Source organism: Cellulomonas sp. P2_B4, assembly GCF_056404795.1.
Genome location: NZ_JBFUDI010000008.1, coordinates 1 through 191,548 on the forward strand (window position 1 = coordinate 1; position 191,548 = coordinate 191,548).

At 71.9% G+C, this 191,548-nt stretch carries 160 protein-coding genes, 4 tRNA genes and 1 pseudogene; 60 read left to right on the top strand and 105 right to left on the bottom strand.

What is annotated here, in order from left to right; genetic code table 11:
* Positions 1-17 precede the first annotated feature (17 nt).
* On the top strand, positions 18-296 hold the full coding sequence (locus AC1DZC_RS14185; protein WP_477043712.1) for a GlsB/YeaQ/YmgE family stress response membrane protein: 279 nt from the start codon (positions 18-20) through the stop codon (positions 294-296).
* A 53-nt stretch (positions 297-349) separates the two neighbouring features.
* Here AC1DZC_RS14185 and ychF read toward each other — a convergent pair whose 3' ends face one another.
* From ychF to AC1DZC_RS14200, 3 genes are read right to left on the bottom strand one after another with little or no spacing between them, the layout of a single operon-like run.
* Complete coding sequence (ychF, locus tag AC1DZC_RS14190; RefSeq protein ID WP_477039930.1) at positions 350-1,423, bottom strand: redox-regulated ATPase YchF; 1,074 nt, start codon at positions 1,421-1,423, stop codon at positions 350-352.
* A 31-nt stretch (positions 1,424-1,454) separates the two neighbouring features.
* Positions 1,455-3,017 carry a hypothetical protein gene (locus tag AC1DZC_RS14195; protein ID WP_477043713.1) on the bottom strand — a complete coding sequence of 521 codons (1,563 nt, stop codon included), beginning with the start codon at positions 3,015-3,017 and terminating at the stop codon, positions 1,455-1,457.
* The gene (locus AC1DZC_RS14200; RefSeq protein ID WP_477043714.1) at positions 2,993-3,766 is read right to left on the bottom strand and encodes an ABC transporter ATP-binding protein; all 774 of its coding nucleotides are present in this window, start codon (positions 3,764-3,766) and stop codon (positions 2,993-2,995) included. Before AC1DZC_RS14200 ends, AC1DZC_RS14195 begins: the two co-directional genes overlap by 25 nt.
* Before the next feature lie 79 nt (positions 3,767-3,845).
* Between AC1DZC_RS14200 and AC1DZC_RS14205 the strand changes: the two genes are divergently transcribed.
* Complete coding sequence (locus AC1DZC_RS14205) at positions 3,846-5,183, top strand: DNA recombination protein RmuC (RefSeq protein ID WP_477039927.1); 1,338 nt, start codon at positions 3,846-3,848, stop codon at positions 5,181-5,183.
* A gap of 81 nt (positions 5,184-5,264) precedes the next feature.
* Here AC1DZC_RS14205 and AC1DZC_RS14210 read toward each other — a convergent pair whose 3' ends face one another.
* Positions 5,265-6,293, bottom strand: a complete 1,029-nt coding sequence (locus tag AC1DZC_RS14210) for a 4-hydroxy-3-methylbut-2-enyl diphosphate reductase (RefSeq protein ID WP_477043715.1) — start codon at positions 6,291-6,293, stop codon at positions 5,265-5,267.
* Positions 6,294-6,416: 123 nt separating this feature from the next.
* Here AC1DZC_RS14210 and xseA point away from each other — a divergent pair, with 123 nt between their 5' ends.
* Entirely contained in the window at positions 6,417-7,694 is a 1,278-nt protein-coding gene (gene xseA, locus AC1DZC_RS14215; protein WP_477043716.1) for an exodeoxyribonuclease VII large subunit, read from the top strand.
* A gap of 53 nt (positions 7,695-7,747) precedes the next feature.
* Here the strand turns inward: xseA and AC1DZC_RS14220 are convergent, their stop codons facing one another.
* Positions 7,748-8,800 (bottom strand): ABC-2 transporter permease, encoded by a 1,053-nt coding sequence (locus AC1DZC_RS14220; protein ID WP_477043717.1) that lies wholly within the window; start codon positions 8,798-8,800, stop codon positions 7,748-7,750.
* Positions 8,801-8,898: 98 nt separating this feature from the next.
* On the opposite strand from AC1DZC_RS14220, the gene AC1DZC_RS14225 reads away from it, so the two are divergent.
* From AC1DZC_RS14225 to AC1DZC_RS14235, 3 genes are all read left to right on the top strand, one after another.
* Positions 8,899-9,492: a TetR/AcrR family transcriptional regulator gene (locus tag AC1DZC_RS14225; RefSeq protein ID WP_477039923.1), complete on the top strand. Its 594-nt coding sequence runs from the start codon at positions 8,899-8,901 to the stop codon at positions 9,490-9,492.
* Positions 9,493-9,692: 200 nt separating this feature from the next.
* Positions 9,693-9,980 carry an exodeoxyribonuclease VII small subunit gene (locus AC1DZC_RS14230; RefSeq protein ID WP_477043718.1) on the top strand — a complete coding sequence of 96 codons (288 nt, stop codon included), beginning with the start codon at positions 9,693-9,695 and terminating at the stop codon, positions 9,978-9,980.
* Positions 9,977-10,909: a carbohydrate kinase family protein gene (locus AC1DZC_RS14235; protein ID WP_477039921.1), complete on the top strand. Its 933-nt coding sequence runs from the start codon at positions 9,977-9,979 to the stop codon at positions 10,907-10,909. The genes AC1DZC_RS14230 and AC1DZC_RS14235 overlap by 4 nt, the downstream gene beginning before the upstream one ends.
* Positions 10,910-10,951: 42 nt before the next feature.
* On the opposite strand, the gene AC1DZC_RS14240 is transcribed toward AC1DZC_RS14235, so the two are convergent.
* Genes AC1DZC_RS14240 through AC1DZC_RS14255 form a run of 4 tightly spaced genes read right to left on the bottom strand, consistent with a single transcriptional unit; the run spans position 10,952 to position 15,342 of the window.
* Positions 10,952-12,211, bottom strand: a complete 1,260-nt coding sequence (locus AC1DZC_RS14240; protein WP_477039920.1) for an ABC transporter ATP-binding protein — start codon at positions 12,209-12,211, stop codon at positions 10,952-10,954.
* A 34-nt stretch (positions 12,212-12,245) separates the two neighbouring features.
* The gene (locus AC1DZC_RS14245) at positions 12,246-13,094 is read right to left on the bottom strand and encodes a carbohydrate ABC transporter permease (RefSeq protein WP_477039919.1); all 849 of its coding nucleotides are present in this window, start codon (positions 13,092-13,094) and stop codon (positions 12,246-12,248) included.
* Positions 13,094-14,050 (bottom strand): carbohydrate ABC transporter permease, encoded by a 957-nt coding sequence (locus AC1DZC_RS14250; protein WP_477039918.1) that lies wholly within the window; start codon positions 14,048-14,050, stop codon positions 13,094-13,096. The genes AC1DZC_RS14245 and AC1DZC_RS14250 overlap by 1 nt, the downstream gene beginning before the upstream one ends.
* Positions 14,047-15,342: a sugar ABC transporter substrate-binding protein gene (locus AC1DZC_RS14255; RefSeq protein ID WP_477039917.1), complete on the bottom strand. Its 1,296-nt coding sequence runs from the start codon at positions 15,340-15,342 to the stop codon at positions 14,047-14,049. Before AC1DZC_RS14255 ends, AC1DZC_RS14250 begins: the two co-directional genes overlap by 4 nt.
* A gap of 124 nt (positions 15,343-15,466) precedes the next feature.
* Here AC1DZC_RS14255 and AC1DZC_RS14260 point away from each other — a divergent pair, with 124 nt between their 5' ends.
* Positions 15,467-16,099, top strand: coding sequence for a carbonic anhydrase (locus AC1DZC_RS14260; protein WP_477039916.1), 633 nt, complete (start codon positions 15,467-15,469; stop codon positions 16,097-16,099).
* Between the two features lie 7 nt (positions 16,100-16,106).
* On the opposite strand, the gene AC1DZC_RS14265 is transcribed toward AC1DZC_RS14260, so the two are convergent.
* On the bottom strand, positions 16,107-16,427 hold the full coding sequence (locus AC1DZC_RS14265) for a DUF2087 domain-containing protein (RefSeq protein WP_477039915.1): 321 nt from the start codon (positions 16,425-16,427) through the stop codon (positions 16,107-16,109).
* A gap of 73 nt (positions 16,428-16,500) precedes the next feature.
* On the opposite strand from AC1DZC_RS14265, the gene AC1DZC_RS14270 reads away from it, so the two are divergent.
* Positions 16,501-17,895, top strand: coding sequence for a class II fumarate hydratase (locus AC1DZC_RS14270; RefSeq protein WP_477043719.1), 1,395 nt, complete (start codon positions 16,501-16,503; stop codon positions 17,893-17,895).
* 60 nt (positions 17,896-17,955) lie between these two features.
* Here AC1DZC_RS14270 and AC1DZC_RS14275 read toward each other — a convergent pair whose 3' ends face one another.
* The 3 genes from AC1DZC_RS14275 to AC1DZC_RS14285 are packed head-to-tail and all read right to left on the bottom strand — an operon-like array spanning position 17,956 to position 20,916.
* Positions 17,956-19,596 (bottom strand): DHA2 family efflux MFS transporter permease subunit, encoded by a 1,641-nt coding sequence (locus tag AC1DZC_RS14275; protein WP_477039913.1) that lies wholly within the window; start codon positions 19,594-19,596, stop codon positions 17,956-17,958.
* Between the two features lie 59 nt (positions 19,597-19,655).
* The gene (locus AC1DZC_RS14280; protein ID WP_477043720.1) at positions 19,656-20,285 is read right to left on the bottom strand and encodes a PadR family transcriptional regulator; all 630 of its coding nucleotides are present in this window, start codon (positions 20,283-20,285) and stop codon (positions 19,656-19,658) included.
* A 58-nt stretch (positions 20,286-20,343) separates the two neighbouring features.
* Positions 20,344-20,916, bottom strand: coding sequence for a class I SAM-dependent methyltransferase (locus AC1DZC_RS14285; protein WP_477043721.1), 573 nt, complete (start codon positions 20,914-20,916; stop codon positions 20,344-20,346).
* A gap of 56 nt (positions 20,917-20,972) precedes the next feature.
* On the opposite strand from AC1DZC_RS14285, the gene AC1DZC_RS14290 reads away from it, so the two are divergent.
* Positions 20,973-21,458 (top strand): MarR family winged helix-turn-helix transcriptional regulator, encoded by a 486-nt coding sequence (locus tag AC1DZC_RS14290; RefSeq protein ID WP_477043722.1) that lies wholly within the window; start codon positions 20,973-20,975, stop codon positions 21,456-21,458.
* A 9-nt stretch (positions 21,459-21,467) separates the two neighbouring features.
* Here the strand turns inward: AC1DZC_RS14290 and AC1DZC_RS14295 are convergent, their stop codons facing one another.
* Together AC1DZC_RS14295 and AC1DZC_RS14300 are read right to left on the bottom strand one after the other, a co-directional pair.
* Positions 21,468-22,790, bottom strand: a complete 1,323-nt coding sequence (locus AC1DZC_RS14295; protein ID WP_477039937.1) for a PhoH family protein — start codon at positions 22,788-22,790, stop codon at positions 21,468-21,470.
* Positions 22,791-23,141: 351 nt separating this feature from the next.
* Positions 23,142-23,903, bottom strand: coding sequence for an isoprenyl transferase (locus tag AC1DZC_RS14300; RefSeq protein WP_477039909.1), 762 nt, complete (start codon positions 23,901-23,903; stop codon positions 23,142-23,144).
* A 164-nt stretch (positions 23,904-24,067) separates the two neighbouring features.
* On the opposite strand from AC1DZC_RS14300, the gene trhA reads away from it, so the two are divergent.
* Positions 24,068-24,775 carry a PAQR family membrane homeostasis protein TrhA gene (gene trhA / locus AC1DZC_RS14305; protein WP_477043723.1) on the top strand — a complete coding sequence of 236 codons (708 nt, stop codon included), beginning with the start codon at positions 24,068-24,070 and terminating at the stop codon, positions 24,773-24,775.
* Here trhA and AC1DZC_RS14310 read toward each other — a convergent pair.
* From AC1DZC_RS14310 to mca, 3 genes are read right to left on the bottom strand one after another with little or no spacing between them, the layout of a single operon-like run.
* Positions 24,768-25,589, bottom strand: a complete 822-nt coding sequence (locus tag AC1DZC_RS14310) for a carbon-nitrogen hydrolase family protein (RefSeq protein WP_477043724.1) — start codon at positions 25,587-25,589, stop codon at positions 24,768-24,770. The genes trhA and AC1DZC_RS14310 overlap by 8 nt on opposite strands.
* Positions 25,586-25,939, bottom strand: a complete 354-nt coding sequence (locus AC1DZC_RS14315; protein WP_477043725.1) for a hypothetical protein — start codon at positions 25,937-25,939, stop codon at positions 25,586-25,588. The genes AC1DZC_RS14310 and AC1DZC_RS14315 overlap by 4 nt, the downstream gene beginning before the upstream one ends.
* The gene (mca, locus tag AC1DZC_RS14320; RefSeq protein WP_477039936.1) at positions 25,936-26,793 is read right to left on the bottom strand and encodes a mycothiol conjugate amidase Mca; all 858 of its coding nucleotides are present in this window, start codon (positions 26,791-26,793) and stop codon (positions 25,936-25,938) included. The genes AC1DZC_RS14315 and mca overlap by 4 nt, the downstream gene beginning before the upstream one ends.
* A gap of 141 nt (positions 26,794-26,934) precedes the next feature.
* Here mca and AC1DZC_RS14325 point away from each other — a divergent pair, with 141 nt between their 5' ends.
* Together AC1DZC_RS14325 and greA are read left to right on the top strand one after the other, a co-directional pair.
* Positions 26,935-27,327 (top strand): DUF4307 domain-containing protein, encoded by a 393-nt coding sequence (locus AC1DZC_RS14325; RefSeq protein ID WP_477039905.1) that lies wholly within the window; start codon positions 26,935-26,937, stop codon positions 27,325-27,327.
* 155 nt (positions 27,328-27,482) lie between these two features.
* A complete protein-coding gene (greA, locus tag AC1DZC_RS14330; protein WP_477039904.1) occupies positions 27,483-27,968 on the top strand; it encodes a transcription elongation factor GreA in 486 nt (161 codons plus the stop codon).
* A gap of 178 nt (positions 27,969-28,146) precedes the next feature.
* On the opposite strand, the gene ilvA is transcribed toward greA, so the two are convergent.
* The 3 genes from ilvA to AC1DZC_RS14345 are packed head-to-tail and all read right to left on the bottom strand — an operon-like array spanning position 28,147 to position 31,825.
* The gene (ilvA, locus tag AC1DZC_RS14335) at positions 28,147-29,349 is read right to left on the bottom strand and encodes a threonine ammonia-lyase (RefSeq protein WP_477043726.1); all 1,203 of its coding nucleotides are present in this window, start codon (positions 29,347-29,349) and stop codon (positions 28,147-28,149) included.
* Positions 29,346-30,611 carry an AI-2E family transporter gene (locus AC1DZC_RS14340; protein WP_477043727.1) on the bottom strand — a complete coding sequence of 422 codons (1,266 nt, stop codon included), beginning with the start codon at positions 30,609-30,611 and terminating at the stop codon, positions 29,346-29,348. Before AC1DZC_RS14340 ends, ilvA begins: the two co-directional genes overlap by 4 nt.
* On the bottom strand, positions 30,608-31,825 hold the full coding sequence (locus AC1DZC_RS14345) for a cystathionine gamma-synthase (protein WP_477043728.1): 1,218 nt from the start codon (positions 31,823-31,825) through the stop codon (positions 30,608-30,610). Before AC1DZC_RS14345 ends, AC1DZC_RS14340 begins: the two co-directional genes overlap by 4 nt.
* 124 nt (positions 31,826-31,949) lie before the next feature.
* Between AC1DZC_RS14345 and msrA the strand changes: the two genes are divergently transcribed.
* On the top strand, positions 31,950-32,618 hold the full coding sequence (gene msrA / locus AC1DZC_RS14350; RefSeq protein WP_477039935.1) for a peptide-methionine (S)-S-oxide reductase MsrA: 669 nt from the start codon (positions 31,950-31,952) through the stop codon (positions 32,616-32,618).
* 222 nt (positions 32,619-32,840) lie between these two features.
* On the opposite strand, the gene AC1DZC_RS14355 is transcribed toward msrA, so the two are convergent.
* Complete coding sequence (locus tag AC1DZC_RS14355; RefSeq protein WP_477039900.1) at positions 32,841-33,140, bottom strand: Rdx family protein; 300 nt, start codon at positions 33,138-33,140, stop codon at positions 32,841-32,843.
* Positions 33,141-33,170: 30 nt separating this feature from the next.
* Here AC1DZC_RS14355 and AC1DZC_RS14360 point away from each other — a divergent pair, with 30 nt between their 5' ends.
* Both AC1DZC_RS14360 and AC1DZC_RS14365 read left to right on the top strand, forming a co-directional pair.
* Complete coding sequence (locus AC1DZC_RS14360; RefSeq protein WP_477039899.1) at positions 33,171-34,022, top strand: CPBP family glutamic-type intramembrane protease; 852 nt, start codon at positions 33,171-33,173, stop codon at positions 34,020-34,022.
* Complete coding sequence (locus AC1DZC_RS14365) at positions 34,019-35,266, top strand: D-arabinono-1,4-lactone oxidase (RefSeq protein WP_477039898.1); 1,248 nt, start codon at positions 34,019-34,021, stop codon at positions 35,264-35,266. The genes AC1DZC_RS14360 and AC1DZC_RS14365 overlap by 4 nt, the downstream gene beginning before the upstream one ends.
* Positions 35,267-35,274: 8 nt before the next feature.
* Here the strand turns inward: AC1DZC_RS14365 and AC1DZC_RS14370 are convergent, their stop codons facing one another.
* From AC1DZC_RS14370 to AC1DZC_RS14380, 3 genes are read right to left on the bottom strand one after another with little or no spacing between them, the layout of a single operon-like run.
* Positions 35,275-36,201, bottom strand: a complete 927-nt coding sequence (locus AC1DZC_RS14370) for a transglutaminase-like domain-containing protein (protein WP_477043729.1) — start codon at positions 36,199-36,201, stop codon at positions 35,275-35,277.
* A gap of 34 nt (positions 36,202-36,235) precedes the next feature.
* On the bottom strand, positions 36,236-37,051 hold the full coding sequence (locus tag AC1DZC_RS14375) for a MerR family transcriptional regulator (RefSeq protein ID WP_477043730.1): 816 nt from the start codon (positions 37,049-37,051) through the stop codon (positions 36,236-36,238).
* Between the two features lie 48 nt (positions 37,052-37,099).
* The gene (locus tag AC1DZC_RS14380; protein ID WP_477039895.1) at positions 37,100-37,507 is read right to left on the bottom strand and encodes an FKBP-type peptidyl-prolyl cis-trans isomerase; all 408 of its coding nucleotides are present in this window, start codon (positions 37,505-37,507) and stop codon (positions 37,100-37,102) included.
* Positions 37,508-37,614: 107 nt separating this feature from the next.
* Here AC1DZC_RS14380 and AC1DZC_RS14385 point away from each other — a divergent pair, with 107 nt between their 5' ends.
* Together AC1DZC_RS14385 and AC1DZC_RS14390 are read left to right on the top strand one after the other, a co-directional pair.
* On the top strand, positions 37,615-38,463 hold the full coding sequence (locus AC1DZC_RS14385) for an alpha/beta fold hydrolase (RefSeq protein WP_477043731.1): 849 nt from the start codon (positions 37,615-37,617) through the stop codon (positions 38,461-38,463).
* Positions 38,456-39,019, top strand: coding sequence for a TetR-like C-terminal domain-containing protein (locus AC1DZC_RS14390; RefSeq protein ID WP_477043732.1), 564 nt, complete (start codon positions 38,456-38,458; stop codon positions 39,017-39,019). The genes AC1DZC_RS14385 and AC1DZC_RS14390 overlap by 8 nt, the downstream gene beginning before the upstream one ends.
* A 12-nt stretch (positions 39,020-39,031) precedes the next feature.
* Here AC1DZC_RS14390 and AC1DZC_RS14395 read toward each other — a convergent pair whose 3' ends face one another.
* Both AC1DZC_RS14395 and AC1DZC_RS14400 read right to left on the bottom strand, forming a co-directional pair.
* Entirely contained in the window at positions 39,032-40,396 is a 1,365-nt protein-coding gene (locus AC1DZC_RS14395) for a cystathionine beta-synthase (RefSeq protein WP_477039893.1), read from the bottom strand.
* A 94-nt stretch (positions 40,397-40,490) separates the two neighbouring features.
* Positions 40,491-41,318, bottom strand: a complete 828-nt coding sequence (locus AC1DZC_RS14400; protein ID WP_477043733.1) for a Bax inhibitor-1/YccA family protein — start codon at positions 41,316-41,318, stop codon at positions 40,491-40,493.
* Positions 41,319-41,516: 198 nt separating this feature from the next.
* Between AC1DZC_RS14400 and AC1DZC_RS14405 the strand changes: the two genes are divergently transcribed.
* The 4 genes from AC1DZC_RS14405 (at position 41,517) to AC1DZC_RS14420 (ending at position 44,860) form a co-directional block, all read left to right on the top strand.
* On the top strand, positions 41,517-42,455 hold the full coding sequence (locus AC1DZC_RS14405) for an ABC transporter ATP-binding protein (protein ID WP_477039891.1): 939 nt from the start codon (positions 41,517-41,519) through the stop codon (positions 42,453-42,455).
* On the top strand, positions 42,452-43,321 hold the full coding sequence (locus AC1DZC_RS14410; protein ID WP_477039890.1) for an ABC-2 transporter permease: 870 nt from the start codon (positions 42,452-42,454) through the stop codon (positions 43,319-43,321). The genes AC1DZC_RS14405 and AC1DZC_RS14410 overlap by 4 nt, the downstream gene beginning before the upstream one ends.
* Positions 43,322-43,565: 244 nt before the next feature.
* Positions 43,566-44,429, top strand: a complete 864-nt coding sequence (locus AC1DZC_RS14415) for a siderophore-interacting protein (protein ID WP_477043734.1) — start codon at positions 43,566-43,568, stop codon at positions 44,427-44,429.
* Positions 44,429-44,860, top strand: coding sequence for a VOC family protein (locus tag AC1DZC_RS14420; protein WP_477043735.1), 432 nt, complete (start codon positions 44,429-44,431; stop codon positions 44,858-44,860). Before AC1DZC_RS14415 ends, AC1DZC_RS14420 begins: the two co-directional genes overlap by 1 nt.
* Before the next feature lie 3 nt (positions 44,861-44,863).
* On the opposite strand, the gene AC1DZC_RS14425 is transcribed toward AC1DZC_RS14420, so the two are convergent.
* The 7 genes from AC1DZC_RS14425 to AC1DZC_RS14455 form a co-directional block, all read right to left on the bottom strand.
* A tRNA-Leu gene (locus AC1DZC_RS14425) sits at positions 44,864-44,937 on the bottom strand.
* 71 nt (positions 44,938-45,008) lie between these two features.
* Positions 45,009-46,481: an NAD(P)/FAD-dependent oxidoreductase gene (locus tag AC1DZC_RS14430; protein WP_477043736.1), complete on the bottom strand. Its 1,473-nt coding sequence runs from the start codon at positions 46,479-46,481 to the stop codon at positions 45,009-45,011.
* A gap of 122 nt (positions 46,482-46,603) precedes the next feature.
* Positions 46,604-47,728 (bottom strand): HAAS signaling domain-containing protein, encoded by a 1,125-nt coding sequence (locus tag AC1DZC_RS14435; RefSeq protein ID WP_477043737.1) that lies wholly within the window; start codon positions 47,726-47,728, stop codon positions 46,604-46,606.
* A complete protein-coding gene (locus AC1DZC_RS14440) occupies positions 47,725-48,054 on the bottom strand; it encodes a PadR family transcriptional regulator (RefSeq protein ID WP_477039884.1) in 330 nt (109 codons plus the stop codon). The genes AC1DZC_RS14435 and AC1DZC_RS14440 overlap by 4 nt, the downstream gene beginning before the upstream one ends.
* A gap of 189 nt (positions 48,055-48,243) precedes the next feature.
* Complete coding sequence (locus tag AC1DZC_RS14445; protein ID WP_477043738.1) at positions 48,244-49,197, bottom strand: Ppx/GppA phosphatase family protein; 954 nt, start codon at positions 49,195-49,197, stop codon at positions 48,244-48,246.
* 103 nt (positions 49,198-49,300) lie between these two features.
* A complete protein-coding gene (locus AC1DZC_RS14450; protein ID WP_477043739.1) occupies positions 49,301-49,795 on the bottom strand; it encodes a DUF501 domain-containing protein in 495 nt (164 codons plus the stop codon).
* 29 nt (positions 49,796-49,824) lie between these two features.
* The gene (locus AC1DZC_RS14455) at positions 49,825-50,595 is read right to left on the bottom strand and encodes an FtsB family cell division protein (protein WP_477043740.1); all 771 of its coding nucleotides are present in this window, start codon (positions 50,593-50,595) and stop codon (positions 49,825-49,827) included.
* A gap of 171 nt (positions 50,596-50,766) precedes the next feature.
* Here AC1DZC_RS14455 and AC1DZC_RS14460 point away from each other — a divergent pair, with 171 nt between their 5' ends.
* A complete protein-coding gene (locus AC1DZC_RS14460; protein ID WP_477043741.1) occupies positions 50,767-51,294 on the top strand; it encodes a hypothetical protein in 528 nt (175 codons plus the stop codon).
* Between the two features lie 66 nt (positions 51,295-51,360).
* Here the strand turns inward: AC1DZC_RS14460 and eno are convergent, their stop codons facing one another.
* From eno to AC1DZC_RS14510, 10 genes are all read right to left on the bottom strand, one after another.
* On the bottom strand, positions 51,361-52,641 hold the full coding sequence (gene eno / locus AC1DZC_RS14465) for a phosphopyruvate hydratase (RefSeq protein WP_477039879.1): 1,281 nt from the start codon (positions 52,639-52,641) through the stop codon (positions 51,361-51,363).
* A 102-nt stretch (positions 52,642-52,743) separates the two neighbouring features.
* A complete protein-coding gene (gene pntB, locus AC1DZC_RS14470) occupies positions 52,744-54,123 on the bottom strand; it encodes a Re/Si-specific NAD(P)(+) transhydrogenase subunit beta (protein WP_477043742.1) in 1,380 nt (459 codons plus the stop codon).
* A gap of 1 nt (position 54,124) precedes the next feature.
* Complete coding sequence (locus tag AC1DZC_RS14475) at positions 54,125-55,642, bottom strand: Re/Si-specific NAD(P)(+) transhydrogenase subunit alpha (protein WP_477043743.1); 1,518 nt, start codon at positions 55,640-55,642, stop codon at positions 54,125-54,127.
* A 31-nt stretch (positions 55,643-55,673) separates the two neighbouring features.
* Positions 55,674-56,291 (bottom strand): nucleoside triphosphate pyrophosphohydrolase, encoded by a 618-nt coding sequence (locus AC1DZC_RS14480; RefSeq protein WP_477043744.1) that lies wholly within the window; start codon positions 56,289-56,291, stop codon positions 55,674-55,676.
* A 4-nt stretch (positions 56,292-56,295) separates the two neighbouring features.
* Entirely contained in the window at positions 56,296-56,949 is a 654-nt protein-coding gene (locus AC1DZC_RS14485) for a SurA N-terminal domain-containing protein (RefSeq protein ID WP_477039875.1), read from the bottom strand.
* 22 nt (positions 56,950-56,971) lie between these two features.
* Positions 56,972-60,655 (bottom strand): transcription-repair coupling factor, encoded by a 3,684-nt coding sequence (gene mfd / locus AC1DZC_RS14490; RefSeq protein ID WP_477043745.1) that lies wholly within the window; start codon positions 60,653-60,655, stop codon positions 56,972-56,974.
* Positions 60,656-60,779: 124 nt separating this feature from the next.
* On the bottom strand, positions 60,780-61,238 hold the full coding sequence (locus AC1DZC_RS14495; RefSeq protein ID WP_477043746.1) for an FAD synthase family protein: 459 nt from the start codon (positions 61,236-61,238) through the stop codon (positions 60,780-60,782).
* 137 nt (positions 61,239-61,375) lie between these two features.
* Positions 61,376-62,527: a glycosyltransferase gene (locus AC1DZC_RS14500; protein WP_477043747.1), complete on the bottom strand. Its 1,152-nt coding sequence runs from the start codon at positions 62,525-62,527 to the stop codon at positions 61,376-61,378.
* A gap of 126 nt (positions 62,528-62,653) precedes the next feature.
* Entirely contained in the window at positions 62,654-63,859 is a 1,206-nt protein-coding gene (locus AC1DZC_RS14505) for an acyltransferase family protein (RefSeq protein ID WP_477043827.1), read from the bottom strand.
* Positions 63,799-64,887: an acyltransferase family protein gene (locus tag AC1DZC_RS14510; protein WP_477043748.1), complete on the bottom strand. Its 1,089-nt coding sequence runs from the start codon at positions 64,885-64,887 to the stop codon at positions 63,799-63,801. Before AC1DZC_RS14510 ends, AC1DZC_RS14505 begins: the two co-directional genes overlap by 61 nt.
* A 156-nt stretch (positions 64,888-65,043) precedes the next feature.
* Here AC1DZC_RS14510 and AC1DZC_RS14515 point away from each other — a divergent pair, with 156 nt between their 5' ends.
* Positions 65,044-66,309 carry a hypothetical protein gene (locus tag AC1DZC_RS14515; RefSeq protein ID WP_477043749.1) on the top strand — a complete coding sequence of 422 codons (1,266 nt, stop codon included), beginning with the start codon at positions 65,044-65,046 and terminating at the stop codon, positions 66,307-66,309.
* 195 nt (positions 66,310-66,504) lie between these two features.
* Here the strand turns inward: AC1DZC_RS14515 and AC1DZC_RS14520 are convergent, their stop codons facing one another.
* Both AC1DZC_RS14520 and AC1DZC_RS14525 read right to left on the bottom strand, forming a co-directional pair.
* Complete coding sequence (locus tag AC1DZC_RS14520; RefSeq protein WP_477043750.1) at positions 66,505-71,706, bottom strand: PKD domain-containing protein; 5,202 nt, start codon at positions 71,704-71,706, stop codon at positions 66,505-66,507.
* Positions 71,707-71,945: 239 nt separating this feature from the next.
* Positions 71,946-72,641 carry a hypothetical protein gene (locus AC1DZC_RS14525; protein ID WP_477043751.1) on the bottom strand — a complete coding sequence of 232 codons (696 nt, stop codon included), beginning with the start codon at positions 72,639-72,641 and terminating at the stop codon, positions 71,946-71,948.
* Positions 72,642-72,869: 228 nt separating this feature from the next.
* Between AC1DZC_RS14525 and AC1DZC_RS14530 the strand changes: the two genes are divergently transcribed.
* The gene (locus AC1DZC_RS14530; RefSeq protein WP_477043752.1) at positions 72,870-74,603 is read left to right on the top strand and encodes a tyrosine-protein kinase domain-containing protein; all 1,734 of its coding nucleotides are present in this window, start codon (positions 72,870-72,872) and stop codon (positions 74,601-74,603) included.
* 27 nt (positions 74,604-74,630) lie between these two features.
* On the opposite strand, the gene AC1DZC_RS14535 is transcribed toward AC1DZC_RS14530, so the two are convergent.
* The 3 genes from AC1DZC_RS14535 to AC1DZC_RS14545 all read right to left on the bottom strand — a co-directional run bounded on the left by AC1DZC_RS14535 (position 74,631) and on the right by AC1DZC_RS14545 (position 78,296).
* Positions 74,631-76,205 (bottom strand): glycosyltransferase family 39 protein, encoded by a 1,575-nt coding sequence (locus tag AC1DZC_RS14535; protein WP_477043753.1) that lies wholly within the window; start codon positions 76,203-76,205, stop codon positions 74,631-74,633.
* Positions 76,205-77,170 carry a glycosyltransferase family 2 protein gene (locus AC1DZC_RS14540; protein WP_477043754.1) on the bottom strand — a complete coding sequence of 322 codons (966 nt, stop codon included), beginning with the start codon at positions 77,168-77,170 and terminating at the stop codon, positions 76,205-76,207. Before AC1DZC_RS14540 ends, AC1DZC_RS14535 begins: the two co-directional genes overlap by 1 nt.
* Before the next feature lie 97 nt (positions 77,171-77,267).
* On the bottom strand, positions 77,268-78,296 hold the full coding sequence (locus AC1DZC_RS14545) for a glycosyltransferase (RefSeq protein ID WP_477043755.1): 1,029 nt from the start codon (positions 78,294-78,296) through the stop codon (positions 77,268-77,270).
* A gap of 140 nt (positions 78,297-78,436) precedes the next feature.
* Here AC1DZC_RS14545 and AC1DZC_RS14550 point away from each other — a divergent pair, with 140 nt between their 5' ends.
* From AC1DZC_RS14550 to AC1DZC_RS14565, 4 genes are all read left to right on the top strand, one after another.
* A complete protein-coding gene (locus AC1DZC_RS14550; RefSeq protein ID WP_477039864.1) occupies positions 78,437-79,321 on the top strand; it encodes a glycosyltransferase family 2 protein in 885 nt (294 codons plus the stop codon).
* A complete protein-coding gene (locus AC1DZC_RS14555) occupies positions 79,318-80,451 on the top strand; it encodes a glycosyltransferase family 4 protein (protein WP_477043756.1) in 1,134 nt (377 codons plus the stop codon). The genes AC1DZC_RS14550 and AC1DZC_RS14555 overlap by 4 nt, the downstream gene beginning before the upstream one ends.
* A 117-nt stretch (positions 80,452-80,568) precedes the next feature.
* Positions 80,569-81,645 (top strand): polysaccharide pyruvyl transferase family protein, encoded by a 1,077-nt coding sequence (locus AC1DZC_RS14560; protein ID WP_477043757.1) that lies wholly within the window; start codon positions 80,569-80,571, stop codon positions 81,643-81,645.
* Positions 81,642-83,159 carry a lipopolysaccharide biosynthesis protein gene (locus AC1DZC_RS14565; protein WP_477043758.1) on the top strand — a complete coding sequence of 506 codons (1,518 nt, stop codon included), beginning with the start codon at positions 81,642-81,644 and terminating at the stop codon, positions 83,157-83,159. The genes AC1DZC_RS14560 and AC1DZC_RS14565 overlap by 4 nt, the downstream gene beginning before the upstream one ends.
* A 182-nt stretch (positions 83,160-83,341) precedes the next feature.
* On the opposite strand, the gene AC1DZC_RS14570 is transcribed toward AC1DZC_RS14565, so the two are convergent.
* The 12 genes from AC1DZC_RS14570 to AC1DZC_RS14625 form a co-directional block, all read right to left on the bottom strand.
* Positions 83,342-85,222: a right-handed parallel beta-helix repeat-containing protein gene (locus tag AC1DZC_RS14570; RefSeq protein ID WP_477043759.1), complete on the bottom strand. Its 1,881-nt coding sequence runs from the start codon at positions 85,220-85,222 to the stop codon at positions 83,342-83,344.
* A gap of 747 nt (positions 85,223-85,969) precedes the next feature.
* On the bottom strand, positions 85,970-87,799 hold the full coding sequence (locus AC1DZC_RS14575; protein WP_477043760.1) for a right-handed parallel beta-helix repeat-containing protein: 1,830 nt from the start codon (positions 87,797-87,799) through the stop codon (positions 85,970-85,972).
* Between the two features lie 493 nt (positions 87,800-88,292).
* Complete coding sequence (locus tag AC1DZC_RS14580; RefSeq protein WP_477043761.1) at positions 88,293-89,036, bottom strand: CDP-alcohol phosphatidyltransferase family protein; 744 nt, start codon at positions 89,034-89,036, stop codon at positions 88,293-88,295.
* Positions 89,036-90,226, bottom strand: coding sequence for a DUF1972 domain-containing protein (locus AC1DZC_RS14585; RefSeq protein WP_477043762.1), 1,191 nt, complete (start codon positions 90,224-90,226; stop codon positions 89,036-89,038). The genes AC1DZC_RS14580 and AC1DZC_RS14585 overlap by 1 nt, the downstream gene beginning before the upstream one ends.
* Positions 90,227-90,335: 109 nt before the next feature.
* A complete protein-coding gene (locus AC1DZC_RS14590) occupies positions 90,336-91,859 on the bottom strand; it encodes a sugar transferase (protein ID WP_477043763.1) in 1,524 nt (507 codons plus the stop codon).
* Positions 91,860-91,996: 137 nt separating this feature from the next.
* The gene (gene pth / locus AC1DZC_RS14595) at positions 91,997-92,614 is read right to left on the bottom strand and encodes an aminoacyl-tRNA hydrolase (RefSeq protein WP_477043764.1); all 618 of its coding nucleotides are present in this window, start codon (positions 92,612-92,614) and stop codon (positions 91,997-91,999) included.
* Between the two features lie 82 nt (positions 92,615-92,696).
* Positions 92,697-93,320: a 50S ribosomal protein L25/general stress protein Ctc gene (locus AC1DZC_RS14600; RefSeq protein WP_477043765.1), complete on the bottom strand. Its 624-nt coding sequence runs from the start codon at positions 93,318-93,320 to the stop codon at positions 92,697-92,699.
* A 150-nt stretch (positions 93,321-93,470) separates the two neighbouring features.
* The gene (locus tag AC1DZC_RS14605; protein WP_477043766.1) at positions 93,471-94,205 is read right to left on the bottom strand and encodes an SIMPL domain-containing protein; all 735 of its coding nucleotides are present in this window, start codon (positions 94,203-94,205) and stop codon (positions 93,471-93,473) included.
* Between the two features lie 8 nt (positions 94,206-94,213).
* A complete protein-coding gene (locus tag AC1DZC_RS14610; RefSeq protein ID WP_477039850.1) occupies positions 94,214-95,197 on the bottom strand; it encodes a ribose-phosphate diphosphokinase in 984 nt (327 codons plus the stop codon).
* Positions 95,194-96,789, bottom strand: a complete 1,596-nt coding sequence (glmU, locus tag AC1DZC_RS14615; RefSeq protein ID WP_477043767.1) for a bifunctional UDP-N-acetylglucosamine diphosphorylase/glucosamine-1-phosphate N-acetyltransferase GlmU — start codon at positions 96,787-96,789, stop codon at positions 95,194-95,196. The genes AC1DZC_RS14610 and glmU overlap by 4 nt, the downstream gene beginning before the upstream one ends.
* A 230-nt stretch (positions 96,790-97,019) precedes the next feature.
* Positions 97,020-103,679, bottom strand: a complete 6,660-nt coding sequence (locus tag AC1DZC_RS14620) for a ThuA domain-containing protein (RefSeq protein ID WP_477043768.1) — start codon at positions 103,677-103,679, stop codon at positions 97,020-97,022.
* 724 nt (positions 103,680-104,403) lie between these two features.
* Positions 104,404-104,475 (bottom strand) — tRNA-Gln (locus AC1DZC_RS14625).
* Positions 104,476-104,592: 117 nt separating this feature from the next.
* Here AC1DZC_RS14625 and AC1DZC_RS14630 point away from each other — a divergent pair.
* Genes AC1DZC_RS14630 through AC1DZC_RS14640 form a run of 3 tightly spaced genes read left to right on the top strand, consistent with a single transcriptional unit; the run spans position 104,593 to position 106,896 of the window.
* A complete protein-coding gene (locus AC1DZC_RS14630) occupies positions 104,593-105,204 on the top strand; it encodes a TetR/AcrR family transcriptional regulator (RefSeq protein ID WP_477039932.1) in 612 nt (203 codons plus the stop codon).
* A 10-nt stretch (positions 105,205-105,214) separates the two neighbouring features.
* On the top strand, positions 105,215-105,730 hold the full coding sequence (locus tag AC1DZC_RS14635) for a MarR family winged helix-turn-helix transcriptional regulator (protein WP_477043769.1): 516 nt from the start codon (positions 105,215-105,217) through the stop codon (positions 105,728-105,730).
* Entirely contained in the window at positions 105,727-106,896 is a 1,170-nt protein-coding gene (locus AC1DZC_RS14640) for an MFS transporter (protein ID WP_477043770.1), read from the top strand. Before AC1DZC_RS14635 ends, AC1DZC_RS14640 begins: the two co-directional genes overlap by 4 nt.
* A gap of 12 nt (positions 106,897-106,908) precedes the next feature.
* Here the strand turns inward: AC1DZC_RS14640 and AC1DZC_RS14645 are convergent, their stop codons facing one another.
* Positions 106,909-108,702, bottom strand: a complete 1,794-nt coding sequence (locus AC1DZC_RS14645; protein ID WP_477039845.1) for an ABC-F family ATP-binding cassette domain-containing protein — start codon at positions 108,700-108,702, stop codon at positions 106,909-106,911.
* Positions 108,703-108,798: 96 nt separating this feature from the next.
* Between AC1DZC_RS14645 and AC1DZC_RS14650 the strand changes: the two genes are divergently transcribed.
* Positions 108,799-110,004: an LCP family protein gene (locus AC1DZC_RS14650; protein WP_477043771.1), complete on the top strand. Its 1,206-nt coding sequence runs from the start codon at positions 108,799-108,801 to the stop codon at positions 110,002-110,004.
* 74 nt (positions 110,005-110,078) lie between these two features.
* On the opposite strand, the gene AC1DZC_RS14655 is transcribed toward AC1DZC_RS14650, so the two are convergent.
* From AC1DZC_RS14655 to AC1DZC_RS14695, 9 genes are all read right to left on the bottom strand, one after another.
* Positions 110,079-110,552: an SRPBCC domain-containing protein gene (locus AC1DZC_RS14655; protein ID WP_477043772.1), complete on the bottom strand. Its 474-nt coding sequence runs from the start codon at positions 110,550-110,552 to the stop codon at positions 110,079-110,081.
* A gap of 52 nt (positions 110,553-110,604) precedes the next feature.
* Positions 110,605-110,931 (bottom strand): ArsR/SmtB family transcription factor, encoded by a 327-nt coding sequence (locus AC1DZC_RS14660; RefSeq protein WP_477043773.1) that lies wholly within the window; start codon positions 110,929-110,931, stop codon positions 110,605-110,607.
* Between the two features lie 50 nt (positions 110,932-110,981).
* Complete coding sequence (locus AC1DZC_RS14665; RefSeq protein ID WP_477039841.1) at positions 110,982-111,920, bottom strand: 4-(cytidine 5'-diphospho)-2-C-methyl-D-erythritol kinase; 939 nt, start codon at positions 111,918-111,920, stop codon at positions 110,982-110,984.
* Complete coding sequence (gene rsmA / locus AC1DZC_RS14670; RefSeq protein ID WP_477043774.1) at positions 111,917-112,855, bottom strand: 16S rRNA (adenine(1518)-N(6)/adenine(1519)-N(6))-dimethyltransferase RsmA; 939 nt, start codon at positions 112,853-112,855, stop codon at positions 111,917-111,919. The genes AC1DZC_RS14665 and rsmA overlap by 4 nt, the downstream gene beginning before the upstream one ends.
* Before the next feature lie 100 nt (positions 112,856-112,955).
* Positions 112,956-114,215, bottom strand: coding sequence for a ubiquitin-like domain-containing protein (locus AC1DZC_RS14675; RefSeq protein WP_477043775.1), 1,260 nt, complete (start codon positions 114,213-114,215; stop codon positions 112,956-112,958).
* A gap of 341 nt (positions 114,216-114,556) precedes the next feature.
* Complete coding sequence (locus AC1DZC_RS14680; protein ID WP_477039838.1) at positions 114,557-115,756, bottom strand: aggregation-promoting factor C-terminal-like domain-containing protein; 1,200 nt, start codon at positions 115,754-115,756, stop codon at positions 114,557-114,559.
* Positions 115,757-115,889: 133 nt separating this feature from the next.
* Positions 115,890-116,810: a TatD family hydrolase gene (locus tag AC1DZC_RS14685; RefSeq protein WP_477043776.1), complete on the bottom strand. Its 921-nt coding sequence runs from the start codon at positions 116,808-116,810 to the stop codon at positions 115,890-115,892.
* The gene (gene metG, locus AC1DZC_RS14690; RefSeq protein ID WP_477043777.1) at positions 116,810-118,603 is read right to left on the bottom strand and encodes a methionine--tRNA ligase; all 1,794 of its coding nucleotides are present in this window, start codon (positions 118,601-118,603) and stop codon (positions 116,810-116,812) included. The genes AC1DZC_RS14685 and metG overlap by 1 nt, the downstream gene beginning before the upstream one ends.
* A 26-nt stretch (positions 118,604-118,629) precedes the next feature.
* Positions 118,630-119,700 carry a PQQ-dependent sugar dehydrogenase gene (locus AC1DZC_RS14695; RefSeq protein WP_477043778.1) on the bottom strand — a complete coding sequence of 357 codons (1,071 nt, stop codon included), beginning with the start codon at positions 119,698-119,700 and terminating at the stop codon, positions 118,630-118,632.
* A 138-nt stretch (positions 119,701-119,838) separates the two neighbouring features.
* On the opposite strand from AC1DZC_RS14695, the gene AC1DZC_RS14700 reads away from it, so the two are divergent.
* Both AC1DZC_RS14700 and AC1DZC_RS14705 read left to right on the top strand, forming a co-directional pair.
* Positions 119,839-121,029, top strand: coding sequence for a cytochrome ubiquinol oxidase subunit I (locus AC1DZC_RS14700; protein WP_477043779.1), 1,191 nt, complete (start codon positions 119,839-119,841; stop codon positions 121,027-121,029).
* A complete protein-coding gene (locus tag AC1DZC_RS14705; RefSeq protein ID WP_477043780.1) occupies positions 121,026-121,964 on the top strand; it encodes a cytochrome d ubiquinol oxidase subunit II in 939 nt (312 codons plus the stop codon). The genes AC1DZC_RS14700 and AC1DZC_RS14705 overlap by 4 nt, the downstream gene beginning before the upstream one ends.
* Before the next feature lie 52 nt (positions 121,965-122,016).
* Here the strand turns inward: AC1DZC_RS14705 and AC1DZC_RS14710 are convergent, their stop codons facing one another.
* Positions 122,017-122,265 (bottom strand): hypothetical protein, encoded by a 249-nt coding sequence (locus AC1DZC_RS14710; protein ID WP_477043830.1) that lies wholly within the window; start codon positions 122,263-122,265, stop codon positions 122,017-122,019.
* Here AC1DZC_RS14710 and AC1DZC_RS14715 point away from each other — a divergent pair.
* Positions 122,174-122,461, top strand: coding sequence for a four-helix bundle copper-binding protein (locus AC1DZC_RS14715; protein ID WP_477043828.1), 288 nt, complete (start codon positions 122,174-122,176; stop codon positions 122,459-122,461). The two genes, AC1DZC_RS14710 and AC1DZC_RS14715, sit on opposite strands and share 92 nt — an antisense overlap.
* 27 nt (positions 122,462-122,488) lie before the next feature.
* Here the strand turns inward: AC1DZC_RS14715 and AC1DZC_RS14720 are convergent, their stop codons facing one another.
* From AC1DZC_RS14720 to rsmI, 3 genes are all read right to left on the bottom strand, one after another.
* Positions 122,489-122,764, bottom strand: a complete 276-nt coding sequence (locus AC1DZC_RS14720) for a nuclease (protein ID WP_477043781.1) — start codon at positions 122,762-122,764, stop codon at positions 122,489-122,491.
* 342 nt (positions 122,765-123,106) lie between these two features.
* Positions 123,107-124,873: an ABC transporter ATP-binding protein gene (locus tag AC1DZC_RS14725; protein WP_477043782.1), complete on the bottom strand. Its 1,767-nt coding sequence runs from the start codon at positions 124,871-124,873 to the stop codon at positions 123,107-123,109.
* A 45-nt stretch (positions 124,874-124,918) separates the two neighbouring features.
* The gene (gene rsmI, locus AC1DZC_RS14730; protein WP_477043783.1) at positions 124,919-125,770 is read right to left on the bottom strand and encodes a 16S rRNA (cytidine(1402)-2'-O)-methyltransferase; all 852 of its coding nucleotides are present in this window, start codon (positions 125,768-125,770) and stop codon (positions 124,919-124,921) included.
* A gap of 49 nt (positions 125,771-125,819) precedes the next feature.
* Here rsmI and AC1DZC_RS14735 point away from each other — a divergent pair, with 49 nt between their 5' ends.
* Positions 125,820-127,592 (top strand): dolichyl-phosphate-mannose--protein mannosyltransferase, encoded by a 1,773-nt coding sequence (locus AC1DZC_RS14735; RefSeq protein ID WP_477043784.1) that lies wholly within the window; start codon positions 125,820-125,822, stop codon positions 127,590-127,592.
* Between the two features lie 10 nt (positions 127,593-127,602).
* Here the strand turns inward: AC1DZC_RS14735 and AC1DZC_RS14740 are convergent, their stop codons facing one another.
* Both AC1DZC_RS14740 and AC1DZC_RS14745 read right to left on the bottom strand, forming a co-directional pair.
* The gene (locus tag AC1DZC_RS14740) at positions 127,603-129,063 is read right to left on the bottom strand and encodes a beta-N-acetylhexosaminidase (RefSeq protein WP_477043785.1); all 1,461 of its coding nucleotides are present in this window, start codon (positions 129,061-129,063) and stop codon (positions 127,603-127,605) included.
* Between the two features lie 48 nt (positions 129,064-129,111).
* Positions 129,112-130,053 carry a bile acid:sodium symporter family protein gene (locus AC1DZC_RS14745; protein ID WP_477043786.1) on the bottom strand — a complete coding sequence of 314 codons (942 nt, stop codon included), beginning with the start codon at positions 130,051-130,053 and terminating at the stop codon, positions 129,112-129,114.
* A gap of 106 nt (positions 130,054-130,159) precedes the next feature.
* Here AC1DZC_RS14745 and AC1DZC_RS14750 point away from each other — a divergent pair, with 106 nt between their 5' ends.
* Entirely contained in the window at positions 130,160-130,432 is a 273-nt protein-coding gene (locus tag AC1DZC_RS14750) for a GlsB/YeaQ/YmgE family stress response membrane protein (protein ID WP_477039826.1), read from the top strand.
* Between the two features lie 174 nt (positions 130,433-130,606).
* On the opposite strand, the gene AC1DZC_RS14755 is transcribed toward AC1DZC_RS14750, so the two are convergent.
* From AC1DZC_RS14755 to galU, 7 genes are all read right to left on the bottom strand, one after another.
* Positions 130,607-131,527 (bottom strand): ABC transporter permease, encoded by a 921-nt coding sequence (locus AC1DZC_RS14755; RefSeq protein ID WP_477043787.1) that lies wholly within the window; start codon positions 131,525-131,527, stop codon positions 130,607-130,609.
* Positions 131,524-132,429, bottom strand: a complete 906-nt coding sequence (locus AC1DZC_RS14760) for an ABC transporter ATP-binding protein (RefSeq protein ID WP_477043788.1) — start codon at positions 132,427-132,429, stop codon at positions 131,524-131,526. Before AC1DZC_RS14760 ends, AC1DZC_RS14755 begins: the two co-directional genes overlap by 4 nt.
* Before the next feature lie 255 nt (positions 132,430-132,684).
* Positions 132,685-132,757: transfer RNA gene (locus tag AC1DZC_RS14765), tRNA-Ala, on the bottom strand.
* 80 nt (positions 132,758-132,837) lie between these two features.
* Positions 132,838-134,253 (bottom strand): hypothetical protein, encoded by a 1,416-nt coding sequence (locus tag AC1DZC_RS14770; protein WP_477043789.1) that lies wholly within the window; start codon positions 134,251-134,253, stop codon positions 132,838-132,840.
* Positions 134,254-134,371: 118 nt separating this feature from the next.
* On the bottom strand, positions 134,372-134,980 hold the full coding sequence (locus AC1DZC_RS14775; protein WP_477043790.1) for a GNAT family N-acetyltransferase: 609 nt from the start codon (positions 134,978-134,980) through the stop codon (positions 134,372-134,374).
* Positions 134,977-136,209, bottom strand: coding sequence for a molybdopterin molybdotransferase MoeA (locus AC1DZC_RS14780; protein WP_477043791.1), 1,233 nt, complete (start codon positions 136,207-136,209; stop codon positions 134,977-134,979). The genes AC1DZC_RS14775 and AC1DZC_RS14780 overlap by 4 nt, the downstream gene beginning before the upstream one ends.
* A 39-nt stretch (positions 136,210-136,248) precedes the next feature.
* On the bottom strand, positions 136,249-137,148 hold the full coding sequence (galU, locus tag AC1DZC_RS14785; protein WP_477043792.1) for a UTP--glucose-1-phosphate uridylyltransferase GalU: 900 nt from the start codon (positions 137,146-137,148) through the stop codon (positions 136,249-136,251).
* 102 nt (positions 137,149-137,250) lie between these two features.
* On the opposite strand from galU, the gene AC1DZC_RS14790 reads away from it, so the two are divergent.
* Positions 137,251-137,886 carry a 5-formyltetrahydrofolate cyclo-ligase gene (locus AC1DZC_RS14790; RefSeq protein ID WP_477043793.1) on the top strand — a complete coding sequence of 212 codons (636 nt, stop codon included), beginning with the start codon at positions 137,251-137,253 and terminating at the stop codon, positions 137,884-137,886.
* 11 nt (positions 137,887-137,897) lie between these two features.
* Here AC1DZC_RS14790 and AC1DZC_RS14795 read toward each other — a convergent pair whose 3' ends face one another.
* Positions 137,898-140,498, bottom strand: a complete 2,601-nt coding sequence (locus tag AC1DZC_RS14795; protein WP_477043794.1) for a penicillin acylase family protein — start codon at positions 140,496-140,498, stop codon at positions 137,898-137,900.
* Positions 140,499-140,658: 160 nt separating this feature from the next.
* Between AC1DZC_RS14795 and AC1DZC_RS14800 the strand changes: the two genes are divergently transcribed.
* From AC1DZC_RS14800 to mscL, 3 genes are all read left to right on the top strand, one after another.
* Positions 140,659-140,979, top strand: a complete 321-nt coding sequence (locus AC1DZC_RS14800) for an FmdB family zinc ribbon protein (protein WP_477039817.1) — start codon at positions 140,659-140,661, stop codon at positions 140,977-140,979.
* A 151-nt stretch (positions 140,980-141,130) separates the two neighbouring features.
* Entirely contained in the window at positions 141,131-141,808 is a 678-nt protein-coding gene (locus AC1DZC_RS14805) for an SAF domain-containing protein (protein ID WP_477043795.1), read from the top strand.
* 78 nt (positions 141,809-141,886) lie between these two features.
* Positions 141,887-142,432: a large conductance mechanosensitive channel protein MscL gene (gene mscL / locus AC1DZC_RS14810; RefSeq protein WP_477043796.1), complete on the top strand. Its 546-nt coding sequence runs from the start codon at positions 141,887-141,889 to the stop codon at positions 142,430-142,432.
* 98 nt (positions 142,433-142,530) lie between these two features.
* Here mscL and AC1DZC_RS14815 read toward each other — a convergent pair whose 3' ends face one another.
* Together AC1DZC_RS14815 and AC1DZC_RS14820 are read right to left on the bottom strand one after the other, a co-directional pair.
* Entirely contained in the window at positions 142,531-142,812 is a 282-nt protein-coding gene (locus AC1DZC_RS14815; RefSeq protein ID WP_477043797.1) for a hypothetical protein, read from the bottom strand.
* A 441-nt stretch (positions 142,813-143,253) separates the two neighbouring features.
* Entirely contained in the window at positions 143,254-148,353 is a 5,100-nt protein-coding gene (locus tag AC1DZC_RS14820) for a hypothetical protein (RefSeq protein ID WP_477043798.1), read from the bottom strand.
* Positions 148,354-148,985: 632 nt separating this feature from the next.
* On the opposite strand from AC1DZC_RS14820, the gene AC1DZC_RS14825 reads away from it, so the two are divergent.
* Positions 148,986-150,911 carry an ATP-binding protein gene (locus AC1DZC_RS14825; RefSeq protein ID WP_477043799.1) on the top strand — a complete coding sequence of 642 codons (1,926 nt, stop codon included), beginning with the start codon at positions 148,986-148,988 and terminating at the stop codon, positions 150,909-150,911.
* 13 nt (positions 150,912-150,924) lie between these two features.
* On the opposite strand, the gene AC1DZC_RS14830 is transcribed toward AC1DZC_RS14825, so the two are convergent.
* Positions 150,925-152,235, bottom strand: coding sequence for a helix-turn-helix domain-containing protein (locus AC1DZC_RS14830; RefSeq protein ID WP_477043800.1), 1,311 nt, complete (start codon positions 152,233-152,235; stop codon positions 150,925-150,927).
* Positions 152,236-152,405: 170 nt separating this feature from the next.
* Here AC1DZC_RS14830 and AC1DZC_RS14835 point away from each other — a divergent pair, with 170 nt between their 5' ends.
* Complete coding sequence (locus AC1DZC_RS14835) at positions 152,406-155,618, top strand: eCIS core domain-containing protein (protein ID WP_477043801.1); 3,213 nt, start codon at positions 152,406-152,408, stop codon at positions 155,616-155,618.
* Entirely contained in the window at positions 155,615-156,130 is a 516-nt protein-coding gene (locus AC1DZC_RS14840; RefSeq protein ID WP_477043802.1) for a hypothetical protein, read from the top strand. Before AC1DZC_RS14835 ends, AC1DZC_RS14840 begins: the two co-directional genes overlap by 4 nt.
* A gap of 100 nt (positions 156,131-156,230) precedes the next feature.
* Here the strand turns inward: AC1DZC_RS14840 and AC1DZC_RS14845 are convergent, their stop codons facing one another.
* On the bottom strand, positions 156,231-156,926 hold the full coding sequence (locus AC1DZC_RS14845; protein WP_477043803.1) for a hypothetical protein: 696 nt from the start codon (positions 156,924-156,926) through the stop codon (positions 156,231-156,233).
* 287 nt (positions 156,927-157,213) lie between these two features.
* Here AC1DZC_RS14845 and AC1DZC_RS14850 point away from each other — a divergent pair, with 287 nt between their 5' ends.
* Positions 157,214-157,516 carry a DUF427 domain-containing protein gene (locus AC1DZC_RS14850; RefSeq protein WP_477039807.1) on the top strand — a complete coding sequence of 101 codons (303 nt, stop codon included), beginning with the start codon at positions 157,214-157,216 and terminating at the stop codon, positions 157,514-157,516.
* An 80-nt stretch (positions 157,517-157,596) separates the two neighbouring features.
* On the opposite strand, the gene AC1DZC_RS14855 is transcribed toward AC1DZC_RS14850, so the two are convergent.
* Entirely contained in the window at positions 157,597-159,681 is a 2,085-nt protein-coding gene (locus tag AC1DZC_RS14855) for a RecQ family ATP-dependent DNA helicase (RefSeq protein WP_477043804.1), read from the bottom strand.
* 144 nt (positions 159,682-159,825) lie between these two features.
* Here AC1DZC_RS14855 and AC1DZC_RS14860 point away from each other — a divergent pair, with 144 nt between their 5' ends.
* Complete coding sequence (locus AC1DZC_RS14860; protein ID WP_477043805.1) at positions 159,826-160,590, top strand: hypothetical protein; 765 nt, start codon at positions 159,826-159,828, stop codon at positions 160,588-160,590.
* Entirely contained in the window at positions 160,590-161,255 is a 666-nt protein-coding gene (locus tag AC1DZC_RS14865) for a class F sortase (RefSeq protein WP_477043806.1), read from the top strand. Before AC1DZC_RS14860 ends, AC1DZC_RS14865 begins: the two co-directional genes overlap by 1 nt.
* 60 nt (positions 161,256-161,315) lie before the next feature.
* Here the strand turns inward: AC1DZC_RS14865 and AC1DZC_RS14870 are convergent, their stop codons facing one another.
* Positions 161,316-162,290, bottom strand: a complete 975-nt coding sequence (locus AC1DZC_RS14870) for a sigma-70 family RNA polymerase sigma factor (protein WP_477043807.1) — start codon at positions 162,288-162,290, stop codon at positions 161,316-161,318.
* Positions 162,291-162,434: 144 nt separating this feature from the next.
* Here AC1DZC_RS14870 and AC1DZC_RS14875 point away from each other — a divergent pair, with 144 nt between their 5' ends.
* Positions 162,435-163,211, top strand: coding sequence for an SDR family NAD(P)-dependent oxidoreductase (locus tag AC1DZC_RS14875; RefSeq protein ID WP_477043808.1), 777 nt, complete (start codon positions 162,435-162,437; stop codon positions 163,209-163,211).
* Positions 163,212-163,233: 22 nt separating this feature from the next.
* Positions 163,234-164,001 carry a class I SAM-dependent methyltransferase gene (locus tag AC1DZC_RS14880; RefSeq protein ID WP_477043809.1) on the top strand — a complete coding sequence of 256 codons (768 nt, stop codon included), beginning with the start codon at positions 163,234-163,236 and terminating at the stop codon, positions 163,999-164,001.
* 9 nt (positions 164,002-164,010) lie between these two features.
* Here the strand turns inward: AC1DZC_RS14880 and AC1DZC_RS14885 are convergent, their stop codons facing one another.
* The 5 genes from AC1DZC_RS14885 to AC1DZC_RS14905 form a co-directional block, all read right to left on the bottom strand.
* Entirely contained in the window at positions 164,011-164,784 is a 774-nt protein-coding gene (locus AC1DZC_RS14885) for an SDR family oxidoreductase (protein WP_477043810.1), read from the bottom strand.
* A gap of 53 nt (positions 164,785-164,837) precedes the next feature.
* Positions 164,838-167,369 (bottom strand): glycoside hydrolase family 5 protein, encoded by a 2,532-nt coding sequence (locus tag AC1DZC_RS14890; RefSeq protein ID WP_477043811.1) that lies wholly within the window; start codon positions 167,367-167,369, stop codon positions 164,838-164,840.
* Positions 167,370-167,441: 72 nt separating this feature from the next.
* A complete protein-coding gene (locus AC1DZC_RS14895) occupies positions 167,442-168,863 on the bottom strand; it encodes a M15 family metallopeptidase (protein ID WP_477043812.1) in 1,422 nt (473 codons plus the stop codon).
* Positions 168,864-169,132: 269 nt separating this feature from the next.
* Positions 169,133-169,921: a DinB family protein gene (locus AC1DZC_RS14900; protein WP_477043813.1), complete on the bottom strand. Its 789-nt coding sequence runs from the start codon at positions 169,919-169,921 to the stop codon at positions 169,133-169,135.
* 51 nt (positions 169,922-169,972) lie between these two features.
* Positions 169,973-170,695 (bottom strand): GbsR/MarR family transcriptional regulator, encoded by a 723-nt coding sequence (locus AC1DZC_RS14905; protein ID WP_477043814.1) that lies wholly within the window; start codon positions 170,693-170,695, stop codon positions 169,973-169,975.
* A 219-nt stretch (positions 170,696-170,914) separates the two neighbouring features.
* Between AC1DZC_RS14905 and AC1DZC_RS14910 the strand changes: the two genes are divergently transcribed.
* Positions 170,915-171,577 (top strand): DUF4097 family beta strand repeat-containing protein, encoded by a 663-nt coding sequence (locus tag AC1DZC_RS14910; RefSeq protein ID WP_477043815.1) that lies wholly within the window; start codon positions 170,915-170,917, stop codon positions 171,575-171,577.
* 52 nt (positions 171,578-171,629) lie between these two features.
* Here the strand turns inward: AC1DZC_RS14910 and AC1DZC_RS14915 are convergent, their stop codons facing one another.
* The 5 genes from AC1DZC_RS14915 to AC1DZC_RS14935 form a co-directional block, all read right to left on the bottom strand.
* A complete protein-coding gene (locus AC1DZC_RS14915; RefSeq protein WP_477043816.1) occupies positions 171,630-172,250 on the bottom strand; it encodes a hypothetical protein in 621 nt (206 codons plus the stop codon).
* Between the two features lie 74 nt (positions 172,251-172,324).
* Entirely contained in the window at positions 172,325-172,789 is a 465-nt protein-coding gene (locus AC1DZC_RS14920; RefSeq protein WP_477043817.1) for a hypothetical protein, read from the bottom strand.
* 97 nt (positions 172,790-172,886) lie between these two features.
* Entirely contained in the window at positions 172,887-175,037 is a 2,151-nt protein-coding gene (locus AC1DZC_RS14925) for a DEAD/DEAH box helicase (RefSeq protein ID WP_477043818.1), read from the bottom strand.
* Between the two features lie 333 nt (positions 175,038-175,370).
* Positions 175,371-175,577 (bottom strand): hypothetical protein, encoded by a 207-nt coding sequence (locus AC1DZC_RS14930; RefSeq protein ID WP_477043819.1) that lies wholly within the window; start codon positions 175,575-175,577, stop codon positions 175,371-175,373.
* Positions 175,578-175,787: 210 nt separating this feature from the next.
* The gene (locus AC1DZC_RS14935) at positions 175,788-176,978 is read right to left on the bottom strand and encodes a VOC family protein (RefSeq protein ID WP_477043829.1); all 1,191 of its coding nucleotides are present in this window, start codon (positions 176,976-176,978) and stop codon (positions 175,788-175,790) included.
* 723 nt (positions 176,979-177,701) lie between these two features.
* Here AC1DZC_RS14935 and AC1DZC_RS14940 point away from each other — a divergent pair.
* The gene (locus AC1DZC_RS14940) at positions 177,702-178,325 is read left to right on the top strand and encodes a hypothetical protein (RefSeq protein WP_477043820.1); all 624 of its coding nucleotides are present in this window, start codon (positions 177,702-177,704) and stop codon (positions 178,323-178,325) included.
* 152 nt (positions 178,326-178,477) lie between these two features.
* Positions 178,478-178,723 (top strand): hypothetical protein, encoded by a 246-nt coding sequence (locus AC1DZC_RS14945; RefSeq protein WP_477043821.1) that lies wholly within the window; start codon positions 178,478-178,480, stop codon positions 178,721-178,723.
* Between the two features lie 175 nt (positions 178,724-178,898).
* Here the strand turns inward: AC1DZC_RS14945 and AC1DZC_RS14950 are convergent, their stop codons facing one another.
* Together AC1DZC_RS14950 and AC1DZC_RS14955 are read right to left on the bottom strand one after the other, a co-directional pair.
* Positions 178,899-179,255, bottom strand: a complete 357-nt coding sequence (locus tag AC1DZC_RS14950) for a hypothetical protein (RefSeq protein WP_477043822.1) — start codon at positions 179,253-179,255, stop codon at positions 178,899-178,901.
* Positions 179,256-179,435: 180 nt separating this feature from the next.
* A tRNA-Arg gene (locus AC1DZC_RS14955) sits at positions 179,436-179,508 on the bottom strand.
* Positions 179,509-179,671: 163 nt separating this feature from the next.
* On the opposite strand from AC1DZC_RS14955, the gene AC1DZC_RS14960 reads away from it, so the two are divergent.
* Both AC1DZC_RS14960 and AC1DZC_RS14965 read left to right on the top strand, forming a co-directional pair.
* Positions 179,672-180,994, top strand: coding sequence for an FAD-binding oxidoreductase (locus AC1DZC_RS14960; RefSeq protein WP_477043823.1), 1,323 nt, complete (start codon positions 179,672-179,674; stop codon positions 180,992-180,994).
* Between the two features lie 208 nt (positions 180,995-181,202).
* Complete coding sequence (locus AC1DZC_RS14965; RefSeq protein ID WP_477043824.1) at positions 181,203-182,603, top strand: peptidoglycan-binding protein; 1,401 nt, start codon at positions 181,203-181,205, stop codon at positions 182,601-182,603.
* A gap of 64 nt (positions 182,604-182,667) precedes the next feature.
* Here the strand turns inward: AC1DZC_RS14965 and AC1DZC_RS14970 are convergent, their stop codons facing one another.
* Both AC1DZC_RS14970 and AC1DZC_RS14975 read right to left on the bottom strand, forming a co-directional pair.
* Positions 182,668-183,447 carry an LPXTG cell wall anchor domain-containing protein gene (locus AC1DZC_RS14970; RefSeq protein WP_477043825.1) on the bottom strand — a complete coding sequence of 260 codons (780 nt, stop codon included), beginning with the start codon at positions 183,445-183,447 and terminating at the stop codon, positions 182,668-182,670.
* Positions 183,448-183,910: 463 nt separating this feature from the next.
* The gene (locus tag AC1DZC_RS14975) at positions 183,911-186,553 is read right to left on the bottom strand and encodes a helix-turn-helix transcriptional regulator (RefSeq protein ID WP_477043826.1); all 2,643 of its coding nucleotides are present in this window, start codon (positions 186,551-186,553) and stop codon (positions 183,911-183,913) included.
* Positions 186,554-186,806: 253 nt separating this feature from the next.
* Between AC1DZC_RS14975 and AC1DZC_RS14980 the strand changes: the two genes are divergently transcribed.
* The 6 genes and pseudogenes from AC1DZC_RS14980 to AC1DZC_RS15005 all read left to right on the top strand — a co-directional run.
* Positions 186,807-188,375 carry a phage tail sheath family protein gene (locus AC1DZC_RS14980; RefSeq protein WP_477040296.1) on the top strand — a complete coding sequence of 523 codons (1,569 nt, stop codon included), beginning with the start codon at positions 186,807-186,809 and terminating at the stop codon, positions 188,373-188,375.
* 32 nt (positions 188,376-188,407) lie between these two features.
* Positions 188,408-188,887, top strand: a complete 480-nt coding sequence (locus AC1DZC_RS14985) for a phage tail protein (protein WP_477040297.1) — start codon at positions 188,408-188,410, stop codon at positions 188,885-188,887.
* 77 nt (positions 188,888-188,964) lie between these two features.
* Positions 188,965-189,378: a hypothetical protein gene (locus tag AC1DZC_RS14990; RefSeq protein WP_477040298.1), complete on the top strand. Its 414-nt coding sequence runs from the start codon at positions 188,965-188,967 to the stop codon at positions 189,376-189,378.
* Positions 189,379-189,387: 9 nt separating this feature from the next.
* Positions 189,388-189,561, top strand: coding sequence for a DUF6760 family protein (locus AC1DZC_RS14995; protein ID WP_196804605.1), 174 nt, complete (start codon positions 189,388-189,390; stop codon positions 189,559-189,561).
* The gene (locus AC1DZC_RS15000; RefSeq protein ID WP_477040299.1) at positions 189,554-190,018 is read left to right on the top strand and encodes a phage tail protein; all 465 of its coding nucleotides are present in this window, start codon (positions 189,554-189,556) and stop codon (positions 190,016-190,018) included. The genes AC1DZC_RS14995 and AC1DZC_RS15000 overlap by 8 nt, the downstream gene beginning before the upstream one ends.
* A pseudogene (locus AC1DZC_RS15005) lies at positions 190,015-191,548 on the top strand (hypothetical protein); the annotation flags it as partial. The gene AC1DZC_RS15000 and the pseudogene AC1DZC_RS15005, both read left to right, overlap by 4 nt.

A 191,548-nucleotide genomic window follows, 5' to 3' on the forward strand; every position in this document is an offset into this window, starting at 1 on the left:
ACTAGAGAGGCACCACCATGCTGGGACTCATCGTCACCATCATCATCGTCGGGCTCATCGCCGGGCTGCTCGCGCGCCTCATCGTCCCCGGCAAGCAGAACCTGTCCATCGCCATGACGATCGTCATCGGGATCATCGGGTCGTTCGTCGGCGGGTTCCTGGGCTACCTGCTGTTCCACAAGGACGCCGACGACGGCTTCCTGCAGCCCGCCGGCCTCATCGGGTCGATCATCGGCGCGATCATCGTGCTGCTGATCTGGATCCGCGTCGGCGGCCGCCGCTCGATCACCAACTGACCCCGCGCCGGGTCCCGGTCGTCACGGCCGGGACCCGCGATCGCCGGCCACGCTCACACGTTGAAGCGGAACTCCACCACGTCGCCGTCGGCCATCACGTAGTCCTTGCCCTCGATGCGAGCCTTGCCGGCCGCGCGGGCGGCGGCGACGGAGCCGGCGGCGACGAGGTCGTCGAACGAGATGACCTCGGCCTTGATGAAACCCTTCTGGAAGTCGGTGTGGATCACACCGGCCGCCTGCGGGGCGGTCCAGCCCTGGTGGATGGTCCAGGCGCGGGACTCCTTGGGGCCGGCGGTCAGGTAGGACTGCAGGCCGAGGGTGTGGAAGCCGACGCGGGCCAGCTGGTCGAGGCCGGCCTCCTCCTGCCCGTTGTCGGCGAGCATCTCCTTGGCCTCGTCGGGCTCGAGCTCGACGAGCTCGGACTCGAACTTGGCGTCGAGGAAGATGGCGTCGGCGGGGGCGACCAGCGCGCGCAGCTCGTCCTGGAACGCGGTGTCGGCCAGGCCCGCGTCGTCGGTGTTGAAGACGTAGATGAACGGCTTGCTCGTCATGAGCTGCAGCTCGTCGAGGTGCTCGATCGTCTTGCCGCTGCGCGCCAGGGTCGTGCCGGTCTCGAGGATGGCGAACGCCTCCTGCGCGGCGGCGAGCAGACCGGGGTCGGCCTTCTTGGCGCGAACCTCCTTCTCGAGACGCGGGATCGCCTTCTCGAGCGTCTGCAGGTCGGCGAGGATCAGCTCGGTGTTGATGATCTCGATGTCGTCCTTGGGGTTCACCTCGCCCGAGACGTGCACCACGTCCGGGTCGGCGAAGGCGCGGGTGACCTGGCAGATCGCGTCGGCCTCGCGGATGTTGGCGAGGAACTTGTTGCCCAGGCCCTCGCCCTCGCTCGCGCCCTTCACGATGCCGGCGATGTCCACGAACGACACGGTCGCGGGCAGGATCCGCTCGGAACCGAACAGCTCGGCGAGGGTCTCCAGCCGAGGGTCCGGGAGCGGGACCACGCCGACGTTCGGCTCGATCGTCGCGAAGGGGTAGTTCGCCGCGAGGACCGACGCACGGGTCAGCGCGTTGAACAGGGTGGACTTGCCGACGTTGGGCAGGCCGACGATGCCGATGGTGAGTGCCACGTCGGACGAGTCTACGGGGCCGACGAGACGCTCAGGCGAACGCCATGATCCGGCGCAGCAGGTCGGCGCCGTTGCGCTCCAGCGTCCGGCCGCCCACGCGCAGCCCCACGACGAGCAGGAGGCCACCGAGCAGCACCCCGACGACGAGCGTCGCCCAGCCCAGGGCCGCGTCCGACTGCGACACCGCGAGGAACGCCAGGACCGCCTCGGGCAGGCTCAGGGCGAGGACCGCGGACCAGCCGACGAGCTGCGAGGTCACCGCGACCATCGAGGCACCCTGACGGGTCTGGAACGGGTTGTCCCCCGGCTGCTGGACCGGGTAGACGACGAGCGCGGACACGATGCTCGCGCCGCCGAACGCCGTGCAGAGCACCCCGGTAGAGACGCCGAGCAGGGCGGGGATCGCGCCGGGCCGGTCGGTCAGCAGCGCCGAGCCGACGACGTACACCACGACGACCGGCAACGCGACGGCCGACGCCCCCAGCACGCGGCCCAGCCGGTCCGTGAGGCCCGTGACGGGCGCGGCGAGGTGGGTCCAGAACGCCGAGCCGTCGTAGGCGACGTCGGCCGATATGCCCCACCCCAGCAGGAACGCGGCAGTCGGGCCGAGGAACAGCAGCGCGCTGCCGCCCGGGCTGAAGATCCACATGAGCACGGGCAGCAGCGGCACGATCGCGATGGCCAGCGCGTACCGCGGGTCGCGGACCCAGTAGGTCAGGCTTCGGGCGGTCACCGCGCCCAGCGGCGTCGCGGGCAGCCGGCCGAACCAGCCCAGCCCGCGCGACCTCGTCGACACCGACTCGTGCACCGGGTTGACCAGCGCGTGCGCGAGCGAGCGGTCCCAGACGACCGCGAGGACCACGAGCGTCCCGACGGCGATGCCGAACCGCGCTGCCGCCGTCGCCCACCGGCCGTCCGCGACCGACCACGGCACGGCCCAGACCGCGCCGAGCGGCGTCCAGCCCAGGACGTCGGCGATCTTCGTCAGGCCTTCCCGGGTGATGCTGCCGCTCGACATCGAGACCCGGCTGATGAGGGGCCCGACGAGGAGCAGCGGGATCAGTGCGGCCGCGGCCATGAGCTCGCGCACCCGCCGCTTGCCCATCAGGTGCGAGGACGCCGAGGTCGTCGCGCGGCCCCCGACGATGCACGTCGCGATCGCGAGCGGGACGCACACCATCCCGGCGAGCATGGCGACGGGCGTGCGCCACCAGACGCCGGCCATGGACAGCGCGGCGACCGCGGTGACGACCCCGGGGATGCCGATCACGGCACCGATCCCCAGCCCGACGAGCATGCTGCGGCGCGGGATGGTGAAGGTCACGAACCGCGCCGGGTCGACCGTCGCGTCCACGCCGAACGAGATCAGCGGGACCACCCACCAGCCGAGCACCAGCACCGAGCCCAGCAGGGCGGTGACGAGCCCGCGGATGTCCGGGTCCTGCACGCTGACCGCAGCCATCGAGGCCACCACGACGACGATCGCACCCAGCCCGTACAGCGCGGCCACGGCCAGCCCGATCACCTGCCACGGGCTTCGTCGCAGACCGTTGCGCAGCAGCGAGAGCTTCAGCCGGACGAGGTGCGCAACCACGCGAGCCCCTCACCGCTGCCCCGACCGCCGACGAGCTGCACGAACCGGTCCTCGAGGCTCTGGTCCCCGCGCACCTCGTCCACCGTCCCCGCGGCCAGCACGTGCCCGGCCGCGATCACGGCGACGTGGTCGCACATCCGCTGGACCAGGTCCATGACGTGCGACGAGACGATCACGCTCCCGCCGGACGCGACGTAGGACGCGAGGATGTCGCGGATGTTCGCCGCGGAGACGGGGTCGACGGCCTCGAACGGCTCGTCCAGGACCAGCAGCCTCGGCGCGTGCACCATCGCGCAGGCGAGAGCGACCTTCTTCGTCATGCCCGCGGAGTACTCCACGACGAGCGTCCGGGCGTCCTTGGCCAGGTCGAACGCGACGAGCAGGTCGTGCGCGCGGGCCGCCACGGTGTCGCGGTCCAGGCCGTGCAGCAGACCCGCGTAGGTGATGAGCTGCTCGCCGGTGAGCCGGTCGAACAGGCGCACCCCGTCGGGCAGGACGCCGAGCATCTGCTTGACCTCCAGCGGGTTCGCCCACAGGTCCTGCCCGTGCACCAGCACCGTGCCGAAGTCGGGCTTGAGCAGGCCGGTCGCCATCGACAGGGAGGTCGTCTTGCCGGCGCCGTTCGGTCCGACGAGCCCGTAGAACGACCCTGCGGGGACGACGAGATCGATGCCGGCGACCGCGATCTTCTGGCCGAAACGGCGCCACAGCCCGCGCAGCTCCAGCGCGGGTACGGGGTCGGTCGGCATCGCTCCACCCTACGGTTCGCGTGTCGGCACGTCCCTCCGCCGTCGGGTGGATGTCAGTGGCTGCTGGGAGGGTCCCCGCATGGACACCTCACTGCTGCTCGGGCTGCTGGTCGGAGCCGTTCTCGGTGCCGTGCTGGCCTCGTGGCGCGGCTCGGTCGCCGGCGCGCGGGCCCGCGCGTCGCTGGAGGCGGAGCGCAGGATCGCCGCGGAGCGCCTCGCGGATGTGGACCGGCAGGCGGACCAGTTCCGGGCGCTGGCGGCGGAGGCTCTCGCGACGAGCACCGACCAGTTCCTCGCGCTCGCGCACCAGCAGTTCGCGGCCGACCACCAGACGGCCGCGGGCGAGCTCGCGCAGCGCGAGGCGGCCGTCCGCGCGATGGTCGAGCCGCTGTCGAGCACGCTCGACGCCGTCCGCGTGCAGCTGTCCACGGCCGAACAGGCCCGCGCGGCCGGTCACGCGGCGCTCGGAGAGCAGGTCCGGGCGATGCACGCGGCGTCGGAGCACCTTCGCGACGAGACGTCGCGGCTGGTCACGGCGCTGCGGTCCTCGCAGGTGCGCGGGCGCTGGGGCGAGGTCCAGCTGCGCCGGGTTGTCGAGGCCGCCGGCATGCTGCCGCACGTGGACTTCGTCGAGCAGGCGCAGGTCCGCACCGACGACGGGCTGCTGCGGCCGGACATGGTCGTGCGGCTGGCAGGCGGCAAGAGCATCGTGGTCGACGCCAAGGTGGCGTTCCTCGGGTTCCTCGACGCCGCGCAGGCGACCGACGAGTCCGTGCGCGCCGACCGGCTCGCCGCGCACGCCCGGCACGTGCGGTCGCACGTCGACGACCTGGCGGGCAAGCGCTACTGGGACCAGTTCGCCCCGGCACCGGAGTTCGTCGTCATGTTCGTGCCGGCCGAGTCGTTCCTCGGCGCCGCGGCCGAGCTCGACCCGCTGCTCATGGAGTACGCGTTCGAGCGGAACGTCGTCATCGCCACGCCCATGACCCTGCTCGCCCTGCTGCGCACCATCGCCTACGCCTGGCGCCAGGACGCCCTCGCCGACAACGCGCAGGCCGTGCTCACGCTGGGCAAGGAGCTACACGGCCGGCTCGCGACGATGGGGGCACACCTCGCCCGGCTCGGACGCGCGATCGACTCCGCCGCCGGGGCGTACAACCAGACGGTGTCGTCGCTGGAGACCCGGGTCCTGGTCAGCGCCCGGCGGTTCGCGGACCTGAACGTCGTGGACGGCGACCTGCCGATGCCCGAGCCGTCCAACCCGCGCCTGTCGAGCGTGAGCGCGCCGGAGCTGGTGGCCTCCGCCGACGAGCACGTGGTCCTGTTCGACGGGCGCGCCGAACGCGACGACCGCGCGCTGCGTGCCGAACGGGCCGACGGCGACACTGCCGGATCGGTCGACGCCTCGACCGCGTGAGCCGTCAGCCACGTCCTGTCGGGCGGCGCTTGGTTCTGTCCGGCGGCGCCCGGATGGGTGCGGTGCCGCTGCTGCGCGAGGTCAGGCGGGCTGGACTTTCAGGTCGCGGCGACCGTCGCGGCGCGGGCGGGCCGGCTCGGAGCCGGCGGCCTTGAGGTCGGCGCGCAGCTCGCGCGGCAGCGAGAACATGAGGTCCTCGGTCGCCGTGCGGACCTCCTCGACGTCCCCGAAGCCGTGCTCGGCCAGCAGGGCCAGCACGTCGCGGACCAGGATCTCCGGCACGGACGCGCCGGAGGTGACGCCGACGGTCGTCGCGCCGTCGAGCCAGGCCGTGTCGATCTCGGCGGCGGTGTCGACCCGGTAGGAGGTGCGGGCGCCCGCGTCGAGCGCGACCTCGACCAGGCGCACGGAGTTGGAGGAGTTGGCCGAGCCGACCGTGATCACGACGTCGCACTCGGGAGCCAGCTTCTTGACGGCCACCTGGCGGTTCTGCGTGGCGTAGCAGATGTCGTCGCTGGGCGGGTCCTGCAGGTTGGGGAACTTCTCGCGCAGCCGGCGGACCGTCTCCATGGTCTCGTCGACGGACAACGTCGTCTGGGAGATCCAGATGAGACGGTCGGGGTCGCGCACCTCGAGCGCGGCCACGGCGTCGGGCGAGTCGACGACCTGGATGTGGTCGGGTGCCTCGCCGTACGTCCCCTCGACCTCCTCGTGGCCCTCGTGGCCGATCAGCAGGATGTCGTAGTCCTCGGCGGCGAACCGGACGGCCTCCTTGTGCACCTTGGTGACCAGGGGGCAGGTCGCGTCGATCGTCTGCAGCGACCGCGCCGCCGCGGCCGCGTGCACCGCAGGAGAGACCCCGTGCGCGGAGAACACGACGCGGGCGCCCTCGGGCACCTCGTCGGTGTCGTCCACGAAGATCGCCCCGCGCGCCGCCAGGGTCTCGACCACGTACTTGTTGTGCACGATCTCCTTGCGCACGTACACGGGGGCGCCGTAGTGCTCGAGCGCCTTCTCGACGGCGATGACCGCGCGGTCGACGCCGGCGCAGTACCCACGCGGCGCAGCCAGGAGTACGCGCTTGCCGGGGGCGGATGTCGAGGTGGTCACCGGGCGAGTCTAGTTCGGCGACCGCTGCACACCCCCGGCCAGGACCGGCCAGGGCGCGGATCGGCACGTGACGTCCATCGCACGTCCACGCCGAGCCGTGGGGCGGGCCCCCGTGTGGGTCCGATGAGGCAGGCTGGGGGCGTGAGCAGCGAGCCGATCATCAGCGCACCCGTGAGCTCGGGCCCGCGCCCGCTGAAGGCCGCCGACACCACGCCCGACCGCCCCTGGCCGGTCCGGCACCTCGCGCCCAAGATCGCCGACTACATCGCCAAGATGCCGCCGGTCTGGGTGGAGGGGCAGGTGCTCAACCTCAAGCGCTGGAACACCCTCTACTTCCTCACGCTGCGGGACACCGACCTCGACATGTCGCTGTCGGTCACGGTGCCGGCGGCGTCGATGCGCCCGCTGGCCGACAAGATCTCCGACGGTGCGCACCTCGTGGTCCATGCGCGCCCGCAGTTCCACGCCAAGAAGGGCACGCTGACGTTCGCGGCCGACGACGTGCGGCTGGTCGGCCTCGGCGAGCTGCTGGCCCGCATCGAGCACCTCAAGGGGATCCTCGGCGCCGAGGGCCTGTTCGAGCCGAGCCGCAAGCGACCCCTGCCGTTCCTGCCGCGCACCGTCGGGCTGATCGTCGCGCAGCAGGGGGACGCCGAGCACGACGTCGTGTCGAACGCGCGCGCCCGCTGGGCGGCCGTGGACTTCGAGATCCGGCGCGTCACCGTGCAGGGTCCGCGGGCGGTGCCGGAGGTGAGCGCCGCCATCACCGAGCTCGACGCCGACCCCCGCGTCGACGTGATCGTCGTCGCGCGCGGCGGCGGGTCGTTCGAGGACCTGCTGCCGTTCAGCAACGAGGCGCTCGTGCGCGTGGCTGCGGCCTGCCGGACGCCGCTGGTGAGCGCGATCGGGCACCACCTGGACACGCCCCTGCTCGACCTGGTCGCCGACTTCCGTGCCTCGACTCCCACGGACGCCGCGAAGCGGATCGTGCCCGACGTCGGCGAGGAGCGCGCCCGGATCATGCAGGCCCGCCTGCGGGCGCGCGCGGCCCTGACGCAGCGCGTGCAGCGGGAGCAGTCGGGCCTCGAGCAGCTGCGCAGCCGGCCGGTGCTGAAGTCTCCGACGACCCTCGTCGACCAGCACGAGCACCGCGTCGACGCCCTGCGCCAGAGCGGTCGTCGCGCGCTGCACACCAGCCTGGTGCACGGGTTCGCGGAGGTCGCGGGCCTCGCCGCCCAGGTCCGGGCCCTGTCCCCCGCCGCCACGCTCGACCGCGGGTACGCCGTCGTGCAGACGGCCGACGGCCACGTCGTCCGGGACCCCGCCGAGGTGTCGACGGGCGACGACCTGCGGGTCCGCGTGGCCCGCGGCGAGCTGACGGCGAACGTCACCTCCCCCTGAACCGCAGGCCCGGGCGCCCTCGGGGCACCCGGGCCCGTCGTGCGTGCGGAACGTCAGGCGTTGACCGCGACCTGCTGCGGGTTGTGCTCGGCGTACTCGTGCTCGGCGGCCTCCTCGGCCTTCTCGATGGCGGCATGCGAGGCGGCGCCGGTGTTCTTGAAGTGCCCGACGACCGACAGGACGAGCCCGAGGGCGGCCCACGACGCGAGCGCGAGCCAGAGCTGCGTGGTGTCGGCGCGGGGGAAGTAGGACTCGTCGCGAAGCAGCGCGGCGGCGGCGCCCGGCGGCATCCACTGGCCGATCGCCCCGAACGGCGCGGGGAGCATCTGCCACGGCTGGGCGGCGGCGGCGAGCGGGTTGGCGATCAGGAGGAAGAGCACCGGCCCGATGGCGATGCCGGGCCGGCCGACGACGGAGACGAAGCCGACGATGGTGGCGGCGATCGCGAAGATCGCCAGGCCGATGATCCCGGCGTTGACCCAGTAGCTGCCCTCGATGGCGCCGAACCAGCCCTGGAGCACCCCGGCGACCGCGAGCCCACCGAAGACGGAGTACGCGGCGACCGCGGCGACGCGGCGCCAGACGCCGACCACGAGGATCGAGACGAGGATGCCGCCGATCATCCCGCCGATGACGAGCGGGAGGGTGACCACACCGAGGACCGCGCCGCGCGGGTCACCGGTGCCCAGCGGGACCACGTCGGTGACGGGGACGGGCACCCCGACCTGCTCGGTGAGTACCGGCGAGAACGCGGCGAGCTGCTGCGCGACGACCGCGCTGCCGGCGGTCGAGGTGAGGATCTCAGGCGAGTCGCCCAGGACGATCGCGCCGTAGACCTCGCGGGTCTCGACGAGGTCGACGGCAGCGGCGCGGTCGGGCGCCTGCACGACGTCGAAGACACCGGGTGCCCGCTGGGACAGGCCCTGCTCGACGGGTGCGGTCGCGGCAGCGGGGCCGGCGACGGCGACCGGGAGGTCGTGGGCGTCGGAGGTGACCGAGGGCCACAGGAAGGCGAGGGTGATCACGGTGACGACGACGGCGAGACCCGCGCCGACACCGATCAGGCGGCGCCACGGGGTGTGCGGCCGCAGTGCGGGAGTCGACATGTCAGAGCTTCCTCTCTAAACCGAATGTTCGTTCTTTTAAAGAGTCGACCTCGGCGCGGCGACTTGTCAAGAACGATCGTTCGTTTTTATAGTCGGGTGTGCCCAAGGTCACCGAGGAGTACCGCGTCGCTCGTCGAGACGAGATCGCCGACGCCGCCCTGCGCGCGTTCCGGCGCAAGGGGTTCCAGGCCACGTCGATGGCCGAGATCATCGCCGAGTCGGGGCTGTCGGCCGGCGCGATCTACGGCCACTACCCGAGCAAGAGCGCGATCGTGGTAGACGTCGCGAGCCGCGTGATCGACACCCGCATCCACGACATCGAGCACCTGTCCGACCTGACGCCGATGCCCCCACCGCCGCAGCTCCCCCGGGTGCTCATCGCCGGCATGCTCGGGGCCATGGGCAGCCCCCGGATCATGGTCCAGCTGTGGGGCGAGGGGATGACCGACCCGGAGGTCGGGATGCTCGCGTCGGGCGTCATCGAGCGGCTGCGCGCGACGTTGATCACCTACATCTCGCTGTGGATCCAGCGAGCGCACGGCACCCCGGCCGACGAGGCCGACGTGCTCGCCGCCGAGCAGGTGCCCTTGTTCATCGCGGCCGTCCAGGGCTACGTCGTCCAGGCCTCGATCGTGCCGACGTTCGACGGCGAGGCCTACCTCGCAGCCGTCGAGAAGTACCTGCCGCAGTAAAGACGCCGCGACGTTCGCCCTCGTGTGGCCTACGGCAACCACCAGTGCGGACGTTCCAGAGCTGGAGCCGCGGACGTCCGCCCTCGTGTGGCCTATGGCGCCTACGAGTGCGGACGTTGCTCGGGGGTCGGCGGGGACGGGTGTCTCGCGTGGTGCGACGAGGTGCGGTGGTGTGGGCCACGGCTGGTTGACTGTCTCCCGTGCCGAAGGCGTCCAACCCCACCCCCCATGCCGACGTGAGCGGGCTCGGCTACGAGCAGGCCCGCGACGAGCTCGTCTCCGTCGTCGCCCGGCTCGAGGCCGGCGCCCAGACCCTCGAGGAGTCGCTCGCCCTCTGGGAGCGCGGCGAGGCGCTCGCCGCCCGCTGCCAGGAGTGGCTCGACGGGGCACGGCAGCGGCTCAGCGCCGTCCGCGAGAAGGCCACACCCGAGGCAGAGCCCGACATCGACGACGAGATCACACCCGACGACATCGAGGAGCAGGGATGACCGCCGCAGCACAGGACCGCGCACTTGTCGTCGGGGAGGCCCTCATCGACGAGGTCGCCCGCCCCGACGGGAGCCGTGAGCGGCACCCCGGCGGCAGCCCGGCCAACGTCGCCCTCGGCCTGGGCCGGCTGGGTCGCACGGTGGACCTGCTCACCTGGCTCGGCGAGGACGCGGACGGCGACCTGGTCCGTCGCCACCTCAACAGCTCGCACGTGCACGTGCTGACCGGCGACCGCTGCGCCACGCGGACGCCCGTGGCGACCGCGAACATCGACGCCGCCGGCGTGGCGAGCTACCAGTTCGACCTCGAGTGGGACCTGCCGAGCTCGTGGGACGAGGCCGAGGGCGACCCGCTCGTCGTGCACACGGGCTCGATCGCCACGGTCCTGCAGCCGGGCGGCACGGCGGTCGAGCGGCTGATCGCACGCAGCCAGGCGACGTCGACGATCACCTACGACCCGAACCTGCGCCCCGTGCTCATGGGCTCCCCCGCGCACGCTCTGCCGGTCGTCGACGCGCTCGTGCGCCTGGCCGACGTGGTCAAGGTCAGCGACGAGGACCTCGCCTGGCTGCACCCGGGCGTCGCGCCGGCCGAGATCGCCGAGGAGTGGAGCCGGTCCGGGCCGTCGCTGGTCGTGGTCACCCACGGCGGCGAGGGCGCGTTCGCCAGCACGTCCGCGGGCGCACGCCTGCAGGTCGTGGCCCCGAAGGTGCAGGTCGCGGACACCGTGGGCGCCGGCGACTCCTTCATGGGCGGCCTGATCGACGGCCTGTGGTCCGCCGGTCTGCTCGGCGCCGCGAACCGGCAGGCGCTGGCTGACGCCGACACCGCGGTGCTGCAGGGCGTGCTCGAGCGCTGCGCGCAGATCGCCGCGATCACGGTCTCCCGCGTGGGCGCCAACCCGCCCACCACGGACGAGCTGGCGTAAGCCGCAGGTGCCGCCCGCTGCGTCGGGCGGCACCCCGCCGGGCTACGCGCTGGCTGCCTCGCGGGCGTGGGCGCGCTCCAGTGAGGCCTTGCGGTCGGCCTCGTTCTCCTCGTCGATCCGGCGTGCCTCGTCGGAGTTCCAGGTGAGGTTCTCGCCGGACTCGGGGTCGAAGATCATCGCCCGCGCCGGGTCGAACCACAGGGGCGCCTGGTCGCCGTCGCGGATCTTGCTCTCGGAGTCGAGCGCGACGATGAGCTGCGTGCGCAGGCCTTCACCGTCGAGGTCACGGTCGAGCTCCTCCAGCTTGCCCGCCACGTCGGGGTTCGTGTCGAACGGGATGTAGGCGTAGAGCTCCGACCCCAGCCACTCGGTGACGTCGACGGGCGCGTTGAACTCCACCCCCTGGCTGCGCTTGGCCGTCTCGAGGAGCGCCGCGTCCTCGAAGTGCTCGGGTCGCAGTCCGACGATCACCAGGTTCTTGCCGGCGAGCGTCCTGGACAGCTCGGGTGTCAGCGGGATGTCCGCGAACGGCAGCCGCAGCACGCGTCCGTCGACCACCTCGCCGGGCAGGAAGTTCATGGGCGGCGAGCCGATGAAGCCGGCGACGAACAGGTTCTTCGGCTGCTCGTACAGGCCGCGAGGGCTGGCGACCTGCTGCAGCTCGCCCTTGCGCAGCACGGCGACGCGGTCGCCCAGCGTCATCGCCTCGGTCTGGTCGTGCGTGACGTAGACGGTCGTGGTGCCCAACCGGCGCTGCATGCGGGCGATCTCGGTGCGCATCTGGCCGCGCAGCTTGGCGTCGAGGTTGGACAGCGGCTCGTCGAAGAGGAACGCCTGCGCCTCGCGCACGATCGCGCGGCCCATCGCGACACGCTGCCGCTGACCACCGGAGAGGTTGGCGGGCTTGCGGTCGAGGTGGTCCTGCAGCTCGAGGGTCTTGGCCGCGAACTCGACCTTCTCCTTGATCTGCGCCTCGGTGAACCTGCCCTTCTGCAGCCGCAGCGGGAACGCGATGTTCTCGAAGACGGTCAGGTGCGGGTACAGGGCGTAGTTCTGGAACACCATCGCCAGGTGCCGGTCGCGCGGGGCGCGGTCGTTGACCCGCTTGCCGTCGATCGTCAGGTCGCCGGAGGTGATGTCCTCCAGGCCGACGATCATCCGCAGGAGCGTCGACTTCCCGCATCCCGACGGTCCGACGAGAATGACGAACTCGCCGTCGGCGATGTCCAGGCTGACGCCCTTCACGGCCAGGTAGCCGTCGCCGTACTGCTTGACGATGTTGTTCAGGGTGATGGCGGCCATCGGGACTCCTTCGTAGGACTAGCTGGGCGGGGCATCAGCCCTTGACGGCACCCTGGGTGAGGCCGGACACGATCTGGCGCTGGAACAGCAGGACGAGGATCACGACAGGGATGGTCACCACGACGGCCGCGGCCGAGATGGCGCCCGTGGGCTCCTCGAACTGCGAGGCGCCGGTGAAGAAGGCGAGTGCCGCGGGCACGGGCCGTGCGGCGCTCGTCGACGTGAGCGAGATGCCGTAGACGAAGTCGTTCCAGGCGATGAAGAACGCGATCAGCGCGGTGGTGAAGACGCCGGGGGCGGCCAGCGGGATGATCGCCTTGCGGAAGGCCTGCCACGTCGTCGCCCCGTCGACCTGCGCGGCCTGCTCGAGCTCCCACGGGATCTGCCGGAAGAACGCCGCCAGGGTCCAGATGGAGATCGGCAGGGTCAGCGACAGGTACGGGATGATCAGGCCGAGCCAGGTGTCGTACAGGCCGATCTCGCGCCAGAGGTTGAACAGCGGCGTGACGATCGAGATGACCGGGAAGATCGAGACACCGAGCGCGGTGAGCAGGACCAGCCGCTTGCCGGGGAAGTCGAGCCGGGCGATGGCGTAGGCGGCCAGGGTCGCCAGGACGACGGCGATGCCGGTCGCGATGAGGCAGATGCCGATCGAGTTGCGCAGCGCGGACAGGAACAGCTCCTGCGCAGGTCCGCCGTCGGTCAGGATCTGCTGGTAGTTGGTCCAGGACCACGTCTGGGGGAAGAGCGTCCCCGCGTTCAGCTGGCTCGGCAGCTTGAAGGACGTCGCGAAGATCGAGAGCACCGGGAACAGCGCGTAGACGATGACGACGATCGAGATGACGCCCCAGGCCCACTTGGCCCGTGTCGAGAGCTGCTTCATCACCGACCACCCCTCGAGCCCGCGAGATCGACCTTGAACAGCTTGACGGCGACCCAGCAGATGAGGAGCACGCAGCCGAACAGCAGGACCGAGATGGCCGAGCCGAGGCCTATCTCGAGGCGTCCGATGGATGTTCGATAAGCGAGCAGCGACAGAACCTCGGTGCCGTTCGCGCCGTTGGTCATGATGAAGACGTTGTCGAAGATGCGGAACGCGTCCAGGGCCCGGAACAGGACGGCGACCATGATCGCGGCCTTCATGTTCGGGAGGACCACGCGCGTCAGCCGCTGCCACCAGGTCGCCCCGTCGACCTCGGCGGCCTCCTCCAGCTCGGTCGGCACCTGCGACAGGCCGGCCAGGAGGAGCAGCGAGATGAACGGGGTCGTCTTCCAGATCTCGGAGGCGATGATGACGAACAGCGACGTGCCGCGCTGCGCGAACCAGTTGAGGTCGGGGTTGATGCCCGGCACCCAGTCGAACCAGTTGTTGATGTACCCGGAGCTGATGTCGAACGCGTAGAACCACGCGAACGCCGAGACCACCGTGATGATGCCGTAGGGCACGAGGATCGCCGTGCGCAGCAGACCGCGCAGCGACTTGATGGCGCGGTGCATGACCAGCGCGAGCGCGAAACCGATGATCAGCTCGACGATCACCGTGACGACCGTGATGAAGACCGTCACGCCGAGCGCCTGCCAGAAGATCGGGTCGGTGAGCACGACCACGTAGTTGCTCAGGCCCGCGAAGCTCTTGTCGTTCGGCGCGGTCAGGCGGAAGTGGAACAGCGAGTCGTAGACGGCCTGCAGGATCGGGTACAGCGTGACGGCGAGCATCACGACGAACGCCGGTCCGGCGAGCAACCAACCGAGCCGCGCCTCGGCCTTGGCGCGGTCGCTGCGGCCGGCCTTGGCCGCAGCGTCACGCAGGTCCGGCGGCGTGGTGACCTGAGCGGTCATAGCAGCTGCTCCCCTCGAAGCACGGCAGTGATCAGGTCCGTGGACTCCTTGGGCGTCGTCTTCGGGTTGACGGCGCTCGGCGGGTGCCAGGTCTGCTGCAGACCGGTGGACACCTCGTTGTAGTAGGGCGTCTGCGGTCGCGGTACGGCCTGCTCGAGCGACTGCTCGATGACGTCGGCCATCGGGAAGGCCTCCTTCACCGCGGGGTCGTCGTAGGCCTCGGTGTTGGACGGCGGGTTGCCGTTCGTCGCGAAGTACTGCGCCTGGTGCTCAGGCGTCACGATGCACTGCGCCGCCTCGTACGCCAGGTCGACGTGGTTGCTGAAGGCGCCGATGCCGAGGTTGATGCCGCCGTAGGGAGGGGCGGTCGGCTGGTCGGCGCTGACCTGCGGGTAGAGAGCCCAGCCGATGTCGTCGACGAGCGACTGCGGCAGCGTGCCGTCCGTGACGCCCGCGTTGGTGGCCGACCAGACGAACGGCCAGTTCACCATGAAGGAGCCCTTGTCCCCCTGGAAGATGGTCAGCGAGACGCCTTCGTCCTCCGTGGGGAGCGCGGGACCGCCGAGCCCTTCCTTGCCGATCGTGCCCATGATCGTCGCGGCGGCCTCACCGGCCGGCGACTCGAGGCCCAGCTTGATCTCGTCGGCGGGTGCGTCCGGGTTCTCGATGATCTTCCCACCGGCGGAGGCCACGAGTGCGTTGATCCACACAGTGAGCGACTCGGCCTTCGTGCCCTGCACGGACAGGTACTTGTCCTGGTCCTTGGCCGCCTTCATGATCTGGTCCCACGTCACGGGCGCGGTCGCCGGGTCGAGGCCCGCCGCCTTCGCCACGGACTTGCGGTACCAGAGCAGCTGCGTGTTGGCCCAGAAGGGGACGGTGACCAGCTTGTCCTTCCACTTGGCACCGGCGAGGGCACCGGCCACCACGTTCTGCGTGACCTTCTGCTCGACGTCGTCCGGCACCGGGGCGAGGAAGCCGGGCTCGGCCAGCTCGGGGATGAACGGCGGGTCCAGGCTCATGATGTCGATCGACGAGTCCTTGGCCGCCAGGCGCCGGGCCAGCTGCTCGCGCTGGGCGCTCGCGTCACGGGGCAGGAGCGAGGTCTCGATCGTGTAGGCACCGTTGGCGGACTCGGTGCACTGCTTGGCGATCTCGGTCTGGCCGCCGTTGTCGGGGTTGATGTACCACGTGAGCTTCGGCGGACCCGATCCCTCGCTCGCGCACGCAGCGAGCGGGGTGGCGACCGCCAGACCCACGACGAGGGCGAGTGCCCGTGAACGTCGTCGCACGAGAGTCCTCCGAACTGAGGCGTCGTCGCCTCATAACCTTGGGTACTCCTGTGAGCCCGCGACCGCCACCCCAGATGTCCGATTCGTTTGGCACGACGTCACCGGGACCTGCGACGATGGCGCCGTGACTCGACCCACCACCCCGGCAGAAGCGTGGACCGCACTACGCGAGGGCAACGAGCGCTTCGTGCGCGGCGAGATGCTCCACCCGTCGCAAGGTGTGGACCATCGTGCAGAGCTCAGCGCGGCGCAGCACCCCTTCGCGGTGATCTTCGGGTGCTCGGACTCACGGGTCGCCGCGGAGATCATCTTCGACCAGGGCCTCGGCGACGTGTTCGTCGTCCGGACGGCCGGTCACGTGCTCGACACGACCGTCATCGGCTCGATCGAGTACGGCGTCGACGTGCTGGGTGCCTCGCTCGTCGTGGTGCTCGGGCACGACAGCTGCGGGGCCGTCGCCGCCGCGACGACCGCGCTGACCACCGGCGAGCTGCCGACCGGGTTCGTGCGGGCCATCGTCGACCGCGTGATCCCGAGCATCGTCAACCTCGCCGGCGGGGGCTCCGGCGCCGCCCTGTCCTCGCTCGACCCCGCGGTGCTCGGCCACGAGCACGTCAAGCACACCGTGCGGATGCTGCAGGGCTACTCGCGCTCGCTCGCGGAGTCGGTCGACGAAGGACGCGTCGCGATCGTGGGCCTGGAGTACACGCTCGCGGACGGCACGGTCCACCTCTCCGAGGCCGTCGGGGCGGTCTGAGGTCCGGCTACGGCCACCACACGTCGTCCGGCCGCGGCAGCGCGCCCGCCTCGTCGTCGTGCGGCGTCTGGCGCTCGCGCCAGTAGGTCGAGCCGTCCGCGCGACGACCCAGCAGCCCGGCCTCGACCAGGTCCCGGCGCAGGCGCACCGGGTCGTCCGTCAACGCGGCGATCCGCTCCGTGACCTCGGCCTCCGTCAGCCACTCCCCCGGTGCGAGCACCCGGGCGACGAGGTGCTCGAGCACCAGGTCCCGGTCGGCGTGGCGTCGCGGGGTGCGGACCAACCTGCCGTGGTCGAGGAATCGCTGCGCGCGGCACTCGTCGTCCATGTCTCGATCGTGCCCGTTCGCGCTTCGTCACACCCGGCGGAACGCTCCCCGTGGGTGCGGCAGGATGGTCGTCATGACTGCTGAGTTCCGCATCGAGCACGACACCATGGGTGAGGTCCGGGTCCCGGTCGACGCCCTCTACCGGGCGCAGACGCAGCGCGCCGTCGAGAACTTCCCGATCTCCGGCAACCGCCTCGAGCGTGGCCACATCGAGGCGCTGGCCCGCATCAAGAAGGCCGCCGCCCGCGCCAACGCCGAGCTGGGCGTGCTGTCGCCCGAGATCGCCGAGGCCATCGTGGGAGCCGCCGACGACGTCGCCGCCGGCACCTACGACGGCGACTTCCCGATCGACATCTACCAGACCGGCTCGGGCACGAGCTCGAACATGAACACCAACGAGGTGCTCGCCACGCTGGCGACCCGACGCCTCGGGAGCGACGTCCACCCGAACGACCACGTGAACGCGTCGCAGTCCTCGAACGACGTGTTCCCGACCTCGGTGCACGTCGCCGCGACGGCCGGCGTGGTCCGCGACCTCGTCCCCGCGCTCGCGCACCTGGCCGAGGCGCTGGAGGCCAAGTCCGTCGAGTGGGCGCAGGTGGTCAAGTCCGGCCGCACGCACCTCATGGACGCCACGCCGGTCACGCTCGGCCAGGAGTTCGGCGGGTACGCCGCTGCGGTCCGGTACGGCATCGAGCGGCTCGAGTCGGCCCTCCCCCGCGTCGCTGAGGTCCCCCTCGGTGGGACCGCGGTCGGCACGGGGATCAACACCCCGGCCGGGTTCCCGCAGCGCGTCATCGAGCTGCTGCGCGAGGACACCGGCCTGCCCCTGACCGAGGCGCGCGACCACTTCGAGGCCCAGAGCGGTCGCGACGGCCTCGTCGAGCTGTCGGGCGCGCTGCGGACGATCGCGGTCAGCCTCACCAAGATCTGCAACGACCTGCGCTGGATGGGCTCCGGCCCGAACACCGGCCTGGGCGAGATCGCGATCCCGGACCTGCAGCCGGGCTCGTCGATCATGCCCGGCAAGGTCAACCCGGTGATCCCGGAGGCGGTGCTCATGGTCGCCGCGCGCGTGATCGGCAACGACGCCACCGTCGCGTGGGCCGGTGCGAGCGGCTCGTTCGAGCTCAACGTGCAGATCCCCGTGATCGCGGCCGGCGTGCTCGAGTCGATCCGGCTGCTGACCAACGCGTCCCGGCTGCTGGCCGACAAGACGGTCGCCGGCCTGGTCGCCAACGTCGACCGTGCCCGCGCGCTGGCCGAGTCGTCCCCGTCGATCGTCACCCCGCTCAACCGGGTGATCGGCTACGAGGCGGCCGCGAAGATCGCCAAGCACGCCGTCAAGCAGGGCATCACCGTGCGGCAGGCCGTCATCGACCTCGGGTTCGTCGAGAGGGGCGAGGTCACCGAGGACCAGCTGGACTCCGCGCTCGACGTGCTGAGCATGACGCGCCCGCCGCGCTGACCCGCGCACGCCCAGAAGGCCCGGTCCTCGATGTACGAGGACCGGGCCTTCTGTTGTACGTCAGACCTCGGCGGGGACGGGAACAGCCCCGACGGGCGCCTCGGCATGGTGCGTCCGGCCGCCCTTCATGGCCACGCTCGCGACGAACCCGAGCATGAGCACGACGACCGTGAACAGGATCGTCTGCGTGACGGCGGTCGCGAAGCCGGAGTGCACGGCTGCGGTCGCGGCGGCCTGGATCTGCGCCGCCACGTCGGCCGGCACGCCGTCCGGAACCTGGATGCCGCCCGCGGACCCGTTGGCGAACGCGCCCCCGGCGTTGGCGAACCCGTCGATGAAGCCCTGTCGGGCGTCCGGCGGCAGGTTGGCCGCCTGGTCGCGCGCCGCGGCCGGGATGGTGACGGCGAGGCGCGCCGTGAGCAGCGCGACGATGACGGCCGAGCCGATGACGCCACCGATCTGCCGGGTCGTGTTGAACGCGCCGGCGCCCGCTCCCGCGGTCCGCTGGTCGAGGCCGGAGGTGGCCAGCGACGCCAGCGGCGAGAACAGCGCACCGGTGCCGACGCCGAAGAGCGACATGGGCAGGATCAGCTGCCACAGCGGAGCATCGGGCTCGATGGCGATGGCCAGGAGGAACACCGAGATCGAGACCAGCAGGAAGCCGGTGGCGACGACCCACTTGGCGGCGATCCGGTCGGAGAGCCGGCCCGCGAACGGCGCGACGATGCCGGACAGCAGGGACCCCGGCAAACCGATCAGGGCCGCGTTGAGCGGGCTCAGGCCGAGGACCTCCTGCAGGAACAGCGTGAGCGGGAAGAAGATGCCGGTGAGCCCGAAGGTCACCGCGGCGCCGGCCACGTTGGACAGGGAGAAGTTGCGGCTGTGGAACAGGGACAGCGGCAGGAGCGCGTCGGCCTTGAGGTGGCGCTGCCAGAGCACGAACGCGGTCAGGACCACGACGCCCGCGCCGATGACGCTCCAGACGGTGATCGGTCCGGCGATGGTGCCCCAGTCGTAGGTGGCACCCTCCTGGATGCCGAAGACGAGCAGGAACATGCCGCCGACGGACAGGAGCACGCCGAGTCCGTCGAACGTCCGGTTGGCCGTCGGCAGGGTGGGCAGGCGCGTGATGGCGAACCAGAGGGCCACGACCGCGACCGGGATGTTGATGTAGAAGATCCACTCCCAGCCGGCCGACTCGACCAGGATGCCGCCGAGGACGGGGCCGGCGATCGTCGCGACACCCGCGACGGCGCCCCAGATGCCCAGGGCCGCACCGCGCTTCTGCGGCGGGAAGACGCGCGTGATCATCGACATGGTCTGCGGCGTCATGAGCGCGGCACCGATGCCCTGGACGGCGCGGGCGGCGATGAGCATGCCGATCGAGCCGGACAGGCCGCACCACAGCGAGGCCGTGGTGAAGATCACGAGGCCGAGGATGAAGACGGGGCGCGGTCCGAACCGGTCGCCCAGGCGTCCGGTCACCAGGAGCAGGGTGGCGAAGGTGAGCAGGTAGGCGCTGTTCACCCAGCCGACGGCCGTCAGGTCGGCGTCGAACGCCGTGATGAGCGACGGGATGGCGATGTTCACGATCGTGGTGTCGACCATGATCATGAAGAAGCCCAGGCAGAGCGCGGGCAGGATGCTCCACGGCGAGCGGCCGTGGAGGTCGACGAGTGCCCGAGGCGACTCAGTGGTCATGGGGGTGTCCTTGATCGAGGGTTGTTGCTGGAGAGACGATCCGGAAGCGGCTGGATCGACTATGCCGTGGGGGTCTGACAGGCCTTGAGCTCGTGGCGGGCCTCGGCGTACTCGGTCGGGATCGGTTCGCCCCAGCCGAGGGCGTCGGTGCGGAGCTCCTCGATCGTCCGGTCGAGGAACGCGATGTCCGCTCCCAGCATGGCGATCTCGTGCTCGACGTCCAGCCGATATCTGCGCGGCAGACCGACCGCGCCGAGCCGGTCCTGCGCCGTCCAGAGCAGGGCCATGCGCTCGGACTGGCGGTCGCGACGACGCGTGAGCTGCTCGACGACGACGTCCGCCGGCACCTCGTGCGCCTCCGCCAGGCCGACGGGGAACAGCGGGTAGGCGCGGTGGTCGTCGCCGAGGAACGACGCGAGCCGATCGACGCAGGCGGCTCGGCCCGCGTCGGTGATCCGGTACAGGGTCCGCTCCGGGCGGTTGCCCGAACGCTCGGTCCCGGCGGCCTCGACGAGGCCCTCCTTCTCGAGCCGCTCGACACCGTGGTAGACGGCTCCGGCGTTGACGCGCACGAGCCGGGTGTCGCCGCGCTCCACCAGGGTCTGGTGCACCTGGTACGGGTGCATCGGCTGCTCGTGCAGGAGCGCGAGGATCAGCACGGCCACGGCCGAGAGCTCTCCGATCGCCATGCCACATCCTCCCGTCTGACTATTCCAACCGGAATATAACCACGGGAGGGCTCGAATGTCACGTCGGTTCGACGACCAGCCGCGCGATCGGGTTCAGCAGGGACGGCGGGCGCTCCCGACGCACCCGCGAGGTCGCCCGCAGCCCGTCCGCGGCCTTCTGCGCCCGCCGGACAGCCGGACGCACGTCGTAGATCCAGGCCCGACCGCCCGGTCGCACCACGCGCCGGACCTCGCGCAGGCCGGCCGCCGGGTCGTCCCAGTGGTGCTGGCTGATCGTCGAGATGACGAGGTCGAAGCTCGCGTCCGGGAACGGCAGCGCACAGACGTCGGCGACGGCGAACGTCACCCGGGCCGCCCCGGACCCCTCCTGTGCGCGGGCGATCATCTCGGGCGAGAGGTCGACCGCGTCGAGCTCGAGGTCGGGGCACGCCTCGCCGAGCAGCCGCGGCACCACGCCCGGCCCGGTCCCGACGTCGAGGACGCGTGCGCCGGACGGCAGGCCCAGGGCGACCACGTCGCGGACGACGCGGGCGTACATGGGCGCCGCGACCCGCAGGGCGAACCGCTCGTACTGCTCCGGGTGACGCGCGAGCCCGAACATCGTGGCGTGCGCGCCGTTCGTGGTGGCCATGGGGTTCTCCTCTATAGTTGTACGACACAACTCTTCCGAGAGCGTAGGTCCAACAGTTGTATGGCACAACCTTTCCCGACGACGATCTTCGCCGGTTCCTCCAGCAGCTCGTCCGGCATGGCGGGCTGCTCGAGCCGTCGCACGCGGCGTCGATGCACGGCGGCGTGTCGATCTCGGAGTCGATCGCGCTGGGCGAGCTGTCCGAGGCCGGCGAGATGTCGCAGCAGGAGCTGGCCACCCGTCTCGGCCTCGAGAAGAGCACCGTCAGCCGGTTGGCGGCCGGCATGGAGGGCCGCGGCTGGCTGTCGCGGGTGCGCGACGACGAGAACCGGCGGCTGTACCGGCTGCGCCTGACCGATGAGGGCGCTCAGGTCGCCAGCCGCGTCGGCGCCGAGCTGCGCGCGACCCACCAGCAGCTGCTCGGACGGCTCACGCCCGACGAGCGGCGCGCCCTCACGGTCGGGCTCGGCGCCCTGAGCAGGGTGCTGTCGGACCTGCACGCAGAACGCCCGGGCCCCCACGAGGAGGACCCGGGCGCCTGACGGGAGGCGTCAGACCTCGATGCCCTCCAGCAGCTCGGTGACCAGGGCGGCGACGGGCGACCGCTCGGACCGCGTCAGCGTGACGTGCGCGAAGAGGGGGTGGCCCTTGAGCGCCTCGATCACGGCCGCGACCCCGTCGTGCCGGCCGACCCGCAGGTTGTCGCGCTGCGCGACGTCGTGGGTCATCACGACGCGCGAGCTCTGCCCGATGCGGGACAGGACCGTCAGGAGCACGTTGCGCTCCAGCGACTGCGCCTCGTCGACGATCACGAACGCGTCGTGCAGCGAGCGCCCGCGGATGTGGGTCAGCGGCAGGACCTCGAGGATGTCGCGGTCCATGATCTCCTCGACGACCTCCTTGCTGACCAGCGCGCCGAGAGTGTCGAAGACCGCCTGCGCCCAGGGGTTCATCTTCTCGTCGGCCCCGCCGGGCAGGTAGCCCAGGTCCTGGCCGCCCACCGCGTACAGCGGGCGGAAGACCATGACCTTGCGGTGCTGACGACGCTCGAGGACGGCCTCGAGACCCGCGCACAGGGCCAGCGCGGACTTGCCGGTGCCGGCGCTGCCGCCGAGCGAGACGATGCCGATCTCCTCGTCGAGGAGCAGGTCGATCGCGATCCGCTGCTCGGCGGACCGGCCGTGCAGGCCGAACACGTCCCGGTCGCCGCGGACCAGCTGCACGTGCTTGTCGGCGGTCACGCGACCGAGCGCCGACCCGCGCGGGCTGTGCAGCACGAGACCCGTGTGGCAGGGCAGGTCGTTCGGGTTCGTCGACGCCATCGACGTCGGCGCGAAGCCCGTGGCGACGTCCGCGAGCGCGATCGACTCGTGCTCCCACAGGGCCGACATCTGGTTCTCGGCGAGGTCGAGGGAGTCCATCCCGGTCCAGCCGGAGTCGACCACCTGCTCGCCGCGGTACTCCTCGGCGCGCAGGCCGCACGCGGACGCCTTCACGCGCATCGGCAGGTCCTTGGAGACGACGGTGACGTCGTTGCCCTCGGCGGCCAGGTTGGCCGCGACCGCGAGGATCCGGGTGTCGTTGTCGCCGAGCCGGAACCCGGCCGGCAGGACCGTGAGGTCCGTGTGGTTCAGCTCGACCGTGAGCGTGCCGCCCTCGTCGCCGATCGGGAGCGGGACGTCGAGGCGACCGTGCTGCACGCGCAGGTCGTCCAGCATCCGCAGGGCCGAGCGGGCGAAGTAGCCGAGCTCCGCGTGGTGGCGCTTGGCCTCCAGCTCCGTGATGACGACGACCGGGAGGACCACGTCGTGCTCCGCGAACCGCAGGATCGCCCGCGGGTCCGAGAGGAGGACGGAGGTGTCGAGCACGTGCATCCTGCGGCCGTCCGTCTCCTCGACGGACTTCGGGGTGTTCTGCGCCTTGTTCACCACGGCAGGCTCCCTCTGGCGCTACGTGCGCCGAGACGAGCACCGAAGACCGGCCACCTGCTGCAGGGACACGTCCCAGGGCAGGTTCACGCACCGATGTTCGGCGACGGGACGGGGGCGGTCGGCCCCTCCGGAGAGGGTGGGCCGGATCCGGCCCTCCTCCCGGAGCGAGTGCTCCATGGGCTGGCCTCCCGGGGACAACGGTCGCTGTCCTCTACGGCGGAAACTACCTCGCGAACGCCGCTGTCCAGCCCGACACGCGACAACGTCACACCGTGTTCACCTGAACAGTTCGCCCTAGCGGCCGAGCCGGCGCTCCCGAGCCGCGTACGCGCGGACGGCCCGCAGGAAGTCGACGCGGCGGAAATCCGGCCAGTACGCCTCGCAGAAGTAGAACTCCGAGTGCGCGCTCTGCCACAGCAGGAACCCGCCGAGCCGCTGCTCCCCGGAGGTACGGATGACCAGCTCGGGGTCCGGCTGGCCCTTGGTGTAGAGCCGGTCGGCGATGTGCCCCATGTCGAAGTCCTCGGCCAGCTCGTCCAGGCTCGACCCGGCCTCCGCGTGCTCGCGCAGGAACGCCTTGACGGCGTCGGCGATCTCGCGACGACCCCCGTAGCCCACCGCGACGTTCACGTGCAGGCCGACGATCCCGGTGGTCGCGTCCTGGGCGGCGACGAGCGCCTTGGCCGTGTGGTCGGGGAGCATGTCGAGCGCCCCGACCGCCTGCACCCGCCACCGTCCGCTGGCCGCCAGCTCGCCGACGACGTCCTCGATGATCGCCAGCAGCGGCTCGAGCTCGTCGGGCGAGCGCTCCAGGTTGTCCGTCGAGAGGAGCCACAGCGTGACCACCTCGACGCCGATGTCCTCGCTCCACTCGAGCAGGTCGGCGATCTTGTCACCGCCCGCCCGGTGGCCGTGCGCCGTGGACCCGCCGACGCTGCGGGCCCACCGGCGGTTCCCGTCGAGGATGACGCCGACGTGGCGCGGGATGCCCTCCCGGGGGATCGAGGTCGCCAGCCGTCGCTCGTACAACCCGTAGAGCGGGTGGGGCAGGCGCACGCGCGCTCCTCCTCGTGTGGTGGCCGGACCCGCACACGCTACTCGCTCGGAACGTCGTCGTCCCGGGCGGTTCGGGGCATGATCGAGGTCGGTCGACATCGCTACCTACGGTGTCGTAACCTACGCAATCGTAAGTTAGGTCCCGACGAAACGAGATCCGCTTCATGAGCACGTCCCCCGCATCGGGTTCGTCGGACGCCAGCGGCCTCCCCGAGGTCGTCGACAAGGTCGCCGAAGCGGTCAAGCCCCACCTGCGCGGCTGGATCCACCTCGGTGTCACCCCGTTCGTCGTCGTCGCGTCGATCGTGCTCGTCGTGCTCTCCCCGACGTCCACCGCCAAGTGGTCCTGCGCCGTCTTCGGGGTGACGGCGATCATGCTCTTCGGCACCAGCGCGCTGTACCACCGGGGGCACTGGTCGCCGACGACCTCCGCGGTCCTGCGCCGGCTCGACCACACCAACATCTTCCTGATCATCGCGGGCACCTACACGCCGCTGTCGATCCTGCTGCTGCCCTCGGACACGGCCCGCGTCCTGCTCATCGTCGTCTGGGCCGGCGCGCTCATCGGGCTGCTGGCGCGCGTCTTCTGGCTCGGCGCCCCGCGCTGGGTCTACGTGCCGGTCTACGTCGCGCTCGGCTGGGTCGCCGTCTGGTTCTTCCCGTCGTTCTACCGCGCGGGCGGCCCGTGGATCGTGTTCTGGATCGCGCTCGGCGGGCTCGCCTACACGCTCGGCGCGGTGGTCTACGGCACCAAGCGGCCCAACCCGAGCCCCCGCTGGTTCGGGTTCCACGAGGTGTTCCACGCGCTGACGGTGGTCGGCTTCGGCTGCCACTACATCGCGGTGTCGATGGCGTCGTACTCGTCTAGCTGATCGGCACCACGGTGTAGCGACGGTTCGCCAGCGACGGGTTCTGCAGCCGGACCTCGAGCATCGCGTCACCGTCGATGTCGACCGTGCGGATGCTCGGGTCCGCGTCGAACTCCATGCCCACCACACCGTCGGGCCCGACGACGATCGACCGCCCGACGACCCCGCGCCCGGCCTGCCCGACGCCCACCACGGTCGCGGTGTTCTCGATCGCCCGGGCCACGGCCAGCGCCCGCCAGTGCATCGCCTTGTTCTCCCCGTCGGCCCACGCCGCCGGCACCACGATCACCTGCGCGCCCGCGTCGACCAGGCGGCGCGCCGACTCCGGGAACCGCAGGTCGTAGCAGGTCATCACGCCGAACGACAGGCCACCGACCTCGATCACCAGGGGCGCGGCGTCGGCCGGGCCGGCCGCGAGCCGGTCGGACTCGCGCTGGCCGAAGGCGTCGTAGAGGTGCACCTTGCGGTACAGCCCGACGAGCGTGCCGGTCGCGTCCACCGCGACGATCGCGTTCACGCCGTGCTCGGGGTCCGGGCCGGGCAGCGTGGTGCCGGCGAGCACCGCGACCTTGGTCCGGGCGGCACGCTCGCGCAGCATCGCGACGAACGGCCCGCCGAGCGGTTCCGCGTGCTCCGGCCCGACGCCGCGCGGATTGAACCCCGACGCGTACTCGGGCAGGACCAGGAGGTCCGAGCGGCGCCCCGCGGCGATCTTGAACGCGTCCCTGATGATCTCGCGGTTGGTCCCGTGGTCCGCCGTGACCTCCAGCTGACCGATCGTCACGCGGACGGCGGGCCGCTCCGGGGGCTTGCTCACCGCGCCCGGCCCGGCTCGTCGTCGTCCCGCGCGTCCCACACCACGGGGACGTCCGCGTCGACCTCGGAGTCCGGTCCCCCGGCGCCCGCGTCGATCACGCCGACGTCCAGGTGCGGCCGGTCGTTGTCGTCGTCGTCGGCGAACGGGTCGCCCTTCTCCTCGTCGAGACCCAGCTGCTTGGCGCGGCGGTCGACCCGGCGCATCTGCTTGGTCAGCGAGAGGAACAGGAAGACGGCCGCGATCGCGACGAGGAACGTGAAGACGAACCCGAGGAAGCCCGGCGAGCCGCCCTGGGTGGGGTCGATGGCGACGCTCGGCGACGGGCTCGGCTCGACCAGCAGACGGATCACGAAGCGCCGTCCCGCAGCCCGGCGAACAGGTCGTCCTCCGGGAGGTTCGTCGGCACCCGGGACTGCGCGAGCTCGTACTCCTCGGTCGGCCACTTGGCCAGCTCGATCTCGCGCGGCATCGCGAAGAAGAAGCCGTCCGGGTCGATCTGCGTGGCGTGCGCCCGCAGCGCCGCGTCCCGCTGCTCGAAGTACTCGCTGGCGTCGATCCGGGTGGTGATCTCGCGCTCGGGTGTCTCGCGGGCCTCGCGCGACTCGATCCACTCCCCGAACGGGGACTCGCGGCCCGCCTCCAGCAGCGCCTCGTGGATCGCGCGCATGCGCGCCAACGAGAAGCCGCCGTTGTAGTAGAGCTTCGACGGCGTCCACGGCTCGCCCCGGCCGACGTAGCGCTCGGGGTCGCCGGCGGCCTCGAAGGCCTCGACCGACACCTTGTGGCACATGATGTGGTCGGGGTGCGGGTAGCCGCCGTTCTCGTCGTACGTGGTGATCACGTGCGGCTTGAAGCTGCGGACGAGCTCGACCAGCGGGGCGGCGGCCTCCTCCAGCGGGACCAGCGCGAAGCAGCCCTCCGGCAGCGGCGGGAGCGGATCCCCCTCGGGCAGGCCCGAGTCGACGAAGCCCAGCCAGCGGTGCTGCACGCCGAGCGCCGCGGCGGCCGCGGCCATCTCGTCGCGCCGCAGGGCCTGCATGCCCTCGATCCCGCCCGGGACCTCGCCGTAGCCGGGGTTCAGCACGTCGCCGCGCTCCCCGCCCGTGCAGGACACGACCAGGACGTCGACACCCTCGGCCGCATACTTCGCCGTGGTCGCCGCGCCCTTGCTCGACTCGTCGTCGGGGTGGGCGTGCACCGCCATCAGGCGCAGCCGCTCTCCGGTCACCTCAGGCCTCCTCGGTCCGCCCGCCGGTCCTCGGCGTGAGCGGGTGGTTGGACGAGAGACAATGATCGCTCACGCGGCGGTCCTGTCGCGCCACCCGCCCGCCCCCGGAGGAACGTCGTGACCGTCCTGCAGCCGCCTCCCGGCCGCTACGGTCCTGCGCCCACCTCCCCGTCGCGCCGCCGCCTCTGGATCTGGGGGTTCGCGGTCGTCGGGCTCGCCGTGACGGTCTGGATCGGCCTGAACGTCGCCGGCCAGCCCGTGTCCTGGAAGGACGTCGGGTTCCACGTGCAGGGTCCGCAGGCCACCGACGTGACGTTCGAGGTCACCAAGCCGAAGGACGCGACCGTGACCTGCCAGGTCAAGGCCCTCTCCGAGTCCTACGCGGAGGTCGGGGTGCGCTCCGTGGTGGTAGGCCCGTCGGACGACGCCTCGCAGCGCGTCACGGCCACCGTGCAGACCACCGAGCTGGCCGTCAGCGGCACCGTCGACAGGTGCGACATCACCCCCTGAGATGGGCTGCCGGTGAGGTGACTTGCTATCCTGTTCGTTTCCACGCCGCCCCGGGTCTGGCGTCGTCGTTCGTCGACGCGACCGAGACAGGGCGGTTCTCGTGTCTCTGGCCCCCTCCCGGGGCCTGACCAACGCATTGTGTGAAAGGAGCGATCGTGACCGAAACGAATGCAGCCACCTGGCTGACGCAGGAGGCCTACGACCGGCTCACTGCAGAGCTCGCCCACCTCGAGGGGCCCGGTCGCGACGAGGTCGTCGCGCGCATCTCGGCCGCCCGCGACGAGGGTGACCTCAAGGAGAACGGCGGCTACCACGCGGCGCGTGAGGAGCAGGGCAAGCAGGAGGCCCGCATCCGCGAGCTCAAGGAGAAGCTGCGCAACGTGCACATCGGCACGCCGCCGGACAACGGGATCGTCGAGCCCGGCATGGTCGTGACGGCCGTCGTGGCCGGCGACGAGATGGTGTTCCTGCTCGGCTCGCGCGAGATCGCCGGGTCGTCGGACATCGACGTCTACTCCCCGACCTCCCCGCTGGGCGCCGCGATCAACGGCACCAAGATCGGTGACTCGACCAGCTACCTCGCGCCGAACGGTCGCGAGATCGCGGTCTCGATCACCGACGCCAAGCCCTTCACGGGCTGACCCGCCCTGCGCCGAGGCGCCGCCTCCCTGCGGGGGTGCGGCGCCTCTGTCGTGCCTGCCCACCAGCGTCCGCGCTCGTGGGGGCTATTGCCCACACGAGTGCGGACGTCAGCGTCGACAGAGGCGCAACGTCCGCGTTCGTGGGGGCTATGGGACACACGAGTGCGGACGTTGCGGGTCAGGCGTCCGTGAGGCGGTAGCCGGCGGCGGTGAGGGCCTCGACGACGTGGGTGCAGTGGTCCGGGCCCTTGGTCTCGACCTGGACCTCGATGGCGACCTCGTCGAAGGCGAGCGCGGCGCCCGTGCGGGCGTGCGAGACGTGCATGACGTTCGCTCCGGTCGCGGCCAGGTCGTGCAGCAGCGACGCGAGGGCGCCGGGGGTGTCGTCGAGGCGGACGCGCAGCTGCAGGAACCGTCCCGCCGACGCGAGCCCGTGGCGGACCACGCGCATGAGGACGAGCGGGTCGATGTTGCCGCCGGACAGGATCGCGACGACCGGCCCCTGCAGCCCGCCCGGCGACGCCATCAGCGAGGCGACCGCCGCGGCCCCGGACGGTTCGACGAGCATCTTCGCGCGCTCCGCCACGAGCAGCAGCGCCCGCGACAGGTCCTCCTCCGATACGGTCCGGACCGGGATCCGGTGCTCGGACAGGATGCCGAACGGCACGGTCCCGGGGACGCCGACCGCGATGCCGTCGGCCATGGTGCGCAGCTCGGGCGCAGGGATGGGATACCCGGCGGCGAGGGACGCCGGGTAGGACGCCGCGCGCTCCGCCTGCACGCCGATCACCTGGACCGACGGACGCAGCTCGGACAGCGCCGCGACGACACCCGCCGCGAGTCCGCCTCCCCCGATCGGCACCAGCACGGTCGCCACGTCCGGCACCTGCTCGGCGATCTCGAGGGCGATCGTGCCCTGCCCGGCCACGACGTCCTCGTGGTCGAACGGGTGGATGAGGACGGCGCCCGTGCGGTCGGCGTACTCGCGGGCGTGCTGCAGCGCCTCGTCGACGCTGGTCCCGACGGGCTCGACGCGCGCGCCGTACTCGCGGGTGGCCGCGATCTTGGGCAGCGCGGCGTCGACGGGCATGAAGACGACCGACTCGATGCCGAGCATCCGGGCGGCCAGCGCCACCCCCTGCGCGTGGTTCCCGGCGCTCGCGGCGACGACGCCCCGGGACTGCTCCTGCGCGGAGAGCCGGGCCATGCGCACGTACGCCCCGCGCAGCTTGAACGAGCCCGTGCGCTGCAGGTTCTCGCACTTGAGCCAGACCTCGGTGCCGACGAGGTGCGACAGCGCCCGGCTGCGCTGGACCGGCGTGGTGTCGGTGACGCCCTGCAGCAGCTCGGCGGCCGCGCGGACGTCGGCCAGACCGGTCATCGCGGCGTCCCGTCGGCCTCGTGCCCCGGGGTGTCGTCCGCGTCGGTGACGGGCGGGAGCTCTTCGCTCTCCTCGTCGGCGGCGAGCGTCGCCTCCTGCTCCATCTCGGCCTCGGCCACCTGCGCGATGGCGCGGTCGAGCACGGGGTGCCCGCGGCCGCGCACCGGGACGTGGTCGTCGCGGCCGAGCTGGGGGAACTTGTCGTGCCCGTGCAGGTAGAGGATCACGGTGTTGAGCGTCGCGACGATGGGCACGGCGAACAGGGCGCCGACGATGCCCGCGACGAACGACCCCGCCGCGACCGAGAGCAGCACGGCCACCGGGTGCAGCGACACCGCGTGCCCCATGAGGAACGGCTGCAGGCCGTGGCCCTCGATCTGCTGCACCAGGAGCACGACGGCGAGCATGAGCAGGGCGTTGACCGGTCCGTTGGCGACGAGCGCGACGAGCACGGCGACCGAGCCGGTGACGATGGCGCCGACGATCGGCACGAACGAGCCGAGGAAGACGATGACCGCCAGCGGCGCCGCGAGCGGCACGCCCAGCAGCGCGGCGCCGAGGCCGATGCCCAGCGCGTCGACCGCGGCGACCAGGATCTGGGTGCGCGTGTAGGCGCCGAGGGTCACCAGGCCGCGCCGACCGGCCTGGTGCACGTGCTCGCGGGAGCCGCGCGGCAGCAGACCGACCACCCAGGACCAGATGGTGCGGCCGTCGAGCAGGAAGAAGAACAGGCAGAACAGCGCGATCAGCGCGCCGGCGGCGACGTGGCCCACCGTGGTCGTCGCGTGCAGCGCGCCCGAGACGAGCTCGGAGCTGCCGCCGCTGGCCGACTTCTGGATCTGGTCGACGTACTTCGTGATGTCGTCGGTGCTCAGCTGCAGCGGACCGGTCTCGAGCCACTCGGTGAGCTTGTCGATGCCCTGGGCGGCCTGGTCCCACAGCTCGCCGATGCCCTTGACGATCGAGCGGGTGGCGACGAACACCAGGCCGACGACCACCAGGATCATGCCGACGACGGCGATCCCGACCGCGGCGGCCCGGGGCAGCCTGGTGGTCCGGTCGAGCCAGTTCACGAACGGCGCGAGCAGCACGGTCAGCAGCAGCGCGACCGCGATCGGCACGACGACGACCTTGAGCTCGCTGAGCAGCCACAGCAGGACCGCGAGCGCGGCGCCGATGAGCAGCAGCCGCCACGACCAGCTGGCTGCGGCCTGGACCGACGGCGGGACCGGTTGGCCCTTGGTGGTGGGCGCGTCGGTCATGCGGGGCGCCCGGCGGCGAGCGCGGCGGCCAGGTCCGCCGTGAGGTCGTCGAGATCCTCGATGCCGACCGAGAGGCGTACGAGGTCGTCGGGAACCTCGAGCGCCGTGCCCGCGACCGACCCGTGCGTCATCTTGTGCGGGTGCTCGATCAGCGACTCCACGCCACCGAGCGACTCCGCGAGCGTGAACACCCGGGTCGCGGCGCAGACCGCCAGCGCCGACTCCTGCGATCCCGTGCGGAACGAGATCATCCCGCCGAACCCGCTCATCTGCTTCGTCGCGACGTCGTGCCCGGCGTGGGACGCGAGCCCCGGGTAGATCACCTCGGTCACCGCCTCGTGCCCCTCCAGGAACGCCGCGATCGCCGTCGCGTTGGCCGTGTGCCGGTCCATCCGCACGGCCAACGTCTTGAGCCCGCGCAGCGTGAGCCAGGCGTCGAACGGACCCGCGACCGCACCCGACGCGTTCTGGTGGAACCGCACCGCGTCGACCAGCGGCCCGTCGAGCCCGACCGGCAGCATCGCGCCCTCCGCGACCACGAGGGCCCCGCCGACGACGTCCGAGTGGCCGCCGATGTACTTCGTCGTCGAGTGCACGACGACGTCGGCGCCGAGCGCGAGCGGCTGCTGCAGGTACGGCGTCGCGAACGTGTTGTCGACGACGAGCAGCGCGCCGACCGAGCGCGCGTGCGCGGCGAGCGTGGCGATGTCGGCGATGCCGAGCAGCGGGTTGGTGGGCGTCTCGACCCAGACGACCTTCGTTCGACCGGGCTGGATGGCGTCCAGGACCGCGTCCGGGTCGGAGAGGTCGACCGCGGTGTGGTCGATCCCCCAGGGCCCGAACACGCGCGCGATCAGGCGGTACGTGCCGCCGTAGGCGTCGTTCGGGACGACGACGTGGTCGCCGGGCCGCAGCGTCGCGCGCAGCAGGGTGTCCTCCGCGGCGAGGCCCGACGCGAACGCGAAGCCGGCGGCGCCGCCCTCGGCCGCCGCGAGCGCCGACTCGAGTGCCGTCCGGGTCGGGTTCGCCGACCGCGAGTACTCGTAGCCGCCGCGCAGGCCGCCGACGCCGTCCTGCTTGTACGTCGAGGTGGCGTAGATCGGCGGCACCACCGCACCCGTCGTCGGATCCGGGTCCTGACCTGCATGGATGGCCCTCGTCGAGAAACCTGCCTTGGACCAGTCGTCCTCGTGGAGCTGCGCGTCGTCCGTCACGATCCCCAGGCTAGGCGGTCCCGCTCGACGGGGCTTCCCGCGCGGGAACACGGGCACCACCCGCACCGTTGCACACGCCGGGAGCGACCAGGTGACCACCGGGCTCCCGGAGAGGATCAAGACCATGAACTGGCTGTTCGGATCCGCCCTCAAGACCACGATGGTGACCCCGGAGCGGGCTCTGGCGGGCCGTGACGCGTACGCGTACAAGATCCCCACGACCCACACCGTCCTCGGCACTCCTCTGCAGGGCCCCTGGCCCGAGGGCACCGAGGTCATCTACCTGGCGCTGGGCTGTTTCTGGGGTGCAGAGAAGACCTTCTGGAACCTGCCCGGCGTCGTGACGACCGCCGTCGGCTACCAGGGCGGCTTCACCCCCTTCCCCACCTACGAGGAGACGTGCACCGGCATGACCGGGCACACCGAGATCGTCCTGGTGGCGTACGACCCGGCCGTCGTGTCGGCCGGTGACGTCATCCGCACGTTCTGGGAGAACCACGACCCGACGCAGGGCTACCGGCAGGGCAACGACGCCGGCACCCAGTACCGCTCGGCGATCTACACGACGACGCCCGAGCAGGAGCTGGCCGCGCGCAGCACGCTCGCGGACTTCCAGCCGCGCCTGACCGAGCGGGGCTTCGGCACGATCACGACGGAGATCCGCTCCGCCGACGAGGCCGGCCCGTTCTACTACGCCGAGGGCTACCACCAGCAGTACCTCGACAAGTTCCCCGCCGGCTACTGCCCGGTGCACGCGACGGGCGCCACCTGCCCGCGTCCCACCGGAGCCTGAGCCGTCGGGCGGACGGCCGACTCGCCCCCGCTTGTCGGCCGTCCGTCCGAGGTGGGGCCGGTACGCGTCCCCCGCGGCCGGTGACCGGCCGCCCTCGATCTGGCTCTTCGGGCCGACGGGCGTCGACGCTGACGCCTGCCGGTCCGTGGAGAACGTATCGACAGCCCCGACGGTCGGTCCACGCGTGTCCACGCGGCGTTGGACCCCGGTCCACCTGGGTGTTCACACGTCGGAATGGCCCAGCGGCTTGTCCGGTGCGACGACGTCGCGCACCAGCCGCTTGAGCGCGGTGATCTCCGGGAACCCGCCCTGCTCCTTGCGGTCCCAGAGCAGCACGCCGTCCACCTCGACGCGGAAGACCCCGCCGCCGCCCGTCGACGGACGCAGCGCGACCTCGCCGAGCTCGCGCTGGAAGGTGGTCAGGAGCTCCTGGCCGAACCACGCCGCGCGCAGCAGCCAGCGGCACTGCGTGCAGTAGGTGATGGCGATCCGGGGCAGCTGCTGGGGCGTCTCGTCCGTCATGGAGACAGTGTCCGGCACCAGACTGTCGCCATGACCGCGACCTCCGCCTCGTCGACGTCCACGGACCAGGCACCCTCGGTCGGGTTGCTCCGCGTCCTCGCCGCCGCGCTCGTCTGCGGGTCCGCGATCCTGATCTTCGCCGTGCACGTGCGCCCGCTCGGCTACCTGCCGCTCGTCGTCGGCATCGCCCTGGGGCTGCTGGCCGACCGCCGCCTCGGGCGCGACCTCGGCCTGATCGGGCTCGGCATCGCGATCGTCAGCTCGATCTCGCTGCACGCCGACCTGTCGAACGCGGGGATGCTGCGGTTCACCGTGGCGCTCGGCCTCGCGGTCGTCGTGCCCGTGCTGCTCTCCCGCCGCGTCTTCCACGACGACGCGATCCACTTCCCGGTCCGCACCGGCCGCCGCTGGGACCGCTGGCAGGCCGTGTACCTGGTCGCCGTCGCGGTCTTCGCGTACCTGATCCTGCCCGCGTACTTCCTGCGGTCCGGCGTCTGGCAGAACTGGCCGGCCCTCGACGGCCCCGGCGACGTCGCCCGGCTGTTCGTCGGCGTGAACGCCGTGGGGATCTGGGACGAGCTGTTCTTCATCTGCATCGTGCTCGCGCTCCTGCGCACCCACTTCCCGTTCTGGCTCGCGAACGTCCTGCAGACGCTGGTGTTCGTCTCGTTCCTGTGGGAGCTCGGCTACCGGTCGTGGGGGCCGCTGCTGACGGTCCCGTTCGCGCTGGTCCAGGGCTGGATCTTCCGACGGACGACGTCCCTGACCTACGTGGTCTGCGTGCACCTGCTGTTCGACCTCTTCGTGTTCATGGTGCTGGTGCACGCCCACGACCCGGCCCTGTTCGACATCTTCGTGACGGCGCCTACGGTGAGTCCGTGACCCTCACCAACTGGGCAGGCAACTACGCCTACCGCGCCTCCGTCGTGCAGCACCCGCGCAGCGTCGAGGAGCTGTCGCAGATCGTCGCGTCGGCCCGTCGTGTGCGGGCGCTCGGCACTCGGCACTGCTTCAACGACCTCGCCGACGGACCCGGCACGCTCGTCGCCCTGGACGGCCTGCCCTCGTCGGTGCGCATCGATCCCGACGCCCGGACGGTCACCGTCTCGGCCGGGACCCGGTACGGGACGCTGGCCCAGGAGCTGCACTCGGCCGGGTGGGCGCTGGGCAACCTGGCGTCGCTTCCCCACATCTCCGTGGCCGGTGCGGTCGCCACCGCCACGCACGGCTCGGGCGACCGGTCGCAGAACCTGGCGGCCGCCGTGTCGGGCCTGGTTCTCGTGTCCGCCGACGGCTCCCTGCGGTCCGTCGTGCGGGGGGACGACGACTTCGCGGGGTCGGTCGTGGCGCTCGGCGCTCTCGGGATCGCCGTCGAGGTGACGCTCGACATCGAGCCCACCTACGACGTCGTGCAGGAGGTGCACGAGGACCTGCCGTGGGACGCGGCGCTGGCCAACCTCGACGACGTGACCTCGAGCGCCGGCTCGGTCAGCCTGTTCACGGACTGGCGCGGGTCCGGGATCCAGCAGGTCTGGCGCAAGACCCGGGTGTCCCCCTCCTTCGAGCCGCGGGACTCGTTCTACGGCGCCACCCCAGCCACCACCCAGCGCCACCCTCTGCCCGACATCGACCCCGTCCACACGACCGCCCAGCTCGCGTCGCCCGGTCCGTGGCACGAGCGCCTGCCGCACTTCCGACTCGACTTCACGCCCAGCAACGGTGCCGAGCTGCAGACGGAGTACCTGGTGCCTCGGTCCGGAGCGGTCGAGGCGCTCCAGGCGATCCGTGCCCTCTGCGACCAGATCGCCCCGCTGCTGCAGGTCAGCGAGGTGCGCACGATCGCCGGAGACGACCTCTGGCTCTCCACCGCGCACGGCGGCGACCGCGTCGGCATCCACTTCACCTGGCACCCGCGGGACAACGAGGTGGCCGCCCTCCTGCCCACGCTCGAGGCCGCCCTGGCTCCCTTCGACGCCCGCCCGCACTGGGGCAAGCTCTTCGCCGACGAGGACCGCTCCCTCGCCCGCCTCTACCCCCGCTGGGACGACTTCCGTGCCCTGGTCGCCCGGACCGACCCCGAGGGCGTCTTCCGCAACGCCTTCCTGGAGCGGCACGTCCTGTCGTAGCGCGTCGGTCAGACGACGGCGTCCCGCGCACGCCAGCTCGTGACCCGGGCATCCAGGTCCGCGTCCCCCACCCGTCCGACCGGCGAGAGCGTGACGACGCCGGCCGCCCGCAGCCGCGGGTCGGACGCGTACCGCTGCTCGAGGGTGCGCTCGGCGGCCTCGTCGCCCGCGTCCGCGGCGACCAGCAGCGCGGCGATCTCGTCCGCGAGCGCGTCGAGCTCCTCCGCAGGAGTCGTCGTGTCGGGGTCGATGTCTCCCCACACGTCCCACAGGAGCATCTCGTCACGCTGCCGGTGGGCCAGCTCGGTCACCACGTAGCCGCGGACGAACTCGGGCCCGCACAGGTGCGGCAGCGACGGGTCGACGCCGTAGGTGGAGGCGTCGGTCCGGCCCGCGCGATGGGCGAGCCACACCTCGGCGGCCGTCTCGAAGGGTGCGCCGTGGCCCGTCGGCAGGTCGTGCGAGTCGAAGTCGAACCAGTCCTCCTCGTGGTTCAGCTCCGGGTCGAACCGCACCCAGCGTGTGCCGTCCCACCGCTCGCCGACCACGTGGTCGTGGTGGAACCCGGGCCGGAAGTATCCGGCGAACCCGACGCGGCTGCGCGCGGGGATGCCGTGCTGACGCAGCACCGCGACGGCGACCAGAGTGTGGTCGCGGCAGCAGCCGGCGACCTGGTCGTGCGGCGCGCGCGGCTCGGTGAGCGGGGCGGAGGACCGCTCCTGAGTCACCCGCAGGATGTCGGCGAGCCAGCGCAGGTCGACGTCCGCGTCCTGGCCCGCGTACAGCGACTCGGCGGCACCGCGGTAGTGGATGACCGCGTTGCACGCTGCCTGGTGGAGGGCCCCGGAGTCGGTCGGGAGGGTGTCGAGCAGGCCCGCGTACGGGCCCGGGTCGCTGTAGGCGCTGTGCGTGGCGTAGGCGTCGAGGTTCGGCATGTGCCCCACCCTGGCGTCTGCCCCAGGGGCAGGGTCAAGAGACGGGCTGGGCGACGTGCACGACCACGCCGTCGTCGGACCACGGGACGGGGTAGATCTCCCGCACGGCGCCCACCACGGACCGCCCGACGAGCCACGTCTCCAGCGCCACGTACGCGCCGATGATCTCCGGGTAGCGGCACTCCGCGGCGGTCACCGGCACGTAGGCGACGGTGTGGGCGGGCTCCTCGCGCAGTCCGATCCGGCCCGCGGGTGCGACCAGACCCTCGTAGGGCACGCAGACCTCGATGGGACCGTCGCCGTCGAAGCCGACGGCGCCGTGGAACACCACCCAGTACTCGGCGCCGTAGCGCGCTCCCCCGGCGTCGAGGAAGGCGTGCAGCTCGGTCACGTCGCCCATGATCGTCGGCACGAGGTCCTCCTGGAGCACGTGCTGCTGGATCGTCGCGACGAGGCGTGCCGGCATCTCGGCGACGACGACGTCGTCCACCCCGAACCGGCCGGGCGGGCTGGGGAACGACGGGACGCCGAGCGACGTCAGCACCAGGTCGACCGCCGGACCGTGCTCCGACAGGTCGCGCTGACGCCCGTCCCACCAGCCCCGCAAGGTGACCCCGACCTGGCTGGGCGGCTGCGCCAGCACGTCGGCGATCATCGTCAGCGGCATGTCGAGCCGCCGCAGCAGCGCGATCGTGTGCGCACGCTCGAGCTGCTCGGGCGCGTAGAACCGGTAGCCGGTCTCGGCATCCACCCGGACGGGCGGCAGGAGCCCGCGGGCGTCGTAGAGCCGCAACGCCTTGAGCGAGAGCCCGGAGCGTCGGGCGAACTCCCCGATGCTCAGCTCGGACACGACAGGCCCCCGCCGATCGAGCGCAGCGGGGGCCCGGCGGTCACGAGATCAGTGGCTGGTGCCGACGATGTCGACGACGAACACGAGCGTGTCGCCGCCCTTGATGCCGGCCTGCGGCACGCCACGGTCGCCGTAGCCCAGGTGCGACGGGACCGAGAGCAGCACGCGGGAACCGACCTGCTGCCCGACGAGACCCTCGTCCCAGCCCGCGATGACCTGGCCCACGCCGATGCCGAAGCTGATCGAGGAGCGACGGTCGTACGAGTTGTCGAAGACCCCGCCGTTCCAGGACTGACCGAGGTAGTGCACCTCGATGTCGTCGCCGGCCTCGACGAGCGCGCCGTCGCCGCGGGAGAGGACCGAGACCTCGAGCTCACCGGACGGCGAGTCCGCCGGGAACGTCAAGGTCGGCTTCTCGCCGAAGGAACCCGAGACCTCGGGCAGCGCTGCGGACATGACCACTCCTTTGCTGGATGACTGTGCCCGCCCATCTTGCCGCCCAGCCCTGACAGCCGCCGAATCCGGGGGTTGACGACGAAAGCTAATGCCATTAGCTTTGAGTCATGAGCCAGTACATCAACCGCCCCGAAGGCCGCATCGCGTACACCCTCGACGGTGCCGCCGACGCACCGCTCGTCGTTCTCGTCCCCGGCATGGGAGACCTGCGCAGCACGTGGCGGGACGTCGTCGGCCCCCTGACCGACGCCGGGTACCGCGTGGCCAGCATGGACCTGCGCGGCCACGGGGACTCGGACACCACGTTCGCCACGCACGGTGACGTGGTCACCGGCCAGGACATCATCGCCCTGGTCGAGCACCTCGGCGGCCCCGCGGTCGTCGGCGGCAACTCGATGGGCGCGGCCTCCGCCGCGTGGGCCGCCGCCGAGCGACCCGACCTCGTCGCGGGCCTCGTGCTGACCGGCCCGCTGCTGCGCGACCCGCCGGCGTCCGCCGCGACGACCGCCACCATGCACGGCCTGGTCCGGGTCGCGCTCGAACGCCCGTGGGGTGCCGCCCTGTGGGCCCGCCTCTACCGCACCTACTTCTCGCGCGGCACGCAGAGCCCGTGGCTCGACGAGCACGTCGCGGACATCAAGGCGTCGCTCAAGCGGCCCGGGCACCTGCGCTCGTTCCGGCACCTGACGCTCCAGCTCACGCACGCACCGGTCGAGGCGCGGCTCGGCGAGGTCGTCGCGCCGGTCCTCGCGTTCGTCGGGGCCCTCGACCCCGACTTCAAGGACCCGGCGGCGGAGGCCCTCTGGCTACGCTCCGCGGTGGACGCCGAGGTCACCCTCATCCCGGAGGTGGGCCACTACCCGCAGCACCAGGCCCCGCAGGTCGTCGTCGACGACACGCTCGCGTTCCTCGCGTCCCTGCCGCGACTCGAGAGTGCGTTCGAGGCCGTTGCCTAGGGCCGGACTCGACCACGCGGCCGTCGTCGACCTGGCACTGTCCGTGGTCGACGACGGTGGCCCCTCGGGCTACGCCGACCTCACGCTGGCCGCGGTCGCGGCCAGGGCCGGCGTCGCGGTGCCGAGCCTCTACAAGCACGTCGACGGCCTCCCGGGCCTGCGGCGCGACGTCGCGCTCGTGTGCGTGCAGGAGCTCGCCGGGATCATGCGCGACCTCGACACCCTCTCGGAGATGGGCCACGCGACGCGCGACTACGCGCGTGCCACCCCGGGCCGCTACGACGCCGTCCAGGGCACCGCCTGGATCCACGACCCGGCCGCCCAGGACGTCCGCGACGCGAGCGCTGCGGTGGTCGAGGACCTCACGCGGGGCGTCGAGCAGCTCGGCGTACCGCCCGAGAACCGGATCGACGCCGTCCGCGCCGTCCGGGCCGCGGTGCACGGGTTCGTCGTGCTGGAGCTGGGCGGCGGGTTCGGGATGCCCGAGGACGTCGACGCGAGCTTCTCGTTCCTCGTCGACGGGCTGGTCGGCGGCCTCACACGACTGCGCGTGTGACCCCACCGGGGCTCACCGCGCCAGGAACCCCAACAGGTCGTGTCGTGTGAGGACCCCGACCGGCGACCCGTCGTCGACCACCATCAGGGCATCCGCCTTCTGCAGCGCTTCGCGAGCGGACGCGACGCCTTCACCGGATCCGATCAACGGCATCGCGGGCGACATGTGCCGGTCGACGCGGTCGGCGAGCTGCGCCTCGCCCGAGAACACCGCGTCCAGCAGCACCCGCTCGCTGACCGACCCGGCGACCTCACCGATCTTCACGGGCGGCTCCGCGCCGACGACGGGCATCTGCGAGACGCCGTACTCGTGCAGGATCGAGATCGCGTCGCGCACGGTCTCGTTGGGGTGCGTGTGCACGAGGTCGGGCAACGCGCCGGTCTTGGTCCGCAGCACGTCGGCCACGGTCGCCCCCTCGGCGGCCGCGAGGAACCCGTACGACCGCATCCACGAGTCGTTGAAGATCTTGGACAGGTAGCCGCGGCCGCCGTCGGGCAGGATCACGACGACGACCGCGTCGGCCGGCAGGTCCTTCGCGTACTCCAGCGCCGCCACCACGGCCATCCCGCACGAGCCGCCGACGAGGAGGCCCTCCTCGCGCGCCAGGCGCCGGGTCATGGCGAACGAGTCGGCGTCGGAGACGGCGATGATCTCGTCGGGGACGCTGGGGTCGTAGGCCGTCGGCCAGAAGTCCTCCCCGACGCCCTCGACGAGGTACGGCCGCCCGTCGCCGCCCGAGTACACCGAGCCGGCGGGGTCCGCGCCGATCACCACGACGCGACCGTCGGACACCTCCTTGAGGTACCGCCCGGTCCCGGTGATGGTGCCGCCCGTCCCCACGCCCGCCACGACGTGCGTGACCAGCCCGTCGGTGTCCGCCCAGATCTCCGGGCCCGTCGACTCGTAGTGGCTCGCGGGCCCGTTCTGGTTGGCGTACTGGTTCGGCTTCCACGCCCCCGGGATCTCGCGAACCAGCCGGTCGGAGACGGAGTAGTAGGAGTCGGGATGGTCCGGCGCGACCGCCGTCGGGGTCACGACGACCTCGGCGCCGTAGGCCCGCAGCACGTCGCGCTTGTCCTGGCTGACCTTGTCGGGGCAGACGAACACGCAGCGGTACCCCTTGCGCTGGGCGACCAGCGCGAGACCCACCCCGGTGTTGCCGCTCGTCGGCTCCACGATCGTGCCGCCGGGCTGGAGCTCCCCCGACGCCTCGGCCGCCTCGATCATCTTCAGCGCGATCCGGTCCTTCACTGACCCACCGGGGTTCAGGTACTCGACCTTGGCCAGGATCGTGGCCGCGATGCCCTCGGTGACCGTGGTGAGCTGGACGAGCGGGGTGCCGCCGACGAGCTCAGAGATGTGCTTGGCGTACTTCACGATGCTCCGTCGCGCTCGGGTACCGGGCAGCGGACGCACGACTGCCCGGGTGCGATCTTCGCACCCGGGCAGCCGTCAGACCATGCGGGCGGAGCTAGTTTCGGAAGATCGCGAGGATGCGCAGCAGCTCGAGGTAGAGCCAGATCAGCGTCACGACGAGGCCGAAGGCGGCCACCCAGGCGAGCTTGGCCGGGACGCCCTTCTCGACGCCGCGCTTGATCGAGTCGAAGTCGATGATCAGGCTCGCGGCCGCCAGGGCGACGGCGATCAGGCCGACCGCGACGCCGAGCCAGCCCGAGCGCAGCGGACCGAACTGGCCGCCGTTCACCCCGAAGAGCATCAGGACGACGTTGATCAGCGAGAACACCAGGTAGCCGACGAGGCCGATGATCACGGTGCGCTGGAACTTCGGCGTCACGCGGATCTTGCCCGAGCGGAACAGTACCAGGGAGACCGCGAACACCGAGATGGTGGCCAGCACGGCCTGCCCGACGATCCCGTCCCACTGCTCCTCGTAGAACTTGCTCAGCCCGCCCAGGAACATGCCCTCGAACGCGGCGTACAGGAGGATCAGGGCCGGGCTGGGCTGCTTCTTGAACGCGTTGACCAGGCCCAGCACGAGGCCGACGATCGCGCCCAGGATCCACAGGCCCGGCGCGAGGACCCAGGTCGCGGCGCCGACGACCACGAGGACGGCGAGCAGTCCGGCCGTCTTCATGATGACGTCGTCGTACGTCATGCGGGCCGTGTCGCGGCTCGTGGCGGACGGTGAGCCGTAGAGCGCCTCGAGCGAGGCCGCGTCGGTCGCGGCGGTGGCCGTGGTCGCGTACGTCACGGCGTCCTGCGGCGCGGGTGCCTTCTGACCCCTGCGCTGGACAGGGTCCTGGAAGACGGGACTGTTGTCGAAGATCGGGTTGGCCATGGCGTCCTCCTGGACGGATCGGGCGCGTTTGTACAAGTCTGTCACCGTAGCGAACGCCTTGGGGCAGGGGATCGTTCCAGGCGACACGTCGCATCCTCCGAACGGAGTGCCGTCCTCCTCCCATGGGTCGATGCACGGTGTCGTCGCCGGCACCTAGGGTCGTTCTCGGCAGTGCTCCCGACAGTTGAGGATCTGGAAATGATCGAGGCACAAGGCCTGACCAAGAGGTACGGGCCGAAGACCGCAGTGGACGGCATCACGTTCACCGTCCAGCCGGGCCGGGTGACCGGGTTCCTGGGCCCGAACGGTGCCGGGAAGTCCACCACGATGCGCATGATCATGGGCCTTGACCGCCCCTCGGGCGGCTCCGTGATCGTCAACGGCAAGCCGTACGCCCAGCACCACTCCCCCCTCACCGAGGTGGGCGCCCTGCTCGAGGCCAAGGCCGTGCACACCGGTCGCAGCGCCCGCAACCACCTGCGCGCCATCGCGGCGACGCACGGCATCGGCGACAAGCGCGTCAACGAGGTCATCGCAATGACCGGCCTGGACGCCGTGGCCAAGCGCCGCGTCGGCGGGTTCTCGCTCGGCATGGGCCAGCGCCTCGGCATCGCGGCCGCCCTCGTCGGCGACCCGCGCACGCTGATTCTGGACGAGCCGGTCAACGGGCTCGACCCCGAGGGCGTCCTGTGGGTCCGCAACCTGGTCCGCTACCTCGCCTCCGAGGGCCGGACCGTGTTCCTGTCCTCGCACCTCATGAGCGAGATGGCCCTCACCGCCGACCACCTGCTCGTCATCGGCCGCGGCAAGATCATCGCCGACGGACCGACGGCGACCGTGATCGCCCAGGCCACCAAGGAGACGGTCCGCGTCGTCTCTCCGCACGCCACCGACATCGCCGCCCTGCTGCAGGGTCCGGAGGTCACCGTGACGTCGGACGAGGCCGGCGTGCTGACCGTCACCGGCGCCACGACCGTCCAGGTGGGCGAGCTCGCCGCCGCCAACCGCTTCGTCCTGCACGAGCTCACGCCGGTCTCCGGCTCGCTCGAGGAGGCGTACATGTCCCTGACGCAGGACTCGGTCGAGTACCACTCGTCCGAGGTTCCCGCCGAGCTCACGCAGGAGGGCTCCCGATGAGCACTGCAGTCGCCACCCCGACGACCACCCCGGCGGTCGCCACGCCCAAGGGCAAGCTCTCGTTCCCGCACCTGCTGCGCAGCGAGTGGATCAAGTTCTGGTCGGTCCGCTCGACCATCTGGACGCTCGGGATCTTCCTGTTCGCGACCGTCAGCCTGGTCGTCCTGATCAGCCTGGCATTCGTCAACGCTCCCTCCGAGGCCGAGGGCGGCCCGCCCGCCTCGCAGGCCGCGGACGCGCTCGGACCGTTCGCGGTGGCCGTCACGCTCGCCCAGCTGGCGCTCGCCGTCCTCGGCGCCCTGACCATCACCAGCGAGTACACCACCGGCATGATCCGCTCGAGCCTGTCGGCCGTGCCCAAGCGCCTCCCGGTGCTGTGGTCCAAGGCCATCGTGCTCATGGTGTCGGTCCTCGTCGCAGCGGTCGTCGCGCTGGCCGTCTCGGCGGTCCTGCAGGCGCTGTTCTTCGACAGCAAGGACTTCTCCATCGACTGGTCGGACGGCCAGACGCTCCGGGCCCTCGGGGGCACCGCGCTGTACCTCGCGACGATCGCGTTGTTCGCGTTCGCGCTCGGTGCGCTCCTGCGGCACTCGGCCGCGGCGGTCGCGACGGTGCTCGGCCTCCTGCTCGTCGCCCCGATCCTGTTCGGTGCGATCCCGTGGAAGCCGCTCACCTACATGTTCCCGTTCCTGCCCGGCGTCGCCGGTCAGCAGGTCACCCAGACCGACGCGCAGCTCGCGGAGGCCGCGGCGAGCTCGCCGATCGGTGCCGACCTGACGGCGTGGCAGGGGTACGGCGTGCTGCTCGTGTGGATCGTCGTGATCCTCACCGCGGCGGCCGTCCTGCTCAAGAAGCGCGACGCCTGACGCACCACGACGACGGGGCGGTCCGGATCTTCGGACCGCCCCGTCGTTCGTCTCGTCAGACCAGCCCGCCGAGCGCCCCCTCGGGCGCACCCTCCAGCGCCTCGGCGTCCTGGTTCCATCGACCGGAGCACCCGCTCGCCCACCGACCGCTCGCCCGCCTGAACGACGACCTCGACGTCCATGCCGGACGCGGCTGACCGCGCGCGGGGGTTAGCGTTGTGCCACCCCCAGACGAAGGACACCGATGACCGACGCCCCGGCTCAGAAGGCCAAGTCCCGCCCCGCCCCTCTCGTCGCGGAGGTGGTCCGCACGGAGCGCCTCTCGGCGACGATGGTCCGGGTGGTCGTCGGCGGACCGGGCCTGGCCGCGTTCGAGCCGTCCCCGCACGCGGACTCCTACGTCAAGGTCGTGTTCCTGCCGGACGGGACGCCCCGGCCGCTGCGCGACGACGGGCGTCTGGACCTCGACGCCGTCCGCGCGACGCTCCCGCCCGACAGCCAGCCTCGGCAGCGCTCGTACACGGTCCGCGGCTACGCGGACGGTGAGCTGACGCTCGACTTCGTCGTGCACGGCGACGAGGGCCTGGCCGGACCCTGGGCCGCGGGTGCCGCGGTCGGCGACGAGGTCCTGCTCGTCGGCCCGGGCGGCGCGTGGTCGCCGGACCCGACGGCTGCCTCCCACCTGTTCGCCGGTGACGCGAGCGCCCTGCCCGCGATCGCCGTCGCGCTCGAGCGCCTCGCGCCCGATGCCGTCGGCCACGCCGTCATCGAGGTCCACGGACCCGAGGACGAGATCCCGCTGACCGCACCCGCCGGCGTGCACGTGCACTGGGTCCACCAGGGCTTCGGCGTCTCCGGCCTGGCCCTCGTCGACGCCGTCGCGGCCCTACCGCCGCTGCCGCAGCCTGTCAGCGCGTTCGTGCACGGGGAGGCCGGCGCGGTCCGCGAGCTGCGCCGTCACGTGCGCGGCGAACGGGAGGTCCCGCGCGAGCAGCTGTCGGTCTCGGGGTACTGGCGCCTGGGGGCCGACGACGAGGGCTGGCGCGCCACCAAGCGCGACTGGCTCGCCACGATCGAACAGGCCGAAGTGGCCGCGGGCCTGCTCTGATGGCCTGGTCGCTCACGTTCGACTGCGCCAGCCCGGCCGTCATGGCCGCGTTCTGGGGCCCGGCGCTCGGCTACGTCACTCCCCCGCCCCCGGACGGCTTCGCGACGTGGGAGGACTGGCTGACCCACCACGAGGTGCCCGAGGACGAGTGGGACGACGGCGCCTACCTGGCCGACCCCGCCGACGTGCTCCCGTCGATCTCGTTCCTCAAGGTGCCGGAGGGCAAGACCGCCAAGAACCGGCTGCACCTGGACGTCAAGGTCTCGGGCGGACGCACGCAGCCGCAGGCGGTGCGCGAGCCGCTGATCCGCGCCGCCGTCGACCGCTTCGTCGCGGCCGGAGCCACCGTCCTGCAGGAGCACGACCTGCGCGGCGAGCTCGACCACGTCGTCATGGCGGACCCCGAAGGCAACGAGTTCTGCGTCGCCTGAACGTGCCCCCGCCGGGATTTGAACCCGGACTGGGCCGGGTTTAAGCCGGCTGCCTCTGCCAGTTGGGCTACGGGGGCGGACGCCGCTAATCCTGCCAGGGAACGACGAAGCCCCCGGTCGCGTGCGGACCGGGGGCTCGTCGGAAGGCTCAGGCGGTCGCAGCCTTCGCAGCCGGAGAGCCGGGCTCGGCCTTCTGCGGCGGCAGGGCCTCCCCGACGTCGACGGCGCGAGGCTTGGCCGGCACAGATGCGGCGCGGAACTCGGCGCGTGGGTCGTGCAGGCTGCCGAGCGCGACGACCTCGCGACGCAGGAGCAGCGCACCGGTCCACCCGGCAGCGATACGGACCTTGCGGTTGAAGGTGGGCATGGCCGCGACGTGGTACGTGCGGTGCAGCACCCAGGCGAAGAAGCCCTTGACCTTGATCCGGCCGAACATCTGCGCGACGCCCTTGTACATGCCGAGCGAGGCGACCGCGCCAACGTTCTTGTGCTTGTACTCGGTGGGCGGTGCAGAGCGCAGGACGCGGGCCAGGTTGTCGCCGAGGTGGTTGCCCTCGCGCAGCGCGTGCTGGGCGTTGGGCGGGCAGAACTGACCGGGGTTGTACAGGTCGGGCACCGCGGCGCAGTCGCCGGCACCGTAGGCGTCCGGGACGACCGTCCCGTCCTCCTGCGTCACCTGCAGGTACGCGTTGCAGATGAGGCGGCCCATCTTGTCCAGCGGCAGGTCCGAGTCCTTGAGGACCGGGTTGGCCTTCACGCCCGCGGTCCACACGATCGTCTCGGCGTCGAACTCCATCTTGTTCGACAGGACGACATGGCCGTCGATGCAGCTGCTCAGGAACGTCGACAGGTGGATCTCGATGGCGCGCTTGCGCAGGACCTCGAGCGTGTACCCGCCCAGCTCCTCGCTGACCTCGGGCAGGATGCGCGGCGAGCCCTCGACCAGGACGAAGCGCAGCTCCTCCTGCTCGATGGCCTTGTAGTACTTCACCGCGGCGCGGGCCATGTCCTCGACCTCGCCGAGCGCCTCGACACCGGCGAACCCGCCGCCGACGAAGACGAACGTGAGCATCCGGCGACGCAGCTCGGGGTCCCAGGTGCTGGCGGCCACGTCGATGCGGTTGAGCACGTGGTTGCGCAGCGCGATGGCCTCTTCGACGTTCTTGAAGCCGATGCCGATCTCCGCGAGCCCGGGGATCGGAAGCGTGCGGGCGACCGACCCGAGGCCGACGACGAGGTGGTCGTAGGTGATCCAGTAGGAGTCGCCCTCCTCGGGCGTGATCTCCACCGTGCGCTCGGCGTGGTTGATCTGGCTGACCTTGCCCTGCAGCACGTCGACGCCCTTGAGGGCGCGGCGGTGCGGGGCGACGACGTTGCGGGGGTCGATGGACCCGGCCGCGGTCTCCGGCAGGAACGGGGCGTACGTCATGTACGGGCGGGGGTCGACGACGACGATCGCGGCCTCGCGCTTGCCGAGGCGCTTGCGCAGCCGGCGGGCCGTGTAGAGGCCGACGGTGCCGCCGCCGAGCACGACGACGCGCGGGACCTTGCGGGGCTTGGGCCTGGCCGCTGGCTCCACGGTGGCCTGGGGGCTGGCGACGTCCGAGGCTGAGGAAGGCATACCTCAACGGTAGCGGCGCCGCTCGTCCGACGCCCTACCTGAGCCGGTGACGATGCGCACAGTGGGCGTCCAGAGACTGTGAGACGGCGCACGTCTGGCGACGTGCGCCGTCCCACGAGGCCTCACGGAGCGGTGACCGGCGGAACGACCGCGTCCGTCGCTGCGGGCGCAGGGGCGGCGCTCGCGCTCGGGGTGGGGACGGTCGTGTCGGCCTCCGTGTCCGCAGCGGTCTCCAGGGCCGGTGCCTTGGCGAACGGTGGCGGCGGGGTCTTCGCCGTAGCTCCGGCACGGAGCTGCCACTCGCCGTTCACGTCGCTCTCGAGGTCCGCCATCGGTGCGCCGCTCAAGGGGAACGCGTTCCACCGCGTGCGACCGTCGGCGTCCGTCCGGCTGAGAAGCTGCCACGTCTCCCGGCCGCCGGGATCCCACACGGGCGCCGAGTCGTAGTAGCTCTCGGTGCGGATCGGGCGACCGAGCTCGTCGAAGAGCTGCACATCCGTCAGTGGGTTGCCCTCGGCGTCGTAGGCGAAGATGTTGCCGACCGGTTCCCCGTCGACGAGGACGCCGTTGGACGGCACCTCCGGGCCGGTCGAGGAAGCGCCTCCGTGGTACGCGTTCTCCCAGCTGTCCGTCTGCATCTGGAGGCCGAACGTGACGGGCAGCACCGTCACGATCGCCAGGAGGTTGGCCACGACCGCCAGCCCGTGCATCGCTCCCGACCGGAACCAGGTGCCGCGACCCCACTGCACGCTCAGGACGACGAGGACCGCGAGGAAGACGAACGCGGGCACCGACTCGGGCAGCCACGACTGGAAGCCCAGGAAGAACATCGCCACCTGGTAGCCCACCCACGCCCGCACGAGCCACCAGAACGGGCGGATCGCGACCAGGAACCCCTCGACCGGCGGCCACCAGCGCTCCTCGCGCAGGTGCCCGAGCAGGCGGAGCAGTGACGCCTTCGGGGCGCCGGCCAGCTCCCGCAGCGGACGGCGCTCCGGGTCCGCCATCGGGAGCAGGCCCGCGGCCGCACGCAGCTCGGCCGCGTACTCCTCGGGCGGCCCGAACTGCTCCAGCACCCCGCGGCCGTGCGCGTTGTGCCGCTCGTCCGCGAGCGCGTCGGCGAGGTCGGCCTCGAGGTCGCCGGTCAGGTCGTCCACCTGGTCCGGCCCGAGGTCGGCCAGGCTGCGGCGCACCGCGGCGGCGTAGCCCGCGACGTCCAGAACCTCGGTGCTGTCCAGGACGCTCATCGCACGACCTCCGTCTCGAGCAGGCGGCCCATCGTGCCTGCGAACTCCTGCCAGTCCTTGCGCTGGGCGTCGAGCATCGCTCGGCCCTGGGCGTTGATGCCGTAGTACTTGCGGTGCGGTCCCTCGTCGCTGGGCACGACGTACGACGTCAGCGCTCCCGACGAGTACAGCCGGCGCAGCGTGCCGTACACCGACGCGTCCCCGACCTCCTCGATGCCCGCCGCCCGCAGGCGTCGCACGACGTCGTACCCGTACCCGTCCTCGTCGCTCACGACGGCGAGCACGGCCAGGTCCAGCACTCCTTTGAGCAGCTGGGTGGTGTCCATGCGACCTCCTCCGGTATCCCCGTGGCCGACGCGCGCGGCGCCGGCGAGATTGGTGCGGGAGCCCCCTCCGAGCTCCCGCAGACGCGACGGTAGTACACACTGCGCACTACCGTCCACGACACGACACCGGCGAGTCGTCCGGAGTCTGTCGGCGTCGGCGAGACCGGCCGTGCGACCTCGTCGGACCGCTCAGCGCGTGGCGACGCTCCAGGCGATGCCGTCGAGGATGTCGTGCTCGGAGGTGACGACGGAGGTCAGCTCTCCCCCGGCCCGCGCGACGTCGTCACGAACCCGGCTGACGACCTCGTGCCAGACCAGCGCGCCGGCACCGATCACGTCGACGCGTCCGGGGTGCATGAACCCGAGCGCCGCCCGCTCCTCGTGGTCGCGGGCCAGGAGGTCGTCGCAGGCCGCGAGCACCTTCTCGACGGGCAGGACCGAGCCGTCGATCGCGTGCGGGTCGTAGGTGGCCAGCCCGAGCGCATGGGCCGTCACGGTCGTGACGGTGCCCGCCAGCCCGACCAGCGTGACCGCCTCGCCGAGCGACACGTGGGTGGACGCCGTGTCGAGGGCCGCGCCGACGTCGCGGCGGGACCGCGCGATCTCGTCGGCGGTCGGTGGGTCGGTGTGCAGGTGCCGCTCGGTCAGCCGCACGCACCCGACGTCCATCGAGTACGCGGCCCGGACCGTGTCGTCGCCCAGGACGAGCTCGGTCGAGCCGCCGCCCAGGTCGACGACGAGGAACGGTCCCGGGTGCTCGCCCGCCAGCACGCCCGTGGCGCCCTTGAAGGACAGCTCGGCCTCCTCGAGGCCCTCGACGACCTCCGGCTCGACACCCAGAGCGTCGTGCACGCCCTTGACGAAGTCCGCGCGGTTCTCGGCGTCCCGGGAGGCCGACGTCGCGACGAACCGGATGGCCTCGACGCCCAGCTCGGTGCAGATGTCGTGGTAGCGCCGGGCCGCGTCGAGCGTCCGCTCGAGGGCCTCCGGGGCGATCCGGCCGGTGCGGTCCACGCCCTGCCCGAGCCGGACCACCTCCATCCGCCGGTCCAGGTCCACCAGCGTGCCGGCGCGCGGATCGACGTCCGCCACCAGCAACCGGATCGAGTTGGTCCCACAGTCGATGGCAGCCACACGCGTCACGCGCACCATCCTCCCACCCACCCCACCCCCGGGGGCGCAGGGAAGCGCAACGTCCGCGCTCGTGGGCGTCATAGGCCACACGAGTGCGGACGTTGCGGACGGGTCAGCAGGTGCAGCGGTCCGGGCGCCACTCGTCGCGGATGAGGGCGAGGACCTCGTCGCCGACGGGGTTCACGCCCGGCCCGGCCGCCAGGGCGTGACCGACGAGCACGTGCAGGCACTTGACGCGGTTGGGCATGCCGCCGGCGGAGATGCCCGCGATCTCCTCGACGTGCCCGAGCTCCTCGCGGTCGGCGAGGTAGGCCTCGTGCGCACGCCGGTAGGCGGCGGCGAGCTCCTCGTCGTCGGCGAGCCGGGCCGTGAGCTCCTTCATGAGCCCCGTGGCCTCGCGGGTGCTCACGGCGGCGACCGCGGGTGGCGACGTCAGGTAGTAGGTCGTGGGGAACGGGGTCCCGTCGTCCAGGCGCGGGGCAGTCCGGACGACGAGCGGGCGACCGCAGACGCACCGGGCCGCGATGCCGACCACGCCGCGGGGCGGTCGGCCGAGCTGCTCGGCGAGCACGGCGATGTCCTGGTCGGTCACGGCATCGAGGAGCACGAGAGAATCCGTTCGGGTCGCGGGGCGCGTCAGCCGCCCGACGGAGGGGCCGACGTCCCATTGTCGCCCGGCGCGGGGGCAGCAGGCGTCGCCGCCGTCTCCGGCGTCGTGGCGGCGGGCGTCTCGCCGGCCACCTGCACCGACTCCCACACGGAGGCGTACCAGGGCAGGGTCGCGCCGGTGTCGAGCGCCGCGGCCGGGCCCTGCTCGGTCGGTGCGGTGTCCGGGACCGTCTCGGGGTCGATCACGCGGAACGCCTTCTCGCCGGGCAGCACGAACGAGAGCCGCCCGCGCGCCTGCGCGGCCACGTAGGCCGGGTCGTTCCAGCGGTCGAGGTCGGCCTGCAGGTCCTCGTTGCGCTTCTGGGCGGCGGCGACCTGCGAGCGCAGCTGGTCCACGTCGGACTTCTGCTTCAGGTAGGAGTGCAGCGTCGGGTAGACGAGCACGAACGCGAGCAGCAGGACGCACGCGAACACCATCGCCCGGACGGTGAACAGGCGCGGGACCTTGAGCTGCACCTTCTCCGCGCGGGCGGTGCCGCGCGGAGGCGTCGGGGTGCCGCGGGAGGCGGGCCGGGTGGCCGCGGGTCGCGACGAGGACGACGGGCCGGTCGACGACGACGGGCGCGAGCTCGTCGACGACGAGGGACGCGGTGCTGCGCTCGACGCGCGGGGCGTCGCCGGACGGGCGGTCGACGACGAACCGGGGGAACCGGTGGACGGGGTCTTCGCCGCAGACGTCCGCGCCGTCGCACGCCGCGGCGGCGCGCTCGGGGACGCCGGGCGTCGAGGGGCAGACATGCGATCGATTCTGCCTCGGCCCGAGCCGCGTCTGCCGGACCCCGCTCCCCACGGGCGCGCCGGGGCTCAGTTGACAGGTGCCGTACCCCGCTGGCTACGGTCAGGGCCGCCGCGCGGGGTGCATCCCGCGCGCAGCCGCCCCGGCGGCCGACCCCCGATGAAGGGCATCTCGTGACCTACGCCGCCGAACCGGTCGTCGCGGCCTACCTGCGCGACCTCGTGCGCTACCTCGGGGACGCCTCGCCGGCCGAGCGCGCCAACGTCCTGGGCGCCGTGGCCGACCAGATCGACGCGTCCGCCGCCACCCTCGGGCGCGCGCCGACGGACGACGACCTGCAGTCCATCGTCGCCAACCTCGGTCCGGCGCCGGAGGTCGCGGCGACCTGGTCGCGCAAGCTGCGGCCGGTGGAGCAGGAGATCGAGCAGCCCGTCCGGAAGCGCTCGATCACCGACCAGCGCGTGGGGGTCGTCCTCGTCGTGCTCGTCGGCATCGGGCTCGGCCTGGTCCTGCCGCTGCTCGGCTGGATCGGCCCGGCGTCGATGCTCTTCCTGTCGGTGCTCGGGTTCATGCGCTCGCGCAACGACGACGAGTCGCACAAGGCCGGCTGGCGGACCACCTACATCGTCGCGCTGCCGGCCCTGATCGTCTCGGCGTTCATCCTGATCGCGGCCCTCATGGCCTCGGCGTCGGACGCCTGAGAGCACCGACGACGAAGGCCGGCCACCGTGAGGTGACCGGCCTTCGTCGTCAAGAAGAACTGAGCGTCAGCCCTTGAAGCGCGGGAAGGCGGAGCGGCCGGCGTAGACGGCGGCGTCGTCCAGCTCCTCCTCGATGCGCAGGAGCTGGTTGTACTTGTTGATGCGCTCGCCGCGGGCGGGGGCCCCGGTCTTGATCTGGCCGGCGTTCGTGGCCACGGACAGGTCCGCGATCGTCGTGTCCTCGGTCTCGCCGGAGCGGTGCGAGGTCATCGTCGTGAAGCCGCTGCGCTGCGCGAGCTCGACGGCGTCCAGCGTCTCGGTGAGCGTGCCGATCTGGTTGAGCTTGACCAGCAGCGAGTTGGCCGACTTGAGCTCGATGCCCTTGCGCAGGCGCTCGGGGTTGGTGACGAACAGGTCGTCGCCGACGATCTGCACCTTGTCGCCGATGGTGGAGACCAGGTGGCTCCAGCCCTCCCACTCGTCCTCGGACAGCGGGTCCTCGATGGAGACCAGCGGGTAGTCCGCCACGAGGGACTCGTAGTAGGCCGACATCTCCTCGTTCGAGAGCGCCTTGCCCTCGAACTGGTAGGCACCGTCCTTGAAGAACTCGGTGGCGGCGACGTCGAGCGCGAGGCCCACGTCGACGCCGGGCGTGAAGCCGGCCTTCTCGATGGCGACCAGGATCAGGTCCAGCGCGTCGCGGTTGCTCGGCAGGTTCGGGGCGAAGCCGCCCTCGTCGCCGAGGCCCGTCGACAGGCCCTTGCTCTTCAGCACGGACTTGAGCGAGTGGTAGATCTCGACGCCGGTGCGCAGGGCCTCGCGGTAGGTCGTCGGGCCGAAGGGCGCGACCATGAACTCCTGGATGTCGACGTTGGAGTCGGCGTGCGACCCACCGTTGAGGATGTTCATCATCGGGACCGGCAGCACGTGCGCGTTGGGGCCGCCGACGTAGCGGAACAGCGGCAGGTTGGCGGAGTCGGCAGCGGCCTTCGCCACGGCGAGCGAGACGCCGAGGATCGCGTTGGCGCCGAGCTTGCCCTTGTTGGCGGTGCCGTCGAGGTCGATCAGCGCGGCGTCGACCAGGCGCTGCTCCGTGGCCTCGAAGCCGATGAGCTCGGGGGCGATCTCGTCGATGACGGCGTTCACGGCCTCCTCGACGCCCTTGCCGAGGTAGCGGGCGGAGTCGCCGTCACGGCGCTCGACGGCCTCGAACGCACCCGTGGAGGCGCCCGACGGGACGGCGGCACGGGCGATGGTGCCGTCGTCGAGGGCAACCTCGACCTCGACAGTGGGGTTGCCGCGCGAGTCCAAGATCTCGCGGGCGCCGACGGCCTCGATGCTGGCCATGGGAGCTCCTTCGACGAGCGGGTGGGTTTACGACCTCACCCTAGTGGGCCGCGGCAGGGGCCCGAGTAGAGACCTTCGACCGTGGACAGTGCCGGTTCACGATCACACCGTGAGCATGATCTGCTCGACCTGGTCCTTGGCGTCCCCGAAGAGCATCGACGTGTTCTCGCGGAAGAACAGCGGGTTCTGGACGCCCGCATACCCGGTGGCCATCGACCTCTTGAAGACGATGACCCGCGCGGCCTTCCACACCTCGAGCACGGGCATGCCGGCGATGGGCGACGAGGGGTCGTCGATAGCCGACGGGTTCACCGTGTCGTTCGCGCCGATGACGAGCACGACGTCCGTCTCGGCCAGGTCGCCGTTGATCTCGTCCATCTCGAGCACGATGTCGTACGGGACGCGCGCCTCCGCGAGCAGCACGTTCATGTGCCCGGGCAGACGGCCCGCCACGGGGTGCACGCCGAACCGCACGTCGATCCCCCGCGCGCGCAGCTTGGCCACCAGCTCGGCGACCGGGTACTGGGCCTTGGCGACGGCCATGCCGTACCCGGGCGTGATCACGACGGTGCGCGCCTCGAGCAGCAGCTCGGCGACGCCCGACGCGGTGATCTCGTGGTGCTCGCCCTGCTCGCCGTCGGAGGCGGCCGCCCCTTCGGACGTGCCGTAGCCGCCCAGGATCACGCTGACGAACGACCGGTTCATCGCCTTGCACATGAACCAGCTCAGGATCGCACCGGAGGACCCGACCAGGGCGCCGGTGACGATCAGCAGGTCGTTGCCGAGCATGAAGCCCGCCGCGGCGGCCGCCCAGCCGGAGTAGGAGTTCAGCATCGAGATGACCACCGGCATGTCGCCGCCGCCGATGGATGCCACCAGGTGCCACCCGAGGAGCAGCGCGACCACCGTCATGAGCAGCAGCGGCAGCACGCCGTGCGTCGCCAGGAACCAGGCGAGCAGGCCGCCGCACGCGAGCACCATGGCGAGGTTGAGCCAGTTGCGCCCAGGCAGGGCCAGCGGCGCCGACCGCAGGCGCGTGGACAGCTTGAGGTACGCGACGATCGAGCCGGTGAACGTCACGGCGCCGATCAGCACCCCGAGGAACACCTCGACCAGGTGGGCGGGGTCGCGCGGCTCGGTGAGGAACGAGTTGTAGCCGACGAGCACGGCGGCGAGGCCGACGAACGAGTGCAGGACCGCGATGAGCTCGGGCATCTGCGTCATCTCGACCCGGCGCGCCTGCCAGGTGCCGATCGTCGCGCCGATCAGGAGCACGACGAGGATCAGGCCTCCGGTGACGGCGACCGACCGCTCGGAGCGCTGCAGGGCGAGCGCGATCGTCGCGACGAGTGCGAACGCCATGCCGACGATCCCGGCGAGGTTGCCGCGTCGCGCGGTCTCCTGCTTCGACAGCCCCGCGAGGCTGAGCACGAACAGGACCGCGGCGAGGAGGTAGACCGCCTGGGCGAGCGAGCCCGGCACCTCAGGCGTCCTTCCGGAACATGCGGATCATGCGGTTGGCGACGAGGAAGCCGCCGAACACGTTGATGCTCGCGACCGACGCGGCGACGACCGCGAGCGCGGTCACCAGCCAGTCGTCGTCGCCGATCTGCAGCAGCGCGCCGACCAGGATGATCCCGGAGATCGCGTTCGTCTGGGCCATCAGCGGCGTGTGCAGCGCGTGGCTCACGTTCGAGATGACGTAGTACCCGACGATCACCGCCAGCACGAAGACGGTGAAGTGGCCGAGGAACGCGGCCGGCGCGAACGAGATGCCGAGCAGCACCAGGACGGCCACGAGCGCGAGGACGACCGAGCGTCGCTGCGCGCGGCGCGGATCCACGGGCGCGGCGACGGGCGGCGGCTCGGGGGGCGGTGCCGCGGAGACCTGGACCGGGGGCGGCGGCCAGAGCACCTCGCCGTCGCGCGTCACGGTCATCCCGCGCTGGACCGGGTCGTCCAGGTCGAGCACCAGCGATCCGTCCTTGGCAGGCGTGAGCAGCTGGAGCAGGTGGACGATGTTGGTGCCGAACAGCTGGGAGGTGTGCTGCGGCATCCGGCTGGTCAGGTCCGTGGCCCCGACGATCGTGACGCCGTTGTCGGTCAGCACCGTCTGCCCCGGGACGGTCAGCTCGCAGTTCCCTCCGCCGGACGCCGCCAGGTCGACGATCACGCTCCCGGCGCGCATCCCGGCGACCATCGCGGCGGTGATCGTCGTCGGCGCGTGCCCGCGGACCAGCGCGGTGGTGATGACGATGTCCGCGTCCGCGCTCTCGGTGGCGTACATCTGCGCCGTGAGCTCCTCCTGCTCGCGGGTCAGGGCGCTCGCGTACCCGTCGGCGCTCACGGCCTGCTGCGCGGCCGCGGCCTGCACGAACGTCGCACCCATCGACTCGATCTGCTCGCCGACCTCGGGCCGGACGTCGAACGCGCGGACCCGGGCGCCCATCGCCCCGGCCGCGCCGATCGCCGCGAGGCCCGCGACGCCCGCGCCGATGACGAACACGCGGGCGGGCGGGGTCTTGCCCGCCGCCGTGACCTGCCCGGTGAACATCCCGCCGTAGACCTGGGCCGCCTCGACGACCGCGCGGTAGCCGGCGACGTTGGACAACGTGCTCAGCACGTCGAGCGCCTGCGCCCGCGACACCCGAGGCACCGCGTCGAGGGCCAGCGCCGTCACGCCCTGCGTCCGCAGCTGCTCGACCAGCTCGGGGCTCGACCCGGGCGAGAGCATCGCGACCAGCGTGGAACCCGGCGTCAGCGCCTGGACCTCGGCGCTCGTCGGTGGGTTGACCTTCGCGACGACGTCGCACCCCCACACGTCGTCGCCGACGACCGCCCCGGCGTCCTCGTAGGCGGCGTCACCGAACGTCGCCCCCTCGCCCGCACCCCGTTGCACGACGACCTCGTAGCCGAGGGCGACCAGCTTCTCCACCGTCCTGGGCGTGGCCGCGACGAGCCGTTCACCGGCCCGACTCTCCGTCGGGATGCCGATCCGCATCTACGCTCCTTCGTCGTCGGGCCGGTCCTGCTCAGGTGGGTCTGGTCTCCTGGTCCCGCAGCGTGCCCTCCCAGGCGGCGGCCGCCTGGCGCAGCGCACCCTCGGCGTCCACGCCGGCCGCGTGCGCCTCGAGCGCGAGCGCGAGCAGCCGGGCACCGAGGTCGTCGCCGGCCGGCGTCGCGACCTCGAGGCCGGCCCGGGCCGCACGGCCCGCGATCTTCTGCGCACGCGCCAGCGCGCCGAGCGCCAGAGGGACTCCGTCGAGCGCGGACTCGCGGGACTTCTCGGCGTTCTTCAGCTTGTCCCACTGCACGTGCAGGTCGGACACGACGGCCGCCTCGTCGAACACGTGCGGGTGCCGGCGCACCAGCTTCGCGACGAGGTCCGCGGCCACGTCGTCGACGTCGAACGGGTCGTCCGGGTCCTCCGCCGCGATGCGCGCGTGGAACACCACCTGCAGCAGCACGTCGCCGAGCTCCTCGCGCAGCCCGGCACGGTCGCCCGTCTCGATCGCCTCGACCAGCTCGTAGGTCTCCTCGAGCGCGTACGGCACCAGCGACTCGTGCGTCTGGTCCGCGTCCCACGGGCAGCCACCGGGCGAGCGCAGGCGGTCCATGACCCGCACGAGCTCGCGCAGCGCGTCGCTCACGCGATCAGGGGGTGGGCGTCGGGGACGGGGACGCCGGCGCGTCGCCGGGCTCGTTCGTCGGGGCGTCCGGGAGCGGCGGCGGGGTCGTCGGCGTGATGATCCACTTCGGCGGCGTCGGGTCGGTGATCTTGTTGTCCTCGCCGAGGGTGCCGAACCGCGGGTTCACCTCGACGTCGAGGTCGGCGACCTTCTTGGTGATGTCCGCGGTCACCTCCTCCTGGCTCGACAGGTTCGAGAGGTTGGTGAAGGCCACGAAGTACCGCGCGATCGCCAGCGACGCGGGGCCGAAGGTCGGGTGCTCGTCCGGCGTCGACTGCTGGACCACCTGGTCGAGGAAGGCCTGCGCGTCCGCGTCGGACGCCGCCACTCCGGCGTCGGCCGCCATCTGCACCACCGTCGGCTCCACGACGAGGACACCGAGCACGGCCGACGGCGAGGCGCCCTGGACGTACGGCTCGAGCTCGTCGAGCGCGGTCTGCAGGTCCGAGGCCGGGATGCTCGTGCCGTCGACGACCGCCGCCGCTCCCGGCTGCCCGGCGCAGGCCGTCAGCAGGGCTGCTGCGCTCGCCACCAGGGCACCCACCATCGCGCGCTTGCGCGCCGTGCCGTGCACCGTCACCAGGACCTCCTGCGTCGTCGCTCGTCGATCGGGGCTCATCGTAGGGCCACCGCCTGGGATTTCAGGCCCGCCGGGACCCGACCGTCGCCGCCGCCGAGACGTCGCCCCGCACGACCGCGTCGATGAACTGCCGGGCCCACATCATGACCTCGCGACCCTGGACCGGCTTGCCGCCGATCCGCGCGGTCATGGGCCACGGCACCAGCACCGTGCGGACGGCCGGCTTGAGCACCGCACCCGGGTAGAGCCGCTTGAGCCGCAGCTGGGACGACTCGGGCAGCTCGACCGGCGCGAACCGCACGAACTTGCCCTGCGCCGTGACGTCGGACAGGCCGGACGCCCGCACGTGCAGACGGAACTCGGCCACCTCGAAGAGGTTGTCGACCGCCGCCGGCACCGGGCCGTACCGGTCGACGAGCTCGGCGCGGACCTCGCCCAGGGCGGTCGCGTCGAGGGCCGCCGCGATCTTGCGGTACGCCTCCAGCCGCAGCCGCTCGTGCGCGATGTAGTCGTGCGGGATGTGCGCGTCCACGGGCAGCTCGATGGTGACGTCGGGGACCTCTTCCTCCGCGTCGCCGCGGAAGCCGGCCACGGCCTCGCCGACCATGCGGATGTAGAGGTCGAAGCCGACGCCCTCGATGTGCCCGGACTGCTCACCGCCCAGCAGGTTGCCGGCGCCGCGGATCTCGAGGTCCTTCATCGCCACCGCCATGCCCGCACCGAGGTCGGTGTTGGCGGCGATCGTCTGCAGCCGGTCGTGCGCCGTCTCGGTGAGCGGCTTCTCGGGCGGGTAGAGGAAGTAGGAGTACGCCCGCTCGCGCCCGCGGCCCACGCGCCCGCGCAGCTGGTGCAGCTGGCTCAGGCCGAGCAGGTCGGCACGCTCGAGGATCAGCGTGTTGGCGTTGGAGATGTCCAGGCCCGTCTCGACGATCGTCGTGCAGACCAGCACGTCGAACCGCTTCTCCCAGAAGTCGACGATCACCTGCTCGAGCTGGTGCTCGTTCATCTTCCCGTGCGCGACGGCCACCCGCGCCTCCGGCACCAGCTCCATGAGCCGCGACGCCGTGCGCTCGATCGAGTCGACCTTGTTGTGCACGTAGAACACCTGGCCCTCGCGCAGCAGCTCGCGCCGGATCGCTGCGGTGATCTGCTTCTCGTCGTACGCGCCGACGAACGTGAGCACCGGGTGCCGCTCCTCGGGCGGCGTGGCCAGGGTCGACATCTCGCGGATGCCCGTGACCGCCATCTCGAGCGTGCGCGGGATCGGGGTCGCGCTCATGCTCAGCACATCCACGTTGGTGCGCAAGGCCTTGAGCGTCTCCTTGTGCTCGACGCCGAACCGCTGCTCCTCGTCGACGACCACGAGGCCGAGGTCCTTGAAGTGCACCTCGCCGGTGATCAGGCGGTGCGTGCCGATGACGACGTCGATCGTCCCGTCGGCCAGCCCCGCGACGACCTCCTTGGACTCCTTGGCGCTCTGGAACCGGCTCAGCGCCTTCACCGTCACCGGGAAGGCGCTGTAGCGCTCCTGGAACGTGTCGAGGTGCTGCTGCACCAGGAGCGTCGTCGGCACCAGCACGGCCACCTGCTTGCCGTCCTGGACGGCCTTGAACGCCGCCCGCACGGCGATCTCGGTCTTGCCGTAGCCGACGTCGCCGCAGACCAGCCGGTCCATCGGGATCGGCTTCTCCATGTCGGCCTTGACCTCGTCGATCGTCGCGGCCTGGTCGGGCGTCTCCACGTAGGCGAACGCGTCCTCGAGCTCGCGCTGCCAGGGCGTGTCCGGGGCGAACGCGTGCCCCTTGGTGGCCATCCGCGCCGAGTACAGCCGGATGAGCTCGGCCGCGATCTCCTTGACGGCCTTCTTGGCGCGGCCCTTCGTCTTGGCCCAGTCGCCGCCGCCCATCTTGGACAGGGTCGGCGACTCGCCGCCGACGTACTTGGTCACCTGGTCGAGCTGGTCGCTGGGCACGAACAGGCGGTCGCCCGGCTGCCCACGCTTGCTGCTCGCGTACTCGATGACGAGGTACTCGCGCGTCGTCGCGGTCTGGCCCGTGCCGATGGTCCGCTGCACGAGCTCGACGAACCGGCCGACGCCGTGCTGCTCGTGCACCACGTGGTCGCCCGGCCGCAGCTGCAGCGGGTCGACGACGTTGCGCCGGCGGCTCGGCATCCGGCGCATGTCGCGCGTGCTCGTGCCGGCGCGGCCGGTCAGGTCCGACTCGGAGAACACCGCCAGGTGCAGCGGCTCGGCCACGAACCCCTGGCCAACCGCCGCAGGCACGACGAGGACCACACCGCCCTCGGGCTCCTCCTCGATCGTCGCGACGAGCCGGGCGGGAACTTCGGCGGCGCGCAGCTGCTCGACCATGCGCTGGGCAGGGCCGTGCCCCTCGGTCGCCAGCACGAGCCGCCAGCCCGCCTGCTGGAGCGTGCGGACGTCCGCGACGGCGCGGTCGACCTCGCCGCGGTACTTCTCCACCTCCCGGGCCTGCAGCACGACCGTCCGCGCGGTGGCGGCGAGGTCGTCGGCCATCCCCGCCAGCTGTGCCGGCGCCTGGTTGCGGGCGGCCGTGTGGCCGGTGCCGGTCGCGCCCTCGTAGAAGGCTGTGTCTTCCTCCGAGGCGGTGCTGACAGCCGCTGCATCCACGTCCAGCGTGAACGGGCTCAGCGTCCACCAGCCCAGCCCGCGCACGGCCGAGAGCGCGCGCACCTCGGCGAACGAGGCGAAGCTCGCGGCAGACAGGTCCAGGGGCGTCGCGGCACCGGCCGCGGCCGACGTCCACGCCGCCTCCAGGAACTCGTGCGTCGTCGCGACGAGGTCGTGCGCCCGCCGACGCACGCGCTCCGGGTCGACCATCACCAGCAGGCTGTCGTCGCGCACGAGGTCGAGCACCGGGACCATCTGGTCCACCAGCACCGGCGCGAGGGACTCCATGCCCTCGACGGCGATCCCCTGCCCGAGCCGGTCGAGCATGTCGGTGGCGCCCGGCAGCTGCGGGATCAGCTCGACCGCCCGCTGCCGGACCGCATCCGTCAGGAGGATCTCCCGGCACGGCGGAGCCCACACCCCGTGCTCGGCCACCTCGAGGCTGCGCTGGTCGGCCACGGAGAACCAGCGGATCTCCTCGACGTCCTCGCCCCACAGCTCGACGCGCAGCGGGTGGTCCTCGGTGGGCGGGAACACGTCGACGATCCCGCCGCGCACCGCGAACTCGCCGCGTCGCTCGACCATGTCCACGCGCGTGTACGCGGCGCCTGCCAGCCGCTCCGCCAGGTCCGCCAGGTCGACGCGGTCGCCGGTGCTGACCGACACCGGCTCGAGGTCGCCCAGGCCGTCGACGACAGGCTGCAGCAGCGCTCGGACGGGGACCACCAGCACCCGGATCGGCCCCGCGTACCCGGCACCCTCGGGGTGCTTCAGGCGGCGGAACACCGCGAGCCGGCGCGCGACCGTGTCGCTGCGCGGCGAGAGCCGCTCGTGCGGCAGCGTCTCCCAGGCCGGCAGGACCGCGACGTCGTCGGAGGGCAGGTAGCAGCGCAGCGCGGACGCGAGCTCGTCGGCGTCCCGGCCGGTCGCGGTGACCACGACCAGCGGACGCTGCCGCGCGAGAGCGGCGAGCAGCGGCGGGCGGACGCCGGCGGGTCCGACGATGTCGAGCTCGCCGCGGGCGCGCACCGAGTCGACCGCCTCGGCGGCGGCGGGATCGGCGAGGAGGGCGGGGAGCAGGCCGCTGAGGTCCATGAGGTCCTTCCGAGGAGCACACGCGAGCGTGTCGCACAGCACGAACGCCCCGGATCCACGAGGACCCGGGGTACGTGCTCAGTCTAGGAGGACGGTCTGACAGGCGCGCCTCGCGGGCTGCTCGTCAGGCTATGACGGCGACCGCGTCGTCCTGGCCGTCCGGCGCGTTCAACAGGTCGAGTGCCGATCGCAGCTTCGTGCTGGAGGTCTGGATCGTGTACGGGAAGTAGACGATCTCGACGCCCACCTCGGAGAAGCGTCGCTCGAGGTCGGCGCCCTTGGCGGTGCCCCGCCAGTCGTCACCCTTGAAGAACACGTCGAAACCGACCGCGCGCCACGTGTCGAGCTTGTCAGGCACGACCTCCGCGTGGACCTGGTCCACGAACGAGATGTGCCGGACGATCTCCATCCGCTCGGCGAGCGGGACGACCGGGCGACGACCGCGCGCCAGCTCCAGCATCTCGTCCGAGACGACGCCCGCGATGAGGAAGTCACACTGCTCGCGCGCGTGCCGCAGGATGTTCAGGTGGCCGACGTGGAACAGGTCGTACGCCCCAGGGGCATAGCCGACGATCCGGGACATCCGACCTCCTGACGCATTGGGCCGGCAACGGTGGCGGCGGCTAACTCTCTCGAGTGCGAGATTAGGGCGAAAAGGGCAAGTTGGGCAGGCGTCCGAAGGGTGAATCCAGCCGGTTTGCCCGATTTACCCCGGTGGGCTCAACGCGTCTCGTCGAGGAGCGAGTCCTCGACCGGCGAGAGCTCGGAACGGCGCGACGACCGACGCGGCCGGTAGATGACGCGGGAGTGGAACGTGAACCGGGCAAGGAAAGCGACCAGCAGCGTCAACGCGGTCGCCGGCACCGCCGCGATGTGCGCCGTGCTGACCAGCAGCGCGAGCAGCGGCAGTCGGATCAGCGTCTCGGCGTTGTTGAACCCGAATGAGCTGCCGAACCGTCGCCAGACACCGCGCCCCTCGTGCCGCAGGTCACGGAACACGAACCGCTCCTGGAGGCCGAAGTTCATCACGATCGTGGCCTCGGCAGCGATGATCGCGGCGAGCAGGTAGCCCGCGCCTACCGACGTCAGCGCCGCGACCAGCGCGATGTTGACGAGTGCGCCGATGCCGCCGATGAGGGCGAACCGCGACATGCGGCCGAACCGCAGCGCCGCGAGCTGGGAGAGGAACGCGACGCCCTGCTTGAGGGATGCCTTGGACTCCCCCGCCAACCGGTCGCCGAAGATGAAGGGGATCTCGGTGATCGCGAGCCGGTGCCGCGCCAGGATCTCGAGGAGGATCTTGAACCCGCGCGGGCGCAGCCGCGCGAGGTCCACCGCGGAGCGCCGCACGATGAAGAAGCCGGTCATCGGGTCGGAGCACTCGGCGAGCCGCACGGGGAACATCGCGCGCGTCAGGGTGGTCGACACCGACGAGACGGCCTGCCTCGTGACGTTGGCGAGCCCACCGCTGCTCCCGTCCGCCAGGTAGCGGGACGCCACGACCACGTCGACGCCTTCGCGCGTCGCCGTGCTCAGCAGGACGGGCACGAGGTCCGGCGGATGCTGCAGGTCGCCGTCCATGACGACGCACCACGTGGAGTCGGTCGCCGCCAGGCCGTCCTGCACCGCTCCGCTGAGGCCGCCGACCGGGTCGTCACGATGGATCAGCCGGACCGGCAGGGTCGCGGTCTGCGCCTCGGCCAGCACCACCTCGGGCGTGTCGTCCGACGAGTCGTCCACGAACAGGATCTCGGCCGCGACACCGTCCAGCGCGACGCCGAGCTGCCGCACGAGCTCCGGCACGTTGAGCGCCTCGTTGAACGTGGGCACGATGACGGTCACGTCGTACGCAGGTGCGCCCGAGCTGCTCACGTGACCTCCAGTAGGGAAACAACCAGGCCCGAGAGCGCCTGGTGCGTCCACGAAGGCTAACCGCGCGGGTCCCTGATCACAGAGGGGATGTGCCCGATTTCACCCTTTTTGCACCCCGTTCGGGGGTCAGCGACCCGATGCCGGCACGGGTTCGGCGGGGACGGCGGGAACACGCCCGAAGCGGACGCGCCACCGTCGAGGCATCTCGAACAGGAACCCGAGCCGCACACGCTCCGCGAGGATCTGGAAGCCCATCGCGGCGAGCACGATCCCGAGGGTCGCGAGCAGTGGGTAGAGCAGGGCGCCGACCTCGGTGGACCAGACTCTCTCGAGCGCCTGCCGGGCAGGTCCGGCCGCGACGATCGTCAGGAGCGCGATCAACAGAGGGTGCAGCGTGTAGACGATCAGCGTGCGCTGGCCGAGCGCAGTACCGAGGCGCCGAACAGGGCTCCAACGCACGGCGATGGCGACCGTCGTGACTGCCAGGACCATGAATGCCGTTCCTCGCAGAACGAAGAGCAAGGCATCGGTGACGGGTGTCGTCGCGAACCGCCCTAGCGCCGTGATGCCCATGGCGGCCAACGTGGCTCCGAGCAAGCGCAGCACGTTCGCCTTCTCGGCTAGGCCGCGGACGCGCTCGGCGCCGTAGACGCCGATGGCGAAGAAGATGAAGAGCTCAGGCACTTTGAGCCACAGTTCAGCCGGGTAGCGCAGGCTGTGCACGACAGTCGAGAGCACCAACAGCACCGACAGCACGATCCACGGCGGCACACGGCGCGCCAGGGCGAGCACCACGATGTACAGCGCCAGGGCGTAGATGTACCAGAGCGTCGTGGCCGGCAGCACAAGCTGCCGCAGAATCCCCCAGCCGTCGACCCGGTGGTGCAGGTAGGGCTGGGCAAAGAACAGATAGAACACCGCGTAGACGAGCAGCCAGACGACATAGAGGTAGTAGTTGTTAGCCGCTCGGAACCCGGTGGTCCTGCGGTGCATGCCCTCGCGGACCTGCCGGGCGAGCACGAGACCGGACACGGCCAGCAGCACGGGCATCCGAACGCTGCCGAGCACCGAGTTGACGAACCGCCACACCCTGTCCGCCGCCGGCGCGACCTCGGCACCCCCGGAGCCGAAGTGCCACAGGACGACGTGGAAGAGCACCACGGCGGCGACGCAGTAACCGCGCGTGGCATCGACCCAGGCGAGCCGGGGACGCGGCGCAGGCGCTACGACCGTTTCCCTCAGGCCGTCCGAGCTGACCGTCACGGGCTCGCTCACCGCTGCTCCGCGGTGACCAGTGCCGGCGTGGTCGACCGTGTCCGCCCGGGGAACCACGACGGCGCCACGTACAGGAAGCCGAGCGAGAACCGCATGGCACCCTTGTGCACCTGCAAGGCGCCCCAGACGACGAACACCATGACCAACGGCGGCAGTACCGGCCACAGCGGGGCGATCGCGGTGACGCCCGTCAGGTAGAGCGCGACGCTGGTAAGCACCGCAAGCGGCGTGTGTGCGAGGTAGATCGGGAGCGTCTGCGAGCCGATCCGTCTCAGCAGCCCAAAACTCAGCGCGCGGCTGAGTGCGATGCCCGCGCCGACCCCGAGAACGCAGTTGACGAAGTACAGGCCAGGGATCTCTCGCAGGTCCAGCCGCCACAGCAGGATCGAGACGACGAGCCAGGCGGCGAACAACCCAGCGAGGAGCCCGCGTCGAGGAGTCTGTCCGAGCCTAATGAGGAAGGCCTTGCCGTAGAGACCCGCAAGGAAGAACGCGTAGTACTTCACGGAGCCGCTCCACCCCGGACTCGCTGTGACCCATCCGCTGAGCGCCACGGCGGACGCTAGCCCGGCGACCGCCAGCTGGATCCGAGGGTCGATGCTCCGGGTGAGCTTGGCCAGCACGAAGAAGAGGACGAGAGCCCAGATGAACCAGAGCTCCAGTCGCGGCTCGCCGGGTGACAGGAGGAACGGGATGATCGTCCCCTTGACGAGCGATCCCTCGCCCTTGGTCACACGCGTCGCGAACGTGAAGAGAACTGACCCGATCAGGGACCAGACGAGGAAGACCCAGACGAACATGCGGAGCTTGCCGCTCCAGAGCGTCCCCCAGGTGGCCTTCAGCCACTTCGCGGCGAAGAGACCCGACAGGGCGAAGAAGAGCGGCATGCGCAGCGACGAGACGATGAGGTTGAACTCGACCCAACCGGCCACGTGGGCCCCGGCGGCCAGGAGCCAGTTGGAACTGTGAAAGAGGGCAACGAGAAGGATGGCGATCCCGCGTCCCGCATCGACCCACTCGAGGCGAGCGCCGGGTGCTACGGGCACAGCCGGGCCCTTGCCCGCATTGCCCGCTTTTGTCCGCACGCCCCAATGCTAGGTGAGCGTTCGGGGCGTGCAATGGGCCGAGCGGGTAATCTTTGCCACCCCACCGACCTCTAGTCTGGGTCCCCTGCCAGCGCCGATGCCCCACGCCTACACTGACCACGGTCTGCCCGTGCGGTGCGTCCGAGGAGGGTGAGCATGCCGACCAGTCTCGGATCACTCGCTCCGGCTCCGGCCACGTCGGCGCACCCCGCGTGGGGTGCCGAAGCGTGGGTTGCGGCGGTGCTCGTCGTGCTGTTCGGCCTCAACCGCGAGCTCAAGGGCGGCATCACGATCGCCCTGGTGGGCGCCGTCGCGTTCACCCCGCTCTGGTGGGGAACCCTCGCGCGGTTCAAGGGCGCCCGCTTGTTCATGGCCGCCGGCGGGTTGGCGATCGTGTCCGGCGTCTGGCTGACCGAGAGCACGGTCGACCACGCGACCTCGGGCAAGCTGCTGAAGGCGACGGTCATCCTCCTGGTGACCCTCCTCGTCGGCGTCGCCACCCTCCTGTGGGCCCGGACGCTGATGCCCGACGCCAACGTGGCGATCCTGTTCGGCGTGGGCCTCGTGCTCGGCATCTCGACCGGTGGCCGGTTTGCCGAGAACCCCTGGCGCTTCGGCTTCGCGCTGCCCGTCTCGATCCTCGCGCTGGCCATCGCGTGGCGGATCGGGAAGCGCTGGCTCGAGGTGGTCACGGCGCTGACCCTGGCGCTCGCGTCGGGGGCGGCCGGCGGGCGGTCCACGTTCGCCATGCTGCTCGTCGCGGCGTTGATCACGGCCTGGCAGGCGTCCTCGAGCCGCACGAAGACCGGCTCCCGGGCCAGGGTCGCGATCCTCATCGCGGCCCTGGTGTTCGCCATCTACCAGGTGGGCCAGGGGCTGATCCTGGACGGCTACCTCGGGCAGGACGCGCAGGCTCGCACCGAGGTCCAGGTGCAGACGAGCGGGAACATCCTGCTCGGTGCCCGACCCGAGCTGGGGGCAACCCTGGCGCTCTTCTCCTCGCACCCCACCGGGTTCGGGGCGGGCACGATCCCGACCGTCTCCGACATCCTCGTGGCCAAGACCGGCATGGCGTCGCTCGGCTACGACCCGGACAACGGCTACGTCGAGAACTACCTGTTCGGCAACGGGTTCGTCCTGCACTCGATCATCGGTGAGATGTGGGCCTGGCTGGGACTTCTGGGCATCGTCTTCGTCCTGGTCATGCTCTGGATCACCATGTCGTCGATCAGCACGCTCATCGCCCGCCGTGCCGCGCCCGCGCTGCTCTCGTTCCTCGCCATCCGCATGCTGTGGAACATCTTCTTCAGCCCCGTGTTCAGCTCGGTCGGGCTGATGATCGTCACCTTGGGCCTGCTGATCCCCCTGGCCACGGCGCGTGCCGACGACGCCCCGCCCGGCGGCCGCGTCACCACCACCTGAGCGAGCCGGGCTGCGGTCCGGGACCGCGCGACCCGCTCGCACGAGGCAGCCCGGCTCGTGTTCGTCGGTGCCCTGCCGGACATCTGGACGCGCGGCACAACAACGTGCCAGACACCTGCGCTGGCGGCGCAGCGACGACCGAGGCCCGCGGCTGGTGCCGCGGGCCTCGGTCGTCGGTCGGTGCTGCCGGTCAGGTCACGGGATCTCGGTCGAGACGAGGTCGTCGTACGAGACGAGCAGCGGGCCGTTCGTGGCGGTACCGAACAGGTAGGACGTGATCCCGATGCTGCCGGCCGACTGGAGCGCCGCCGTCGAGTCCGTGGTGCTCACGGTCCACGCCGTCGGCTCCGTCGTGCCGACCTTCCAGATCTTCGCCCGCACCGTCGTCGGGCTCGTGCCGAAGACCTGGATCCGGATCGTCAGCTTGTCGCCGGCGGCGTAGGTGAGGCCGGGAACCGCCGAGGTGCCGACGATCGCCGTCGAGGTGCGGACGATGTGGAACTGCACCGTGCCGTCCGCCTGCAGTCGGGCTCGGGCGTCGTAGTGCTCGGTGCCCACCGTCCGGCCCTGCACCGCGATCCACGCGCCGCCACCGTTCGGAACCTTGTTCGGGCTGAACGTCACGCTCGTGTCCGTCCGGGCCGACGTCTTGCTGGGCAGGTAGCTGCCCATCGCCGTGGCACCCGCGGTCACGGAGTGCACGCCCGTCGTCCCGTTCACCGAGAACCTGCTCGCGGTGCCGACCTGGGTCCAGGCGCCACCGACGTCGGAGGTTCCCCAGCCGTTCGACAGCGTCCTGGAGAACAGGTCACGCAGGAACACCGCCGGTGCGGGTGTGGACACGGTGACCGAGCTGGAGCTCGTCGCGGTGCCACCCCGGTTGTCGGTGACCTTGAGGGTCGCCGTGTACGTGCCGGCCGCCGCGTAGACGTGCGCCGCGGGCGTCGCGCCGGTGGCCGTGCCCCCGTCGCCGAACGTCCACTCGTACGCGACGATCGAGCCGTCCGGGTCGGAGGAGCCCGATCCGTTGAAGACGACGCTCAGGTTGGTCGGCGTCGCCGTGAAGGACGAGACCGGTGCCTGGTTGGCCGCGGCGACGGTGACGGGCAGCGAGCTCGTCGCGCTCGCCCCACCGTTGTCCGTGACCTTGAGCGTGGCCGTGTACGTGCCGCCCGCCGCGTAGACGTGTGCCGGCGGCGTCGCACCGGTATCGGTCCCGCCGTCACCGAACGTCCACTCGTAGGCGACGATCGAGCCGTCCGGGTCCGAGGAGCCCGAGCCGTCGAACACCACGCTGAGGTTGGTCGGTGTCGTCGTGAACGACGCCACCGGGACCTGATTCTCCGGCTGCGTCACCGCGACCGTGACCGACTGCGAGCTGGTCGCCGTCCCGCCGCGGTTGTCGGTGACCTTGAGCGTCGCCGTGTAGGTCCCGGCAGCCGGGTAGACGTGCGGCGTGGGGTTCTTGCCCGTGGCGGTGCCACCGTCGCCGAACGTCCACTCGTAGGTTGCGACCGTGCCGTCCGGGTCGGACGAGGGTGAACCGTCGAACACGACGCTCAGGTTGGTCGAGGTCGCCGTGAACGACGACACCGGCAGCTGGTTGGCCGCGAGCACCGACACGGACTGCGAGCTGGTCGTCGAGCCGCCCCGGTTGTCGGTGACCTTGAGAGTCGCCGTGTACGTCCCGGCCGCGCCGTAGACGTGCGCGGCGGGCGTCACGCCGGTCGCGGTGCCGCCGTCGCCGAACGTCCAGGCGTAGGAGACGATCGAGCCGTCCGGGTCGGACGAGCCGGAGCCGTCGAACACGACGCTGAGGTCGGTCGGCGTCGCCGTGAAGGACGAGACCGGGACCACGTTGGCGGCCAGGACCGTGACGGGCTGCGAGCTGGTCGTCGAGCCGCCCCGGTTGTCGGTCACCTTGAGGGTGGCCGTGTAGGTCCCCGAAGCCGCGTAGACGTGCGCCGCGGGCGTCGCACCCGTCGCCGTGCCGCCGTCACCGAAGTTCCACTCGTACGAGACGAGCGAGCCGTCGGGGTCGGAGGACGCCGAGCCGTTGAAGACGACACTGAGCTCGGTCGGCGTCGCCGTGAAGGACGAGACCGGCGGCTGGTTCGGTGCCACCACCGCGACGGACTGCGTGCTGGTCGCCGTCCCGCCACGGTTGTCGGTCACCTTGAGCGTCGCCGTGTAGGTCCCGGCAGCCGCGTACAGGTGTGCCGGGGGCGTCGGACCGGTGGCAGTACCGCCGTCACCGAACGTCCACTCGTAGCTGCTGATCGTCCCGTCGGAGTCCGTGGAGGCCGAACCGTCGAACACCACGCTCAGGTCGGTCGGCGTCGCCGTGAAGGACGACGTCGGCAGCACGTTCGGCTGGACACCCTGGCCGAGGTCGTAGTGCGAGGCGATCTGCTCCTGCGTGAGGGCGACGGCGTAGACCGCGACCTCGTCGAGGGACCCGTCGAACCACGGCTGCGGTCCCCAGGTGTTGTCACCGCCGATGCGCCAGTAACCCGAGTAGTCCTGGGCACTGGTCTGCCCGTTCGTACCGCGCAGCACACCGTCGACGTACAGCCGCATCCCGGCGGACGACTGCGTCGCGACCATGTGGTGCCACTGGTTGTCGTTGTAGGCCAGAGGTGTGGTGATCGTGTTGGTGAATCCGGTCCACACGCCGAACGTCAGGCGCCCGTCGTTCTCCATGTACACGTGCCGGTCGTAGTTGCTCGACGTGCCCGACGTGGCGTTGCCGAAGCCGATCAGCTTCCCACCGTTGCTCGTGCCCGTCTTGAACCACAGCTCCTCGCTGTAGGTCGTGGGTCCGACCGCCGACTTGCTCGCGACGACGAGCCCGTGGGTGCCGCCCGTCGAGGGAAGCTCCACCGACTTGTTGGTGCCCGAGATGGCACCAGCGCCCTGGTAGTTCACCGCGCCGAGGTAGTTGCCGGGGTTCTCGAGCGGGCCGGCGTCCGCGGCCGTGGAGCTGCCGTTCGCGTCGTTGAGCCGCCAGTAGAGGTCGGGCGCGAGGTTGAAGACCGCCGCACCGTAGGCGTCGGCCGGGGCGACCGGGAGGGTCGAGGTCCGGCCCGAGGCGACCCAGTGCGCGTCGACCTGGGCGGCCGTGAGGGGGCTCGAGTAGATCGACACGTCGTCGATGTCGCCGTTGAAGTAGTTGTTGCCCTCCCACGCCGAGTCACCGCCGATGCGCCAGTAGCCCGAGTAGTTCTGTGCCGAGGTCACGCTCGCGTCGGTCGCGAGGCGCTTGCCGTCGACGTAGAGCTTCTGGCCGTCCGGGCCGAGGCTGGCCACGACCTGGTGCCAGGCACCGTCGTTGTAGGTGTTCGGCGACGTGAGGATCTTCGTCGTGCCGGGGTAGACACCGAACGCCACCTTGCCGGCGGGGGTGATGTAGATGTGCCGGTCGTAGCTGCCGCTGTTCCCCGTGTTGTTGTTGCCGAAGCTGACGATCTTCCCGCCGACGGTCGAGGTGGTCTTGAACCACGTCTCGATCGAGAACACCTGCGGGCCCTCGATGGGCGAACGGGTAGCCGCGAAGCCGGAGTCCGAGCCGTCGAAGTGCGAGGCCTTGTTCGAGTCGCCGAGGATCGCACCGGTGACGCCGCGCGTCACACCGGCGTTCGCGGTCGAGTCGGAGAAGCCCGACCAGTCGTAGACGTTGCTGCCGGACGGCTCACCGAGCCGCCAGAAGGACGTCGCGTTGTCGTTCCAGACGGCGTCGGTGTACGGGCTCGCCGCGCCGTCGCTGCTCACGGTGACCGTGACGTAGTCCGAGCGCACCAGGTTGCCGAACGGGTCGACGGCCTCGACCCGGTACCGCTGGGAGGATCCCGGTGTCAGGTTCTTGTCGACGAAGCCCATGTTCTTCGGCTGCCAGAACGGGGTCGTCACGGTCGACGTGTAGATCGGCGGCGTGGTGATGTTCGTCCGGTAGAGGTTGTACGTGAGCGTCGCGTTGTCGCGGTCGTAGTTGGTGGTCCAGGACAGGCGCACCTGGCCCGAGGCGAACGAGTTCGCGGACAGGTCCCACTGAGCGCCCGAGAGGCGCGGGCCCTGCAGGTCGGGGGCGATCGCCGAGCGGGCGAATCGCGCGAGACCCTGCTGACCGGAACCGTTGACCTGCGTGAACTCGCCGCCGTACAGCACGTAGTCGGCGTTGCCGTTCACGGTCCACGGGCCCTGGCTCTTGCCGGTGAACGTGCCCGTGTTGATCGTCGGGAACCAGTTCAGGAAGAGGGGCTTGGGCTGGCCCGCGTGGTCCGGGTAGCCGTAGATGTCGGGGGTGTTCACGCCGACCGCGTTCTTGCTGGTCGCGGTCGCGCGGTAGTACGTCCACGGGTTGGTCTGCGGGAACCCTCCCGAGTTGCCGCAGTAGTGCTTGTGGCTGGCCGAGTAGACCTCGTTGCCGGCCGGGAACGCCGAGTAGGTGTCGCCGTGGCAGTCCTCGACCCAGTTCATCTGGCCCGTGGCCCAGCTGATGGAGAACGAGCCCTCGATGTTGCCGCCGCCGCCGAAGTGGTAGCCCGAGCCGTAGAAGCTCGTCGCGTCGGACTCCAGGCTCAGGATCGCCGAGTCCGTGCCGCCGTTGCGGACGAACGCGTTCGCCGGGAGCGGGATGACCGAGCCGTCAGCGGCGGCGAGGCGCGCGATGCCGTAGGGGTCGGCGCCGTTGACGGAGGTGAAGCTGCCACCGATGACGATGGAGGCGCCGTCCGGAGCCGCGGTCATCGACGTGACGCTGCCGGCGACCGACGCCGTGAACGGGCGGATCGTGCCGTCCGGGTTCAGCGACGCGACCTTCGAGCGCGCCGAGCCCTGGACGCTCGTGAACGTGCCGCCGAAGTACACGGCGTTGCTCGTCACCGCGACGCTGGAGATCGGGGCGTTGACGGTCGGCTTGAAGGTCGTGAGCGCCTTGGTCCCCGTGTCCCACGAAGCGATCCGGTAGCGGTTCTGGCTGTCCACCGTGGTGAAGTTGCCGACCGCGTACAGGCGCGTGCCGTCGGGAGAGAGGGCGAGGTCCTTGACCTGGCCGTTGAGCACCGGCGCGAAGTCCGGGACGAGCACACCCGTGGTCAGGTTGTAGGCCAGCAGGTACGTCCGGTTCACCTCGTTGGTGCCGGCCGCGGCCCCCGCGGGGCGGGCCTTCGTGAAGTCGCCCGCGACGTACACGGTGTTGCCGACGATCTGCTGGTTCCACACGACGCCGTTGATCTGCACGGTCGGCAGCGAGTCCGCTGTCACCGTGGTCGGCTCGGTCGTCGGGTCCACGGGGGCGGTGTCGGCCTGCGCCGGTGCGGCGACCGCCAGTCCCGCGAACGCGAGGGCCGCGACGGCGATGGGGCCGGCGACCCTCCTGGCCCACTTCGTCGGCTGCATGTGCGGCTCCTCCCGGTCAACGCTCAGGACGACGTGCCCACGGAGCGACTGGGGGAGAAACTAGCCTCGAAACCGGACATTAGGGGCATCGAGTCTGGGTGAACTTGCCCGTATTTGGGGTGATTCGCGGCGGACCTCGCGCTGGCGTGCGGACATCCGTCCAACATGCAGACGGTCGACCGTCCAGATGGCCCCGGCGGGGTACGCCCAACTGGGTGACACCGGGCGACCCGAACGGCTCAGACGCCCGCGGGCCCCCGGAAGAGGACGACCGTCGAGTCGACGGACAGGTCGAGCTCGATCGTGATGTCGTCGCGCTCGTCGACCGGCACGTTGAACACGTAGGTGCCCGAGGCGGACTCGCCGGCGTCGACCGAGCCCGGGAAGGGCTCGACCCCCGGCTGTCCCAGCGGCAGCGCAGGCTTCATGTCTTCGCCGTAGTACAGGTTCACGACGGCGAAGGAGAGGTCGAGCTCCGAGCCGGTCTGGTTGTCGATCTGGACGGTGACGCGCAGGGACGGACCGCCCACCTCGCCGGGAACCTCCGCGGTCCCCTCGACGGCCTCGATCTTGCTGACCGCTGCCGTGACGCCGGCCTCCGGCGTCCCCTCCTCGTCGACCGGGACGGTCTGCGTGGGCGCGGGCTCGGGCTCGGCGGTCGGCTCCTCGGGGGTCGCCGTGGGCGTCTCGTCGCCGGCCGAAGGGCTCGACGAGGGGTCGGGCGGCGAGCCCTTCGACGGGTCGATGCTCTCGCGGACGGTCGCGGTGGAGGCCGTCCCGGTGGCGGCGGTGTCCGTGTCGTCGGAACGTGTGAGCACGACCGCGAGGACGAGCGCGATGAGGACGACCGCCGCACCGATGGCCCACCACCACCACGCGAGGCGGCGCGGGTCGTCCGCCGGCTCGGTCGGCTGCGGGTTCTCAGGCTCGGACATCGCACACTCCACGCACCGACGGGACGAGACGAGGCGCCAGTGTATGGGGGCAGCCCGTGGGTTCTGCGGGGTCGGGCCGGATTTCAGCCGCGCCACCGGAAGACCCGCTACCGTCCCGTGAGACGATGAGGGACCGGCGCAGGCGCTTCGTCGCCTCCACCTCGTCGCAGGTCACCGGGCAGGGCACAGCGCAGAGGGCGCCTGGAGACGGAGGTTCGGTCCTTGGGGATGAACGAGTACCTCACCGCGTTGCGCAAGCGCTGGCTCGTGATCGTCCTGCTTGCCGTGGTCGGCGCAGGTATCGGCTACTACCAGGCGCAGACCGCGACGCCGCTGTACCGCGCCTCCAGCGAGATGTACGTGTCTCTCGCCCGCGGCGACACGACCGGTGAGCTCGTCCAGGGGTCGACCTACACGCGCAGCCTCGTCGAGTCGTTCGTCCAGCTGGCCACCACCCCGAAGGTCCTCGACCCTGTGGTCGACGACCTGGGTCTGACGATCAGCAGCCACGCGCTGGCCGGCGCGGTCAGCGCCACCTCCCCGCTGAACACCGTCATCATCCAGGTCACGGCCGTGTCCAAGAACCCCGACCGGGCCGCCGCGATCGCGAACTCGGTGGCCGCGCACCTCTCGGAGACCGTCGTCGACCTCTCGCCGACGTCGGAGAGCGGAGCCGCGACCGTCAAGATGAACGTCGTCGCGCCCGCCACCGCGCCGACCGCCCCGTTCTCCCCGAACAAGAAGATGAAGGTCGCGACGGGTCTCGTCGGCGGGCTGGCCATCGGCGTCGTGATCGCGCTGCTCGTCGCCCGCCTCGACACGCGCGTCCGTACGGTCAAGGACCTGCCGACCGAGCCCGAGCGCGCGCTGCTGGGCACCATCCCGCAGGACAAGGCGATCCGGAAGCACGGCGCCCGGGCGATCATGGTGTTCCCGCACGCCCCGCTGGCCGAGTCCTACCGGCGCGTTCGTACCAACCTGCAGTTCCTCAACGTCTCCAAGCCTGTGACGGTCGTCGTCATCTCCTCGGCGGTGCCCAACGAGGGCAAGTCGCTGACGTCGATCAACCTCGCGCTGACCATGGCCGAGCAGGGCAAGCGCGTGCTGCTGGTCGACGCCGACCTGCGACGCTCGAGCATCGCGATGGAGTGCGGGCTCGAGGGCAGCGCGGGCCTGTCGACCGTCCTGGTCGGCGAGGCCACCATGGACGAGGTCGTGCAGCCGTGGGGTGCGCCGAACCTCGACGTCATCACGGCCGGGGCCACGCCCCCGAACCCCGGACACCTGGTGGAGTCCGAGGCGATGACCCGGTTCATCGCGGCCGCCCGCGCGGAGTACGACTTCGTCGTCGTGGACGCGCCCCCCATGCTCGCCGTCACCGACGCGGCGGTCCTCGGCCGACAGACCGACGGCGTCATCGTCGTCGCGGGGTCGTCGAAGGTTCGGCGGCACGAGCTGCGCGACGCCCTGGCCTCCCTCGACGCGATCGAGGTGACGTGCCTCGGGATCGTCCTGAACAAGGTACGAACGGGGCGCGGCGACTCGTACAGCTACAGCTACACGTACAGCACGAGGAACAAGAGGTCGCGTCGCCGTCGTCGCCGCGGCACGACCACCGAGCCCCGGACCCAGGCGGCCGCTCGCCTCGCCGCCATCGCTGCAGGCGAGCTGCCGACACCCGCGACCCCGGTTCCCGAGGTCAAGGCCGTCGACGTGCCGGAGCCGATGCCGCCGGCCGACCGTCCCGTCGAGACCGAGCGCGTCGGTTCGCACGCGGCCGTCGACGTCCCCGAGAAGGCTCAGGAGCCCGACGCGCTGGTCGAGCCGGCCACGACCGAGCCCGTCGACCAGCACGAGAGCACCGAGCTCGACGAACCCCTGGCGGAGCGGGAGCACGTCGACGAGCTCGAGCTCGCAGAGGACGACGAGCTCAGCCGCGACGAGGCCTCCGCACGGACCTGAGGACGGCCCACACGTCGAGGCGGACGTTCAGCGCTGGAAGGTCACGACCTCGTCGAGGGACCCGTTCCACGTCTCGCCCTTGACGAACCCCGCGCCCTGGAGCACCGCGTCGTCGGCGTCCGCAGCGGTCTGCGGGTAGTCGTGCCGACGGATGACGACGAGCCGGTCCACGCCGGCCAGTCGCGCGGTCGCATCCTCGATCGTCGACGAGGTGCCCAACAGGTCGCCCGCCTCGACCGGCGTCGTCAGCTGTGTCAGGTCGACGGTGCCGGCGAACGGCTCGGGGTAGGCCACGGCGATGCCCCGTGTGGTCAGCCGCACCTCGGGACCGGTCGCCTCGACGCGCGGCGAGAAGTAGACCCCGTCCCCGTGCCCGACCTGCGTGCTCACCCGCTCGGCCACCTGCCGCCAGTCCGAGCCGCTCTTCGCGTTCTCGGTGCGCTGCGAGACGAGGACGGGGATGGCGAGCGAGACGAGGACGGTCGCAGCGACGACCTGCACGACGACATGTCGGCGCAGCGACGCCAGCCCGAAGGCGGCCAGCAGCGCGATCCCGGGTGCCGTGAAGGCGAGGTACCGCGGTGAGTAGGTGGTCGAGACGATCGCGTAGGCCGCCAGGGCGACCGTCGGGACGACGACCCACGGCACGGCCCACGCGAGCAGATCCACGGTCGGGCGCTCGACAGGGCGGGAACGCCAGGCTGCCACCAGGGCGAAGCCGACGAGCACCACGAACCCGAGCGCGAGCAGGACGGATGCGACCTGCCAGACGTGCACGGATGGGTCCGTGGCCGCGAGGTCGGCGCCGCGCGAGTAGACCGTCGGTGTCTCGCCCAGGAACCACTGGTTCACGACGACGTTGCGGGCCAGCTCCGCCAGGGATCGGGGCGCGACGCCGATCTGCCCGGTCTGGCCGAGCGCTGCGAGCACCATCGGCAACGTCGCGGCGGTGCCGACGCCTGCCGCGAGCAGCCAGCGCACGAGGATCCGCCGGTCCGAACGGTGCGTGAGCAGCAGCGACACCAGGTGGGCACCGACGAGAAGCACGAGGTAGAGGTTGAACAGGATGGCGAGCGCGACGAGCGCACCGTAGGCGACCCACCACCGCGCACGCCCCCGGCGGAGCGCCACCAGCAGCACGTAGGTGGCCCACACCCCGGCGGCGGTCGCGAACGCGAACGGGCGAGCCTCGATCCCCATCCAGGCGACGCGGGGCATCAGGACGAACGCGGCGGCGGCGGCCGGTGCGTACGACGACCAGCCCAGCCGGACCGCGAGCAGGTAGACGCCGGTCGTGGCGACCCCGACCGCGATCGCGCTCGGCGCGCGCAGGGCGAGCTCGCTCTGACCGGCGACCGCGATCCAGCCGTGCATGAGCAGGTAGTACGTGCTGTGCACGGCGTCGATCGTGTGGGCCATCCGCCAGAGCTCGGGCAGGCTCCGGGTCGACGCCGAGATCGTCGCCGCCTCGTCGGTCCACAGCGCCGGTACCCAGGACCCGATGGCCACGACGACGGCACCGAGGAGACCGGCGAGCGCCGCCCGCCGCCGCTCGGACGCGGCCGCGACGTGCGTCCTGGACACCGTGACGGCGTGGGTCATCAGCGCGCGTAGTCGAAGACGACGCTGCCGAGCGCCCCCGAGATCATGCCGCGGCCCCGCGCAGCCGTGCGCTGCCCCTTGGCGTCGTGCACGTCCGACCGGGCGACGCGCCCGAGCACCGACCGTCCGGTTCCCGTGACCACGCGCAGCGCGCCGAGGGCCACGCATCGCGCGCGGACGGCGAACCGCTTCGGCGCGCTCCCGGCGAGGACGACCTCGCACCGGCTCGCCGAGTTCCCGCTCCGGCGTGCGCGGTGCAGCACCCACTGCCGGGTCGTGCGCTCCGCAGGGACGACGTCGGTGACGATCGCCTCGTCGCACCACACCATCGCGGCGCCGCTGGCTGCGAGCTGCCGCGTGAAGAGGGTGTCGGAACCACCGCTGAGGCCGAACGCCGCGTCGAAGCGCAGGCCGAGGCGCCGCACGACCGTCATGTCGAGGAGCAGGTTGTTGGTCGCGGCCACGTCGATGGGCGTTCCGGTGGGCAGGCGCCGCCGGTCGAAGAACCGACCGGCCTCGACCCAGGGCTCCAGCGGTACCGCCATCTCGGAGACGACGGGTCCCACGACGGCCGCGGCACCGGACGACCGGTACGCGTCGAGCAGGAAGGCCAGCCAGCCGGGCGTCGGGCGCTCGTCGTCGTCGATGAAGATCAGCAGGTCCGCGCCCCCGGACGCGTCCAGCGCTCGGTTGCGGCCCGCCGCGATGCCCGGCGTCGGCTCGTGCACGTAGCGGACCGGGTCGCCGAACGCCGCGACCGTCCCCGCGGCGCCGCCGTCGGGGTCGTTGTCGACGACGAGCAGCTCGACGCGGTCCGAGACCTGCGACGCCTGCTCGAGCAGCAGCGGGACGACCGCGCGCAGATCGTCCGGGCGACGGTAGGTGAGCATCGCGATCGTCACGCCCAGCACCTGGGCACTCACCTGGTCGCCCAGGTCAGCAGCGGCGGGGAGGGGTCGTGACACCGGCGACTCCATTCACGAGGGATGGACTGAGTGTGCAGCAATGTCCGTTTCGCGTCATCGCCCGATCCCCGGCCCACGGCGTGATTCACCCCACTGCTCACCCGCGCCGGACCCGCGCCACGGCGTCCCGGAACACCGCGACGTGCCGCACCGCCAGGGCGTCCCAGCTGCGGGCCGACAGGTCGGGCGGCTCGGGCGGGCCGTCCGTGGTCGCCGCGAGCGCGGCCGTCAGGACATCGGGCGTCAGGTCGCCGTCGAAGCGCTGCACCCACCAGGCACCGACCTCGTCCGCCATCGCGTCCGTGACGGCGTTCGCGGGGACCAGCACCGGCCGGCGCAGGGTGAGGGCGAGCAGGACGGCGCCCGAGTTGTGCATCTCGCGGTACGGCAGGGCGACGAGCTGGGCCGCCGCGACCGACGCCGCGAGGTCGGCGTCGGCGACGTGCCCCAGATGGAGCTCGACGCGTTCGTCGCCCGTCGCCGCAGCCCGGACCTCTCGCTCCACCTCCGGCGACGACGGCTTTCCCGCGACGACGAGGCGCGCATCCTCGTCGGGAACCCGGCCGAACGCGCGCAGCAGGGTGGGAACGTCCTTGTAGGGCCGGATCAGACCGAAGAACAACAGTCGACCGGGCTGCGCGTCGCCGCGCGCGTGGCCGGAGTACCAGTCGCCGTAGTCGCCGAGCGGGATCGTCGTCGCGGGCACGCCCGAGGGCGTCGGCGTCGTGCCGTTCAGGCGGATCCACCAGGTGGTCCACCGGTTGGTCAGCCGCAGGACCGCCCGCGTCACGACGTCCTTGTCCTCGTGCGGCGCCACGTTGTGCGCCGTCCGGACGATCGCCGTCCGGCGGAGCCGGAACCGGACGAGCGCGACGGCCAGCAGCAGGCACGCCGCGAGCCGCCGCGGCCACGTGCTCTTGGTGACGACGACCTCGGGCCAGTGCACGTGGAACACGTCGTACCGCGACGTCAGGGCCCGCTTCCAGGTGAACGTCTCGACGTCCGCGTGGTGCCGCAGCGCGTCGAGCAGGAGCACCGAGTGCGGGTTCGTCGTCTGCCGTGGCGGACCGAACGACTCGAGGACGCGCAGCCGACCGGTCGTCGCCCTCGTGCTGCCGTCCGCCATGGTCGCTCCCGTCTGGTCGTGCCCGGATGCTACCGATTCACCCGACCGCCCCGCTCTGCACGCCCGTGCCCCCGAGATACGCTCCGACCCGCCGGGCTCTCCGGCGCACCCACCGGCGGCGACACAGGGGAGGCGAGCGCGTGGACGGACGCAGCGCCGTGGTCGTCGTGAACCACGGGTCCCACGCGATGCTCGAGCAGTACCTCGCACCGCTCGCCGCGGAGCTCGAGGCCCAGGTCGTCGTGGTCGACAACTCGACCACCGAGGAGTCGCGCGCCGCCGCCTTCGAGGTGGCCAGCTCGCGCAGGTGGCACCTGGTGCAGACGCCCAACGACGGCTTCGGCGCCGGGGTCAACCGGGGCGTGACCGAGGCGGTCGCGCTCGGCTGCGACACCTTCCTCGTGCTCAACCCGGACCTGGGTCTCGACGCGGACGCCGCGCGGGCTCTCCTCGATGCGGCCCGGTCGGACCCGTCCGTGCTGGTCGGTCCCCGGATCGTCCGCTCCGACGGGCGCGTCTGGTCCGTCGGGGGCGAGCTCGACCTCACGCGGGGCCGGACCACCGGTCTGCGCGCCGGACCCGTCGCGTGGATCAGCGGGGCGTGCTTCGCGATGACGGTCTCCACCTGGTCGGACGTGGGAGGTTTCGACGACGCGTTCTTCCTCTACTGGGAGGACGTCGACCTCTCCTTCCGCATGACGACGACCGGTCGCCACCTCGTCGTGCGTGACGACCTCACGGCCGTGCACGAGGTCGGCGGGACGCAGGACCACTCCGGGACACGTCGCAAGTCCGACGTCTACTACCGGCACAACTGCCGCAGCAGGCTCGTCTTCGCCGCCCGCAACCTCGACCGCGCCGCGCAGCGCCGCTGGGTGCTGCGCGCCCCCGCCTTCGCGTGGGAGGTCCTGCTGCGCGGCGGCCGTCGTCAGCTGCTCCGCTCCCCCGGCCCCGTCTGGGCCGCGATCCGCGGGACGAGCGAGGGCGCCTGGTTCGTCGCGCGCCACGGAGGGCGGGCCGCATGAGACGGCTCGTCCTGGCGCACCCGTCGCCCGACCTGTACGGCTCGGACCGCCAGATGCTCCGCTCGATCGAGGCGGCCCGGGCCGACGGCTGGGACGTGCTGCTGGTCCTGCCCGCGACCGGGCCGCTGGTCGAGCTGGCGCAGGCGAGCGGCGCGACAGTCCGCGTCGTCCCGTTCCCCGTCCTGCGCAAGTCGCTGCTGCACCCGCTGCGCATCCTGCGGCTCGCCTGGCAGGCCACCGCGGCGACGGTCGGCGCCGTCCGGCTGCTGCGCTCGACCCGCGCCGACCTGCTCTACGTCAACACGGTGACCATCCCGTGGTGGCTCGTCGCCGGTCGCCTCGCGCGGCGCCCGTCGCTGGCCCACGTGCACGAGGCCGAGCTGGACCAGCACCCGCTCGTCTCCCTCGTGCTCAACGCACCGCTCGCGCTCGCCCGCGAGATCGTCGCCAACAGCGCGGCCGCCGCCTCCGTCGTCACCGAGACGCTCCCGCGGCTGGCGGGCCGGGTGACCGTGGTCCACAACGGCGTCCCCGGGCCTCCGGAACCCCCATCCGCGCGCACCCGCTCCGCCGGCGACCCGTGGCACCTCGCCGTGATCGGCCGGCTCTCCCCGCGCAAGGGGATCGACGTCGCGCTCGACGCCGTGGGCGAGCTGGTCCGCCGCGGCCGGGACGTGACGATCAGCGTCTGCGGGACCGTGTTCCCCGGGTACGAGTGGTACGAGGAGGAGCTGCGCGCCCGGGCGTCCGAGCCGGACCTCGCCGGCCGGGTCTCGCTGCTCGGGTACGTGAACCCGACCTGGCACGAGCTCGCCGGCTGCGACGTCGTCCTGGTCCCGTCACGCACCGAGCCGTTCGGCAACACCGCCGTCGAGGGGCTCCTGGCCCGCCGGCCCGTCGTCGCCTCCCGCGTGCAGGGTCTCACCGAGGTGCTTCGCGACGAGGAGACGGGCCTGCTCGTCGAACCGGGTGACCCGGTCGCGCTCGCGGACGCGGTGGACCGGCTGATCGCCGACGACACGCTGCGGGCCACGCTCGGCGCCCGCGGGGAGGCGGACGCCCACGAGCGGTTCGGCACCGCGCTGTACGACGAGCGGATCGCCCGCCTGCTCAGCTCTGCTGCCGGGTAGTTCATCCGAACGCCCGGACAGTTCACCCCATTTCGGACGCTTCGGGCATCGTCTCGACAACTAGATTTGGCGTCTCAAATACATGGGACGTCCTTCGCCCCGACCAGGAGGTAACGCATGCGGGTGCTCGTCGCCTGGGCCGACGACCGGTCTCGCAACCTCGGGGTCCGTGCGCTCGCGCACGGCTCGGCGGCGTTGGCCCGCAGCACGTTCGGCGACGTGGACGTCGACTTCCAGAACTTCGGCAAGGGCGCTTCGCCGGTCCCCGTCGGCAGCCTGCGCAGCCTCGTGCGCGAGCACGTCGACCGGCACCAGGTGCGCGACTGGCTGGCCACCTACGACCTGGTGATCGACACCCGGTCCGGCGACAGCTTCGCGGACATCTACGGCACCAAGCGCCTCGCGACGATGGCGGCGTTCGCCGACCTGGCCAAGCGCGCCGGCGTCCCGGTGGTGCTGGGTCCGCAGACGATCGGGCCGTTCACCACCCGCACCGGCCGGGCGCTCGCGCGGCACTCGCTCAAGGGCTCCGCCGTGACGATGGCACGCGACCCGGAGAGCGCCGCCGCAGCGCACGCCCTGGGCCGCGACGTCGACATCCTCACCACCGACGTCGTGTTCGCCCTGCCCGTGCCCGAGCTCACCCACACGCGTGACGTGCTGCTGAACGTGTCGGGACTGCTCTGGAACGGTAGCCCGCACGTCGACGGCCCGGCGTACCAGCGCACGATCGACGACCTGACGACGCGCCTGCTCGCAGCGGGCCGGCGGGTCACCCTGCTCGCCCACGTGCTCGACTCCCCGCTCGCCGACAACGACGTCCCCGCCGTGCGCGCCGTCGCCGAGCGCCACCCCGAGGTCGAGGTGGTCGTCCCGACCGACCTCGACGACGTCCGTGCGGTGATCGCGTCGGGCGAGCTCGTGATCGGCTCGCGCATGCATGCGTGCCTGAATGCCCTCTCGATGGGCGTCCCGGCGCTTCCGCTCGCCTACTCCCGCAAGTTCGCGCCCCTGCTCGACGCGCTCGACTGGTCCCACACCGTCGACCTGCGCACGTCGCAGGACCCCTCGGGCGAGGTGCTCGAGCGCGTCGGGGACCCCGGGCTCTGGGCGGAGGCCGAGAAGGTCCGCACCCGCGCCGACGAGCTGCTGGTCCCGGCGCAGGACGCGTTGCGGGCGGCACTGCGCCGATGAGCCCCGCGGACCAGGACGCCGAGTCCGTCACGGCAGGTCCGGCCGAGTACGGCAAGGACGTGCGCGGCATGGGCCGCCGAGCGGCCCGCGGCGCCTTCGTCACGATCGGCGGCCAGGCGATCCGCATCGTGCTGCAGGTGGGCGGCGTCGTCGTCCTGGCCCGACTGCTCTCCCCCACCGACTACGGACTGATCGCGATGGTCACCGCGGTGACCGGGATCGGCGAGCTGTTCCGCGACTTCGGGCTCTCGTCGGCGGCCATCCAGGCCAAGACGCTCAGCGTGGCGCAGCGCAGCAACCTCTTCTGGCTGAACTCCGGCATCGGCGCTCTGCTCTGCGTCCTCACGGCGTCGCTCGCCGTCCCGATCTCGCACCTCTACGGCGAGCCCGACCTCGTGCAGGTGGTGCACGCCCTGGCGTTCACGTTCCTGTTCAACGGCATGGCCACGCAGTTCCGGGCGGACCTGACGCGCCGCATGGCCTTCGCCCGGCTCGCCGTCATCGACGTCGGCAGCGCGGTCGTCGCGCTGGCGGTCGCCATCGTCATGGCACTGCTCGGCGCCGGGTACTGGGCGCTCGTCGGCCAGCAGCTCACCGCGGCGCTCGCGCTGCTGATCGGCGTGCTGATCGTCGCGCCGTGGAAACCCGGGCTCCCCCGACGGGGCGTGCCGATGCGCGGGCTCCTCTCGTTCGGCTGGAACCTGATGGCCACCCAGCTGGTCGCGTACGCGAGCAACAACGTCGACTCGCTCACCATCGGCGTCCGGTTCGGCGCCACCCAGCTCGGCCTCTACAACCGTGCCTACCAGCTGCTCATGTCGACGCTGTCGCAGCTGCGCTCCCCGACGACGACGGTCGCGCTGCCCATCCTGAGCCGGCTGCGCGACGACCCGGTGCGCTTCGCGGAGTTCGTGCGCCGAGGGCAGCTCGCGCTCGCCTACGGGCTCGTCGCCGGCCTGGCCTTCGTCGTGGCCGCGGCGGAGCCCCTGACCGACATCCTGCTCGGCGCCCAATGGCTGGCCGCGACACCCCTGATCCGCCTGCTCGCCGTCGCCGGCGCGTTCGCGACGCTCGCGTACGTCGGGTACTGGGTGTACCTGGCCCGAGGGCTGACCGGGGTCCTCCTGCGGTACACGCTGGTGTCCGCGGCGATCAAGATCGTGTGCGTCGTCGGTGGCAGCCACTGGGGGACGGTCGGCGTGGCCGCCGGCTTCGCGCTCGCCCCCATGCTGTCCTGGCCCCTGTCGCTGTGGTGGCTGTCGCGGCACACCCCGGTCCAGCTCTGGTCCCTGATCGGCGGCGCTCTGCGCACCCTGACCGCGTTCACGGTCAGCGGTCTGGCCGCCTACCTGACCGCGTACGCGATCGACCCGGCGTCGCCCTGGGCCGCCCTCGGGATCGAGGCCGTCGTCTACGTCCTGGTCCTCGGCGTCGGATGCCTCGTGATCCGGCCGCTGCGGCGGGACGTGCTCGACGTGACCTTCGCCGTGAAGCTGGCGCTGCACCGAGCCTGAGCGACGCGGGTCCGGTCGTGCTGCACCGTGCCCTGAGCGGCGCGAGCCTGGTCGCGCTGCACCGGTCCTGGGCTACGAGGTCGGTCGTGCTGCTCCCGGGCGGACGGCCTCGCCTGCTCCCGGCACGACGAAGCCCCCGGACCGACGGGCGGTCCGGGGGCTTCGTGGAGTGCTCGTGCTGGTCAGCCCTTGTGCACGACCACCGGCTTGCCGTCGGTGTACACGTTGTTGCTCAGCGCGAGCAGCGGGGCCGTGGTGCCCGGCGCGATGATCGCGCAGTCGGCGACCCTCGTGTTCCGGCCGAACACGTTGTCCTTGAACGAGAGCCCCCGCAGCGGACCATAGGACTTCTCGGCGAGGTTCACCGAGCAGGCGCCACCATCGGCGTAGTTCCCGTTGAACTGCAGGTCCGTCACCGTCCCGCGGTCCTGCGTCACCATCATGACCGCGTTCTTCGTGCCGGTCAGGGTGTTGTTGACGAACCGCAGGTTCTTCCCGATCGAGATCTGGATGTTGTCGTTGTGCGAGGGGGTGTTGTTGTAGTTCGGGTCCTGCGCCCAGTACGAGTTGTCGTGGAACCACGAGTTCTGGATCGTCACGTTGTCACCGGTGATCAGCGCCTGGTCGATCACGTGGTGGATGTTGACCCGGGTCAGCGTGAAGTTCGCGCCGATGATCCCGCGGATGTGGTAGCTCTCGGTGGTGGGCGCGAGCTCGGAGTCCTGGATCGTGACGCTGCCCGAACCAGCCGCGACCATGACCAGGCCCCGGTCGTAGTCCGTGGCCGCACCGCGGATGATGCTGTTCTTGATGACGACGCCGGGGGCGGCGACCACCACGAACCCGCGGATGTCCATCGAATCGATCACCGTGTTGGGCGTCGTCACGCGGATGTCACCGTTGGCGACGGTCAGCGGCGTCCCGGCGGGGACGCCGGTGTTCGTCGCACCCGGGCGTCCGCCTGACGGCGCGGGAGCCGGAGCGGGCGCGGGAGCAGGTGCCGGTGCCGGAGCCGGTGCGGGCGCCGGAGCCGGTGCCGGTGCCGGAGCCGGTGCCGGAGCCGGTGCCGGTGCCGGAGCGGGAGCCGGTGCGGGGTCCGGAGCCGGAGCGGGTGTCGGCGTCGGGGACGGAGTCGGCGTCGGGGAAGGAGTCGGCGTCGGAGTCGGCGTCGGAGTCGGCGCGGCTACCGGCGGAGGCGCTGTCGCCCCGGCGGGAGTCGTGGTGAAGCCCGTGAGCACGAGCCAGACGCGAGCGCTGGCCGTGGAGTTGTACACCGTGACCTTGCGGTCGGCTCCCGTCATGTTCAGGGTGACCGTCGCCTTGCCGAGCGACTGCGTCGGGCTGACGAGCGCGGGCTTGGCGATGCACTCCGCGGAGGCCGTCGAGCCTGCGCAGACCGAGATCTTGGTGGGCGTCCATGCGTACTTCGCCGAGACCGTGAACGTCGCCGTGGCCACGTTGGACGGGACGCCGCTGAGCGTCACCGTCCTGGACGTCTTGGGGGCCATCACGACGTTGTCGACGTAGCTGGTCGACGTGTCGACCGTCGGCACGGTGTACGAGACGAGCTTGACGCTGACGCGGACGCTCGCCAGCGAGTTGTAGACGACGATCTTGCCGCCCGCGGAGGCCAGCGGGACCGTCACGGTCGCGGTGCCCAGCGACTGCACGGGGGTCACCAGTGCCGGCGATGCCTTGCACGCGTCGGTCACCAGCGTGCCGGGGCACACCGAGATGCTGGTCGACCGCCAGGCCCAGCGACCGGTGACCTCGAAGGTCGCCGAGACGGCGTTGGGGGGTGCGGATGGAAGGGTGGCGACGACGCTCGCACGGGGCGCGAGCACCTGCGACCCGACGACCGTGCCGGAGGCCACCTGCGTGACGGTGGCTGCGCTCGCGCGCTCTCCGGTGGTGATCGAGAACGCGGTGACGGCCAGGACGGCGGCTACTGCACCTGCCCAGATCTGGGTTCGACGGGACGTCGAGGAGAGGTTTCGGACTGCTGCTGGGATGCCGCGGGACGGGGCCGTTCGTTCACGCGTGGCGTGCCGGGGAACTGTCATGGGTGCCTCCTTGGCTCGCTGCTCGCACGGTCGGGTGAGTGCTGATTCGGGAGCCTAGGGGTTAACCGGACAGGGGCAGAACCGTCTGGCTCTGATTCCCTGCACGGTTGCTCGGATGCCCGTGGGGGGCATTTCGGACACGCTGAACAGCCTTCGTCCGCTGATCAGCCAACTCCTTCGGGAGATACCGACAGGACCCGGACAAATCTCCGCCACCTGTGACCTGCATCACTCCGACGGGAAATATGGTCGCCTGTCCAACATGCGGACGTCGGGTGGCAACCGGGATCACCCGTTTGGCCCTCGGAAGTTCCGGTCAACCTACGGGGTCGGGTGAGGAATGACCACCCGCCGAGCCGCGTCGAGCCGACATCCAGTGCCTCCCGCCGCATCCGGTCGCCCTCCACGGATGGCCGCCGCGGCCGCCGGCGGTCCACCCGGGAGGGTGGCCGGAAACGGTCAAGAAGCACGGACTCGCGGTTCACCGACCCGATCGGCCCAGTCGCGCACCGCTCAGGAGCCACCCGCACGTGTCGGTCCGGCAGCTCGCGAGTAGAGAGATTGAGCAGGCGGTGCGCAGGTTGTCTCCGGCGCCGGGCACCTCCTATACACCGGGCGCCTGGGCATCACCCGTTCGAGACACGCGTGTGCGTCCGGAATCACACGACCGGCACCCACGACGATGCCCGCCACCCCGGAAAGGGAGTGACGGGCATCGAACACGGCCGGAGCCGCGTGGCTGTCGCGTCAGCCGCGGTGGACGGTCACCGCCGCACCGTCGGTGTAGGTGTTGTTGCCGAGCGTGAGCAGAGGCGTCGTCGTCGACGGCGAGAGGATCGCGCAGTTGGCGACCTTCGTGTTCCGACCGAAGACGTTGTCCTTGATGGTCAGTCCGCTGAGCGGGCCGTAGGCCTTCTCGGCGAGGTTGATCGAGCAGGCGCCACCGTCGACGTTGTTGCCCGAGAACACCAGGTCGGTCACGGTCCCGCGGTCCTGCGTCACCATCATCGCGGCGTTCTTGGTGCCGTTCATGGTGTTGTTGAGGAACCGGAGGTTCTTCCCGATCGAGATCTGGATGTTGTCGTTGTGCGACGGGGTGTTGTTGTAGTTGGGGTCCTGCTCGTAGTACAGGTTGTCGTGCAGCCAGGAGTTCTGGACCGTGACGTTGTCACCGGTGATCAGGACCTGGTCGATCACCCGGTGGATGTTGACCCGGGTCAGAGTGAAGTTCGCGCCGATGATGCCGCGGACGTGCGCGGACTCGTAGGTCGGGACCAGCTCTGAGTCCTGGATCGTGACGCTCGACGGCGTCGTCTTGGAGAGCATGACCAGGCCCTTGTCGTACTCGGTGTACGCACCACGGATGATGCTGTTCTTGATCACGACGCCGGGCGCGGCGATCGTGACGAACCCGTGGATGTCCAGCCCGTTGATGACGGTGTTCGCCACCGAGACCGTCAGGTTGCCCTCGTGGACGGTCAGGTTGGTGCCGGCGGGGACACCGGTGTTCGTCGCGCCCGCCGGGCCCGGCTTCGGCACGGGGGTCGGCGTCGGGGTCGGCGTGGGCGTCGGCGTCGGGGTCGGCGTCGGGGTCGGCGTCGGCGTCGGGGTCGGCGTCGGCGTGGGCGTCGGGGTCGGCGTCGGCGTGGGCGTCGGCGTCGGCGTCGGCGTCGGGGTCGGGGTCGGCGTCGGAACGGCGACCGGCGACGTCACGGTGCTGCCCGCGGTCGTCGTGTAGGAGTTGAGGACCAGCCAGACACGCGCGCTCGCGACCGAGTTCTGCAGCGTGACCTTGCGGCCGGCACCGGCGAGGTTGACGGTGACCTTCGCGGAGCCGAGGGACTGGACCGGCGTGACGAGCGCGGGCGCTGCGAGGCACTCAGGCGTCGCGGTGGCTCCGGCGCAGACCGAGATGTTCGACGCCTTGTACGCGTACTTCGCGGACACCGTGAACGTCGCGGTCGAGACCGTGCTGGGCAGGTCGGCGAGGTCGATCGTCTGCGCCGTTCCCGACGGCAGCAGCACGTTCGTCGCGTAGTCGCGGGGCACCTCGACGAGCGGGATCTGCACGGAGGTGAGCTTGAGGGTCGCGCGGACGCTGGCGACGGAGTTGTACAGGACGACGTTGCCACCGGCGCCCGCAAGCGGGACCGTCACGGTTGTGGTGCCCTGGGTCTGCACGGGCGTCACGAAGGAGGGTGCCGCCTTGCACGCGTCGGTGACGACGGTGCCGGGGCAGATCGACAGGTTCGTGGCCTTGTACGCGTACTTGGCGGTCAGCTCGAACGTCGCGGAGGTCGCGTCGGCCGGCACACCCTTGAGCGGGACGACGACCGAGGTGTTGGACCCGACCAGCTGGTAGTCGAGGAGCGTCGATCCGACGGCCTGGGTCTCGGTCTGGGCCGCGGAGGCCGCAGGGCCGGTGGCGACGGCGACGACGCCCATCGTCAGCGCGGCGACCAGGGCGCCCGCCCAGACGGACGGCTTGCGGACGAACCGGGGACGCGCTGACACACCGTCGCGGCGCGCGTCGCGGGAGCGCTGATGGCGCTCCGTCTCTTGCCTGCGAATGCTCATTCGAATCTCTCCTAGGGGCTCGCTCTCACTCGGGGGACGAGTGCTAGCCGAGGACCCTAGGTGTCAGAACGCGTGTGACAGAACCTATCCCCAGGTCTCGTGACAACTGAGGAGACGACGCCCGCCAATGGGCAAACCGGACATTCCGAAACGTCACGAATGGCTGATCTGCGGAGTCATTGTCGGCGGCCCGACTATCACACGGACATATCGCTGCGGTTGTGATCTGCGACACTCTCAGAAATACCTGGTCGTTTGTCCAACATGTGGACGGTCGTCGCGCGTCGTTCGCCCGATCGGAGTAGCCCGTGACAGGCCGACCGGGCGAGCAACCGCTTACCCACGCTCACTCACGCTGTAACAGAGCGCGTGACACGAGTCGTGACAACTAGCTCTGACCGGGCCGCACAGAGAAGCTCGGACCGTCGCGGTCCCCCGCGCCCGGGCGCAAGATGTGGATCCGGCGTCAAATCGGACAAAGCGGCAATTCCGCTTATGCGCCGAGGTGACCAATCTCACGGAACCACTTCACTGCTGCCGCACAGGTAAATGCCGCCGTGCACGCGACGATCACCGTGTAGACCCCGAAGAACACGGTCGGCGCCCCGAATAGGAAGAACGACAGGCACAGGACGCCGTAATCGGTCGGGATGACGAGCAGCGAGCGCAGCCACGGCGCCCGGCCCTCGGTCGAGGCAGTGCTCTGCACCCCGTGGGCGCGACGCAGCTGTTCGGTGAGGATCATCGCGAAGAAGAAGACGGCACCGGCGACGGCGTGCACGAGCGGGACGGCCAGCCAGCCGACCGCGACGGTGTCGAAGCGATAGAGGCCTACGGCGAGGGCCAGCGGCATCGCGGAGATCTTGGTCGCGTCGACGACGTGGTCCAGCCACTCCCCGGCGGGTGACCCCCGACCGGTGAGCCGCGCGACCTGACCGTCGGCCGAGTCGAGGGCGTAGCCGAGGACGAGGAGCAGCGCGACCGCAGCGCCGACGATCCACGACGGCGCGAACAGGGCGAGCAGCGCGATACCGGAGAACGTCGCGAGCGCGCTCAGCCCGGTCACCGCGTTCGGCGACAGACCTCGCCGGTACGCCCACGCTGCGAGCAGCCGGCCCAGTCGACGGTTCACGAATCGCGAGTACGCGGGCGCGCTGCGCGCGGCGCCCTTCTGGGCACCGGCGAGGAGCCGGACCGTGTCCCGGTAGCTCGTGGCCGGGCCCGTCGTCTGGCTCATCAGTTCCTCGCGGCGGTCGGAGTGTCGGTGGTGCTGCGGCGACTGCGCTGAGGACCTGGCGCCGTCCGGTTGCGCAGCTCGTAGGCGAGCCGTTCGTACCCGCGAGCGACGTCGTCCCAGTCGTAGTCGCGCGCACGGTCCTGCAGTGCCTTGCCCCGTGCCTCCGCGGCGGCGGGGTCGGACTCGGCCTCCGCGAGCGCCGCCGCCACGTCGTCGGCGGACGTGAAGTACCGGCCCGGCACGCCCAGCACCTCGCGGTTGAACGAGACGTCGTAGGCGATCGTCGAGGTGCCGGCACCGATGGCACGCAGCAGCGACGGGTTGGTGCCGCCCACCGAGTGCCCGTGCACATAGGTCAAGGCGTGCGCGTAGAGCTGGTCCAGCGCGTCCTGGTCCCAGACGCCACCGAGGAGGCGCACGCGGTCGTCGTCCCCCGCCGCGCCGCGCACCTTCGCGGTGTACTCGTCGGCGTACGGGGCGGACCCCACGACGAGAAGGGGCAGCCGGGCAGCGGAACGGACGTACCCCGCGACGGCGACGTCGACGTGGTTCTCGGGCTCGAACCGCGCGACGACGAGGTGGTACCCGCCCGGGACGACACCGAACTGCGAGAGCTTGTCGTCCGGCGGGTCGATCAGCAGCGGCGCGCCGTACGTGATCAGGCTCGTCACGGCGCCGAACTCGGCGTCGTAGTAGTCGCTGATGCCTCGGGCGTCGGCGATCAGACCGTCCGACCAGCGCACGGAGAGGCCCTCGGCCGTCCGGTAGTACCGACGCCCGGTGCCGCCCCACTTGGCGCGCTTCCACTCGAGCCCGTCGACGTGGGTGGCGACCGGGATCCGTCGCGCGCGCAGCACCGGCAGGAGCGGCGAGTTCGCGGCATTGAACACGAAGGCGACGTCGGTGCGGTGCGCCGCCAGGTGGGCGACCGACAGAGCGGTGTGGCTGAGCGTCTCGAGCGAGCGCCTGCGCATCGCGGGGAGCGTCACCAGCTCCATGCCCAGGTACTCGTCACGGGCGGGCTCGTCCTGCGACCGGCAGTACACGCGCACCGAGTGACCCCGGGCGGCGAGCCGGCGCCCGACCTCTTCGACGGCGGTCTCGAAACCTCCGTACCGCGCCGGCACGCCCCGCGTCCCGACCATCGCGATCGAGAGGTTCCGACGGATGGGGGCCTTCGGCTCGCTCATCGGGTCTCCTCGCTCGTCGTGGGCTCTGATTCGCGCGCGGCGAGCCTAGGTCGTGCACTGCCCGACCGGGTCCGGATGGGATCGATTCACCCGGGCGATGTCTGCGTCGTCAGTACGCGCCGTTCCCCGTGACGACCGCGCGAGCGGTCTTCCAGAGGATCAGCATGTCCATCGTGACGGACCAGTTGTCGACGTACCGCAGGTCGAGCTGGACCGACTCCATCCAGCCGAGGTTCGAACGACCGCTGACCTGCCACAGCCCGGTCAGGCCCGGGCGGACATGGAGCCGACGCTGGACCTGGTCCTCGTACGCCTCCACCTCCTCGAGCAGCGGCGGGCGAGGGCCGACGAGGGCCATGTCGCCGTGCAGGATGTTGAACAGCTGGGGAAGCTCGTCCAGCGAGTACCGGCGGAGCACCTTGCCGACGCGCGTCACGCGGGGGTCCTCGGCCATCTTGAACATCACGCCGTCGCCGATGCGCGAGTCGAGCAGCGCCTCGCGGCGCTGGTCGGCGTCGGAGTACATGGTGCGCAGCTTCCACATGGTGAACGGGCGACCGTCGATGCCGACGCGGGTCTGCTTGTAGAAGGCACCACCCTTGCTGGTGGCCCGCACCGCGATCGCGGCGACCGCGATGACGGGGGCGAAGACCAGGAGCGCCATCGCGGCGAGGGTCACGTCGATGAACATCTTGGCGACGAGGCGACGGCGGGGCGAACCGACCTCGACCTCGAGCAGCGAGAGCCCCGCGGTGGGGTGCACGGTCAGGCGCGGCCCGGAGACCTCGATGATGTCCGGCGCGACGACCAGGTGTGCCCCGGCCCGCTCCAGGGCCCAGGACAGGCGGCGCAGCGCAGCACCCGACAGGTAGTTGCCGGTCACGACCACCACGTCGATCTGGCGGTCCGCGACCACCTGCACGACGTCCGCGACGGCGCCGAGCACCGGAGCGCCCGCGACGGCGCGCTCACCGTTCAGCGACGGGATGCAGACACCGTCGATCCGGTAGCCGTGGTGCGGGGCGATGGTGAGGTCACGGATGACCTTGCTCGCCGAGTCGGGGTCACCGACGACGACCGTGGTCATCATCGCGGCGCCGGACTGCCTCCACCGGTGCAACCACCGACGCTGCATGTGGCGGAACAACCAGCACAGGGCCGTCCCCACCGGAAGCCCGACGAGCACGAGCGCCCGCGGCACGGGCACCTGGAAGACGTAGCCGAGGACCATGAGCCCGAGCGCCGCGGAGACGGCGGCACGAAGCAGCGACTGGAACTCCCCCGGGCCGTCGCCGAGGTGCCGGGCGCGGTAGCCACCGAAGGCGGCGACGAGGCCGACGAAGGCCGCGGCACCGAGGATGCCCAGGCCGAGCGAGGTGCGCAGGTCGTACGAGCGGGCCAGCGTGATCCCCGTGACGAACACGGCGATCCCGGCGTCGGAGGCGAGGGCCGCGAGACCGTAGCGGCTGCCGACCGAACGCCAGCCGGTGGCCTTGTCGTCGGCGTCCTGCAGCGTCCTGCGCTGCTCGAAGGGCTGCGAGGAGGCCCACGACCGACGCGGCTCGCTCGCGGTTCCGCGACGGTCCGCGGGGTCGTGGAAGAGCGAGTACTCGTGATCCGCTGCGAGCGTCACTACTCCCCCACCCCTCGTGTGTGCTTTGTGGACACGGAGAGGCTATAGCGACGATCTGTACCGTTCAGTACCTTGTGTCCGATTTCACCCGGCTTGTGCCGACTTCACCCTCAGACGAGTGAACAGACGATGACGGCTCAGGAACGGGTGTGGAACTCCAGCTGAGCGGCCTCGAGACCCTTCACGACGACCGCCTCGACGGCGTCCGCGGCGCGGTCCAGCAGCCACGGGAGCTCCTTGAGCTCGACCTTGGCGAAGTCGCGCAGGACGTACTCGGCCGCGTCCATGCGACCCGGCGGGCGCCCGACGCCGACGCGGACGCGTACGTAGTCCTTGCTGCCCAGGGCCTTGCTGGTGTCGCGCAGGCCGTTGTGGCCGCCCTCGCCCCCACCGCGCTTGAGCCGGACGTCGGCGAACGGGATGTCGAGCTCGTCGTGCACGAGGATCGTCCGCTCGACCGGCACGTCGTAGTACTGCGCGAGCGCCGAGACCGGTCCGCCCGACACGTTCATGTAGGTCGTCGGCTTGGCCAGCACCACCCGCGGCCCCGGGACGCCGCCCGGCAGCACGCCGAGGCGAGCCTCGGCGACCGCCGCCTGCGGTCGTCGCGACAGCAGGCCGCCCTTCGTGCCGAAGCTGGCACCGGTGCGCCTCGCCAGCTCGTCCAGGACCATGTGGCCCACGTTGTGGCGGTTGCCGGCGTACTGCGCGCCGGGGTTGCCCAGGCCCACGACCAGCCAGGGTCCGTCGGTCATGTCGCCTCCTTCGGGCGGGTACAGAGCACGACGCCCGGCACCGTCGGAACGGTACCGGGCGTCGAGGGTGCTACGGAGAGGCTCAGGCCTCGGCGGCTGCGGCCGACGCGGCCGACTGCGACGCGGCGATCTCCGAGGCGGCGGCCTCGGCGGCCAGGTCGTCGGCCGACGCGTGCGGGACGCTGATCGCGATGACGGTGAGGTCGGGGTCGCTGAGCAGCGTGGAACCCGAGGGCAGCGTGATCTCGCCGGCGGTGATGGAGGTGCCACCCGTGAGGCCCTCGATGGAGACCTGGACCTCGGAGGGGATGTGCGTCGCCTMGACCTCGAGCGACAGCGTCTGCGCCTCGAAGACGTGGATCGTGCCGGGGTAGGACTCGCCGGTCACGGTGACCTGGACGTCGACGGTGACCTTCTCGCCGCGCGTGACGATGAGCAGGTCGACGTGCTCGATGGTGTTCTTGACGACGTCGCGCTGGACGTCCTTCGTGATCGCGAGCGTGGACTTGCCGTCGAGCTCGATCGAGAACAGCGCGTTGGCCTGCTTCACGGCGAGCATCGTCTGGTGGCCCGGGAGGGCGACGTGCAGCGGGTCCGAGCCGTGGCCGTAGAGGACCGCGGGGATCTGCTCCGCGCGACGCAGGCGGCGCGCGGCGCCCTTGCCGAACTCGGTGCGGGTGGTGGCGACGAGCTTGATCTCAGCCATGGTGACTCCGGGAGTAGGCGCCCGCGCAGTGTCGCGGGCGGACGGAACAACGTGAGGCGGCACGAGCCGCAGTTGGTGGCAGTGGTGGTGGCCTCGACGCGGGACGCAGGACGGGCACGCGGAGGCGGCTCGCCCAGTCGATCACGGAGCTCAGGGGCCTTGCGGGTCCGACGCCGTGGCGCCGATCCTTCCGACCGTCCTTCGTCCCTCGCCGAGGCAACCTGAAGAGACTACCCGAGGCAGGTGGGTGCTCCCAACCCCGGAGGTCTGCTCCGCCCAGGCGAAGCGGGCCGTCACGTCGGCCCGGACGGTCTGCTCGCCCGCCTCGACCGGGATCGACATGCCCATCGGCGCGGCGGCGACCCGCGCGAACATCGGGGCCGCGTCCGCGCCGCCCTCCTGGACCCAGACCACCTCGCCGAGCGGCCGCCCGGCCAGGGTCGCCCAGTGCGTGGCCTTGGTCACGGCGTCGGCCCACGCGAGCTCGCGCGCGGACGCCTGGGCGGCGCTCGGGTCGCTCACCGCGTAGCGCAGCGTGCCGACGCGGGCCTCGTCGCCCCCCGCCGTGACGGCGGCACCCAGCAGGTCGCCCGCCGCGTCGATGTCGCGCAGCGTCACGGTGAGGTCGGTCCGGGCCACGGCGTGATCGCCGTCGGTCCAGGTCGACGTGCCCCGGCTCTGCAGGGCCCGCGCCTCGACGCCCGCCTCGCGCAGGGCGTCCGTCATGCGCACGACCGCGGCGCTCGCCAGGACCAGCGCACGGTTGGCGTCGAGCGCGCGCGCCTCGGCGCCCAGCTCGGCGATCACGACGTCCGGGACGGTGAGCACCTCGCCGGAACCGCGGACGGTGACGCCGCCGCGGGACCCTCGACGCTCGTCGCCCATCGGGACCGTCAGGCCTGGCCGTCGAAGAGGGAGGTGACCGAGCCGTCGTCGAAGACCTCGCGGATCGCGCGGGCGATCAGCGGGGCGATGGACAGGACTGTCAGCTTGGGGAAGCGGCGGTCGTCGGCGATCGGGAGCGTGTCGGTGATGACGACCTCGCGGGCGCCGCTGCCCTGGAGCCGCTCGACGGCCGGGTCGGACAGCACGCCGTGAGTCGCCGCGACGATGACGTCCTTGGCGCCGGCCTCGAGGATCACGCGGACCGCGCCCGCGATGGTCCCGGCCGTGTCGATGAGGTCGTCGACGAGCACGCAGGAGCGGCCCTCGACGTCACCGACGACGCGGTTGGACACCGTCTTGTTGGCGCTGCGGATGTCCCGGGTCTTGTGCACGAACGCCAGCGGCCCGCCGCCGAGCTTGGCGGCCCACTGCTCGGCCACGCGGATGCGGCCGGCGTCGGGCGAGACGACCGTGACGTTGGAGGTGTCGACGCGGCTGCGCACGTAGTCCGTGAGGATCGGCATGGCCCACAGGTGGTCGACCGGTCCGTCGAAGAAGCCCTGGATCTGCGCGGCGTGCAGGTCGACGCTCATGAGGCGGTCCGCACCGGCCGTCTTGAACAGGTCGGCCATGAGGCGCGCGGAGATCGGCTCGCGGCCGCGGTGCTTCTTGTCCTGGCGGGCGTACCCGTAGAACGGTGCGACGACGGTGATCGTCTTGGCGGACGCGCGCTTGAGGGCGTCGACCATGAGCAGCTGCTCCATGATCCACGTGTTGATCGGCGACGAGTGCGACTGCAGGACGAACGTGTCCGCACCGCGCACCGACTCCCCGAACCGGGTGTAGAGCTCGCCGTTGGCGAACTCGTAGGTGGTGGTCGGCAGCAGCTCGATGCCCAGGTGCGTGGCCACGTTGTTGGCCAGGTCGGGGTGCGCGCGACCGGAGAGGAGCACCAGTCGCTTCTCGCCGTCCGTGGAGACGATCCCGGTCATCGTGCGGAGTCCTTCGTGTCGACGGGTAGTACAGGAGGAGGTGTCGCAGGGGTGGCTCCGGCGGCGGTCGCGGCACGGTCGAGCTCCGCGCGGGCCTGGGGCGAGAGGTCGTCGCGCGGACGGACGACGGCGGCCGCCGCGGGGGTGCCGGCCCGCGAGCGCGAGACCCACCCCTCGATGTTGCGCTGCGCGCCCGCGCTGACGCCGAGGGCGCCCGAGGGGACGTCGCGACGGATCACGCTGCCGGCGCCCGTGTAGGCACCGTCGCCGATCGTCACGGGAGCGACGAACATGTTGTCCGCACCGGTGCGGGCGTACGAGCCGATCGTCGTGCGGTGCTTGTTCACACCGTCGTAGTTGACGGTCACCGACGCCGCACCGATGTTCGTGTGCTCGCCGATCGTCGCGTCACCCACGTAGGAGAGGTGCGGGACCTTCGAGCCCGTGCCGATCTGCGCGTTCTTCGTCTCGACGAACGTGCCGATCTTGCCGTCCTCGCCGAGCTCGGTGCCCGGGCGCAGGTACGCGAACGGGCCGACGCTCGCGCCAGCGCCGATGACCGCGAGGTTCCCGTGCGTCCGCACGACCGTGGCGCGCGCACCCACCTCGACGTCGGTCAGCGTGGTGTCGGGGCCGACGGTCGCGCCCTCGCGGACCACCGTCGCGCCGTGCAGCTGCGTCCCCGGCAGGAGGGTCACGTCGCGCTCGAGCTCGACGTCGACGTCCACCCAGGTGGTGGCCGGGTCGACGACCGTGACGCCCTCGCGCATCCAGTCCTCGAGGATCCGGCGGTTCAGCTCCGCGCGCAGGACCGAGAGCTGCACGCGGTCGTTGATGCCCTCGACGAGCATCGGGTCGTCGGTGCGCAGCGCCCGCACGTGGCCGCCGTCGGTGCGGGCGATCGCGAGCACGTCGGTCAGGTAGACCTCGCCCTGCGCGTTGTCGCGGCCCAGCCGGCCGAGCGCACCGCGCAGCATCTCGGCGTCGAAGACGTAGATGCTCGAGTTGATCTCGGCGATGGCGCGCTGCTCGTCGGTCGCGTCCTTCTCCTCGACGATGCCGAGCACGTCCCCGGTGCCGGGCTCCCGCAGGATGCGGCCGTAGCCCGTGGGGTCGGCCACCTCGGTGGTGAGCACGGTGACCACGTTGCCGTCCGCGTGGTGCGCCTCGAGCAGCTCGTGCAGAGTCGCCGCGTCGAGCAGCGGGACATCGCCCGCGATGACGACGACGGCACCGGCGACCTGCGCGTTCGTCGCCGATCCGACCGTGCCCTCGCCCGCCGCGTCGGCCTGGGCGGCGGCGTCGAGGCCTCGCATGGCGACCTGGACCGCGCGGCCGGTGCCGGGGATCTCGTCCTGGTCGGCCAGCAGGGCCTGCGAGTCGAGCTCACGCACGTGCGCGGCGACGAGCTCGCGCTCGTGCCGGACGACGACGAGCACGCGACCGGGGTCGAGCGCCCGCGCGGTGGCCATCGCGTGGCCGAGCAGGCTGCGGCCGGCCAACGTGTGCAGGACCTTGGGTGTCGCCGAGCGCATCCGGGTTCCTTCGCCTGCGGCGAGGACGACGACGGCGGCTGGGCGGGGGAACGTCACCTGTGGGTGCTCCTCGCGGATCTGCCCGAGAGGTCGGGCGGCGGATCTCGTGCGCACCGTGAACTCTACCGTCGCGCCGGAGCACTCCTGGCCGCCGGACCTGCGGACGCCGCCGGAGCTCCGGTGCACGGCGGTGGCGGGCGGTGTCACGCCCGAGAACGGCGGGCATCACGCAGCGCGGGGCCGCACCGTCTCCGGTGCGGCCCCGCGCCCTTCCTCGTCCTGCTACCTCACTTCACCACGACGGTGACCGCCGCCGAGGTCGATCCGACGACTCCTCCCGGTGTCGCCGGGACGAAGGTCGCGGTGACCTTCTGCGAGCCGACCGGCGTCGTCGGGCTCAGCGTGTACGCCGCCTTGCCGCCGGAGACGACGACCGTGCCGACGGTGCTGCCGTTGCTGGCGAACACCACCGTGCCGGTGGCGGGTCCACCGGTGTCCAGCGACACCGCAGCCGTCAGCGTGACCGGCTTGCTCGTCCCGTACTTCTGGCTCGTCGCGCTCGCCTTCAAGGAGGTCTTGGAGACCGCCTTGACGACCGTCACCGTCACGGCCGTCGAGGTGGACCCCGCGGACGTGGTCGGATCGGCCGGGACGAACGTCGCGGTGAACGACGTCGCCCCGACGGTCGCGTCCGACGGCAGCCGGTAGGTCGCCTTCCCGGACGAGACCGGGGCGGTGTAGACCACCTGACCGCCCGACCGGAACTCCACGCCGCCGGCCGGCACGGCGCCGTTGGTGAGCGTCACCTTTGCCGTGAGCAGCACCGGCTTGTCGGTGCCGTACGTCTGCCCGGCAGCACTGGCAGTCAGCTTGGTGGTGGACGCCGCGGCGTCGACCACCACCTGCCGGACGGGCGACGCGGACTCCGCCACGCCTGCGTTGCCGGCGAACTTCGCCTGCAACGCGTGGGTACCCACCTCGAGGTCCGGCACGGTGACGGTCACCGTGCCCCTCTTGAGGATGCCGGCACCGATCGGGGTGGACCCGTCGTAGAGCGTCACCAGCTCGTTGCCGAGCGTTCCGCTCGTCACGACCGAGATGGTCACCTTGATCGGGCTGCCGACCGTGATCCGGGTGGCCGACAGCGACAGCGTGGTCACGGACGGCTTCCCCTGGACCTGCTTGGCGGGGACGGTGACCGACCGGGGACCGGCGACGTTCCCGGCCTTGTCGGTCGACCGGAACTCGATCACCTGCGGAGCCGACGTCCGGGCCACGACGAACGGTGCGGAGTAGGTTCTCCACGCCCCACCGTCGACCCGGTACTGCGTCGACGCCACACCGGAGGTGTCGTCCGCCCGGACCAGGGTGACCGTGGCGTTCGCGGCGTCGGAGTCCACGTCGGCGGCGGTCTCCGGCGCCACCGTGTCCCGCTTGAGCGTCAGAGTCTTGGGCGACTCGACGTTCCCGGCCTCGTCCACGCCCCGGAACCGGATCGCGGTGATGCCGTCGGTGATCGCGATGGGCGCCGTGTAGGCGGTCCACGCGTCGTCCGTCGTCGCGTACTCGATCCGGTCGACGCCGCTGTCGGCGTCGTCCGAGGTCAGGGTGACGCTGACGTCTCCGGTGTACCAGCCGTTCTGGCCGTCCGGGCTGGACGGGTCGACGGTGGCCTTCGACACCGGAGGTGTGGTGTCGCCCGCGGCCGGCACGGTGACCGACTGCGTCGCCTCCGTGTTGCCGGCCTTGTCCACCGACCGGAGCTCGACGGTCTGCTCGGAGGCCGTGAGCTCCACCTGGACCGGCGCGGTGTACGCCGACCACGGCTGGGTGCCGATCCTGTACTCGGTCCGCTCCACTCCCGAGGTGGCGTCGACCGCCGTCAGGGTCAGCAGACCCGTCTCGGACAGAGCGTGCGCCGTGACCGGTGCGGTCGCATCGATCTTCGCGGTCAGCGTCCGTGATCCTTCGACGTTGCCCGCCTTGTCGGTGGCCGCGAACGCCACCGTGTGGACGCCGTCACCACTGAGGGCGACGGGCGTCGTGTAGGTCCCGGCAGGACCACCGTCGACAGCTGCCGAGATGCCCTGGACACCGGAGCCGCCCGTCTCGTCGACGGCCGTCAGGCTGACCGTCACGGGACCGGTGTACCAGCTGTTCGTACCGGTCGGCTCGGCCGGGTCCTTGATGGCGGTGGTGACCGGTGCGGTGGTGTCCGCCGGAGAACCTCCGATCACGCGGAAGTAGTCGAACGCCGCGGTCGCCGACCCGGTCTGGTCCACCCCGATGGCGAACAGACCCACCTTGCCGCCGGAGGCCGCCGGGATGTTGGCCACCGTGTCGGCGAACTTCGTCCAGGTCGCTCCGTCGGTCGAGTACCAACCGGCGAAGTTGTTGTCCTGACGCTCCACCCGCAGGTACCAGACACCCTGGGTCAGGTTGTTCAGGTTCGGCTGGGGCTGCTGCTGGACGTTGTCGAGCACGCTGCGGAACTCCAGCCGACGGGTCACGGCGCTGCCGGGGTTGTTGTCGGTGATGAAGTCCAGCTTGACGTAGTTGCGGTCGTCGCCCAGGACCACGATGCCGGCCTGCTGGAAGTGCTCGTTCAGCGCGGAGCCGTCGATCTTCGTCTCGACCACCCAGTGGTTGCCCGCCGGCTGGTTCTGCACGATCACGTTGCTGCTGGTGTCGATCTCACCCGGCTTGGTGTCGATCGACAGCTTCCCGTCACCGACCCGCAGGGCCGTGGCGTCGGGACGCAGGGTGGTCCACCGGCAGGCGACGAGTGCATCCCCGGTGAACTCGTCATCAGGGGTGGACACCGACTCGGACGGGTCCGGGCTGAGCCGGAACCAGTCGAAGGCCGCGTCGGTCACCGTTCCGGAGCCGTTGGCGAAGGCGGCCAGCCCGATCTTCGGGCTGCCCAGGCTCGCCTGAGTCTTGCGGATCGCGTCCCAGCCGCTCCACGACTGGTCCGGCGTGATCCACGTCGTCCCGTCGGTGGAGTACGACGGCGACAGGGTGGTGCCGTCACTGGAGATCCGCAGGTACACGGTGTCGGGGAAGGCGGTACCAAGCGCGGCGGAGTTGGCCTCCTGCGCCGAACCACCGACCTCGTGGGCGAACTGGATGATGTGGTCGGCCGGGTTGCTGCTCCGACCCTGGACGACGAGCTTCGCGTAGTTGTCGTCGTTGCTGTACAGGAGCAGACCTGCCTGCTGGTACGACGTGTACGCCTTGATGTTCACCTTGGTCGTGGCCTGCCAGGCGCCGCTCGGCAGATCCTGCAGCACGATGTTGGGGACGTCGCCGCCAGCACCGTAGATGTCGGTCTTGGACGCCGGGATGTGCAGCGCACCGTCCCGGACCTGCAGGTCCTGGTTGGGCCGGACGACGGTGCTCCACCGACCGGTGTTCAAGGTGGTGCCGTCGAACTGGTCGGACAAGTTGCCGAAGCAGCCGTCCGGCGGTGCGTCGACCGTCACCGGGAAGGTGCGGCTGGCGGTGGCCCCGCCCGGATCCGTCACCGTGAGCTTGGCGGTGTACTTGCCCGGCACGGTGTAGGTGTAGGAGGCGGAAGCCGTGTCAGCCGTCGCACCGTCAGCCGTACCGAAGTCCCAGTGGTACGAGACGGCCTTGCCCTCCGGGTCGCTCGCCGCGGCCGTGGCCGTGACGCTCACCGGCGCCGTGCCGCTCGTCGGCGAGAGGTCGGCGGCGCCGATCACCGGCCGCTCGTTGGCCGTGACGCCCTTGCCGACGAAGTCGACCCAGTTGACGTTCGTCACGGAGCCGGTGGTACCCGGCTTCGCGGCGACGACGTAGATCGTGCCGGTGTCGGTCGGAGCGTCGGTGAGGTCCACCCCGAAGTTCTGGTAGCTCTGCCACCCTCCGGTGTTGTCGACGTGCACGGTGCCCAGGAGCGGGCCGTCCACGGGGTCGTTCCAGCGAAGGTTCAGGTCGGCGCCACCGTCAGCCGGGCTGGCGGCCCGGATCTGGATCCGGTCGATCCCGCTCAGGTTGACCCGGGCGAAGGCGAACCAGTCGTCGGGCTCGATGAAGCCGATGTTCTGGGTGCCGCCGAGCGGGTCGGACGTGGTCTCCTTCTGCACGCCCGGGTCTCCGGTGGAGGCCGATCCGGGCAGGCGGCCGGTCGAGTCGAAGTGCTCGGCCTGGTGGTGCTTGTCCTGCAGCACGACCGAGGTGGTGCCCGTCAGCGACGGGACCCCGCCGGGCGCACCCTTGTCGGTGTAGGAGCCCTCGATGACCCAGAACAGGTGGACGTCGCCACCGTGTCCACCGTCCTCGAGCGTCTGGACCACACCCGTGCAGCCGGTCGTCTGGCTCATCGGGTGCGCGTGGGAGTCGCTGCCGGACACGTGACCGAGCTGGTTCTGCACGTGCACGTCGTCGCACGAGATCGTCTGCGACGTGGTCGAACCGTCCTCCGGGTCGGTGACGGTCACGTCGAACTTGATCTGGTCACCGAACTGGAAGAACCCGCCGTCCACGGGAGCCGTCACGGTCACGGTCGGCCGGGTGTTCCCGCTGATCACCGAGACGCTGGAGAGCCCGGAGCGACCGTCGGCGTCGGTCGCCGTCAGCACGACGTTGTACGTGCCCGCCGCGAACGTGTGGCTCGGGGCGGCCTCGGTCGACGTCGTCCCGTCGCCGAAGTCCCAGGAGTACGTCAGCTCGTCGCCGTCCGGGTCGCGGGACCCGGTGGAGGAGAACTGGACCGCGAGCGGTGCCGGCCCGGAGTCGACGTCCGCCGACGCCTTCGCGATGGGCGACCGGTTGCCGTAGACGTAGTCGATCCGGTAGAGGCCGGAGTCGCCGTTGTTCTCCCAGCCGGAGCCCCAGTCGATGATGTAGAGGCTGCCGTCCGGACCGAACTTCGCGTCCATCATCTTGATGGAGCGCTGGCCGGCGCCGAGGCTGGCCTCGTTGATCTTGGTGATCTTCTGGAGCCGGCGGACGTCCGACGTGGTCAGCAACGAGTAGACGACGTTGTTGTTCCACTCACCGAACAGGGCCTTGCCGTCCCAGTACGCGGGCCACTTGGTGTCCGACGTGCTCGTCTCGTCGTACCGGTACATCGGCCCTGCCATGGGCGCGCCACCGCCGCCGATCTCGGGGAAGTCCTCCGCGGCGTTGTAGTGGTAGTAGAGCGTTGCGGGGATCGCCGCAGGCAGCTGCGCCAGACCGGTGTTGTTCGGCGAGTCGTTCACCGGCCCGCCTGCGCAGTCGTACGCGGGTCCGGACTGGTGGGTGGCGAAGTTCCAGTGGTTGTAGGCCTTGTTGGGGCCGGTGCAGTAGGGCCAGCCGTAGTTGCCCGGCTTGGCGATGATGTTCCACTCGACGGTGTTCTGCGGACCGCGGTTCGGGTCTGCGCTCCCCGCGTCGGGTCCGTAGTCGGCGACGAACACGGTGCCGGTCTTCGGGTCGATGTTGATGCGGAACGGGTTGCGGAAGCCCATCCCGTACACCTCGGGCCGGGCCTTGTCGGTCCCGGGCGCGAACAGGTTTCCGGCGGGGACGGAGTAGGTGCCGTCGTCCTCGGGGTGGATGCGCAGGAGCTTGCCGGACAGCGAGTTGGTGTTGCCCGCTGTGCGCTCGGAGTCCCAGGCCGCCCGACCGGCGCCCTGGTCCAGCGGCGCGTAGCCGTCCGACGCGAACGGGTTGGTGTTGTCGCCCGTCGCGAGGTAGAGGTCCCCCGAGGCCCGGTCGAACACCATCGAACCGCCGTGGTGGCAGCACTCGCCACGCTGCACGGGCACCTGGAGGACGACCTTCTCCGAGCCCGCGACCAAGGTGTTCGTCGCCGACACGGTGAACCTCGAGAGCTGATCGACGCTCTCGGTACCCGCAGGCGAGTAGAAGACGTAGACAAAGTTGTTGGTCACGAAGTCCGGATCGAGGGCCAGGCCCAGCACTCCGGACTCGTTGGCGGTGAAGGCGTTGAGCGTCGCGACGGCGGAGGTGTGGCCGGTCGTCGGGTCGATGACCTTGATCGCGCCCTCGCGCTCGATGTAGAACACCCGTCCGTCAGCGGCGACGTCGAGCTGCATCGGGTCGAAGGTGTTGTCGTCGAGCTTGACCAGCTCGTAGTTCTTCGGCACCGAGGCGCCGCAGTCTGCCGAGACGACACCGGCGGTGGTCTCGATGCCCCCGGAGACCATCTGCAGGAAGGCGCCGTTGGTCCAGTTGGTGGCGTCGTGGCCGAGGCCCAGGTAGAAGGACCGACCGCCGTCGTAGTCCTGGCACCAGGCGATCGGGTGGTCGAGGCCCATCGTGCTGCCGGTGTACGAGCGCGCGTCCAGGGACGCGAGCACGTGGACGCTGTCCCGGGGGTTGGTCTGGTAGTCGTAGAGCTCGTCGGTCAGGGTGATCTCGTCACCCAGGCCCTCGGTCGCGGGATGGACCCGGTCCTCGATCAGCACCTTGGTCTGCTGGATCGCCGGGTGCTGCTTGAAGTACGCGCCGACGAGACCCTGGTACCAGGGCCAGTCGTAGTTGGCGTCGGCAGCGGCGTGGATGCCGAACCAGCCGCCGCCGTTCTCGACGTAGGCCTGCAGGGCCTGCTGCTGCGCGGTGTTCAGCAGCGCGTCCGCGGTCGGTGAGGTCGTCGACAGGAAGACGACCGTCGCGTACTGCGCCAGGTTCGCCGTCGTGAACGCCGACGAGTCCTCCGTGGCGTCCACGGTGAAACCGTGCTCAGCGCCGAGCGCCGTGATGCCGGCGATCCCGGCGGTGATGCCGTCGGTGTGCCGGAAGCCCGCCGTCTTGGAGAAGACCAGCACCTTGTAGGGCTCGACGCCCTCCTCGTGCATGGGCAGGACCGACGGCACCGACTGCGCGAGCGCCGGCATCGCCGGCGCCTGCTGGACCGAGCCGGTGGACGCCGCGCTCGCGGCAGGCGCGACCCCGACCAGACCGGTGACGGCCAACGCGACGACGGCAGCGATCGCTGCAGCAAGCCGCCGGCGAGGACGGAAGGGGAGGGCGGCTGCGACACCCTGCCCCTTCCGCCGCTGGGGGGTCATGCGGCACCCCGTCCGCAGTGCGTGCTCGCCTGCGGGTGGAGGGCTTGCTGACCTGCCGGCGAACGGCCGGCACGTCGGTCGGTGAGACCGGGCATGGTGAAGTCCTTTCGTGATCGAACCGGGTGGGCAGGAGATGGGCGCGCGCAGCCGCGCTCTCCCTGCTGGTGATCTCCGCGCCGACCCACGAGCGTCGGTGCGACATGGCCGCGAGTGCGGCAGTGTTCGCTGCCTTCGGCAGCACCCGTGGCGGGCCACAGGGTGGGCGCCCCGGGCGGGGCGCCGCTCTAGCTGACGAATGGCGGCCCTTGGTCGCTCTCGGGGCCGGGCGATCGCCGCTCGGCGACGAGCGGGACCGATCCATCTCCGACGCGAGGACCGTGCGTCTCGGGATGCCTGGCAGACAGCATTCCTTCTCCTTCGAAGGTGCTTCCTGTGCGCCGACCCGCATCGGGCGGCAGGCGCAAACTAACACTTTTGCCGGACTTCTGACAATCCTCCGGCAAAAGTCCGGGTATTGATCGGCACTAGTCCCGTACCTTTTGTACAGGGTCGCGAGGCAGACCGCAGCGCGAGCCGACGAGGACAGGGCGGGGCGCGTTCGGCCTGCGCAGAGGCGCCACAGTCGAGGCTCCGCCCCCAGGATTCGAACCTGGACTGCACGGCTCCAAAGGCCGGCGTGCTGCCGTTACACCAGGGCGGACCGGCGGGCTGTGCCCACTCGTCGCCAAGTCTGCCAGGGAGAACGCACAGGTTGCGCACCCCGCCACGGCATGATGGGCGCGTGGCCACCGACCCCAAGCGCGCAGCTCGTACCCGGATGACGGGGACGCAGCGTCGAGCACAGCTGCTCGACGTGTCGCGCCGCCTGTTCGCCGAGAAGGGGTTCGACGGCACGAGCGTCGAGGAGATCGCCGCGCGCGCCGAGGTGTCCAAGCCCGTCGTCTACGAGCACTTCGGGGGCAAGGAGGGCGTCTACGCGGTCGTCGTCGACCGGGAGATCCAGGCCCTGACCCGCGCGCTCAGCGCGCCGCTCGAGGAGGGCGGCCACCCCAAGGCGCTCGTCGAGCGGACCACCTTGGCCCTGCTCGGCTATATCGAGACCTCCGAGGACGGCTTCCGGATCCTCGTGCGCGACTCCCCCGTCGCCCAGGCGACCGGCACGTTCTCCAGCCTGATCGGCGACGTGGCCACCCAGGTCGAGCACCTGCTCGCCGACCAGTTCAAGAAGCAGGGACAGGACCCCAAGACCGCCCCGATGTACGCGCAGATGCTCGTCGGCATGGTGGCCCTGACCGGGCAGTGGTGGCTCGACGCGCGCAAGCCCAGCAAGGACCAGGTCGCCGCGCACCTGGTCAACCTGGCGTGGAACGGGCTGTCCGGGCTCGAGCGCCGGCCCACCCTGACGCGGTCTTCTGTCGACGTCGAGTAATCTCGGCGCTATGGCACTCCCGGATCGCGACGGCGCGCGGGACGAGGTCGACAAGATCGTCCTCGCCTGGCAGCGCGAGCGACCCGACCTCGACGTCCGCCCCCTGACCGTGCTCTCGCGCGTCAGCCGCCTGGCACGGCACCTCGACCTCGCCCGACGGTCCGCGTTCGCGCGGCACGACCTGGAGACCTGGGAGTTCGACGTCCTGTCCGCGCTGCGCCGGGCCGGGTCCCCGTACCGGCTCTCGCCCGGCGCGCTGCTGACCCAGACGCTGGTCACCAGCGGCACCATGACCAACCGCATCGACCGCCTGGCCGAGCACGGGCTGGTCGAGCGACTGCCCGCCCCCGACGATCGCCGCGGGGTGCTCGTGCAGCTGACCGCGGCCGGCCGTGCCCGGGTCGACGCGGCGTTCGCCGACCTGCTCGACGTCGAGCGCGGACTGCTCGGCGACCTCGACGAGGGCGACCGCGAGCAGCTCGCGGCCCTGCTGCGCGAGGTCGTCGCCCCGTTCGACGCGTCTTGACGACCTTTCGCTCAGCGTCGCGGGGCCTCCTTCTTGCTGCCGTCCTGCTGTATGCCCTGAACCTGCGCGCGCCGATCACCGCGCTGGCACCCGTGGCCGACGAGGTGCGCGCGTCGCTGGGGCTCTCCGCCGCCGGCGTCGGGCTGCTGACCGGCATCCCCGTGCTCTGCTTCGCGGTGCTGACGCCCGTGATGGCCGTGCTGCTCGGGCGGCTCGGGACCTCACGCGTCGTCCTCGCGTCGCTGGTGACCGTGCTCGCCGGGACGCTGCTGCGCTCGTCGGGCGGGTTCGCCCTCGCCCTGGCGGGCACGGTCCTGATCGGCGTCGCGATCACCGCGGGGAACGTCGCCGTGCCGGTGGTGATCGGGCGGGACTTCCCCGGGTCGGTCGCTCGGGTCACGGGCCTCTACACCGCGGCGCTCAACGGCGGGTCCGTCCTGACCACCGTCTTCACCGCACCGCTGGCGGCGCTGGTCGGCTGGCGGTGGGCGCTGGCCTCGTGGGGGCTGCTGGCGGTGATCGCGATCGTCGTGTGGCGACGGGCCTACCCCGCTCGCGAGGACGTGGCTCCGCCGGTGCTCGCGTCCGCCTCCGGCGACTCCGTCTGGCGACGGCCCGTGACGTGGTTCCTGGCCGTCGCGTTCGCCGGGCAGGCGTTCGGGTACTACGCCGTCAGCGCCTGGCTGCCCTCGATCCTCGGCGACACCCTCGGACTGGCCCCGACCGGCGCCGGGGGCGCGGCCGCGCTGTTCCAGCTGTTCGGCATGGTCGGCGGGGTCGCCGTGCCGCTCGTCCTCGCGCGCCGCACTCCCCTGCCGCTCGTGTCGCTCGGCATCGCGGTCTTCTGGTTGGCTCTGCCCCTCGGCCTGCTTCTCGAACCGTCCCTGTGGGCCGTCTGGTGCATCTGCGCCGGGATCGCGCAGGGCGGGAACTTCACCGTCATCTTCACCGTGATCGCGTCCTCCGCCGGGTCGCAGGCCGCCGCGCGCCGGATGTCCGCGACGGTGCAATCGATCGGGTACACGGCCGGCGCGCTCGGGCCGTCCGTGCTCGGGGCCGTGCACACCGCGTCGGGCGGGTGGTCGGGACCCTTGGCCGTGGTGCTCGTCGCGGTCGTCGCCATGGCGTCGGCGTCCGGGCTGGCGCTGCGGTCGATGAAGTCCTGACCGACCGTGACGTCAGCCGACGATCTCGGCGGCTTCCATCCAGGCGGTCTCGAGGTCGTCCTTCTCGGCCGCGAGCGCGCGCAGCTCGGCGTCCAGCGCGAGGACGGCCTGGTGGTCGGTCGCCTGCTCGGACATCCTCTGGTGGAGCGCGGACTCCTGGTCGGCGATCCGCGACAGCCGCCGCTCGATCCGCGCGATCTCCTTGCGGGCCGTGCGCAGGTCGGCCTCGGAGACCGCAGGACGGTCGACGGGGGCCGGGCCGGCATCGAGGACCGAGGTCACCGAGCCGCCCGCGGCGATCGCGGTCCGGCGCAGCGTCAGGTACTGCTCGACGCCGCCCGGCAGCTGGCGCAGCATGCCGTCGCCGAGCAGGGCCATCTGCGTGTCGCAGACGCGTTCGAGCAGGTAGCGGTCGTGCGAGACGACGATCAGCGTGCCCGGCCAGCCGTCCAGCAGGTCCTCGAGGGCCGCGAGCGTGTCGGTGTCGAGGTCGTTGGTGGGCTCGTCGAGGAGCAGGACGTTGGGCTCGCCGACGAGGAGCCGGAGCAGCTGCAGCCGTCGGCGCTCGCCGCCGGACAGGTCGCGCACCGGCGTGCTCGACCGCTCCCGGGTGAAGCCGAGCCGCTCGACCAGCTGCGCGGCCGTCAGCTCCTTGCCGCCGACGACGACCGACCGCTTCTCGCGCTCGATCACCTCGATCACGCGCAGGTCGGCGAGCTCGTCGAGGTCCTCGACGTCCTGGCGAAGCTCTGCGACCTGCACGGTCTTGCCGCGCTTGACCCGGCCGGTGGTGGGTTGGAGCCGACCGGACAGGAGCCGCAGCAGCGTCGTCTTGCCGGCACCGTTGACGCCGACCAGGCCGACGCGGTCGCCCGGGCCGAGCCGCCACGTGACGTCGTGCAGGAGGGTGCGGTCGCCGTAGACCACGGACGCGTCCTCGATGTCGAGCACGTCCTTGCCGAGCCGGGCGGTCGCCATCCTCGTGAGGGACAGCTGGTCGCGGGGCGGGGGCTCGTCGGCGATGAGCTCGGCGGCGGCGTCGAGGCGGAACTTCGGCTTGGACGTGCGCGCGGGTGCCCCGCGGCGTAGCCAGGCGAGCTCCTTGCGCAGCAGGTTCTGCCGCTTCTCCTCGGCGGTCGAGGCGTTGCGGGCCCGCTCGGCCCGCGCGAGGACGTACGCCGCGTACCCGCCCTCGTACTGGTCGACGCCGCCGTCGTGCACCTCCCACGTGCGCGTGCAGACGGCGTCGAGGAACCACCGGTCGTGGGTGACGACGACGAGCGCTCCCTGGCCGCGGCCGAACCGTTCGACCAGGTGCTCGGCCAGCCACGCGACGCCCTCGACGTCGAGGTGGTTGGTCGGCTCGTCCAGGACGAGGACCTCCTCGTCGCGCACGAGCAGGGCCGCGAGCGCGACCCGGCGGCGCTGCCCGCCGGAGAGGCTGTCGACCGGGGTGTCCAGCGCGACGTCCGCGAGCAGCCCCGCGTGCACGGAACGGATCCGGGAGTCGGCGGCCCACTCGTGCTCGTCGGCGGACCCGTGGACCACGTCCAGCACCGTACGGCCCGGAGCGAGCTGGTCGCGCTGGTCCAGGACGACGACCCGGACACCGCCGGCCCAGGTGACGCGGCCGGCGTCGGGCTCCTGCTGGCCCGACAGGACGCGCAGCAGGGTGGACTTGCCGGCGCCGTTGGGGCCGACGACGCCGATCCGGGCGCCGTCGTCCAGCCCGAGGGAGACCTCGTCCAGGAGCGTCCGGGTGCCCAGCGTGAGCGTGACGCGGTCCGCGCCGAGTAGGTGAGCCATCGGCGTGAAGGTTACCCGCACACGTGCACAGCTCCTCGACCGGATCTCCACCCAAGCCCGCACACAGCCCCTGACCTGCGGCCTAACGTCCAGAGCATGCGCACAGCCGCCGCACAGCACGGACGGCGCCGGCCCGGCCGGCGCATCGGTCGAGGGATCGCCCTCGGGGTCGTCGCGACCCTGGCCTTCGGGGCGGGCGCCGCCGCGGCCGCCTACCTGTCGCTGGACGACAACATCGACGACGCGGGCGACGTCACGGCGATGCTCGGCGACCGCCCGTCGCCGAGCGCGACCCCGTCCGCTCCCGGCGACGTGCACGTGGGCTCCGCGGTCAACGTGCTGATCCTCGGTTCCGACGACCGTAGCGGCGCGAACGCGGCAATCGGCGGCGCCAACGACGGGATGCACTCCGACACGACGATCGTCGCGCACATCTCGGCGGACCGGAGCCGCGTCGAGCTGGTCTCGATCCCCCGGGACCTCGTGATCGACCGCCCGACGTGCGTCACCCGGGACGGCACCGAGATCCCCGGGAAGTCCCAGGACATGTTCAACGACGCCTTCTCGGTCGGCTGGAACCACAGCCAGGACCTGGCCACCGCGGCCGCGTGCACGTGGCGGACGGTCGAGACGATCACCGGGCTTCGGCTCGACGGCTTCGTCCTGCTCGACTTCGTCGGGCTGACGGCCATGGTCGACGCGATCGGCGGCATCCCGATCTGCCTGCCCGAGGCGTACGACGACGCCAGCACCGGCCTGCACGTGCCGGCCGGCCCGCAGGTGTTCGACGGGACGACGGCCGTGCAGTTCGCGCGGGCCCGCGAGGACCTCGGCGACGGCTCCGACACGCAGCGGATCCTGCGCCAGCACGACCTCATGGGTGCGATGTCGGCGTCCCTGCTGAGCGCGCAGACGCTCGCCGATCCCGTGGCCCTCTTCTCGTTCGCCCGTGCCGCGACGAGCTCGCTGACCGCGAGCGAGGGGTTCTCGTCGCTGGCGGACCTGACCGGGCTCGGGCTGTCGCTGCGGCACGTGGGCGCCGACCACGTCGTGTTCCTGTCCATGCCGACCGCGGTGTCGCCCAAGGACCGCAACCGCCTGGTGTGGGCGCCCGAGGCGGACACGCTGTGGGCCCGGCTCGCGGCGGACCAGCCGGTGGGCGAGGTCGCGCCGTCGCCACCGGTCGAATCCGGTGGCCCCGCCTCGTCGCCGGCCGCTACCGTCCCACCCGTCGTCGACCCGCCCTGGACGCCCTCGAACGGCGTGACCACGTCGGCCGACGCCGCCACGACCTGCACCTGAGACGACCGCACCTCGCGCCGGTGGACCGCAGGGGGATCCACCGCCGCGAGGTGCGGTCGTGAGGTGTCGTCGGCTCAGCGCGCCAGGTACGCCGCGAGCACGTCGAAGATGCCGCCGAAGCCGGCCTCGCGCTGCGAGCCGTCCTCCTGGCCGTCGAGGAAGACGCCGTGCTCCGTGTACGTGAGGCGCGTGCCGCCCTCGACCGCCTCGAACACCGTCGAGTTCACCGACGTCGAGAGGTGCTTGCCGTCCACCCACATGTCGTAGGTGGCCACGATCCGCTGCTTGTCGACGATGTCGGTGTAGGTGCCGACGTACCGGCTGGTCGGTCCTTCGTGCCACTGACCGTCCTGGACGGAGCCACCGCCGACGCGGAAGTCCTCCGACTCCTCGGTGGCCGTGAAGTTGTCCTCGGCGCCGAACCACTGCGCGTGCTGCTCCGGGACGGCGAACGCATCCCAGACGCGGTCCAATGGCGCGTCGAACGTACGCTCGACGACGAAGGTCGCGTGGGTGACGGTGTTCTCGATACTGGTGTCCGTGGACATGGGGTGCTCCTTCGGGATGGCCGTCGAGGCGGCCGGGTGGGTGTTCTTCGGGTCAGGCGTGCGGGTCGGCCAGGAGGGCGCCGAGGCGGTCGAGCCGCCGCTCGGCGGGCAGCCGCTGGCGGCCGATCCACTCCCCCGCGGGCGTGAGCGCGTCCGTGGCGAGCTGGACCGTGCGGACGCGACCGATCTTGTGGGAGGTCACGATCCCCGCGTCCTCGAGCACCGCGAGGTGCTGGTGGACCGCCGGGAGCGACATCGCGAACGGCTCGGCGAGCTGGCTCACCGACACCGGACCGCGGACGAGGCGCTCGACCATCGCCCTGCGGGTCCCGTCGGACAAGGCCTTGAAGACCTGGTCCAGCTCGTCATTGTTAAGCATGTGCTTAAGTATTGCCCATGCGCGACGGATGTCAAGGGGTGCGCGGGAGATCAGTCCGTCGAGCTGACGACGCGGGCGCCCGCGACGGGGCCGGCGGCGGTCAGGACCCGGTCGGCCACGCCGGAGGCGGTGAACGCGGCGGCGAGGACCAGGGCGTGCTGGCGGCTGCGGCCGAGCGCGGCGATGGTCGGTCCGGAGCCGGAGACGACGACGCCGAGCGCCCCGGCGTCCTGGGCGACCGCGAGCGGCTCGGCCAGGCCGGGGTCGAGCGACAGGGCGGCGAGCTGGAGGTCGTTGTGCAGGGCTGCGCCGAGCGCACGCGGGTCGCCCGCGCGCAGGGCCTGCATGAGCGGGACGTCGTCCTCGGCTTCGGGGTCGCGCGGTGCGTCGGCGAGCTCGTCGTACGCGGCGTACACGGCGGCGGTCGACAGGCCGCGGTCCTGCACGGCGAAGGCCCAGTGGAACTCGCCGCGGCTGAGGGCGGGCGTCAGCAGGTGCCCACGGCCGGAGCCGACCGCGGTGTGGCCCGAGAGCGCGAACGGCACGTCGGAGCCGAGCTCGGCGGCCAGCTCGAGCAGGTCGTCGCGGCTCATGCCCGTGCGCCACAGGGCGTCGCAGGCGATCAGGGCGGCCGCGGCGTCGGCGGAGCCCCCGGCCATGCCCCCGGCGACGGGCACGCCCTTGTGCAGGTGCAGGTGGACGCCGTCGTCGATCCCCGCGCGCGCGGCGAGCAGCTGCGCGGCGCGCAGGGCGAGGTTCGTGGCGTCGGTCGGGACGAGCTCGGACTGCGGCCCGCTGACGGTCAGCGTGCGACGGTCGGCGGGGGTCGCGACGACCTCCTCGAACACCGACACCGCCTGGAACACGGTCGAGACCGGGTGGTAGCCGTCCGCCTCGAGCGGGCCGACGCGCAGCGAGAGGTTGATCTTGCCCGGCGCGCGGACCCGGACCTCGTGCTCGGGCAGCGGCGCTACGGGAGTCAGGGTCACGGCTCCACCCTGCCAGGTCCGGGAGCCTGCGCAGCCAGAGCCGCGGCGATCCGCGCGAACGCCGCGATGTCGATGACCTCGCCGCGTGCCTGCGGGTCGACGCCCGCGGCCTCGATCGCCGCGACGGCGGCGTCGGGCGACCCCGCCAGGGTCGCCAGCGCGGAGCGGAGCATCTTGCGGCGCTGCGCGAAAGCGGTGTCGACGACCTCGAACACCTCCTCGCGCGATGCGCTGGTCTCGGGCGGCTCGCGACGGTCGAACCGGACGAGCGCGGAGTCGACGTTCGGGGCGGGCCAGAAGACGGTGCGGCCGACCGTCGCGGTGCGTCGCGCCGAGGCGTACCAGGCTGCCTTCGCGGACGGCACCCCGTACGTGCGGCTGCCGGGCGGGGCCGCGAGGCGGTCGGCCACCTCGGCCTGCACCATCACGAGCACACGCTGCAAGGAGTCGAACCGCTCGAGGAACGTGAGCAGGACGGGCACGGAGACGTTGTACGGCAGGTTCGCGACGAGGGCGACGGGCGGGGGTCCGGGCAGCGCGCGCACCTCGAGGGCGTCCGACAGGACGATCGTCAGCCGGTCGCGGCCGTCCGCGTCGCGCAGCACCACGGGGTCCTCGTCGGAACCTTGCTCCACGACCGTGAGCCCGGGCAGGTGCGCGAGGACCGTGGACGGGAGCAGCCGGGCGAGCACGGGGTCGATCTCGACCGCGATCACGTCGGCCCCGGCCTCGAGCAGCCCGAGCGTCAGCGAGCCGAGCCCGGGCCCGACCTCGACGACGCGGTCGCCCGCGACGACGTCGGCCTGCCGGACGATCTTGCGCACGGTCCCGCCGTCGAGCACGAAGTTCTGCCCGAGCTGCTTGGTGGGGCGGATGCCGGCACGGGCCGCGAGCTCACGGATCTCCGTGGCGCTCAGCAGCTCGATGCTCGACATGGGCCCGAGCCTAGGCGAGACGTCTCGCTCCGACGCACACACGCCGGATGCGGGCGAGGCCCCCGTCCCACCAGGGGACGAGGGCCTCGCGGCACGTCGATCAGCTGAACAGCCGCTTCCCGCACACGGGCCAGGGGCTCGCGCCGGAACGGTTGTAGAGCATCTTCGCGCGGGCCGTCTGCTCGTCGGACGAGGCCTGCGACGGCAGGCCGGAGCCGCCGACGCCTGCCCAGGTGCCCACGGAGAACTGGTAGAGCCCGTGGTACAGCCCGTTCTTGGAGACGACGGTGGGGTTGCCACCGGACTCGCAGGCGGCGAGCGCAGCCCAGTTCAGGGAGTCGGCGGACCCACCGGCGGTGACCGGGGTGCCGGACGCGGCGGCCGGAGCCTTCGCGACGACCGGGCGCGCCTTGCTGCCGACGCCGACGACCTCGTTGACCGGCGCCGTCGTGACGGTGTCGGAGAGGTTCACGCGCGCCGTCTCGACGCCGTCGACGGTGGTCACGTGGTCGACCACGGTGCGCACACCGGCGACGCCGGCCGTGAGGACCCGCTTCTGGCCGACGTAGCGCGTGGGCTCGTCCTGCTGGACGGAGGCGAACGGCACCTCGACCGTCGCGGTCACGTCCTGCTCGACCACGCGGTTCACGACGACCTGCAGGCGACCGGTGTCGGCGTGCTTGACCGAGACCAGGTCTAGCGGCTGCAGCGTGACGTCGAGCTCGCTGAGCACCTGCGCGACCGTGGCGTCGGCGTCCGGGACGGCCAGCGTGGTGCCGTCCACCAGCACCTCGGCCGGGCCGCTGACGGTCAGGTCGAGCGGGAGCTCCGCGCGGCCGGAGGACCGGGACGCGACGAGCGCGACCTGGTCGCCGCGGGCGGAGAGAGCGTCGAGCGCGTCGTCGGCGGACAAGGCGGTCGTCCAGAGCTTCGTCACCTGGCCGTCCACGTTCACGGTGACCTGGTGCGCGTGCCGCACGACCACGTCCGCGCCCTCGGTCAGCGCGCCGCTCGCGCTCACGTCGTCGCGGGCGCCGACCGTCACGTCGTGCGCGTCGAGGAGGCCCTCGACGGACCCGGCGAACGTGGTGATCTTGGTGACCTTGCCGTCGACGTCGAGCGTGACGGTCTTCTGGGCGTGGGCGTAGGCCGCCGTGCCGCCCGCGAGGACGAGGACGAGGGCTGCCGCCGTGATGGGCAGGACGCGAGTGCGCATCGACCGATGGCCCTTCGCGGCGGTGTCGTCGGGCGTCGTGCCGGCCAGGTCGTCAGGGGTGACGTCGGAGGCGGCGGCGGCGCGCGCGAAGGGGTTCAGGGTCGAGAACTGCACGAGGCTCCAGCCGTCGAGGTGCCCGGGCACGGGGTGCAGGTCGTGCCGCGGTGCGACACCCGGCGGTGAGCCCGGAGTGCGGCTCGTGCAGACGCCTGGAGGGAGGCGTCAACCGTCGGTCCCGGATCCCCGATCCGGCCGTCACGGCGGCCCGCCTGCAGCGGGCCCCGTCGGCTCCCGGAGACTGGTCGTCTGCCCAGATGGGCCGGCGTCCAGGTTCGAGGAGCGCGTCGACCGTAACCGTTCCGTTACGCAATTGGCAAAGCCAGTGGGCCTCGCCGACCCCTCGCAAGCCCGTGATCATGCGGAACCGGCACCCATCGGTGCACGTCAGGACGTTGCTGCCGCCGGTCGAGGAGATCGGGTGAAGATCAGTACCAGCCGCTCGACTCGTGGTGCGAGTAGGCGCCGCAGGGGTTCCCGTACCGGCCGCCGATGTAGTTGAGGCCCCACGTGATCTGGGTGGCCGGGTTGGTCTGCCAGTCGGCCCCGACGGATGCCATCTTGGAGCCCGGGAGTGCCTGCGGGATGCCGTAGGCGCCGGACGACTTGTTGGCCGCGTTGACGCGCCAGCCGCTCTCCTGGTTCCACAGGGACAGCAGGCAGGCGAACTGGTCGTCGCCCCAGCCCCGGGCCGCGGCGAGCTCCTTGCCGATCGCCTGCGCGCTGCCCGGCTCGACCACGACGACCGCCGGGTCGGGGAGCTCCTGGGTGCCCACCTTGGTCACCTGCGTGACCGGCGGGACCGTGACCACCGACGAGACGGCCGTGCGACCGGTGACGACCCCGCCGACCATCTGCAGCTCGTACGTGGTGGTCCGGACGCCCGCCTTGCCCTTGGTCTCGATGACCTTGGTGCCCTTGACGGACTTGGGGTCCTCGACCTCCTGGGAGTCGAAGGGCACGGCCTCCTGGACCGTCTCGCCGCCTGTGCTCGCGCGGGTCACCAGGACCACGAGGCCGTCCACCGACGTCGCGTCGAGCGGGACCGAGACCTGGTCGCCCTCCCCGAGCACGAGGCCGACGTCCTTGAGCGAGTCGCGGACGGTGGCGGCGCTGCTCACGCCGTCGATCACCTGCCCGTCGACGACGAGGTGGATCGTCTTGAGCGTCGAGACCCGCAGCGTGTCGCGGCCGAGCTCGGCGGAGCGCGACGCGGACAGGCGGACCTCGTCGTCGCGCAGACCGAGCCCGTCCACGGCCTCGCCGACCGTCAGCGCGGTGGTCCAGACCTTGCGCGCCGAACCGTCGACCTCGACCTCGACGTTGCGCCCGTGCCGGACGACGATCTGCCCGTCGGACGCGATGGTCTCGCCGAGCGAGGGCGCCACGAGGTCCCCGTCGCCGACGGTGATCCCGCCGCTGGCAAGCACGTCCGAGACGGTCCGGCCGAAGGCCTCGACCTGCACGGCCTTGCCGTCGACATCGACGGTGACCTGCTTGTGCAGGACGGCGAAAGCGCTGGTCACCCCGGCCACGACCGCCAGCACGGCGGCCTGGGCGACGAGCCGACCGAGGCGTCCACGAGGCACGAGGCGACTGGTCGTCGCGCGCTCCTCGTCGTCGCTCACGCGGTGACTCCTCGGCCTTGGGGACAGGACACCGTCCTGGACGGCGGTCCGACCGTAACCGATCCGTGATGATCCCCGAAACCCGGCGTCCGAGTTGCGGTACCTCGGCATCGCCCACGACCGGACATATCGGTCACCAGGAGCCGTAGACGGCCTCGGAGGTCGCCGCGATGTCGGCGCACACGTCGGCCAGCGACCGCCCGGTGACCTCGGCGACCGTCCGCACCGTGCCGGGCAGGAGGTAGGGCGCGTTCGGGCGGCCGCGGAAGGGGTGCACGGTCAGGTAGGGGGCGTCCGTCTCGACGAGGAGCCGGGAGGGCGGAACCTCCCGCAGCGCCTCGCGCAGCGCGTCGTTCGGGCCGAACGAGACGGGTCCGGCGAACGAGAGGAACCAGCCCTGCGACACCGCCAGGCGGGCCAGCGAGGCGTCGCCCGAGAAGCAGTGGAAGACGGTGCGGTCGGGGGCACCGTCGGCCAGCAGCACCTCGACGACCTCGTCGTGCGCGTCGCGGTCGTGGATCTGCAGCGCCAGGCCGAGCTCCTTGGCCAGCGCGATGTGCGCCCGGAACGCCTCCCGCTGGACCGCCCGGCCGGCGGGACCGGCGCGGAAGTGGTCCAGGCCGGTCTCCCCGATCGCACGGATGCGGTCGTTGCCGCGCGCGACCGACGCGACGTGCGCGATCGCGTCGTCCAGGGACACCTCGTACGGGCCCTCCGGGTCGAGCCCGTCCGCCGCCACCTCCTGGATGCCGGCATGACGCACGGCCTCGTTGGGGTGGATGGCGACGGCGCCGAGCAGCTGCTCGTGGCCGCGCACCACCTCGGAGGTCCAGTCCACCGCCTGGAGGTCGCAGCCGACCTGGACCAGGCGCGTGACGCCCACGGAGGCGGCGCGGTCGAGCTGGGCGTCGAGGTCGTGGGCCGCCTCCCAGCCGTCGGCCCGCCAGCCGAGCACCGAGTCGAGGTGGGTGTGGTTGTCGACGACAGGCAGGGGCAGCGCCTCGGGCGGCTCCGGCCAGCTCCGGTCCCTCGACTGCTCGCGCGAGCGCGCCATCAGCCCTGCCGCAGCCGCTCGAGCTCCTCCTCGACGATCGAGTCGTCGAGCTTGGTGAACACGGGTGTCGGCTTGGCGACCGGCGTCCCGGGCACGACCGGCCTCGTGGCCCACGGCGCGACCGTCCGGCCGAGCTCGTAGTCGCCGGTGATGATCGGGTAGTGCCGGGAGTCGTCGTCCAGGTCCGTGACCTCGTCGATGCGCGGCAGCGGCGAGAAGACCCCGGTGCCGCCGAGGACCTCGTGCACCTGCTGCGCGGAGTGCGGCAGGAACGGCGCGAGCAGCGTGTTCGCGTCGCTGACCGCCTGCGCGGCCGTGTGCAGCACCGTGCCCAGGCGGTCGCGGTCGGTGGTGAGCTTCCACGGCTCGGTCTCGGAGATGTACCGGTTGGCCTCCTGGACCACCCGCATCGCCTCGCCGATCGCCGCCTTGTTGCGGTGGCCCTCGAGCAGCTCGCCGACCCGGCCGAAGCCCGCGGCCGTCGTCGTCAGGAGCGCCTGGTCCACGGGCTGCAACGAGCCGGCCGCAGGGATCTCGCCGAAGTTCTTGGCGATCATGCTGGCGGTGCGGTTGACCAGGTTGCCCCAGCCGGCGACGAGCTCGGTGTTGGTGCGCGTCTTGAAGTCCGCCCACGTGAAGTCCGAGTCCTGGTTCTCGGGTCCGTTGACCGACAGGAAGTAGCGCAGCGCGTCCGGCTGGTAGCGCGACAGCACGTCGCGCACGTAGATGACCACGCCGCGCGACGAGGAGAACTGCTTGCCCTCCATCGTCAGGAACTCCGACGAGACCACCTCGGTGGGCAGGTTCAGCGTCCCGTAAGGCCCGGGCGCGCCACCGCGGGTGCCGCCGCCGTCGTAGCCGAGCAGCTCCGCCGGCCAGATCTGCGAGTGGAAGGTGATGTTGTCCTTGCCCATGAAGTAGTAGCTCAGGGCGCTGGGGTCGTTCCAGAACGGGCGCCAGGCGTCCGGGTCGCCCGAGCGGCGCGCCCACTCGATCGACGCGGACAGGTAGCCGATGACCGCGTCGAACCACACGTACAGGCGCTTGTTCGGGTTCTCCTCCCAGCCCGGCAGCGGCACCGGGATGCCCCAGTCGATGTCCCGCGTCATGGCGCGCGGGCGCAGGTCGTCGATGAGGTTCAGCGAGAAGTTCAGGACGTTGGGGCGCCAGTCGGTCCGCGTGCGCAGCCACGCCTCGAGCGCGCTCGCGAACGCGGGCAGGTCGAGGAAGAAGTGGTTGGACTCGACGAACTTCGGCGTCTCGCCGTTGATCCGGCTGTGCGGGTTGATCAGGTCGATGGCGTCGAGCTGGTTGCCGCAGTTGTCGCACTGGTCGCCGCGCGCGCCGTCGTACCCGCAGATGGGGCAGGTGCCCTCGACGTACCGGTCGGGCAGCGTGCGCCCGGTGCTGGGCGAGATGGCGCCCATGGTCGACTGCTCGATCATGTAGCCGTTCTTGTGCACCGTGCGGAACATCTCCTGCACGACGGCGTAGTGGTTGCGCGTCGTGGTGCGCGTGAACAGGTCGTAGGACAGGCCCAGGTTGGTCAGGTCCTCGACGATCACCCGGTTGTACCGGTCCGCCAGCTCCTGCGGGCCGACGCCCTCCTGCTCGGCGAGAACGAGGATCGGCGTCCCGTGCTCGTCGGTCCCGGAGACCATCAGCACCTCGTTGCCCGCCATCCGCATGTAGCGGCTGAAGATGTCCGAGGGGACACCGAAGCCTGCGACGTGACCGATGTGGCGGGGGCCGTTCGCGTAGGGCCAGGCGACGGCAGACAGGATGCGAGACATGGGCCCGATCCTAGGTGAGCGGCGGTTCAGGGCACGGCCACGCGCAGGATGCGGTCGTCGCCCGGGCGGGGGTCGCCGCGACCGTCGGTGTTGTTGGTCAGCACCCACAACGACCCGTCGGGCGCCTCCGCGACGGCGCGCAGCCGACCGTACGTCCCGACGAGCAGCGCCTCGGGCGTGCCGACGCCGTCCGCGGTGAGCGGGACGCGCCACAGCCGTTCGCCGCGCAGCGCCGCCAGGTAGACGGCGTCGTCGGTGACCGCGAGGCCGCTGGGCGAGGCCTGGTCGGTGGACCAGGTGGCCACCGGGTCGACGAAGCCGTCCTTCCCGCCGACGCCCTCCACCTCGGGCCAGCCGTAGTTGCCGCCCGGCTCGATGACGTTGAGCTCGTCCCAGGTGTCCTGGCCGAACTCGGAGGCGAACATCCGTCCGTCGTCGGCCCAGCCGAGGCCCTGGACGTTGCGGTGCCCGAGGCTCCACACGCGGCTGCCTCCGGGGTTGCCGGGCGCCGGCTCGCCGTCGAACGTGACCCGCAGGATCTTGCCGTTGAGGCTGTCCGGATCCTGCGCGTCCGGCCGCTCCCCTGCGTCGCCCGTGGTCACGTACAGATAGCCGTCCGGGCCCACGGCCAGCCGGCCGCCGTCGTGGTTGCCCGCCTTGTGGATCCCCGTGACGATCGGCGTCAGCGCGCCGAGGCGACCGTCCTGCAGGGTGCCGCGCAGCACGCGGTTGTCGTCGGCCGTCGTGGCGTAGAGGGCGAGATCCACGCCGTCGGACGAGGAGTCGAGCACCGCGACGCCGAGCAGCCCGCCCTCCCCCTGCGGCTCGACGACGTCGACCAGCTGGTCCGCGCCCGGGCCCGTCACGGAGGTGACCTCGCCGTCGGCGTCCACCAGCACCAGCCGAGCGGCGTCGCGCAGCGTGACCGCGGCCCGCCCGTCCGGCAGGAACGCCAGCCCCCACGGCACCTCGAGGTCGGTGACGACGTCGGTGACCGCGCCCGTGGTGCCGGTGGGCCCCGGCGCGTCGTCGTCCGCGGCCGTGCAGCCCGCGAGCAGGCCGACCAGGAGCGCGAGGACGACGGGTGCACGAGCCATCCCTCAGCCCAGCACGCGCCGCCGCGCGACGCACTCCGGGAGACCCCTGAGCCCGACCTCAGGGACGGTCCCGGTGTTTCCCTGATCTTCCCCTGGAAGGGGCTTCCGACCGACGTTCGCGGCTCTAGCGTCGGCCGGGTGACCACCGTCGACGCCTCCCGCGTGCAGTTCGCGCTGCTGGCCGGCATCCACTTCCTGTTCGTGGTCGTGACCCTCGGCCTGGGACCCGTCGTCGCCGTGTTCCAGACCCGCTGGGCCCTCACCGGCTCGATGGTGATGGAGCGCGCCACGCGGTTCTGGGGGCAGCTGTACCTCGTCAACTACGCGCTCGGGATCGTCGCCGGCATCCTGCTCGAGCTGCAGTTCGGCCTGCACTTCCCCGGTCTGCTCGACGTCGCCGGCGAGGTGTTCGGGGCGCCGCTCGCGGTCGAGACGATGGTCGCGTTCTTCCTCGAGTCCACCCTGCTCGGGCTGTGGATCTTCGGCTGGCACCAGCTGAACCGGGGCGTGCACACGCTCGTGTTCTGGCTCGTCGTGCTGACCGGGTACGCGTCCGCGTTCGCGGTCATGGTGGCCAACGGGTTCCTGCGGCACCCGGTCGGCTACGAGCTGGTCAACGGGGTCGCGCGGATCACGTCGACGAGCGAGCTCGTGCTCAACCCCGCGGCCGTGCTCTCGCTCGGGCACGTCGTCGGCGCGTGCCTGGTGGCCGGCGCGTTCGTCGTCATCGGCGTCAGCGCGTGGCACCTGCGCCGGCAGACGGGTCACGACGAGCTCTTCCAGCGCTCTCTGCGCACCGGGGTGGTCGTGGGCGCGGTCGGTGCGCTGCTCGCGGTCGGGTTCGGGTTCTCGCAGTTCAGCTACATCGGCGACGCCACCAGCACGAACCCCGTCGTCGGCGTCGCGCTCGGGTTCATGATCCTCGGCGGGTTCGCCCTGTTCCTCGGAGCGATCCCGATGCTCCTGCTGCTGCCCGCGCTGTTCCGGCTCCCGCGGGGCGTGCAGGACACGATCTACGGGTTCCTCACGCTCGTGATCCCGGTGCCGTTCGTCATCGCCGTGCTGGGCTGGCTCGCGCGGGAGATCGGGCGGCAGCCGTGGGTGGTCGTCGGCGTGCTCCGGACGGCGGACGCCGCCTCGGCCCACACGTCCACGACCGTGCTCGTCTCCCTCGGTGTGCTCGTGGGACTCGTCGCGGCGCTCGCCGTCGTCGACTGGGCCGTGCTCGCGCGGCTGGCCCGGCGCGGTCCGCAGGAGCCGACGCTCGGCGCGCCGCCCCTCGCCGCGCGAGAACCCGACGAGCTGACCTTCGCGGAGGCCACCCGATGACTGCGCTCTGGTTCGTCCTGCTCACCGGCGCGTTCGTCGGGTGGGCGGTCCTCGACGGCGCCAACCAGGGGCTCGGCGCCACGCTCCGCACGGTCGGCGCCACCCCCGGTGAGCGCCGCACCGTGCTCACGGCGCTGGGTCCGTTCCTGCTGTCCGGCGAGGTGTGGCTGATCGCCGGGGTCGGCATCCTGCTGGCGGGGTTCGCGCAGCTCGAGGCCGACCTCTGGTTCGTCGCGTACCCGCTGGTGATCGCGCTGCTCGTCTCGTGGGTCCTGCGCGACGCGGGCGTGTGGCTGCGCAGCCGCCGGCCGTCGGCGTCGTGGCGGACGTGGTGGGAACGCGTGGTCGTCGTCGCCTCCGTGACCCTGGCCGCCGCGGCGGGCGCCCTCGTCGGTGCCGCCCTGGCGTGGCTCCCGGGGCTCGACCTCGGCTCGCGCATCCTCGTGCCCGTGCTCGGCGCCGCCACGGCGGTCGCCCTGACGCGCGTGCTCGGCACCGTCTTCGTCGCCACCCGGACCACGGACGTCCTGCACGAGCGCGCGCTCGCCACGGCCGTGCGCGCCCTGCCCCGGGCCGCGACGCTGCTGGCGCTGAGCGCGATCGGCTACGGCGTCCTGGTCCCCGCCGAGTCGGTCGTGTGCGCGGTCGTCCCCCCGCTGCTGATCGTCGGCGCGGCCGCGAGCCTGCTGGTCGCGCGCCGGCTCCTGGCCGGCGGACGCGTCGCCGGCGCCCGGCTGGCCGTGGTCGTCGCGGGCGCCCTGCCGGTCGTCGGCGCGGCGACCGGGCTCTACCCCGCGCTCGCCGAGGGCGCGGGGGCCACGCCGGGGCTCGCCCTCGTCCTGGCGGCGTGCGTGCCCGTGCTGCTCGCCGCGCAGTGGTGGGTGTGGTCGACGTTCCAGCACCCTGTCGGTCCACGGGATGCGGTCTTCTTCTAGGTCGGCTTCTAGATCGGCGCAGGCTCGCGGCGTACCGTCGATCGGACCAGGGTCAGCGGTCGACGAGAGCGGGGCGAGCAGCGATGAGCATGATGGCGGACATGATGAAGTCCATGTCGATGCCGGGGACGGCAGGCATGTCGGGCATGGACATGCCGATGATGCAGGACTGCGTGGAGGCGTGCTCCGCGGCGGCGATGGCGGCCACGATGTGCGCCGACGCGGACGGCGGCGAGGGCATGGGCCGATGTGCGTCCATGTGCATGAACACCGCGGACGTCGCGACCACGATGATGCGCATGATGATGCGCCCGGCCGGCTACGACATGGGCGTCATGACGTCGATGATGACCGCGTGCATGGCCATGGGCGAGGCGTGCGCGGCCGAGTGCGACATGCACGCCGGCACGTCCGAGCACTGCCGCATCTGCGCGTCCGCGTGCCGGGCGATGGTCGCGGCGTGCTCGTCGGCGATGTCCTCGATGCAGACGGCCTGACGTCCTGGGTGCGGCGAGCCTGACCGGCTAGCGCGCGACCCCGGCGTCCCGGCCGGTCAGGGTGCGCGCGGAGTACCACGCGCCCCCGATCGCGACGAGCTCCGCGACGGGGTGCACCGCCACGGGCTCGCCCGGGGCCGGTGCTGCGCGCGTGGTCAGGACGGTGACCTGGCCGTCGAGCAGGGCGACGGTCAGCACGTCCTCGTCGCGGGACAGCGCGATGCCGTCGCGCCAGGCGCTCGGCGAGGCGTTCGCGACAGCCTCCTGGATCGGGAGGACGTCGATACGGGTGCGGTCGAGCATGTCGGCTCCATCGGGTCGTTCTGCGAATCGTGTCGGGTCCGCTCCGGCCTGCCCGAGGTCGTCGACCAGGGGTGCACGGTGGCGGGCTGCGCCGCGAGGCGGCGGGACGGTCCTGCGACCACGGGAAAGACACGTGGGGAGCTCGCTAGAGCGGGCAGGACCAGGACGACTGGGTCGTCAGAGACACATTCGACAGAGACACTCGTGCGTCGACGCGACGTCGACGGAACCCGCGGCACGCGGGGTCACTGGCACGGGTGTGGCGATGGACATGACACGAGTGTGCGGAGCCGTCCACATGCTGTCAAGGCATCTCGCATGTCGGACGATGCGTGACCAGACCTAACCCGGGACGCTCGTCAGCCGATCCAGCTCCGCGTAGGCGCCACCGGCCGCGACGAGCTCGTCGTGCGACCCGATCTCCACCAGCCGGCCGGCCCGCATGAACGCGATGCGGTCGGCGCCGCGGATCGTGGAGAGCCGGTGGGCGACGACGAACGTGGTGCGGCCGGTCATAAGCCGCCCGAGCGCCTCCTGCACCAGCCGTTCCGACGAGGTGTCGAGGGCCGACGTCGCCTCGTCGAGAACGAGGATGCGCGGGTCGCGGACCAGCGCGCGGGCGATCGCCAGGCGCTGGCGCTGGCCGCCCGAGAGGCGCGCCCCCCGCTCGCCGATCACTGCGTCGAGGCCGCCCATGTGCTCGACGAACTCCAGCGCGTTCGCGTCGCGCAGGGCGTCGCGGACGGCCTCGTCGGTCAGGTCCGGGCTGCCGTAGGTGACGTTGTCGCGGACGGTCCCCTCGAACAGCAGCGACTCCTGCGGGACGACGGCCAGCGAGCGGCGGTACGAGCGCAGGTCGAGCGCGGTCATCGGCCGGCCGTCGAGCAGGATCCGGCCGGCGCTCGGGGTCAGGAAGCCGATCACCATGTTCAGCACGGTCGACTTGCCCGAGCCCGACGGGCCGACCAGCGCGATCGTCTCCCCGGCGCGGACGTGCAGGGACAGGTCGTCGACGGCGACCTCGTCCGGGGCGTCGTCGTACACGTACCGGACGCCCTCGAAGTCGACGTCGCCGCGCACGTGCTCGACCGTCGCCTTGCCCGCGTTGCGCTCAAGGTCGGGCTCGGTGAGCACCTCGGACATCGACCGCACCGACTCGAGGCCCTTGGTGATGATCGGCGCGAGGCTCATGAGCGCGGTGACCGACCCGGTCAGCGCCACGAAGTAGCTGCTCAGCATGGTCACGTCGCCCGCAGACATGCCCCACATCCCCGACCACGCCACCCACGCCGCACCGATCAGGCACGCGACCGAGAGCAGCTGCATGGCGGTCCAGGACATCGCGCCGAACCGACCGTTGGTCACGTCCAGACGGATGCCCGCGGCGCGCACGTCCCCGAGGGTCGCGTCCATGCGGTCCAGCTCGTCGCGCTCCAAGGCGTGCGCGCGCGTGATGGGGATGAGGTGGGTCATCTCGCTGACGCGTGCGGACATCCGCTCCACCTGGGCACGGAAGTCCGCGTTGCGAGACGTCATCCGGCGGCGCATCGAGACGACGAGCGCGGCGGAGGCCGGCACGGCGAGCGCGAACACCGGGAGGAACTCGGGGACGCGGAACGCGGTGATGACCAGCGCACCCGCGAGCGTGGTGATCGCGGCCATCCCGGAGTCGAACGTCTGGCGGCTGCTCTCCACGACGTTCTCCACGTCGCGCACGATCTTGGCCTGCAGCACGCCGGCGCTCATGCGGCGGTGGTAGCCGATGGACAGCTCCTGCAGGCGCCGGGACAGCGCCATGCGCAGGTTCGTCTCGACGGTGCGCACGGCGATCGAGAGCTGCCGGTTGTAGACGTTGGCCAGCGGGAGGTTCTGCGCGACGACGAGCGCCATGAGCACCGCGGCGATCCAGAGCTGGCGCAGGGGCTGGTGCTGGACGACGACGTCGATGACGTTGGCCGTCAGCGCGGGGATCACCCAGATCGGCGAGTGCTTGGCCGCGAACGCGAGCCCCGCGACGACCATGCGCCGCCGCTGCGGCCGGAAGAGGTGGCCGAGCGTACGGAGCGGGTGGGCGCCGTCGTACGACTCTTCGAGGAGGGGCTGGGTCACCCGCCTATCGTAACGATTCGAGGCGCCTTACTTCGACGGGTTAACTTAGCGGCCCTTGGCGGCGAGGGCTGCCGCATAGAGGTCCCGCTTCGGGACACCCGCGGCCGCCGCGACCTCCGCGACCGCGTCCTTGAGCCGCTCCCCCGCGTCGGCCCGCGACAGGACCTCGGCGACGAGGTCGGCGGTGGACAGCTCGACGGCGCCGGACGCACCGCCGACCACCACGACGATCTCGCCGCGCACCTGGTCCGCGGCCGCCCAGGCGACGAGATCGGCCAGCGGCCCTCGTCGGATCTCCTCGTAGGTCTTGGTCAGCTCGCGGCAGACGGCGGCCGACCGGTCACCGCCGAAGGCGGCCGCCATGGCCGCGAGGGTGTCGTCGAGCCGGTGCGGGGCCTCGAAGAAGATCATCGTGCGGCGCTCGTCGGCGAGGAGCTCGAAGGCCCGCGCCCGCTCGCCCGGCTTGCGCGGCGGGAAGCCCTCGAAGCAGAAGCGGTCGGTCGGCAGCCCGGACAGCGCGAGGGCGGTGAGCACGGCGCTCGGGCCGGGTGCCGCCGTGACGGGCAGACCGGCGGCGACCGCGGCGGTGACCACGCGGAAGCCCGGGTCGGACACCGCGGGCATCCCGGCGTCGGTCACGACGACGACCGTGCCGCCGCCCGCGACGACGGCGAGCAGCTCCGCGGACGACGTCGCCTCGTTGTGCTCGTGGTGGCTCACCACCCGCCCACCGATCACGACGCCCATCCGCGCGGCGAGGGCGCGCAGCCGACGCGTGTCCTCGGCGGCGACGACGTCGGCATGCTCGAGCAGGCGGCGCAGGTGCGCCGACGCGTCCTCGACGTTGCCGATCGGGGTCGCCGCGAGCACGAGCCGGCCGGGGGCTGGGGCATCCACGCGGTCAGCCTGCCACCTGATCTGCCCAGCCACAGACGCCGCCCCTACGATGACCGTCGTGCCGCCCACCGAAGACGACGCCGCGACGCCGTCACCCGACGCCACCCTCGCCTCGCCGCAGGCCGTCGCGCCCTCGTCGCCGGACGACGCCTCCCGCGACGAGAGCTCCGCTCCCACCGCGGTCGCCACGCTCGACGGACCGCAGGAGACCGACCTCGAGCCGGCGGAGCGCGAGGACAACCGGCCGCGCCTGCTGCGGCTGCTGCTCGGCACGGACACCCTCACGATCGACGACGCCCCTCGCGCGCGCCTCATGGGCTGGCTCTGGCCGCTCGCGGTGACGCTGCTGGCGGGCCTGCTGCGCTTCTGGGACCTCGGCCGCCCGCACCGGCTCGTGTTCGACGAGACCTACTACGTCAAGGACGCCTGGTCGCTGCTGGTCAACGGCTACGAAGCCAACTGGGCGGACAACCCGAACCCGGCGTTCGAGTCGGGCGACCTGAGCGGGCTCGGGACCACCGGCGAGTACGTGGTGCACCCGCAGATCGGCAAGTGGCTCATCGCGCTGGGCATCCACTTCGGCGGCGGGATCGACAGCTCGACGGCGTGGCGGCTCTCGGCGGCCATCTGCGGGACCCTCGCGGTGCTGATGACTGCGCGGATCGGGCGGCGGATCTTCGCCTCGACCGCGCTCGGCACCGTGGCGGGCCTCCTGCTCGCCGTCGACGGCCAGGCGATCGTGCTCTCGCGGGTCTCCCTGCTCGACCCGTTCCTCATGTTCTTCATGCTCGCGGCGTTCGGGGCGCTGCTGCTGGACCGCGACCAGGCCCGACGGCGGCTGGCGGAACGCACGTCGGTCCTGCTCGACGCGAGTCGGGACATCGGCTGGGGGCCCGGCCTGGGCGTGCGCTGGTGGCGGCTCGCGGCGGCCGTGCTGCTCGGGCTGGGGCTCGGGACCAAGTGGTCGGCGATGTACTTCCTGGCAGTCTTCGGGCTGCTCAGCGTGGCGTGGGACGTCACGGCGCGGCGCACGGCGGGCGTCCGGCAGTGGGTCTGGGCGGGGATCGTCAAGGACGGGCTGATCGCCGGTGTGTCGATGGTCTTCATCGCGCTCGCCGTCTACGTGTCCAGCTGGTTCACCTGGTTCACGCACGCGGAGTCCTACGGCCGGCAGTGGGCGCAGCAGAACCCCGGCCAGGGCGTGCAGTGGCTGCCGCCGGCGCTGCGGTCGTTCTGGAAGTACCACCAGGACATGTGGGCGTTCCACAACGGCCTCGAGACCCCGCACTCCTACGCCGCGAACCCCCTCGGCTGGATCGTGCAGTGGCGCCCGACGTCGATGTTCTACCCGACCGAGGTGTCCGGCCTGACCGGCCAGCAGGCCCAGGACGCGTGCGGGGCGTCGGCGTGCTCGCAGGCGATCACCGCGCTCGGCAACCCGATCCTGTGGTGGTGCGCGACCGCCGCGATCCTCGTCACGGTCGTCTGGCTGATCCGCTACCGCGACTGGCGGGCCGGCGCGGTCCTGGCCGGCATCGTCGCGGGCTGGCTGCCGTGGTTCGCCTACGAGCACCGCACGATCTTCACGTTCTACGCGATCGTCTTCACGCCCTGGATCGCCCTGACGCTCACGTACGTGATGGGCCTGGTGGTCGGGCCGAAGGACCTGGAACCCGTCGGCCGACGACGGGCGATCATCGGCTGCGGGATCCTCGTCGGGCTGATCGTCCTCGTCGGGCTGTTCTTCTACCCGATCTGGTCCGCGTGGATCGTGCCGTACAGGTTCTGGCACGTCCACATGTGGCTGCGGACCTGGATCTGAGGCCTGCCGCCTACCAGTCGACCTGCGGGCTGCGGTACCAGGACAGCCCGAGCCGGTCCCAGAACGGGCCCTGGCCGGCGACCCGTCCGCGGAAGTCCTCCCAGTCGCGCTGCTCGGGGTCCGTCCAGGCGACCTCGGCGATCGCCGCGAGCCGTGGCAGCAGCATCGACGTCACGGCCGGCAGGTCGCGCAGGGTCTCGGTCCACAACGCCGCCTCGACGCCGATGACGGACTCCTGCGGGACACCGGGGATGAGCGTCGACGGCTCCCAGTCGTACGCGTCGCGAAGCTCGATGTGCCCGGCCCACTCCAGTCCCAGGACCGTCTCCGCGTCGTACTTCATGTCGAGGTACGCCTTGGAGCCCGGCGACATGAGCAGGAGCGCGCCGGCCTGCGCGGCCGCGACGAACGGCTCGGGGTCGACGCGGGTGTCCCAGTACTGCACGACCGTGCCCGGCTCGAGCGGCGTGTGAGCGATCTCCTGCCAGCCGACGACCTTCTTGCCGGCTGCGCGGACGGCGTCGGACGCGGCGGCCACGAGGGTCGCGTACTCCTCGGGCTCCATGGTCAGCACCTCGTCGCCGCCGATGTGCACGTACTCGCCGGGGGTCATCGCGGCGACGTCGGCGAAGACCTCCCGCAGGAAGTCCCCCGTGGCGGGCAGGTCCGCGTAGAGCCGGCTGAAGCCGACCTCGATGCCGGTGTAGGCATCGGTCGGCTCACCGCTCGGCGTGAGGTTGCCGTAGGCGTGCGTGGCCGCGTTGACGTGCCCCGGGACGTCGATCTCGGGGACAACCCGCACGCCGCGAACCGACGCGAACGCGACGATCTCCGCGTAGTCGTCGGCCGAGTAGTACCCGCCCGGGTCGCCGTTGACCGACGTGCTGCTGGACAGCCGGGTCAGCTGCGGACGCGACCGGACCTGCAGGCGCCAGCCCTGGTCGTCCGTGAGGTGCAGGTGCAGGACGTTGAGCTTGTAGTGGGCCATCAGCCCGATGATGACCTTGAGGTCACGCTTGGCGACGAAGTGCCGGGCGACGTCCAGCGACAGCCCGCGCCACTGGTACCGCGGCGCGTCCTCGATGATCACCGGCGGGACCCGCAGGGAGCCGTCCGGAGCGGTCGTGAGCAGCTGGCGCAGCGTGACGATGGCGCGGACCAGACCGGCCGGCGACCTGGCCTCGAGCTCCACGCGCCCCGCGCTGGACACCAGCCTGTACGACTCGTCGCCCTCCGCGTCCTGGGCCGTCAGCCGCAGCCGCACCACGTCCGGGGCGTCCGTCTCGGCGTACCGGATCTCGATCGACCGACCGGTGACACGCCCGAGCAGGTCGGCGGCGAGCACCGCGATCCCGATGAGGTCGGGTCGGCCGTTGACCACGACGGTCGTCGACTCGGAGATCACGAAGGGGTCGCCTTCGGTCGTCTCGAGGCGCGCGGGCTTCGGGATGATGGCGGGCACGGCGGGCACGAGGCTCCTGAGGTTGTCCTGGGCGACGGGGGGATCGCCGGGGAAACGCTACTGGACACGGGCGGCAAGCCGCCGGGCGAGAACCGCGCACGTCGCGAGCTGCAGCTGGTGGAAGACGATCACCGGCAGCGTCACGCCCGCCGCGACGACCGGGCTGAACAGCACGGCGGCCATCGGCAGGCCGGTGGCCAGGCTCTTCTTCGAGCCGACCATCAGCAGGGCGATGCGGTCGCGCCACGGGAGGTCGCGTCCACCGACCCACGTGATCGTCAGCATCGCCGCCAGGAGCACCGCGCTCGTCGCGACGAGTGCGGCGAGCGCCCCTGGGGTGACGTGCTCCCAGGCACCGTCGTTGGTGGCCTCGCTCACCGCGACGTACGCGACCAGGGCGATGGTCGCCCGGTCCGTCGTGCGCGTGAAGCCGACGTGCGCCCGCAGCCACCCACCGAGCCACGGCTGCGCCAGCTGGCCGAGCACGAACGGGAGGAGCAGCTGGACGACGATGGCCGTCGGGTCGGTAGAACTCCCCTCGCTGGTGAGGAGCACTCCGACCAGGACCGGGGTGAGCACGATGCCGACCAGGTTGGAGATCGTCGCGCCCGTGATCGCCCCCGCCACGTTGCCGCGCGCGATCGACGTGAACACCACGGACGACTGGACCGTCGACGGCAGGAGGCTCAGGAACAGCAGACCGCGCTTGGTCTCGGTGTCGAGCCCCGGCACCAGCTGGACCAGCAGCCCCAGGATCGGGAAGGCCAGGTAGGTCGCCGCGAGCATCCGGCCCTGGAGCCTCGTGTTGCGCAGGCCGTCCCAGACCTCGGGCGTCGCCATGCGGGCGCCGTAGAGGAAGAAGAGGAGCACGATCGCGGCCGTCCGAGCGCCCGCCACCGCATCGGCTGCGTCGCCCGTGGCCGGCACGACGAGGCCCAGGACCAGCGCCACCAGGACCACGATGACCTGCAGATCCAGCCATCCGCGCACCCGGGTCACGCGGGCAAGTCTGCCGTCTCGTCGCTTCTCAGCGAGCGGGCGGGCGCGTCTGCCCCTATCTTCGCTAGTTGTCGTGGGGGGCCCGTCTTCGAACAGGAGTTGGACCATGACTCAGAACGGCATCATCAGCGCCATCCTCATCGGTGCGATCGTCGGCATCCTCGGCCGGTTGCTGGTCCGCGGCAAGCAGCGGATCTCCTGGCTCGTGACGATCATCGTCGGCATCGTGGCAGCACTCGTCGGCACGTGGCTGGCGAGCCTGATCGGCGTCCGGGACACCGGCGGCGTCGACTGGATCGAGCTCGCGCTGCAGGTCGGGCTCGCCGCCGTGTTCGTGGCGGCCGTGTCGTCGCGTCGGCGTCGGCGGTCGATCCTCTAGGGGTTGGTGGTTCGGCGTTCCGACGAGGGCGCAGTCGCGGGATCGTCGCGGCTGCGCCCTCGTTTCGGTGTCTCCTTGTTCCCTTGCTTGACTCGCCTGCCCCGCTTGTCCACAACTCTGTCCTGGCAGCGGGCGAGATCGCGACGTGTCGCTTCGGGTGGTCGCAGTCCGTTGCTACCGGATGCGGCGGCCGATGCGCCAGGCGGCCAGCGCTGAGAACACGACGAAGACGGCCACCAGGACGACGACCGCGATCGTCGTCGTGATCTCGGTGCCGCCGACTGAGGCGGTGATCCCGAAGTAAGCCTCGACGTCGGCCGCCGATCCAGGCACGGGGTCCGTGAGGACCGCCAGCGGTCGGTCGGTGAAGGGCCCACGGACGAGCATGGCCGCTTGGGCGAACGGCAGGGCGTTCATGACGTTCACGGCACCGGCGGGCAGGTCGCCGATCGGGATGTAAGCGCCGGCCAGGAAGCCGATGAGCGTCCCGACGATCGTGCTCAACGCGGCGAACGCCCCGTTGGTCCGCACGAAGGTCACGGCGAACGCCGACAACGCCGAGAACGCGCCGGCGGAGAGCAGGATGATCCCGAGGCACCGCACGAACTCGCCCGCCGTCATCGCCGAGCCGTAGCGCGCGAACGTGTACACCTGCGAGACAACCAGGAAGAATGTGGTCATCGTGAAGGCGATCACGACCGTCGCACCCATGTAGCCGAGGATCAGGCTGGACCGGCGGACCGGCGAGACCAGGAAGTCCTTGAAGCGTCCCGACTCCCCGTCCTCGACGAACACGCTCATCGCGGCGAGCCCCGTGGTCAGCGAGGTGATCATCGTGATGCCGGCGAAGACCCAGGCGTCGACGAAGCCTCGGATGTCGCCGACGTCGGCGGCCGGGAACTGCTCCTTCATCGTGTCCACCTGCAGCCCGCCCAGGAAGAACGTGTAGAGCGCGAGCAGGATCAGCGGCGAGAGCATCGAGAAGAACACCGCGGCGCGGTCGCGCACGAAGAGGATCAGGTTCCGACGAGCGACCACGAGGGCCACGGGCAGCACGCCCACGGGTCGTGGTGCGGCGACGACGGCCGTGCTCACGCGTCGACCGTCCGTGACGTCAGCGCGAGGAAGACGTCGTCCATGGTGCCGTGCCGGAACTCGAAGTCGAGGATGTCGGCGCCGTGCCGCTGCAGGAGCTCGCGAGCCGTGACGCTCGAGTCCACCTCGATCGCCAGGACTCCGTTGACCTCGGTGAACGTCAGACCGCGCGCGGCGCAGGTCGCGCGGATGGGCACCGGATCCCGTGGGGTGACCGTGAGGACGCTGCTGCTGTAGCGCTCGCGCAGCGACCCGGGCGTCCCTTGCTCGACGATCCGGCCGGCGTCGATGATGCAGACCTGGTCGGCCTCCTCGGTCTCGTGCATGTAGTGCGTCGTCAGGAAGACGGTCAGCCCCGCATCGCGCCGCAGCGCGTGCACGGTCTCCCAGACCTGCTCGCGGTTGGCGGGGTCGAGGCCGGCCGTCGGCTCGTCGAGGAAGAGCACCGACGGCCCGTGCGTCAGCGCGCGAGCGATGTCGGCACGACGCTTCTGCCCGCCGGACAGTGTGCCGTAGCGCTGGTCGAGGATGCCGTCGATGCCGATGAGGGGCGCGACCTCCCCGAGACGCCGTCGTCGGGTCGCACGGTCGAGACCGTAGAACGCCGCGCGCACGTCCAGGTTCTCGCGGACCGTCAGGATCGGGTCGAGCAGCGACTGCTGGAACACCACGCCGACGAGCCTGCGCACCTCGTCGTCCTGGGTCCCGACCGCGTGGCCGCCCACCTCGATCTCGCCGGCGTCCGGCGCGAGCACCGTGGTGACGCAGCTGATCGTGGTGCTCTTGCCGGCTCCGTTGGTGCCCAGGAACGCGAAGATCGACCCGCCTGCGACCTCGAACGAGACGTCGTCGACCGCCCGGGTCGAGCCATAGGACTTGGACAGGTTCCGAACGCGGATCACTGAGCCCCCTCGGTTCGCACGCAACGCTAGCCGGAACCAGGCGCCTGAAGCGCCCCCTCAGCCCGAATTCCTGGGGCCGGGCGCTGCGTGGAGGCTGAGTCGATCGAGGGACGACGAGGAGCCGCGGACGGGGTGGGACAGGCGGGGCCGACGAGGCGACCTCGGCCGCGACGTCCGGCGAACCACTCGACGGATCGCGCGCTCCGGAAAGACGACGACGGCGGCCTCCCGAGGGGGGCCGCCGTCGTGTGCGGGTGGAGCTGAGGGGATTCGAACCCCTGACCTTCTCATTGCGAACGAGACGCGCTACCAACTGCGCCACAGCCCCGCGAGCGGGCTAAAGACTAACACCACGGCCGCTCGCTTCGCGAAATCCGGGAGCCTTCCGCGGCCGTGGGTCGGGGTCGATCACTCCCCTGCGGCGCGACGCTTCGCCAGGACCGCGTTGAGGTCGATGCTGCCCGTGGTCTCGACGGGGGCCTCCAGCGGGGCGCGGTCCTCGGCGGGGACCTCGACGGGCGTGCGGGCCGCCGTCGAACCCTCGAGGTTCTCCAGCGGTGCGGGCTCGCGACGGGGCGCGGACGGCTTCATCGTGTAGGTCGGCCGCGGCACGGGGACCGGGGACCAGGCCTCGTCGTCCGCGGCTGCCGCATCGGCGCCGGTGAACTCGGCGACCTGGGCGACCGGGTCGGTGAGCGCCGAGCGGCGGACGACCGGGATGGCACCCGTGGAGTGCCGCGCGGGCCCGCCGGTCTCGCCCTTGTCCTCGACGATGCGCTCGAACACCTCGGTGCTGGCGTCGGACGGGTGGATCGCGCGGCCCACGAACGCGAGCGTGGACTCGCGCCGGTCCGGTGCGGTCGCGTGCGCGGTGTCGAGCCCGGCGGTCACGACCGGCTCGGCGCCCACGGCCGCACCCGCGGACTTGGCAGCAGGAGCGGACTTCGCGGCGGGAGCGGACTTCGTGGCAGAACCCGACGCAGCGGCCGGAGCGGACGTCGCAGCGGGGGCCGACTTCGCGGCAGTGGCGGACTTCGTCGCCGGCGCGGACGACGCGGCGGGGCGGGCGGCGGTGGAGGTGGACGACGAGGTCGACGAGACAGAGGCAGAGGTTGCCGTCGCCGAACGAGCGGCACCCGATCCCGCCGCGGTGGCCGTGGGCTCGGCGGCGACGCGGGCTTGGGCGGCGGCGGTCGCGACGGCGCGCTGGGCCCCGGTGCGCGGGGCACCGGCCACGCGACGCTCGTCGGCGATCCGGGCCTCCCACTCGGCATCGGCCTCGCGGCCGGCGAGGACGGCCCGACGACCGAGGACGAGAACGGTGCTGAGCAGGACGGTCGGGGCGACACCGGCGACCCAGCCGACGGTCGGCACGAGGGCGACGGCGGTCCAGCCGGCGACGGTGGCGAGCAGGAGGAGGCCGGCCAGGACGGCACGACGACGAGCGGCGGCAGCACGACGTGCGACCGCTGCGGCGCGAGCAGCGCGCGCCTGAGCGGCACGCCTCGCGGCGTCTGCGGTGATCCGGTCCTGCATGCCTCGCGGTCGGTCCACGGTGGCGCCTCCTCCTCCGCTCCCGATCTGCACCGGGAGCCCCTTGCCCGGGGTCAGTAGCCCCGCGGTACTGCTGGCCGTCGAGGCCAGGGCCGGAACGGCCACCGAGGCCGGACGCGTGGTCACTGCGACCACGCGCAGCGCCTCGGAGAACCGGTCGTCCGCCCGGGACTCGAGCAGCTGTTGCCGGTGCCTCAGCTTGTGCGGCACCAGGTAGGCCACCCACAGGCCGACCAGCGCGAGCGCGACCGGTCCTGCGAGATCGTTCACGCACCGACGGTAGGCGCGGGAACAGCCTCGACCGGGGAGGGCGGCGGCGTGTCGGACCTCGGGCCGGCCGGGACACCCCGGGCGGGTGACGACGACGCCGGCGAGCGCTCGGGGACGACTACGAGCCGGTCAGGCGGCGGGCGTGCCAGCGCGCCAGGAGCCCCTCGGGCACGTCCTCGACGGTCAGGGCGAAGGACCGGTGGTCGCACCAGCGGTCCTGGATGTGCAGGAAGCGCTCGCGCACGCCTTCGTCGCGGAACCCGAGCTTCTCGACGACTCGCAGCGAGGGGCCGTTCTCGGGCCGGATGTTCACCTCGATGCGGTGCAGGTTGAGCACGCTGAAGCAGTGGTCGGTGGCCAGGGCCACGGCCGTCGGGGTGATGCCGCGTCCGGCCACGTGCTCGGACACCCAGTACCCGATCGCGGCAGACCGCAGCGAGCCGTAGGTGATCGAGGAGACGGTCAGCTGCCCGACGAGCTCTCCGAACAGGTCGATCGCGAACGGGAGCGTCGTCCCGGCGCGGGCCTGCGAGCCGAGGGTGCGGACGAACGCGCCGAACGAGGGCCGCGGACCGGTCACGGGGATCGGGCTCGTGGCGTCCCAGGGCTCCAGCCAGCCGGCGTTGATCTGGCGCAGCTCCATCCAGGCGTCCTGGTCGCGACGACGCAGCGGCCGCAGGCGCACGTCCCCGTCGACGAGGACGGCGGGCCATCCGACGGCCGTCATCCTTCGAGCACCAGGCAGTGGATGGTCTGGCCGGGGTGCACGGTCAGCTCCTGCTCGCCGACGACCGCGAGCGCGTTGGCGTGCGCGAGGGCGCTGATGCTCGGCTCGGACGGGTCGCCGAGCGGCGTGAGCCGGTAGCCATCGTCGGGAGACCCGAGCACGGTGGCCGGCACGAACTGGCGCAGGCCGGGCGGGGAGATCCACCCGGTGTCCGCGACGGCGGCGACGGACGGTCGGAACACCTCGGTGTGGCCGGCCATCGTCCGCAGCGCGGGGCGGACGAAGACCTCGAACGACACCTGCGCGGCGACGGGGTGGCCCTGCAGCGCGAAGATCGGCACCGCCCGGTCGCCGTCCTCGCCGGAGAACGTCCCGAACCCGTGCCGGTACCCGGGCGTCATCGCGACCTGGTCGAGGCGGACGCTGTCCATCGGGGCCAGGACGTCCTTCACGGTGTCGTGCGTCAGCTCGGACAGTCCACCGGTGAGGATGATCAGGTCGGCGCGGACCAGCTGGTCCTCGAGCGCCTCGCGCAGGATCGCGCGGTCGTCGGGAAGCGCGGCGACCCGCACGGACGCGGCTCCGGCGTCCCGGACGGCCGCCTCGAGCGCGTGCCCGTCGGCCTCGAACACGGTGCCGGCCGGTGCGCCGGTGCTCCCCGGCTCGACGAGCTCGTCGCCGACGGAGAGCAGGACGACGCGCGGCGTCGGGTGCACGCGCAGCCGACCCCGACCCATCGACGCGGCGAGCGCGAGCTGGCGCGCGCCGAGCCGGGTGCCGGCCTCGAGCACGACCTGCCCCGTCCGCACGTCGGATCCCGTGGGCCGCACGTGCTGGCCGGCGACGGCGGGACGCTGCATCGAGACCCGGGCGGTCCCCCGGTCGGTCTCCTCCAGCGGCACGACCGCGTCGGCGCCGATCGGCAGCGGCGCACCGGACGCGATCCGCACGGCGGTCCCGGGCACGAGCCGCAGCGGGGCGCCCTGACCGGGGCGGACGTCGTGCGCGACCGGCAGCGGCGTCTCCGTCGCGTAGCCCGACCGCGACGTGTCGTGCGCGGCGACGGCGTACCCGTCACGCGCAGCGACGCCCACCGCGGGCAGGTCCTGCGTGGCGACGACGTCGGCGGCCAGGATGCAACCGACGGCGTCGTGCAGGACGACGTCGAGCGGCGACACCGGCCCGACAGCCGCGAGCACCGCGGCCAGGTGGTCCTGCACCGATCTCATGCGCGCATTCTGCCCCGCCGCGGGCGCAGGCGTGGCACGTCAGTCGTCGAGCTTCGCCGCGTACTCCGTCAGCCACGCCCGGAAGTCGGGGCCCAGGTCAGGTCGGTCCGACGCGATCTGGACGACGGCCTTGAGGTAGTCGAGCCGGTCACCGGTGTCGTAGCGACGACCGCGGAAGACCACGCCGTAGACGCCGCCGCCCTGGTCGGCGGGCATCTCGGCGAGCGTCGCCAGCGCGTCGGTCAGCTGGATCTCGCCGCCGCGCCCGGGCTCCGTGCGCTCGAGCACCTCGAACACCGCCGCGTTGAGCACGTACCGGCCGATGATCGCCAGGTTGCTCGGCGCGTCGGYGGCGTCCGGCTTCTCGACGAGGGCGGTCACGCGGACCTGGTTCTCGTCGTCGTCGGAGAACGGCTCCACCGCGGCGCACCCGTACAGCGAGATCTGCGACGGCGGCACCTCCAGCAGCGCGATCACCGACCCGCCCGTGCGCTCCTGGAGCTCGAGCATGGTGCTCAGGAGCTCGTCGCGCTCGTCGATCAGGTCGTCGCCGAGCAGGACCGCGAACGGCTCCGCCCCGACGTGGCGCTTGGCCTGCAGGACTGCGTGCCCGAGGCCCTTGGGCTGTCCCTGCCGGACGAAGTGCACGTGCCCGAGCTCGCTGGACTCGCGGACCTTGGCCAGCCGCTCGGTGTCCCCCTTGGCCTCGAGCGCCTGCTCGAGCTCCGGGGCGGCGTCGAAGTGGTCGGCCAGCGAGCGCTTGGACCGGCCCGTGATCAGCAGGACGTCGTCGAGGCCGGCGCGGACCGCTTCCTCCACGACGTACTGGATCGCCGGCTTGTCGACGATCGGGAGCATCTCCTTGGGAGTCGCCTTCGTGGCGGGCAAGAACCTGGTGCCCAGACCCGCGGCGGGGATGACTGCCTTCTGGATGGTCATCTGGGGACCCTAGCCGCGGGTGCGGAACCGCGCAGTGGCGTAGGTCACCACACCCGCCCTGGGGAGGATCTCCGACGGGGTCCCAGGTGCGACACTGGAGGCATGAGCAGCGTCGCCCAGCCCTATCCGCACGTCTCCGAGGGGGACGAGGTCGAGGACGTCAAGGAGCAGCTGCGGCTGGCCATCCGGGAGGCGCGCAAGACGCGGTCCGCCCGTCGTCGCGAGGAGGCCGCGCAGGCCCTCGCCAAGGTCGTGCTGACCATCCCGGCCGTCGAGAACGCGCGCTGCGTCTCGGTCTACGCCGCGCGCTCGACGGAGCCCGGCACGGGCGTCCTGCTCGAGGAGCTGTCCGCCCGTGGCGTCCGCGTCCTCATGCCCGTCCTGGGCAGCGGCCTGCAGCGGGACTGGGCGGAGTACGCGGGTCCCGACGACCTGCGCGAACGTGCGCCGGGACGTCCACCCGAGCCGGGCGGTCCGACCCTGGGCGCCGCGGCGCTGGCCGAGGCGGACGTCGTGATCGCCCCCGCGCTGGCCGTCGACACCAGCGGCGCACGGCTCGGGCAGGGCGGCGGCTGGTACGACCGGGCGCTCGAGCACCTGCGGCCGGGCGTCCCCGTGGTCGCGCTCGTGTTCCCCGAGGAGCTGTACGACGCCGAGGTGCGCCCACTGCCGAGCGAGCGCCACGACCGCGCGGTCGACGCCGTGGCGACGCCCGAGGAGTGGCACCTGCTGCACTGAGGTGCGGTGCCCTAGGGGTGCAGCGTCAGACGGTCGTTCGCGTCCGCCTCGGTGGCCGCGGCGGAGAACGGCCACGGGAACGTCTCACCCCTCGACCACGGTCCGAGCTGGTCGGCGTAGTGCACGCTCGCCGGGTGCCCCGAGGCTCCCGTGAGGGTCACCCAGGTCGACGAGTCCAGGTCGCCGAGGTCGACCACCATGCGCATCGACGGTGCGGCCGTCACCCCGTAGTCCTGGCTGGTGCCGTCCTCGCCGACCGCGCTCGCGTCCCAGGCGGTCGCGTCGACGATCGAGGAGCCGCCCCCGACCGGCAGCGGTGAGGGGTTCACCAGCGAGCGGATCAGCCCGGGGACGGACGAGCCGCCGAGCAGCAGGTGCTCGGGGGCCGCGGTGTGCAGCTTGCCCCAGCGCCACTGGGTCGCGTCCCGGCCCAGCTGGGCGGTGAGCTGGCGACGGGCCGAGACCATGGCGTCGGTCAGGATCTCGTCGCGCCCCTCGACCACCCCCGCGGTCGTCTTGTCGTCCCACCAGGGCGACGTCGGCTCGTCGAGCAGGTTGCGGACCACCTCGAGCCAGCGCGAGCCGCCGGACGGGCCCTCGCCCTCGGGCAGGTCGTCGGCGAAGGCCGAGCGCATCACGTCGGCCCACACCGCCGCAAAGTAGGCCGCGGCCGCGGAGTCGTCGGACTGCACGCGGTCCCAGCTGCGCAGCAGGTCCTGCCCGGCGCGGTCGAACGCCAGCTGCGAGTTGGTGCCAACCTTCGGGATCTTCTGCTCCAGCAGCGTGGGGACCAGGACGTCCGCGTACGGGTTGTGCTGGTCGAACTGGATCTCGCTCATGTCCGCGACGGTGAGCTTGTGGTCCTTGGCCGCCTCGATCTGGTCCCGGATCCGCTGTGCCCGATAGCCGTAGTCCCAGTCGTCGGTGAGGAACGGGCCCACCCCCGCGGGCGTCACCGCATTGTTGGCCGTGACGATGAAGCCCGCAGCGGGGTCGAGCGCGCGCGGCATGTCGTCGGGATCGACGTAGCCCTGCCAGTCGTAGACGCTGTCCCAGCCCGGCCGCGGCCACGTGCCGTCCGACGGGACCGGCCCGCCGACGACGTCCGCGCGGACCGGGATCCGGCCCGGCGCCTGGTACCCGATGTGACCGTCGGTCGTCGCGAAGACGATGTTCTGCGACGGGACGTCGAGCAGCGCAGCCGCGGCTCGGATGTCGTCGGCGTCCTTCGCGACGTCCATCGCGAGCACGGCCTCCATGCTCCGGCTCGGCTGCAGGGCGGTCCACGCGAGCGCGACCTCGAAGCGGCTGCCCGGCGCGTTGTCCGGCACCGGCGCGCCCGCCACGGTGTCGACGTCGAGCACGTCGGAGACGATCGGGCCGTGCACCGTCTCGCGCACCGGGAGCCGGATCGGGTCACCGCCGTTGACGGTGATGATCTCGGTGCGCTCGGTGATCGGCTCGGTGCCGCCGTTCATCAGCGTGGTGCTGCCGTCGACGCGCTCGAGGAAGAAGTCGCTGACGTCCGCGCCCAGGTTGGTCAGGCCCCAGGCGAGGTTCGCGTTGTGGCCGATGACGACGCCGGGCATGCCGGCGAACGAGAAGCCGGACACGTCGTAGGGGCACGCGCTCGAGACGTCGGCGCACCGCAGGCCGACCTGCGCCCAGACGCCCGGCGCGGAGATGCCCAGGTGCGGGTCGTTGGCCAGCAGCGGCTTGCCCGACTCGGTCAGCGCGCCACCGACGACCCACGAGTTCGACCCGACGCCCTCGCCCTCGCCGACCAGGTGCGGTACCGCCTCGAGGGCCTTCTGCGCGCTCGCCATCGCCCGCTGCAGGTCGTCCTGCCCCAGGTCGAGGCTCGTGGTCGACGCCGTGCCGGTCACCGTGCTCGGCAGGTCCTCGCGCGTCAGGATCGGCGCGTTCAGGTCCTGCGGGTAGGCCGGGTAGAGCTCGTCGACACGGGCCACGTCACCGATCGTCGAGAACGCGGCCGCGCGGCCCAGCTCGTCGTCGAAGTTGCCGCGCAGGTCCCACGCCATGGCCTTGAGCCACGCCAGCGAGTCGACCGGGTCCCACTTCTCCGGGTCCTTGATGTCGAGCTGGAGGTCCAGGATCGTGTACTCGACCGCGATCGCACCCTTCGGCTTGCCGTCCAGGTACGCGTTCACGCCGTCCGCGTACGCCTGCAGGGCCGCCCGCGTGGCCGGTGTGACCTGCTGCCACTCCTGCTCGGCGACCCGTCGCCAGCCCAGCGTCCGGGTGACCTTGTCCGCGTCGACGGCGTCCTTCACGTTGCCGACGAGCTCCGCGAGCCGGCCTGAGGTCACGTGCCGGCGGTAGTCCATCTCGAAGAACCGGTCCTGCGCCGCGACGTACCCCTGCGCCATGAACAGGTCACGCGACGACTGCGCGGTGATCGTCGGGACACCCCGGTCGTCGCGTGTGACCGTGACGTCGGCGCCGAGGCCCGGGAGATCCAGCGAGCCCGCGACTTCCGGCAACGGGCGGCGGACCACCACGAACCCGGCGACGACGACGCCGACGAGGACGACGACGAGCACCACGGCGAGCGTGATGAACGAGAGGCGGACCAGGTGACGACGAGGCACGCTTCGGAGGGTACTTCGCCGGACCCTGAACCGTTCGATCGCGTGGTCGCTCGGAATGTCGGGGCCCCGGATGCCGTTAGGATTGGCACTCGGATGTTGTGAGTGCCAGGTCCTCGTCTGATCGCCTGAGCCGCCGACCACCTGCCAGGAGTCGTTCTTCGTGCCTACCTACGCCTACGCCTGCACCGCCTGCGGCCACGCCTTCGAGGCGGTCCAGTCCTTCAGCGACGACTCCCTGACCGTGTGCCCCGAGTGCGACGGACGCCTGCGCAAGGTGTTCTCGTCCGTCGGTGTCGTGTTCAAGGGGTCCGGGTTCTACCGCAACGACGCCCGCGCCGGAGCGAAGTCGTCCACCCTGAGCCCAGCGCCGTCGACGTCGTCCTCCACGTCGGATTCGTCGTCGTCCACCTCGACGACCCCCGCGCCTGCACCCGCGCCCTCGACCCCCGCGCCCGCAGCGAAGCCGGCCGCGACCTCCTGATCTCCCCGGCGCCGCCTCTCTGACGGCGTCTGCCTGCTCTCGACGACTCGGGCTCGAGGTGCTGGGTGTCACCAGCCGACCACAGCCCCGCCGCCCGCGCTCTGCGGCCCGGACTCGTCGAGGAGGCTCGACGGCCTCCTAACGTCGAGGCATGCGCGATCTCGCCGGCCGACCGCCACCGCTCACCCCGCGCCGCGCTCCCCTGCCCGTCCGGCTGCGGGTCCTGCTGTGGCGGTGCCGGTTCCTGGTCTGCGCGCTCTTCCTCGGCCTGGCCGCAGCCTCGACGGTCCAGGCGGTCCGACCACCTGCGGCGCCCACCGTCGGGGTCGTCGTCGCGGCCCGCGCGGTTCCCGCCGGTGTCTCGCTGACCGCGTCCGACGTGCGGGTCGCCCGATACCCGGTCGCGACCGTGCCCGACGGTGCGCTGACCGCTCTCGCATCCGCCGTCGGCGCCTCGACGGCCGTCCCGCTCAGCGCCGGCAGCCCGCTCGGGCCCGGCGTGCTCGCCTCCGCGGAGGTCAGCGGACCACCCGGAACGGTCGTGGCGACGGTCCGGTTCGCCGACCCCGCCGTCGCCGGTCTCCTCTCGGCCGGAATGCACGTGGACGTGCTCGCGGCGACCGCCGAGGGCGGCCCGGGAGGGGTGGTCGCGCGCCGGGCGCTCGTCCTGCCCGTCGCGCGCCCGCCCGCCGCGTCGAGCGGGCTGCTGGGCGGTGGCGCCTCCGGCGACGACTCGGTCCCCGTGCTCGTCGCCGTGTCGCCCGACGAGGCGCCCGCGCTCGCTGGCGCCGCCGCCTCCGCCTTGCTGTCCGCCGTCGTCGTGCCATGATCGATCGGATCGATCGACCGGCAGTGCACACCCGCGGCGTCGCACGGACGACAGCCCACCCCTCCACGAGGAGCACCCATGACCGACCGGATCAACAGCGGCCTGCGCGGAGCAGGCGAGAGGCTGCAGGGCACCGCGAAGGTGCTCCAGGGATTCAAGGACTTCGTCTCACGCGGCAACGCGATCGAGCTCGCCGTCGGTGTCGTCATCGGCGCCGCGTTCGGGGCCGTCGTCAAGGCGTTCGTCGACGGGCTGATCAGTCCCCTGATCGCCGCGATCTTCGGCAAGACCGACCTGAGCAACGTGCTCACGTTCGAGATCAACGACGCCATCTTCTCGATCGGCCTGATCCTGAACGCGATCATCCTGTTCCTGTTCACGGCCGCCGCCGTCTACTTCTTCATCGTCCTGCCCCTGAACGCCCTGGCCACCCGCCGCAAGGCCGGCATCGAGGACGAGCCGGCGGCCCCCGCCGAGGACATCCTGCTGCTCCAGGAGATCCGCGACCTGCTCGCGGGCCGCCCGTCGCCCGCGGTCGCGAACGACGCCGGCCCGGACTCCCCCGACGTCGGCTACCCCGGCGGCACGGGCCCCGTCCCGCCGTCGATCCCGCCGGGCACCTGACCCGCACCGTCGACCGTTGACGAAGGCCCGGCCTCCTGAGGGAGGTCGGGCCTTCGTCGTCTGCTCACGTGCCGTTGCTGCCTCTCAGGGGGTCGGCCTCACCAGTGCGGCGGCTTGTCCGTGGTGAGCCGGTCGTCATTGGTACCGGTCTCCTGCTGGCCCCAGCCGACGTCCGTGTCGTCGTCGCTCCGGTCGAGGGGACTGGTGCGTGGAGCGGGCGTCGCCGCCTGTTCGGCAGGCGGTGTGTCGGCGTCGCTCGTCAGCGCCGGCAGCACGGAGACGAGGTTCGCGTCGTCGCCACCGACCGTCCCCGCATGCCGGACCGCACGCCGCGACCGCCGCACGGGCACCGCGTCGCCCGCATCCCCAGACTCCACCACCCGCCCATGATCCCACCCGACCTCAGCGAGCTGGCGTCGCTCGAGGCGAGGGGTCGCCCAGGCCCGCGGCTCGATGCGAGGGTCGCCAGGCCCGCGGCTCGAAGCGGAGGCACGAGCGATCTACGAGCGGGTGCCGGCACTGACCATTTCTGCTCGGACGCAACCCCGCGCGGGCCCGCAACGTCCGAGCGGATGTGCGCCCAGGCGAGCGCTCGCCCGGACGCGTGGTGGGCACGTTGGCCCGCGTGGGGGCCTGGCACTCGACCACGTCCGCGCTCGTGCGCGCTATGACAGCGACGAGTGCGGACGTTGCGTGGGTGTGGCCGGGACGTCCGCACTCGTGAGGGCTATTGCGCCCACGAGTGCGGACGTTGCGGGGGGCTGTGGGGACGTCCGCACTCGTGAGGGGTATTGCCCCCACGAGTGCGGACGTTGCGGGGGTCAGGACAGGGCGCGGGCGATGGCTGAGCGGACCGCTGTGTCGATGCGGTAGGAGCGGCGGGTCACGCCCAGCTCGTCGCGCAGTGCGGCGGCCAGCTGTTCGCGGGTGCGCTCCTGCTCGTCGGACCGGAGCCAGTCGACGAGCTCGTCGAGCTGGTCATCGCTGTAGGCGCCGATCGGCAGACCCTTGCGGACGTCGGGACGCTGACGCGTCGGGACGGCCAGTGCCAGCTGGAGCAGGCGGCTCGGCGGCGCCGGATCCTCGGCGGGCTTGCCGGAGCCGGCGGGCTGATCGGTGTCCGTGATCTGGTCGGAGCTGGCTGCCTCGGCGGTGGGCGATGCGGAGTCTGCAGCTCCGGCGGCCGCGGCAGCCTTGGAGGAGGTGACCTCGACCCGGGCAGGGACGACCGGGATGCCGCGCGGGGCGCTGTGCGCGGCGCGCGAGGCGGGTGCTGCCGGTGCGGCGGGCGGGCGGGCGGCCTCGGCGCGGACGGCTGCCGCGCTGAGGGAGCCCGTCAGGACCGAGTCGACCAGGACAGGGTGCGCCGGGACGGAGCGGACCGGGCCGGAGTCGGGGCGGGCCACGTCGTCGGGGTGGGACGCGAAGGCGCCCGAGTCCGTCGAGACGGACCCGTCCGGGTGGACGGGCAACGAGCCGGTGCTCGTCGGGACCGCGCCGGTCGTCGTGGGCACCGCGCCGGTCGTCGTAGGCACCGCGCCTGTCGTCGTGTTCACCGCGCCGGTCGTCGTGGGCGCCGCACCGGTCGTCGCAGGCGCCGCACCGGTCGTCGCCGCGCCGGTCGTCGTGGGCACCGCGCCGGTCGTCGTGGGCACCGCGCCGGTCGTCGTGGGCACCGCGCCGGTCGTGGGCACCGCGCCGGTCGTCGTGGGCACCGAGGCAGACGGAGCCGGGCCGGCGGTCGCCGGGACCCGCTCGGACGCGGTGGCGGGAGCCTCAGGCTTGGCTGCAGACCCCTTCTTCGGAAGCTCCGCCGACGGTGCGGACCCGGTCGACGAGGCGTCGGCCGACGCGGCGTCGATCGGGAGGTCGGTCACCATTGCGTCGGCACTGACGGCGTCGGTGACGGTTGCGTCGCCAGCCGAGGCGTCGGGTGCCGCAGCCGTGGGGAGCTCGTCGACGTCGTCGGACTCGTCGAGGAGGCCCGGAAGGCCGAGGTGCAACGGACCGCTGCGGGGGCTGGCCGGTGCGGGGACGCGGGCGTGGACGGCGCGACGGATGCGGTCGACCTCGGCCTGCGGGTCGATGAACGCGGCCGCGGACCAGACGCGCACGACGGACCAGCCGACGCTCTCGAGGCGGTCGGCGGTGAGCCGGTCGCGCACGCGGACGGAGGGCTCGGCGGTGTACTCGGCGTCGTCGGTGAGGACGGCGACGAGCATCTCCTCGGGCAGGTCGGGGTGCCCGACGACCAGCGGGATGCGCTCCCCGCCGGGGATGCCGTGGTCGGCCTCGACGAGCAGCCCGTGCTTCCACAGGCGCTCGGCGATGTCGAGCAGGAGCCGGTCGGGCTCGATGGCCGGGATGTCGAGCGCCGCCGAGGAGCCGGGCGCGACGGCACCAGCCTCGAGGGCGGGACCGAACCGCGGCGTCACCAGGTCGGCGTCGGCGGAACCGGCGGAGCGGCGGGCCGCGAACGACAGCAGGTCGGCGAGCAGCTGCGGGCCGGCGCCGCGCAGGCGGGTCGGGTCGAGGTCGTCGGCGCCGAAGCAGGACACCACCGTGAGCCGGTGCCGCGTGGAGCCGAGGGCGTCGAGCAGCAGCGCGTCGCCGCCCGCGGCAGACACAGGCCCGAAGGAGTGCAGCACGCGCTTGTGCGGGGTCCGGCCCAGGCCGACCGACAGGATGATCGCCTCACGGCGCAGGCCGGCGACGTTCGGGAGGTCGGTGACGACGAACGGCTCGGTGCGGCCGGCGTCGAAGAACGCGGCGAGCGCGAGGTTGGCGCGGACCTCCCCGAGCACGGCCTCGCGGACGGCCTCGGCGTGCCCGGGCGTCGCGGTGATGACGGCGAGCGACTCGTCGGGACGCAAGAGCGCGTGCGTGAGGACGAGCTCGACGACGTGCTCGACCTCCTCGCGCGTCGAGTCGATGATCCCCGTGGTCCGCGACGGCATCCCGGTGCCGTCGACGATGTCGAGGTGCACGAGCGGGCGGTGCTGAGGCAGCGGTGTGGGGCGCAGGACCCCGGCGTAGCCGTGTGCGCCGAGGAACGCGGTCAGGTAGGGGTCGCGGCGCGACGCACCGGCGAGCAGGGCGACGGAGGGCAGCACGTCGGCGAGCGCGCGGACGGCGGTGCTGGAGGCGCAGCGGGCGTCGCCGATCACGACGATCTGCCGGCCGCGGGCGATCGCGGCGAGCGCGACCTCGACGGGCAGGTGCGCGGCCGAGTCGAGGACGACGAGGTCGACGGTGCGGGTGGGCGGGAGCACCTGCGGCACCAGCATCGGGCTCGCGGCGATCACCGGACGCAGGCGTCGGGCGACGTCCGGGTGCCGGGTGACCGTGTCGCGCAGGGTGGTCAGACGCTCCTCGACGAGGTCGGCGAACAGCGCCTCGGCCTGGTCGCGGTGCTGGCGCAGGGCCGAGCCGATGTGTCCGACGACCGAGGTCAGGACGGGTCCGGGCAGGCTGTCGACGTGCGCGCGGTCGAGGGACGAGTAGTGCGCGGACAGCCCGCCGAGCGCGGTGCCGTCGTAGCCGGCCAGCGCGGGGTCGTCGGCGAGGATCTGCTCGATGACCGTGCTCCACCAGGCCAGGTCGAGCTCCGCGGGCGCCAGCGACGGGTCGGTCTTGCGCGACGCCAGGTCTTCGACCAGCGGGCCGAGCCCGGCGAAGCGCAGGCGGTGCAGCAGGCCGGTGCGGTCGGGCAGGGTCTCCAGGGCCGAGGTGTCGGCGCGCAGCCGGGTCAGGCGCTCGAGCAGCACCGGGAACGCCAGTCCGGAGAGGCCCGCACCGAGCGGAGTGCCCGCGAGCACCTCGTCGAGGGCGTCGAGGTCGGCCCGCACGGCGGCGAACTCCTCCTCGATGAGCTCCAGACCGTCGGGCAGCCGCGGCCACCCGCCGGACGGGCAGTGCGCCTGCCACACCTCGCGCTGAGCCTGGACCTCCAGCAGCGCGGCGTGCAGGTCGGCGACGGGCCGGCCGGGCCGCAGCATGTCCTTGGACTGCTTGCGCAGCCGGCGACGCACCCAGTAGCCCATGGGTACGTCGTGCTTCTCGCGCCACTGCTTCGTGGCCGTCGCGGCGACGAGGTCGGCGGCGGTTCGCTCGAAGACGATCGGCTGGAACACGTCGAGGGCGGCGCGCACCCCGTCGAGCATGCCGAGCTGCTCGGCCCACGCGCGCAGCGTCGTCGCCTGGACGAGTCCGGTCTCGACCGCGACCTGCGCGGTCCGCTCGACGAGGCCGGGCAGGGTGCCGTCCAGCAGGCGCTCGATGCGGCGCACAGCGTTGTCCGCGTCGGCGCGGGTGCGCAGGTCGGCGCCGTACCAGGGAGTGTCGGTCGGCCGGACCTGGAACGCCCCGAGCTCGCCGGCGCGCACGAGGTCGGCGGTCAGCTCGGCGCGGCGCTCGGCGTCGAGCACGCGTGCGACGTCGGTGGTCAGCCGGACGGTCGTGCGGGGCGTCGGCCGCGTCGAGGTCAGGCGCGCGAGCTGCTGCAGCGCGTCGTAGGCGGAGACTCCCCACGGGGCGCGCTCGGCGTGCAGCGCGTCGACGTAGGCACGCAGCCGCTCGCGCTCGGCGACGAGCGAGGACCGCAGCGCGACGACGCCCTGCGCGTCGACGGCCGGAGCCTCGAGCGTCATCGCGCCGAGCAGACGCCGCGAGATCGCGGACCGCCAGCCGGCGTCGGGGGCGACGTCGAGCAGCAGGTCACCCAGCCCCAGCGAGGTCAGCCGGGCGGCCAGCGCGGTCGCGGCGCGGCGGTGGCCGGGCACGTACAGGACCGTGCGGCCGGACGCGGCGGCATCGGCGACGAGGGCGGCAAGCGTCCCGGTGACGTCGGCGCCGGCGGGCGCGTCGACGAACAGGTGCGCGCCGGTGGCCGCCACGTCGAGCACGTGCTGCTGCGCGGGGTCGAGGTCGCCGACGCCACGCTCGAGGGCGGGGTCGCGGTCTCCGGCCACGGGCGCGGGAAGGGGCCGGCGCAGGTCGGTGTCGATGCCGGCGAGGGCGGCGACCACCTCGTGGCGCTCGAGGGTGCCCGAGAGGTTGTCCAGATCGTCGACGAGGATCTGTCCCGGGTGGACGAAGGTGCCGACCACGACGCGCTCGGTCAGCGAGAAGTCGTCGAGCACGGCCTCCCCGAGCGAGGCGAGCCGCTGCAGGGCGCCGCGCGGGTCGAACCCGTTGGACGTGAAGGTGCCGCGCGCGACGGCGCCCGGGTCGAGCAGTGCGCCGCGCGACCGCAGCGCGCGGGCCAGCACGGGGTTGACCTCGAGCGACGGCTCCAGCGCGAGCTCGTAGTCGCTCTCGCCCGACCCGCGCGCCCGCAGGCTCACCGGCCGGAGCAGGACGGGTGCCCGGACCGTGCGGGGCGCGGCCTCGGGCTGCTCGATGCCGGAGTGGTCGCGCTGGCGCGTGACGGTCGCGAGCGCCGCGACGTCGTCGGTGGCCACGTCCGGGGTGGTCCGCTCGGTCCAGGTGGCCACGCCGATCGCGAGCGACGTGGGCAGGATCCCGTAGCGCTGGGCGTAGACGGAGGCACGGGCCGAGACGGCGCGGGCCCGGCGGCGCGCGGTGGACAGCGCGGCGCCCTCACGGACCAGGTTGGACAGGCGCGTCTCGCGGCCGGCGAAGAGCTGGGAGATCCCCGACGGGTGCGCGGCCGTGAGGTCGAGCGCGGCCTCGCCGAGAAGCTCGACGTCGACGAGCGTGGACCCGCCCGCGGCCTCGACCAGGGCGGCGCGCCACGTGGCGACGGCACCCTCGAGGACCTCGGCGGGACTGGGCGGTTCGACGAGGGCGACGACGGCATCGGCGCCGTCGAGGCCTGCCTCGGCAGAGCCGTCGACAGCGATGGCGGACTCGGGAGCCTGGTCGGGCCCCGAGCCGGAGGAGCGCGCGGGGACGGTCACGATGGAACGCTAACCGCGGACCCCTCACCGGCCCGGGAGGGCGCGCCGAGGCGGTCGCACCAAGGCTCCCGCCACGCCGCGGAAGCGGACGCCCCCCGGGCCGCGTAGGCGGACGCACGAAGGGCGCGGTCCGGATCAGATGATCCGCCGCGCCCTTCGGACGTGAAGACGGTGCGCACCGCGCAGGGGGCAGGCGATGCGCACCGTCGGGGATGAGTCTGCTGCACAAAACTGTGCTGGTCAAACGTCCAGTGGAGATTCACGGATGATTCGCTCGCATGACGTATCACGCGTCGATCCGCACGATCACGCGGCAACCGAGCGGGTCTGTCCAGTCATTCTCACCCCGAGAATGAGTTGTAGGTGGCCTCACGTGATTTTTCCGCGGCAACTCCCCAAGAAGGCATCTCGTCAGCCTTCAAACGACTTCAGTGACATTCTTGTAGACCACCAACTTCGCACACAGGTGGGGCACAGGGATGCGTTCGAGACGTGTCCCCGGAACGGAGCAACGGGACCGTCGCGCGGAGCCCGGGCTGGGTAATCGCTACCGGACTTGGCGGCTCACCCTCGACGCGAGGGCCACGGGCGGGCGAGAGTACGGGTCGAGAAGCACGCCCCGAGGAGACCCCATGAGCACGACGACCGACCAGCCCGCCCGGTCGACGACCGCGGCACTGGCCGCGGCGGTCGACCGTCGCGGCGACTGGCCCGGCCGCGAGCGCGCGCGGGCCGCACTCACGGCCTTGGAGGTCGACGACCCCGCCAGCGCAGCCCAGGAGCACCTGGACACGGTCAGCGACATCTTCGGGCTCTCGTCGACGGACCGTGCCCTCCTCGAGGTCGCGCTCCTGGCCGAGCTGCACCCGAGCGCGCACCTGCTGACGGGTCTGCTCTCGGGCGACGAGGGTCCGGCGCGGCCGACCGCGGCCCTGGCCCTCGAGCTCGCGGGCGCGAGCGTGGTCGACGCGGCGGCGCGCGCCCGCCTCATGGACGACGGCCCCCTGCAGCGCCGCGGTCTGCTGACGCTCCAGGGCGACGACGTCCTGCTCGCCCGCCGCCTGCGGGTGCCGGACCGCGTGGTCGCCCGGCTGCTCGGCTCGCACCGGGTGCCGGACCTCGTGGCCCGCGTCCTGCGCACCCCCCTGCCGGTGGACGTGGACGGCTACCTGGAGGTCGCCGGCGCGATGACCCTGGGCGAGCAGCTCGTCTGGGTGCACTCCCCCGTCGGCACCGCCGGCACCGCGCTCGCGGTCGCGGCCTGCCGGGAGGTCGAGGTCACGTGCCTCGTCGGCGACCTGGAACGTCTGCCCGTCACCCCCGGGCTGGGCACCGACCCCGCCCTCGTGCGCGAGACGACCCGCGCCCTGGTGCTCGAGGCGGGCCTCGACGGCAGCGTCCTGGTGCTCGCCGGGGCGCACCTCGCCGCCGAGCTGCTGGGCGACCTCGACGCCGTCGTCCCCGTGATCGCGGTCGGCCGGTCTCCCTGGGACCCGCGGTGGGCGGTGGGGCTCCCCGCGGCCGTCGTCGCCGGACGGCTGACCCAGGACGAGCGCGCCGAGCAGTGGCACCGTGTCGTCGGCGAGCACGCGACCACGCGCGACGTCCTCACGCTGCGGATGACGCCCGAGGAGATCAGCGCGGTCGGTCGTCGCGCCGAGACGGATGCCGCCCGGACCGGCCGCGTGGTCGAGCCGGACGACGTGCGTCTGGCGGCCCGGCGGCTCGGGAACACGCACGGCCCGCGCGTCCGCACGAGCGGGTCGCCGGCGACCCTCGACGACCTGGTCCTGCCCGCGCACACGCGCGGCGAGGTGGAGCGTCTGATCGGCTGGGCCCGCGACCGCGACGAGGTGCTCGCGCTCGGGGAGCTGCAGGGCAAGGGCGGAAAGGGCACCGGCATCTGCGCCCTGTTCTCGGGCAGCCCGGGCACGGGCAAGACGCTCGCCGCGCACGTCGTCGCGGACTCCCTGGGCATGGACCTCTTCCAGGTGGACCTCTCGTCCGTCGTCGACAAGTACATCGGCGAGACCGAGAAGAACCTCGAACGCGTCTTCACGCAGGCGGAGTCGCTCAACGCCGTCCTGTTCTTCGACGAGGCCGACTCGCTGTTCGGCAGCCGGTCCTCGGTGTCCGACGCACGCGACCGGTACGCCAACCAGGAGGTGTCCTACCTCCTGCAGCGGATGGAGGCGTCGGAGGGCATCACGGTCCTCGCGACCAACCTGCGCGGCAACCTCGACCCCGCCTTCGCGCGTCGGCTGCACTTCATGGTCCATTTCCCCGACCCCGACGAGCCGACGCGCCGGATGCTCTGGACGCACCACCTGGCACAGCTGCCCCGCACCGACCCCGCGGACCCGATGGACGTCGAGTTCCTGGCGCGCAGCCTCGAGGTCGCAGGCGGAGACATCCGCAACATCGTGCTGGCGGCCGCCTACGACGCGGTCGCGGACAGCCGCGTGGTCGGCATGCGGGACGTCCGCGCGGCGACCGTCCGCGAGATGGCGAAGCTCGGGCGACGCACCGGCGACGCCCGCTGGACCGACGAGGGCTAGCCGGGACGAGCGGTCAGGCCCACATCCGCGTCGGCACCGAGCCGCGGATCCCCGCGGCCGCGAGCGCGTGCGAGTACGCCTCGACGACGCGGTCGTCGTGGTCCTGCGCGAGCCGCAGCCGGTCGCCGATCCGCCGCCAGAGCGTCGCGGCCGGCCGGCCCGACGAGGCCAGGTCCATGAGCTCGGCCGCCCGCCGGTACTCCGCGACGGCCTCGGCGCCGGCCCGCTGAGCGAGCAGCGCGTCGCCGAGAGCCTCGTGCGCGGCGGCCGCGTCCCGACGGACCTCGTCGCCGAGGAGCTCGAGCGCGTGCAAGGCGTGCCGCTGGGCGGCCAGGGCGTCGTCGAGCTGCAACGACGCCCGCGAGCGAACCGACGCGGCCCGGGCGAGCTCGACCGTGGACTCGTCGATCTCGAGGGCGGTCTGGGCCGCGTCCAGCTCGGCGAGGGCCTCCTGCGGGCGCGGCGGATCGACGGAGACGAGCAGGAAGGCGCGGTCGAGCCGGAGCCGGGGCAGGTCGCGGTTGACGTCGTCGGCCTGCGTGAGCGCGATGGCGGCGTCGAGCTGGCCGAGGGCGGCGTCCAGGTCGCCCAGCGCGTCGTCGATGAACGCGAGGTTCCAGTGCACCGCCGAGACCGCGCTCGGGCTGCCGAGCCGGCGGGTGCGCTCGAGCAGGTTCTGCCCGCGGAAGCGCGCGTAGGTGGTGTCGCCGCGCGCGATGTAGGCCCAGACGATCGTCGACTCCAGCCGCACGACCTCCTCGGTCCCCGCGACGGACTCCGGGAGCGTCGCCAGCAGCTGCTCGCCCCGGGCGACGGCGCTCTGCAGGTCGGCGGCCTCGGTCAGCGCCATGACGATGCGCATCGCTGCGCGGGCGGCGAGCCGGTGCCGCTTGGTGAGCGAGACGCCGGCGAAGACCTTCTCGAGCACCTCGATGGACGCCCCGAGATCGCCGGCGACGTCGAGCGCCTCGGCGTGCGCGAGGCCCACCTCGGCGGCGGTCTCGACGTCCACCTGCGCCACGTCGGTGCGGGCGAGCACCCGCGCCGCGGCGAGCGCCGAGCCAGCGCGGGACAGCTGCCGGGCCTGGACGAGCGCGGACTCGACGGCGAGGTAGGCCGGCGCGCGGTCCCCGTCGAGGAGGAACTCGACCGTCACGCCGAGCGTCCCGGCCGCACGCGCGAGCGCGTCGCCCCGCAGGGCGCGCGTGTCCCGCTCGACGTGCGAGACGTAGGTGGGGTGCACGCCGACCGCGCGCGCAAGGTCCCCCTGGCTGATCCCGGCGGTCAACCGGGCGTCACGGAGTCGACGACCGAGCGAGCTCACGGAGCCAACGATAAGCACGCTGAGCATCTCGTGCGGACAACCAGGGGCGAACGGGTGATCTGTGCTGGACACCGCAACCTGCGTAGGCCTTACTGATGTCGTGGTGCCCCCGCGCCCGGCACGCTGAGCGGCAGGGGGCTCTGTGTCCTCGTCCGACGCCCGGAGGTCTTGTGAGCAGCCACGACGCACGTGTCCCCGTCGCCGCGGGTACGCAGCTCGCGCCCGCGGGGGAACTCGCGACCGCCGCACCGACCGTCGCCGTCCCCTCGATCGGCGTTCCCGTCGCCGGGCTGACCGTCGGGCACGCCGAGGACCCGGCCGAGCACGCCGCCGACCGCATGGCGGACGACGCGCTGGGCCGGCTGCACCGCTCGAACGTCGCGGCGGCCCCCGAGAACGACGTGCACGCGCACAACCCCGGCTGCGGTCATCTGCGCCGGTCGGTCTCGCCGACCGCGACCGTGGGCCTCGAGGGTGGTGCGCTCGACGCGACGTCGTCTGACCGGATCGAGGCCGCGCGCGGTGGCGGCTCACCGCTGCCCGACGGCGTGCGCCGCCGCATGGAGACCGGGTTCGGCACGAGCCTGGGTCACGTGCGGGTGCACGACGGGGCGCAGGCGAGCGCGCTGAGCGCCGGGATGAGCGCCGAGGCGTTCACCACCGGCAACGACATCTTCTTCGGGGCTGGCCGGTTCGCCCCCGAGACGCCCGCGGGCGAGCAGGTGCTGGCCCACGAGATCGCGCACGTCCTCACCGAGGGCGGCTCGACCACCCGGCGCCTCTTCGGCAAGAAGAAGACGCCTGAGGAGAAGGCCGCCAAGGCGGCGGCGAAGCGCGAGGAAGAGGCCAAGGCCGTCCGCGCCAAGCAGAGCAAGAAGACCGAGAAGACCGAGCAGGCCGGGCTCAAGGAGTCGCGCAAGGAAGGTGTCGCGGGCCGCGAGGCGCTGACCACGGAGCTGTACGACACCACGAACGACGCGCCCCAGGCACCCGTCTCCGGCAAGGTCAACGACGCCGGCCACGTGCCGCTCGGCAAGGACGCGACCGGCGCGCGCATGGACGACATGCACCAGCGGTTCGAGAAGGCGCTGCTCCGCGAGCAGGAGGTCTTCAACCAGCTCAAGGCCAAGAAGCTCGGCGGTTCCGACGAGAAGCGCGCCGAGATCGCCTACGACCAGGTGTGGAAGGGCGAGTTCAACGACCTCAAGGCAGTCCGCCCGCCGCGCGAGACCGCCGCCGAGCGCCTGGTGATCCAGGTGCGGCAGGCGCGCAACGAGGGCGAGATGGCGAACAGCGCGGCCGACGAGGAGAAGGCCGTCCTCAAGGTCAAGATGCTGCCCAAGGACGTCGAGGCCGCCTACGAGCGCATGGTCACGCACCGCAACGGCCTGATGAAGGCCGACCCCAAGCGCAGCGAGGTGCTGGCGCAGGACGAGGCGTACGAGCTGATCAAGAAGGGCATGCCGGTCAAGGACCAGGCGCTGCTCCCGCCCAAGGACGGCGCCCTGGACCAGGCCGCGTTCGCCGCGGCCGAGGGTCGGGTGGCCGCGCGCGACAAGCAGGCGAAGCGCGATGCGGCGACGATCGAGGAGAACCTGATGCTCCTCGACCCGGCCAAGCGCGCCGGCGCGGAGAAGAAGCCCGAAGCGACCAGCGAGACGCTGGACACCGTCAAGGGCGTCGGCAAGGGCGTGGGTCTGGGCAAGACGATCATCAACGGCGCGGGCGGAGGGATCGCGGGTCTCGTCGGGAGCAAGCAGGACAAGAAGCTCCGCGCGGACCAGGGCGTGGTGAAGAACAAGGAGTTCACCACCTACGTGCCCGGGTTCATCGACCAGGGCACCGGCGAGGCCGTGCGCTCGGGCATGCGGGCCGACAAGCAGCTCGCCACCGGGCAGCGGGCGTTCAAGGAGCAGTCGCTCCCCCAGTCCGACGCGACGAAGGCCAAGTTCGGCATCGGCCAGGTCACCGGCATCCTGTCCGGACTCATGACCGCGGTCGAGTCCGCGTTCCAGATGGTCAAGTCCGCCGAGGCGGCCTGGACGACGAAGGACCCGTACGAGGCCCTCAAGGCGACGAAGGCCGGAGCGGTCGGGCTCGACGGGCTCGTCAGCGTCGCCAAGAACTCCGCGGACCTGGCCAAGCTCATCGACAGCGGCGTGTCCGAGGGCGTGAAGCAGGTGATCCCGGGGCTCGACATCGCGGCGTCGGCGCTCGCCATGGTGCGCGGCGTGACCGAGGTCGCCTCGGCCGGCATGCGGCAGCGCGAGACGGACCTCTCGATGTTCGAGGCCCGCGCCGGCAGCGGCGAGAAGGTCAACGTCATGGTGTACCCGCTGATGAAGGTGTCGCAGGTCTACACCAAGCACCTCGAGCAGCAGTGCTGGTCGCTGGGCGTGAGCATCATCAACTTCTCGACGTCGGTCGCGCAGGTGGCCTCGGCGGGCGGCTTCGGCGTCCCCGCGGCGATCAAGGCGGCCACGGCCGTCATCGACAACCTGCACAAGATCGCGCACTACATCGCGAGCAAGCTGCTCAACCAGATGGCGAAGACCGCGGAGAAGGAGTCCGCGGTCATGCACCTGGAGGGCGGCGCCGAGGACGAGCTGAAGAAGCACCCGAAGATGGCTGTCGACGGCATCATCATGAAGGCCGCCGCCGGCGACAAGACCGCGCAGAAGTTCCTGGCCAACTACCGGATCGACGGCAAGCCGATCACGCCGGACTACGTCACCCAGATCAAGCCGCGGCCGGTGAAGCCGTTCAACCCGAAGGCCAAGCCGGACGGCAAGGAGGAGCAGACGAGCAACGACGCGCTGCTGCTCAAGATCCGCGCGGTCGTGCTGGCCGGCATGGACACCAACGCCGACCCGCAGTCGATGTTCGAGGACCTCAAGAAGAAGGCCGCCCCCGTCACCGGAGCGCTCGGCGGGCTCTCCGAGGCATGGGCCGAGACCGACGAGCTCGCCAAGGACCGCAACAAGCAGGCCAAGGAGGGCAAGCTCGGCGACAACAGGAAGACGGACCGCGGCCTCGGCTGGCGGATCAAGCAGCTCTTCGCCTCCGAGAACCGCGGCATGCTCAAGGAGAAGACCGCGGCGCTCGGGTCGGCGGAGAAGCTCCCGCCCGGCATCGTCTGCGTCGTCGGCGACCTGCAGCTCAAGGACCAGTCCAGCCCCGTGCAGATCAAGACGTTCACCGACGCCCTGACCGTCGCGGGGATCGAGGCCGAGCTCAAGCGCACCCCGCGTCGCAACTCGCCCGAGTGGATCGACTTCCTGCGCGAGGCCCTCCGCAACAAGGCGGCGAAGTCGGCACCGTCGCGGCCGTCGTCGCCGGCGCCGACCCCCTGGGTCTCGGCCACACCGTCGGGGAAGCCGTGAGCGAGGACCCGTTCCTGACCTACGTCGCCGAGGCGCTCGCCTCGGCCGGGCGGGACCTCGAGATCGACGCGAACCTGAACGCGATCGACGTCGCCTCGGAGGACGCAACCATCGGCTCGGTGCTCGGGATCGTGCGTCCGATCGCCCGCGCGGTGACGTTCTACGTGGTGCACCCGACCCTCGTGCCGCTGAGCGCCTACCCCGACGTCGGTGACTTCATCGTGCAGTCGACGCCCGAACGGCTCGACGCGTCCCTCGAGGTCGACGTGACGACGGGCTCGGTCGCGTACCGGATGCCCGTCCTGCTCGGCGATGCCCAGCTCGACGTGGACACCTTCGGCCAGCTGCTCGTGGCCTCGGTCGAGGCCGTCGAGACCCTTGCCGCCCGCTTCCGGGGTCCACTCGACGCGGTGATCGCCGGCGAGCTCGCGCCCGCCGCGGCCGTCGCGCAGATCCGTCGCGCCCCGCTCGACGAGGTCATCGCGGAGCTCGACGAGCTCGAGGGTCGCTGACGCCGCACGTCGTCCTCGGGTGCCGTCCTCGCGCCGCCCGGCACACGGCTCCCCATGAACGGCTGGCTGTCAGAAAGCAGCGCGGCCGTGAGGTCGCCGATCAGGGGCGCGGGGTGGCGGGGCCGACGGGGATCCACTCCCAGCTCGCCAGCACCGCGTCGACGGCCTCGACGGCTCGGTCGTGCGTGCGTCCCAGGGATACGACGCCGACGATGAACGCCCAGCCGTCGTGGTCGATGTGGGTGTCGGTGAGCAGTTTGTCGCCCTGACGTGGCCGGGACGTCCAGCGCCAGCCGACGCCGCCCGCGCTGTCGACACGCTCCACGGGCCGCACGAGGCGGACCCTGTCGCAGTCTGCCTGCGCCTCGGCCGCGCGACCGGCGGCAGGCAGCAGGGCCATCCCGTGGTGGTCCCGTCCGACGTGTCCGAGCGACACGACCAGGAGGTGAACGCCCTCGGCGAGCACGACGTGCGTGTCGTGGCGCATGCCGTTGGGCGTGTCCTCGGCAGCTTGGGGTCCGCCTTTGCCGGAGGCCCAGAACGACTCGCCCGGCCTGCCGTCGCCGAGCGGTGGCACGACGACCTGGTGCGTTCTGGCGAACATGTCCTCGGGCGTCCTGCGCTGGACCTGGATGAAGGGCATCCTCGCGAGCGACCTGCGTACGTACTCGGGGTCGTCCGGGAAGAGCGTGTCCAGCTCCCGCCTGATCCGACGTCGGTTCTGGAATCCGGCCACGAGAACGATCGCGGCGACGACGAGCAGGAAGGCCCAGAGGTCGGAGAGGTCGTTCAGCACCTGATCAGCCTTCTCACAACAGTCACCCGAGTCGCATCGGCACGCCAGGCAGCCGTGTTGAGCCGCGTCCGACGTTGACGGCCTACCTGCGCCGAGCCGGGGTCTCTCGCTCGTCGAGAACGGTCCCGACGAGATCGACCCTTCGGCGCGAGACCGGCGGTGCGAACCACCGATCTCGCGGCGAAAGGTCGGTCTCGACAGGTGGCGTGCGTTTGCGGCCTGCCAGGGCGGGGCTTCTCATGGCTTCCGGTGCCGACGCTCGGCACCCGCATCCGATGGGGAGACGCATGAAGGCAGTCGTGGGCGAGACGGTCATCGCCGAGGCACCCGTGGAAGACCTGATCAAGATCGAGGGCAACTGGTACTTCCCGCCGTCGAGCGTCAACGAGGAGTACGTCTCGACCAGCCCGACCCCGTACACCTGCCCGTGGAAGGGCGCGTGCGAGTACCTGACGGTGACGGTCGACAACGCGGCGCTCCAGGACCGCGCGTGGCGCTACCCCAACCCGTACCCGAGCGCCTTCGACCGCGTCGGCCAGGACTTCACCGGCTACGTCGCGTTCTGGAAGGACGTCAAGGTCGTCGAGTAGCGCCGACGAAAGTCGACGACCCCCTTACCAGCCGGATCGATACGGTCCGGCGCGGTCCTGAGGTCGGTCGACCGTCCGTGTCAGCCGCGAAGGGCGAGGGCGAACGGGAGGACCGCCGGTGCACCCGCCAGGCGCAGCTCGCGGGCGGCCACCGTGATCGTCCAGCGGCTGTCGACAAGGTCGTCGACGAGCAGCACCGGGCCGGGCGGCAGCGTGAGGCCCGAGGCGTCGAACCGTTGCCAGACGGCGGCCAGGCGGAACGCGCTGCTGCCGCCCGGGTCGCCGGTGGGGCCGCCGTCGACGAGGGACAGCGCGCCGGCGTAGTGCAGGCGACCGATCTCGGCGATGCCTCGGGCGAGGGAGTCGACGAGCAGGGGCCGGCGGCGGGACGGCATGGCGACCACCGTTGCCGGGCGCTCCTCCCAGTCCCACTGCGCGAGCACGCGGACGCAGCCGGCGAGCATGGCCGAGGTGACCGATGCATCGGGAGCACCGGCCGCGAACACCGACCGCAGCGTGTTGCCCCAGCCCAGGTCGGTCAGGCGGGCGAGTGCTCGGCCCTCGGACGCGCGCTCACCCACCGGGATGTTGCCGCGGACACCGAGGCGGTCGGCGACGCCCACCGGCCACTGGGCGCGCGGCTCGATGGGGACGCCGACGCGGTCGATGGCGCGCGCCGCGGAGTCCGAGGCGGACGAGACGATGTCCACGGGGTACCAGGCGCCCGCGCACGAGTCGCACCGGCCGCACGGGACGGCGGTGTCGTCGTCGAGGGACCGCTGCAGGAACTCCATGCGACAGCCGGTCGTCCGCTCGTACTCGACCATGTGGTCCTGCTCGGCGGTGCGGGCGGCCGCGATCCGCTCGTAGCGCTCCGCGTCGTAGGTCCACGGCCGGCCCGTGGACTCCCAGCCCCCGCGAACGCGACGCACCGCCCCGTCGACGTCGAGCACCTTGAGCAGCAGCTCCAGCTGGGTGCGACGCACGTTGACCAGCGCCTCCAGCGCGGGGGTCGACAGGACCGACCCGTCGGCGAGCTCGCGCAGGACGCGTGACGCCCGGTCCTGCGACGGCATCGACGCGGTCGCGAAGTACTGCCAGATGTCGCGGTCCTCGGGCCCGGGGAGCAGCAGCACGTCCGCGGAGGCGGTGGCGCGGCCGGCGCGGCCGACCTGCTGGTAGTAGGCGACGGGCGACGACGGCGCGCCGAGGTGCAGGACGAACCCGAGGTCGGGCTTGTCGAAGCCCATGCCGAGCGCACTCGTGGCTACCAGGGCCTTGACCTCGTTGGCCTTGAGCGCAGCCTCCAACGACTCGCGTTCCGCGGGATCCGTCTGACCCGTGTAGGCGCGGACGGCGTGCCCCGCCTCGCGCAGCAGGCGCGCGGTGTCCTCGGCTGCCGACACGGTGAGCGTGTAGATGATCCCCGAGCCGGGCAGGTCGGCCAGGTGGCTGAGCAGCCAGCCGAGGCGGGTCTTGGCGTCGGGCAGGCGCAGGACGCCGAGCCGCAGGGACGAGCGCGCGAGCGGTCCGCGGATGGTCAGGACCGACGATCCCCCGAGCTGCTCGGCGACGTCGGCGACGACCCGCGCGTTCGCCGTGGCCGTGGTTGCCAGGACGGGGACGTCCGGCGGGATGGCGGCGATCAGGTCGCGCAGGCGGCGGTAGTCCGGGCGGAAGTCGTGGCCCCAGTCGCTGATGCAGTGCGCCTCGTCGACCACCAGCATCCCGAGCCGCTCGACGAGCGCGGGCAGCTGGGTCTCGCGGAACGACGGGTTGTTGAGCCGCTCGGGCGAGACGAGAAGCACGTCGACGTCGTCGGCAGCCAGGGACTCCAACAACGAGGACCACTCGTGCGCGTTGGTCGAGTTGATGGCGACCGCCCGGACCCCCGCCCGCTCGGCGGCCGCGACCTGGTCGCGCATCAGGGCCAGAAGCGGCGAGACGAGAACGGTCGGACCCGCGCCCCGCGCGCGCAGCAGCATCGTCGCGACGAAGTACACCGCCGACTTGCCCCAGCCCGTCCGCTGCACGACGAGCGCCCGACGGTGCTCGTCGACGAGCTGCTCGATCGCCTCGTACTGCCCGTCGTGGAACACCGCAGCGGGACTGCCGACGAGGCGCCGCAGCACCGTCAGGGCATCGTCGTACGTGGAGGACGTCACGCGCCCACCCTGCCAGCCGCCGGGGACACCGCGATCACGTCGTCCCCAGATCCGGACCAATCCGGCATCGACTCCGCCCCGAACCAGCCCCGACACGAAGCACACGAGACAAGGGGTTCGCGACGAGCCCGGTTCGGAGACATCATGCGCACGAGCTTCAAGCTCGCCACCGCCGCGTTCGCCGCCGCGGTGCTCATCCCCCTGTGCACCTCCACGGCGTTCGCGGCGGACGGCGACGTGAACGCCAACCTCACGCCGGTCGCGCTGAACGGGGTCACCGGGAGCGGGACCGCGATGGTGAAGGTCACCGGCACGACGATCACCGTGACGATGGCCGCCAACGGGCTGCTGCCCGACGCACCGCACGCCGCGCACATCCACTTCGGCGCCGAGGCACGCCACGAGTGCCCGGCCGCCAGCGACGACGCGAGCAAGGACGGGACGCTCAACACCAGCGAGGGCGGGCCGGCGTACGGCGACATCGTCGTCTCCCTGACCAAGACCGGAGACACGAGCCCCGCGAGCGGCCTGGCCGTCGACCGGTTCGACACCGCGCCGGGCGGCAAGATCGCCTACCAGCGCGGCAGCATCACCGTCTCGCCGGAGGTCGCCCAGGCGATCGTCGACGGCAAGTCCGCGGTCGTCATCCACGGCGTCGACCACAACCACGACGGCACGTACGACGGCGCCACGAAGTCCGACCTCGACGCCACGCTGCCCACCGAGGCCACCGACCCGGCCCTCTGCGGCGTGCTGACCGCCGCGCCGATCGGCTCGATGGCGACGGGGGCCGGCGGTGCGTCCGGCGGCGACAACAGCGTCGCCTACCTCTACACCGGCGCCGGCCTGCTGCTGGTCGCCGCCGGCACCGGGGCGTTCGCCGCTCGTCGCGCGCGCGCCAAGGTCTGATGTCCGCCAGCACGTTCGTCGGCCGTCGCGGCATCCTCGCCGCGGCGGCCGCCGTGCTGGCCGTCGCGGGCGTGCTCGCCCTCGTCGTCGGGCTGCACGGCCAGCCCGGTCCGCCGCAGCCGCCGACGGCGGCGGTCGTCGCCACGCCGACACCGGCACCTTCTCGGACGACGACAGCCGACCTCCCGGTCACCGACCTCGGGCCCGTCCTGCCCGCGTCCGAGCCCGTCGCGCTCGACATCCCCAGCATCGACGTCCACGCGACGACGCTCGCGCCCCTGAGCGTCGGCTCCGACGGCGTCCTGCCGCCGCCCAGCGACTACGCCCAGCCCGGCTGGTACACAGGCGGCCCCAACCCCGGCCAGCTCGGACCCGCCGTCATCGCGGGCCACGTCGACGGTCCGAGCGGGCCGGCGATCTTCTACCGGCTGGGCGAGCTCACCCCCGGCGCCGAGGTGGACGTCACCCGGGCCGACGGCACGGTCGCGCGGTTCACCATCGACACCGTCGCCAGCTACGCCAAGGCCGACTTCCCGACGTCGCTCGTCTACGGCAACTCGACCGACCGCGCCGAGATCCGGCTGATCACCTGCGGCGGCGCGTTCGACCACGCCACCGGTCACTACGTCGACAACATCGTGGCGTTCGGCCACCTGACGGCCTGAGGGCGCATCACATCGAGAGCGTCGCCACCGCGGCCGTAAGCGCTCGGCCGGGCGCACGGCTCAGCGCGCTGAGGGTTCGGCGCCCCGCGCAGGCAGCGTCCGCGGCAGCCCGAACCACGGCAGGACCGTGCTCTCGAAGCGGGTCATCGCGCTGATCCGGTCGCCGCGGACCTCCAGCACGATCAGCCCGACGCCGTGGCGGACGCCGTCGACCCCCCGCAGGTACGTGCCGAACGCGGGCTGACCGTTGGCTCGCGTGGGCACCAGGTCGAAGCGGCGACCCGCCCCGAAGATGCGCGCGCAGAACGAGGCGGCCGACGAGCGGCCGAGGTACTCGAACGGCATCGGCGGCATGGAGACGAAGACGTCGTCGGTCAGGAGCGCGACGACCGCGTCGAGGTCGGCGGCCTCGTAGGCGGCGACGAACTGCTTCACCAACCCGTCGTCGACGGGCGCCGTCGAGGCCGAGAGGACCGGGAGACGGGAGCGCGCACGCTTGAGCGCGCTGGTCACCGAGGAGACGGTCGTGTCGAGCATGTCGGCCACCTCGGACGCGGGGAAACCGAGCACGTCGCGCAGGACCACGACGGCGACCTGCCGCGGCGGCAGCACCTGCAGGGCGGCGACGAACGCGAGCGAGATCGACTCGGTCCGCTCGTACCGGGTCTGCGGGTCGAGCAGCTCGTCCGGGTACGGCTGGAGCCAGACCACCTCGCCCAGCCGGGTCGGCTCGGGTGGGTCGACGCCTGGGACGTTCCAGTCGACGGGCGGACGCCGGCCCGCCGAGCGACGTGCGCTGAGGCACCGGTTGGTCGCGATCCGGTAGAGCCAGGTGCGCAGCGAGGCCCGCCCCTCGAACCCCGCGAGCCCCTGCCACGCGTCCAGCAGCGTGTCCTGCAGCGCGTCCTCGGCGTCCTGGAACGACCCGAGCATCCGGTAGCAGTGCACCTGCAGCTCCGTGCGGTGCGGGCCGGTCAGCTCGCGGAACGCCTCGCCGTCGCCCGCCCGCGCGCGGGTCAGGAGATCCGTCTCCACGCCGCCTCCTCTCGTCGTCGTCGATCTATGGACGCCGACCGCACCCGGAACTGGGCGGTCCGGCACAGACCAGTTTCCCGACGACGCGACCTCTACATCCTCGACGGCCGCACCCACAGCGGCCCCGACGAAGGAGGACACGAGATGCTGCTCGAGGACAAGGTCATGGTGATCTACGGCGCCGGCGGGGCGATCGGCGGCGCCATCGCGCGTGCCGCGGCCGCGGAGGGTGCTCGGCTGTACCTCACGGGCCGCAAGGAGGGGCCCGTCGACGAGGTCGCACGGTCCCTGCCGGGGGGCGCCGACGTCGCGGCGGTCGACGCCTTCGACGAGCTCGCGATCGCGGACCACCTGGACCGGGTGGTCGCCGCGGAGGGGCGCGTCGACGTGTCGTTCAACGCGGTCGGCATGGACGACCACGGCATCGTCGGCACACCGCTGATCGACCTCGACTCCGAGAGCTTCCTGGCGCCCGTCGTCGGCTACGCCCGGTCGTACTTCCTGACCGCGCAGCAGGCAGCCCGGCGGATGGTGCCGAACGGGTCGGGCGTGATCATGACCGTCACGGCGCTCCCGTCGCGGGCCGGCAGCGTGCTCGTCGGCGGGTACGGCCCGGCGCACGCCGCCAAGGAGGCGCTCACGCGGAGCCTGTCCGCCGAGCTCGCGCCGCGCGGGCTGCGCGTGGTCGGCGTGCGGCCGCACGGCATCCCCGAGAGCGAGTCGATGCGGGACGTCTGGGAGCTCAAGGGCGCCGGGTTCACGTGGGAGCAGTTCCAGGCGTACCTCGCCAGCACGACCCACCCGAAGCGCGTGATGACGCTGCGGGAGGTGGCCGACGTCGCGGTCTTCATGGCGTCGGACCGGGCGAGCGGGATGACGGGGACCACCGTCAACCTCACCATGGGCAGCCTGGACGACTGATCAGGCCCCCTAGAGTCGGCACATGTCCGACGGCCGAGCCTCCGAGACAGCGCTGAACAGGGCGCTGTGGTCGATCATGAACGAGCGCTTCACCGACGCGGCTGCCGACGAGCTGTGGGCGCGGACCGAGGTGGTCTGGGGGCTGTTCGCGGTCCCCGAGCGCACCCTCGGCGTTCTCGGGGACCTCCGCGGTCTCGACGTCGTGGAGCTGGCGAGCGGGACGGCCTACTTCTCGGCCTGGCTCGCGCGGGCCGGCGCCCGGCCGGTCGCCGTCGACCTGTCGTTCGAGCAGCTCGCGACCGCCGCCCGGCTGCAGCGGCAGCACGGCCCGACGTTCGCGCTGGTCCAGGGGGACGCGCAGCAGGTCCCCCTGGCCGACGCGTGCGCCGACCTCGTCGTGAGCGAGCACGGGTCGGCCGCGTGGTGCGACCCCGAGCGCTGGTTGCCCGAGGCGGCCCGCCTGCTGCGCCCCGGTGGGCGGCTGGTGTTCCTCACCAACAGCAACCTGTCGGCGCTCTGCGTGCCCGCCGAGGAGGGGTTGGCCACCGACCACCTGCTGCGGGGCCAGCGCGAGGCCTACGAGGTGGCGTGGCCCGGCGGCGGGGTCGAGTTCCACCCGTCGCACGGCGACTGGATCCGCCTGCTGCGCGCCGCGGGGTTCGTCGTCGAGGCCATGCACGAGATCTATGCGCCGCCGGAGGGCGCGGACCACGCGTTCTACGAGATCGTGTCGGCGGACTGGGCCCGCCGGTGGCCGGCCGAGGAGCTCTGGGTGGCGACCAGGACGTGACCGCGGAGCTCACCAGGTGGAGTCGCCGCGGATCGTCACGTCCGAGCCGCCGTCGATGAAGATGACCTGGCCGCACAGGTGCGTGTTCTCCTCGCTGACCAACCAGGCGAGCAGGGCGGCGGGTGCGGACGGCTCCATGAAGCCGTGCAGGGGCATGGGCACCTGGGCGGCGATGCCCGCACGCTGCTCGGCCGTGGCGAGCATCGGGGCCATGAGCGGCGTGTTCACGATCCCGGGCGCGATCGCGTTGAGCGGGATGCCGGCGCCGGCCCAGTCGTCCGTGGCGGCGGTGCGGCGCAGCCAACGGGCCAGGGCGCGCTTCGAGCTGCTGTAGATCCTGCCGGGGTGCCCCGACTCGACGAGCTTGTCGGCGCGTCCCCGGGCGCCCGCCTCGTCGTGCGCGAGGCAGAGGTCGACCAGCTCGTCGTCGTGCGGCAGCAGGCTCGACATCGACGCGGTGACGACGGCCCGCGGCGCCGACGAGCCCGCGAGCAGCGGGCGCAGACCCTCGAGCGTGGCGATCGCACCGAAGTAGTTGACCGCGACGTCCTGCGCGGTCTGGCCCGCGACGCCCGCGATGGCCGCGATCGCGTCGACGCCGCCGCCGCTCAGCTCGCGGACCCGCTCGACGAGGTCGGACCGCCCAGCCGTCGTCGAGAGGTCCGCGACGACGTCGCTGTCGTGGACGTCCACCCCGATCACGCGGTCCCCGCGGGACTCGAGCAGGGCCTTGGTGGCCCCGCCGATCCCGGACGCAGCTCCCGTGACGACGACCGTGCGCATCGCAAGCTCCTTTGCTCCGAAGACGGACCGTCATCGTCTCTCGTCGGCGTCCGTCAGGCGCGTTCTACCGTGACGGTGTAGCTCCCCTCGGCGCAGCCGGTGACCTGCCAGCCACCAGGCACCTCGACCGCCTCCGCGCCGGTGACGCCTGTGGTGCTCAGCACGGGCTCGTTCTCGCCCGGCACCCAGATGTCGAGCTCGCAGTTGATGTCGGGGTCGTCGACCGTCGCGGAGAACTCCAGGTCCGCACCCCCGGAGACCAGCGAGTCCAGCCGCCCCGGGAAGGCGCGCGGGTAGGCCCGGCTCAGCGGCTCGGCGAAGCCTGCCGGCGGCGGGGTCAGGGCGCCGGTGGCGCAGTCGACCGAGACGAGGTTGCCCGAGCTCTCCGCGTCGTCGCCGGTCTCCGGCGAGCCGCAGCCCTGCCGCCAGACCCAGAACGCGCCGCCGACGCCGAGCCGGTCCTGCGCGGCGACGAACCGCTGCACCTTCGCGCCGTCGACGTCGGGGTCGCCGAACCAACCCCACTCGCCGAGCCAGAGCGCCGCGCCGTACGACTTCGCGGCCTCCGCCGACATGGCCAGGTTCCGCTCGATCGACGCGATCGTCAGCCCGAGGCTCTGGTCGAGCGTGATCGACTCGCTGTAGGGGTGCGGCGCGAACACGAGCTGGGTGTCCGACGTGAAGCCGGGCGGCGGCGTGACGTCGAAGCCGAGCCCGGACCACAGCACGCTCGGCTCGAAGAACGCCAGGTGCGTGAAGCCACCGGTCTCCGCCTCGCGGATCGCCGTGATCGCCGCGTCGTAGTACCGCCCGAGCAGCAGGCCCGAGGTGACCGGCGGGATCGCGCCGATGCCGGGCTCGTTGAACAGGTCGTAGCCGGCCACGGCGGGCTCGTCGGCGAACGCCTCGGCCACGGTCGCCCAGGTGCGGAGCAGCTCGGTCTGGATGCCGTCGCGGTCCGTGTAGAAGTTGCTGTACGCCGTCGCGACCGCCGGCGCGAGGTCGCGGGCCATGAACTGGCAGTGCTGGGCACCGTCCGTGATCGTCGCCCAGTCCGGGGCGCCGTCCCAGCCCGTCGTCGGCGAGGTCCCGCCGTCGCACTGCTCGTCCGGGCGCGCCAGCGCGTTGCCCCAGGCGTCCTCGTGCATGTCGAGCACGGTGTACAGACCGTTCGCCTTGGCGTCCGCGACGGCCTTCTTGATCTCGTCGAGGTAGGCCTCGTCAAAGTCGCCCCTCGTCGGCTCCAGCCGCGACCAGGACATGCCCAGGCGCACCACGTTGAAGCCCATCGCGGCGATCTGCGCGAAGTCCTCGTCCGTCGGCGGCTGCGTCGCGGGGACGTCGGGGTCGCGCAGGTAGTAGTCGATCAGCTGGTTCACGTTGACGCCGCGCAGGATCACCCGACGCCCGGTGACGTCGCCGATGACCGGCAGGCCGCCCGCCTCGCGGGCGGGCAGCAGGTGCAGCCGCTCCATCCCCCCGCTCGCCTCGACCGGGGCCACGGCCTCGGGTCCCCGGGCGTTCGTCGGCACCACGAGCGGCACGGCGAGAAGGACCGCGGCGGTCCCGACGACGATCCACGCCCGCCGCCGCGAGCCCGCGTGCACGGGGACGACGCGCGCCCGCCAGCGCCAGGTCAGGCCCGTCGCGAGGGCGGCGACCAGCCCGACGCCGACGCCGTACCCGATACCGGTGGCGACCGCGATCACCGTGGTCGCGATCCACCAGCTGTCCGGCCCGGCGTTCTCGAGGCCGCCGGTCAGCGCCGCGACGACGGCACCGAGCACGCCCAGACCCACGCCGGCGACGACCGCGGCCAGCCAGACGGCGAGCGCGGTCTCGTCGGCACGCTGTCGCACGCCCGACCGGACGGCCAGCGCGAAGAGGCCGAGGAAGACCAGGATCCCGACCAGCGTGCCGAGCGCGCTCGCGGCACTCGTGGGGGCGAGCAGCGGCCCGGCGAACGCGTAGCCGACGGGTCCGCCGCGCCACGTCGTGCTCCCCACCGCGGCGAGCGCGACCACGACGAGCATGACGGCGACCGCGAACCCGCTCGACTCAGTCCTCCCCCGCTCGCCCGACGGATGCCGGCCGTAGGCGAGCGCCGCCGCGAGGGCGACCAACGGTCCGACGACGAGCCCCTTGAGACCGGCGAACCCGCTCGTCGCGACGGCGAACTTCAGCGCCGCGACGAAGCTCAGGTGCGGCCCGACCAGCGGCAGCGCGGCGACGATGCCGGTGGCGGCAGCGGCCAGCGCGACCGCGCCGGTCACCGCGGCCCACGTCACGACGAACAGCCGGCGGGCGGTCACGGAGGTCCGGCCGGCCGCGTACACCGGGATGGTCGTCGCGATGAGCAGGACGGGCAGCCCGACCAGCAGCGGCGCCCACTGGTACACGCCGCCGAAGCGGATCGGGGGCATCCCGTGCCCGCCGACCGGCGCGAGCAGACCCGTCGGGTCGACCAGCGCGAACGCGACGACGAGCAGGAGGACGACGCCACCCGCGACTGCGGACGCGCGGAGGTCGCGGCGGCGCAGCACGGTGCGCCCCCGGGCCTGGGACGGCTCTGTCAGATCGGCCATGGTGAGAGCGGAGCCTAGCGGCATTGACCTGAACGAGCGTCCAAATCACCCGTTTGCGTCAGGCGGGCGACGTCAGGGGGTCGGCGTCGCCGTCGGTTCCGCGGGCTCGGTCGCGGTGGGGTCCGGCGTCGGCGACTCCGTCGGCGTGGGCGTCGGGGTCGGCGTCGCCGTGGGTGTCGGCGACTCGCTCGGGGTCGGGGTGGGCGTCGGGTCGGTCGTCGGCGACGGGCTCGGTGCCGGCGTGGGATCGGGCGTGGCGCTCGGCGTGGGCTCGACGGTCGGCTCCGGGGCCGGCGTCTGGACGGGTACCACCGGGGTCGCCCCGTTGGGCTGCCCGTTCAGCAGGATCGGTGTCGACGTGCCGGCGCCGCGGTCGTCCGTCGTGCCGAACTCCCAGTGCCACGGCTCGTGCGGTCCGCGGCCGTCCTGGTCCATGTACGTGGGGTGGTGCCAGCCGAAGAGGGCCGCGTTGACCTTGAGCCAGGCGTACTGCGCCGAGCCATAGCTGTCGACGCCGTCGCCGAGGTCGATCGCCAGGCCCCAGCCGTGGTTCGACGTGCCGGGCGCGGCGGCGAGCCCGCCCTTCGCCGCCTTGGTCAGGACCTGGTCGACGAGGCTGCGGTAGGAGTCGGTGAGCACCATGTCGTGGCCGAACGCCTGACGGTATGCCGCGTTCATCCGGCTCAGCGCCTCGGCCGCGTCGCACCGCAGGTGGTGCTCGGGTGCGAAGTCGACCGGGCAGAGCACCTCGAGCGGGATGTTCCCGTTGGTGTAGCCGTCCGTCGAGCGGGCCTGCTGCTCCGCCCGCAGGATCGCCGCCTTCACGGTCTCGTCCGCGCTCGTGCTGGCCTGCTGGGCGGCGAGGGTGATGCCTGCGACCGCGTCCCGGGCCTTCGCGGCCCATGTGGCCGCGACGACGACGTCCCGGTCGTCCGCGGCCGCGTGCGTGGCCGCCACCGCCGCGTCGAGGGCCGCCACGTTCGGGTCGGTCGTGACGAGCAGACGGGCCAGCGCCGCGCTCTGCGCCGACTGGTCCGCGAGGTCGATGGCGACCAGCAGCACGTCCGTCTCGACGCCCTTGACCACGCGCGCGGCGGACGAGAGGTCGCCGCCCGCGACCTGCTGGCGCGCGTCCAGCACCCGGGGCCGGAGCTGTTCGACCGTCAGCGCCGCCCCCGTGACCGCCGGTGCGTCCACGACCGCCTCGACGGTCTCGACCGGCAGGCGCGGCTCCGCGGGCGGCGCGGGCTCGACCGGTGCCTGCGGGGTTCCGACGAGGGTGACCGTCGCGGCCTCCACCGCCTTCACGCGCTGGTCGAGCCGGGCCAGCGCCACGCGGTACGCCGTGCTCGTCGGCTCCGGCGCGACGTCCTTCTGCGTGGACGGGAGGCTCGCGGTGACGGGTTCGACGGCCCGTCCGACCCCGACCGACGGGGCGGGCGCGAACGAGACGGCCGCCAGCACACCCGCCAGGACGGTCGTCGATGAGAGCACCGCGAGGGACTGGGAGCGCCACCTCGCGGGAATCGGGCGCGCACGATGCCGCGCCCTGTGTCTCCATCGTGGTGCCGGCACTGCGCCCCTCCGCCGTATCCCGTCAACCGACCATCTCACCGCCGGGGCCGCACGTCGACCGCTCTGCGACGACGCTGCCCGCCCGCAGCGACCTCGACCAGGCTCCTGCACCACGGCGAACAGGGGGTGTGACGTGGGCACCCGCCGCCTGAACGCCTGGCTGACGGTGGGTCATCGGCGCCGCTGTTTCACCCCTCGGGCAGTGCCTCGTCCCGAGCCTCGGACGGGTCCGCGGGCGGCGACTCGATCAGGCCGAGGTCACGCACGGCGAACCGGTGGTGCTCCCACTCCTCCTCGAGGATCACGTGCAGGCAGTGCCGGACGGTCACCGGGAACTCAGTGGCGTGCGGGTTCCTGCGCTCGGCCTCCAGCTCCTCGGGCGTGACCGTGGCGATGAAGTAGCGCACCATCGCCTGCCGCCCGGCGCGTACCTCCAGCACCTCGGCGTAGGCGGGCTTATCCCCCGAGAACGCCGACGTGTCCTCGTCGTCCATCGACGCGTCCGGCTGGCCGATGGGGTGGAACGGCTGCTCGAGCTCGAGGACCGCCTTGCCCAGCCAGATGTCCGTGGCCATCACCAGGTGACGCAGCGTCTGCGCGAACGACCACTCGCCGCCGACCGACACGTCGACGGTCCCCTCGGGCGTCGTCGCGACCCGGTCGAGCGTGGCCGCCCACTGGCCCTCGATCGCCGCCCAGGCGTGACGCAGGCCCTCGGGGGTCTCGGCACGCCTCTCGTCGCGACCCGGGAACCGGCTGTTGAGCTCCGCCTCGACGAACGGTGCGACGTCCACGCCGTTGATCCAGAACGAGGCGTCGGGCTCCGTGATCCACGGTGCGTCGATGTCCGCGTCGGCGATGTCGATGCCGCGCATGACGATGCCGGACAGGTCCGACTCGACGAACCGCGCGCCCCGCAGGTTCACGCCCCGGAACAGTGCACCCTGCAGCTCGTCGGTCCTACCGAAGGTGGCCATGTCTTCTCCTCGTCGAACGGACCGGTCAGTTCGGGCGTCAGGGAAGAGTGTCTACCGGGGGTCCGACATCGGCACGGGCTTGGTGTAGAGGAGCTCGCGGGCCTGCTCGGCCGCGCGCGCGATGCTCTCCCCGACGAAGTCGACGAAGCGTGCGATGTTCTCGAGCCGCACGGCGGCCGGGGTTCCCGGGCCGAGGACCGCGACCCCCTGCCGGGCGGTCTCGGCGAGCAGCGCGTTGGACCGGGCCGCGGCGATCATCGACTGGTACCAGACGTCGTCGTCGACCACGTACCGCTCGCGCCGGGTTCCGTCGCGCTCGCGGCGGGCGAGGCCCTGGATCTCGAGGTACGTGATCGCCTTGGAGACCGACGCGGGGCTGACGTCGAGCCGCGCGACGAGGTCCGAGGCCGTGAGGCTGCCCGTGTCCGAGGTGTAGAGGCAGGTCAGCACCCGAGCCATCATCTTGGGCACGCCGGACTGCATGAGCAGGGCCGTGAACGTCTCCTCGTACTCGCGCACGGCGTCGGCGTCACGTCCTTGCCCCTGCCGCGGCGCACGCGGAGCCGCCGGCGTGCGCCGCTGGGCGCGACGCTCGGTGGCGCGGTGGGCGAGGTCGGCGCGGTAGGCCGTCGGGCCGCCGTTGCGCATCACCTCGCGGGTGATCGTCGAGGTGGGACGGTCGAGACGCCGGGCGATCGCCGCGTACGCGAGACCGTCGCCCAGGCCGACGGCGATCTGCTGGCGCTCCTGCTGGGTGAGCCTGCCTCCAGGCATCGCGACCTCCTGCTCTCGACGTGCCGCCAGGCTAGCGTTCACTCCTTGTCATTGCAACGCTAGGCCGCGGCCCTGTTGCGTTAGCTTCACTCTTGTTGCAACGATTTCTGCCATCTGAACTGCATGTATGCATCTTCATTGCAGAACCACTGTTGCCCACTTCGCGAACGCAACGTAGCGTTTGCGATGTCAGAAACTACGAGCCAGGAGTTGAGACCGATGCAGACCTTCGCCACCCCCACCCCGATCTCCGCCGTCCTCGACATCCCCGCGGGCCGCGTCCAGATCATCGCCGCCGATCGCTCGGACACCGCGGTCGAGGTCCTCCCCGCGGACTCCTCGAAGAGCCGCGACGTCAAGGTCGCCGAGCAGACCACCGTGTCGTTCGCCGACGGCGTCCTGCGGGTCGAGTCCGTCGCCCCGCACCAGATCCTCGGCAGCTCCGGCTACCTCGAGGTGACGGTCCAGCTGCCCGCCGGCTCCCGCGTCGAGGCCAAGGCCGCGAGCGCCGAGCTGCGGGGCGTCGGCCGCCTGGGCGACGTCACGTTCGAGGGCGCCGAGGGCGTCGTCAAGCTCGACGAGGCGGCCAGCGTGAAGCTGACCACCCTCACCGGCGACGTGACGGTGGGCCGCCTCGGCGGTCCCGCCAACATCAGCACCGGCAAGGGGTCCATCAGGATCGTCGAGGCCGTCCGCGGCACGGTCGTCCTGAGCACCCAGGCCGGCGACGTCACGGTCGGCGCCGCCGCGGGTGTCTCCGCCTCCCTGGACGCCGGCACGTCCTACGGCCGGATCCAGAACTCGCTGAAGAACACGGGCGACGCCGAGCTGGCGATCCGCGCGACGACGGCCTACGGCGACATCGCGGCCAGCAGCAACTGACCGCACACCGGTCCGCCCGCCGCGTCGTCTCGACGCGGCGGGCGGACCTTTTCTATGCCGCGACGTCCACCTCACGGGTCCAGCCCGTAGGCCCGGGACGGAAGCCGACGCGCTCGAGGTACTCACGGTTCTGCGGCAGGGCGTCGACGACGAGCGACCGCAGGCCGTGCGCGGCGAACACGCCGCTGTGCCGGTACACGAACTCGCCCGGCGTGAAGTCGCGGAACCGCGGTGTCACGTAGTCGAGCTCGACGCGACCGACCCCGCCGCCCGCATCGCGCACGACGACGACCCCGACGGTCTCGTCCCCGCGCTGCACGAGGAACGCCGCGCCGCCGTCGTCCGGCGCGAACGATGGCTGGAACTTGGCGATGTCCTCCTGGTGCACGTGCAGCACGTGCTGCAGGTAGGCGTCGTGGCCGTCCACCTCCACCACCGAGTAGACCGACTCGTCGTGACGCTCGCGCTGCAGCCTGACCAGCCAGTGCACGTCGATGACGACGATCACCGCGTTCATCGCCGCGAACGGCCAGATCCCGATGACCGAGTTGTAGACCGTGGCCAGCAGCGCGCCCACCAGGTTCAGCACCCGGAACCGCAGCACGCGCGCCTGCGCGAGGGACACGATGATGAGGGCCGACCCGGCCCATCCGACAACCTCGAGCCAGTTCATGATCGAGGTTATCGAGGTAGGCGGCTCGCGTGCGCTCCGCGAGGGCGACCGACCGGTCCGACGCCGCCGCAGCGCTAGAGCGTGCGTGCCCCGATGTTGCTGGTGCGCCCCTGGGGCACCAGGAAGCCCCGCGCCTCGGCATGCCGGCGCGCCACCGCGAGGGCCTCGTCGCGACGCTCGTCGGGCACTCCCCTGAGCGCGACGACGACTCGGCCACCGGCCGTGCGGGTGAACGTCACCGAGGCCGTCGGGCTGATGGGGACGACGAGCGTGGCCGCCCTGGCGCTGCCGATGGGGCCGGGCTCGATGTGCGCGAGCCTGCGGACGAGGCCGCGAACGACCAGGAGCGGCAGCCCGACGAACACCAGGCCGACGACGAAGAAGATCAGGAAGTCGAAGGCGTACGAGAGCGGGTCGTTCTCGGACAGCTGCGACACGCCCTGGATCGATCTCAGCGGCACCACGACCGCCGTCACCCAGACGACCCAATCCGTGTACCAGGGGGTGTTGAGCCCCCAACCGTTGCGCGTGCGCGTCACGTCGACCCCCTCTCGGTGCGAGAAGGCTGGCAGAACCGTCGCCCCGAGGTGCGAGGTCCAGGCGGCATTCACCCGACCGCGCGCACGTCGTCGAGGCTCAGCCCACGCCCTCGGCGACGAGCGCGTCGGTGAGGAGCCCGACCAGGGTCTCGAGCTGCACGTCCGTCGACGACGAGGCGTCCTCGTCCCCGAGCCCGTCGAGCGCCCGGGCGGCCAGCGCCGACTTGCTGTCGATCAGCTCGGCGATCTTGGCGTCGATGGTCTGCGCGGCGATGATGCGCCACGCGGTGACGGGCTGGTCCTGGCCGATCCGGTGGATGCGGTCGATGGCCTGGGTCTGCTCGGCGTCGGTCCAGGACAGCTCGGCCAGCACCAGGTTGGACGCGACCTGGAGGTTGATCCCCACGCCGGCGGCCATCAGGGAGCACACCGCGATCTGCACCTCCGGGTCGTCGGTGAACGAGGCGATGTTCTTGTTGCGCGTCCTGGTCGTCTGGTCGCCGCGGATCGAGGCGAACTTGATGCCGCGGTCGGCGAAGGTCTGCTCGGCCTGGTCCATCACATCGACGTGCCGCGCGAAGAACACGACCTTGCCGACGTTGCGGGCCAGCTGCGCGGCGTAGTCGGCAGCCAGCCCGGCCTTGGCCTGGCCGATCCGGCGAACCATCGTGAACACGTTCTCGCCGGTGGCCTTCGAGCTCGAGTCCTTGAGCTCCCCCGCCGCGACCCGCCGGACGAGCTCGGCGTCGATCCCGTCGGCCACGCCCTCGGCGGCGCGCGCCTCCACGGCGGACCGGTAGCGCGCGACCATCCGGGCGGCGAGCGCGGCCTCGGCGGCGCGGATCGAGCGGCCGACCGCGCCGTCCAGCTCGACCGGCAGGTCCGCCACGCGCCGGGCGGGGATGTCGGCAACGACGTCCACCTTCCGACGACGCACGATGCCCATGTCGATGACGCTCGCTCGCGCGGCGGTGTAGAACCCGGGGTCGGCCGGGGTCAGGCCGGTCTCCTCGAGGGCGGCCATGAGCGGGCCCAGCGGCTTGGTGTCGTCGATCCAGCCCAGGAACTGCCAGATCGCGCGGAAGTCCTCGATGTCGTTGATGAGCGGGGTCCCGGTGAGCGCCATCAGCAGCGGCCGGGCCGCGCGCGCCCGGATCCGCTCCGACAGGGCGAGCACGTGCTGCGAGCGCTGGGACGTCTTGTTCTTGATGAAGTGCGCCTCGTCGACGACCATCCCGCGGAACCCGAGGGTGCCCAGCCAGCCGACGTGCCGGTCGAGGATCTCGTAGTTCACGATCACGACGTCAGCGAAGGCGTCCACCTGCTCGCCATCGCCGTGGACCACAGTGGCCGTGCGGAACGGCGTCCACAGCCCGACCTCGTGCGCCCAGTTCGTCTTGACCACGTTCGGCACGACGACGAGCAGCGGGTAGGCGTCGGCGGCCTGCGCGGCGAGCAGCGCCTGCGCGGTCTTGCCGAGCCCGGGCTCGTCGGCGAGCAGGAAGGTGCGATGCCCGCCGACCGTCGCCGCGACGACCTGGGCCTGGTGCGGCATGAGCTCCCGGCCGGGCGGAGTGGGCACCCGGCGGGGCTCGGGCAGCGTCATGCAGGCCGGTGCGCCGGTGGCGGCCCGCTCGAAGGAGCTGAAGAGCGGTTCGAGCAGCTCCCAGCCGGCCAGCCGGCGCGCCTTCGTCGCGGACCGCTCTGCCGCGGCCTCGAAGTCCGGCGCCAGGAACGGGTTCGCCAGCTGGCGCGAGATCACCGACCGGGGAATGACCTGCGTCGGAGAGGCCAGCGTCGGCGTGACCGGCACGGCGGCCGGCTCGGGCTCCTCCGGCGGCTCGAGCCCGCCCGCGGTCATGAGCGACGCCTTGTAGGCGCGCGCCGCGTCGGAGACCCGGGCGTCGTCGGCCAGCAGCTGGAGCAGCGAGGTGTCCCGGGCCGCGATCCGGGCGAGCATCGTCGCCACCCCGTCGAGCCGCTTGAGCTGTTCGGTGCGTCGCGACGAGGACAGGCTCCCGTCCGTCATGACGCGGGCCCGCTCCTCACGCACGAGCAGGGCCACGACCTGGAACTTCGTGCGGACGGCCGGGCGCGTCGGCGGCCGCTGCACCGCGCGGTCGACCTCKCGCGCGACCTCGGCGAGCACGGGGATGATCCCCTGCTCGGTGGGCCGCGGGGCCGGGCGACGCTGGGCCCCGGAGTCCGTGCGCGCACGCCCGGACCCGCGTTGACCGCCTCGTGCCACATCTCCTCCTTCGCAGCGTCCGCACCCGCGACCGCAGCACAGCGCGCCGAGCCTGGGCGCGCGCCCGAGCCGCTCCGACCCAGGTCTCCCCACCCGTGCCGCACGCCACCGAACCTGGGCGCTTCGACGGGGCACCGGTCACGGCACAGCGTCCCCGCATGCGTCGTCGTGCGGCCCTGCTCACGCCGATGGTGACACGCCCCGGCGAGTCTCGATGAACCGCGGCGGGGCATGTCGTCGCCGGCCTGATCACCGACGCACCTGGAGCCTACCGCTGGGCGGAGAAATCACTCACCGAGTGCGAAGGCGCCGCCGGAACTGCTCGGAGACTCTTCAGAGCAGATCGACGACGAGGCGGATCGTGGCCCAGATCGCGCGGCCGGCGGCCCGGAACCAGCCGACGCCCGTTGCCCGGCCGTAGCTCCACACCCCAGCGAAGAAGGCCGCAATGCTCACCGCACCGACTGCGAGCGCGGCGGCGACCAGGCTCGTCGGCAGCGACACGACGTAGTCCAGTGCCAGGGCGACCCCGACGACCATCAGGGCCAGAACCGACGGAATCCGGAGACGGCTCAGCCAGCCTTCGCTCGGCTAACTCGTCTCGGTGCTCACAACACACTCTCTCGTCCGCCGTGGGTGTCGCCCGCGGGAACTGTAGAGGAGCGATCTGGCCTCGGGTTGGGCTCCCCCCCCGAACGGCGCAACGGAGAGTGGGAGGCACTTTCGGGGTCGACAAGCCGCAATGCGTTGTCAGCCGAACGCGGGTTCATCCCCGCGGACAAGCACCAATTCGTTGCCTTCGGGGTCGGCGATCCGCCAGCGACCCTGCGACTCGTCAAGAAGCCGTCCACCGGCTGCGACGATCGTGGCGAGGCGCTCCTGCGCGAGGTCCGACGGCACCGCCAGTTCTACGGAGATGCGGTTGCGCTGCCGGCGCCGCTCCGTCTCGGAGGCGTCGAGCTCCTGGAACAGCAGCACCGGGTTCAGCCGCCGCGGATCGATGATGTCGCTCTGCTCGGCTCGCCGGTCCGTGGTGTACCCGAGTGCGGCGATCCAGAACGCGCGGACGGCAGAGACGTCGGCGGCATCGAGGAAGAGTTGAACGAAGCGCGGCAGTTCCGGGTCGGCCGTGGCCCCGAGCTCGCGGGCAGCGGTCTGGATGCTCTCGGCGAGGTCGGTGAAGTCGAGCTCGAGGCGGTGGGCGTCGCCCTCCCACTGGTCCTTGCCGCTGTCGAGGATCACGAGCCCAGGGCGCAGGTCGATCAGCAGCGGGAAGCCCGCGTGGGCGGCGAGCTGTGCTGCTGCGGCGGCCAGGTCACTCTGCTGCGCCGTCGAGGTGACGCGGTAGCACGCCATCGCACTGAACACCGCCTGCCAGTCGGCCGTCCCGACCTTCTCGCTGAGCTCTTCGCCCGGCACCAGGTCGACCTCGTTCCCGTCGGGATCGGCGTGACAGACCCCGAACACTCCGTAAGCCTCACCAAGACCCGCCTCCTCGACCCCAGCGGCCGGCCGCACCACGTCGACGTGGATGCGGTTGCGCAGCGGTCGAGGCTCGGTCGACTGCCGCATCCGGATCGTGGGGTCGCGCCGCAAGGTGTCCGCCAGACCGCCGTCCTCATCAGGCGCATAGCCGAGCGCGCGCTGCCAGAACGGCCTCACGGCGGACGGGTTCGCGGACTCGAAGACGACGCTCAGATGCTGCAGCGCGGCGAGGTTCGCGGCCAAGCCGAGGTCCCGCGCGGCCGCCGACACCGCCTCGGCGTGCTCGTCCGAGGCGAGTCGCACCCGAAGGCCCGTCGCGCGCAGGTCGACCAGGGCCGCTCCCGACGTCTGCACGATGCGTCCGGCCAGCGCGGCCCCCTCGATGAGCGAGKGTGCGTCGAACCACGCCGTCGCAATGCCGTCGAGCGCCCGCCAGTCCGTTCCGTTGTCGGCCATGCCGTTCACCGTAGATCTCATTCCGGACGATCACCGTCCGGATCAAGTCAGGCTCCGGCATCCCCCGCCCCGCAGCCCTAGTGGGTGAGACCAACGTGGCCAGTTGCGCGAGCTTCGGGCAGGGTCAGTGCTCGACGTCGATCTTGGTGACTCGGTAGCCGTCCGAGGCATTTCCAGTGACCTGCATGCGAACCKCCACTCGGCCGTCCTGGAACTCGCCAGACCACGTGCACACGACGTCCTCGCCCGCTCCAGCGGGAGCCGAGCACCCTTCCGACGTCATTTGCGGATCGGCCATGGCGGTCGGGAGTGGATCTGTGACGCCCGGATCACCGTAGGCGACCACCAAGTCGTCGTCGCTGGAGACCCACGCCTGGTAGACGCACAACGCTGCCTCGTCAGCGCTGACGGGACGGTGTGGCATTTCGGTGCATTCAGATGTCGACGCGGTGGTCGCCGGGGTCGAGTCTCTTGACTCGGCCGTGGCAGCACACCCCGCTGCAAACGCGAGCGTGAGTGCGGCGCTGGCCAACGCGGCTACCAGCGGGTTCGTTCGCATGCGCACGGACGATATAGGTAGAACATGCTTCACGCGGGCGGGGACGGCTCGGGACGCGACTGGGGTCCGCTCGCCCAGGAGAGGCCGACCCAGTTTGCCGGCGGACCAGTGGACACGACGAAAGCCTTTGACCAACTGACGGGATGCGGACGAGGGTCGGGCTCATGACCTCGGCTCTGCCCCTCTCCGGCGACGCGGACGACGTCGCCCAGGGACGAATCCAGTTCAGACCGCCCGACAACGAGGCACGCACCTCTGTCAGCGTGAGCGGAGCCATCGGGCGCTCCGCAGACGCGGGAGTCCTCCTCGTCGGCCTTGCTCGCTACACGATCGGGCTCCAGATCGAATTGGCCGACCGGTGTCGCATCGATCCCGACCTCGGCGATCGCAAGCACCCGACAGTCGACGCGGGACTGCTCCCCCGAGTGGGATTCGCCGATGGACGTACCGCCGTCGTCGCCGGGCGGCGCTACAGCTTGAAGAACTGGCCGGCGGCAAGCGAGCTGGTGCTCACCTCCTTGAGTGGTACTGGCCGTGGCGGCGAGTGGTCGACCACCCAGTGGTTCACACCAGCACCGCCGCCCGGAGACCTGGTGCTCACCGTCGCCGACCCGGTCTCGGCGCTGACAGGTCGCCTCTCACCGTGGATGCCGAAGCATTTTGAACTGCGGTCGAGACGGTTGAGGTCTTGCGGCCGAACGAGCCTGGTCAGGCGTATCCGGCCATTCAGCCGCCGCCGCTCGATGTACCGTCCGGCGGCTAGTTCGCACGGGTACTTCCGACGGTGAAGCGCGACGGGACCACTTGACCCTGCGACGGAGTCATGGTTCCCCCTATACGGTTGCGGTGAGATAACTGCGGCACGCCGACGACTGTCGCCGAACGCCCAGTGATCCGCGCCTCCCGGCATCCCTTCGCCGGTAGTGCCACAGTGACCGATGTGACGAACGAGGAGCGCGGCCCGGAGGTGGTTGTACGGCTGACGCAGGATGAAGCCCTCGTGCTCCACGCCTGGCTTGCGGACAACAACGAACGCCGCGCGCTTCCCACCGGCGACCGGTCCGAACTGCGCGTTCTCTGGGACCTTGAGGCTGCGCTCGAGCCACAGCTTCCCGTGCTGTTCGGTCCTACCTACGAACAGGACCTCGGCATCGCCCGCGCCGCTCTGCGCGACCCGGAGGAGTAGCCACCCGCGGCGGAGCACCCTGGCATTCCGGGGAAAGCACAGGCGCGATCGGTCTCGCACCACGGCACTGATTGCGCGCCGGCGGATTCTGCTGAGCCGGCAAGGGATCCGGCTGTTCGACGAGGAGGCCTCGGATGGGGCCATCCGCCGCGGGCAAAGACCGAAAGCAACCCGGCTAAGCCTGATCGGCCTGCTCCGCACGGACGGCCTCGAGATGTCGCGCCTGCCGCACGAGCAGCAGGTCGTCGATCACCGTAAGTACTTCATCCCACGCAGCTTCAGCGTCGATCACGCCTAGCGCCGTCCTGGGATAGCGCCTGGTCGCATCGATCACCGCGTCGTAAAGGTCGCGCTCGCTATCGTGTGCGCCTTTGCGCTGTCGCGTCAGCACTCCGACCAGCCAATGGGTGTCGCGCGGCCACTCCGGGTTACCCAGAGACCGCACACGCAGGTAGCCCAGTCCGTCCCAGCGTCGTCTCGAGTGCCACTTCCGTGAGTTCGCAGCAGGCAGTCCGACTGGCGGCTCTTTCATGCCGCCATGTTGCCCGACGACATCCCCGTGTCCACTCCGGAGTTCCGCGACGCGCGGCGATCGAGGGCCTCCGACGGCGGACCACACTGCTGACCACATGCTGACCACGAGGCCCCTGCGAGCCCCGCAGCGGCTTCATCTGCTGCAGTCCCCGAGCCCCTGACCTGCAGAAACACACTGTGCGCCTGGGCAGATTCGAACTGCCGACACCCGCTTTAGGAGAGCGGTGCTCTATCCCCTGAGCTACAGGCGCCCGGGACCGCCGAAGTGGTCCTGGCGAGCGCCGCGCGACCCTCTTCGGAGGGCCCCACGGCCGCTGGCAGCCTACCCGAGACGCGGTCGCGAACGCCCCGTCCTGACGGCAGATCCGCGTGATTGCCCTTGGCATCCCGCCTCGGAGCCGCCAGAGTCGTGACATGCCCACAGCCGCAGCGCTGACCGACAGGTTCGAGGGCGAGGTCATCCTCCCCGACTCCCCCGGGTACGACGAGGCGCGTGCCGTCTGGAACGGCGCCGTCGACCGCCGCCCGGCCGTCGTCGTGCGCTGCGCCGGCGCCGACGACGTGCGCGCCGCGGTCCGGCTCGCGCGGGAGCGAGGGTTGCCGCTCGGCGTGCGGGGCGGTGGGCACAGTGCCGCGGGATGGGCGGTGCCCGATGGCGGATTGATGATCGACCTGTCGCGGATGCGCGAAGTGCACGTCGATCCGGACGCACGGACAGCGCAGGTGCAGGGCGGGGCGATGCTCGGGTCGCTCGACGCGGCGACGCAGCCGTACGGTCTCGCGACGACCGCCGGGATCGTGTCGCACACCGGCATCGGTGGGCTGGCGCTCGGCGGGGGCGTCGGCTGGCTCGGGCGCCAGGTGGGGCTGACCTGCGACAACGCCCTGGGGTACGAGATCGTCACGGCCGACGGCGAGCTGAAGCACGCATCATCCGACGAGAATCCCGACCTGTTCTGGGGCTTGCGGGGTGGGGGCGGCAACTTCGGCGTCGTGACGCGGTTCGACCTCCGGCTGCACGACGTCGGCACGCAGGCGCTCGTCGTGGAGGTGGACCTGGTCCCGGCACATGGGCTCGACGCGCTGCGGACGTGGCTGGCGGGGTCCGACGAGGCATCGCGGCGCGCCACCTTCTTCGCGGAGGTCAGTGCGCACGGGCCGCTCACGCTCGGGTTCGTCTGGGTCGGCCCGCCCGACGACGCCGGACCGCTGATCGCGCAGCTCGACGGGCTCGGACCTGTGCTGGCCCGCCGGGTCACACCGATCAGCTACCTCGACCTGCAGCGGCAGTCCGACGTCGGCTCCGCGTACGGCTACCGGCGCTACGCCAAGAGCCATTACGTCCGGGAGCTGCCCGACGCGGCGCTCGAGGCGTTCCTCGCCCACACCGAGGCAGACGTCGGCGCCGCGAGCTTCGTCGCGTACGGGGGCGCCATCGCGGACGTCGACCCGGGCGCGACGGCGTTCGCGCACCGGGACACGCGGTTCGAGTACGACGTCGGCGCCAAGTGGACGGACCCGGCCGACGACGAGCGCCACGCCGCGACGTGCCGACAGCTCGCCGCGACGATCGAGCCCTGGAGCCGCGGGGTCTACGTCAACGCGCTCGGGGTCGAGGGTGCCGCGGGCGTGCACCGGGCGTACGACGACAGCACCTACGCGCGGCTCCAGGAGGTCAAGTCCGCCTGGGACCCGGACAACGTCTTCCGGCTCAACCAGAACATCCCGCCGGCGTAGGTCGTCAGCCCGTGCCGGAGCCAGCGAGTCCGCCGTGCCGATCGCAGCGGCTGCCGGTACCAGCGGGCGAGGCCGGCCCTGGGCAGGGACGGACCGCCGCAACCCGGACTTGGACGCTTGATTAGTTCAAGTAGTTGCTGACGATGCCGATGGACCGGCCGGTGGGCGCCTATTCGAGTGCGCCCGTGATCGGAAGGGCAATCGCCCCATGTCAGCTCGTACGTCTCGCCCCTCGCGCCTGCGCCGCACCTCCGTCGCCGTCGGCATCGTCGCCGCCGCCCTGACCGCCGGGACGGTCGCGCCCGCGATGGCCGTGCCTGGCCCGCCTGCTGGCGACGTCTTCAACGCCCCGACCGGTCGGACAGCGGACAGCGACCTCTACTTCGACGGTTCCGCCACTCCCGGCGACGTCGTCGACATCGAGATCAACGGCACCGTCCACTCGGTCCCCGCGGACGGCGGCGGCAACTGGGAGTGGGACGACCAGGGCGTCGCCGACGGCCACTACACCTACAACGTCACGATCGGCGGCCAGCCGATCGGTGCCAGCACCGGCGCGTTCGTGATCGACACGACCGAGCCGGTCGTCACGTTCGGCACGACGCCGGGCGCGGTCTCGACCTCGTCGGACGTGACGTTCACGTGGTCCGCCGCCGACGACGACGCCGACCTCACGTACTACTGGGCCCTCGACGACGAGGACGAGCACGACGGCACCGACGTCAGCGCGAGCTACACCGGCCTCGAGAACGGCACGCACTGGTTCCAGGTCTGGGCCGAGGACTCCGTCGGCAACTACACCGACCCGGTCGAGGTCGAGTTCGAGGTCGCCGTGCCCGGACCGGCCATCGCCTGGGCCAGCACGCCCGCTGCGTCGACCACCTCGACGACCGCGCACTTCGCCGTCACCGTCCCCGCAGGCGCCCTGGTCGAGTACGTCCTCGACCTGCCCGAGAACGCGCAGAGCGCCGACCCGATCTCGGTCTCCGGCTCGGACTTCACCGTCGACGGCCTGTCGGTCGGGCACCACAAGATCCAGGTGGGCGCCACGCTGAACGGCCTCTACTCCGAGATCCTCGTCTTCGAGTGGGACGTGACGGGCGCCGCTGCCCCTGCCCCCGTCGTCAAGGCCCCGGTCCTGGCGTCGACCGCCATCCCGACCGCGGTGGTCGCCCGCGGCATCAAGCAGGGCGCCTCCGGCCCGTCGGTCTCCCTCATCCAGTCGATCGTCGGCACCCCCGCGGACGGCAGGTTCGGCGCGAAGACCACGGCCGCCGTCAAGGCGTTCCAGCGTGCGCACGGCCTGTACGCGGACGGCATCGTCGGCCCGCTCACCTGGGCCGCGATCGTCGACGTCGCCAACGGTGGCTCGGGCATGGCACCCGTCACCGCGAAGTCGGTCCCGGCGGCGCAGATCGCGCGCGGCATCAAGGCCGGCTCGGCCGGCCAGGCCGTCTCGGTCGTCCAGCACGCCCTCGGCGCCCCGGTCACCGGCAAGTTCGACGCGAAGACCACGGCCGCCGTCAAGGCGTTCCAGGCGTCGCACGGCCTCAAGGTCGACGGCATCGTCGGCCCGAAGACGTGGGCCGCGCTCGTCGCCAAGCACTGACCTGACACACGAAGGGCGCACCCGCCATCCGGTGGGTGCGCCCTTCGGCGTCAAGGCATGAAGGTCACGACGACGACGTGCGCCGCCGGACGAGGACGAGCAGGGTGCCGATCGTGAGCGCCGCGATGCCCAGCGCGAGCGCTGTCGCCGTGTCCGAGCCGGTCGCAGCGAGCGTGCCGCCGTTCGCTGTGGTGTCGCTCGGCCCCGCAGCGAGGACCTCGGTGATCACCGGCGGCTCAGATGGGGCGACGAGCGCGGGCACCGACGGGTCCACCAGCACCACGTCGACCGGATCGGTCGGATCCGGGTCCACCACAGGCGGCGTGCTCGGGTCCGGGTCCACCACAGGCGGCGTGCTCGGGTCCGGGTCCACCACAGGCGGCGTGCTCGGGTCCGGGTCCACCACAGGCGGCGTGCTCGGGTCCGGGTCCACCACAGGCGGCGTCGTGCAGACCGGCGCCTGCTTGCCCTCACCGAAGTGCTCGTTGTACGCGGAGATCTGCACCCAGGTGATGCAGTACCCGCCCGGGAAGTCGGCGGGGTCGTACCTGGGGTGGTCGGTCCAGGTGTAGACGGACTTCCCGATGTACTGACCCATCGGCCACTGACCGTTGTCCGGGACCGCCTGGTGCACGTTGAACTCACGCAGACCCGAACCGTCCAACTTGGTCATGCGGTAGTTGATGTGGCCGTTCGCCTCGAACGTGGTGCCGTCAGGCAGCGACAGGTTCTCGGCGGTCACGGTGTAGGGGGTGGGGCTGTCGGAACCGCCCGCGTGGGCGGCGGTGGGGACGAGGATGAGTGCAGCGGCGAGCGCAGCTGCGCCCAGGATTCGGGAGCGCACGGGAATCACAGCTCTCAGGCAGGGTGGCGGGACGTCGTGGAAGTGACGACGTGTCGAGCGTTGTGAGATCCGCGTGGCGGATCCGGGTGGGGCGCATCGCGGCGTGGCCGCGGAGTCGGTCGAGGGTGCTCAGCCCTGACGAGTCAGCCCGATACGAAGGGCGCAGCGGGATGCTCGGTGGTTCCTGGTCATCCGTCTCACCTCCTCCGTCGTCGTTGAGGCAATTCTAAGTCAGGTGTTGGACACGCGTCCAGATCACGCACTGTTAGGTGCGACACGCGCCCGAGCCCTGCACATGCGGCCGTCCGCCCGGGCCCGTCGTGTCCCGACCTAGCCGCACCTGTGACACACGTGCTCTCGTGGGGCGATGGGGGCGCCTCAGGAGCGCACTCGCGTCACAAGAGCGGCTAGGTCGACACGGCTGCCGAGCAGGGAGAGCCGGAGCAGTGACGCGGCCGCGGCGTCAGCGCAGGACGACCGACAGGCCCTCGCGCGAGTGGACGCCCGTCTTCGCGAACACGCGGGCCAGGTGGCTGTCGACGGTCCGGACGGACAGGGTCAGCCGGAGGGCGATCGCGCGGGAGGTCATGCCACCGGCGGCCAGGGCGGCGATCTCCTGCTCGCGACGCGTCAGGGCGACGGGCGCCTCGAGCGGCGGGAGCCACAGGCCGACCCGGTTCAGGGCGCGCTCGGCGATGCGGATGAGGTCGGGGTCGCCGACGGCGAGGGCGGACACGTGGGCGACGAGAGCCTCGGCGCGGGGACCGTCGACGGAGCCGGCGAGCTCGCTGACGCGGGCGAGCACGAGCGGGTCGACGACGCGCCCGCGGCCGTGCCGGTCGACGCAGCGGTGCAGGGCCTCGAGCTCGACGCGGACCAGACCGGCCGCGGCGGCCCACGAGGCCAGGGACGCGGCCTCGGCGGTGCCGCGCGGGTCCCGCATCCAGAGCAGGGCGTCGACGCGCAGCAACCGGACCTCGGGCTCGAGCCCGCCGAACGAGCGCAGCGGGGAGGCGTCGAGATCGGTCAGCAGAGCGCGCGCGGCGGAGCCGTCACCGGACGCGGCGGCCGCGACGGCCTCGGCGGCCTGCGTGAAGATCGAGACGCCGCCGAGCTCGGCGAGGCCGAGGCGCGCGGACGCGGCGTGCAGGTCGGTGCGGGCCGACGACCACGAGCCGTGCGCGATGCCGAGCAGGCCGCGCGTCACGTGGGTGGTCACCCATTCGAAGGCGGGGTCCGCCGACCGGGCGAGCGCGAAGGCCTCGGCGGAGACGAGGTCGCCGGACCACAGGGTGGTGAGGAACGTCGCGACAGCCACCTCGCCGACGGCCCAGCGGTAGGAGTCGCGGTGCGCGACGGCCAGCTGCGCGTACCGGGAGGCGATCCGGTGCGCGTCGGCGAAGCGGCCCGACTGGGCCAGGCCGAGGATCGTCGGGCAGGCCAGCGGAAGAGCGATGCCGCCGACGGACGGGGACAGCAGCACCGCGAGCGCCGCGTCGAGGTCCGCGCGGCCCGCGTAGCCGAGGCGGGTCAGGCGGGCGACGTCGAGCTCTCGTCGGCCCAGCAGCGCGAGCCCGGGCGGCAGACCGTCCAGCCACCACTCGGTGGGGCCGAAGGCGATGAGCGCCTGGAGCAGGTCGCCGTCCTGGTAGTGCGCGATCCCGGCCTGCATCGCGGTCGCAGCGACCATGAGCCGCACGGCGCGCGAGCCGGGGCCCACCAGCAGGCGGATGGCGTCGACGGCCTCGGCCAGGTCGCGGGACGCCTGCGCGATCTCGTCCATGTGCCACCACGCGTCGGCCCGCTGCACCAGCAGCTCGATGCGGTGGATGTCCTCGATCAGGCCGCGGCGCAGGGCGGCCGTGATGATCCGGACCGCGGTGTCGGGCTGCTGCATCTCGAACGCGGCGTCGATCGCGGCGCGCAGGCGCGACGGGTCGACGGGCATGTCGCAGTCGAGCGAGAGCGACACGGACCGCACCAGCGCGGGACCGCTGCGCTGGCCGTCGTGCGTGAGCTCGGCCACCGCGAGCAGCACCTGGCGACGCTGGGCGCGCGGGATGCCCGAGCGGACGGCCTCGGCGTAGAGGGCGTGGGCGAGGTCGACGAGCACGTCGCCGGACCCGGCCACCGAGATGCGCGGGGTCAGGGTCACCAGACCGACGCGCGTGAGCTCGTCGATGGCGGGCCGGGGCACCAGGTCGAGCAGTGCGCTGAGCGGGATCGGGCAGGCCAGCGAGGCGATCTCGAGCGCGGAGCGGGCGTCCGTGGACAGCAGCGCCATGTCGTGGGCGACGAGGTCCAGGAGCCGGCGCCCGGGGGTCGCGCGACCCGTCCACACCCACACGCCGTCGACCTGCCGCAGCGCTCCGCCCAGCCGGTCCGCGCGCACGACCTCGGAGAGGTGGAACGCGTTGCCACCGGTCTCGGCCCACACGCGGCGGACGGTGTCGATGGAGACCTGGCCCCCGAGCTCCGCGACGAGCCAGTGCTCGACCTCGGCCAGCGTGAACGCGGGGACGTCGACGCGCTCGACCACGTCGTCCTTCCACAGCTCCAGCCACGGCGAGCCGGCCACGGCGGACGCCCGGGCGGTCGCGACGAGCTGGACCTCCCCCTGCTGCACCATCCAGCCGAGAGCCTGCGAGCTGGCGGTGTCGAGCAGGTGGGCGTCCTCGACGCGGAGCACCAGCGGGCCACCGCGGGCGCGACCGCGCAGCGAGGCGGCGACGGCGTCGACGGTCCGCGCGACGCTGCCCAGCGAGACGAGCGCGTCGTCACCCAGCAGCGGCTCCAGAGCGCCGAGCGGGATGCCGCCGCGCGCCGAGGCGCCCGAGATCGTCACCACGTGCGGGACGGTTTCGTCGGCAACCCTCAAGGAGGACAGCGCGGCCGTCACCAGGTGCGTCTTGCCCACCCCGGCATCGCCGACGACGAGCACCGAACGACCCTCGGCGAGCTCGGAACGGACCTGGTCCACCACGGGGCGCGCGAGCATGGTGCGGCGCCGGCTGTGGTGCGGCTGGACGACAGCGGGAAGCTTGGGAAGGGGGAGGGAGAGCGACGTCACCGTCGACGTCGACGGATGCTCCTCACCTGCCACCATCGGCTACCCACCTCGTGCACGACACAGCGTCGGACTCGTGTCCTTAGCCTGTGTGTCGACACCGTGCAACTCGAACTTGAGCACTTGTGCCGGTTCGCACCCTATGGCTCCCGACGGGGGTTTGAAAACCTCGGTAGCGATTACCGATGCCCGCTACCGAGGCGCGTCCATACCGTGACGACGACACACCCGCGTCGCAGCGTCCCCGCGCAGGTCATGCCCGGGCGGGAGCGATCCAAGCTAAGGATGGCCAGTGCCCACATACACCGCGCCCGGCGTCTACGTCGAAGAGATCCCCTCGTCCCAGAAGGTCCTCGCCTCGGCGCCGACCGCTGTGGCTGCTTTTGTGGGGTTCACCGAGCGAGCGCCCCAGGACGACCCCAACGACCCGCAGGGCCTCGCGCCCCGGCTGGTCACCAGCTGGACCCAGTTCGAGGCCCTCTACGGAGGCTTCGTCGAAGGGGCGATCCTGCCCCTGTCCGTGTACGGCTACTTCCTCAACGGCGGCAGCCTCGCGTACATCGTCCGCGTGCCCAACGCCGAGCCGTCCGGTGAGCCCGCTCGCCTGGCCCTCCCGGCCGCGGACCGCTCGCTCGGCCTGCCGATCTCGGTGGAGTCCGTCGAGCCCGACGCGAACATCACGGTCGTCGTGGAGGCTGCCGAGGTCGCCGACGACCACGACGGTCCCGCGCCCTTCAGCATCACGATCGTCGACGGCGGCGAGGCCGTCGAGAGCTACGACGACCTGACGCTCGGTGGCCCGCGCGATGCCGCGACGGTCATCAACAAGACGTCCAAGCGCGTCAAGGTCGAGGTCAAGCTCGCCGAGGACGTCGACCTGACGAGCCAGCTCGAGCTGCTGAAGCCGGGCGCCTACACGCTCGAGCAGGCCGCCGCCAAGCCCGTCCCGGTCAACGGCCGCAAGTTCGCGGGCTCGGAGTCGGCACGCACCGGCATCGCCGGCCTCGCGATCGCCGACGACGTCACGATCGTCCTGGTCCCCGACCTGGTCACGGCCGCGACCAAGGAGGACGGGTCGCTCGACCTCGGCCTCTGGAAGGCCGTGCAGACGAGCCTCATCGCGCACTGCGAGCAGCACGCCAACCGCGTCGCCATCCTGGATGCCCCTCCCGGACTGACGCCGCAGGCCGTCAAGGAGTGGCGCACGGACACCGCGCAGTTCGACTCCGCGTTCGCGACGCTCTACTACCCCTGGATCAAGGTCGAGAACCCGACCGGCTCCAACGGCAACTCCGAGATCCTGATCCCGCCGTCGGGCCACGTGGCCGGCGTCTGGGCCCGGACCGACGAGACCCGCGGCGTGTGGAAGGCCCCGGCCAACGACACGATCCGTGGCGTCCTGGACGTCGAGCGGAGCATCACGCAGGCCGAGCAGGGCGTGCTCAACCCGCTGGGCATCAACGCGATCCGGCCGTTCGGCCAGCGCGGCATCCGCATCTGGGGCGCCCGCACGCTCGCGTCGGACACCGACTGGACGTACATCAACGTCCGCCGCCTGTTCAACATGATCGAGGCGACGATCCTCGAGGGCACCCAGTGGGCCGTCTTCGAGCCGAACAACGTGGCCCTGTGGGAAGGCGTCAAGCGCACCCTGAACGCGTACCTGCGCGGTCTGTGGTCGGCCGGCGCACTGTTCGGTCAGAGCCCGCAGGAGGCGTTCTTCGTCAACTGCGACGCGACGACCAACCCGCCCGAGTCGATCGATGCAGGCAAGCTCGTCGTCGAGGTGGGCATCGCGCCCGTCAAGCCGGCCGAGTTCGTGATCTTCCGCATCAGCCAGAACAAGCAGACCGCGTCCTGACCTTCTTCTCTTCCTGACCAAGGAGCACCTAGATGCCCAACGACCTCATTGCCACAGACCCACTCATCGCCCAGAACTTCTTCCTCGAGATCGACGGCGACGTCGTCACGATCCTCGCGTCCGTCTCCGGACTGGACGTCGAGATGGAGGTTGCCACCACGCAGCAGGTGGGCAAGGACGGCAAGTCCGTCCAGGTCAAGACCCTCGCCGGTCGCAACAAGGCCCCCGACCTCTCGCTCGTGCGGATGGCGCCGCCGGACTCCACGCAGGACAAGATGTGGGGCTGGTTCAACGACATCATGACCAAGGGCATCCTGCTGTCGGACCGCACCAACAACCGCAAGAACGGGTCGATCGTCATGTACGACTCCACCCACGTCGAGGTTGCGCGGTTCAACTTCACCAACGGCTGGCCGAGCAAGATCTCGACCGACCAGCTGAGCGTCGACTCGAACGACCCGGTGAAGGAGACCATCACCCTCACCATCGAGTCGCTCGCCAGGATCAAGTGACCCTCAAGACCCGCTACGAGTTCACGCTGCCCCGGGGGTATGTGGACCGGGACGGCGGACTCCACCGGGAAGGTGTCATGCGCCTGGCAACGGCGCGTGACGAGCTCGAGCCCCTGCGCGACCCCACGATCAGCGGTCCGGACGACCCGCGGCTGACGATCGTGGTGCTCGCGCGGGTGGTGGAGAAGCTGGGCACGTTGGTCATGGTCACGTCGCACGAGATCGAAGGTCTCTTCGCGGCGGACCTGGCCTACCTGCAGGACTTCTACGGCGTGATCAACTTCGGGTCGCAGGAGGAGTTCGACGAGTTCGTCGCTGCTCAGCAGCAGGCAGGACCCCTGCCCGGGTCGGCTCCGGAGCCTGTGGCTCCGGAGCCGGCTCCGGCCGCTGCTGGATCGTCGTCGGAGCCGGCGGGCCAGGCCACGACCCACACCACCACCTACCGGGCCGGTCGCGCGTCGATCGAGGAGATCCCGACCGAGGCACGGTAGGACCCGACGATGCTGCGCTACCCCACCGAGGCCCTGTGGCAGGAGATCGCGTTCCTCGCGTACCACCTGCACTGGCCGCTGAACGAGCTGCTCGACCTCGAGCACCTGGACCGGGTCCGGATGGTGCGCGCCGTGTCGGCAATGAACGCTCGAGCGTGGGAGGCGGTGAGAGAGAGTGCCTGAGGAGCCGTTGGGTGGTGACGCGCCCGTCGCCGCCAACTTCGTGTTCGAGGTGGACGGCGTCGAGATCGGCGCGTTCAAGGAGATCAGCGGGCTGCAGCTCACCGTCTCCGAGCACGAGTACGTCGAGGGCGGCCAGAACCAGTACCCCCACAAGTTCCCGGGGGTCATCCGCTGGCCGCACCTCGTCTTCAAGCGCGGCCTGGTGAACTCCGACGCGCTGTTCTCCTGGGTGGGCAAGTCCTCCGGCGAGGGCTTCGCGGCCGCGCAGAACAAGGTCACGCGCTCCACCGGCGCGGTGACCGTCCTGGGCAACAACGGTGAGCGCCTGCGCTCCTGGGAGTTCGAGGGCGTGTTCGCCGTCGCGTGGAGCGGTCCGACGCTGAGTGCCGACCTGGTCGACGCCCTGTCCGAGACCCTCGAGGTCGCGCACAACGGGTTCCGGGCGAAGACCCTGTGAGCCTGACGCCGCCCCCGTCCGACGACGACCCGCGCACGCGCCTGGGCCGCTCGATCGGTGTGCGCATGCGCCGGCCCGGACCGACGCTCGGCCACCTGCGCCCTGCCCGCATCGGCTCCGTCGCGTCGTCGTCGGTCCGCTTCTCCGAGGGCTGGGGGCGCTCCGTCGCCGTCCGCCGCTCCCTCGTCGGCCCCGCCGCCTCCATCTCGGTGGGGACCGGACCCGCGAACGTCGCGCCGCCGCGCTGGTGGTCCGACGTGTCCGCGGTGCGCTCCACCCACGAGCCGGTGCCCGCGCCCGAGGCGCGACGCGGCCTGCCGCGGATGCTCGAGCGCGTGCCGGACCAGTCCTCGTACCGCCCGGGCGGCTCCACGCAGCGCCTGGCACCCCAGACGATCCCCGTCCGCGTCGCCGAGGACGTGCGCGCGAGCGGGAAGATGACGATGAACTCGGACTCGCGGGTGATGCGCTCGCACGTCGCCGCACGAACGGCAGATCCCCCAGCACGCCCGGGGAACGACGGGGGGTCCGGACGAGCGTCGTCCGCCGTGACCGGTGACCGGACTCCCTCTGCCGCGACGCTCTCCTCCCGTCCTGTTCCTCCCTCCTCTCCCCTGCCCGGCGCAGGACCGCGCAACGCTCCCGCGCCGTCGGGTCGGCTCCTGCGTCGACGCGCCCTCGCGACGGCCACCGCCGACGCCCGTCGAGCCGCCGCCGCGCCCGCCCCTTCCCGGACGTCCGCCCCGGCCGCTGCCCGGCCCGCCRCCTCGGCCGTCCGCGCGTCCGGCACCACGGGCTCGACCTCCGTCGTGGGCGCCTCGAGCTCGGGCTTGCCGACGAACATCGCGCCGTCGGCCTCGACGGTCGCCCCGATCCGGCGGTCGCCGGTCGACACCTCTGCCGCACCCGCGCGCGCGGTGTCCGCACCGGCAACCGTTCCTGTGCCTGCGCCGAACCCGACGCACGGCACTCCTTCGGCCTCGACGGCCACACCTCCTGCCGGCCCGAGCGCGGCCGCCGCTCCGGTCTCGTCGGCCCACCCCGCCGCGACGCCGCCGTCCGTCGCGACGAGCAGCCCGTCCGGTCCGGTCATCGCCCGTTCGTCGGCGGCACCCACCGGGACGGTGTCCTCGTCGGCTGCGTCGAGCGGGCTGCCCTCGGCGACGACGCCGCCCGGGCTCCCCGCCGGCTCCTCGAGCACGCCCGGTTCGCCGGCCGTCCCCGGTTCGTCGGCCTCGTCGTCGGTCCCCGCGGGTTCGTCTGCCTCGTCGGTGGCGGCCGGTTCGTCGGTCCCGTCGGTCGCCGCCGGATCGCCGGCCTCGTCGGCCTCTCCCAGCCCGTCGGCCACCTCGTCCGACGGCGGCGGTTCCTCGGACGCGACGACCGGCGCCGCCGGAGCGGCCGCGGCGGCCGGGGCGTCGACGCCAAGCATGTCGATGTTTGCGGGCCCGCTCGGGGCGTCCGCGGACGGGCCGATGCAGGCCTCCGCCCACCGCCCGCTGGCCAGCGCGATCCGGCGCACGCTCGCAC

Bases quoted from the DNA above. Each gene is read 5' to 3' on its own strand.
- AC1DZC_RS14285 (WP_477043721.1), bottom strand. From the start codon at position 20,916: ATGGCCACCACGAACGGCGCGCACGCCACGATGTTCGGGCTCGCGCGT.
- AC1DZC_RS14865 (WP_477043806.1), top strand. From the start codon at position 160,590: ATGTCCGCCAGCACGTTCGTCGGCCGTCGCGGCATCCTCGCCGCGGCG.
- AC1DZC_RS14385 (WP_477043731.1), top strand. From the start codon at position 37,615: ATGAGCCAGTACATCAACCGCCCCGAAGGCCGCATCGCGTACACCCTC.
- AC1DZC_RS14565 (WP_477043758.1), top strand. From the start codon at position 81,642: ATGAGCCCCGCGGACCAGGACGCCGAGTCCGTCACGGCAGGTCCGGCC.
- AC1DZC_RS14775 (WP_477043790.1), bottom strand. From the start codon at position 134,980: ATGACGGCCGTCGGATGGCCCGCCGTCCTCGTCGACGGGGACGTGCGC.
- AC1DZC_RS14360 (WP_477039899.1), top strand. From the start codon at position 33,171: ATGACCGCGACCTCCGCCTCGTCGACGTCCACGGACCAGGCACCCTCG.
- AC1DZC_RS14515 (WP_477043749.1), top strand. From the start codon at position 65,044: ATGCCGACCAGTCTCGGATCACTCGCTCCGGCTCCGGCCACGTCGGCG.
- AC1DZC_RS14555 (WP_477043756.1), top strand. From the start codon at position 79,318: ATGAGACGGCTCGTCCTGGCGCACCCGTCGCCCGACCTGTACGGCTCG.
- AC1DZC_RS14995 (WP_196804605.1), top strand. From the start codon at position 189,388: ATGCTGCGCTACCCCACCGAGGCCCTGTGGCAGGAGATCGCGTTCCTC.
- AC1DZC_RS14275 (WP_477039913.1), bottom strand. From the start codon at position 19,596: ATGACCACTGAGTCGCCTCGGGCACTCGTCGACCTCCACGGCCGCTCG.
- AC1DZC_RS14245 (WP_477039919.1), bottom strand. From the start codon at position 13,094: ATGAAGCAGCTCTCGACACGGGCCAAGTGGGCCTGGGGCGTCATCTCG.
- AC1DZC_RS14985 (WP_477040297.1), top strand. From the start codon at position 188,408: ATGCCCAACGACCTCATTGCCACAGACCCACTCATCGCCCAGAACTTC.
- AC1DZC_RS14825 (WP_477043799.1), top strand. From the start codon at position 148,986: ATGAGCACGACGACCGACCAGCCCGCCCGGTCGACGACCGCGGCACTG.
- AC1DZC_RS14605 (WP_477043766.1), bottom strand. From the start codon at position 94,205: ATGGGCGACGAGCGTCGAGGGTCCCGCGGCGGCGTCACCGTCCGCGGT.
- AC1DZC_RS14645 (WP_477039845.1), bottom strand. From the start codon at position 108,702: ATGGCTCACCTACTCGGCGCGGACCGCGTCACGCTCACGCTGGGCACC.
- mca (WP_477039936.1), bottom strand. From the start codon at position 26,793: ATGGCGGTGCACGCCCACCCCGACGACGAGTCGAGCAAGGGCGCGGCG.
- AC1DZC_RS14295 (WP_477039937.1), bottom strand. From the start codon at position 22,790: ATGCACGTGCTCGACACCTCCGTCCTCCTCTCGGACCCGCGGGCGATC.
- AC1DZC_RS14410 (WP_477039890.1), top strand. From the start codon at position 42,452: ATGAGCACTGCAGTCGCCACCCCGACGACCACCCCGGCGGTCGCCACG.
- AC1DZC_RS14940 (WP_477043820.1), top strand. From the start codon at position 177,702: ATGACCTCGGCTCTGCCCCTCTCCGGCGACGCGGACGACGTCGCCCAG.
- AC1DZC_RS14710 (WP_477043830.1), bottom strand. From the start codon at position 122,265: ATGCGCATCATCGTGGTCGCGACGTCCGCGGTGTTCATGCACATGGAC.
- eno (WP_477039879.1), bottom strand. From the start codon at position 52,641: ATGGCCAGCATCGAGGCCGTCGGCGCCCGCGAGATCTTGGACTCGCGC.
- AC1DZC_RS14805 (WP_477043795.1), top strand. From the start codon at position 141,131: ATGCGCGATCTCGCCGGCCGACCGCCACCGCTCACCCCGCGCCGCGCT.
- AC1DZC_RS14860 (WP_477043805.1), top strand. From the start codon at position 159,826: ATGCGCACGAGCTTCAAGCTCGCCACCGCCGCGTTCGCCGCCGCGGTG.
- AC1DZC_RS14530 (WP_477043752.1), top strand. From the start codon at position 72,870: ATGAACGAGTACCTCACCGCGTTGCGCAAGCGCTGGCTCGTGATCGTC.
- AC1DZC_RS14960 (WP_477043823.1), top strand. From the start codon at position 179,672: ATGCCCACAGCCGCAGCGCTGACCGACAGGTTCGAGGGCGAGGTCATC.
- xseA (WP_477043716.1), top strand. From the start codon at position 6,417: ATGAGGCAGGCTGGGGGCGTGAGCAGCGAGCCGATCATCAGCGCACCC.
- AC1DZC_RS14405 (WP_477039891.1), top strand. From the start codon at position 41,517: ATGATCGAGGCACAAGGCCTGACCAAGAGGTACGGGCCGAAGACCGCA.
- AC1DZC_RS14415 (WP_477043734.1), top strand. From the start codon at position 43,566: ATGACCGACGCCCCGGCTCAGAAGGCCAAGTCCCGCCCCGCCCCTCTC.
- AC1DZC_RS14660 (WP_477043773.1), bottom strand. From the start codon at position 110,931: ATGCTTAACAATGACGAGCTGGACCAGGTCTTCAAGGCCTTGTCCGAC.
- AC1DZC_RS14535 (WP_477043753.1), bottom strand. From the start codon at position 76,205: ATGACCCACGCCGTCACGGTGTCCAGGACGCACGTCGCGGCCGCGTCC.
- AC1DZC_RS14655 (WP_477043772.1), bottom strand. From the start codon at position 110,552: ATGTCCACGGACACCAGTATCGAGAACACCGTCACCCACGCGACCTTC.
- AC1DZC_RS14880 (WP_477043809.1), top strand. From the start codon at position 163,234: ATGTCCGACGGCCGAGCCTCCGAGACAGCGCTGAACAGGGCGCTGTGG.
- AC1DZC_RS14185 (WP_477043712.1), top strand. From the start codon at position 18: ATGCTGGGACTCATCGTCACCATCATCATCGTCGGGCTCATCGCCGGG.
- AC1DZC_RS14630 (WP_477039932.1), top strand. From the start codon at position 104,593: ATGACGGGGACGCAGCGTCGAGCACAGCTGCTCGACGTGTCGCGCCGC.
- AC1DZC_RS14580 (WP_477043761.1), bottom strand. From the start codon at position 89,036: ATGAGCCAGACGACGGGCCCGGCCACGAGCTACCGGGACACGGTCCGG.
- AC1DZC_RS14890 (WP_477043811.1), bottom strand. From the start codon at position 167,369: ATGGCCGATCTGACAGAGCCGTCCCAGGCCCGGGGGCGCACCGTGCTG.
- AC1DZC_RS14975 (WP_477043826.1), bottom strand. From the start codon at position 186,553: ATGGTGGCAGGTGAGGAGCATCCGTCGACGTCGACGGTGACGTCGCTC.
- AC1DZC_RS14875 (WP_477043808.1), top strand. From the start codon at position 162,435: ATGCTGCTCGAGGACAAGGTCATGGTGATCTACGGCGCCGGCGGGGCG.
- metG (WP_477043777.1), bottom strand. From the start codon at position 118,603: ATGTCTCGCATCCTGTCTGCCGTCGCCTGGCCCTACGCGAACGGCCCC.
- AC1DZC_RS14900 (WP_477043813.1), bottom strand. From the start codon at position 169,921: ATGGCCACCTTCGGTAGGACCGACGAGCTGCAGGGTGCACTGTTCCGG.
- AC1DZC_RS14885 (WP_477043810.1), bottom strand. From the start codon at position 164,784: ATGCGCACGGTCGTCGTCACGGGAGCTGCGTCCGGGATCGGCGGGGCC.
- AC1DZC_RS14430 (WP_477043736.1), bottom strand. From the start codon at position 46,481: ATGCCTTCCTCAGCCTCGGACGTCGCCAGCCCCCAGGCCACCGTGGAG.
- AC1DZC_RS14610 (WP_477039850.1), bottom strand. From the start codon at position 95,197: ATGACCGGGATCGTCTCCACGGACGGCGAGAAGCGACTGGTGCTCCTC.
- AC1DZC_RS14715 (WP_477043828.1), top strand. From the start codon at position 122,174: ATGTGCGCCGACGCGGACGGCGGCGAGGGCATGGGCCGATGTGCGTCC.
- AC1DZC_RS14200 (WP_477043714.1), bottom strand. From the start codon at position 3,766: ATGCCGACCGACCCCGTACCCGCGCTGGAGCTGCGCGGGCTGTGGCGC.
- AC1DZC_RS14545 (WP_477043755.1), bottom strand. From the start codon at position 78,296: ATGGCGGACGGCAGCACGAGGGCGACGACCGGTCGGCTGCGCGTCCTC.
- mfd (WP_477043745.1), bottom strand. From the start codon at position 60,655: ATGGACCTCAGCGGCCTGCTCCCCGCCCTCCTCGCCGATCCCGCCGCC.
- AC1DZC_RS14340 (WP_477043727.1), bottom strand. From the start codon at position 30,611: ATGACCGACGCGCCCACCACCAAGGGCCAACCGGTCCCGCCGTCGGTC.
- AC1DZC_RS14905 (WP_477043814.1), bottom strand. From the start codon at position 170,695: ATGCCTGGAGGCAGGCTCACCCAGCAGGAGCGCCAGCAGATCGCCGTC.
- AC1DZC_RS14635 (WP_477043769.1), top strand. From the start codon at position 105,215: ATGGCACTCCCGGATCGCGACGGCGCGCGGGACGAGGTCGACAAGATC.
- rsmA (WP_477043774.1), bottom strand. From the start codon at position 112,855: ATGTCGAGCATCGAGCTGCTGAGCGCCACGGAGATCCGTGAGCTCGCG.
- AC1DZC_RS14265 (WP_477039915.1), bottom strand. From the start codon at position 16,427: ATGGACGACGAGTGCCGCGCGCAGCGATTCCTCGACCACGGCAGGTTG.
- AC1DZC_RS14370 (WP_477043729.1), bottom strand. From the start codon at position 36,201: ATGCCGAACCTCGACGCCTACGCCACGCACAGCGCCTACAGCGACCCG.
- AC1DZC_RS14570 (WP_477043759.1), bottom strand. From the start codon at position 85,222: ATGACAGTTCCCCGGCACGCCACGCGTGAACGAACGGCCCCGTCCCGC.
- AC1DZC_RS14560 (WP_477043757.1), top strand. From the start codon at position 80,569: ATGCGGGTGCTCGTCGCCTGGGCCGACGACCGGTCTCGCAACCTCGGG.
- AC1DZC_RS14280 (WP_477043720.1), bottom strand. From the start codon at position 20,285: ATGGCGATCGGAGAGCTCTCGGCCGTGGCCGTGCTGATCCTCGCGCTC.
- AC1DZC_RS14850 (WP_477039807.1), top strand. From the start codon at position 157,214: ATGAAGGCAGTCGTGGGCGAGACGGTCATCGCCGAGGCACCCGTGGAA.
- AC1DZC_RS14685 (WP_477043776.1), bottom strand. From the start codon at position 116,810: ATGGCGCGCTCGCGCGAGCAGTCGAGGGACCGGAGCTGGCCGGAGCCG.
- AC1DZC_RS14695 (WP_477043778.1), bottom strand. From the start codon at position 119,700: ATGGCTCGTGCACCCGTCGTCCTCGCGCTCCTGGTCGGCCTGCTCGCG.
- AC1DZC_RS14380 (WP_477039895.1), bottom strand. From the start codon at position 37,507: ATGTCCGCAGCGCTGCCCGAGGTCTCGGGTTCCTTCGGCGAGAAGCCG.
- AC1DZC_RS14525 (WP_477043751.1), bottom strand. From the start codon at position 72,641: ATGTCCGAGCCTGAGAACCCGCAGCCGACCGAGCCGGCGGACGACCCG.
- AC1DZC_RS14220 (WP_477043717.1), bottom strand. From the start codon at position 8,800: ATGTCGACTCCCGCACTGCGGCCGCACACCCCGTGGCGCCGCCTGATC.
- AC1DZC_RS14235 (WP_477039921.1), top strand. From the start codon at position 9,977: ATGACCGCCGCAGCACAGGACCGCGCACTTGTCGTCGGGGAGGCCCTC.
- AC1DZC_RS14495 (WP_477043746.1), bottom strand. From the start codon at position 61,238: ATGTCCCGGATCGTCGGCTATGCCCCTGGGGCGTACGACCTGTTCCAC.
- ilvA (WP_477043726.1), bottom strand. From the start codon at position 29,349: ATGACCGGTCTGGCCGACGTCCGCGCGGCCGCCGAGCTGCTGCAGGGC.
- AC1DZC_RS14915 (WP_477043816.1), bottom strand. From the start codon at position 172,250: ATGAACTGGCTCGAGGTTGTCGGATGGGCCGGGTCGGCCCTCATCATC.
- AC1DZC_RS14780 (WP_477043791.1), bottom strand. From the start codon at position 136,209: ATGAGATCGGTGCAGGACCACCTGGCCGCGGTGCTCGCGGCTGTCGGG.
- AC1DZC_RS14400 (WP_477043733.1), bottom strand. From the start codon at position 41,318: ATGGCCAACCCGATCTTCGACAACAGTCCCGTCTTCCAGGACCCTGTC.
- AC1DZC_RS14585 (WP_477043762.1), bottom strand. From the start codon at position 90,226: ATGAGCGAGCCGAAGGCCCCCATCCGTCGGAACCTCTCGATCGCGATG.
- pth (WP_477043764.1), bottom strand. From the start codon at position 92,614: ATGACCGACGGACCCTGGCTGGTCGTGGGCCTGGGCAACCCCGGCGCG.
- AC1DZC_RS14650 (WP_477043771.1), top strand. From the start codon at position 108,799: ATGCGCACAGCCGCCGCACAGCACGGACGGCGCCGGCCCGGCCGGCGC.
- AC1DZC_RS14575 (WP_477043760.1), bottom strand. From the start codon at position 87,799: ATGAGCATTCGCAGGCAAGAGACGGAGCGCCATCAGCGCTCCCGCGAC.
- AC1DZC_RS14910 (WP_477043815.1), top strand. From the start codon at position 170,915: ATGCAGACCTTCGCCACCCCCACCCCGATCTCCGCCGTCCTCGACATC.
- AC1DZC_RS14720 (WP_477043781.1), bottom strand. From the start codon at position 122,764: ATGCTCGACCGCACCCGTATCGACGTCCTCCCGATCCAGGAGGCTGTC.
- AC1DZC_RS14750 (WP_477039826.1), top strand. From the start codon at position 130,160: ATGACTCAGAACGGCATCATCAGCGCCATCCTCATCGGTGCGATCGTC.
- AC1DZC_RS14435 (WP_477043737.1), bottom strand. From the start codon at position 47,728: ATGAGCGTCCTGGACAGCACCGAGGTTCTGGACGTCGCGGGCTACGCC.
- AC1DZC_RS14520 (WP_477043750.1), bottom strand. From the start codon at position 71,706: ATGCAGCCGACGAAGTGGGCCAGGAGGGTCGCCGGCCCCATCGCCGTC.
- AC1DZC_RS14355 (WP_477039900.1), bottom strand. From the start codon at position 33,140: ATGACGGACGAGACGCCCCAGCAGCTGCCCCGGATCGCCATCACCTAC.
- AC1DZC_RS14485 (WP_477039875.1), bottom strand. From the start codon at position 56,949: ATGAGCCCCGATCGACGAGCGACGACGCAGGAGGTCCTGGTGACGGTG.
- AC1DZC_RS14930 (WP_477043819.1), bottom strand. From the start codon at position 175,577: ATGGTCGTCGGGGTCGCCCTGGCACTGGACTACGTCGTGTCGCTGCCG.
- AC1DZC_RS14965 (WP_477043824.1), top strand. From the start codon at position 181,203: ATGTCAGCTCGTACGTCTCGCCCCTCGCGCCTGCGCCGCACCTCCGTC.
- AC1DZC_RS14790 (WP_477043793.1), top strand. From the start codon at position 137,251: ATGAGCAGCGTCGCCCAGCCCTATCCGCACGTCTCCGAGGGGGACGAG.
- AC1DZC_RS14420 (WP_477043735.1), top strand. From the start codon at position 44,429: ATGGCCTGGTCGCTCACGTTCGACTGCGCCAGCCCGGCCGTCATGGCC.
- AC1DZC_RS14950 (WP_477043822.1), bottom strand. From the start codon at position 179,255: ATGAAAGAGCCGCCAGTCGGACTGCCTGCTGCGAACTCACGGAAGTGG.
- msrA (WP_477039935.1), top strand. From the start codon at position 31,950: ATGAACTGGCTGTTCGGATCCGCCCTCAAGACCACGATGGTGACCCCG.
- mscL (WP_477043796.1), top strand. From the start codon at position 141,887: ATGACCGACCGGATCAACAGCGGCCTGCGCGGAGCAGGCGAGAGGCTG.
- AC1DZC_RS14205 (WP_477039927.1), top strand. From the start codon at position 3,846: ATGGACACCTCACTGCTGCTCGGGCTGCTGGTCGGAGCCGTTCTCGGT.
- AC1DZC_RS14250 (WP_477039918.1), bottom strand. From the start codon at position 14,050: ATGACCGCTCAGGTCACCACGCCGCCGGACCTGCGTGACGCTGCGGCC.
- AC1DZC_RS14475 (WP_477043743.1), bottom strand. From the start codon at position 55,642: ATGCGGATCGGCATCCCGACGGAGAGTCGGGCCGGTGAACGGCTCGTC.
- AC1DZC_RS14455 (WP_477043740.1), bottom strand. From the start codon at position 50,595: ATGTCTGCCCCTCGACGCCCGGCGTCCCCGAGCGCGCCGCCGCGGCGT.
- AC1DZC_RS14240 (WP_477039920.1), bottom strand. From the start codon at position 12,211: ATGGCCGCCATCACCCTGAACAACATCGTCAAGCAGTACGGCGACGGC.
- AC1DZC_RS14270 (WP_477043719.1), top strand. From the start codon at position 16,501: ATGACTGCTGAGTTCCGCATCGAGCACGACACCATGGGTGAGGTCCGG.
- AC1DZC_RS14990 (WP_477040298.1), top strand. From the start codon at position 188,965: ATGCGCCTGGCAACGGCGCGTGACGAGCTCGAGCCCCTGCGCGACCCC.
- AC1DZC_RS14735 (WP_477043784.1), top strand. From the start codon at position 125,820: ATGACCGTCGTGCCGCCCACCGAAGACGACGCCGCGACGCCGTCACCC.
- AC1DZC_RS14440 (WP_477039884.1), bottom strand. From the start codon at position 48,054: ATGGACACCACCCAGCTGCTCAAAGGAGTGCTGGACCTGGCCGTGCTC.
- AC1DZC_RS14705 (WP_477043780.1), top strand. From the start codon at position 121,026: ATGACTGCGCTCTGGTTCGTCCTGCTCACCGGCGCGTTCGTCGGGTGG.
- trhA (WP_477043723.1), top strand. From the start codon at position 24,068: ATGAGCACGTCCCCCGCATCGGGTTCGTCGGACGCCAGCGGCCTCCCC.